This window comes from Shimia sp., from assembly GCF_022448905.1.
Taxonomy (GTDB): domain Bacteria; phylum Pseudomonadota; class Alphaproteobacteria; order Rhodobacterales; family Rhodobacteraceae; genus Shimia.
Window position 1 is genome coordinate 111,809 of the sequence record NZ_JAKVCW010000002.1, and the last position, 228,463, is coordinate 340,271.

Annotated in this window: 218 protein-coding genes, 4 tRNA genes, 1 pseudogene and 3 riboswitches (2 of these 226 cut by a window edge); of the genes and pseudogenes, 103 read left to right on the forward strand and 120 right to left on the reverse strand. The window is 58.9% G+C overall.

The genetic code is table 11. The features are described from left to right. Together MK208_RS02275 and bamE are read right to left on the reverse strand one after the other, a co-directional pair. Window positions 1-60 carry the start of a GNAT family N-acyltransferase gene (locus tag MK208_RS02275; RefSeq protein ID WP_294113480.1) on the reverse strand. The gene continues 693 nt to the left of window position 1, outside the view, so the window shows 60 of its 753 coding nt (coding positions 1-60); its start codon is at window positions 58-60; the stop codon falls past the left edge of the window. Between the two features lie 70 nt (window positions 61-130). Beyond that, a complete protein-coding gene (bamE, locus tag MK208_RS02280; protein ID WP_294113481.1) occupies window positions 131-604 on the reverse strand; it encodes an outer membrane protein assembly factor BamE in 474 nt (157 codons plus the stop codon). 118 nt (window positions 605-722) lie between these two features. Here bamE and MK208_RS02285 point away from each other — a divergent pair, with 118 nt between their 5' ends. The 8 genes from MK208_RS02285 (at window position 723) to MK208_RS02320 (ending at window position 6,861) form a co-directional block, all read left to right on the forward strand. Further along, a complete protein-coding gene (locus MK208_RS02285; protein ID WP_294113483.1) occupies window positions 723-1,286 on the forward strand; it encodes a DUF177 domain-containing protein in 564 nt (187 codons plus the stop codon). 139 nt (window positions 1,287-1,425) lie between these two features. Then, a complete protein-coding gene (gene rpmF / locus MK208_RS02290; protein WP_283426281.1) occupies window positions 1,426-1,632 on the forward strand; it encodes a 50S ribosomal protein L32 in 207 nt (68 codons plus the stop codon). Between the two features lie 20 nt (window positions 1,633-1,652). Beyond that, window positions 1,653-2,738, forward strand: coding sequence for a phosphate acyltransferase PlsX (gene plsX, locus MK208_RS02295; RefSeq protein WP_294113488.1), 1,086 nt, complete (start codon window positions 1,653-1,655; stop codon window positions 2,736-2,738). 23 nt (window positions 2,739-2,761) lie between these two features. Next, on the forward strand, window positions 2,762-3,736 hold the full coding sequence (locus tag MK208_RS02300; RefSeq protein WP_294113490.1) for a beta-ketoacyl-ACP synthase III: 975 nt from the start codon (window positions 2,762-2,764) through the stop codon (window positions 3,734-3,736). Between the two features lie 121 nt (window positions 3,737-3,857). Continuing rightward, window positions 3,858-4,160 (forward strand): integration host factor subunit alpha, encoded by a 303-nt coding sequence (gene ihfA, locus MK208_RS02305; RefSeq protein ID WP_294113492.1) that lies wholly within the window; start codon window positions 3,858-3,860, stop codon window positions 4,158-4,160. Window positions 4,161-4,175: 15 nt separating this feature from the next. Next, window positions 4,176-5,576, forward strand: coding sequence for a MerR family transcriptional regulator (locus MK208_RS02310; RefSeq protein ID WP_294113494.1), 1,401 nt, complete (start codon window positions 4,176-4,178; stop codon window positions 5,574-5,576). A gap of 73 nt (window positions 5,577-5,649) precedes the next feature. Continuing rightward, window positions 5,650-5,726 (forward strand) — tRNA-Pro (locus MK208_RS02315). A gap of 58 nt (window positions 5,727-5,784) precedes the next feature. Next, window positions 5,785-6,861 (forward strand): 2'-deoxycytidine 5'-triphosphate deaminase, encoded by a 1,077-nt coding sequence (locus MK208_RS02320; protein WP_294113496.1) that lies wholly within the window; start codon window positions 5,785-5,787, stop codon window positions 6,859-6,861. A 4-nt stretch (window positions 6,862-6,865) separates the two neighbouring features. On the opposite strand, the gene MK208_RS02325 is transcribed toward MK208_RS02320, so the two are convergent. The 7 genes from MK208_RS02325 to MK208_RS02355 form a co-directional block, all read right to left on the reverse strand. Continuing rightward, entirely contained in the window at window positions 6,866-7,099 is a 234-nt protein-coding gene (locus MK208_RS02325) for a hypothetical protein (protein ID WP_294113498.1), read from the reverse strand. An 89-nt stretch (window positions 7,100-7,188) separates the two neighbouring features. Further along, window positions 7,189-7,893 (reverse strand): SMC-Scp complex subunit ScpB, encoded by a 705-nt coding sequence (gene scpB / locus MK208_RS02330; protein ID WP_294113499.1) that lies wholly within the window; start codon window positions 7,891-7,893, stop codon window positions 7,189-7,191. Next, entirely contained in the window at window positions 7,886-8,710 is an 825-nt protein-coding gene (locus tag MK208_RS02335; RefSeq protein ID WP_294113501.1) for a ScpA family protein, read from the reverse strand. The genes scpB and MK208_RS02335 overlap by 8 nt, the downstream gene beginning before the upstream one ends. Window positions 8,711-8,734: 24 nt before the next feature. Beyond that, on the reverse strand, window positions 8,735-9,718 hold the full coding sequence (gene nagZ / locus MK208_RS02340; RefSeq protein ID WP_294113502.1) for a beta-N-acetylhexosaminidase: 984 nt from the start codon (window positions 9,716-9,718) through the stop codon (window positions 8,735-8,737). Beyond that, a complete protein-coding gene (locus MK208_RS02345) occupies window positions 9,715-10,737 on the reverse strand; it encodes an SPOR domain-containing protein (RefSeq protein ID WP_294113503.1) in 1,023 nt (340 codons plus the stop codon). The genes nagZ and MK208_RS02345 overlap by 4 nt, the downstream gene beginning before the upstream one ends. 89 nt (window positions 10,738-10,826) lie before the next feature. Then, window positions 10,827-12,572: an arginine--tRNA ligase gene (gene argS, locus MK208_RS02350; protein ID WP_294113505.1), complete on the reverse strand. Its 1,746-nt coding sequence runs from the start codon at window positions 12,570-12,572 to the stop codon at window positions 10,827-10,829. Between the two features lie 75 nt (window positions 12,573-12,647). Then, window positions 12,648-13,787, reverse strand: coding sequence for a deoxyguanosinetriphosphate triphosphohydrolase (locus MK208_RS02355; RefSeq protein ID WP_294113507.1), 1,140 nt, complete (start codon window positions 13,785-13,787; stop codon window positions 12,648-12,650). Window positions 13,788-13,880: 93 nt separating this feature from the next. Between MK208_RS02355 and MK208_RS02360 the strand changes: the two genes are divergently transcribed. Together MK208_RS02360 and xth are read left to right on the forward strand one after the other, a co-directional pair. Continuing rightward, window positions 13,881-14,204, forward strand: a complete 324-nt coding sequence (locus tag MK208_RS02360) for an iron-sulfur cluster assembly accessory protein (RefSeq protein WP_294113508.1) — start codon at window positions 13,881-13,883, stop codon at window positions 14,202-14,204. Between the two features lie 76 nt (window positions 14,205-14,280). Beyond that, entirely contained in the window at window positions 14,281-15,060 is a 780-nt protein-coding gene (gene xth / locus MK208_RS02365; protein WP_294113512.1) for an exodeoxyribonuclease III, read from the forward strand. Here xth and MK208_RS02370 read toward each other — a convergent pair. Next, complete coding sequence (locus tag MK208_RS02370; protein WP_294113514.1) at window positions 15,057-15,668, reverse strand: SOS response-associated peptidase; 612 nt, start codon at window positions 15,666-15,668, stop codon at window positions 15,057-15,059. The genes xth and MK208_RS02370 overlap by 4 nt on opposite strands. 3 nt (window positions 15,669-15,671) lie before the next feature. Beyond that, window positions 15,672-16,349, reverse strand: a complete 678-nt coding sequence (locus MK208_RS02375) for an arylesterase (RefSeq protein ID WP_294113516.1) — start codon at window positions 16,347-16,349, stop codon at window positions 15,672-15,674. Between the two features lie 18 nt (window positions 16,350-16,367). Between MK208_RS02375 and MK208_RS02380 the strand changes: the two genes are divergently transcribed. Both MK208_RS02380 and MK208_RS02385 read left to right on the forward strand, forming a co-directional pair. Continuing rightward, window positions 16,368-17,063 (forward strand): ABC transporter ATP-binding protein, encoded by a 696-nt coding sequence (locus tag MK208_RS02380; protein ID WP_294113517.1) that lies wholly within the window; start codon window positions 16,368-16,370, stop codon window positions 17,061-17,063. Then, window positions 17,060-19,585 (forward strand): FtsX-like permease family protein, encoded by a 2,526-nt coding sequence (locus MK208_RS02385; RefSeq protein ID WP_294113518.1) that lies wholly within the window; start codon window positions 17,060-17,062, stop codon window positions 19,583-19,585. The genes MK208_RS02380 and MK208_RS02385 overlap by 4 nt, the downstream gene beginning before the upstream one ends. A 116-nt stretch (window positions 19,586-19,701) precedes the next feature. Here MK208_RS02385 and gcvP read toward each other — a convergent pair whose 3' ends face one another. The 3 genes from gcvP to gcvT form a co-directional block, all read right to left on the reverse strand. Further along, window positions 19,702-22,551, reverse strand: coding sequence for an aminomethyl-transferring glycine dehydrogenase (gene gcvP, locus MK208_RS02390; protein WP_294113519.1), 2,850 nt, complete (start codon window positions 22,549-22,551; stop codon window positions 19,702-19,704). Between the two features lie 216 nt (window positions 22,552-22,767). Beyond that, complete coding sequence (gene gcvH / locus MK208_RS02395) at window positions 22,768-23,127, reverse strand: glycine cleavage system protein GcvH (protein ID WP_294113521.1); 360 nt, start codon at window positions 23,125-23,127, stop codon at window positions 22,768-22,770. Window positions 23,128-23,145: 18 nt separating this feature from the next. Next, window positions 23,146-24,270, reverse strand: a complete 1,125-nt coding sequence (gene gcvT, locus MK208_RS02400; protein WP_294113523.1) for a glycine cleavage system aminomethyltransferase GcvT — start codon at window positions 24,268-24,270, stop codon at window positions 23,146-23,148. Between the two features lie 85 nt (window positions 24,271-24,355). Continuing rightward, a riboswitch (glycine riboswitch) is annotated at window positions 24,356-24,437 on the reverse strand. Beyond that, window positions 24,438-24,524: riboswitch (glycine riboswitch) on the reverse strand. It lies immediately after the preceding riboswitch. 284 nt (window positions 24,525-24,808) lie between these two features. Here gcvT and MK208_RS02405 point away from each other — a divergent pair. After that, window positions 24,809-25,195: a hypothetical protein gene (locus MK208_RS02405; RefSeq protein ID WP_294113525.1), complete on the forward strand. Its 387-nt coding sequence runs from the start codon at window positions 24,809-24,811 to the stop codon at window positions 25,193-25,195. Window positions 25,196-25,211: 16 nt separating this feature from the next. Here the strand turns inward: MK208_RS02405 and MK208_RS02410 are convergent, their stop codons facing one another. Further along, complete coding sequence (locus tag MK208_RS02410; protein ID WP_294113527.1) at window positions 25,212-25,667, reverse strand: Rrf2 family transcriptional regulator; 456 nt, start codon at window positions 25,665-25,667, stop codon at window positions 25,212-25,214. A gap of 105 nt (window positions 25,668-25,772) precedes the next feature. Between MK208_RS02410 and MK208_RS02415 the strand changes: the two genes are divergently transcribed. Both MK208_RS02415 and mgtE read left to right on the forward strand, forming a co-directional pair. Then, window positions 25,773-26,336 (forward strand): gamma-glutamylcyclotransferase family protein, encoded by a 564-nt coding sequence (locus MK208_RS02415; protein WP_294113529.1) that lies wholly within the window; start codon window positions 25,773-25,775, stop codon window positions 26,334-26,336. Between the two features lie 13 nt (window positions 26,337-26,349). After that, entirely contained in the window at window positions 26,350-27,744 is a 1,395-nt protein-coding gene (mgtE, locus tag MK208_RS02420; protein WP_294113530.1) for a magnesium transporter, read from the forward strand. Window position 27,745: 1 nt separating this feature from the next. Here the strand turns inward: mgtE and MK208_RS02425 are convergent, their stop codons facing one another. After that, window positions 27,746-28,699: a 1-phosphofructokinase family hexose kinase gene (locus tag MK208_RS02425; RefSeq protein WP_294113531.1), complete on the reverse strand. Its 954-nt coding sequence runs from the start codon at window positions 28,697-28,699 to the stop codon at window positions 27,746-27,748. Window positions 28,700-28,855: 156 nt separating this feature from the next. Further along, window positions 28,856-29,791, reverse strand: coding sequence for an MBL fold metallo-hydrolase (locus MK208_RS02430; RefSeq protein ID WP_294113532.1), 936 nt, complete (start codon window positions 29,789-29,791; stop codon window positions 28,856-28,858). 124 nt (window positions 29,792-29,915) lie between these two features. Between MK208_RS02430 and MK208_RS02435 the strand changes: the two genes are divergently transcribed. After that, entirely contained in the window at window positions 29,916-30,344 is a 429-nt protein-coding gene (locus tag MK208_RS02435; protein WP_294113533.1) for a DUF1801 domain-containing protein, read from the forward strand. Window positions 30,345-30,405: 61 nt separating this feature from the next. Continuing rightward, window positions 30,406-31,731, forward strand: a complete 1,326-nt coding sequence (gene gltX / locus MK208_RS02440; RefSeq protein ID WP_294113534.1) for a glutamate--tRNA ligase — start codon at window positions 30,406-30,408, stop codon at window positions 31,729-31,731. 154 nt (window positions 31,732-31,885) lie between these two features. Here the strand turns inward: gltX and MK208_RS02445 are convergent, their stop codons facing one another. The 3 genes from MK208_RS02445 to MK208_RS02455 all read right to left on the reverse strand — a co-directional run bounded on the left by MK208_RS02445 (window position 31,886) and on the right by MK208_RS02455 (window position 34,524). Then, the gene (locus MK208_RS02445; protein WP_294113535.1) at window positions 31,886-32,290 is read right to left on the reverse strand and encodes a hypothetical protein; all 405 of its coding nucleotides are present in this window, start codon (window positions 32,288-32,290) and stop codon (window positions 31,886-31,888) included. Window positions 32,291-32,480: 190 nt separating this feature from the next. Then, on the reverse strand, window positions 32,481-32,828 hold the full coding sequence (locus tag MK208_RS02450; protein WP_294113537.1) for a RidA family protein: 348 nt from the start codon (window positions 32,826-32,828) through the stop codon (window positions 32,481-32,483). A gap of 37 nt (window positions 32,829-32,865) precedes the next feature. After that, window positions 32,866-34,524, reverse strand: coding sequence for an NAD+ synthase (locus MK208_RS02455; RefSeq protein WP_294113539.1), 1,659 nt, complete (start codon window positions 34,522-34,524; stop codon window positions 32,866-32,868). Window positions 34,525-34,774: 250 nt separating this feature from the next. On the opposite strand from MK208_RS02455, the gene MK208_RS02460 reads away from it, so the two are divergent. Next, window positions 34,775-36,160, forward strand: coding sequence for a 2-isopropylmalate synthase (locus MK208_RS02460; RefSeq protein ID WP_294114101.1), 1,386 nt, complete (start codon window positions 34,775-34,777; stop codon window positions 36,158-36,160). A 53-nt stretch (window positions 36,161-36,213) separates the two neighbouring features. Here the strand turns inward: MK208_RS02460 and MK208_RS02465 are convergent, their stop codons facing one another. Next, complete coding sequence (locus MK208_RS02465; RefSeq protein ID WP_294113540.1) at window positions 36,214-36,660, reverse strand: MarR family transcriptional regulator; 447 nt, start codon at window positions 36,658-36,660, stop codon at window positions 36,214-36,216. An 81-nt stretch (window positions 36,661-36,741) separates the two neighbouring features. On the opposite strand from MK208_RS02465, the gene MK208_RS02470 reads away from it, so the two are divergent. Next, complete coding sequence (locus MK208_RS02470; RefSeq protein ID WP_294113541.1) at window positions 36,742-37,188, forward strand: ABA4-like family protein; 447 nt, start codon at window positions 36,742-36,744, stop codon at window positions 37,186-37,188. On the opposite strand, the gene MK208_RS02475 is transcribed toward MK208_RS02470, so the two are convergent. Continuing rightward, window positions 37,161-37,820, reverse strand: a complete 660-nt coding sequence (locus tag MK208_RS02475) for an SDR family NAD(P)-dependent oxidoreductase (protein ID WP_294113543.1) — start codon at window positions 37,818-37,820, stop codon at window positions 37,161-37,163. The two genes, MK208_RS02470 and MK208_RS02475, sit on opposite strands and share 28 nt — an antisense overlap. 378 nt (window positions 37,821-38,198) lie before the next feature. Here MK208_RS02475 and MK208_RS02480 point away from each other — a divergent pair, with 378 nt between their 5' ends. Both MK208_RS02480 and MK208_RS02485 read left to right on the forward strand, forming a co-directional pair. Continuing rightward, window positions 38,199-38,555, forward strand: coding sequence for a cupin domain-containing protein (locus tag MK208_RS02480; protein WP_294113545.1), 357 nt, complete (start codon window positions 38,199-38,201; stop codon window positions 38,553-38,555). A 14-nt stretch (window positions 38,556-38,569) separates the two neighbouring features. Beyond that, window positions 38,570-40,135 (forward strand): 2-isopropylmalate synthase, encoded by a 1,566-nt coding sequence (locus tag MK208_RS02485; protein WP_294113546.1) that lies wholly within the window; start codon window positions 38,570-38,572, stop codon window positions 40,133-40,135. Window positions 40,136-40,593: 458 nt separating this feature from the next. Here the strand turns inward: MK208_RS02485 and MK208_RS02490 are convergent, their stop codons facing one another. The 3 genes from MK208_RS02490 to MK208_RS02500 are packed head-to-tail and all read right to left on the reverse strand — an operon-like array spanning window position 40,594 to window position 44,223. Beyond that, window positions 40,594-41,307: a divalent cation transporter gene (locus tag MK208_RS02490; protein ID WP_294113547.1), complete on the reverse strand. Its 714-nt coding sequence runs from the start codon at window positions 41,305-41,307 to the stop codon at window positions 40,594-40,596. A gap of 55 nt (window positions 41,308-41,362) precedes the next feature. Next, entirely contained in the window at window positions 41,363-41,749 is a 387-nt protein-coding gene (cueR, locus tag MK208_RS02495; RefSeq protein ID WP_294113548.1) for a Cu(I)-responsive transcriptional regulator, read from the reverse strand. Next, window positions 41,749-44,223, reverse strand: a complete 2,475-nt coding sequence (locus MK208_RS02500; RefSeq protein ID WP_294113550.1) for a heavy metal translocating P-type ATPase — start codon at window positions 44,221-44,223, stop codon at window positions 41,749-41,751. Before MK208_RS02500 ends, cueR begins: the two co-directional genes overlap by 1 nt. A gap of 262 nt (window positions 44,224-44,485) precedes the next feature. Here MK208_RS02500 and xylB point away from each other — a divergent pair, with 262 nt between their 5' ends. The 3 genes from xylB to MK208_RS02515 all read left to right on the forward strand — a co-directional run bounded on the left by xylB (window position 44,486) and on the right by MK208_RS02515 (window position 48,657). After that, window positions 44,486-45,940: a xylulokinase gene (xylB, locus tag MK208_RS02505; RefSeq protein ID WP_294113552.1), complete on the forward strand. Its 1,455-nt coding sequence runs from the start codon at window positions 44,486-44,488 to the stop codon at window positions 45,938-45,940. Next, on the forward strand, window positions 45,937-47,241 hold the full coding sequence (gene xylA, locus MK208_RS02510) for a xylose isomerase (protein WP_294113555.1): 1,305 nt from the start codon (window positions 45,937-45,939) through the stop codon (window positions 47,239-47,241). The genes xylB and xylA overlap by 4 nt, the downstream gene beginning before the upstream one ends. A 105-nt stretch (window positions 47,242-47,346) precedes the next feature. Next, on the forward strand, window positions 47,347-48,657 hold the full coding sequence (locus tag MK208_RS02515; RefSeq protein WP_294113557.1) for a cytochrome c peroxidase: 1,311 nt from the start codon (window positions 47,347-47,349) through the stop codon (window positions 48,655-48,657). A 14-nt stretch (window positions 48,658-48,671) separates the two neighbouring features. Here the strand turns inward: MK208_RS02515 and MK208_RS02520 are convergent, their stop codons facing one another. Together MK208_RS02520 and MK208_RS02525 are read right to left on the reverse strand one after the other, a co-directional pair. Continuing rightward, window positions 48,672-50,213: a CRTAC1 family protein gene (locus tag MK208_RS02520; RefSeq protein WP_294113560.1), complete on the reverse strand. Its 1,542-nt coding sequence runs from the start codon at window positions 50,211-50,213 to the stop codon at window positions 48,672-48,674. Then, complete coding sequence (locus MK208_RS02525) at window positions 50,203-51,396, reverse strand: ROK family transcriptional regulator (RefSeq protein ID WP_294113563.1); 1,194 nt, start codon at window positions 51,394-51,396, stop codon at window positions 50,203-50,205. Before MK208_RS02525 ends, MK208_RS02520 begins: the two co-directional genes overlap by 11 nt. A gap of 209 nt (window positions 51,397-51,605) precedes the next feature. Between MK208_RS02525 and xylF the strand changes: the two genes are divergently transcribed. From xylF to MK208_RS02545, 4 genes are all read left to right on the forward strand, one after another. After that, window positions 51,606-52,619: a D-xylose ABC transporter substrate-binding protein gene (gene xylF / locus MK208_RS02530; RefSeq protein ID WP_294113564.1), complete on the forward strand. Its 1,014-nt coding sequence runs from the start codon at window positions 51,606-51,608 to the stop codon at window positions 52,617-52,619. A 149-nt stretch (window positions 52,620-52,768) separates the two neighbouring features. Continuing rightward, window positions 52,769-54,034 (forward strand): sugar ABC transporter permease, encoded by a 1,266-nt coding sequence (locus MK208_RS02535; RefSeq protein WP_294113567.1) that lies wholly within the window; start codon window positions 52,769-52,771, stop codon window positions 54,032-54,034. An 11-nt stretch (window positions 54,035-54,045) separates the two neighbouring features. Next, on the forward strand, window positions 54,046-54,810 hold the full coding sequence (locus MK208_RS02540) for an ATP-binding cassette domain-containing protein (protein WP_294113569.1): 765 nt from the start codon (window positions 54,046-54,048) through the stop codon (window positions 54,808-54,810). Window positions 54,811-54,865: 55 nt separating this feature from the next. Then, window positions 54,866-55,789 (forward strand): ROK family protein, encoded by a 924-nt coding sequence (locus MK208_RS02545; RefSeq protein ID WP_294113574.1) that lies wholly within the window; start codon window positions 54,866-54,868, stop codon window positions 55,787-55,789. Here the strand turns inward: MK208_RS02545 and MK208_RS02550 are convergent. After that, window positions 55,786-56,703 carry a LysR family transcriptional regulator gene (locus MK208_RS02550; protein WP_294113579.1) on the reverse strand — a complete coding sequence of 306 codons (918 nt, stop codon included), beginning with the start codon at window positions 56,701-56,703 and terminating at the stop codon, window positions 55,786-55,788. The genes MK208_RS02545 and MK208_RS02550 overlap by 4 nt on opposite strands. 148 nt (window positions 56,704-56,851) lie before the next feature. On the opposite strand from MK208_RS02550, the gene MK208_RS02555 reads away from it, so the two are divergent. The 4 genes from MK208_RS02555 (at window position 56,852) to MK208_RS02570 (ending at window position 61,886) form a co-directional block, all read left to right on the forward strand. Beyond that, on the forward strand, window positions 56,852-58,429 hold the full coding sequence (locus tag MK208_RS02555) for an arylsulfatase (protein ID WP_294113581.1): 1,578 nt from the start codon (window positions 56,852-56,854) through the stop codon (window positions 58,427-58,429). Window positions 58,430-58,815: 386 nt separating this feature from the next. Further along, window positions 58,816-59,955: an NAD(P)-binding domain-containing protein gene (locus MK208_RS02560; protein ID WP_294113583.1), complete on the forward strand. Its 1,140-nt coding sequence runs from the start codon at window positions 58,816-58,818 to the stop codon at window positions 59,953-59,955. Window positions 59,956-59,989: 34 nt separating this feature from the next. Then, the gene (locus MK208_RS02565) at window positions 59,990-61,015 is read left to right on the forward strand and encodes a hypothetical protein (RefSeq protein WP_294113585.1); all 1,026 of its coding nucleotides are present in this window, start codon (window positions 59,990-59,992) and stop codon (window positions 61,013-61,015) included. A 205-nt stretch (window positions 61,016-61,220) separates the two neighbouring features. Then, window positions 61,221-61,886 carry a ZinT/AdcA family metal-binding protein gene (locus tag MK208_RS02570; RefSeq protein ID WP_294113586.1) on the forward strand — a complete coding sequence of 222 codons (666 nt, stop codon included), beginning with the start codon at window positions 61,221-61,223 and terminating at the stop codon, window positions 61,884-61,886. A 75-nt stretch (window positions 61,887-61,961) separates the two neighbouring features. Here the strand turns inward: MK208_RS02570 and MK208_RS02575 are convergent, their stop codons facing one another. Both MK208_RS02575 and MK208_RS02580 read right to left on the reverse strand, forming a co-directional pair. Beyond that, window positions 61,962-63,464, reverse strand: a complete 1,503-nt coding sequence (locus MK208_RS02575) for an alanine/glycine:cation symporter family protein (protein WP_294113588.1) — start codon at window positions 63,462-63,464, stop codon at window positions 61,962-61,964. Between the two features lie 29 nt (window positions 63,465-63,493). Continuing rightward, window positions 63,494-63,928, reverse strand: coding sequence for a universal stress protein (locus MK208_RS02580; RefSeq protein WP_294113590.1), 435 nt, complete (start codon window positions 63,926-63,928; stop codon window positions 63,494-63,496). Between the two features lie 415 nt (window positions 63,929-64,343). Here MK208_RS02580 and MK208_RS02585 point away from each other — a divergent pair, with 415 nt between their 5' ends. From MK208_RS02585 to MK208_RS02595, 3 genes are all read left to right on the forward strand, one after another. After that, a complete protein-coding gene (locus MK208_RS02585; protein ID WP_294113592.1) occupies window positions 64,344-64,955 on the forward strand; it encodes a GyrI-like domain-containing protein in 612 nt (203 codons plus the stop codon). Between the two features lie 97 nt (window positions 64,956-65,052). After that, complete coding sequence (locus tag MK208_RS02590; RefSeq protein WP_294113594.1) at window positions 65,053-66,345, forward strand: SDR family oxidoreductase; 1,293 nt, start codon at window positions 65,053-65,055, stop codon at window positions 66,343-66,345. Beyond that, window positions 66,342-66,809 (forward strand): DUF2269 domain-containing protein, encoded by a 468-nt coding sequence (locus tag MK208_RS02595; RefSeq protein ID WP_294113596.1) that lies wholly within the window; start codon window positions 66,342-66,344, stop codon window positions 66,807-66,809. The genes MK208_RS02590 and MK208_RS02595 overlap by 4 nt, the downstream gene beginning before the upstream one ends. A 51-nt stretch (window positions 66,810-66,860) precedes the next feature. On the opposite strand, the gene katG is transcribed toward MK208_RS02595, so the two are convergent. After that, a complete protein-coding gene (gene katG, locus MK208_RS02600) occupies window positions 66,861-69,044 on the reverse strand; it encodes a catalase/peroxidase HPI (protein WP_294113598.1) in 2,184 nt (727 codons plus the stop codon). Between the two features lie 111 nt (window positions 69,045-69,155). Here katG and MK208_RS02605 point away from each other — a divergent pair, with 111 nt between their 5' ends. Beyond that, on the forward strand, window positions 69,156-70,049 hold the full coding sequence (locus MK208_RS02605; protein ID WP_294113600.1) for a LysR substrate-binding domain-containing protein: 894 nt from the start codon (window positions 69,156-69,158) through the stop codon (window positions 70,047-70,049). A gap of 126 nt (window positions 70,050-70,175) precedes the next feature. Here MK208_RS02605 and MK208_RS02610 read toward each other — a convergent pair whose 3' ends face one another. Together MK208_RS02610 and dksA are read right to left on the reverse strand one after the other, a co-directional pair. After that, window positions 70,176-71,363 carry an FAD-dependent monooxygenase gene (locus tag MK208_RS02610; protein ID WP_294113602.1) on the reverse strand — a complete coding sequence of 396 codons (1,188 nt, stop codon included), beginning with the start codon at window positions 71,361-71,363 and terminating at the stop codon, window positions 70,176-70,178. 96 nt (window positions 71,364-71,459) lie between these two features. Further along, window positions 71,460-71,882: an RNA polymerase-binding protein DksA gene (gene dksA, locus MK208_RS02615; RefSeq protein ID WP_294114103.1), complete on the reverse strand. Its 423-nt coding sequence runs from the start codon at window positions 71,880-71,882 to the stop codon at window positions 71,460-71,462. Window positions 71,883-72,067: 185 nt separating this feature from the next. Between dksA and MK208_RS02620 the strand changes: the two genes are divergently transcribed. From MK208_RS02620 to MK208_RS02645, 6 genes are all read left to right on the forward strand, one after another. Beyond that, window positions 72,068-72,907 carry a MoxR family ATPase gene (locus MK208_RS02620; protein WP_294113603.1) on the forward strand — a complete coding sequence of 280 codons (840 nt, stop codon included), beginning with the start codon at window positions 72,068-72,070 and terminating at the stop codon, window positions 72,905-72,907. A gap of 154 nt (window positions 72,908-73,061) precedes the next feature. After that, window positions 73,062-73,514 carry a GNAT family N-acetyltransferase gene (locus MK208_RS02625; RefSeq protein ID WP_294113605.1) on the forward strand — a complete coding sequence of 151 codons (453 nt, stop codon included), beginning with the start codon at window positions 73,062-73,064 and terminating at the stop codon, window positions 73,512-73,514. 2 nt (window positions 73,515-73,516) lie between these two features. Next, window positions 73,517-74,887, forward strand: coding sequence for a DUF2927 domain-containing protein (locus MK208_RS02630; protein ID WP_294113607.1), 1,371 nt, complete (start codon window positions 73,517-73,519; stop codon window positions 74,885-74,887). Window positions 74,888-74,893: 6 nt separating this feature from the next. Beyond that, a complete protein-coding gene (locus MK208_RS02635) occupies window positions 74,894-75,061 on the forward strand; it encodes a hypothetical protein (protein ID WP_294113609.1) in 168 nt (55 codons plus the stop codon). Window positions 75,062-75,064: 3 nt separating this feature from the next. Next, a complete protein-coding gene (locus MK208_RS02640) occupies window positions 75,065-76,249 on the forward strand; it encodes a VWA domain-containing protein (RefSeq protein ID WP_294113611.1) in 1,185 nt (394 codons plus the stop codon). A gap of 47 nt (window positions 76,250-76,296) precedes the next feature. Then, window positions 76,297-76,989: a M48 family metallopeptidase gene (locus MK208_RS02645; protein ID WP_294113612.1), complete on the forward strand. Its 693-nt coding sequence runs from the start codon at window positions 76,297-76,299 to the stop codon at window positions 76,987-76,989. Here MK208_RS02645 and MK208_RS02650 read toward each other — a convergent pair. Genes MK208_RS02650 through MK208_RS02660 form a run of 3 tightly spaced genes read right to left on the reverse strand, consistent with a single transcriptional unit; the run spans window position 76,986 to window position 79,480 of the window. Beyond that, on the reverse strand, window positions 76,986-77,531 hold the full coding sequence (locus MK208_RS02650) for an RSP_2648 family PIN domain-containing protein (protein ID WP_294113613.1): 546 nt from the start codon (window positions 77,529-77,531) through the stop codon (window positions 76,986-76,988). The two genes, MK208_RS02645 and MK208_RS02650, sit on opposite strands and share 4 nt — an antisense overlap. A gap of 10 nt (window positions 77,532-77,541) precedes the next feature. Further along, the gene (locus tag MK208_RS02655; protein WP_294113614.1) at window positions 77,542-78,753 is read right to left on the reverse strand and encodes an RSP_2647 family RNA methyltransferase; all 1,212 of its coding nucleotides are present in this window, start codon (window positions 78,751-78,753) and stop codon (window positions 77,542-77,544) included. Between the two features lie 55 nt (window positions 78,754-78,808). Further along, window positions 78,809-79,480 (reverse strand): DUF6778 family protein, encoded by a 672-nt coding sequence (locus MK208_RS02660; protein WP_294113615.1) that lies wholly within the window; start codon window positions 79,478-79,480, stop codon window positions 78,809-78,811. A gap of 149 nt (window positions 79,481-79,629) precedes the next feature. On the opposite strand from MK208_RS02660, the gene MK208_RS02665 reads away from it, so the two are divergent. Beyond that, entirely contained in the window at window positions 79,630-80,064 is a 435-nt protein-coding gene (locus tag MK208_RS02665; protein ID WP_294113616.1) for an NUDIX domain-containing protein, read from the forward strand. Between the two features lie 7 nt (window positions 80,065-80,071). Here MK208_RS02665 and MK208_RS02670 read toward each other — a convergent pair whose 3' ends face one another. From MK208_RS02670 to MK208_RS02680, 3 genes are read right to left on the reverse strand one after another with little or no spacing between them, the layout of a single operon-like run. Further along, window positions 80,072-80,341: a hypothetical protein gene (locus MK208_RS02670; protein ID WP_294113617.1), complete on the reverse strand. Its 270-nt coding sequence runs from the start codon at window positions 80,339-80,341 to the stop codon at window positions 80,072-80,074. Between the two features lies 1 nt (window position 80,342). Next, window positions 80,343-83,129 (reverse strand): glutamine-synthetase adenylyltransferase, encoded by a 2,787-nt coding sequence (locus tag MK208_RS02675; RefSeq protein WP_294113619.1) that lies wholly within the window; start codon window positions 83,127-83,129, stop codon window positions 80,343-80,345. Window positions 83,130-83,189: 60 nt separating this feature from the next. Further along, the gene (locus MK208_RS02680; RefSeq protein WP_294113621.1) at window positions 83,190-83,576 is read right to left on the reverse strand and encodes a nuclear transport factor 2 family protein; all 387 of its coding nucleotides are present in this window, start codon (window positions 83,574-83,576) and stop codon (window positions 83,190-83,192) included. A 57-nt stretch (window positions 83,577-83,633) separates the two neighbouring features. On the opposite strand from MK208_RS02680, the gene MK208_RS02685 reads away from it, so the two are divergent. The 3 genes from MK208_RS02685 to MK208_RS02695 all read left to right on the forward strand — a co-directional run bounded on the left by MK208_RS02685 (window position 83,634) and on the right by MK208_RS02695 (window position 85,239). After that, window positions 83,634-84,101, forward strand: coding sequence for a YbaK/EbsC family protein (locus MK208_RS02685; protein WP_294113622.1), 468 nt, complete (start codon window positions 83,634-83,636; stop codon window positions 84,099-84,101). A 173-nt stretch (window positions 84,102-84,274) separates the two neighbouring features. Further along, a complete protein-coding gene (locus tag MK208_RS02690; protein ID WP_294113623.1) occupies window positions 84,275-84,700 on the forward strand; it encodes a DUF2852 domain-containing protein in 426 nt (141 codons plus the stop codon). Between the two features lie 89 nt (window positions 84,701-84,789). After that, entirely contained in the window at window positions 84,790-85,239 is a 450-nt protein-coding gene (locus tag MK208_RS02695) for an RDD family protein (protein WP_294113625.1), read from the forward strand. Window positions 85,240-85,368: 129 nt separating this feature from the next. Here the strand turns inward: MK208_RS02695 and MK208_RS02700 are convergent, their stop codons facing one another. The 4 genes from MK208_RS02700 to MK208_RS02715 form a co-directional block, all read right to left on the reverse strand. After that, a complete protein-coding gene (locus MK208_RS02700) occupies window positions 85,369-86,379 on the reverse strand; it encodes a hypothetical protein (protein WP_294113627.1) in 1,011 nt (336 codons plus the stop codon). Window positions 86,380-86,444: 65 nt separating this feature from the next. Next, window positions 86,445-88,799, reverse strand: a complete 2,355-nt coding sequence (locus MK208_RS02705; protein WP_294113646.1) for a TRAP transporter large permease subunit — start codon at window positions 88,797-88,799, stop codon at window positions 86,445-86,447. A 17-nt stretch (window positions 88,800-88,816) separates the two neighbouring features. After that, window positions 88,817-89,731, reverse strand: a complete 915-nt coding sequence (locus MK208_RS02710; protein ID WP_294113648.1) for a TRAP transporter small permease subunit — start codon at window positions 89,729-89,731, stop codon at window positions 88,817-88,819. 122 nt (window positions 89,732-89,853) lie between these two features. Next, complete coding sequence (locus MK208_RS02715) at window positions 89,854-90,936, reverse strand: TRAP transporter substrate-binding protein (RefSeq protein WP_294113650.1); 1,083 nt, start codon at window positions 90,934-90,936, stop codon at window positions 89,854-89,856. A 250-nt stretch (window positions 90,937-91,186) separates the two neighbouring features. On the opposite strand from MK208_RS02715, the gene MK208_RS02720 reads away from it, so the two are divergent. Both MK208_RS02720 and MK208_RS02725 read left to right on the forward strand, forming a co-directional pair. Next, window positions 91,187-92,614: a cache domain-containing protein gene (locus MK208_RS02720; RefSeq protein WP_294113652.1), complete on the forward strand. Its 1,428-nt coding sequence runs from the start codon at window positions 91,187-91,189 to the stop codon at window positions 92,612-92,614. Then, a complete protein-coding gene (locus MK208_RS02725) occupies window positions 92,611-93,261 on the forward strand; it encodes a response regulator transcription factor (protein ID WP_294113654.1) in 651 nt (216 codons plus the stop codon). The genes MK208_RS02720 and MK208_RS02725 overlap by 4 nt, the downstream gene beginning before the upstream one ends. A gap of 3 nt (window positions 93,262-93,264) precedes the next feature. Here MK208_RS02725 and MK208_RS02730 read toward each other — a convergent pair whose 3' ends face one another. Then, window positions 93,265-93,861: a hypothetical protein gene (locus tag MK208_RS02730; protein ID WP_294113655.1), complete on the reverse strand. Its 597-nt coding sequence runs from the start codon at window positions 93,859-93,861 to the stop codon at window positions 93,265-93,267. A gap of 172 nt (window positions 93,862-94,033) precedes the next feature. Beyond that, window positions 94,034-94,408, reverse strand: coding sequence for a VOC family protein (locus tag MK208_RS02735; RefSeq protein WP_294113657.1), 375 nt, complete (start codon window positions 94,406-94,408; stop codon window positions 94,034-94,036). Window positions 94,409-94,710: 302 nt separating this feature from the next. Here MK208_RS02735 and MK208_RS02740 point away from each other — a divergent pair, with 302 nt between their 5' ends. From MK208_RS02740 to ilvN, 3 genes are read left to right on the forward strand one after another with little or no spacing between them, the layout of a single operon-like run. Then, complete coding sequence (locus MK208_RS02740; RefSeq protein WP_294113659.1) at window positions 94,711-96,465, forward strand: acetolactate synthase 3 large subunit; 1,755 nt, start codon at window positions 94,711-94,713, stop codon at window positions 96,463-96,465. 3 nt (window positions 96,466-96,468) lie between these two features. Beyond that, window positions 96,469-96,870 (forward strand): hypothetical protein, encoded by a 402-nt coding sequence (locus MK208_RS02745; RefSeq protein WP_294113661.1) that lies wholly within the window; start codon window positions 96,469-96,471, stop codon window positions 96,868-96,870. A gap of 11 nt (window positions 96,871-96,881) precedes the next feature. Continuing rightward, window positions 96,882-97,445, forward strand: a complete 564-nt coding sequence (gene ilvN / locus MK208_RS02750; protein ID WP_294113663.1) for an acetolactate synthase small subunit — start codon at window positions 96,882-96,884, stop codon at window positions 97,443-97,445. A 79-nt stretch (window positions 97,446-97,524) separates the two neighbouring features. Here ilvN and MK208_RS02755 read toward each other — a convergent pair whose 3' ends face one another. Beyond that, on the reverse strand, window positions 97,525-97,908 hold the full coding sequence (locus tag MK208_RS02755) for a hypothetical protein (RefSeq protein ID WP_294113665.1): 384 nt from the start codon (window positions 97,906-97,908) through the stop codon (window positions 97,525-97,527). A gap of 306 nt (window positions 97,909-98,214) precedes the next feature. On the opposite strand from MK208_RS02755, the gene MK208_RS02760 reads away from it, so the two are divergent. The 3 genes from MK208_RS02760 to MK208_RS02770 all read left to right on the forward strand — a co-directional run bounded on the left by MK208_RS02760 (window position 98,215) and on the right by MK208_RS02770 (window position 100,429). Beyond that, the gene (locus MK208_RS02760; RefSeq protein WP_294113667.1) at window positions 98,215-98,973 is read left to right on the forward strand and encodes a helix-turn-helix transcriptional regulator; all 759 of its coding nucleotides are present in this window, start codon (window positions 98,215-98,217) and stop codon (window positions 98,971-98,973) included. A gap of 92 nt (window positions 98,974-99,065) precedes the next feature. After that, entirely contained in the window at window positions 99,066-100,220 is a 1,155-nt protein-coding gene (locus tag MK208_RS02765; protein WP_294113669.1) for an aromatic ring-hydroxylating dioxygenase subunit alpha, read from the forward strand. Then, window positions 100,217-100,429 carry a hypothetical protein gene (locus MK208_RS02770; RefSeq protein ID WP_294113671.1) on the forward strand — a complete coding sequence of 71 codons (213 nt, stop codon included), beginning with the start codon at window positions 100,217-100,219 and terminating at the stop codon, window positions 100,427-100,429. Before MK208_RS02765 ends, MK208_RS02770 begins: the two co-directional genes overlap by 4 nt. A 9-nt stretch (window positions 100,430-100,438) precedes the next feature. On the opposite strand, the gene MK208_RS02775 is transcribed toward MK208_RS02770, so the two are convergent. From MK208_RS02775 to MK208_RS02830, 12 genes are all read right to left on the reverse strand, one after another. Continuing rightward, window positions 100,439-101,089, reverse strand: a complete 651-nt coding sequence (locus MK208_RS02775) for a pyridoxamine 5'-phosphate oxidase family protein (protein WP_294113673.1) — start codon at window positions 101,087-101,089, stop codon at window positions 100,439-100,441. 15 nt (window positions 101,090-101,104) lie between these two features. After that, the gene (locus MK208_RS02780; RefSeq protein ID WP_294114106.1) at window positions 101,105-101,836 is read right to left on the reverse strand and encodes a DUF2189 domain-containing protein; all 732 of its coding nucleotides are present in this window, start codon (window positions 101,834-101,836) and stop codon (window positions 101,105-101,107) included. A 198-nt stretch (window positions 101,837-102,034) separates the two neighbouring features. Further along, window positions 102,035-103,462, reverse strand: coding sequence for an amidase (locus tag MK208_RS02785; protein ID WP_294113675.1), 1,428 nt, complete (start codon window positions 103,460-103,462; stop codon window positions 102,035-102,037). Window positions 103,463-103,639: 177 nt separating this feature from the next. After that, complete coding sequence (prfB, locus tag MK208_RS02790) at window positions 103,640-104,767, reverse strand: peptide chain release factor 2 (protein WP_294113677.1); 1,128 nt, start codon at window positions 104,765-104,767, stop codon at window positions 103,640-103,642. A 137-nt stretch (window positions 104,768-104,904) separates the two neighbouring features. Further along, window positions 104,905-106,629 (reverse strand): methyl-accepting chemotaxis protein, encoded by a 1,725-nt coding sequence (locus MK208_RS02795; RefSeq protein WP_294113679.1) that lies wholly within the window; start codon window positions 106,627-106,629, stop codon window positions 104,905-104,907. Between the two features lie 48 nt (window positions 106,630-106,677). After that, window positions 106,678-107,217 (reverse strand): hypothetical protein, encoded by a 540-nt coding sequence (locus MK208_RS02800; protein ID WP_294113680.1) that lies wholly within the window; start codon window positions 107,215-107,217, stop codon window positions 106,678-106,680. A gap of 200 nt (window positions 107,218-107,417) precedes the next feature. Beyond that, the gene (locus tag MK208_RS02805; RefSeq protein ID WP_294113681.1) at window positions 107,418-109,973 is read right to left on the reverse strand and encodes a PBP1A family penicillin-binding protein; all 2,556 of its coding nucleotides are present in this window, start codon (window positions 109,971-109,973) and stop codon (window positions 107,418-107,420) included. Between the two features lie 123 nt (window positions 109,974-110,096). Continuing rightward, window positions 110,097-110,618: a hypothetical protein gene (locus tag MK208_RS02810; protein ID WP_294113683.1), complete on the reverse strand. Its 522-nt coding sequence runs from the start codon at window positions 110,616-110,618 to the stop codon at window positions 110,097-110,099. 189 nt (window positions 110,619-110,807) lie between these two features. Continuing rightward, window positions 110,808-111,452 carry a glutathione S-transferase family protein gene (locus tag MK208_RS02815; RefSeq protein ID WP_294113685.1) on the reverse strand — a complete coding sequence of 215 codons (645 nt, stop codon included), beginning with the start codon at window positions 111,450-111,452 and terminating at the stop codon, window positions 110,808-110,810. A gap of 93 nt (window positions 111,453-111,545) precedes the next feature. Beyond that, window positions 111,546-111,977 carry an NUDIX hydrolase gene (locus MK208_RS02820; protein ID WP_294113687.1) on the reverse strand — a complete coding sequence of 144 codons (432 nt, stop codon included), beginning with the start codon at window positions 111,975-111,977 and terminating at the stop codon, window positions 111,546-111,548. A gap of 111 nt (window positions 111,978-112,088) precedes the next feature. Continuing rightward, window positions 112,089-113,318 (reverse strand): N-acetylmuramoyl-L-alanine amidase, encoded by a 1,230-nt coding sequence (locus MK208_RS02825; protein ID WP_294113690.1) that lies wholly within the window; start codon window positions 113,316-113,318, stop codon window positions 112,089-112,091. Window positions 113,319-113,468: 150 nt separating this feature from the next. Then, window positions 113,469-114,620: an aminotransferase class I/II-fold pyridoxal phosphate-dependent enzyme gene (locus MK208_RS02830; RefSeq protein WP_294113692.1), complete on the reverse strand. Its 1,152-nt coding sequence runs from the start codon at window positions 114,618-114,620 to the stop codon at window positions 113,469-113,471. A 23-nt stretch (window positions 114,621-114,643) separates the two neighbouring features. On the opposite strand from MK208_RS02830, the gene MK208_RS02835 reads away from it, so the two are divergent. Both MK208_RS02835 and MK208_RS02840 read left to right on the forward strand, forming a co-directional pair. Further along, the gene (locus MK208_RS02835; RefSeq protein ID WP_294113694.1) at window positions 114,644-116,008 is read left to right on the forward strand and encodes a M48 family metalloprotease; all 1,365 of its coding nucleotides are present in this window, start codon (window positions 114,644-114,646) and stop codon (window positions 116,006-116,008) included. Between the two features lie 10 nt (window positions 116,009-116,018). Next, entirely contained in the window at window positions 116,019-116,774 is a 756-nt protein-coding gene (locus MK208_RS02840) for a DsbA family protein (protein ID WP_366010370.1), read from the forward strand. Between the two features lie 205 nt (window positions 116,775-116,979). On the opposite strand, the gene MK208_RS02845 is transcribed toward MK208_RS02840, so the two are convergent. Together MK208_RS02845 and hemA are read right to left on the reverse strand one after the other, a co-directional pair. Then, window positions 116,980-118,197: a helix-turn-helix domain-containing protein gene (locus MK208_RS02845; RefSeq protein WP_294113696.1), complete on the reverse strand. Its 1,218-nt coding sequence runs from the start codon at window positions 118,195-118,197 to the stop codon at window positions 116,980-116,982. A 110-nt stretch (window positions 118,198-118,307) separates the two neighbouring features. After that, on the reverse strand, window positions 118,308-119,531 hold the full coding sequence (gene hemA / locus MK208_RS02850) for a 5-aminolevulinate synthase (protein ID WP_294113698.1): 1,224 nt from the start codon (window positions 119,529-119,531) through the stop codon (window positions 118,308-118,310). A 216-nt stretch (window positions 119,532-119,747) separates the two neighbouring features. On the opposite strand from hemA, the gene MK208_RS02855 reads away from it, so the two are divergent. Next, window positions 119,748-121,121, forward strand: coding sequence for a M20/M25/M40 family metallo-hydrolase (locus MK208_RS02855; protein ID WP_294113699.1), 1,374 nt, complete (start codon window positions 119,748-119,750; stop codon window positions 121,119-121,121). Window positions 121,122-121,248: 127 nt separating this feature from the next. On the opposite strand, the gene MK208_RS02860 is transcribed toward MK208_RS02855, so the two are convergent. Then, window positions 121,249-121,325: transfer RNA gene (locus MK208_RS02860), tRNA-Asp, on the reverse strand. A 207-nt stretch (window positions 121,326-121,532) separates the two neighbouring features. Between MK208_RS02860 and MK208_RS02865 the strand changes: the two genes are divergently transcribed. Further along, window positions 121,533-121,724, forward strand: a complete 192-nt coding sequence (locus tag MK208_RS02865) for a hypothetical protein (RefSeq protein ID WP_294113700.1) — start codon at window positions 121,533-121,535, stop codon at window positions 121,722-121,724. Window positions 121,725-121,898: 174 nt separating this feature from the next. Here MK208_RS02865 and MK208_RS02870 read toward each other — a convergent pair. Then, window positions 121,899-121,974, reverse strand: a tRNA-Val gene (locus MK208_RS02870). A 117-nt stretch (window positions 121,975-122,091) separates the two neighbouring features. Between MK208_RS02870 and MK208_RS02875 the strand changes: the two genes are divergently transcribed. Both MK208_RS02875 and MK208_RS02880 read left to right on the forward strand, forming a co-directional pair. Continuing rightward, window positions 122,092-123,093 (forward strand): GlxA family transcriptional regulator, encoded by a 1,002-nt coding sequence (locus MK208_RS02875; RefSeq protein WP_294113701.1) that lies wholly within the window; start codon window positions 122,092-122,094, stop codon window positions 123,091-123,093. A gap of 333 nt (window positions 123,094-123,426) precedes the next feature. Beyond that, entirely contained in the window at window positions 123,427-126,447 is a 3,021-nt protein-coding gene (locus MK208_RS02880; RefSeq protein WP_294113703.1) for a calcium-binding protein, read from the forward strand. 130 nt (window positions 126,448-126,577) lie between these two features. On the opposite strand, the gene MK208_RS02885 is transcribed toward MK208_RS02880, so the two are convergent. From MK208_RS02885 to phaC, 5 genes are all read right to left on the reverse strand, one after another. Next, a tRNA-Val gene (locus tag MK208_RS02885) sits at window positions 126,578-126,653 on the reverse strand. Between the two features lie 19 nt (window positions 126,654-126,672). After that, window positions 126,673-127,119: an HU family DNA-binding protein gene (locus MK208_RS02890; RefSeq protein WP_294113704.1), complete on the reverse strand. Its 447-nt coding sequence runs from the start codon at window positions 127,117-127,119 to the stop codon at window positions 126,673-126,675. Window positions 127,120-127,274: 155 nt separating this feature from the next. Beyond that, on the reverse strand, window positions 127,275-127,826 hold the full coding sequence (gene phaR, locus MK208_RS02895; RefSeq protein ID WP_294113705.1) for a polyhydroxyalkanoate synthesis repressor PhaR: 552 nt from the start codon (window positions 127,824-127,826) through the stop codon (window positions 127,275-127,277). Between the two features lie 138 nt (window positions 127,827-127,964). Next, window positions 127,965-128,411 (reverse strand): phasin family protein, encoded by a 447-nt coding sequence (locus tag MK208_RS02900; protein WP_294113708.1) that lies wholly within the window; start codon window positions 128,409-128,411, stop codon window positions 127,965-127,967. Between the two features lie 146 nt (window positions 128,412-128,557). Beyond that, a complete protein-coding gene (gene phaC, locus MK208_RS02905) occupies window positions 128,558-130,351 on the reverse strand; it encodes a class I poly(R)-hydroxyalkanoic acid synthase (RefSeq protein WP_294113709.1) in 1,794 nt (597 codons plus the stop codon). A gap of 107 nt (window positions 130,352-130,458) precedes the next feature. Here phaC and phaZ point away from each other — a divergent pair, with 107 nt between their 5' ends. The 4 genes from phaZ to MK208_RS02925 all read left to right on the forward strand — a co-directional run bounded on the left by phaZ (window position 130,459) and on the right by MK208_RS02925 (window position 137,905). Then, the gene (gene phaZ / locus MK208_RS02910) at window positions 130,459-131,745 is read left to right on the forward strand and encodes a polyhydroxyalkanoate depolymerase (protein WP_294113710.1); all 1,287 of its coding nucleotides are present in this window, start codon (window positions 130,459-130,461) and stop codon (window positions 131,743-131,745) included. A gap of 591 nt (window positions 131,746-132,336) precedes the next feature. After that, window positions 132,337-136,002, forward strand: a complete 3,666-nt coding sequence (locus MK208_RS02915) for a vitamin B12-dependent ribonucleotide reductase (protein WP_294113711.1) — start codon at window positions 132,337-132,339, stop codon at window positions 136,000-136,002. Between the two features lie 10 nt (window positions 136,003-136,012). Next, entirely contained in the window at window positions 136,013-136,204 is a 192-nt protein-coding gene (locus MK208_RS02920; protein WP_294113713.1) for a hypothetical protein, read from the forward strand. A gap of 339 nt (window positions 136,205-136,543) precedes the next feature. Beyond that, on the forward strand, window positions 136,544-137,905 hold the full coding sequence (locus MK208_RS02925) for a DUF3179 domain-containing (seleno)protein (protein WP_294113715.1): 1,362 nt from the start codon (window positions 136,544-136,546) through the stop codon (window positions 137,903-137,905). On the opposite strand, the gene MK208_RS02930 is transcribed toward MK208_RS02925, so the two are convergent. Next, on the reverse strand, window positions 137,902-138,795 hold the full coding sequence (locus MK208_RS02930) for a LysR family transcriptional regulator (RefSeq protein WP_294113717.1): 894 nt from the start codon (window positions 138,793-138,795) through the stop codon (window positions 137,902-137,904). The two genes, MK208_RS02925 and MK208_RS02930, sit on opposite strands and share 4 nt — an antisense overlap. Before the next feature lie 91 nt (window positions 138,796-138,886). Between MK208_RS02930 and MK208_RS02935 the strand changes: the two genes are divergently transcribed. After that, window positions 138,887-139,654 carry an SDR family oxidoreductase gene (locus MK208_RS02935; protein ID WP_294113719.1) on the forward strand — a complete coding sequence of 256 codons (768 nt, stop codon included), beginning with the start codon at window positions 138,887-138,889 and terminating at the stop codon, window positions 139,652-139,654. 61 nt (window positions 139,655-139,715) lie between these two features. Here the strand turns inward: MK208_RS02935 and lon are convergent, their stop codons facing one another. The 4 genes from lon to tgt all read right to left on the reverse strand — a co-directional run bounded on the left by lon (window position 139,716) and on the right by tgt (window position 144,751). After that, entirely contained in the window at window positions 139,716-142,118 is a 2,403-nt protein-coding gene (gene lon, locus MK208_RS02940) for an endopeptidase La (RefSeq protein WP_294113721.1), read from the reverse strand. A gap of 297 nt (window positions 142,119-142,415) precedes the next feature. Next, window positions 142,416-142,982, reverse strand: coding sequence for a hypothetical protein (locus MK208_RS02945; protein WP_294113722.1), 567 nt, complete (start codon window positions 142,980-142,982; stop codon window positions 142,416-142,418). Window positions 142,983-143,057: 75 nt separating this feature from the next. After that, window positions 143,058-143,609 carry a hypothetical protein gene (locus MK208_RS02950; RefSeq protein WP_294113723.1) on the reverse strand — a complete coding sequence of 184 codons (552 nt, stop codon included), beginning with the start codon at window positions 143,607-143,609 and terminating at the stop codon, window positions 143,058-143,060. A gap of 11 nt (window positions 143,610-143,620) precedes the next feature. Beyond that, a complete protein-coding gene (gene tgt / locus MK208_RS02955) occupies window positions 143,621-144,751 on the reverse strand; it encodes a tRNA guanosine(34) transglycosylase Tgt (protein ID WP_294113724.1) in 1,131 nt (376 codons plus the stop codon). Between the two features lie 130 nt (window positions 144,752-144,881). Here tgt and MK208_RS02960 point away from each other — a divergent pair, with 130 nt between their 5' ends. The 6 genes from MK208_RS02960 (at window position 144,882) to MK208_RS02985 (ending at window position 148,478) form a co-directional block, all read left to right on the forward strand. Next, window positions 144,882-145,766, forward strand: coding sequence for an SPFH domain-containing protein (locus MK208_RS02960; RefSeq protein ID WP_294113725.1), 885 nt, complete (start codon window positions 144,882-144,884; stop codon window positions 145,764-145,766). Window positions 145,767-145,769: 3 nt separating this feature from the next. Then, entirely contained in the window at window positions 145,770-146,045 is a 276-nt protein-coding gene (locus tag MK208_RS02965) for a hypothetical protein (RefSeq protein ID WP_294113726.1), read from the forward strand. 199 nt (window positions 146,046-146,244) lie between these two features. Next, on the forward strand, window positions 146,245-146,619 hold the full coding sequence (locus MK208_RS02970) for an SUF system Fe-S cluster assembly protein (RefSeq protein ID WP_294113727.1): 375 nt from the start codon (window positions 146,245-146,247) through the stop codon (window positions 146,617-146,619). Between the two features lie 28 nt (window positions 146,620-146,647). Further along, window positions 146,648-147,046, forward strand: a complete 399-nt coding sequence (locus MK208_RS02975; protein WP_294113728.1) for an iron-sulfur cluster assembly accessory protein — start codon at window positions 146,648-146,650, stop codon at window positions 147,044-147,046. Window positions 147,047-147,115: 69 nt separating this feature from the next. After that, the gene (gene tpiA, locus MK208_RS02980) at window positions 147,116-147,859 is read left to right on the forward strand and encodes a triose-phosphate isomerase (RefSeq protein ID WP_294113729.1); all 744 of its coding nucleotides are present in this window, start codon (window positions 147,116-147,118) and stop codon (window positions 147,857-147,859) included. A gap of 4 nt (window positions 147,860-147,863) precedes the next feature. After that, window positions 147,864-148,478 (forward strand): class I SAM-dependent methyltransferase, encoded by a 615-nt coding sequence (locus MK208_RS02985; RefSeq protein WP_294113730.1) that lies wholly within the window; start codon window positions 147,864-147,866, stop codon window positions 148,476-148,478. Between the two features lie 238 nt (window positions 148,479-148,716). Here MK208_RS02985 and MK208_RS02990 read toward each other — a convergent pair whose 3' ends face one another. The 3 genes from MK208_RS02990 to MK208_RS03000 all read right to left on the reverse strand — a co-directional run bounded on the left by MK208_RS02990 (window position 148,717) and on the right by MK208_RS03000 (window position 151,855). Further along, complete coding sequence (locus MK208_RS02990) at window positions 148,717-150,096, reverse strand: TRAP transporter large permease (protein ID WP_294113731.1); 1,380 nt, start codon at window positions 150,094-150,096, stop codon at window positions 148,717-148,719. After that, the gene (locus tag MK208_RS02995; protein ID WP_294113732.1) at window positions 150,096-150,761 is read right to left on the reverse strand and encodes a TRAP transporter small permease; all 666 of its coding nucleotides are present in this window, start codon (window positions 150,759-150,761) and stop codon (window positions 150,096-150,098) included. Before MK208_RS02995 ends, MK208_RS02990 begins: the two co-directional genes overlap by 1 nt. 89 nt (window positions 150,762-150,850) lie before the next feature. After that, window positions 150,851-151,855: a DctP family TRAP transporter solute-binding subunit gene (locus MK208_RS03000; RefSeq protein WP_294113733.1), complete on the reverse strand. Its 1,005-nt coding sequence runs from the start codon at window positions 151,853-151,855 to the stop codon at window positions 150,851-150,853. 388 nt (window positions 151,856-152,243) lie between these two features. On the opposite strand from MK208_RS03000, the gene MK208_RS03005 reads away from it, so the two are divergent. The 4 genes from MK208_RS03005 (at window position 152,244) to MK208_RS03020 (ending at window position 156,390) form a co-directional block, all read left to right on the forward strand. After that, the gene (locus MK208_RS03005) at window positions 152,244-153,341 is read left to right on the forward strand and encodes a fatty acid desaturase (RefSeq protein WP_294113736.1); all 1,098 of its coding nucleotides are present in this window, start codon (window positions 152,244-152,246) and stop codon (window positions 153,339-153,341) included. A 60-nt stretch (window positions 153,342-153,401) separates the two neighbouring features. Next, the gene (pth, locus tag MK208_RS03010; protein WP_294113739.1) at window positions 153,402-154,118 is read left to right on the forward strand and encodes an aminoacyl-tRNA hydrolase; all 717 of its coding nucleotides are present in this window, start codon (window positions 153,402-153,404) and stop codon (window positions 154,116-154,118) included. Continuing rightward, the gene (locus MK208_RS03015) at window positions 154,115-155,152 is read left to right on the forward strand and encodes a DUF2332 family protein (RefSeq protein ID WP_294113741.1); all 1,038 of its coding nucleotides are present in this window, start codon (window positions 154,115-154,117) and stop codon (window positions 155,150-155,152) included. The genes pth and MK208_RS03015 overlap by 4 nt, the downstream gene beginning before the upstream one ends. Window positions 155,153-155,223: 71 nt before the next feature. Beyond that, window positions 155,224-156,390 (forward strand): serine hydrolase, encoded by a 1,167-nt coding sequence (locus MK208_RS03020; protein WP_294113742.1) that lies wholly within the window; start codon window positions 155,224-155,226, stop codon window positions 156,388-156,390. 64 nt (window positions 156,391-156,454) lie between these two features. On the opposite strand, the gene MK208_RS03025 is transcribed toward MK208_RS03020, so the two are convergent. Further along, window positions 156,455-156,829 carry a DUF4345 family protein gene (locus MK208_RS03025; protein ID WP_294113743.1) on the reverse strand — a complete coding sequence of 125 codons (375 nt, stop codon included), beginning with the start codon at window positions 156,827-156,829 and terminating at the stop codon, window positions 156,455-156,457. Between the two features lie 29 nt (window positions 156,830-156,858). Next, on the reverse strand, window positions 156,859-157,785 hold the full coding sequence (locus tag MK208_RS03030) for an SDR family NAD(P)-dependent oxidoreductase (RefSeq protein ID WP_294113744.1): 927 nt from the start codon (window positions 157,783-157,785) through the stop codon (window positions 156,859-156,861). Window positions 157,786-157,907: 122 nt separating this feature from the next. Here MK208_RS03030 and MK208_RS03035 point away from each other — a divergent pair, with 122 nt between their 5' ends. Next, complete coding sequence (locus tag MK208_RS03035) at window positions 157,908-158,825, forward strand: LysR family transcriptional regulator (protein WP_294113745.1); 918 nt, start codon at window positions 157,908-157,910, stop codon at window positions 158,823-158,825. A gap of 12 nt (window positions 158,826-158,837) precedes the next feature. Here the strand turns inward: MK208_RS03035 and MK208_RS03040 are convergent, their stop codons facing one another. Continuing rightward, window positions 158,838-160,202, reverse strand: coding sequence for an FAD-dependent oxidoreductase (locus tag MK208_RS03040; RefSeq protein ID WP_294113746.1), 1,365 nt, complete (start codon window positions 160,200-160,202; stop codon window positions 158,838-158,840). A gap of 127 nt (window positions 160,203-160,329) precedes the next feature. On the opposite strand from MK208_RS03040, the gene MK208_RS03045 reads away from it, so the two are divergent. Next, window positions 160,330-160,713, forward strand: a complete 384-nt coding sequence (locus MK208_RS03045; protein WP_294113747.1) for a DUF2237 domain-containing protein — start codon at window positions 160,330-160,332, stop codon at window positions 160,711-160,713. Between the two features lie 105 nt (window positions 160,714-160,818). Continuing rightward, entirely contained in the window at window positions 160,819-161,139 is a 321-nt protein-coding gene (locus tag MK208_RS03050) for an antibiotic biosynthesis monooxygenase (protein WP_294113748.1), read from the forward strand. A 50-nt stretch (window positions 161,140-161,189) separates the two neighbouring features. Here the strand turns inward: MK208_RS03050 and MK208_RS03055 are convergent, their stop codons facing one another. From MK208_RS03055 to MK208_RS03120, 14 genes are all read right to left on the reverse strand, one after another. Further along, window positions 161,190-161,681 (reverse strand): helix-turn-helix transcriptional regulator, encoded by a 492-nt coding sequence (locus tag MK208_RS03055; protein ID WP_294113750.1) that lies wholly within the window; start codon window positions 161,679-161,681, stop codon window positions 161,190-161,192. Window positions 161,682-161,717: 36 nt separating this feature from the next. Next, entirely contained in the window at window positions 161,718-162,299 is a 582-nt protein-coding gene (locus tag MK208_RS03060; RefSeq protein ID WP_294113751.1) for a hypothetical protein, read from the reverse strand. A 127-nt stretch (window positions 162,300-162,426) separates the two neighbouring features. Next, complete coding sequence (locus MK208_RS03065; RefSeq protein WP_294113754.1) at window positions 162,427-163,005, reverse strand: hypothetical protein; 579 nt, start codon at window positions 163,003-163,005, stop codon at window positions 162,427-162,429. A gap of 152 nt (window positions 163,006-163,157) precedes the next feature. Further along, a complete protein-coding gene (locus MK208_RS03070) occupies window positions 163,158-163,409 on the reverse strand; it encodes a hypothetical protein (RefSeq protein ID WP_294113755.1) in 252 nt (83 codons plus the stop codon). Between the two features lie 37 nt (window positions 163,410-163,446). After that, entirely contained in the window at window positions 163,447-163,656 is a 210-nt protein-coding gene (locus tag MK208_RS03075; protein WP_294113756.1) for a hypothetical protein, read from the reverse strand. Window positions 163,657-163,846: 190 nt separating this feature from the next. Next, on the reverse strand, window positions 163,847-165,100 hold the full coding sequence (gene trpB, locus MK208_RS03080; RefSeq protein WP_294113758.1) for a tryptophan synthase subunit beta: 1,254 nt from the start codon (window positions 165,098-165,100) through the stop codon (window positions 163,847-163,849). Window positions 165,101-165,171: 71 nt separating this feature from the next. Then, window positions 165,172-165,537: a hypothetical protein gene (locus MK208_RS03085; protein ID WP_294113759.1), complete on the reverse strand. Its 366-nt coding sequence runs from the start codon at window positions 165,535-165,537 to the stop codon at window positions 165,172-165,174. A 60-nt stretch (window positions 165,538-165,597) separates the two neighbouring features. Then, on the reverse strand, window positions 165,598-166,437 hold the full coding sequence (locus MK208_RS03090) for a LysR family transcriptional regulator (protein ID WP_294113761.1): 840 nt from the start codon (window positions 166,435-166,437) through the stop codon (window positions 165,598-165,600). Between the two features lie 257 nt (window positions 166,438-166,694). Continuing rightward, complete coding sequence (locus tag MK208_RS03095; protein ID WP_294113762.1) at window positions 166,695-167,339, reverse strand: phosphoribosylanthranilate isomerase; 645 nt, start codon at window positions 167,337-167,339, stop codon at window positions 166,695-166,697. Window positions 167,340-167,378: 39 nt separating this feature from the next. Next, entirely contained in the window at window positions 167,379-167,729 is a 351-nt protein-coding gene (locus tag MK208_RS03100; protein WP_294113764.1) for a LapA family protein, read from the reverse strand. A gap of 3 nt (window positions 167,730-167,732) precedes the next feature. After that, on the reverse strand, window positions 167,733-168,014 hold the full coding sequence (gene ihfB, locus MK208_RS03105) for an integration host factor subunit beta (protein ID WP_294113766.1): 282 nt from the start codon (window positions 168,012-168,014) through the stop codon (window positions 167,733-167,735). A 252-nt stretch (window positions 168,015-168,266) separates the two neighbouring features. Further along, window positions 168,267-169,547 carry a DUF3422 domain-containing protein gene (locus MK208_RS03110; protein WP_294113768.1) on the reverse strand — a complete coding sequence of 427 codons (1,281 nt, stop codon included), beginning with the start codon at window positions 169,545-169,547 and terminating at the stop codon, window positions 168,267-168,269. Between the two features lie 113 nt (window positions 169,548-169,660). Next, entirely contained in the window at window positions 169,661-170,032 is a 372-nt protein-coding gene (locus MK208_RS03115) for a carboxymuconolactone decarboxylase family protein (RefSeq protein ID WP_294113769.1), read from the reverse strand. Continuing rightward, complete coding sequence (locus MK208_RS03120; protein ID WP_294113773.1) at window positions 170,025-170,393, reverse strand: MerR family transcriptional regulator; 369 nt, start codon at window positions 170,391-170,393, stop codon at window positions 170,025-170,027. Before MK208_RS03120 ends, MK208_RS03115 begins: the two co-directional genes overlap by 8 nt. Before the next feature lie 143 nt (window positions 170,394-170,536). Beyond that, window positions 170,537-170,740, forward strand: a riboswitch (FMN riboswitch). Between the two features lie 83 nt (window positions 170,741-170,823). On the opposite strand from MK208_RS03120, the gene MK208_RS03125 reads away from it, so the two are divergent. Continuing rightward, window positions 170,824-171,711 carry a DMT family transporter gene (locus MK208_RS03125; protein WP_294113775.1) on the forward strand — a complete coding sequence of 296 codons (888 nt, stop codon included), beginning with the start codon at window positions 170,824-170,826 and terminating at the stop codon, window positions 171,709-171,711. A 241-nt stretch (window positions 171,712-171,952) separates the two neighbouring features. On the opposite strand, the gene MK208_RS03130 is transcribed toward MK208_RS03125, so the two are convergent. The 3 genes from MK208_RS03130 to MK208_RS03140 all read right to left on the reverse strand — a co-directional run bounded on the left by MK208_RS03130 (window position 171,953) and on the right by MK208_RS03140 (window position 175,574). Beyond that, window positions 171,953-173,395 carry an NAD(P)(+) transhydrogenase (Re/Si-specific) subunit beta gene (locus MK208_RS03130; protein ID WP_294113777.1) on the reverse strand — a complete coding sequence of 481 codons (1,443 nt, stop codon included), beginning with the start codon at window positions 173,393-173,395 and terminating at the stop codon, window positions 171,953-171,955. 13 nt (window positions 173,396-173,408) lie between these two features. Beyond that, a complete protein-coding gene (locus MK208_RS03135) occupies window positions 173,409-174,980 on the reverse strand; it encodes a Re/Si-specific NAD(P)(+) transhydrogenase subunit alpha (RefSeq protein WP_294113781.1) in 1,572 nt (523 codons plus the stop codon). Between the two features lie 135 nt (window positions 174,981-175,115). Beyond that, the gene (locus MK208_RS03140; protein WP_294113784.1) at window positions 175,116-175,574 is read right to left on the reverse strand and encodes an isoprenylcysteine carboxylmethyltransferase family protein; all 459 of its coding nucleotides are present in this window, start codon (window positions 175,572-175,574) and stop codon (window positions 175,116-175,118) included. A gap of 349 nt (window positions 175,575-175,923) precedes the next feature. Between MK208_RS03140 and MK208_RS03145 the strand changes: the two genes are divergently transcribed. Both MK208_RS03145 and MK208_RS03150 read left to right on the forward strand, forming a co-directional pair. Further along, window positions 175,924-176,676 (forward strand): SDR family NAD(P)-dependent oxidoreductase, encoded by a 753-nt coding sequence (locus MK208_RS03145; RefSeq protein WP_294113786.1) that lies wholly within the window; start codon window positions 175,924-175,926, stop codon window positions 176,674-176,676. 250 nt (window positions 176,677-176,926) lie between these two features. Beyond that, window positions 176,927-178,186: pseudogene (locus MK208_RS03150) on the forward strand (NAD-dependent epimerase/dehydratase family protein). 170 nt (window positions 178,187-178,356) lie between these two features. Here the strand turns inward: MK208_RS03150 and MK208_RS03155 are convergent. Together MK208_RS03155 and MK208_RS03160 are read right to left on the reverse strand one after the other, a co-directional pair. Beyond that, window positions 178,357-179,136 carry a gamma-glutamyl-gamma-aminobutyrate hydrolase family protein gene (locus MK208_RS03155; protein ID WP_294113789.1) on the reverse strand — a complete coding sequence of 260 codons (780 nt, stop codon included), beginning with the start codon at window positions 179,134-179,136 and terminating at the stop codon, window positions 178,357-178,359. A gap of 126 nt (window positions 179,137-179,262) precedes the next feature. Further along, window positions 179,263-181,395, reverse strand: a complete 2,133-nt coding sequence (locus MK208_RS03160; RefSeq protein WP_294113791.1) for a malate synthase G — start codon at window positions 181,393-181,395, stop codon at window positions 179,263-179,265. A 210-nt stretch (window positions 181,396-181,605) separates the two neighbouring features. On the opposite strand from MK208_RS03160, the gene pepN reads away from it, so the two are divergent. The 5 genes from pepN (at window position 181,606) to gatB (ending at window position 188,376) form a co-directional block, all read left to right on the forward strand. Continuing rightward, window positions 181,606-184,191, forward strand: a complete 2,586-nt coding sequence (pepN, locus tag MK208_RS03165) for an aminopeptidase N (protein WP_294113794.1) — start codon at window positions 181,606-181,608, stop codon at window positions 184,189-184,191. Then, window positions 184,191-184,928, forward strand: coding sequence for an SDR family oxidoreductase (locus MK208_RS03170; protein WP_294113796.1), 738 nt, complete (start codon window positions 184,191-184,193; stop codon window positions 184,926-184,928). Before pepN ends, MK208_RS03170 begins: the two co-directional genes overlap by 1 nt. Before the next feature lie 2 nt (window positions 184,929-184,930). Beyond that, window positions 184,931-185,356, forward strand: a complete 426-nt coding sequence (locus tag MK208_RS03175) for a hypothetical protein (RefSeq protein ID WP_294113797.1) — start codon at window positions 184,931-184,933, stop codon at window positions 185,354-185,356. A 206-nt stretch (window positions 185,357-185,562) separates the two neighbouring features. Then, window positions 185,563-186,792, forward strand: a complete 1,230-nt coding sequence (locus MK208_RS03180; protein WP_294113800.1) for a hypothetical protein — start codon at window positions 185,563-185,565, stop codon at window positions 186,790-186,792. A gap of 75 nt (window positions 186,793-186,867) precedes the next feature. Next, a complete protein-coding gene (gene gatB, locus MK208_RS03185; protein ID WP_294113803.1) occupies window positions 186,868-188,376 on the forward strand; it encodes an Asp-tRNA(Asn)/Glu-tRNA(Gln) amidotransferase subunit GatB in 1,509 nt (502 codons plus the stop codon). A gap of 90 nt (window positions 188,377-188,466) precedes the next feature. Here the strand turns inward: gatB and MK208_RS03190 are convergent, their stop codons facing one another. Further along, on the reverse strand, window positions 188,467-190,614 hold the full coding sequence (locus tag MK208_RS03190; RefSeq protein ID WP_294113806.1) for a S8 family peptidase: 2,148 nt from the start codon (window positions 190,612-190,614) through the stop codon (window positions 188,467-188,469). A 258-nt stretch (window positions 190,615-190,872) separates the two neighbouring features. On the opposite strand from MK208_RS03190, the gene MK208_RS03195 reads away from it, so the two are divergent. The 3 genes from MK208_RS03195 (at window position 190,873) to MK208_RS03205 (ending at window position 192,594) form a co-directional block, all read left to right on the forward strand. Further along, window positions 190,873-191,346, forward strand: coding sequence for a thioesterase family protein (locus tag MK208_RS03195; RefSeq protein ID WP_294113809.1), 474 nt, complete (start codon window positions 190,873-190,875; stop codon window positions 191,344-191,346). A gap of 96 nt (window positions 191,347-191,442) precedes the next feature. Then, window positions 191,443-192,036: a class I SAM-dependent methyltransferase gene (locus tag MK208_RS03200; protein WP_294113811.1), complete on the forward strand. Its 594-nt coding sequence runs from the start codon at window positions 191,443-191,445 to the stop codon at window positions 192,034-192,036. A gap of 36 nt (window positions 192,037-192,072) precedes the next feature. Next, window positions 192,073-192,594: a DUF4177 domain-containing protein gene (locus MK208_RS03205; protein ID WP_294113813.1), complete on the forward strand. Its 522-nt coding sequence runs from the start codon at window positions 192,073-192,075 to the stop codon at window positions 192,592-192,594. A gap of 6 nt (window positions 192,595-192,600) precedes the next feature. Here the strand turns inward: MK208_RS03205 and MK208_RS03210 are convergent, their stop codons facing one another. Next, window positions 192,601-192,861, reverse strand: coding sequence for a BolA family protein (locus MK208_RS03210; protein ID WP_294113815.1), 261 nt, complete (start codon window positions 192,859-192,861; stop codon window positions 192,601-192,603). 75 nt (window positions 192,862-192,936) lie between these two features. Between MK208_RS03210 and MK208_RS03215 the strand changes: the two genes are divergently transcribed. After that, entirely contained in the window at window positions 192,937-193,560 is a 624-nt protein-coding gene (locus tag MK208_RS03215; protein ID WP_294113817.1) for a DnaJ domain-containing protein, read from the forward strand. Between the two features lie 143 nt (window positions 193,561-193,703). Then, window positions 193,704-195,245 carry an adenylate/guanylate cyclase domain-containing protein gene (locus MK208_RS03220; protein ID WP_294113818.1) on the forward strand — a complete coding sequence of 514 codons (1,542 nt, stop codon included), beginning with the start codon at window positions 193,704-193,706 and terminating at the stop codon, window positions 195,243-195,245. Here the strand turns inward: MK208_RS03220 and MK208_RS03225 are convergent. Together MK208_RS03225 and MK208_RS03230 are read right to left on the reverse strand one after the other, a co-directional pair. After that, on the reverse strand, window positions 195,242-195,637 hold the full coding sequence (locus tag MK208_RS03225; RefSeq protein ID WP_294113819.1) for a hypothetical protein: 396 nt from the start codon (window positions 195,635-195,637) through the stop codon (window positions 195,242-195,244). The two genes, MK208_RS03220 and MK208_RS03225, sit on opposite strands and share 4 nt — an antisense overlap. Beyond that, a complete protein-coding gene (locus MK208_RS03230) occupies window positions 195,634-195,888 on the reverse strand; it encodes a hypothetical protein (RefSeq protein WP_294113821.1) in 255 nt (84 codons plus the stop codon). The genes MK208_RS03225 and MK208_RS03230 overlap by 4 nt, the downstream gene beginning before the upstream one ends. A 112-nt stretch (window positions 195,889-196,000) precedes the next feature. Between MK208_RS03230 and MK208_RS03235 the strand changes: the two genes are divergently transcribed. Both MK208_RS03235 and MK208_RS03240 read left to right on the forward strand, forming a co-directional pair. After that, window positions 196,001-197,017 carry an AraC family transcriptional regulator gene (locus MK208_RS03235; RefSeq protein WP_294113823.1) on the forward strand — a complete coding sequence of 339 codons (1,017 nt, stop codon included), beginning with the start codon at window positions 196,001-196,003 and terminating at the stop codon, window positions 197,015-197,017. Window positions 197,018-197,304: 287 nt separating this feature from the next. Beyond that, a complete protein-coding gene (locus MK208_RS03240) occupies window positions 197,305-198,012 on the forward strand; it encodes a response regulator transcription factor (protein WP_294113825.1) in 708 nt (235 codons plus the stop codon). A 99-nt stretch (window positions 198,013-198,111) separates the two neighbouring features. Here MK208_RS03240 and msrB read toward each other — a convergent pair whose 3' ends face one another. Continuing rightward, on the reverse strand, window positions 198,112-198,582 hold the full coding sequence (gene msrB, locus MK208_RS03245) for a peptide-methionine (R)-S-oxide reductase MsrB (protein WP_294113827.1): 471 nt from the start codon (window positions 198,580-198,582) through the stop codon (window positions 198,112-198,114). A gap of 196 nt (window positions 198,583-198,778) precedes the next feature. On the opposite strand from msrB, the gene cobS reads away from it, so the two are divergent. The 7 genes from cobS (at window position 198,779) to MK208_RS03280 (ending at window position 206,861) form a co-directional block, all read left to right on the forward strand. Beyond that, a complete protein-coding gene (gene cobS / locus MK208_RS03250; protein ID WP_294113829.1) occupies window positions 198,779-199,765 on the forward strand; it encodes a cobaltochelatase subunit CobS in 987 nt (328 codons plus the stop codon). Window positions 199,766-199,924: 159 nt separating this feature from the next. Beyond that, entirely contained in the window at window positions 199,925-201,799 is a 1,875-nt protein-coding gene (cobT, locus tag MK208_RS03255) for a cobaltochelatase subunit CobT (protein WP_294113830.1), read from the forward strand. A 152-nt stretch (window positions 201,800-201,951) separates the two neighbouring features. Then, the gene (locus tag MK208_RS03260) at window positions 201,952-203,763 is read left to right on the forward strand and encodes an aminopeptidase P family protein (RefSeq protein WP_294113832.1); all 1,812 of its coding nucleotides are present in this window, start codon (window positions 201,952-201,954) and stop codon (window positions 203,761-203,763) included. Window positions 203,764-203,817: 54 nt separating this feature from the next. Beyond that, the gene (locus MK208_RS03265) at window positions 203,818-204,159 is read left to right on the forward strand and encodes a DUF427 domain-containing protein (RefSeq protein ID WP_294113834.1); all 342 of its coding nucleotides are present in this window, start codon (window positions 203,818-203,820) and stop codon (window positions 204,157-204,159) included. A gap of 53 nt (window positions 204,160-204,212) precedes the next feature. Beyond that, window positions 204,213-204,905 (forward strand): ATP-binding cassette domain-containing protein, encoded by a 693-nt coding sequence (locus MK208_RS03270; RefSeq protein ID WP_294113836.1) that lies wholly within the window; start codon window positions 204,213-204,215, stop codon window positions 204,903-204,905. After that, on the forward strand, window positions 204,902-206,170 hold the full coding sequence (locus MK208_RS03275; RefSeq protein ID WP_294113838.1) for an ABC transporter permease: 1,269 nt from the start codon (window positions 204,902-204,904) through the stop codon (window positions 206,168-206,170). The genes MK208_RS03270 and MK208_RS03275 overlap by 4 nt, the downstream gene beginning before the upstream one ends. A gap of 43 nt (window positions 206,171-206,213) precedes the next feature. Then, window positions 206,214-206,861: a DUF3299 domain-containing protein gene (locus MK208_RS03280; protein ID WP_294113839.1), complete on the forward strand. Its 648-nt coding sequence runs from the start codon at window positions 206,214-206,216 to the stop codon at window positions 206,859-206,861. A 3-nt stretch (window positions 206,862-206,864) separates the two neighbouring features. Here MK208_RS03280 and MK208_RS03285 read toward each other — a convergent pair whose 3' ends face one another. The 15 genes from MK208_RS03285 to MK208_RS03355 form a co-directional block, all read right to left on the reverse strand. Continuing rightward, a complete protein-coding gene (locus tag MK208_RS03285) occupies window positions 206,865-208,553 on the reverse strand; it encodes a chloride channel protein (RefSeq protein ID WP_294113841.1) in 1,689 nt (562 codons plus the stop codon). Window positions 208,554-208,697: 144 nt separating this feature from the next. Next, window positions 208,698-210,344, reverse strand: a complete 1,647-nt coding sequence (gene recN, locus MK208_RS03290) for a DNA repair protein RecN (RefSeq protein ID WP_294113843.1) — start codon at window positions 210,342-210,344, stop codon at window positions 208,698-208,700. Between the two features lie 35 nt (window positions 210,345-210,379). Beyond that, a complete protein-coding gene (locus tag MK208_RS03295; RefSeq protein WP_294113845.1) occupies window positions 210,380-211,234 on the reverse strand; it encodes an outer membrane protein assembly factor BamD in 855 nt (284 codons plus the stop codon). A 107-nt stretch (window positions 211,235-211,341) separates the two neighbouring features. Then, the gene (lpxC, locus tag MK208_RS03300) at window positions 211,342-212,265 is read right to left on the reverse strand and encodes a UDP-3-O-acyl-N-acetylglucosamine deacetylase (protein WP_294114109.1); all 924 of its coding nucleotides are present in this window, start codon (window positions 212,263-212,265) and stop codon (window positions 211,342-211,344) included. Between the two features lie 210 nt (window positions 212,266-212,475). Then, entirely contained in the window at window positions 212,476-214,122 is a 1,647-nt protein-coding gene (gene ftsZ / locus MK208_RS03305; RefSeq protein ID WP_294113847.1) for a cell division protein FtsZ, read from the reverse strand. Window positions 214,123-214,481: 359 nt separating this feature from the next. Continuing rightward, entirely contained in the window at window positions 214,482-215,816 is a 1,335-nt protein-coding gene (gene ftsA / locus MK208_RS03310) for a cell division protein FtsA (RefSeq protein ID WP_294113849.1), read from the reverse strand. After that, on the reverse strand, window positions 215,813-216,691 hold the full coding sequence (locus MK208_RS03315) for a cell division protein FtsQ/DivIB (protein ID WP_294113851.1): 879 nt from the start codon (window positions 216,689-216,691) through the stop codon (window positions 215,813-215,815). The genes ftsA and MK208_RS03315 overlap by 4 nt, the downstream gene beginning before the upstream one ends. Then, window positions 216,679-217,599: a D-alanine--D-alanine ligase gene (locus tag MK208_RS03320; RefSeq protein ID WP_294113854.1), complete on the reverse strand. Its 921-nt coding sequence runs from the start codon at window positions 217,597-217,599 to the stop codon at window positions 216,679-216,681. The genes MK208_RS03315 and MK208_RS03320 overlap by 13 nt, the downstream gene beginning before the upstream one ends. Window positions 217,600-217,840: 241 nt before the next feature. Next, entirely contained in the window at window positions 217,841-218,767 is a 927-nt protein-coding gene (gene murB, locus MK208_RS03325; protein ID WP_294113857.1) for a UDP-N-acetylmuramate dehydrogenase, read from the reverse strand. Window positions 218,768-218,844: 77 nt separating this feature from the next. Next, window positions 218,845-219,159, reverse strand: coding sequence for a hypothetical protein (locus tag MK208_RS03330; protein ID WP_294113858.1), 315 nt, complete (start codon window positions 219,157-219,159; stop codon window positions 218,845-218,847). Window positions 219,160-219,190: 31 nt separating this feature from the next. Next, the gene (locus MK208_RS03335; protein WP_294113860.1) at window positions 219,191-219,415 is read right to left on the reverse strand and encodes a DUF2484 family protein; all 225 of its coding nucleotides are present in this window, start codon (window positions 219,413-219,415) and stop codon (window positions 219,191-219,193) included. Beyond that, window positions 219,412-219,681, reverse strand: a complete 270-nt coding sequence (locus MK208_RS03340) for a DUF2484 family protein (protein ID WP_294113862.1) — start codon at window positions 219,679-219,681, stop codon at window positions 219,412-219,414. The genes MK208_RS03335 and MK208_RS03340 overlap by 4 nt, the downstream gene beginning before the upstream one ends. Before the next feature lie 63 nt (window positions 219,682-219,744). Further along, window positions 219,745-221,151: a UDP-N-acetylmuramate--L-alanine ligase gene (gene murC / locus MK208_RS03345; RefSeq protein ID WP_294113863.1), complete on the reverse strand. Its 1,407-nt coding sequence runs from the start codon at window positions 221,149-221,151 to the stop codon at window positions 219,745-219,747. A 1-nt stretch (window position 221,152) separates the two neighbouring features. After that, window positions 221,153-222,250, reverse strand: a complete 1,098-nt coding sequence (gene murG / locus MK208_RS03350) for an undecaprenyldiphospho-muramoylpentapeptide beta-N-acetylglucosaminyltransferase (protein WP_294113866.1) — start codon at window positions 222,248-222,250, stop codon at window positions 221,153-221,155. 12 nt (window positions 222,251-222,262) lie between these two features. Continuing rightward, a complete protein-coding gene (locus MK208_RS03355) occupies window positions 222,263-223,429 on the reverse strand; it encodes a putative peptidoglycan glycosyltransferase FtsW (protein WP_294113867.1) in 1,167 nt (388 codons plus the stop codon). A 238-nt stretch (window positions 223,430-223,667) separates the two neighbouring features. On the opposite strand from MK208_RS03355, the gene MK208_RS03360 reads away from it, so the two are divergent. After that, a complete protein-coding gene (locus MK208_RS03360; protein WP_294113869.1) occupies window positions 223,668-224,960 on the forward strand; it encodes a sulfite oxidase in 1,293 nt (430 codons plus the stop codon). 68 nt (window positions 224,961-225,028) lie between these two features. Further along, window positions 225,029-225,739, forward strand: a complete 711-nt coding sequence (locus tag MK208_RS03365) for a cytochrome c family protein (RefSeq protein WP_294113871.1) — start codon at window positions 225,029-225,031, stop codon at window positions 225,737-225,739. Window positions 225,740-225,807: 68 nt separating this feature from the next. Here the strand turns inward: MK208_RS03365 and MK208_RS03370 are convergent, their stop codons facing one another. Then, the gene (locus tag MK208_RS03370; protein ID WP_294113872.1) at window positions 225,808-226,545 is read right to left on the reverse strand and encodes a hypothetical protein; all 738 of its coding nucleotides are present in this window, start codon (window positions 226,543-226,545) and stop codon (window positions 225,808-225,810) included. Then, complete coding sequence (locus MK208_RS03375; protein ID WP_294113874.1) at window positions 226,542-227,087, reverse strand: RNA polymerase sigma factor; 546 nt, start codon at window positions 227,085-227,087, stop codon at window positions 226,542-226,544. Before MK208_RS03375 ends, MK208_RS03370 begins: the two co-directional genes overlap by 4 nt. Window positions 227,088-227,229: 142 nt before the next feature. Between MK208_RS03375 and MK208_RS03380 the strand changes: the two genes are divergently transcribed. Then, the gene (locus MK208_RS03380; protein ID WP_294113876.1) at window positions 227,230-228,414 is read left to right on the forward strand and encodes an NAD(P)/FAD-dependent oxidoreductase; all 1,185 of its coding nucleotides are present in this window, start codon (window positions 227,230-227,232) and stop codon (window positions 228,412-228,414) included. A 19-nt stretch (window positions 228,415-228,433) separates the two neighbouring features. Here MK208_RS03380 and MK208_RS03385 read toward each other — a convergent pair whose 3' ends face one another. After that, window positions 228,434-228,463, reverse strand: partial view of a hypothetical protein gene (locus MK208_RS03385; RefSeq protein WP_294113877.1) — the end only. It continues 144 nt past the right edge of the window; the window shows 30 of its 174 coding nt (coding positions 145-174); its start codon lies beyond the right edge, outside the window; it ends in the stop codon at window positions 228,434-228,436.

Genomic DNA, 228,463 nt, shown 5'->3' on the forward strand with positions numbered 1-228,463 from the left:
CGCCTCACGCACAAGATAGCGCCCCTTTTGCCGTAATGGTTTGTCCAACTGCATCACCATACCACACACTCTATCAGAGTCGCGGTGACATCCGAATGACAAACCATCCCGTCATGAAAGCGATCGCAACTTAGAAGCTGCCCGTGCTTGCCGTTGGCGCACCAGACGGACCGAAGTTGCCGATATTGGCACTCAGCTGACGCAACAGTCCACCGGTCTCGATTCCGTTGTCGGTGATCCGCCGTTGCAGCGGAACAAACTGCCCATCGGCTAGAGCATAATGCTCGATGTTGCGGGCAATGCCCTTGGTATCAAAGCCGATCACGACCACTTGGCGATCCACAACTTCCGGACGGGTTGGGCCAAAATGCTTGATGCGCGAACGGACATAAATGTAGCCGCTGTCATCCAGAACACCGGACGCCGACGGCGGTCCAAAAGTCTCCACAACCGTGTCGCGCGTATCCACGCCCAGCGTGATCGACGCCAGTTCCTCTTCGGTGGGGACATAGCCATGATTACGATAGCGCGTGGCGCAGGAAGCCAGAGACAGCATAGCCGCTCCCATGACCGCATATTTGATCATTTTGGTGCGCGTCTTCATGTCTGCCCTCTTGTCTTGGCCTGTCTTGCCTTTTATCTCGCTTACAGAAGGAACGCGCTTGGTTCAAGATGACAACCGCGTCCCGCCACGCAACCGCCCTCAATTCAAAGTCAGTACCATGTCCTCAAGCGCCTCCCCCTCCACCGTGTTTCGTGTGGCCGACCTCCGCCAGAATCGCCCCACCAGTTTTGACTTGCGCCCCAACGCACAAGAACTGACCGCGCTGGCCGAGGCTCTTGAGTTGACCGCGCTGCGCAAAGTGGTCTTCACCGGCGAAATCCGCGCCCAAGGCAAAAATGACTGGGAACTGGTCGGCAAACTCGGCGCCACCGCTGTGCAGCCCTGTGTTGTCACATTGGATCCTGTGACCACTCGTATCGACGAACCTGTCGAGCGGCGGTTTCTGGCGCACATGCCTGATCTGTCGGGCGACGAAGAAGAAGAGATCGAGATGCCGGAGGACGAAAACGCAGAGCCGCTGGAATCACATATTGATGTCGGTGCAATCCTGCATGAAGCCCTGGCGCTGAACCTGCCGCAATTTCCTCGCGCAGAGGGAGCAGAATTGAAAGATGCTGTCTTTACGGAGGCTGGAAAAAAGGCCATGACGGACGAAGACGCACGCCCCTTTGCCGGTTTGGCCACCCTGCGTGACCAGCTGGGCTCAAAAGAGGACGAATAGGGCTTGCGTTGTGCGAAAATCGCAGTATTTTCGCGCGCTCATTCGAATTTAGCGTTGGACTCGGGCGCGCATACCGCGTAGAGGCTCCAAACGCTCAGGAAACCGGGCTTCGGCCCCCAAGTAAATCAAAGGTTGCGACATGGCTGTCCAGCAGAACAAAGTATCGAAATCGCGCCGCAACAACCGCCGTGCACACGACGCCCTGGTTGCAGCGAACCCAAACGAATGTGAAAACTGCGGCGAGCTGAAGCGCCCGCACCACGTCTGCGCTTCTTGCGGCCACTACAGCGACCGTGAAGTCGTTGCTATGGTGGACGACGTCGATCTGGACGAAGACGCAGCATAAACAACGGGATCTGAGCCCGCATGACCGGTTTGACGCAAACAGCAAACCCCGGCAGCGGGCGCACAGTGATCTCAGTTGACGCCATGGGTGGCGATCGCGGGCCGGCAGCTGTTGTTGCCGGCATTTCGCATTCCGCGAAGAAGAATCCCGACATTGCTTTCATTCTTCATGGCCCCAAAGACGAGCTGAAACAGCTGGTCGCGCGCAAACGCATTTTGGACGGACGTGTGGAGATTCGCGACGCGGTTGACGTCGTCTCGATGGAAGACAAACCCCGAGATGTGATCCGGTCCAAAACCACGTCGATGTGGTCCGCATTGGAATCAGTGCGCAGTGGCGAGGCCGACGGCGTGGTGAGCTGCGGCAACACCGGCGCCTTGATGATGCTTTCAGTGGTCCGGCTGCGCAAAATTCTCGGCGTAGACCGTCCGGCGATTGCCGTTCTCTGGCCTTCCCGCGCCCCGCAGGGCTTCAACATCATGCTCGACGCCGGCGCTGACATCAGCGCCGACGAGCATGACTTGCTGCAATACGCCTTGATGGGCGCATCCTACGCCCGCAATGGCATGGACTTGGAACGCCCGCGCGTCGGCCTGCTGAACGTGGGCACCGAGGAGCACAAGGGCCGCACTGAATTGAAGCTGGCGCATGACCTGATCGCGCAAAACGCACATGTCGCCAATTATGACTTTGTCGGCTTTGTTGAAGGCAATGACTTGCCCGCGGATAAGGCCGATGTGATTGTAACCGACGGGTTCACCGGCAACGTGGCCCTAAAAACCGGAGAAGGCACGGCTGGGCTGATCGGCTCACTTCTGAAAGAAGCCTTCAAATTCTCGCCACTGTCCCGTCTGGCCGCCCTCTTGGCCTACACATCGCTCAACCGTCTGAACAAACGCATTGACCCACGACGGGTCAATGGCGGCGTGTTTTTGGGCCTCAATGGCACCGTGGTAAAATCGCACGGTTCCTCTGATGCAACAGGTGTATCCTCGGCCATCAAACTCGCCTTCAAACTTGCGCAATCAGGCTTCTCCGAAAAGCTTGCAGCGCGGGTTGCATCTGCCGTTTCTCTGCCGCAAGATGCCGACAGCACCAACGAATAACAATAAGTTAGCAAGGCACCGATATGACGACACGCGCCGTGGTTAAAGGCGTAGGCCACTACTTGCCGGAACGGGTCGTTCCCAACGCCGAATTCGAAGAAACTCTGGACACCTCGGATGAGTGGATTCGCACCCGCTCTGGTATCGAGCGCCGCCACTTTGCGGCCGACGACCAGACCACCTCCGATCTCGCAAGTCTTGCCGCCAATGCCGCTCTGGAAAACGCAGGTTTGAAAGCCGATGACATCGACGCGGTGGTCGTGGCAACGTCGACACCGGACCTGACCTTCCCTTCTGTTGCCACCATGGTGCAGCAAAAGATTGGCATGACTCGTGGCTTTGGCTTTGACGTACAGGCGGTTTGTGCCGGTTTTGTCTATGCGCTGACCAATGCCAATGCTTTGATCCTCTCTGGTCAGGCGCAACGTGTGCTGGTGATTGGGGCGGAAACCTTCAGCCGCATCATGGATTGGACAGACCGCGCCACCTGCGTGCTGTTTGGCGACGGCGCAGGCGCACTGATCCTGGAAGCTGAACAAGGCACAGGAGAGAACACAGATCGCGGCGTTCTCAGCGCGGATTTGAATTCCGACGGTCGCTACAAGGACATGCTCTTTGTCGACGGCGGCGTGTCGACAACCGGGGATTCTGGCAAGCTGCGCATGCAGGGAAATGCGCTTTTCCGTCAAGCGGTTGAAAAGCTGACCTCAACTGCGCACACCGCGCTCACCAAGATTGATCTAACCGATGATGCCGTGGATTGGATTGTGCCCCATCAGGCCAACATCCGCATCATTCAGGGTACCGCCAAGAAACTCGGCGTGCCCATGGACCGTGTGATTGTGACCGTTCAGGATCACGGCAACACCTCGGCTGCATCGATCCCCCTCGCCCTCTCCACCGGTGTTGCAGACGGCAAGATCAAGCAGGGCGACCTGCTGGTGACCGAGGCGATTGGTGGCGGTCTGGCTTGGGGTGCGGTGGTTCTGCGCTGGTAAAATCCGACCTAAGTGATTGGCGAATATCGCAGATAATCGCCTCACATCCCGCGCAAATCATTGACTCCCAATTTCTCTTGCCCCTATGGTTTTTGAAACGTGTACCGGCAGGGGGGACCACATGACTGACAAGACATTGACCCGGATGGATCTGAGCGAAGCAGTGTTTCGCGAAGTGGGCCTGTCCAGAAACGACTCCGCTCAATTGGTCGAGAGCATTTTGACCCATATGTCCGACGCTTTGGTGAACGGCGAGCAGGTCAAGATTTCTTCCTTTGGCACTTTCAGCGTGCGCGACAAAGCGGCACGTGTGGGCCGCAACCCCAAGACGGGCGAAGAAGTTCCAATCCAACCGCGCCGTGTCCTCACCTTTCGGCCTTCGCATCTGATGAAAGATCGCGTCGCCGCTGGTAACAAAAAATAAGACGAGACAAACTCCATGGCCAAATCGCGTGAGGCTTTTCGCACCATTAGCGAAGTTGCCGAATGGCTTGATGTGCAAACGCATGTTCTGCGTTTCTGGGAAAGCAAATTCTCTCAGGTCAAACCTGTAAAGCGCGCCGGTGGGCGGCGGTACTACCGCCCCCAGGACATGGAGTTGCTTGGCGGCCTCAAAAAGCTGCTGCATGAAGATGGGATGCCGATCAAAGACGCGCAGCAACTGCTGCGTGAAAAAGGCGTCAAGCATGTGTCCAGCCTCTCTCGCCCCGTCGATCAAGAGGACCAATCTGTTGAGGCGGTTGCAGAAGACCTGAGCGAAGAAACGGCGCAGGAGCCGATCGAGACGCCTCAGCAAGAACCACAAGTGGACCTCCAGCCAGACGAAGCTCTCGAAAGTGAGCCTGCGCAGGAAGAGCCTGTGGAGGCCAAAGACGAAGACATTGAGGACGCTGCGGAAGCCGATGAACCTCTTGAGTACGTCGCTGAAGAAGAGGCCATCGCTGCCCCGGAAGATACCCATGAGGAAGTTTCCGAGGAAACCCTCTATACCGCGCCGGATGACGTTGACCAGGACGATGAGACCTCCATCGAAGTCGACGAAGAAGATGACAACGCCGGCATACCGGAAGATCTTCTGGTCAAAATCGAAGGTGATGTGCCCGCGACCTCGTCCGAACCAGGTCCTATGCCCTCTGGCTTGACCAGCCCTGCTAAGCCTTTGGAAGCGGCCCAAACCGAGCCCGCCCCATTCGTGGAAACGGAACAGATGCCTGCAACCAGCTCAGCGACCGAAGGCGGTTCCGATGAGTTGCCGCCAATGGACGACCTCTTTGCGTCGCTGGAATCGCCAATGGCGCCAGAGCAGACCGGGCCAGAGGACGTTCCATCGTTAGCAGAAGACGATGACACTACGGCCGAGCCTTATGGCGCGCTTGCACCCGACGCACCTGTCGCGTCGCCGCCTGTCGAGGCCTCAGACATTTCCGCGGAACCAGAAACAACTTCGGACGAAACCGCATTTGCACCTGGCGCTGATGAAGTTGCCGGCGGCGAAGACGGCATGGCTACTGCAGCCGCTGAATTGAGCAGTGGCTTGGATACACCTGCCGTGGACGGCTCCGGTTCAGTAGTTGCACCAACTACCAGCGCCCCTGGCAGCTTGGAGACCTCGGCAACGGATCCAAGCTCTGCGCCACAAGCGGCGACCGAGACGGCCAGAGAGGTTTTAGCGACACCGTCCTCCAGCACGCCTGATCTGGAAACGCTCGTAGCACGTGAAACCGCCCGTGACGACTTCCTGCTGATGCTGACCAAGCCGGTCACCGTAGAGGCCAAAGACGCCTCGCGCGCCGCCAGCCTGCTGGCACGACTGGAAGCTTTGCACAGCAAAGCTGGCTAATCACTGGGGCGTGGCAGATCTTGCATTTTTTGACTTGCCCCCGCCCTCAATTCCGTTATGAACAGCCCATCGTCGGGCTATGGCGCAGCCTGGTAGCGCGTCCGTCTGGGGGACGGAAGGTCGCAGGTTCAAGTCCTGCTAGCCCGACCAATCACAAACGCCCGTGTGCCGTAAGGCCCGGGCGTTTTGTACATCCGGGGGGACCAATATGACCGGCGTTTTACCCAGCCAAACCATTGAAACCATGCTGCAAACCGGCGAGATCTCGGTGGCGGAACCTGTCGCCGAAGGTCAGGTGCAACCCGCCTCTCTGGATTTGCGTCTTGGCACCGTCGCCTATCGCGTGCGCGCGTCCTTCCTGGCAGGCAATGACTGCAGCGTGCAGGATCGTCTGTCTGAGTTCGAGATGCACCGTATTGATCTGTCAAACGGGGCTGTGCTCGAAAAAGGCTGCGTTTATGTTGTGCCATTGATGGAAAGCCTGGCGCTTCCCGAGGGCGTCCAGGCTGTGGCCAACGCCAAAAGCTCCACCGGCCGGCTCGACCTGTTGACCCGCACCATCACCGACGGCGGTACCGAATTTGACCGCATCGCCCCCGGCTACACCGGCCCGCTTTATGCCGAAATCTGCCCCCGCAGCTTTTCCGTTCTGGTGCGTCCGGGCATGCGCCTCAACCAAATCCGCTTCCGCAAAGGCCAAAGCGTCCTGACTGACGCGGATTTGGCTGTTCTACACGATCGCAGCCCGCTGGTGGACGGCGACGCGGTGATCGACGACGGCCTCGGCTTTTCTGTCGACCTGCAACCCACCGAAGGCACTCTGGTGGGCTACCGTGCAAAACCTCATACCGGCGTGATCGATCTGGACAACATCGGCCACTACGATCCGGCGGACTATTGGGAAGAGCTGCACGCCTCTGACGGCAAAATCATCCTGGACCCCGGCGCGTTCTACATCCTGGTCAGCCGCGAAGCCGTACACATCCCCCCCGCCTACGCCGCCGAAATGGCGCCGTTCTTGGCCATGGTGGGCGAGTTCCGCGTGCACTACGCAGGGTTCTTTGATCCCGGCTTCGGGCATGACGCCGCCGGCGGCACAGGGTCGCGTGGGGTGCTGGAAGTCCGCTGTCACGAGGCGCCCTTTGTGTTGGAACACGGCCAAGTGGTGGGTCGTCTGGTCTATGAGCGCATGGCAGATGTACCAGAGCAGCTCTACGGCTCCGGCATCGCGTCAAACTATCAGGGGCAAGGACTAAAGCTCAGCAAGCATTTCAAAGCCAAGTAAAGGCTTAGAACCGACCAATCTTACGGGTCACGCGCATGGCTTGCTTGGCGCGCTTTGCATCAAACTGTGGCGCCGCCTTCGGCAGCGCTTGCTGCTTTTCACCCCAAGGCCCAGGTTCTGTAGCAGCTTGTTTCTTTTGCGCTTTGGACGCGGCATTGATGCCTGCGTTGATGCCGCCATTGATCAGACGGCGCATCATAATCCGAGTCACCATATTGATCAGTTGATTGGCATTCATAGCGTTCACTCCACGTGGCTCTTACATCGCCAATCTAGGCACCAATTGCGCCCATAGTAAGGCTGTCACAGCAATTTGAGGGCTGTATCTTAGTCCTCAAACATCTCAGACTGACCGTCATCGATCACCATGCCGTCGTCATCCTCATCCGAGTTCACACCAAGCGGAATGGTACCTGGAGGTGGCCGATTTTCCAGCAAACCCGCCGCCCGCAGCTCTTTCAGCCCCGGCAAATCACGCGGGCTGGATAGGCCAAAGTGATCAAGGAAGCTCTGCGTCACCACAAAAGTCACCGGACGGCCCGGTGTCATTTTGCGGCGCCCAAATCGGATCCACTCCATCTCCAGTAGCTGATCCACCGTGCCCCGACTCACGCTCACGCCCCGAATTTCTTCAATCTCGGCTCGCGTAACCGGCTGATGATAGGCAATAATCGCCAAGGTCTCGACCGCCGCCCGCGACAGCTTACGTGTCTCCACGGTTTCCTTCTGCATCAGAAATCCAAGGTCCGCCGCGGTACGCATGGCCCAAGCGTCACCGACCTTCACCACATGCACGCCACGCCCTTCGTAGCGTTTGCGCAGATGCACCAAGGCCTCCGCCGCATCACAACCATGCGGCATGCGGTCGTTCATCTCTTTGACCGTCACAGGCTCCGCGCTGGCAAACAGGATCGCTTCACACATGCGCTCTTGTTCGGCAACCGGCGGCGCTTCAAACAGGCTCTCCTCTTGTTCGACCACCTGTTCCACAACTTCGGCCTCTGGCTCCGATGCGTTGATATCGTCACTCATCCCTGCCGTCTCTCTTTCGTACTTCAATCGGCGCGAAGGTCTCGCTTTGGCGAATGAACACCTTACCCTCTTTGGCCAGTTCCAAAGACGCCGCAAAGGTCGCCGCCGTCGCTGAGCGCCGTTTCTTTGGGTCGTTTTCCCAGCCCACAGGCAGATAGCTCAGAATGTCTGTCCAGGCCCCGGCATAGCCGATCAAGCCGCGCATCCGCTCCAGCGCCTCTTCCATCGTAAAGACAGAATCCCGGTCCATGATGAACGGGCGAAACTCGTCCCGCGTGCGCAGCCGCGCATAGCCCTGCATCAGGTCCAGCAACGTCGCGGTGAACGTAACCTTTCGCACGCGCTCCACGTTTTCCGGTACCCCACGCGCAAAGAAATCGCGCCCCAACCTGTCCCGTGCCATCAATTTGGCCGCCGCATCGCGCATCGCCTGCAACCGCTCCAACTGAAATGCCAGGTGCGCCGCCAGTTCCTCGCCGGACGGCCCCTCTTCCGTGGGATCGGGCGGCAGCAACAAGCGTGACTTCAAAAACGCCAGCCAAGCCGCCATCACAAGATAGTCCGCCGCCAACTCCAACCGCAGCCGTTTGGCCCGTTCCACAAAATCCAGATACTGCTGCGCCAACTCCAAAATCGAAATCTTGCGCAGGTCTACTTTCTGTGTGCGCGACAGGGTGAGCAACAAGTCAAGCGGCCCCTCAAACCCGTCCACATCCACAATCAGAGCTTCCGCCGCCATGCGTTCGGCAACGGACATCTCCTCCTGCTCGTCCCCAAAGGACATCTGGAGAGTTTGATTTAGGTCGGTTTCGGCCATGCCCCCTGCCCGTCAAGCGCCGTTTCAGAACGCTTTAAGTTCCTCGGCAAGCGCTTCAATGTCAACAGGCACGGGTTGGCGTCGCGCGGCCAGCACAGCTTCGGCACGCCGTTGCCCCGCCTCAGACATCTCGCCAATCGCTGCTGCGACCGCCTGACGATCCGCCAAGGTGCCGTTGCAATGCAGAACCGCGTCACAGCCGGCGGCAATTGCGGATGCAGCACGTTCATCTACGGTGCCACTCAACGCCTGCATATCGATGTCATCGGTCATGATCAGCCCGTCAAAGCCGATCTCCTCGCGCATAAACTGCATCATCTTTGGTGAAGTTGTCGCTGGCGCGTCATCCATGTCTTCAAACACAATATGCGCCGTCATGCCCATCGGCAGGTCATTGAGCGATTTGAAAGGCGCAAAGTCTCCCGCCAACTCTTCTTTTGGCACGGACACGCGTGGCAGGTCCTTATGGCTGTCCACCACGGCCAGCCCATGCCCCGGCATATGTTTGATCACGGGGTAAACACCGCCATCCCAAAGCCCTTCGGACACTGCGCGCGCGATCTCGATGATCTGTTGGGGGTCTTCGCCGTAACAACGGTTACGCAAAAACGGATGGGTGTCCGGCCGCGCCACATCCACCATGGGCGCACAATCTGCATCGATGCCAAGCGCCATCAGCTCATGCGCAATGATGCGATAGCGCAGATACATCACCCGTGCCGCATTAGGACCAGCCGTCTGCACCTCTTCCAAAGGTGGCAACCACTCGGTTGCCATCGGCGCTCGAATGCGCTGCACCCGGCCGCCTTCCTGATCAATCAGGATCGGCGCATGGTGATCAACACAGGCCCGCAGCTCATCACAAAGCGCGCGCACTTGATCTGCATTGTCAATGTTGCGGGCAAACAGGATGAAGCCAAACGGCTGCACATCCCGAAAAAAGACCTTTTCCTCAGCTGTCAGGCGCAATCCATCACAACCAAAGATCGCAGCACAGAAGCGGCTCATCGCGTGGTGACCGGAATACAATCGGCGTTTTCAGCCTTCAGCGCGGAACACAGACGCCGTGCATCGCTCACAGTCTCAAAGCCCATGGCGCGCAGGCGATAGAACACGCGCCCACCACTGCTGGCTTTTTCGATCACACGGGACTTGTCACCAAGATAGGTATCAAACCTTTGCTGCAGCTTATCCCACTCTGCGCGCGCAATCTCCGGGCTGGCGTAGGCGCCCAACTGCACCAACCGTGTGCCTGCCGGAATGGTTTCGGCATCCACCTCTTGCAAAGCGCCCTGCACGGCTGCGTCGATCGAGGCAACTTGTGTGCCCTGCGCTTTGGTGGGCAGCGACACAGGCCGCAACACCGGACGCAGCGAACGTTTCAGCCCGCCTTTGACCGCGGGTTTCGGCGCATCGGCAACCTCTTCCACAGCCGGTTTCGGCTCGCTCAACGCCACTTGAATGGGCTGAACCTCATCCACTTCAATGGTTTCGAGCGGCTTGGCGCCAGCGGACAGCTGATCTGCCAGTTCTTCGACCGACAGCGGCTTGCTCACGTCCAGCGGCTCCGGCGCCACGATCGGAGCGGAGGGCGCCCGTGCCACCACTTCGGTTAGTTTTTCGGTTTCTACTAGGCTCGGCACCGCAGACGGCGCTTCGGTGGGCTGCACCACAACGGCGGTGCCAGACACCTGATCACGTTCCGTCAACGAAATCGGTGGCGGCGCCACAATCACCTGATCCGCAGGCCCTGCCGCGCTGCCATCCGCAGCCACCTGATTGACCATGAGACCCTGATGTCCCGCCTGGCGCCCACCGGGATCATCCGGCTGAATACGCATCGGCCCTTCCAGCGCCCGCACCACCGGCACGCCGCTCACATCGCGGGAGAGTATTTGAAAGCCCCAAACGCCGGTGCCAACCACCAAAGCCAAAGATACAAACATCCCGGCGCGGTTCACCAAAAGTGCCGCGTTGGAAGATTCGCCTTTGGGCACGCCATGCGCACCCATCGGAATTTCTGCCATTTTTGCCTCACTGCCCGTCCGCGTTACCGCGATGTACGGTGTCGTCGGGGTCGTCTTGCCTAGTCCTCAACCCCGACGAACGTGCAGCTTTAGCGCATCTCTTGCGCCGGAGTTACGCCCAGAATACCAAGACCTGCGGAAATAACAACGGCCACGGCACGTGCCAGCGCAATTTTCGCCTGTGATGTATCTGCGTCACCCTCTTGCACAAAGCGCAGCGAAGTGTCGTCGTTGCCTTTATAATAGAGCGCGTGCAATTCGCCTGCGAGTTCATAGAGATAGAAGGCAATCCGGTGCGGCTCATTGGTGCGCCCGGCGATTTCCACCAGACGCGGCCACTCCGACAGCTTTTTCGCCACAGCGATCTCTGCCGCATGGTCCAGTTTGGACAGGTCCGCCGCCGCCAGTGTCGCGTCATCCGCTGTAATACCGGCCGCTTCGGCGTTGCGGATCACAGAACACACCCGCGCATGGGCATACTGCACATAAAACACAGGGTTGTCTTTGGACTGCTCCAGAACCTTGTCAAAATCAAAGTCCAGCGGCGCGTCATTCTTGCGGGTCAGCATCACAAAGCGGGTCACATCCGGCCCCACCTGATCCACCACATCGCGCAGGGTCACAAAGGTGCCTGCCCGCTTGGACATTTTGAACGGTTCACCGTTTTTGAAAAGCTTCACCAACTGGGTCAGCTTGATGTCCAGCGGCACTTCGCCCCCGGACAGCGCCGAAACCGCCGCCTTCATCCGCTTCACATAGCCGCCATGGTCCGCGCCAAAGATGTCAATCAGCGCGTCAAAGCCACGGGTGACCTTGTCGTAGTGATACGCGATGTCTGGCGCAAAATAGGTCCAGGCTCCGTCGGATTTCTTCACCGGACGGTCCACATCGTCGCCGTGCTCGGTCGACTTGAACAAGGTCTGCTCGCGCGGCTCCCAATCCTCAGGCTTTTTGCCCTTTGGCGGCTCTAGCACGCCTTCGTAGATCAGGCCTTTGTCTTCCAGAGATTTCAGCGCCGCCTCAATCTGGCCGGTGCCATAGAGCGATTTCTCGGAGTAGAACACGTCCATCTCCACGCCCAGCGCCTTCAGGTCGTCGCGGATCAAGTCCATCATCGCATCGGTGGCAAACTCACGGATTTCTGCCAGCCAGACATCTTCGTCTTTGCCAACATAGGCATCGCCAACCTTGTCCTTCAGCGCTTCGCCCACAGGCACAAGGTAATCACCCGGATAGGTGCCATCCTCAAACGCCACATCTTGGCCGTGCGCTTCAAGGTACCGCAGATACACAGAGCGCGCCAAAACATCGACCTGCCCGCCACCATCGTTGATGTAATACTCGCGGGTTACGTCAAAGCCGACAAAGTCCAACAGCGAAGCCAGCGCGTCACCAAACACCGCACCCCGGGTGTGGCCGACGTGCAGTGGGCCTGTTGGGTTGGCAGAAACATACTCCACGTTGACCTTCTTGCCCGCGCCCATGGTGGAGCGACCAAAGTCTGTGCCCTGCTCAAGCGCCGCCTTCACAACGCCCTGCCACAGACCTGCAGACAGACGCAGGTTCAAGAACCCAGGGCCTGCCACCTCGGCCACCTCAACACGGGGGTCTTCCGCCAGCTTCCCTGCCAGCACTTCGGCAATGTCGCGCGGCTTCATTTTTGCAGGTTTCGCCAGCACCATCGCGGCGTTGGTCGCCATATCGCCATGCAGCGCATCGCGGGGCGGCTCCACAGCCACGTTTTTGAAGTCCAGCCCTTCAGGCAGCGCGCCCTCGGCTTGCATCGCGTTCAGCGCGTCGATCACGGCAACGCGGATCTCGGAAAACAGGTTCATCAGACCGTCCTATCAATGTGTCTTTGGTCTTTTCGGATTTGGCGTGGTTTATCACCCCAAACCGTCACGTCAACGTCACTTGCCCAGAAGCTGCTCATGTTGTTGCAGCGCATAGCGGTCTGTCATGCCGGAAATGTAATCAGACACAATGCGCGCCACCGCTGTTTCGTCCTGACACTTGGCCAAATCGGCATGCCAGCGCGATGGCAGCAATGTGGGCTCGGTCAAGAACAGTGGGAAGAGCTCTTTAACAACAATCGTGACTTCCTTGCGCATCTTCACCACGCTCGGCGCGCGGTACATCCGGGTAAACAGGAAGCTGCGGATTTCCTTGAGGTCCGCCCAGAGCGCCTTGGAAAACTGCACCACAGGCCGCCCACAAGCGCGCAGCTCTTCGACAGATTGCGCATCCACCTCCGCCAAAGCCGCGCGGGAGGTGTCGATCACGTCTCCCACCATCACGCCGAACACCCGCCGCAGCGCCTCATGGCGTCGCCGAATGGCCTCCAATCCCGGATATTGCCGGTCCACTGCCGCAAAAGCCTCACCCACGATGGGCAGTTCGCAAATCTCTTCCTCGGTGAACAGCCCAGCGCGTAGCCCGTCATGCAGGTCGTGATTGTTATACGCCACATCATCCGCCAAAGCCGCCACCTGCGCCTCGGCACTCGCATGGGTGTGCAATTCCAAGTCGTGCACCGCGTTGTAATCCGCCAAAGCATACGGCAACGCGCCAGTGACTGGCCCATTGTGCTTGGCAATCCCCTCCAAGGTCTCCCAGGTCAGGTTCAGCCCATCAAAGTCCGCATAGTGCCGCTCCAGAGAAGTCACAATCCGCACCGCCTGCGCGTTGTGGTCAAAGCCACCATAGGGGGCCATCAACTCGTGCAGCGCGTCCTCGCCTGTGTGCCCAAACGGCGTATGTCCCAAATCATGGGCCAGCGCGATCGCCTCGGTGATTTCCTGATTAAGCCCCAGCGCCCCAGCAATGGTTCGCGCCACCTGAGCCACTTCAATGGAGTGCGTCAAACGGGTGCGGAAGTAATCGCCCTCATGCTCCACAAAGACCTGTGTCTTGTGCTTGAGCCGCCGAAAGGCGCTCGCATGAATGATCCGGTCCCGATCCCGTTGAAAACACGACCGGAAGCTGCTCTCCTCCTCCGGAAAACGCCGTCCCTTGGCGCGCGCCGGATCTGAGGCATAGGGCGCCTGCATAAGCGTGGTCCTTGTAGCCTGTCCTTGGCCCTTCTATATTGGGTTTTGTCCGGCCTAGGAACCGGGCAAATTGCGCGAATAGGACAAAATATCATGCAGTTGCCGCCAAAAGTGACCGAAAGAGCCTTCGAACGACTGGCAGAGATTGGCGCCGCCGATCAAGGACAAGCCTTGCGCGTGGCTGTCGAAGGCGGCGGATGCTCCGGCTTCCAATACGAAATCAAACTCGACACACAAAAAGATGATGACCTTGTGCTGGAGGGCGCTGGCGAAAAAGTCCTCGTGGACAGCATCTCTCTGCCCTTCCTTGCGGATGCCGTGATTGACTTCACCGAAGAACTTATTGGCGCCCGGTTTGTGATCAACAACCCCAACGCCACAAGCTCCTGTGGCTGCGGCACCAGCTTCTCCATGTGAGCTCGGCGCGTTTCGCCCCTTGCCGTTCCCCACTCAGGCTGGATAGATACCCCTATCCAGCAGTAAGGAGCGCGCCATGAAAATCGCCACATTCAACATCAACGGCATCAAAGCGCGCATCGAAACCCTGCCCCGCTGGCTCGACGAAGCGCAGCCCGATGTAGCTCTGCTACAAGAGATCAAATCTGTAGATGAAGCCTTCCCGCGTGAGATTTTTGAAGAGCGCGGCTATCAAGTCGAAACCCACGGCATGAAAAGCTTCAACGGTGTGGCGATCCTGTCCAAGCTGCCGCTGGAGGATGTGACACGCGGCCTGCCCGGCGATGAGACCGACGAACAGGCCCGGTATATCGAGGCCACCGTGATGGGCGACACGCCGGTCCGTGTCTGCGGCCTCTACCTGCCCAACGGCAACCCCCGTCCCGGCCCCAAGTACGACTACAAACTCGCGTGGATGGAGCGGCTCTATGCCCGCGCCCAAGAACTCATGGCCACAGAGGAACCCTTCCTCATGGCAGGTGACTACAACATCATCCCGCAAGATGAGGACGCCGCCAAACCCGAAGATTGGCAAGAAGACGCCCTCGCCTGCCCCGAAAGCCGCGCCGCCTACCGTCGCCTGCTCAACCTCGGCTTTACAGAGGCCTTCCGCGCCCGCAATCAGATGCCCGGTATGTATTCCTTCTGGGACTACCAAGCAGGCGCCTGGAACCGTAACAACGGCATCCGCATCGACCACTTCCTGCTGTCGCCACAATGCGCGGACCTGCTGCAAGACTGCCAGATCGACAAAGAAGAGCGCGGCCGCTCTAAGCCGTCTGACCACGTGCCTGTCTGGGTAGATCTCGCCGCCTAAGGCGCGTCCCAATCCACATCGGTGGCTTCCTCGATTGTCAAACGCCCTTCCGGCCACGGCACCATCAACGGTGCGACCTCTTCCGGCGCGCCGTTGAGCCACAGATCAATCGCGTCTTTTTCCAGCAGCACGCCCATGCGATGGTGGATAGGCTTCACATCCGTGTTGGGCTCACAGGTCACTGTCGCCACCTGATGCACTTCCCGCCCCCCGGGCGCGGTCCAGACATCCGTAATCGCCGCAAACACCAGCGGCGCCTCTCCACGGATGCGCCAAGCGGTTTTCTTGCGTTTCTCGCCGGTCCATTCATACCAGCCATCGACGATCACAATTGCCCGGCCAACCCCGTCAAACGCCGACTTATCAAACACAGTCTCCGACCGCGCGTTGACGATGGTCTCCATCACCGGCCGCCCCCGCGCATTCACGCGCCCGACCGGGATGATCCCCCACCGCATGCGTCGGAAACCGCCAGCCGTCAGGCACACAACCTCCTGGCCCGGAGCAATATTTCGCCGCGGCGGCTCATCAAAAACTTCACCAACATCACGCCTAACCCACTGGCCAATCTCTGTCATTGAGGTCTCAAGAAACAGCCGCCCCGGCATAGATCACTCCTTCGCAGCGTTCTCCGCCAAGCTTTGCACATATGGACCAAGCACCGGCACAATCTGCGCCACGCCCTGCACATTTGGGTGGATGCCATCGGCCTGCATCAATGCCCGCAACTCTTCTGCAGGCAAATCCCGAATGGCTTCAAAGAAGTCCGGTACCAACGCCACGCCATACTGCGCAGCCAATTCGCCATACATGCCGTCAAAAGCCTGTTTGTAGTCCGCACCAAAATTCATCGGTGCCTCCACCCCAATCAACAGCACATTGACACCTGCCGCCTGACCGGCCTCAATGATGCCCGCCAGATTGGTTTTGCTCACCGCCGGATCAATCCCGCGCAGCGCATCATTGCCGCCCAAGGTGACAATCATCGCGTCCACATCCGGCCCCAAAGTCCAGCCAACGCGTGACAGCCCGCCCTGCGTTGTATCCCCAGACACCCCCGCATTCTGTACAATAACGTCCAATCCCTGCGACTGAAGCCAGCCTTCAAGTTGCGGCACAAAGCCTTCGCCCTGCGGCACGCCGTAGCCGTGGGTCAGGCTATCGCCCAAAGCCGCAATAACCACCGGCTCAGCCAAAGCTGACCAAGCCGTTACCGGAACAACTAAAATGCTCAGCGCCAGCGCCTTGCCGCGGCGCGATAGCGCCCCATATAGGGTGGAAACATTCATCAACAGGCGGCCTCTTTCATGTCATCCATTCTCTCCCTTCAAGATGCGGTTTTGGCGCTGGATAGCAATGCCGGACGCATAGAAATCTTGCACGGCATCTCTTTGGACGTGCAAGCGGGGGAGACTTTGGCGCTGGTTGGCCCTTCTGGATCTGGCAAATCCTCGCTGCTGATGTTGATGGGCGGGTTGGAGCGCGCCACCTCAGGAACGATAACGGCACTGGACCACGACCTCTCCGCCATGAGTGAGGACGCCCTTGCCCGCTTCCGCCGTGAAAACATGGGAGTGGTGTTTCAAAACTTCCACCTGATCCCAACAATGACCGCCTTAGAAAACGTCGCCACCCCATTGGAGCTCGCAGGCCGCAAAGACGCCATGGAACGCGCGCAGGCGGAACTCGAAGCTGTCGGTCTCGCCCATCGCGCCGATCACTACCCGTCTCAAATGTCAGGTGGCGAACAACAACGCGTCGCCCTCGCCCGCGCCTGCGCGCCCTCACCGCGCCTCTTGCTGGCCGATGAGCCCACCGGCAACCTAGACCAATCCACCGGCGAAACCATCATGGACCTGCTGTTTGACCTGCACGCCAAGCGTGACACCACGCTGGTGCTGGTCACCCACTCCAACAGGCTTGCCGAGCGCTGCGAACGTGTGGTGCGCCTGCGCGACGGTCAAATTGATGCGCCTTTGACAGCGGTTGAGGCCTCCGCATGAGCCTTACTGCCGCGACGCGCATCGCCCGCCGTGAAATCCGCGGCGGCCTGCGCGGTTTCACCGTCTTCCTCGCCTGCCTGATCCTCGGGGTGGCCACCATCGCCGCCATCGGCTCCGTGCGCAGCGCCATCCAAACCGGCCTTGCCTCGGAAGGCGCTACGTTACTTGGTGGCGATGCCGAAATGAGCTTCACTTACCGCCGCGCCAACGACGCAGAACTGGCGTGGATGACCCAGAACACCGAGGCCACTTCAGAAATCATAGACTTCCGGTCCATGGTGGTGGTGCCGCGCGCCGACGAAACCGAACGCGCCTTGGCACAAGTCAAATCCGTTGATGACGCCTACCCGCTTGTCGGCAACGTTGACATCACCCCTGACATTCCATGGCAAGACGCCTTGGCTGGATCTGACGCCCTCCCCGGTGCAGTTCTGCACGGCCTGCTCGCCGACCGCCTGTCGCTCAACATTGGCGACACGTTCCAACTCGGCACCCAAGAGTTCATCTTGACTGCCCGTTTGGATCGCGAACCCGACACCGCAGGCGGCTTCAACTTTGCCCCCCGCGCCTTTGTGCGCACCGAAGACCTCGCCAACAGCGGCCTGCTCGCCGCCGGCACGCTCTTCACCAGCCACTACCGCCTCGACCTGCCGCCCAATCCAGACCTCGCGACGCTCGAAGCCGACGCCCGCGCAAAATTTGAAAGCACCGGCCTGCGCTGGCGCGACAGCCGCAATGGCGCCCCCGGCATCACCCGCTTTGTCGAACGCTTTGGCGCTTTCCTGATCCTTGTGGGGCTCGCAGGCCTCGCCGTAGGCGGGGTCGGCATCTCAACCGCCATCCGCGCTTACCTCTCGCGCAAAACCGAAACCATCGCCACCTTGCGCAGCCTCGGCGCAGAGCGTCGTGTGATCTTCCTCAGTTACTTCCTGCAAATCGGTTTTGTGTCTTTGCTTGGCATCACGCTCGGCCTTACCCTCGGCGCGCTCTTGCCAATCCTGCTTGGCCCACTGATCGAAGCCGTCCTGCCATTCCCGGCCAGCTTCAGCCTCTACCCAGTCCCTTTGATCGAGGCCGCCCTCTATGGCGCCCTCGCCGCCGCGATCTTTACCCTCTGGCCTCTGGCAAAAGTCGAAAACGTCCGTCCCAGTGCGCTCTTCCGCGATCAACTTGGCGAAAACCGCCACCTGCCCGCGACGCGCTACGTTCTCGCGGTTGGCTTGCTGATCGCCCTCCTGCTGGGCCTCGCCAGCTGGCTTTCTGGCTCCTCGCGCCTCACGCTTTGGTTCGCCGGCGGAGTTATGGTCGCCATGATCGCGCTGTCCTTTGCGGCCACCGGCCTGCGCGCGCTTCTGCGCCGCCTCGCCACCCGCCTGCGCAGCCGCCCCGAACTCCGCTGGGCCGTGCAATCCCTGGGCCGCGCTGGCGACGCCACCACCCCCGTTGTGCTGTCTCTCGGCCTTGGCCTCAGCGTGCTCGCCACGGTGGGCCAAGTCGACGGCAACCTGCGCAACGCCATCGCCAGCGAACTGCCCGACGTAGCCCCCTCCTTCTTCTTCGTCGACATCCAACGCGACCAGATGCCGGACCTGCAAGCCGATTGGGACGCCACGCCAACCATCCACAACGTCGAAACCGCCCCCATGCTGCGCGGCGTGATCACCCGTATCAATGACCAACCTGCGAAAGAGGTTGCCGGCGATCACTGGGTTGTCCGCGGTGACCGTGGCGTGACCTACGCCGGGGCCATGCCACCGGACACCAAACTCACCGCCGGCACCTGGTGGGACCCAAATCATGCGGGCGCGCCTCAGATCAGTTTTGCCGAAGAGGAAGCCCTCGAGATGGGGCTCAAACTGGGCGACACGCTGACCATCAACATCCTGGGCCGTGACATCACCGGCACGGTCACCAGCTTCCGCGAGGTGGATTTCTCCTCTGCTGGCATGGGCTTTGTTATCGTAATGAACGAGGCCGCGCTCGCGGGCGCCCCGCACAGCTTCATCGCCACGGTCTATGCCGATGCCGACAGCGAGGCGACCCTACTCAAGGATGTTTCTGAGCAATACCCCAACGTGACCGCAATCCACGTGCGCGACGCCGCACAACAGGTTTCAAGCCTCGTTGCGCAACTCGCCAACGCGACCACTTACGGCGCGTCGACCATCCTGCTCACGGGCCTATTGGTGATCTTTGGCGCCGCCGCTGCGGGCCAAGCCGCCCGCACCTATGAGGCGGCGATCCTCAAAACCCTCGGCGCCACCCGCGCGCAAGTCCTGCGCAGTTTTGCCTGGCGCGCAGCGCTGCTTGGGGCGGCGGCTGGCACCGTCGCGCTCGCCGTGGGTCTTACTGGCGGCTGGGCGGTGATGACTTTTGTCATTGAGAGCGATTTCTACGTGATCTGGCCCAACGCCTTATTGATCCTGTCCGCAGGCATCTTGGCCAACCTCCTCGCTGGCATGGTCTTCGCCCTGCCCTCGCTCGCCAATCGCCCTGCACAAATCCTGCGCGCGCGCGACTAACCCACCAAACAGAAAAAGCCGGGCGCAAACCCGGCTTTCTCATTCTTCAAATATCTCGGGGGTGCGCTTGCCTTGGCAAGCGAGGGGGCTGGCCCCCTCACCCAATCCTGCGAGACTTACTCCGCCGCTTCGGCGTACTCATCCATCGGCGGACAGATGCAGACCAGGTTGCGGTCGCCGTACGCATTGTCCACACGGTTCACCGGCGGCCAGTACTTGTCCACACGGAACGCACCGGGTGGGAAACAACCCTGTTCGCGGGTGTATGGACGATCCCAATCTTTCACGAGATCTTCCATCGTGTGCGGCGCATGTTTCAGCGGGTTGTTCTCCGCATCAATCCGGCCTTCCTCGATGTCGCGAATTTCCTCACGAATGGACAACATCGCATCACAGAAACGATCCAGCTCCGCTTTGTTCTCAGACTCTGTTGGCTCAATCATCAACGTGCCCGCCACCGGCCAGCTCATGGTTGGCGCGTGGAAACCGCTGTCGATCAGACGTTTGGCAATGTCATCCACGGTCACCCCAGCACTGTCAGCAAACGGACGGGTGTCGATGATGCACTCATGTGCCACGCGGCCGGTTGGGCCTTTGTAGAGCACGTCATAGGCACCTTCGAGCCGCTTGGCGATGTAGTTGCCGTTCAGGATCGCCACACGGGTCGCCTGGGTCAGACCTTCGCCACCCATCATCAACACATAGGCCCAGCTGATAGGCAGAATCGAAGGCGAGCCAAATGGCGCCGCAGACACCGGCCCTTCAACACCGCCAGCTTCAGGGTGACCCGGCAGGTGTGGTGCCAAATGCGCTTTCACGCCGATAGGTCCCATGCCGGGGCCGCCCCCACCGTGTGGAATGCAGAAGGTTTTGTGCAGGTTCAGGTGGCTCACGTCACCGCCTACATCGCCCGGACGGGACAAGCCCACCATCGCGTTCAGGTTGGCGCCGTCGATGTAAACCTGACCGCCAAACTCATGGGTGATGTCACAAACCTCATGCACTGTGTCCTCAAACACACCATGGGTGGACGGATAGGTGATCATGCACCCAGCCAGGTTCTCGGCGTGTTTCTCGGCCTTGGCGCGGAAGTCTTCCACATCAATGTCGCCGTTCTCCGCCGATTTTACCGCCACTACTTTCCAGCCCACCATCTGTGCCGAGGCCGGGTTGGTGCCATGCGCGCTCATCGGAATGAGGCATACGTTGCGGTGATCTTCGCCCCGCGACCGGTGGTAAGCCGCGATGGTCAGCAGACCCGCATACTCACCCTGCGCACCAGAGTTCGGCTGCATGGAAATCGCATCATACCCAGTGATCTGACACAGCTTGTCGTTCAGATCGTCGATCATCTGCGTATAGCCTTCGACCTGATCTTTGGGCGCAAACGGGTGCAGATTGGAGAACTCAGGCCAGCTCACTGGCATCATCTCCACAGCTGCGTTCAGCTTCATGGTGCAGGAGCCTAGCGGGATCATCGCGCGGTCCAGCGCCAAATCGCGATCTGCCAGACGACGCATATAGCGCATCATCTCGGTCTCAGCCCGGTTCATGTGGAAGATCGGGTGATCCAGATAGCCGGTTTCGCGCAGCAGCTTCTCTGGCAGACGATACTCTGGCGTATAGTCCTTATCGTCCTGTACAATGCCAAACGCGCGCCAAACCGCTTCGATGGTCTGCGGACGGGTGGTTTCATCCAGCGAGATACCAACCTTGGTCTTGCCCACTTTGCGCAGGTTGATGCCTTCCTGTACCGCGTGCTGCAACACACCGCGTTGCAAGAGGCCAACATCAACGGTGACGGTGTCAAAGAACACACCCGGCTCCACAGTGAAACCCGCGTCCTCCAGACCTTTCACCAGACGGGCGGTCTTGCGGTGCACGCGCTGCGCAATCGCCTTCAAACCTTCCGGGCCATGGAACACGGCATACATGGAGGCCATCACCGCCAAGAGCGCCTGTGCGGTACACACGTTGGAGTTGGCTTTCTCGCGGCGGATGTGCTGTTCACGGGTCTGCAGCGACAGGCGGTAGGCACGGTTGCCCTGCGCATCAATCGACACACCGATAATCCGGCCCGGCATGGAGCGCTTATAGGCATCCTTACAGCTCATGTAAGCGGCGTGTGGACCACCATAGCCCACCGGCACACCAAAGCGCTGGGTGCTGCCAACAGCAATATCCGCGCCCATCGCACCCGGTTCTTTCAGCAAGGTCAAGGCCAGCGGATCTGCCGCCACAACCCCAATCGCCTTGTTGGCGTGCAGAGCTTCGATTTCGGCGGTGAAGTCACGCACGTGACCATGGGTGCCAGGGTACTGGAAGATCGCGCCAAACACCTTGTCTGCTTCCAGATCGTCGGGGTTGCCCACGATCACTTCAATGCCCAGTGGCGCGGCACGGGTCTGCATCACCGCAATGTTCTGCGGGTGACAGTTTTCGTCCACGAAGAAGGCTTTGACTTTGGATTTGGACACCCGCTGCGCCATGGTCATCGCTTCGGCACAGGCGGTGGACTCATCCAGCAACGACGCGTTGGCCACGTCCAGACCGGTCAGATCGGTGATCATGGTCTGGTAGTTCAACAGCGCTTCAAGACGGCCTTGCGAAATCTCAGGCTGATATGGCGTATACGCGGTGTACCAGGCCGGGTTCTCCAGAATGTTACGCTGGATCGCTGGCGGCGTCACAGTGCCGTAGTACCCCTGACCAATCAGGCTGGTCAGCACTTTGTTCTTTTCAGCCGTGGTGCGCATGTGGCGCAGCACTTTGCGCTCAGACATCGGGCGGCCGGTGTTCAGCGGCTCTTTCTGACGGATGCTCGCAGGCATCGTGTCATCAATCAGAGCGTCAAGGCTGTCGGCGCCAATCACCTCAAGCATCGCGTCCATCTCATCCGGAGACGGGCCGATGTGACGGCGGTTGGCAAAATCATAAGGTAGATAGTCGGTGGGTTTGAAGGTCATCTTCATCTCCTCAACAATCCGCGGCAACAGGTGCGGAAGTTAGATAAAGTGAGGGCTTGGCTCGGAAGGACCGCGCCTGACCCTGGGTGGGGGCTGAAAGCGCCCTCCCGTGGGGAGGGTCGGGCACGGTCCGGTCTTACAGACCGAACCAAACCTCTCGTAGATGCTGGTCATCGAGCGCGGGATGTGAGTTGCCTCCCTCCCGCAGCCAAAGGCTTACCCGATGAATTCTTTGTAGGCGTTCTCGTCCATGTAATCGTCCATCTGGGACGGATCGGACGGCTTGATCTTGAAGAACCAGGCGCCTTCCATGGGGTCGTCGTTCACCTTGCCCGGCTCATCAACCAGCGGCTCGTTCACTTCGACAATCTCGCCATCAATCGGCGCCAGAATGTCAGACGCGGCTTTCACGGACTCGATCACACAGACTTCTTCGTCTTTGGTGACCTCGGTGCCCGCTTCTGGCAGTTCGACAAACACCACATCGCCCAGTTGCTCGCTGGCGTGTTCGGTGATGCCCACCACCACAACGTCGCCTTCAACCCGCAGCCATTCGTGCTCTTCGGTATATTTCATTGCTTGCTCTCCTGTTGCTCAACGTTTGAAATTGGCAGGCACCAGCGGCATCTTCGCCACGGTCACGGGCAAACGCTTGCCCCGTACCTCACCAAAAATTTCTGTTCCGACAGCGGCCTGCGCCGTGCCGACATATCCCATGGCCACCGGACCTTCGTAGGTCGGACCAAAGCCGCCCGAGGTGACTTCACCAATCGGCTCGCCACCTTCAGCCGCGGCAAACAGCTGTGTGCCCGCCCGCATCGGCGCCCGGCCTGTTGGCGCCAGGCCCACACGTTTGCGTGCCACGCCTTCCGCCAGATCGCCAAAGATGCGATCTGCACCCGGGAAGCCTCCGGCGCGATCCCCATCCGCGCGGCGCACTTTCTGGATTGCCCAGGTCAGCGCCGCCTCGATGGGGGATGTGCTGGCATCGATGTCATTGCCATAAAGGCACAGGCCGCCTTCCAGACGCAGACTGTCGCGCGCGCCAAGGCCAATGCCTTCCACCTCTTCCATCGCCAACAGTTTGCGGCAAATACCTTCCGCATCGGCTTCTGGGATCGAAATCTCGTATCCATCTTCCCCGGTGTAACCCGAGCGGCTGACCCAACAGGCCACGCCATCCAGCTCAACTTCGGTGAAATCCATAAACGCCATATCGACAACGGCAGGGTTCAACCGCGCCAAAGCGGTCTCTGCCGCCGGACCTTGCAACGCTACCAGCGCACGACCGGTGATCTCTTCCACCGTCACATCCGGGGACAACGCTGCGGTCATCCGCGCAATATCCGCTTCTTTACAGGCCGCATTCACCACCACAAACAGGTGGTCGCCGCGGTTGGCAAACATCAGATCGTCTTCGATCCCGCCTGCATCATTGGTGAAAAACCCATAGCGCTGACGCCCAGCGCCAAGGCCCATCACATCCTGTGGCACCAGCGTTTCAAACGCCTTCGCAGCGGCCTCGTAGCTCCCGGCACGCAGCGCAACTTGCCCCATGTGGCTCACATCAAACAAACCCGCAGCCCCGCGACAATGCAGGTGCTCTTTCATGACGCCCAGCGGGTACTGCACAGGCATGTCATAGCCCGCAAACCCAACCATCTTGGCGCCAAGCTCAACATGCAGATCATACAGCGGTGTCCGCTTCAAATCTCCCATAGGCTTCGCCCTTCTCCTTCCGGGCGTGTCCATGTTTGGAGGTCACATCCGGCATCCCATTTTCGCGCAACTGTTCTGCGCGTGCGATGCCCCCTCTGTCCGACTGCCTGAGATCGTTATCCCTTCGGCGGGTGTCCTGACGAACACCACTCTCCAGAGTGTGTTTTCAAAGGTGGTCGGTCCCTGTGGCCTGAGAGTTTCCGGGGCGGTTGCTCCTTCGGCACTGGATCGTCCAGTTCTCCCGATTCACCTTGGCGTGCACCGTAGTATGCAGAACCAAAGCTGACAAGCCTCAATATCGCAACGGATTATCACGCGATAAGCAATAGTTATGACACACTTCACCCAGCCCGGTAAGTAATTGCAATCCAACAAAAGGTTTTCCGCGCAATCAGACGACTTTCCACGGCGACCTGCACCTTCACGACACCTTATGGAGAAGACAATTAGAAACCGCCGATCATGCAGTTTTGCAAATCCCCTTGGCTTCGCCTGCCCGGCTCCCTAGGTAAGCCCCCACCCAAACAGGACCTCTTTGATGCTTGTTTTTGCCCTGATCTTTTTTGTCGGCCCCATTCTCGGCGGCGCGCTCTCCCTTGGCGCAGCCGCGCAGCTTTGGCGCGGCGGCAAAGCGGAAGGACCAATCGTTGTTCTTTTGACAACCGCTCTGGGGCTCCTGGCCATCTGGGGCTTGCGCTATGACCTCGGGCTCAACCTGCCAGAACTCTCCGCCCTCCCCTCTGGTGCTACGCTAGAACAAACCCTTGTCCTCTTGGCCAGCGCCCTATTTCTCACTCTGCTGTTTGGCACATTCCGCTGGCCAGTCCAGCGCAAAGGCCGCTGGATGGCGGTCCTCGCAGGTCTGTTGTGGGGAGTTGTTTTCGCCGCGGGCGTCGTCCTCTCAGGCGTCGACTTTCGCCACTAAGCCCGCGAACACGTTCTTAGCTGGCTTTTGAGTCACAAGGATCAGGCGCCAGAATGCCAAGCAACGCGGTGTTGTTGCACACCAACGAGTCCAGCGTCACAACATCCAACCGCGCGTAAAATGCCTCCGCGGCCTCTTGTAAAGCCAACTTCAATCGACAGGCCGCCACAAGCGGACAGGAATTGTCCACATCCGCAAAACACTCGGCCAGCGGCACAGAGGCTTCCATAGCCCGGAAAATCTCACCGATCTCAATGTCTTTGGGCTCGCGAGCCAACTCAAGCCCGCCATTGCGCCCCCGTTGCGTGCTCAACACGCCCATCAACGCCAGTTGGTGAATAACCTGCACCAGGTGGTTTTCCGACGCGTTACACACCCCGGCAATCTCATGCTTGGTCACCAAGCGGCCACGGTGCGCTGTGCAATACATCAGCACACGAATGGCAATATTCGTCCGTTTGGTAATCCGCATGATCTTCCTCTCAGTCCGTCCCGGCGGTCAGATGGGTGAGCGGGTTGTGCCAGAGGGATCCGTGCATAGCATTGACATGGATCAACACACGTGTAGGGAGGAGGCATGACCGCCTCCTACTTCTTTGGCTATGGCAGCCTCGTGAATCAAAGCACGCATTCTTACGAGAATGCGCATCCCGCGCGCCTGAACGGGTGGCGGCGTCAGTGGTGTCACACCGACCTGCGCCCCATCGCGTTTCTTACCGCTGTGCCAGACGACTCCTGCGCCATAGACGGTATTATAGCACATGTGCCAGGCGATGACTGGGAAGCTCTGGACGCCCGTGAATTTGCCTACACTCGCGTGATCAGCACTCCGAAGGTCACCCACCCGATCACCGATCCCATCGAGATCGCCGTCTACACCGCCCGCCACAACATCGGCCTGCCCGCAGACATGCGCCATCCCATTCTGCTCAGCTATCTGGACGTGGTTGTGCAAGGCTACCTGCGTGAATTTGGTGAGCAAGGCGTTGTGGATTTCTTCGCCACAACAACCGGTTGGGACGCGCCCATCCTGCATGACCGCGCCGATCCACAATACCCGCGTCACCGCGTGCTGACCAAAGACGAGACGGCGCTGGTGGATCACCACCTCGCCGCTCTGGACGCAAAATTCACCAGCTAAAAGGCCTGCCAACATGCCCTCTATGATCTGGCACGACGACCACACAGAGGACGGCAAACAGGCCAACCGCAAGCTGCTAAAACAGCTCGATCACTGGATTGGGGCTGATAAGAAAGCGGCCTTAATCGAAGCGCTCGAAGACTGGCCCGCGGTCGACACATTGGCCGCTCTCACGCGATTGCGCCCCGCCCGCGCCCGCGTGATGTTTGACTGGATCCCGGATGCGCTTGGCCTCAAGGTCATGGCCGAACTTGATCCGGACCTGCGCGCGGTTCTGTTCTCGGAAACGTCCCTCACGACTTTTTCCAACATCATCGCCATGATGGATGAGGACGAGGCCGTCGACACGCTACTCGAACTACCTCGCAGTTTCGCCGCACAGCTGGTCGCGGCACACCCAAAGGCCGACGCCATTGCCGCCGTCCTTCAAGCCCGCGACGACAGCGCCGCCACCGTCATGCGCTTGGGCGTCCTCATGGCCCCGGCAGATTGCACCGTCGCACAACTCACACAGGACATCCGCGCCCGTAGCCAGAACCTCGCCAAGATCGACATGATGTTTGTGGTGGACGCCAACCGCAAACCGCTGGGTTTCCTGCGCTTTCGCGAAGTGTTGGCCGCCACCGACGACGTGGTCCTGCACGACATCCTGCATCCGGAACTGCTTTTGGTGAGTGCTGACTGGGACCGCGAAGACGTCTTGTCCATGGCCCGTGCCAAAAACCTACACGCCATTGGGGTGATCGACAGCACCGGCAAACTTGTCGGCGGCATCTCCCCCCGCGAACTGGCCAAAATCGTCCGCGAAGAGGCCGAAGAAGACATGCTGCGTATGGGCTCAGTCTCCCCCGCTACCACGCAGTTTGACAGCCCGCTCACCATCCTGCGCCGCCGTTTGCCTTGGCTGCTCGGCGGCCTGGGGGGCGCCGGTTTTGCCGCAGGTGTGATTGGCTCCTTTGAGGACGCGCTGGCCCAAGCGGCCGTTTTGGCCAGCTTTATCCCCGTAGTCATGGCCACCGCAGGCAACGCGGGCATTCAGGCCTCCACTGTATCTGTGCAGTCCCTCACCTCCGGCGTGAACTGGCGCGGCGACTTCTCGGGCCGCATCCTGCGCGAGCTGTTGGGTGCCATGCTGAACGGGCTCTCCATTGGCAGCATCACCGCGCTCATGGTTCTGTTGGTCAGCCTGTTCATCCCGCTGCACGCGCCAGCCTACCTGGCGCTCACCGCCCTCTGCGCGCTCACACTGGTGACCACAATCGCAGGCACCATCGGCGCCGTTATTCCCTTTGTTCTCAAATCCCTAAAGCTCGACCCTGCCGTGGCGACCGGCATCTTCATCACGACGACCAACGACGTGTTTGGCGTGCTGATTTTCTTCCTAGTCGCCTCAGCGCTCTACCTCTGAACTACACGGCCAGATCGCTCAACGCACACTCCGGCAGATAGCGCTCAAAATCCGGCTTCCGGCACAGCTCTCTCGCGGGTGTGGTCACCGCCGACGTCGCCGCCGTCGTGCCCCACTGCAGGGCCGTGGTCGCGTCTTTGCCCATGGCCATCGCTAAGGCAAACGCCCCGACAAAACTGTCCCCAGCCCCCACTTTGTTGTCCACCGGCACATCCAGACCAGAAGCATGCACACAGCCCGTTTCTGTCGCCAGCACCGACCCATCCGGTCCCCGCGCAACAACCACCGCACGCGCCACACCTTTCGTGACCAAATCGCGCGCAAACCGGGCGCTGTCCTCGCGGCTTGCCAATGGCGCACCTTCGATTTCTTCCGCTTCATCATGGTCCATGCGCAGCACTTCCAGCCCGCATCCCTCATGCCCACAAAGATCCGCCAGTGGCGCGCCTGAAATGTCACAAATCACCTTTGGCCCCTCGGCCCCAAGCCGCTGCATGATGCGCCGGATCACGTCGACTGGCATGCCCGGTGCCAAACTGCCCGACAGCACAACCAATCCCGACGGCGACACCATCGCACACAGGTTGTCCAACATCAGTTCGCAGTCCGCCTCCCGCCAAGTTGGCCCCGGCATCACATAGCGATACTGATCCCCGCTTGCGCCTTCGATTACTGCCACATTGGTGCGGGTCTCCCCCGGTGCCGGATACGGAATGCGCGCGATGCCCTCTTCGGCCAACAAAACCCCGAGCTTCACCCCTGCAGTGCCCCCAGCCGCGACAAACGCGCGCGAATACCCGCCCAAAATCCGGATCGCGCGCGACACATTGATCCCGCCGCCACCCGCGCTAAACACCGGCGCGTCGCAGCGCAGCTTTGGCCCTGCACTCACCTCAGGCGTCGCGGTGGACATATCCACCGCCGGGTTGAAAGTCACGGTCAGAATATCTTGCAACGGTCCATACTCCAGAAGGCACAAATGTACGTGGCACATCTGCTCACAGAGACACCGTTACCGCAAACAGGACGTGCGAAACTCTGTTCTAGATCAAAGACCAAAACAAAAGCGGCGCCCCGAGGGGAGCGCCGCCTCTAAGAGCCAAAACGGCTCTTATCCCAGCATCAGCTGGTAACTTGCTGGCGCATATTTGTAGCCACTGTCGTGTTTCTCAACATAACCCACCGCTGGCCATGGCATGTGATAGCCAATGAACGGAATTTTATCCGCCGCCAGCATATCCAGCATCTTGCGCCGGGTCGCCGCCGCCGCAGCCTTGTCGCGGTCAAACTTCACCTCCCAATCCGGGTAGGCCAAAGACCACACATAGTGGTTGGCGAAATCTGCCGCAATCACAAGTTGTTGCCCCTCGCTCTCAATGCGATAGGCCATGTGACCCGGCGTATGCCCAAAGGCGCCAACGGCGGAGATCCCCCCCGCCACGTCAGCCCCATCTTCGATCATGTCAAAGCGCTCGGCATTCGGGCGGATCTTGCCTTCAAACGCTTTGTTGCCGTCCGTTGCCGCCCAGGCGTCATATTCCACGCGTCCAGTCACATGGCGCGCGTTGCCAAAGGTCACGCCGCCTTCACCAGCCACGCCGCCAACGTGGTCACCATGCATGTGGGTGATCACCACGGTATCAATCTGATCCGCCGAATAGCCCGCCGCCTCCAACGCCCCCGTGATGCTCTCCGGGCTCAGGCCTGTATCAAACAGCACCAACTCATTTCCAGTGTTCACCACAGTCGGCGTGAAGAAAAACTGCGCCGCATTGGTCGGAATGTTGGCAGCGCCCGAAGCCTCGGCAAACTCCTCCGCGCTCACGTTCATGCCAAAAATGCTCTGCGGGTTTTCAACCGTGCGCGTCCCCACCAACAAGGTGGTCACCTCAAAATTGCCAAGCTTCATGCGGTTAAAACGCGTCGCGCCCACCCCCATCATCTCCGCTTTGGCTGCTGCCATTTGCGGCGCCATCGTTGCGGCCAAAGGCATCGCCGCTGCCCCCGCCAAAACGCCACGCCGCGTCAGTCCGGTCTTCTTTGACATTGGTCCTCTCCCACTGCTGTCAAAAATATCGATATTTGCTAATAATATCGATTTTACGGAAGGTGCGAGAATTTGGATCAATAATCACGTAGAAGTGACGGATCCCAACCAAGGACCGCCCAAAATGTCAGGCAACAAAACCGCCCCCACAGACGTGGCCCCGCGCGACTTCCTGCAAACCGTCACGCCCCCGCGCCGCCAGTCTGACGCCCACGTTCTGCTTGACCTCTTCGAGCGCGTCTCCGGCTTCCCTGCAGTCATGTGGGGCCCGTCGATTATCGGCTTTGGCCAATACCACTACCGCTACGACAGCGGCCGCGAAGGCGATTTCCTCGCTACCGGCTTCAGCCCGCGCAAAGCCAATCTCGTGCTCTACATCATGCCTGGATACCAGGACTACAGCGCCATTCTCGCCCGCCTCGGCAAACACAAACTTGGCAAATCCTGCCTCTACATCAACAAACTCGCCGACATCGACATCGCAGTCCTCGAGGAGCTCATTCAAACCGGCCTGACGGATCTGAACGCCAAATGGCCCGTGCACGCGGGCTAAGTGCCACATTTCTGGACAAACCGCGCGAGGTATGGAATTGGGAACGCAACAGGAGATTCCCATGACGACCACCCGTTTTGCCCCTTCGCCCACCGGCTACATCCACGTTGGCAACCTGCGCACCGCGCTGATGAACTACCTGATCGCCCGCAAAGCTGGCGGCACCTTCATCCTGCGCATCGACGACACCGATCCGGAGCGCAGCAAACAGGAATATGTCGACGCCATCCAAGAAGATCTCGAATGGCTTGGCCTGACCTGGGACCGCATCGAGAAACAGTCCGACCGCCTGGAGCGCTATGAAGACGCCGCGCAGCACCTGCGCGACATGGGCCGGTTCTATGAGTGTTTTGAAACCCCAACCGAGCTGGACCTGAAGCGCAAGAAACAGCTCAACATGGGCAAACCGCCGGTTTACGACCGCGCGGCCCTGAACCTGTCGGACGACGAGAAAGCCAACCTGCGCGCAGAGCGCGGCAACGGCCACTGGCGCTTCAAGCTGGACCACGCACGTATTGAATGGACCGACGGCATCTTGGGCGACCGCTCCATCGACGCCGCCTCCGTATCTGACCCGGTGCTGATCCGCGCCGATGGTCAGTTCCTCTACACGCTGGCCTCCATCTGTGACGACATCGACTACGGCATCTCCGATGTGGTGCGCGGCTCCGACCACGTCACCAATACCGCCACCCAGATCCAGATAATCGAAGCCTTGGGCGGCGCGGTGCCCAACTTCGCGCACCACTCCCTGCTGACCGGCCCACAGGGCGAAGCGCTCTCCAAACGCCTCGGCACCCTGGCCCTGCGTGACCTGCGCGAAGCCGGTGTGCAGCCGATTGCCCTCCTGAGCCTGATGGCCCGTCTGGGCAGCTCCGACCCAATGGAACTGCGCGCCAACCTCGAAGAGATCGCGGACGGTTTTGACATTACCAAATTTGGCGCAGCGCCGACCAAATTTGACGTCGAAGACCTCTATCCGCTCACCGCCAAAGTGCTGCAGGAAACCCCCCTCGCAGAGGTGGCCGACGCCGTTGCGGCGGTTGGTGTGCCCACTGAGCTGGCCGAGCGCTTCTGGAACGTGACCCGCGACAACATCACCACGCTCAACGATCTGGGCAAATGGTGGGATCTCTACACCAATGGCGCGGAACCAGAGATCGACGACGAAGACAAAGAGTTCATCGCCGAGGCCATGAAGCTCCTGCCCGAAGGCCCGTTTGATGACGACACCTGGTCCACCTGGACCGCGGCGGTGAAAGAGGCCACAGGCCGCAAAGGCCGCGGTCTGTTTATGCCCCTGCGCAAAGCCCTCACCGGTCAGAAAAACGGCCCCGACATGGCCTCCCTGATGCCGCTGCTGCAGGTCATCAAAGCCCGCGGCTAAACCGCCAGAATAGAAGACAACGCGTCCCGGTTTGGGACGCGCTGAAAATCTCAGGGCGCCAAAAAAAGCGGAGCTTATTGAGCAAGCAGCCGCTAAGAGCGGCTTCTCCAACTTCGAGTACTTTACTTGAAAGCCTGAACCAGGGATCAGATTGCTAGTGCCTGATGTGGCCGGAACTAACCAACGCGTCGTTCTGATCGTAGCAAACATAAAGACTGTCACCATCAAAAGACATCGGGCTGCACATTCCCAAATAGTGAGCTTCGCAGTGTTCTCCGCCGATTACGACGGTGGTGTCATGATCACCAATCAATTCTGAAACATCGGTTTTAGTTGTCTCGCGGTTGTGCAAGAAATTTTGACGTAGATCCTGAGCCATTGCCCCACGGGGGCACCGTGGGCGTTGCTGCACACAGTCATCGCCGGAGGCTGCTTGGCACTCCCCATTAGCCGCCCATTTTTCTTGGCTGAAAGTTGCCCCTGTAAACTCATCGACAGATGACCAAAGCAACAGCCCAATGATGGCTATCACAGTGAAAGCGGCAGAAAACAATAACAACAAAAATCTCTTGAGCACATCTTAGCCTGAATTGCGTTTCACGAACTTGTTCTCATTTTAGGGGCCTAGCTCAAGTCAAGCAGAAACAGGCTTTGGCCGCACTTCAGAAATGCATTTTATCCTTGCCGATCACATGTTCGGACAGGCAAGCACCACACTCTTCTACCCTCCGCTCAGCAGCCACATTCCCTCAACCGCCCTTCACAGCCGCCGTAACAATCACCTCAACCTTCAACACATCCCGCGCCAATTTCGCCTCACCGCAGGCCCGCGCAGGCGCATGGCCTTCCGGCACCCAGTCATCCCAAACCGCATTCATCTCGGCAAAATCCGCCATATCGGACAGCCACACGATCGCCTGCAAAATATGCTCGCGATCTGATCCAGCTTCTTCCAGCAACGCATCCACGCGAGACAGACAATCTCGCGTCTGCTCCGCAACCGTGTCCCCCGCGCCAACTTGGCCACACAGGTACGCCACCTGATTGTGAATGACGATTTTGGACATCCGTGTGCCCGTGTGTTTGCGTTCAATCATGTTCAAGCCCCTGTTATTTAAACGTTAGTTCTGTCGCTCAGCTTGGGTCACGGAACCGATTCACAATCGGATAGCGCCGATCCAGCCAAAACGCCTTCTTGCTCAACCGCGCGCCTGGCGCGGACTGGAAGCGTTTGTACTCGCTGATATAGACCAGATGCTCCACGCGCTTCACCGTCTCCCGGTCATAGCCAGCAGCCACGCAGTCCGCGACGGATTTGTCCTCATCCACCAGCATGAACAGGATCGCATCCAACACGTCATAGGGCGGCAGACTGTCCTCATCCTTCTGGTCCGGACGCAGCTCCGCGGACGGCGGCTTGTCGATGATGTTCACCGGAATGACCTCGCCCTCCGGCCCATTCATCCAGTCGCGATGCACGCTGTTGCGCCAGCGCGAGGTCTCAAACACGCGGGTTTTGTACATGTCCTTGATCGGGTTGTACCCGCCGGCCATGTCGCCATAGATCGTGGCATAGCCCACCGCGACCTCGCTCTTGTTGCCCGTGGTCAGCAGCATCTCACCAAACTTGTTGGACAGCGCCATCAACAGCAGCCCGCGCAAGCGGCTCTGAATGTTCTCTTCGGTCAAGCCCGGTTCCGTGCCTTCAAACAGCGGCGCCAGCGTGTTGGTGATCGCGGCACGCCCTTCGGCAATGGGCACATAGTCATAGTGCACACCCAACCGCTTAGCGATGTCCTCCGCGTCATCCAGCGACTCCTGCGAGGTATACTCGGATGGCAACATCACACAGCGCACATTCTCTGCCCCCAATGCATCCACCGCAATCGTCGCCACCAGCGCACTATCAATGCCACCGGACAGCCCCAGCAACACCTTCTTGAAGCCGGTCTTGCCCATGTAGTCCCGCAGCGCCTCAACCGAGACGCGGTAATCCTGCTCTTCGCCCGCAGGCAACAGCGCCTTTGGGCCATCCTTGCAGCGCCAGCCAGCAGCCGTGCGTTCAAACTCCACATGCGCCACCGCCTCGTCAAACACCGGCAATTGCATCGCCAACTGCCCGCCGGGGTTCAGCACAAAGGAGCCGCCGTCAAACACCTGATCGTCCTGGCCGCCCACCATGTTGAGATACACCAATGGCAATTCGGTCTCGATCACCCGCGCCACCATATGGTTCATGCGGCGATCAAACTTGTCGCGGTAATAAGGCGAGCCATTCGGCACCACGAGGATCTCCGCGCCGGTTTCCTCCATAGTTTCCGGCACATCCTCAAACCAAGCATCCTCGCAAATCGGGCTACCAACCCGCACCCCGTTCACATCATACGGCCCACCCATCGGCCCATGGGCAAACAGGCGCTCTTCGTCAAACACGGTGTAGTTTGGCAAGTGATGCTTGAGCTGCGTATGCGCAATCTTTCCGCCCTTCAGGATGAAATACGCATTATAAAGCGCCCCCTCCTGCACCAACGGCCCGCCCACAGCCACCACTGGCCCTTCCGCGCACTCCACCGCCAGTTGCTCAATCTCCGCCAAAGCGGCCGCCTGCAACGCCGGCTTCAAGATCAGATCCTGCGCGTTGTAGCCCACAATGAACATCTCCGGGAAAGCGACCATATCAGAGCCCGCCGCCTTGGCCTCGGCCCAGACCTCGCGCACCTTCTTGGCATTGCCTGCCAAATCCCCCATCACCGGATTGGCCTGCGCCAGTGTCAAACGGAATGTATCAGCCATGTCTTCTCTTCCCGCACCGCGTTACTTGCGCAAAGATGTAGCAGACACAGCGCCAAGGAAAAGCGCAAACCACCGCCCCCAGACCGCTCATTCCTGCCAAAACAGGGCCGGGGTGCAAAACCGTTTGCCCCAATCCCACCCTTGCCCTAAAATCACGCAAAACACCGCAAGGTGATGGGGATGCTCCTTCGGGGCAACAGTGGGACTGGAAATTATGAGCAGAACTCAGGCACTTACCATAGCCATCCTGATGGCCGGCACATCGTTGAGCGGTGCTGCCTTCGCACAGGACAGCCAGGTTCTGACCAAACAATATGACGACGGCGGTGTCTATGAGGGCACCTTTAAGGACGGGCTGCAACACGGCACCGGCATCTACCGCCTGCCCAACGGCTACGAATACGAAGGCGCTTGGGTTGAGGGTGAGATCGTTGGCGAAGGCATGGCCCGCTTCCCCAATGGCTCGGTTTATGTCGGCACCTTTGCCAAAGGCAAACCGCATGGTTTTGGCAAAATCACCTTCACCGATGGCGGCACCTACGAGGGTGACTGGGCCGACGGTAAAATCACCGGCGCAGGTGTGGCGATTTATGCCAACGGCGTGCGCTACGAAGGCAGCTTCCAAAACGCCAACCACCACGGCAAAGGCGTGATGATCAGCCCGGCCGGCTACCGTTACGAAGGCGATTGGCTCAACGGCGTCAAAGAAGGCCTCGGCAAGATCACATATGCTGACGGCACCATCTATGACGGCGAAATCAAAGCCGGCGAACGCGCGGGCCAAGGCCGCCTGACCATGCCCGGAGGCCTGACCTACGAGGGCACCTGGGCCGCGGGTCAAATCGAAGGCGACGGCACGCTCACGCAGCCCAATGGCGACATCTATGTCGGCCAACTGGTCGGTGGTCAACGCCAAGGAAAAGGCATGGTGACCTACGCCAACGGCGACACCTATGAAGGCGACTTCCAGGCGGATCAACGCCATGGCCAGGGCACCTTCAAAGGCAGCGATGGCTACGTCTACGTGGGCACCTGGGTCAACGGTGACATCGAAGGCAACGGCGAAGTCACCTACGCCGACGGCTCGGTCTATGTCGGCCAGTTCGCCAATGGCCTTGCCGACGGCCAAGGCAAAATCACCTACACCGACGGCACCACCTATGAAGGCGACTGGAAGGCAGGCGTGAACGATGGCGTTGGCAAAGCGGTCTACGCCAATGGTCTGGTCTATGAAGGTGACTTCAAAAACGCCAAGAACCACGGCCGCGGCGTGATGACCTACGCCGACGGCTACCGCTATGAGGGCGAATGGCAAGACGGCCAGCGCCACGGTATGGGCGTCGCCACCTACGCAGATGGCACCACCTACACCGGCCAGTTCTCTCTCGGTCAGCGCAACGGTATTGGCGAAATTGTCATGCCGGACGGCTTCAAATACGCGGGTGAATGGAAATCCGGCGAGATCGATGGGGTTGGCGTCGCCACCTACGCCAACGGCGACATCTATGAGGGCACCTTCAAAGGGGGCCAGCGTCAGGGCGAAGGCACGATGAAATACGCCTCCGGTGAAGAGCGCAAAGGCAACTGGGCCAACGGCACTCTTTCCGAGGCCGCACCAGCCCAAAACGACGGGTAATCCCACCGCCAGCAAAGACCACAAAGCCGCGCCCTCTGCGCGGCTTTTTCATTTCAGGTCAGCGTCCCCGCCGCCCCCGGTGCCAATCGCCGCAGCATTTCCGCCAACTGAACCACGTCATCGCCTTGCCAGCGTTCATCCAGCAAGTACCCGGCCCGCTTGGCAAAAGTCACCAAAGCGTCCGCCAAACGCTCCGCCCCCGTGTCTGTGAGCACCACAAACACAATCCGCGCGTCCCGTTCATCCACATCACGACTAAGCAACCCGATTTTCTCCATCGGCGCAGCCATGCGGGTCACGGTGGAAGCACTCACATGCATCCGCTTGGCCAGCTCCACCCGCGCCAAGCGCTGCTTTGGCGATCGCTGCAAATGCAGCAGCATCAAAAACTCATTTACCGAGATGCCATGCACCGAAGAAAACTCCCCGGCCAGCCCCGCGCGAAACTCATCCGCTGCCTGCAAGAGCCGCAGCGCGCTTGTTGTTCTGATATCCGTCATACACCCCATTTATTGCTATATGCTTGCATATGCAAGCGAATCGCAACATATAGCCAAAACCACATTTACCATGGCCCCCTAATGCCCCTAGAAACCGCTTTCTCTCTCGCAGGCCTCCTCGCCATGTCTGGCTGGCTCCTGCTCCTCACATCTCCATGGCTGCCCACCCTGTCAGACAAAATCGCGGGCTTCCTCCTGCCAGCCCTGCTCTCGCTCGGTTATGTCGCGCTGATCCTGCTTCCGGCCGACACAACCGGCGGCTTTAACAGTCTCGCTAGCGTGAAAACCCTGTTCTCCCACGACCAGGCGCTCCTGGCAGGCTGGGTGCATTTCCTCGCCTTTGATCTGTTCATTGGCGCTTGGGCCTGCCGCTCTGCGCGCGCAAAGGGCATCCGCTTCTGGTGGGTGGCCCCAAGCCTGCCGCTGATCTTCCTGTTTGGTCCGGCTGGCCTGCTCGCCTACTGGGCTCTATCCGCGATCAGCCGTCTCGCAGATCGGTCTCACCACGGCACTTCAAGCCCCGCATAATCATAGAACCCACCACTCTGGGCGGGCGCCAGCCCGTCCAACACGCCCAGAAGGTTTGCCGCAGCCTCCTCAGCGCCAACCTTTTTATGCGCCGGATAGTTGGCCGTGAAGTCTGTCGCCACTGTTCCGGGATGCAACGCGACGCAGACCGCCTGCTTACGGCTCCGCGCCAACTCTACCGCCCCTGTCCGGATCACCTGATTAAGCGCTGCCTTGGATGCCCGGTACGAATACCAGCCACCAGCGCGATTATCACCAATCGACCCCACCCGCGCCGACAAAGCTGCAAACACGCCCCGCTCCCGCCGCGCCAACAACCTTGGCGCCTGCTTCAACACCAACGCCGGTCCAATGGTGTTCACTGCAAACTGCGCCGCCATCTCTTCCGCGCTCACCTCGCGCAACGATTTCTCCGGAGCAGACCTTGTGCAAACCAAAGCACCCGTCGCTACAAAAATAAGTCCAAACGGCCCGTCCAGCGCATCCAGCACGGCCTCTGCCTGCGCCGGATCGGCAACATCAAACCCGTCCCGCTGCCGCGACAGCCCGACAACCTGCGCGCCTCGCGCCCGCAATCGTGCTGACACCGCCGACCCTATCCCACCAGTATCGCCAACCACCAATGCGCGCATATCATTCTCCCTCTTGCCCCAATACTACGCGCCACACCCTTAACCGGATGCCCCAAGCTTTTCTCTTTCCCCAAATACCTTGGGGAGTCACAGCCCCGCTGTGACGGGCCAAAGCCCCAATCACCCTCGGACAAAAATCCAAAACTTTTGCCCTTTTCATTTACCAAACGGCATGTATAAATCTGCGGCATGACCAAACGAGCCCATATCGCAACAGACGCGCGCCTTCCGGCGCCCTTTGCGCGTGGCCTCGACCTACTCCTAGTCCGCCTCTGAGCGTGACCCTGTTGGCGCGCGTGCTCAGAGGAGATTATCTCGCGCCACATGTCTGACCCGCTTCACAGCCAATCGACACCCACAGGTAACTAGGAAACCCAGATGCAAAAGATCAATCTCGCCGAAAAACTATCCATGTTCTCAAGCCATTGGGACCCGCACGTGGTTGCCAACTACAATGGCAACGACGTCATGGTGGTGAAATTTCAGGGCGAGTACCCGCTGCACAAGCATGATACCACCGATGACTTTTTCCTCGTGCTCGAAGGCGAAGTCACCATGGACTACGACAACGCCCCCTCCGTTACCTTTGGTCCGGGCGAGCTGTTGATCGTGCCCAAAGGCCAGGTCCACCGCCCCCGTGCCGAGAAAGAAGTGAAAGTACTTCTGATCGAGCCCACCGGCGAACCCAATTCCGGAGACAGCGACCGCGCCCCGTCTCCCAAACCGCATATCTAAACTGGAACAAACCCATGTCCGACAACAAAGTCCTGATTTTTGACACCACCCTGCGCGACGGCGAGCAATCCCCCGGCGCCACCATGACCCATGATGAGAAGCTGGAAATTGCCGGCATGCTCGATGACATGGGCGTGGACATCATCGAAGCCGGCTTCCCGATCGCCTCCGAAGGCGACTTCGCCGCCGTGTCTGAGATCGCCAAGAACTCTGTGAATTCCCGCATCTGCGGCTTGGCGCGCGCAAACTTCGCCGACATCGACCGCTGCTGGGAGGCGGTGAAACACGCCAAGCAGAACCGCATCCACACCTTCATCGGCACCTCGCCCCTGCACCGCGCCATTCCGAACCTCACCCAGGACGAAATGGCCGACAAGATCCACCAGACCGTGACCCACGCCCGCAACCTCTGTGACAACGTGCAATGGTCGCCCATGGATGCCACCCGCACGGAGTGGGACTACCTCTGCCGCGTGATCGAAATCGCCATCAAGGCGGGCGCAACCACCATCAACATCCCCGACACAGTGGGCTACACCGCCCCGGCCGAAAGCGCCGACCTGATCAAGCGACTGATCGAGACTGTGCCGGGCGCCGATGAGGTGATCTTCGCCACCCACTGCCACAACGACCTGGGCATGGCGACCGCCAACTCGCTCGCCGCCGTCGCGGGCGGCGCACGTCAGATCGAATGCACCATCAACGGTCTGGGCGAACGGGCAGGCAATACTGCGCTTGAAGAAGTGGTCATGGCGCTGAAAACCCGCCACGACATCATGCCTTGGACCACCGGCATCGACACCACCAAGATCATGGCGATCTCCCGCCGTGTCTCCACCGTGTCCGGCTTCCTGGTGCAGCCCAACAAGGCCATCGTTGGCAAAAACGCCTTTGCCCATGAAAGCGGCATCCACCAAGACGGCATGCTGAAGAACCGTGAAAACTTCGAGATCATGCGTCCCGAAGACGTCGGTCTCTCCGGCACCTCGCTGCCTTTGGGCAAACACTCCGGCCGCGCGGCGTTGCGCGACAAGCTGGAACAGCTCGGCTTTGAAGTGGGTGACAACCAGCTCAAAGACATCTTTGTCCGCTTCAAAGAGCTTGCCGACCGCAAGAAAGAGGTGTTTGACGACGACGTGGTCGCACTCGTGCGCGCCGACAGCGGCGAAGACGAAGACGACCGTCTGCAGCTCGTGTCCATGAAAGTGGTCTGCGGCACCGGCGGCCCAGCCGAAAGCACCATCGAGATGGAAGTTGACGGCAAAGACGTCTCCGCCACCTCTGAGGGCGACGGCCCGGTGGATGCCACCTTCAAAGCGATCCGGCAGATCCACCCCAACACCGCCCGCCTGCAACTCTATCAGGTGAGCGCCGTGACCGAAGGCACCGACGCGCAGGCGACGGTTTCTGTACGGCTGGAAGAAGACGGCGTGATCGCCACCGGCCAGTCCGCCAACACCGACACGGTTGTCGCCTCCGCCAAGGCTTACATCCACGCGCTCAACCGTCTTCTAGTGCGCCGCGACAAAGTGGGCGAAGGCGCAGACGCCAAAGAAGTGTCTTACAAGGATCTTGCATAAGCAATCGAAAGGCTATCCCTGATTGGGGCAGCCTTTTTGATGATGGCCATCAACTTGCCGCCGCGCCCGAACCGAGGGGTGGAAAGCGAAGCGCCCGCCCCGTGGGGACGGTTCGGGCGCTGCCAAAGCACAGCTTTGGCATTCTCCTGCGGAGCAAACGGTGAGTTTCTGAAAACTGATGCTTGAGAAACAGAACACTATGCAAATAGACTCCAGCTAATCAACTTCTAACAGTGTGACTTCTACTAGGAACATCGTCTTGCCAAGTTTTGTCCGTTTTCTAAAAAAGTTGGTTGGGTTCGAAACGGGCTTTCCTAAAGCTGCCTATGAGTACGGTCGCATTTTTTTGATTTTTCTTTTTTGCTTAGCGTCGATGGTTCCAATTCTGTTTCTATTAAACTTAGCAACCAAATAGATTGTGCACCCCGAATACACGCCACGCAAGCAACTGCCCAACCTCACCCTATCACCATGTCACCAGCCAAGCCCAAGGCGAACCCGGCCACGGCCCCCAACGCGGGCGAATAGGCCCCGCACTCATGCGCTTCTGGCGCGATATCCTGAAACACCAGATACAAAATCCCACCGGCGGCGAAAATCGTGATCGCCCCCATCGTCTCCGGATCATCTGCCAAAAACGCAAAACCAAGCAACGCACAGAGCGGCCCCAACCCAGCCAGCGCGACAAACACCAATAGAACCTTGGCCGCGGGCAACTTCCCCTGCGCCCAAATCTCGCGAAACGCGGCAAACCCTTCTGGCAGGTTCTGCAAAAACATCATCGCCGCCAACAACTTCGCCGTCGCCGCCTCGGTCACAAGCAACGCCCCAAGCGCCATGGCTTCCGGCAAGAAATCCAACAGCATCGCCAGCACAAGCGCCCCGCTACCGCCCGCCTTCGCCAAGGCCGCATCCACCAGCGCAAAACACACGCCCCCGGCCACCAACAACCCAACGGCCAGCGCCACCGGCAGCACCTCCGCACCCTTGGGCACCAGCACCAAAGCCACCGCCGAAAGCAACGCTCCACCGCCAAAAGCTGTGATGGATTTCAGAAACCGCGCCTCCACCGCGCGGTTGGAAATATGCTCCACCCGCGCCAGCACGCCCCCCAATGGGATCGCCAAACCGGCAAACAAGGATAACAACAGCGCGTAATGAATGGGTCCCATGGCGAGATGCTACTACGCCCCCGCCACAGAGCAATCCTTTTGTCACATCAGCGCGTTAGCTACGCCCCAGATCCTCCAAAATCGGACAATCCGGCCGCCCGTCGCCTGCGCAGTTCGCCACCAGATGGCTCAACGTGCCCCGCATCGCCTGCAGATCCGCAATCTTGCGGTCAATCTCACTCAGGTTCTTCTGCGCCACGCGTTTCACATCCGCGCTGGCCCGCCCCTGATCCTCATACAGCGCCAACAAGGTCCGGCAGTCCTCAATCGAAAACCCAAGCCCCCGCGCCCGGCCCAGAAACACCAGCTTGTGCTGATCCTTCTCGCTGAAACTGCGATAGCCGTTGTCGCCCCGCGCCGGGGTCACAAAGCCGATGTCCTCATAGTACCGAATGGTTTTCGCCGGCAGGCCGGTGTTCTTGGACACTTCCCCGATATTCATCACACACCTTCTTTCTTGCTGACCTGAAAGGCTGGCTGGATGCGCCGCAAGCGCAGCGCGTTGGACAGGACAAACACGCTGGAAAGCGCCATCGCCCCCGCGCCCAACATCGGCGACAGAGCTGGCCCGCCAAAGGGCACCAGAATGCCCGCCGCCACCGGAATGAGCGCCACGTTGTAGCCAAACGCCCAGAACAGGTTCTCTTTGATATTACGCATCACCCGGCGGCTCAGGTCAAATCCGGTCACCACGCCACCCACGTCGCCCGCCAACAACACCACATCCGCCGCTTCAATCGCCACATCCGTGCCGGTGCCAATGGCAATGCCCACATCCGCCGCCGCCAGCGCAGGCGCATCGTTGATGCCGTCGCCGACAAAGGCCACTTTGCCCACGGTGCCGCGCAGCTGCGCCAGCGCAGCAACCTTACCGTCCGGTAAGACCTCCGCGACCACATGATCCACGCCCAGTTCCCGCGCCAAAGCCTGCGCCGTGCGCTCAGTGTCGCCAGAAATCATCGCCACGGTTTTACCCATGCCATGCAGGGCTTTGATCGCCGCGGCCGAGGTTGGTTTCACCGCATCCGCCACCGCAATCACGGCTGCCATTTTACCGTCCACCGCCACGTAGATCGGCGTCTTTCCTGCTTCGGCAAAAGCCTGCGCCCGCGCCTCAAGATCACCCAAAGGCACCACCAGCGCCGTCATCAACCGCGCTGCGCCCACAGCCACCTGTGCGCCTTCCACAGCGCCAATCAGCCCATGCCCAACCCGCACCTCAAGGTCCGCACAAGCCGCGACCTCAAGCCCGCGTTCTTGAGCTGCCGCCACCATCGCCCGTGCCAAAGGATGCTCGGACTGCGCCTCAACCGAAGCCACTTGCGCCAGAACCGCCTGCTCGTCAAAACCCTCAGCCAACACAACATCGGTCACCGAAGGCGCCCCTTGGGTTAGCGTTCCGGTCTTATCAAACGCCACCACATCGCACTCCTGCAACCCTTGCAGCGCGTCGCCTTTGCGGAACAACACGCCCAGCTGCGCGGCCCGCCCGGTGCCCACCATGATCGAGGTCGGCGTCGCCAATCCCATGGCACAGGGGCAAGCGATAATAAGCACCGCCACCGCCGCCACCAGCGCATACCCTAGGCGCGGTTCCGGCCCCACCAGCATCCAGACCACAAAGGTCGCCGCCGCAATCGCCATCACCACCGGCACAAACACCGCCGTGATCCGGTCCACCAAGTTCTGGATCGGCAGTTTGGCCCCCTGCGCCTGACGCACCATATCGATGATCTGCGCCAGCATCGTGTCGCGCCCGACCTGCTCCGCCTCATAGCGCAGCACACCGGCGCCATTCACAGTGCCCGCAATCACCGCATCGCCTGCGGTTTTCTCCACCGGCACCGGCTCACCGGAAATCATCGCCTCATCCACAAAAGAGCTGCCATCGAGCACACGACCATCCACAGCCACGCGCTCTCCGGGCCGCAGATGCAGCACATCGCCCACTGCGACTTCCTCGATCGGCAGCTCGGACACAACGCCCTTACGCTCCACCTGCGCCACGCGCGGCTGCAAGCCAACAAGCTCGGCAATCGCCGCCCCTGTGCGCCCTTTGGCCCGCGCCTCCATCCAGCGCCCCGCGAGGATCAACACCACAATCACCGCCGCCGCCTCGAAATACACATTGGCTGTGCCCGCCGGCAGCAGCCCGGGCGCAAAGGTCGACACCACCGAGAACAGATAGGCCGCCCCCGTGCCCAAAGCGACCAGCGAGTTCATCTCCGGCGCGCCTTTCAAAAGCGCCGGAATGCCTTTCGCGTAAAACTCCCGCCCCGGCCCGATCAGCAGTATCGAGGTCAGCACAAACTGGAACAGATAGCTATTCTGCATCCCCACAGTGGCCATCAGCCAATGGTGAAACGCGGGCACCATATGTCCGCCCATCTCGATGCAGAACACCGGAAACGCCAACACCGCCGCCAACAGTACCCGCCGCTTGGCCGCCTTGGCCTCTTCTTCTTTCCGGTCGGAAACATCTTCCGGCACGCCCTCTTCCGGCACCCGCGCCGGATAGCCCGCCCGTGTGCTCAGCGCGGCAATCTGATTGGCCGTGATCGCGCCTTCCAGATAGCGCACCGTCGCACTTTCACTGGCAAAGTTGATCTCCGCCGACAGCACGCCCTCGCCCGCCGCCATCGCCGCCTCCGCGCGGCGCACACAGCCCGCACAGGTCATCCCGCCCACATCCAGCGTCACCGTGGCCTCCCGCGCCGGATAACCCGCCGATTTCAGCGCCGCGATCACACCATCGCGCACGGTGTCGCCCTCAAACGCCACCCGTGCCGAAGTGTCTGCCAGGTTCACTCTCGCGTCCTGCACCCCTTCCACTGCGGACATCGCTTTCTGTGCGCGTTTCACACAGCCCGCACAGCTCAGCCCATCCAACTGGAAATTCAACACATGCGCCGTCATCGACTCGCCTCTTTATCGTCTTTTGGTCTCAGCACCTCACATAAGGGTTCCAGTCACGGGAAGGTCAAGCGCACGCGTCAAGAATTTTCGAAAATCCAACAACACCCCTTCAACCCATTGAAATTAATATATACTTATCACACATCATTGTCGAAATCCCGCGCTACTGATCGAAAAAAATTACTGCTTAGGCAATTTCTAGTTTGATCCCCAAATTAATTTGAGGCACAAATTAACTAAGGAGACCTGAGGAGGAGCCCCCATGTTTGTGGGATTGGATCTGGGCACGTCTGGTGTGCGTGCCCTGCTGATCGACGCGTCCCAACGCGTGATCGGCGCAAAAGAAGCCGCTGTGGACACCGCGCGCCCGCATTCTGGGTGGAGCGAACAGCTGCAATCAGACTGGATCGCCGCCACCCAAGCAGTCTTTGCCGAGCTGAAAGCCGATCACCCAGCAGAGGTCGCCGCCATCAAAGGCATCGGCGTATCCGGGCACATGCACGGCGCCAACCTTTTGGACGACGCCGGCGCTCCGTTGCGCCCTTGTATGATGTGGAACGACACCCGCTCCGCAGCACAAGCCGCCAACCTCGACGCAACCGATCAAGTCCGCGACCTGTCCGGCAACATCGTCTTCCCCGGCTTCACCGCCCCCAAAGTGGCTTGGGTCGCCGAGAACGAACCCGAGACTTTTGCCAAAACCGCCAAAGTCCTACTGCCCAAAGACTTCCTGAACTTCTGGCTCACCGGCGTCTACGCCTCTGACATGTCTGATTCCGCCGGTACCAGCTGGCTTGACGTCGGCGCGCGCGACTGGTCCGATACCCTACTCACCGCTTCCGGCATGCGCGGCGAGCAGATGCCCGACCTGTTCGAAGGCTCGGACGCCATCGGCACCGTGCGCGATGACATCGCCACTGAGTTGGGCCTGCCCAAAGGCGTGGTTGTCGCCGCAGGCGCAGGCGACAACGCCGCCGCCGCGTGTGGGATTGGCGCGCTCAACGAAGGCGACGGTTTTGTCAGTTTAGGCACCTCCGGCGTGCTACTCACCGGCCGCGACGCCTACGCCCCGAAACCGGAAAGCGCCGTTCACACCTTCTGCCACGCGATTCCAAACCGCTGGTATCAGATGGGCGTCATTCTCGCCGCCACCGACAGCCTCAACTGGCTCTCGCGCAATCTGCAAGACACCCCGGCCAACCTCACAAAACTGCTTGGTGACAGCATCACCGGCCCCGGCACCATACAGTTCCTGCCTTACCTGTCCGGCGAGCGTACCCCGCACAACGACGCCACCATGCGCGGCGCCTTCCTGAACATTGACATCGACGCAGATCACGCTGCCCTCACCCAAGCCGTGCTTGAAGGCGTCAGCTTCGCCCTGCGCGACAACCTCGAAGCGCTGAAATCCACTGGCGCGGACCTACAAAGCCTGATTGCCATCGGCGGCGGTAGCCAGTCGCCCTATTGGGTCGAGCTCATCGCCACGCTGCTCAACTTGCCAATCTCTCTGCCCAAAGCAGGCGAATTTGGCGCAGCCCTTGGCGCAGCCCGCTTGGCCATCTGCGCCGCCACCAACGCCGATCCCGAGGCCATCATGACCCGGCCCGAAATCGCCAAAACTGTTTCCCCCCGCAGCGATCTGCGCGACGCCTACGAAGAGGCCTACGCCCACTTCGTCACACTGTACCCCGGCATAAAGGCCCTGACACAATGACCGATTTCTTCAAAAACATCGCCCCCGCCCAATATGAAGGGCCCAACAGCACCAACCCGATGGCCTTCCACCACTACAACCCGGATGAGATTGTCATGGGCAAACGCATGGAAGACCACCTGCGCTTCGCCGTCGCCTACTGGCACAGCTTTGCCTGGGAAGGCGGCGACCCCTTTGGCGGCCAAACGTTTGAGCGCCCATGGCATCCGCAGACCCGCATGGACATGGCCAAAGTCAAAGCCGACGCCGCTTTTGAGATGTTTGACATCCTGCAGCAGCCCTACTTCTGCTGGCACGATGCAGACGTGCGTCCAGAAGGAGACAGCTTCGCCGAGAGCCTGAAAAACTTCGAAGAGATCATTGATTACTTTGAAGAAAAGATGAGTACACGCTCCGTTAAACTGCTCTGGGGCACCGCCAATATGTTCAGCCACCGCCGCTGGATGGGCGGCGCGTCGACCAACCCAGACCCCGATGTGTTCGCCTATTCCGCCGCAACTGTGAAAACCTGCATGGACGCCACCAAACGTCTGGGCGGCGAAAACTACGTGCTCTGGGGCGGTCGTGAAGGCTATGAGACCCTGCTCAACACCGACATGGGCCGCGAGCTCGACAACATGGGCCGCTTCCTCAACATGGTGGTGGACTACAAACACAAAATTGGCTTTGAAGGCGCCATCCTGGTGGAACCCAAACCGCAGGAACCGTCCAAGCATCAATACGACTTCGACGCCGCCACCTGCTACGGCTTCCTCAAAAAGTACGGCCTGGAAAACGAAGTCAAACTGAACCTCGAGCAAGGCCACGCCATCCTCGCCGGTCACAGCTTTGAGCATGAGATCGCCACCGCCGCTGCCCTTGGCGTGCTCGGCTCGATCGACATGAACCGCAACGACTACCAGTCCGGCTGGGACACCGACCAGTTCCCGAACTCCGTGCCCGAGGTTGCGCTGGCCTACTACCACATCCTCAAAGACGGCGGCCTGAAAACCGGCGGCACCAACTTTGACGCCAAACTGCGCCGCCAGTCCTTGAACGCCGAAGACCTGATCGCAGGCCACATCGGCGCCATGGACGTCTGCGCGCGTGGCCTGAAAGCCGCCGCCGCAATGATCGAAGATGGTGGTCTCGAGGATGCGCTGGCCGAGCGCTACGCCGGTTGGGACACCGACGCAGCCAAAGCCATGCTGGCCGGGGATCTCGACGGGACTTTTGAGGACGTGATGAGCGGCAAGATCAACCCGGCGCCCAAATCCGGCCGTCAGGAGATCCTGGAAAACTACGTGAACCGCTTTGTGTAATATCTTGTTTCAAAACCGTTATTGAGCCAAGATACACTGGCCCTTCGCGCATATTCTCCTGCGCGGGGGGCTTTTCCAAATGAAAGACACGCCATGCGCCCTTTGATGCTCACAGCCGCTTTCCTGCCCGCCATTCTGGCAACCAATGCCAGCGCGTCACCGCTGCCAAAGGCGGACGCCACCTTCCCGGCGCAGGATATTGCAGAGGTCGAGCTGGGCTGGCAACTGTTCTACGACCCGATCCTATCGGGCAACCGCAGCGTCGCTTGTGCAACTTGTCATCATCCTGATCTGGGTACCTCGGACGGCGTCTCCCTTGGCCTTGGCGACGGCGCCACCGGGCTCGGGCTAGAGCGCAAGATCGACGCCTCAAATCCGCCCGAAAAACGCATCCCCCGCAACGCCCCTGCGTTGTGGAACCTTGGCGCTACCGAATTCACCGTCTTCTTCCACGACGGCCGCTTAGAGGACGACCCCACACGCCCTTCCGGCATCCGCACCCCCTTGGGCAGCGAGATGGAAATGGGCTTTGACAACGCCCTCGCCGCGCAAGCCATGTTCCCCGTTCTGTCAGGCGACGAAATGGCCGGCCACTATTCCGAGAACGACGTAAGCCAAGCCGTGCGCCTTGGCCAACTCACCGGCCCCGGCGGCGCCTGGGACATCCTCGCCAAACGGGTCGAGGCCATCCCCGCCTACCGCGCGGCCTTTGATGATGTGATTGGCGCTGACGCACCAATTAAATTCCACCACATCGCCAACGCGCTCGCCGCCTTCATCGCCTTTGAATGGCGCGCCGATGCCTCGGCCTTTGACGCCTACCTGCGCGACGGCACGCCGCTCGCCGCTGATGCCGCCGCAGGTCTCGATCTTTTCTACGGCAAAGCCCAATGCGGCACCTGCCATGCAGGCCAATTCCAGACCGACCACGGTTTCCACGCCATCGCACTCCCGCAAATCGGACCGGGCAAAGCTGCGCCGTTTGAGCGCCACAACCGCGACGTCGGCCGTGGCCGCGTCACCGGAAATGAAGAAGACTTCTACCGCTTCCGCACGCCTTCGCTGCGCAACATCACGCAGACCGCGCCCTATGGCCATAACGGGGCTTATACATCTCTGGAAGCCATGGTCAGACATCACCTCGATCCGGTGGCCTCACTCAAGTCCTACGCAGAGGCCCACACCACCTATTCCGACGGGAAATTTAACACAGATTTCAAGCTGATGCAGGACGATCCTGAAGTGATTGAAATCGCCGCAGCCAACGAGCTTTCCCCGATTGATCTTACTGATCAAGAGGTCGCGCACATCCTCGCTTTCCTCGAAAGTCTCACAGACTACGACGCCATTCAGGGCCGCCTTGGCGTGCCCGAGTCGGTGCCCTCCGGCTTACCGATGGACCAGCTTTCCAACTGATCCACACGGCCTGCTCAATACGCCGACAACACCGTCACCGGCCCTTCGGACCACAGCCGCCAGCTGCCATTCACCGGCACTTCGATCCAGTCGCCTTGTGTACCATCTGGCCAGCGCACGCGCACTTCTACTTTGTCCGCATCGCCCAGCCCAAAATGCTGGGGCCCGGACACGCCCCCCGCATGGCCACCGCCCACGGTGATCTCCCGCAGATGAACGTGATCGCCCACCTTCACCTCAATGAAGGCTCCCACGGCTTGGCTGTTGGCCTCTTTCCCCATCAGGGTCAGGGCCACCCAATTGCCCGTGCTTTCAGTGACGTTTTGATAGATCTCCAACGGCGCCCGTCGGTTCACCACCGCCAAATCCAACAGCCCATCGTGGTTCATATCCACCAGCGCCGCGCCACGGCTACGCGCCAAAGTGGCAATCCCCGCCACGTCGCCCTGCTCCGCAAAGGTCCCATCCACTTGCTGCATCAACAGATTGTTGGGGTCGTCCATCGCCGCACCGGGCATCTGTTGCACATTGCCCTTGGCAATGAACACATCGTCCAACCCGTCGTTGTCCACATCGCCAAAACTGATGTGCCAACCAGTCGACGGCCGCCCGTCGCCACCAGTGTAGGGCCGATGCGCCGAGGTGCCCATTTCATAGGGCACGTCTTCAAACGTTGGCGCCTCCGCACTCACACGCTTCATCAACCGCTGATCGCCCATCGACGACAAAAACACCTCTGTCTTACCGTCAAAATCAAGATCCCGCTCCGCGATGCCCATGCCCCACAGCATATGCGTGGCCCAGCCATCCGCCTCACCATAGAGCCGCGGTGTGGCCTCCATCGCCCAAAGCTGCTCTGCGCCGCCTTTCACGTAGTAATGCCGGTCATTGCTCATCCGCAGATCCGCGCGGCCCAAACGGCCCCAGTCGGAAAACAAGATCGACAGCGGGCAAAACCCCGGCGTCAACGTGGAATGGACATACCCCTCGCCGGAAGCCCGAAACAAATCATTCTCATCACAGGCCTCAAACGGCCCCTTGGGATCGTCGCGATCTACGTAATTGCCAAACGCCAATGTCGGCAGCACATCCTGCCGCTCCCAGGTGGCGGAAAACGCCGTGGTCCAGGCATCGCCGCCATCAAACCCCGGCACGTCCATGGGTTCAAAACGGCACTCCGGCCCGCCTTTGAGAAGGCGGTTCTCACCCACCCGTAACGCCACAAGGTCCAGCCAGCCATCGCCATCAATATCAAGCGGATAAAACCCCGTGGTCCCCGGCATCATCAAAGCATCCGGCGTGTCTTCCTCAAAGGTCACGACACCGCCATGCGCACTCCGGTTGCGCAGCAAAATCGGAGGGTTCTCCCCCCCCGCCGCCACCAGTTCCGGCAAGCCGTCCCCACTGCAATCAAACGCCGCCACGCCGCCACCGACATAAAACTCCCAGCCGCCGTCATAGACATGCTCTGCAACGTCCACCGGTGCAAAACCAACTTCGGCCTGCGCGGAACCTGCCGCGACAAGTGCCAGTGCGCTGACGCCCTTAAGCCACATTCTCTGCCATCTCCAGAAGCGCGTTTTCCGACACCTTTTCAAGCGCATAGGCCGCGGCCCCACGGGCCCACATCAGGTTGCCCCACTTGTGCACCACCACCTCCGGCGGGGCCTTATCCACCTGCACAATCAACTTGCGCATGCCTTCAATCACCTCTTCCGCATAAAGATGGCTGGATTGCATCTGCTCGCCCGCCAGAATGATCAGCTCCGGATCAAAGATGTTCACGATATTGGCCAAGCCCATGGCAAACATGCGCCCAGCGCGGCTGACAATCGAGGCGGCCATCTCGTCGCCTTCTTTCGCCGCGCGCAAGATGTCTTCCACCTCCCGCTCCGCCGCCTCGCCGCTGGCCATCATCGCCTCACGGGTCAAAGCATAGTCCGCCGCATAGGCCTCCAGGCATCCCCGCTGCCCACAGCGACACAACGCTCCCTCGAGCTGCACCTTGGTGTGGCCAAATTCCGCGCCACAGCCCCGCGTGCCTCGGTAAATCTCGTTGTTGATCACAATGCCCATGCCAACACCGCTTTCGATGGTCACAACAATGAAGTCATTGTGCCCCACCCCCAGGCCAAAACTCTTTTCCGCCATGGCGACGAGGTTGGCATCGTTGTCGATAAACACAGGAATACCCAGCCCGCGCCCAAGGATATCACCCAACATCACGTTCCGGCTGTCCAGAGACGGCGACCAATGCACAAATCCACGCGGCGCATCGACAATGCCCGCGATCCCCAGCCCAAACCCGGCAATGTCTGCACGGGACAGGCCCATTTTTCGCGCCAGCACCTCCAGAAGGTCCGCCAAAACCACCGTCATGTCTTCGGTCGGCATAACGGCCTCTTCCAGCTCCGCCTCATGAGCGGCCAACTGCGTGCCTTCAAAGTCAAGCAGCACCAAAGAGATGGTCTTGTGGGAGATTTTTGCCCCCGCAATCAACCGTGCCGCCCCGCGAATCTTCAGATCCACCTTTGGGCGTCCGCGTTTCGAATCTTTCTCGCCCAGGTCGCTAGAGACCTCCTCGATCAACCCTTCCCGCAGCAACTCTGCGGTGATGGTTGTCACGGTTGCACGGCTGATTCCGGTCAGCTCGCTCAGGTCAATGCGTGGAACACGCTGCTGCCTGCGAATTTCTCCCAGCAGCTTACGCCGCCCAATTTCTCTTTGATTCACAGACATATACTGGCTCCTTCTTCACCGGACACGGTCTGCAACCAAAACACAAGCTGCCCTTCCCCGGCGTCAAAACCATGCCGATGTTTGTCGGATCAATGCAAGGTTAGCTTATTTAATTTGATTTACAAATTTATTGCGCTACCATTGGTCACACCCGGTCAGAGCCGACTCACTTCGGCCACGCCACCGGGAAGACCATTTGGGAGGACACCATGAAACTTTTTGCAACCGCGACGGCTGTTATCGCCGGCGCCCTCATGAGCACCGCAGCCTGGGCTGATGATCTGGTCATCGGCGTAAGCTGGTCCAACTTCCAGGAAGAGCGCTGGAAAACCGACGAAGCCGCCATCAAAGGCGCATTGGACGCCGCTGGCGCCAAATACATCTCCGCTGACGCGCAGAGTTCTTCTGCCAAACAGCTGAGCGACATCGAAAGCCTGATCGCTCAAGGCGCCGACGCACTGATCATCTTGGCGCAAGATGCGTCCGCGGTTGGTCCTGCTGTGCAGGCCGCGGCCGATGAAGAGATCCCAGTGATCGCCTATGACCGTCTGATCGAAGACAGCCGCGCCTTCTACCTGACCTTTGACAACGTCGAAGTGGGCCGCATGCAGGCCCGTGCCGTGCTCGAAGCCATGCCAAAAGGCAACTACGTGATGATCAAAGGCTCGCCCACCGATCCAAACGCAGACTTCCTGCGCGGTGGTCAGCAGGAAATCATTCAGGCGGCAATCGATTCCGGCGACATCAAGATCGTTGGCGAAGCCTACACCGACGGCTGGGTGCCAGCCAACGCCCAGCGCAACATGGAGCAGATCCTGACCGCGGCTGACAACAAAGTTGACGCTGTGATCGCGTCGAACGACGGCACCGCTGGCGGCGTTGTAGCCGCACTGACCGCACAGGGCATGGAAGGCATTCCAGTCTCCGGTCAGGACGGTGACCACGCTGCGTTGAACCGTGTCGCCATGGGCACCCAGACTGTATCTGTCTGGAAAGACGCCCGCGCTCTGGGCAACGCCGCCGGTGAAATCGCTGTGTCGCTTGCCAAAGGCATGGACGTAGACGGCGCCGCAGAATGGACCTCTCCAGCCGGCACCACACTGAACTCCATGTTCCTCGCACCAGTTCCAGTGACCGCTGACAACCTGAACGTTGTTCTGGACGCAGGCTGGATCGAGAAAGACGTGCTCTGCGCCGGCTCCTCCGTCGCAGCGTGCCAATAAGCTAAACCCTGCCCCTCCGCTCTACGGCGCGGGGGGGCACTTAATTTCCCCACTCCCCTGAGATTTTTAAGCCCTTTGACTGATGCGGAACACTCCGCGCAGACTGGGGGAGATGTCTCAAGCATCGCGAACCAAAAAGGGAACGCACAATGCAAAACCAAGCTAAGAACCTGATCAACAAGCTGGGGCTGGATCCCCGCCTGCTTGGAATGATCGGCGCGCTTGTTGTGATATGGATCGTCTTTGGCATCTTCACAGATAGCCGCTTCCTCTCACCACGAAACTTCTTCAACGTCTCGGTGCAAACCGCCTCCGTCGCCGTCATGGCCACGGGCATGGTGTTTGTCATCGTCACCCGACACATCGACCTGTCCGTCGGCTCGATGCTCGGCTTCATCGGCATGGCCACCGCGGCGCTGCAGGTACAAATCCTGCCAGACGTCGTTGGTCTCGGCCACTGGTCGATCTGGATCATCGCCGTGATCTTCGCCATCACCATGGGCGCCGTGCTCGGCGCCTTCCAAGGCTGGATCATCGGCTACCTGACCGTACCTGCCTTCATAGTTACCCTCGGCGGCTTCCTCGTCTATCGTGGCGCTATGTGGTGGGTCACGAAGGGCCAGACGCAAGCCCCGCTAGACCCAACTTTCCGCCTACTTGGTGGCGGCGCGGAGGGCACCCTGGGCGAAACCATGAGCTGGCTCTTTGGCATCGTTGCCGCACTCGTCGCTGTGGGCTTCATGCTGCTCAGCCGCCGCAACAAAGCCTCCCACGGCTTTGCCGTAAAACCTGCCTGGGCCGAAGGCATCCTCATGGCCATCGCGGCCGGCGGCATCCTGCTCTTTGTATCGATCATGAACAGCTACCCGATCCCCAAAGGTGCGATGCGTCGCATGACCGAAGCGCAGGGCATCGAATACACTGACGGTCTGGTTTGGAACCACGGTGTGGCCATTCCGGTGGTGATCCTGCTGGCCGTGGCGATTGTCATGACCATCATCGCCCGCCGGACCCGCTTTGGCCGCTACATCTATGCCACCGGTGGTAACCCTGAAGCGGCCGAGCTGTCGGGCATCAACACCCGCCTTCTGACCGTGAAAATCTTCGCGCTGATGGGCGCGCTGACCGGCATCGCCTCAATCATCGCCTCCGCGCGCTTGAACGCAGTGGATGTGGGCCTTGGCACGCTGGATGAGCTGCGCGTGATCGCGGCAGCCGTCATTGGCGGCACGGCCCTCGCTGGTGGCGCTGGCACCATCTATGGCGCCGTGATTGGCGCGTTGATCATGCAGTCGCTGCAATCCGGCATGGCTTCGGTTGGCGTCGACGCGCCACTGCAAAACATCGTTGTGGGTGTGGTTCTGGTCTTCGCGGTCTGGGTCGACATCGTCTACCGCCGCCGCACTGGCGCATAAGGAGAAACATCATGGACAAGCAAACCCCTCTCGTGGAAATGCGCGACATCCACATCTCCTTTGGCGGGATCAAAGCGGTGGACCACGTCTCCGTCGATCTCATGCCGGGCGAAGTGGTGGGCCTTCTGGGCCACAATGGCGCGGGCAAATCCACCCTGATCAAAATCCTCTCCGGCGCCTATCAGGGTGACGGTGGCGAAATCTACATCAACGGCGAAAAAGCAGAGATCCACAATCCCCGCGACGCCCGCAAATACAACATCGAGACCATCTACCAGACGCTTGCGCTGGCCGATAACCTCGATGCGGCGTCCAACCTCTTCCTGGGGCGTGAACTCACCACGCCGTTAGGCACCGTCAATGACGACGCCATGGAGGCCGAAACGCGCAAGATCATGGGCAAGCTCAACCCGAACTTCAAAAAGTTCGCCGAGCCGGTCTCTGCGCTTTCGGGTGGTCAACGCCAGTCCGTGGCCATCGCCCGCGCCGTGTATTTCGACGCCAAGATCCTGATCATGGACGAACCCACCGCCGCGCTTGGCCCGCATGAAACCCAAATGGTTTCCGAGCTGATCCAACAGCTTAAGGCCCAGGGCATCGGCATCTTCCTGATCAGCCACGACATCCACGATGTCATGGAACTCTGTGATCGCGCCTCGGTGATGAAGAACGGTCAATTGGTTGGCACCGTGAACGTGGATGACGTCACCGACGACGATTTGCTGGGCATGATTATTTTGGGCAAAAAGCCCGAAGGCGTGCCTGTTCAAACCTGATTTAATTCGCTACACGAACCAACGAATTGACTCAGATGAAGAAAGTAGCGGTACTATGACGTTCCTGGTTGGAGACATTGGCGGCACAAACACACGCTTGGCACTGGCGGATGCTTCCGGCGTGCAGATTGATAGCGTGATGCGCGCCGCCAATGATGACTACGACAGCTTTGACGCCGTACTTGCTGCTTATCTTGAAAAAACCACCCCCGGCGACCTCGCCGGGGTGTGCATTGCCATCGCCGGTCCCGTGCATTCCGGCGAAGGCGAACTCACCAACCGCGACTGGTTCCTCAGCGTGGAAAATCTGCGCGACCAAACCGGCGCGCCCCATGCGGAACTGATCAACGATCTCTCCGCTCTGGGTTACGCGCTGGCGCGGATTTCCACCGATCCGGTCTGCGGCACCAAACACGAGCCGACAAACGGCCAGGCACTGGTGGCTGGCATGGGCACCGGTTTCAACGTCAGCCCCACCCGTCGCAACGCCCGTGGCGGCCTGACCGCCATGGAAGCCGAACTTGGTCACGCCGAGCTGCCCTACTCCGTTGGCAAACTGCTGCGCGACGAATTGGGCGACGGCGCGGATGTCTTTGTCACCTATGAGGACTGCTTCTGCGGCCGTGGTCTGGAACGCCTGCACCAGGTGGTCAGCGGTCAACGTAAGGGCGGCAAAGACATTGTCGACGGCTTTGCCAACGGCTGCACAAACGCCACCCGCACCGTGCGCCTGTTTGCCCGCGCCTTGGGCCGCCTGACGCAAGCCATGATCCTGCAATATATGCCGCGCGACGGCGTGGCCTTTGCTGGCTCCGCCTCCCGCGGCGTGCTGACCTCCGCGGCGCTGTCCGACTTTATGGAAGAGCTCACCCGCGACGCCCATGACATTCTGGACCCGACCCACATCCCGATCAGCCTGATTACGGACGATGCCGCCGCGCTCGAAGGCTGCCTGCAATATCTGGAGCAGACGTCCTAAGCGGCCGCCGGGTTGACCTCGTAAGCCTTCAACTGCTGCCAAAACGCCTCCTGCGCCTCGGTCACATCCTCGGTCTTGCGCACCGCACAGATATTCCATGTGATCGGCGCGCGGGTGGGCACTTCCTTAAGCCGCCCCAGCGCGCGCATCTCTTCAAACGTTTCTGCCACCGCGCCAACAACAAACCCATCCTCCGCCGCCAACTGCGCCAGAAAGTGGTAGTCGTCGCTCTCCACTTGCGGCAGGGCTTTCACTATCGCGTCCGCCTCGGCGTCCCCGCCAAGCGCCTTGATCAGGGTTGCGCGCCAGTGTTTGTGCAAATGCGGCGAGGCAAACGGGTAAGAAAACATCTGCTTAAGCGTAACCACGCCCAGGTCATGGATCGGATGCTCAGGCCGCGCCACAAACATCACCGGACGTTTGGCAATCATCATGATCTCCACATTGTCCGCTTCCGGCGTATGGGTCAGATCGCCAATGAACATGTCGATCTCCCCCGCCTGCATCCGCTCCAGCGGCGCAATCCGCGCGCTCACATCCAGTTGGAACCGCAAATTCGGATGCGCCTTCATCACCTCCCGCAGCACCGGCTGGATCAACGCCCGCGGCACCAACGGCCCGCAACCAACCCGCAGCTGCCGCCCCTCGCCAGAGCGCAACAACTCCAGCTGGCGTGAAAACAGGCCCAATTCCTGCTCCAGCTTACGCGCCAGCGGCAAAAACTCCTGACCTGCACGGGTCAATCGACAGTTGTTGCGACCACGGTGAAACAACACCATTCCCGCCTGTTCTTCCGCCTGCTGAATGTAACGCGTCAGGGACGCATTGGAGACCCCCATCCGTCGTGCAGCCTCCTGAAAACTATTGGTTTCTGCCAAATGGAAAAACGCTTCCAGCGACGTTTCAGTGAGCATGCCTAGCCTCAATTTCAATTCTTGCAGCCAAACTTTCAAATCCTGAAACCATTATAAACCTCCGTTGCCACATCTCTGCGCACAACCTTACTTTGCAGCAGGTAACTGGACCTGTTTGAAAACGCGCAAGTATTTAGGATGTGATTTCGTGTCAAAACTCCCTGCAATGATGGTGTCGATGACGACAACCATCGCGGCACTGGGCTTCGCCGCTCAAGGCGCCCTCGCCGAAACCGAGCAACCCAATATTCTGGTGATCATGGCCGATGACGTCGGTTGGGCCAGCCTCGGCAGCTACCATCAAGGTGTGAAAAGCATCGAGACACCCAACCTCGACCAACTCGCCGCCGAAGGCGCGCGCTTCACCGATTACTACGCCCAACCCAGCTGCACCGCAGGCCGCTCGGCCTTCATCACCGGGCAGTTTCCGGTCCGCACCGGCATGCACACCGTGGGCTTGCCCGGCGATCCCGTTGGCTTAAACGAAAACGATCCAACTCTGGCCAACATGCTCAAGGGGCTGGGCTACACCACCGGCCAATTTGGCAAAAACCACCTTGGCGACCTGAACCAATTCCTGCCAACCAACAAAGGCTTTGATGAGTATTGGGGCTGGCTCTACCACCTCAACGCCATGGAATACACCACCGACCCGGATTGGCCGGATGATCCCGAATTCAACAACCAATTTGGCCCCCGCAACATCATTCACAGCTACGCCACCGACACCATGGACGAGACCGTCGATCCACGCTGGGGATTGGTCGGCAAGCAACGCATCGAAGACGACGGCGCCGCCCCGCCCGAACGTCAGAAAACTCTGGACGACGAAGTCACCACTTACACCCTGGACTTCATCGACCGCGCCGTGGACGCAGATACGCCTTTCTTTGTTTGGATGGCCCCTGCCCGCGCCCACGTCTGGACTCACCTGAGTCCGGAATATGAAGCCATGCTCGGGGATGGGCGTGGGCTTCAAGACGTGGTCATGAAGGAACTGGACGACAACGTCGGCAAAGTGCTCGCGCATCTTGATGACCGCGGGATCAGCGACAACACCATCGTGTTGTTCACCTCTGACAACGGCCCGGAAACCATGACTTGGCCGGATGGCGGCACCACGCCGTTCCATGGCGAGAAAGGCACCACCTGGGAAGGCGGCTTCCGCGTGCCAGCCGTGGTGCGCTGGCCCGGCCAGATTGCCGAAGGTCAGGTGCTCAACGGCATCTTTGACGCCATGGACTGGATGCCCACCCTGGTTGCCGCCGCTGGCGGACCAGAGGACCTGCCCGCAGCCATGCTGGAAGGCCATGAAGGCTACAAGGTGCATTTGGACGGCTACAATCAGCTCTCCTATCTGCGCGGCGAAACAGGCAGCAACCGCAAGGAAATCATCTACTATGAAGGCACCGATCTTCAGGCCGTGCGCTACAACGACTGGAAAGCCCATTTTGTGATCCAGGAAAAAGGCTGGGCCGGCCCTAAAGAAGAGCTCAACGCCCCGTTGCTCTTCAACCTGCGGCGCGATCCGTATGAGAAAGCGGCGGAGGAATCCGGCATGTACACCCGCTGGATGGGCAACAAGATGTGGGCCTTTGGCCCGGCAGCCCGCCTCGTGCAAAAGCACCTGTCCACCTTTGCGGACTTCCCGCCACGCGGCAAAGCCGTCGGCAACGAGGATCACGTGCAAGAACAGGTCTCAACGGAAGGTGGCATGTCCCAGTAGAGGCACCTCGGGACACCCTCTCCCGCCTCCACTTTGCCATCCCAAAGGCGCAGCCCCTCGGCTGCGCCTTTTTTCGTTTACCAGCCACACCCTGACAATCCGCCTTGCTGCCTGCCAACTATACGTTATAATATAACATAACGTAGTCAGCGAAGCGTCTCTCTCTCCTGAAAGTAGACCGGCCCCACTCCAATGGTGCGGCTCAGCCCCGCAAAACACCCCAACACCTGCGTCTCCTTTCTGGAAAGGCGCCCCCAATAGGATGTCTGCCCGATGCACTCCGGCACTTTGACCGCAAGCAGCTTCTGCTGCACCGGCCGCCAAACTCAATATTCGCCCATAGTTTTCTCTCCAAAACCGTCTCCTACACTCGGGGCGCTAAGACGATGATCTGTAAAGACAACATCCACTTTCCCGACCATATGCGCGTTGCGATTATTGGCGCAGGCCCGGCTGGCCTTGGCGTTGCCCGCGTACTGCGAGACCTCGCTATCCCCGACGTCTGGGTGCTGGAACGCGGGAAGGTCGGCCAGAGCTTTCTCAATTGGCCATCCGGCACCAAGCTTTTGACACCGTCTTTTGCGGGCAACGTCTTTGGCATGACAGACCTCAACGCCATCAGCTTTGACAGTTCCCCAGGATGGTCTCTGCGGCGCGAACACCCTGATGGATTGGCTTACGCGCAATACTTGGAACATGCCGCTGTCGCCTTTGGCATCAATGTTCAATGCGGCGTCGAAGCACAATCCATTTTGCCGGAAGGCGAAGGGTTTGCGCTGGTTACCAATCACGGTCAGTTTACCGCTGATTTTGTCATCTGGGCCTGCGGACAATTTAGTGCCCCCTCTGACGGCGATCTACCAGGCGCAGAATTGGCGATACACTACGGACAGGTACGCAACTGGCAAGACGTCCCTGGCGAAGAGGTCTTTATTATTGGTGGGTACGAAAGCGGAATAGATGCGGCGATCGGTTTGGCCCGCGCAGGCAAACACCCGATCGTGCTGGATTCGGGCGCGCCGTGGCTGGGTGAGGACAAAGATCCAAGCAAGAGCCTCTCCCCATACACACTGCAGCGGATTGATGAAGCCCGCGAAACCGCGCCCATCACGCTCATACCGGATGCTGAAATCATCGCTCTGGACCAAGAACAAGACGGCATCCACATCCTTGCCGCGGACGGGCGAAGCTGGCTGTCCACCAACACGCCAATCCTTGCAACCGGTTTTGGCAGCGGCACAGCGCCGGTTTCAGAATACTTCGACTATGATGACAACGGGTCTCCGCTCTTGTCTTCACAGGACGAGTCCGCAGTCTTCCCCGGCCTCTTCCTTGTCGGCCCAGAAGTCTCCCACAACGGCCATCTCTTCTGTTTCATTTACAAGTTTCGCCAGCGTTTTGCAGTGGTCGCGCGCGCCATCGCAGCCCGCATGGGTGTGGATACCTCACCTCTCGAAATTTACTACGAAAACAACATGTTCCTCGACGACCTTTCCTGTTGCGACGACGACATGTGCCTTTGCTGACACCTCCAAATCTCAAAGAAAGTGATCTCGCTCCATGACCGCTGAACACATTGTGCCACAGCCCCCCGATGCCCCCAACACCACTGAACCCGGCTTGGCGGGGGGTGGCGTTGCCGCCCTGTTATTGGGAGCCATGCTCGCCGGGGCATCGATGGGACTTTTGTCCCCGACCACAGGCGACACGGCCTCAAACTGGATTGACCCAACGCTGCTCCTTATGATCTCGCTTTTGCTATTCGAACTGCGCCCCAAGTCCATTGTCCAAGGCTTTGGCAACCTACGTTTCCTCGGTCTCACTTGGGTGGCCAACTTCCTGATTATCCCATTCATCGGCTTTGGCATTGCGTCCCTGTTTCTGTCAGGCCAGCCACTTTTGTTCACGGGGCTGGTTATCTACTTCATGTCTCCTTGCACCGACTGGTTTCTTGGCTTCACACGAATGGCGCGTGGCGACACCGCATTGGGCACAGCCCTCATTCCAATCAATATGCTCACACAGATCCTGCTTTTCCCGGTCTGGCTTTGGCTGTTCACGCGCCACACAGGTCTTGTCGATTTCGCATCCATCACTGGCACGTTGGCCGAGTGGTTTGTTGTTCCGCTGATCGCCGCGCAAGTGCTCCGGTTCGCGCTCGACAAACTACTTCCGGACGCCAGCTTTCAATTTGTCGTGCGCTGGGTCGGCCACATTGTGCCAGTGGTGATCGCTGCGCTGATCCTGCAAATCTTTGCGGCCAACATCGGCGTCATTGCCGCGCATGCCGATGCCTTCGCCACAATTCTACTCGCGATTTTCCTGTTCTTCGTGGCCACATTCATCCTAGGGGAGTTGCTCTCAAAATTCGCAGGTCTGGATCATCCAAAACACGCGCTCCTGTCGATGACCACCGCCGCGCGGAATGCCCCCATGATGCTGGCGATTACGGCCGTCGCAATTCCGGACCAGCCATTAATCTTGGCCGCCCTTGTGATTGGCATGTTGATCGAATTCCCCCACCTCACCGCGCTGAAACAAATCCTGCTGCGCCAAGCCGGCCAACAAGCGGTTGTCGCTTCCTAAGCCGCAATCCCGACAACATTAATCGGAGATAGGAGCAGATCCCAAGACGATCCTCGCCTTGCTGCTCCTAGGGACAAAGGCGCAGCCTACCACTGCGCCTTTGTTCTCAAATCACTCCAAAGAATATTGAACACACCAAAATCACACGTTAAAGGGCCCATATGTTATGTTATAACATGATTCCTGAGTGAAAATTGGACACCCTATGCAACACACTGCTTTCAAACATCTCACCGCCCTCTCCATTGGCGCGCTGATCGCATTTTCATCCCAGGCAGTGGCACAATCCGCCACAACCGACACCAAAGAGCACAAGCACTCCCATGCCCACGATCACAAAAAGGCTGAGCCAAAACTGATCGACGAGTCCAAGGTGCAAGCCCGCGCCTTGACCGATTGGGAAAACGACTGGCAATCCGTCTACCCCTTCTTGCAGGACGGCACCCTTGATCCCGTGCTGGAACACAAAGCCAAAAGCGGCAAAAAAACCGCCGAGGAGTACCGCGCCTACTATGAAACGGGTTTCAAAACCGATGTCGACCGCATCCAGATCGCAGGCGACACCGTTGCCTTCTTCAAAGACGGCAAACCGGTGCAAGGCACTTATCAAGCGGACGGCTATGAAATCCTGACCTACAAATCCGGCAATCAAGGCATCCGCTTCGTTTATGAAAAATCCGGTGGCGACGCCGCCGCACCGCAGTACATTCAGTTCAGCGACCACGAAATGGTGCCCACCAAGGTGGACCATTACCACCTCTATTGGGGCGAAGACCGCGCCGCCCTGCTGGAAGAAGTCACCAACTGGCCCACCTATTTCCCTGCCGCTTGGAGCGGCGCGGACATCGTAGAAAACATGACCAGCCACTGACTGGATTAGTCCGCCCCCATATAAAAATGGCCCCCACCATCGCTGGTGGGGGCCACTCTACAGGATCAAAGGTCCTTAGTGCTTAAACCGCTGGATCTCCCCGCTCTCAAGCTTTGCCACATAGGCCCGCATCTCGCGTTTCACCACGGGGGCCAGGAAATAAAGACCCAGAATGTTTGGCACACAGATCAGGAACACCAGCGCATCCGAGATATCCAGGATCGGACCCAGCTGCACAACACAGCCCAAAGCCACAAATGCGCAGAAGATCAGCTTGTAGACTGTCTGCAGTGTCTGATCTTCGCCAAACAGGTAGGTCCATCCTTTAAGCCCATAGTAGGACCAGGAGATCATGGTTGAGAAGGCAAAGAGCAGTGCCCCAAACGCCAGAGGCACAGGGAACCAGCCAATCTGACGCTCAAACGCCGCTGAGGTCATCGCAACGCCAGTTGCCTCCCCCGCGAAGTTGGGATCAGCCACTTGGCTTGTGCCGATGACAAGCGCGGTGATGGTACAGATCACAATGGTGTCGATGAAGGGTTCCAGCAACGACACATAGCCTTCTGTCACCGGCTCATCGGTCCGCACAGCAGCGTGGGCAATCGACGCGGACCCAATGCCCGCCTCGTTGGAGAACACCGCCCGCTGGAAGCCAATGATCAACGCGCCCAAGGCCCCGCCGGTCACGCCTTCACCGGTGAAAGCGCCGGAGAAAATGTTGCCAATCGCTGCCGGGATCGAGGTGAAATTCATCAGGATCACGATGATCGCAAACACGCAGTAGAAGATCGCCATAAACGGCACAATCTTCTCAGTCACGCGGGCGATGGATTTGATCCCGCCAATGATGACGGCAAAAACAACCCCTGCAAGGATCAAGCCCACCAGCCAACCGTAGCCATCCAGCGCCCCACCGGCGACGGTGTTCAATTGCACGTAGGCCTGGTTGGATTGGAACATGTTCCCAATGCCCAGAGCGCCGATAAAAATACCGATGGCATAAAACGTGCCCATGAACTTGCCAAAGCCCACCATGCCACGCTCTTCAAACCCTTTGGTCAGATAATACATCGGGCCACCCGACACAGACCCATCCGGGTTCTCATTGCGGTATTTCACGCCAAGCGTACATTCGACAAACTTGGTGGACATGCCCAAAAAGCCCGCGACGATCAGCCAGAACGTCGCCCCGGCGCCGCCCACGGTCACCGCAACCGCGACCCCGCCAATGTTACCGATGCCCACTGTGCCGGACACCGCTGTGGCAAGCGCTTGGAAGTGCGACACTTCGCCAGCGCTGTTGGGGTCTGCGTAATCCCCCCGGACAAGCGCGATTGCGTGCTTGAACCCACGCAGATTGATGAAGCCCATATAGAAGGTGAAAAACACAGCCCCCACGACCAACCACAGCACAACAAGCGGAAGATTGGCCCCGGCAACCGGGATCTTAAAAAACACGACTGAGCCAATAAACGAGGCAATCGGCGCGGTGAAATTGTTGATGGTTTCATCAATGCCAGCATAGGCTGGCCCAGCGATCGAAAGCGCTGCAAACAGAAAAAACAGGATGCGAGTCATAATGCTCCTCCGGACACTCAAATTCAAAATCAAGGAACGACGACAACCGGCACAGGCGCGGTCTGGATCAGGTTGCCTGCGACGCTGCCAAACAGCAGCGACTTCAATCCGCTGTGGCCTCGGCGGCCGATTAAGATCTGAACCGCGCCGTATTCTTTGGCGATGGCAATCAAAGTTTCCGCGGGGTGTCCGTGACGTACAATCCCGGCGTACTCCAAACTTTCCCCGTCAAGCCTCTTTAGGGCGGGGGCGACAATCTCTGAGTTGGCGCGTTCAATTTCGGTTTCCCGACGTTTGTGGCGGGTCGCGTTCTCTTCAGCGGTGCTAAAGGAATACGGCGACCATTCAATCACATAGGCAACAACAACTTTGGCCCCACCCTGTTTCGCTCTGGCAATAGCATGGTCGAGCGCACGGTCAGACCCGTCACTCCCATCCACCGCCAATAGTACAACATTTTCCATAACTTACTCCCTATTGAATATACATTTAGGCGTATCGATCTTGCGTCGTTCCCGTCTAAATTGACCGACCCTAGGTCAAGCAGACATCACTCAATAGAGCCAGTTTTCCCAACAAATAAGTCCTGTTCTCAAAATGCGCCAGACAAATGCCTTGAAAACACTGATTGCTAGCGCCCAAAAGGCATGACCAACAGGCGGATTTCGTGAGGTTGTAGTCTTCATAGAAACCAAGAGCTGGCCAATATCGCGGGCCACCGCCTGTCCTAACCCGATCACACCTCTCCGCCAAAGATCTGTGGAGCAAGGCACCCCGCCAGCAATCAAATGTTGCCCCTTTGTTCCTTTTCTCTTAAGTTCCCAAAACACACACTGCACAATAAATTTTCAACCAGCCGTTCGTCTTCTAGGCCATCACATGACCAAAATCGATTTCAAGAAAACCCTCAAACATCTCTACGTGCCCTCCGCCAAAGACTTCGCCCTTGTCGAAGTCCCGGACATGACCTTTGTGAAAATCGACGGCCACGGCGCCCCGGGCAACGACGCCTATCAACACGCCCTCTCCTGGCTCTACCCGGTCAGCTACGGCCTGAAGTTCTACTCCAAAAAGGTTTTGAACAAAGACTACGTTGTGCCACCCCTCGAGGGCCTCTGGTGGGCCGACGACATGACCGCCTACACCGACGACCGGCGCGAGGAATGGCATTGGACCATGATGATCATGCTGCCGGATTGGCTTGATGACGCCGCCTTTGCCGCCAGCGTGGAAAAAGCCTCCCAAAAGCTCGGCGACCCTCCTGCCACTCTACGGCGCGAGGTCTTGCACGAGGGTTTCTGCGCCCAAATTTTGCACGTCGGTCCGTATAGCGAAGAAGGCCCGACCATCGCCAAGCTGCACAAAGAATACCTGCCGCAAAATGGCCTGACAGAAAACGGCCACCACCATGAAATCTACCTGGGCGACCCGCGCAAAACCGCTCCGGAAAAATTACGCACCGTCCTGCGCCACCCGGTTCGGAGGCTCTAGCCCAACAATGGCAGATTGCCGCAAGACCCGGAATTTGCCGTGCAAGGAAAGGCGCTTATGCTAGTCTCATCCCAGCAGGATTTAGCGGAGCGCAGCGATGCCCACAGCCCTTGTTCTTGGCGGCTACGGCCTCATTGGCGCCGCCTGCATGGCGGCACTGGCTGAGGCCGGATATGACGTGACCGGCGTCGGGCGCAATGCCAAAGCCGCCTCCCGCTTTCCGCAGTGTCGCTGGAAACATCTCGACCTTACGTCCTTGCGCGCGGATCATTGGCCCGCCTTGTTGCAAGACACCGACGTGGTGGTGAACGCCTCCGGCGCCTTGCAGGATGGCGCCCGCGACAGCCTTTCCCAAATTCACGTTGAGATGGTCCGGCACCTTGCGAATGCTGCCGCCCAAACCCAAACCCGCGTGATCCAGATCTCCGCTGCAGGGGTGTCGCCAGAGGCCGACACCGCCTTCTACCGCACCAAGGCCGAAGGTGACGCGCTGTTGACCACCTCTCAGGCCGACCACGTCATTTTGCGCCCCACTCTGGTGCTGGGCCGCGAAGCCTACGGCGGCAGCGCCCTCCTGCGCGCGCTTGCGGCCTTGCCGGCCGTCCTGCCCCACGTGTTAGGGGACAGCCCCATCCAAACTGTCGCCCTTGCCGACGTCGCCCATGCCGTCGCACTGGCCTGTGACCCCCAAGTACCCTCCGGTACCATCGCCGACATCACCGAGCCAAATGCGCACAGCTTTAGCAGCCTAACCCTGCACACCCGCGCCTGGCTTGGCGTACCTCCGCCCCTCTGGCGGCCGCACCTGCCAAACTGGACACTCAAATTCACCGCCCGCGTGGCCGACACGCTTGGCTGGTTAGGCTGGCGGGCGCCCCTGCGCAGCACGTCGCTAACGGTTTTCTCAAAAGGCATTTCCGGCAACCCGCTGCCCTGGCACCACCTCACCGGCCACACCTGCCACCCATTGGCAGCCACTCTGGCAAGCCACCCCGCCACCGCGCAGGACCGCACCGCGGCAAGGGTTTACCTGGCGCTTCCGCTCGCCATCGCCACGCTGGCGTTTTTCTGGCTGCTCTCCGGCGCCATTGGCCTAATCCAAACACCCGAAGCCATGCGGGTTCTAACCACCACTGGCAGCAGTCCCACCTTCGCCGCTTTCGCTGTTATTGGCGGTGGCATCGCTGACACCCTTCTTGGAGGCGCAATCCTCATCCGACGCCACACCCGCAAAGCCGCCATCGGCATGATCCTTCTCTCCGCCGCCTACCTTCTGGGCGCAGCATTGATGACACCTGCCCTCTATGCCGATCCGCTTGGCCCTATGGTCAAAGTCCTGCCCGGCATCACACTCGCCGCCTTGGTGGCCCTGCTAATGGACGACAGATGATCGAAGAGATCCTCCGCTTTGCCCACGTCCTCGGCGCCACCGTTCTCTTGGGTACGGGGGCTGGCATCGCCTTCTTTATGGTCCTATCTCACCGCAGCCGCGACCCCGCCCTGATCGCCCATGTCGCCGGCATCGTAGTGATCGCCGACACCATCTTCACCGCCACCGCCGCCGTTCTGCAACCGATCACCGGCACACTATTTGCTTGGCACCTCGGCTGGTCGCTCTTGGAACCTTGGCTACTGATTTCGCTGATCCTTTATGTGGTGGTTGGTGCCTTCTGGCTGCCGGTCGTCTGGATCCAACTACAAATGCGCAACATTGCCCGCACCGCCCGCGACACTCGATCGCCCCTGCCAGATCGCTACCTCAAACTCTATCACATCTGGTTCGCCTGCGGCTTCCCGGCCTTCTTTGCGGTCATGGGGATTGTCTGGCTGATGCTGATGAAACCGGCATTCTGACACAAAAAAGGCGCGGCATCGCCGCGCCTTCCTCATTCCTTTCACCAAAGATCACTTCAGATCAAAGCGATCCGCATCCATGACCTTGCACCATGCGGCTACAAAATCGCCAACCAGCTTGGCCGCGCCATCGGACTGACCATAGACCTCAGCCAGCGCCCGCAGCTGCGAATTGGAGCCAAACACCAGGTCCACCCGGGTTGCCGTCCACTTCACGTCGCCGCTAGCGCGATCCTTGCCCTCATAAACGCCATCACCGGCCTCAGCCCAAGTGGTGCCCATGTCCAGCACGTTCACGAAGAAGTCGTTGGTCAGCTGCCCGACCCGATCGGTGAACACACCATGCGCTGCGCCGCCATGGTTGGCACCCAGCACCCGCAGGCCACCGACCAAGGCCGTCATCTCTGGCGCGGTCAGCGTCAGCAGCTGCGCCTTATCCACCAGCATCTCTTCTGGCGACACGGTGAATTGGGTCCGTGCGTAGTTACGGAAGCCATCGGCCTGCGGCTCGAGCATGCCCACGCTTTCCACGTCGGTCATCTCTTGCGTCGCATCGCCACGGCCCAGCGTCACCGGCACGGAGACATCATGCCCCGCATCCAGCGCTGCCTTCTCAATTGCCGCCGCGCCACCGATCACAATCAGGTCCGCGAGGCTCACCGGCTTGCCAAAGTCCGCCTTCACACCTTCCAGTGCTGACAACACCCGCGCCAACTCAAGTGGCTCATTGGCCGCCCAGTCTTTCTGCGGCGCCAGCGCGACCCGCGCCCCATTGGCCCCGCCGCGCATGTCACTGCCCCGGAAGGTGGACGCCGAGGCCCAGGCAGTTTTCACCAGATCACTCACCGACAGGCCAGAGGCCATCACCGCGGCTTTCAGTGCTGCGACATCCTCTTCGGACAGGTCCGTCTCAGACGCCGGAACCACATCCTGCCAGATCAGCTCTTCGCTGGGCACTTCTTCGCCAAGATAGCGCGCCCGTGGCCCCATATCGCGGTGGGTCAGCTTGAACCACGCCCGTGCAAAGGCATCCTGGAACTCCTCGGGGTTCTCATGGAACCGTTTGGAAATAGGCCCATAAATCGGGTCCATGCGCATCGCCATATCGGCAGTGGTCATCATGGTTTTGACCTTCTGGCTTGCGTCATGTGCCGCTGGCGCCATGTCCGACTCAGACACCCCAACCGGCTCCCAAATCCATGCCCCGGCAGGGCTCTTGGTCAGGTTCCAGTCATACCCAAACAGCAGATCAAAATAGCCGTTGTCCCACTGGGTTGGGTTCGCCGTCCACGCGCCTTCGATGCCCGACGTTGTCGTGTCACCGCCATGGCCAGTGCCATGCGCGTTGATCCAGCCAAGCCCCATTTCTTCGATGCCTGCGGCCTCCGGCTCCGGTCCAACAAGGGTCGGATCGCCCGCCCCATGCGCCTTGCCAAAGGTATGGCCACCAGCCACAAGCGCGACAGTCTCTTCATCATTCATCGCCATCCGGGCAAAAGTCTCGCGAATATCGCGACCAGAGGCCAAAATGTTAGGCTGACCATCAGGCCCTTCCGGGTTCACATAGATCAGGCCCATCTGAACCGCCGCCAACGGGTTTTCTAGATCACGATCCCCGGAATAACGTGAGTTCTCGCCGCCAGATTCTTCCAGCCATTCGGTCTCTGCACCCCAATAGACGTCCTCTTCCGGTTCCCACACATCTGGGCGACCACCGGCAAAGCCAAAGGTTTTGCCACCCATGCTTTCAATCGCCGCATTGCCCGCGAGAATATAAAGGTCCGCCCAGCTGATGGAGTTGCCGTACTTCTGCTTGATCGGCCACAACAGCCGCCGCGCTTTGTCAAGATTGCCATTGTCCGGCCAGCTGTTCAGCGGCGCAAACCGCTGCTGCCCTGTGCCACCACCGCCGCGGCCATCCGCGGTGCGATACGTGCCTGCCGAGTGCCAGGCCATACGGATGAAAAGACCGCCGTAGTGACCGTAGTCCGCCGGCCACCAGTCCTGGCTGTCTGTCATCAGCGCATAGAGGTCTTCTTTGAGCGCCTTAAAGTCCAGCTTGGCGAACTCTGCGGCATAGTCAAAATCTGCTCCCATAGGGTCAGACTTGGCAGAATTCTGGTGCAAAATCCGCAGGTTCAGCTGATTAGGCCACCAATCACGATTGCCCCGCGCTTGCTGCGTCACCGCGCCGTGCATCACTGGGCAGCCACCTGATTTCATGTCTCCGTCCATATCGTCCTCCTGTCAAAGTGAGATGGGTCACGTTTTGTCTGGAACCATTCTAAGCACAGGAGTTTCATTTAACGAAGTTGCATTTTCCGATCACATTGATAATCAAAGACTATGAATAATCTCACACTGCGCCAGCTCCGCTATTTTGATGCCCTTGCCGAACACGGCCACTTCGGTCGCGCGGCAGATGTCTGCGCCATTTCACAGCCCGCCTTATCCGTGCAAATCAAAGAGTTGGAGGAAAGCTTCGGCGCACCTCTCTTGGAGCGCACCACCCGTCGCGTGCGGCTCACATCCTTTGGCGAAGACGTGCTTGTGCGCGTACGCGAAATCCTGCGCAGCGTCGATGAACTGGGCGATATGGCCCGCGCGGCGCAATCCGGCCTCACCGGTCGCCTGCGCCTTGGGGTGATTCCCACAATTGCGCCCTACCTGCTGCCCGCCCTGCTGCGAGAGGTAAAAGCCACCTTTCCCGACATGTCCCTCATGGTGCGCGAAACCATGACTGCCAACCTTTTGGCCGAACTGCACGCGGGCCGCATCGACACCGCGATTGTCGCCCTGCCCGTGTCCGAGCCCGCCTTCACCGAAGTGCCGCTTTGGTCCGAAGAATTTGTGCTCGTAAGACCTGACACCGAATCCGCGACGCCGGTCCCCGCACCAGAAACCCTCGAACGCGAACGGCTGCTCTTGCTCGAGGAAGGCCACTGCTTCCGCGATCAAGCCCTATCGTTTTGCTCCCTGCCCACGGCCCGTCCTCACGAGGGGCTGGATGGCTCCTCGCTCTCAACACTGGTGCAGATGGTTGGGGCTGGTCTTGGCGTCACTGTGATCCCGGAAATGGCTGTGCCAGTGGACACGCCCGCCGCCGCTGTGAGCGTCGCGCGGTTTGCCGGGGCGCAACCGGCCCGCACCATCGGCATGATCTGGCGCAAAAGCAGCCCGCTGGCGTCCCAGTTGCAAGAACTCTCTGACGTGGTGCGCGGTGTTGGGGAATCACTCTGACGCAACGCGCGCTGCGTTAAGGCGAGAGCCGACCCCAAAATCCGCACCTCCGCAAAACAGTCGTGATACCGACAAAATACCGACGTGAAATTTGGGGGTTAACGCCGCCAAAATCCGGCGCAACACTTACTCTTTCGTGACGTCGTGTAGATAGATCCAGTCAAACTGCCCCATCATCTTGCGCGGCGCCAAAGTGGACGCCATGCGAATCCCCATATGCGCTGCCATCCGCAATGGCCGGTTGCTCAGATGGTATTTCCACGCGTTTTTGCTGGCGGTGTCCACAACCTTGGTCACACGCCCCACGCGCCGCGCGTGATAAGCTGCCAGGCCACTGGCAAAATCTTCCGCCTTTTCAAGCGCATCGCCCAAAACCCAGGCATCCTCCATCGCCATCACCGCCCCCTGCGCCATAAACGGCAAAGTCGGATGCGCCGCATCTCCTAACAGCACGCAATGGTCCTTGTGCCACACCGGCGCCACCGGATGTCGAAACAATCCCCATTTGCGCACATCACTAACCTCGGTCAGCATGCGCCGCACAGCGCCACCAAAATCCTTGAATGTTTTCTGAAGGTTGGCCGGATCATCGGGAATGTGCCAGCCCTCCTCGGCCCAGCCCACCTGCTCTTGCACAGCGACAATATTGACCAATTCGCCGCCGCGCAGCGGATAGCTCACCACATGGCGTTTCGGCCCCATATGCACCTGCGCCACATCCGGATGTGCCATGGTATTTGGCACCGTCGCCCGCCAAGCTGTCTGTCGCGTGAAAAACGGCGCCACGGTGCCGTTGAGAACCGGCCGCATTTTGGAGTGCAGCCCATCCGCACCAACCGCCAAGTCCACGATCATCTCAGCACCGTTGGCCATCATCACCTTTGGCCGATCGCCGGGGACAACGGTCTCAACTTGCTGAAGCAAAAGCACTTTTACCCCAGCCGCCCGTACGGCCTCAGCCAGCACATCAATCAAATCCGCGCGATGCACAAAGTAATATTCCGTAGGGTGCAAGGGATCATTTTCAGAGATCAACCCAAGATCCAAACGACTCACCAACCGCCCTGCGGCATAGTCCCGCAGCTCCACTGCGTCCGCCCGAACCGCCCGTTTCTTAAGCGCACCGTCCACGCCCAGCGCCTTGAGCACAGCCATACCGTTGGGACTGATTTGTAAGCCCGCGCCAACCTCTTTGATCGCCTCGGCCTGCTCCAGAACATGCACAGAGGCCCCGCGCTGCTTTAACGCCAGCGCGGCGGTCAACCCGCCAATCCCCGCGCCAATCACGGTGATTTTTTTACCTTGCAAATCCATGGCTTAACCCTAATGAAAAAACGCCGAAGCAAAAGCCCCGGCGTCTTTATTTTTTGGTCCAAACCCTGCGATTTACCGTCACAGGGCAGTGCAAAATTAGTCGTCGCGATGCACTTTTTCGCGGCGCTCGTGACGTTCCTGCGCTTCAAGGCTCATGGTTGCGATTGGACGGGCGTCCAGACGTTTGAGCGAAATTGGCTCCCCCGTCACTTCGCAATAGCCATATTCCCCTTCGTCAATCCGACGAATGGCGCTGTCGATCTTTGCAACCAATTTGCGCTGACGATCCCGGGTGCGAAGCTCAAGCGCGCGATCAGTCTCCTCACTGGCGCGGTCAGCTACATCCGGGATATTGCGGGTGCTGTCTTGCAGACCCTCGATCGTGTCGCGGGTATCCGCCAACAGATCTTCTTTCCAGTTCAATAGTTTACGTCGAAAGTACTCAACTTGCCGATCATTCATGAACGGCTCATCTTCTGCGGGACGATAATCGTCGGGCAGGAAAGTTTCGGCTTTCATTTCTGCTCCCTCATCGCGGCTCACGTCCATCGTGGTATTCAAGTCAGACATGCAACCCCCCTTCTATGCTTGCAGCAAATACTCCCTTGGCCAGGGAATGTCACTACCTGTTAACCCCTCATTGCGGACAAATTATGTTCACGATAGGGTCTGCGCCGAATTAAGCGAACGGGCGGAGAAATTTCATGCAGTTTTCGGGCACCAAAAACTATGTCGCCACAGACGATCTGACGGTCGCGGTCAACGCCGCTGTGGCGCTGGAACGCCCACTGCTTGTCAAAGGCGAACCCGGCACCGGCAAAACCGAACTGGCAATGCAAGTCGCCCGCGGCCTGGGTTTAAAAATGATCGAGTGGAACGTGAAATCCACCACCAAAGCCCAACAAGGTCTTTATGAGTACGACGCCGTCTCCCGTCTACGCGACAGCCAGTTGGGGGATGAACGTGTCCATGACATTGGCAATTACATTAAGCGCGGCAAACTCTGGGAAGCCTTTGAAAGTGATGAGAAAGTTGTCCTGCTGATTGACGAGATCGACAAGGCCGACATCGAGTTTCCAAACGACCTTCTACAAGAACTCGATAAGATGGAGTTCCACGTCTACGAGACCGGCGAAACCATAAAAGCCAAGCATCGCCCGATCATCATCATCACCTCCAACAACGAAAAAGAACTGCCTGACGCCTTCCTGCGCCGCTGCTTCTTCCACTACATCCGCTTCCCGGAAATGGAGACGCTGAAAAAGATTGTTGAGGTCCATCACCCCGGCATCAAAGAGGCGCTGCTGACCACCGCGCTGACGCAGTTCTTCGAAATCCGCGAAACCGCCGGATTGAAGAAAAAGCCTTCCACATCCGAGGTGATCGACTGGCTCAAGCTACTGTTGGCCGAAGACCTGTCGCCAGAAGACCTGAAACGCGACGGGGCAAACGCCCTGCCGAAATTGCATGGCGCCTTGTTGAAAAACGAACAAGACGTGCATCTGTTTGAGCGTCTGGCCTTTATGGCGCGCTCCGGCCGCTGAGGTTTTCCCAATCTTTGGAACGGCCTGCCCCCGTGCAGGCCTTTCAAATTCACCACAGACACCGCATTCTTGCCCAAGTCTTTGCGCATGTTACGATCCAATTAAGGCCTGATTTCGTAGAAGGAATCGGCATCCAACCGGAGTCCGACCACCCATGTCCCAGCCTGACGTCCTGATCCGCCCTCTCACCGAAGCCGACCACGCAGAGTGGCGCCGTCTCTGGACCGACTATATCACCTTCTATGAAAGCACGGTGTCTGAAGAGGTCTACACCTCCACATTTGCCCGGCTTTTGGGCGATGATCCGCAGGATTACTCCTGCTTCGTGGCGGAGCTGGACGGCAAGCTTATTGGCCTGACCCACTACCTGTTTCACCGCCATGCTTGGAAGGTTGAAAACGTTTGTTATCTACAAGACCTCTACGCTGATCCGGAAGTGCGCGGCACCGGTGTGGGGCGCAAACTGATTGAAGCCGTGTATCAGGCAGCGGATGACGCCGGTGCGCCAAGCGTGTATTGGATGACCCAGGAATTTAACACCAACGCCCGCAAACTGTATGACCGGATCGGGCAGTTGTCCCCGTTTATTAAATATCAAAGGCCCTGATTTTGCGCTCTTTTCTGTCCTCACTGATCCCTCTGGCTTTTGCCGTGGCGGCCTGTACGCCCATCGGCGGCAACGGCGTGCCAACCCGCGCCGCAGTGAGCGACACCACCCTGCCTCCGGTCAAGGCCTTCTCCACCCCGCGCCCTATTCCGCCCAACAGATCGAACCGCGACATTGCCCGCGACTTTCTGGATCTGAGTTTTGAGCTGGAAAGCGGCCGCAGTCTCGACCGCCTCACCCGGTTTGAAGGCCCAATCACCGTGCGCGTCACCGGCGCGCCACCCGCCGGAATGATGCCGGACCTCAAGGCGCTGCTGCAACGCCTGCGCAACGAAGCCCGTATCGACATTTCGTTGACGCAATCGCCATCCGCCAACATCACCATTCAGGCGGTCTCACGCCGCGACATCCGCAAGGCCCTGCCCCAAGCCGCCTGCTTTGTGGTGCCCAACATTTCGTCGTTGTCGCAATACCGCTCAGCCCGCCGCAGCGGTGCGGCCAATTGGGCTCTGCTGGAAGACCGCTCCAAAATCGCGATCTTCCTGCCCAACGACACCAGCCCGCAAGAAACCCGCGACTGTCTGCATGAAGAGCTGGCGCAGGCCCTAGGTCCCCTCAACGACCTCTATCGTCTGCCGGACAGCGTGTTTAACGACGACAACATCCACGCAGTGCTTACCGGTTTTGATATGACCATCCTGCGGGCCTACTATGATCCCACGCTGCGCAACGGCATGACCCGTGGCGAAGTGGCTACCCGTCTGCCCGCAATCCTGTCGCGCATCAATCCGCGCGGCGATCAGCTCTCCAGCAACCCGCTGCCGGAAACCCCACGCGCCTGGATCAACGCGGTGCAAACCGCCCTCGGCCCGGGCACATCGCCTGGCAACCGCCGCGCCGCCGCCCGCCAAGCCCTTGTCATTGCACAGAACAATGGCTGGCAGGATCATCGCCTCGGCTTTTCCCACTACGCGCTTGGTCGCCTGCTACAGTCGCAAGATATCGCCGCCGCGTTCACCCATTTTCAGGCCGCCGATCGCGCCTATCGGTCCGCCGAACGCTTTGGCCCGCATCGCGCCTTTGTCGCCACCCAACTCTCTGCCTACGCCATCAGCGCCGGCCAAAGCCGCGAAGCGCTCAACATACTGAACCCGCAAATCGGCCCCGCAGGCCGCTTTGAAAACGCCGCGCTCCTGTCCACCCTTATGCTCCTGCAAGCCGAAGCACTGGAGATGGAAGGCAAGTTCGAAGACGCCGGCGCCCTGCGTCTGGACAGTCTCGGCTGGGCACGATACGGCTTTGGCCCGGACTGGGCCGTCCGCGCCAAACTGCGCGAGATCACGGCACTCAGCCCGATCAAAGGGAGATCTTAAGACACCATGTTTGTACTTATTGGCGCCCTCATCGGCGCACTCACTGGTGGCACATTGGCCAAACGCCGCGGCGGCAAAGGCGCAGACATCCTGCAATACGGCTTTGTCTACGCCATGATCTTTGCGATCATCGGCCTGTTTATAACGCTCTTCATCCACCGTATGGCGCTCTGATCCATGTTCCTGCCCTTCTTTGAAAACCTGCGCGAGGCCCGTGTGCCGGTGTCCCTGCGTGAGTTTCTTGGCTTTCTGGAAGGGCTGAAGGCCGGGCTGGCCACCTACGATGTGGAGAGCTTCTACTACCTCGCCCGCACCATCATGGTGAAAGACGAGCGCAACATCGACAAATTTGACCGCGCCTTTGCGGCCACGTTTGACGGATTGGGTGAAATCTCCGCCCAGGACGTGCTTGAAGCCGTCGACATTCCCGAAGAGTGGCTGCGCAAGATGGCCGAAAAGCACCTCTCGGCCGAAGAAATGGCCGAGATCGAAGCCCTTGGTGGCTTTGACAAGCTGATGGAGACGCTGCAGGAGCGCCTGAAGGAACAGGAAGGCCGCCATCAGGGCGGTAACAAATGGATCGGCACCGCCGGCACCTCACCGTTTGGGGCTTATGGCTACAACCCCGAAGGCGTGCGCATCGGCCAGAAAGAAAGCCGCCATCGCAAGGCGGTCAAAGTCTGGGACAAACGCGAGTTCAAAAACTTCGACGGCTCTGTGGAACTGGGCACCCGCAACATCAAAGTTGCCCTCAAACGTCTGCGCCGCTGGGCCCGTGAAGGCGCCGCCGAAGAGCTGGATCTCAATGGCACCATCAAGGCCACCGCCGAGCACGGCTACCTCGATGTGAAAACCCGCCCTGAGCGCCACAACGCCGTAAAAGTCCTGCTGTTTCTGGATGTTGGCGGCTCGATGGACCCGCACATCAAGGTGGTCGAAGAGCTGTTCTCCGCTGCCCGGGCCGAGTTCAAACACCTCGAATACTACTACTTTCACAACTGCCTTTACGAAGGCGTGTGGCGCGACAACAAACGCCGTTGGAACGACCAGACCCCCACCCACGAAGTGCTGCGCACCTATGGGCCGGACTACAAATGCATCTTTGTCGGCGACGCCTCCATGTCGCCTTACGAAATTGCCTATGCCGGTGGCGCCAATGAGCATTGGAACCAAGAGGCGGGTCAAGTCTGGCTGGAACGTGCCCGTGACCAATGGACATCAAATCTCTGGATCAACCCTTTGCCGGAACAGCATTGGCAATACACCCACTCCATCGGCATGATCCGCGACATCTTTGAAAACCGGATGGTGCCAATGACCCTAGAAGGTCTTGAACGCGGCATGCGGGAATTGACACGCTGACGTGAGCGCGGGTTGAAGCCGCCCACGGCTTGCCTCATATCTCTACCATGATCAAACTGATGCCGATCCTCATCGCCGTGGTCTACGGCCTGCTGATGATGCGTTTTTCCGCGTGGCGCACCGCGCGGGAGCTGGACGCCAAATCGACGGAACTGGCCGATCCGCGCCTCAATCCCCTGATCAAAGACATGGCCAAAGCCCTCGATTTGCCGCGCATCCGCGTGCACATCTATGAGATTGAGCCCGTGAACGGCCTGGCCGCCCCGGATGGCCGCATCTTCCTAACTCGAGGTTTTTACAACCGCTACCGCGCCGGAGACGTGACCGCCGAGGAACTCGCCTCTGTGGTGGCGCATGAGTTGGGCCACGTCGCGTTGGGCCACTCCCGCCGCCGCATGATCGACTTCTCCGGCCAAAACGCCCTGCGCACAGCGCTCGCAATGGTGCTCAATCGCTTTTTGCCCGGCATCGGCCCTTTGGTGGCCAACACCGCCACCAGCCTGCTTTCCGCACGGCTGTCACGCGGCGACGAGTACGAAGCCGATGAATACGCCGCCGCATTATTGGTGAAATCCGGAATCGGCACCGCACCGCAAAAGGCGCTGTTTGAGAAACTCACACATCTGACTGGCGCCCATGGCGCCAGCACCCCCGCTTGGCTGCTCAGCCACCCCAAAACCGAAGAGCGCATTCAGGCCATCGAAAAGCTCGAACGCAAATGGGGCATCGCCAAAGCCTAGCCGCTCACGGCCTTCGCCAGCTTGGGAAGTCGCGCCTTTTTCAGCAGCCTCCGCATCTCCCACGCCTCACCGCTCAAGCGCTCCGCCTCTTGACGCACCGCTTCACACACCGCCGCAACACCGTCGGGATCCTCCTCCCAACATCCCCGCAGCAGTTCATCCGGCGCGATCCGCTCCAGCCCTTCTTCCGCCAGAATGTGCTTTGGGAAATCCTTGGCATTCACTGTGACAATCGCATCCGCCGATCCTGCAATCGCCGCCGCCAGCACATGAACGTCGTGCTCATCCGGCAAATAGAGCCGGTCTTCCAACGAAGGCTTCCACGTCACTGATGCCTTGGGCCAGCTCGCTTGCACCAACGCAATTTCACCCCGCGCCTGCGGCTCTCCTGTAGGGCCCAGCTTGCGTGCCGCCCGCGCCCATTCTTCCAAGATACGCGCCGACCACTGGGGCTCAAACGCGCCGGTCTTGGCCACACCCAGCAGCACCTCCCGCATCACGGTGGGATACAGAACGCAGGTATCCAGCAGTAGGCGCCTCACAGGTTAGGTCTCACAGCCGGAAAAACAAAGACTTGAGGTATCCGCTCTCCGCCAGCTGCGGCATCAAAGGATGGTCCGGTCCGGCAAACCCGGTGTGAATAAGCTGCGCATGCCGCCCCGCCCGGCCAATGCCCCGCACCGAGGCACCACGGAACCGCGCCAGGTCTGCCGCATGTGAACAGGAGCACAGCCCCAGATAGCCACCTTCTGCCACCAAAGGCGCGGCCAGCCGTGCCACACGTTCATAGGCCCGCAGACCTTTCTCCAGCGCCGGTTTGGATGGCGCAAACGCCGGGGGATCACAGATCACCACATCAAACTTGGCGCCCTCTTCGCCCAGCGCGCTCAACACCTCAAACGCATCGCCCTTGCGCGTGGCAAAACGGTCTGCCACATCCGCCGCCGCAGCCCCGGCCTGCGCCAGTTCCAACGCTGCCGCAGAGCCGTCCACCGCCGTCGCTTGGCTGGCACCGCCCGCCAGAGCGGCGAGAGAAAACCCGCCAACATGGGAAAACACATCCAAAACCTTTGCATCTTTGCAAAGCCCGGCGGCAAATCCGTGGTTGGGACGCTGATCATAGAAAAGCCCGGTTTTCTGCCCACCGGTCAAATCCGCCATATAGGTCGCGCCATTCATCACCACGGGCACCGGTGCCTCTGGCGCCGCGCCCACCATGACGGCACTATCGTCTTCCAGCCCTTCCAGCCCCCGCGCCCGGCCAGAACCGTTTTTCAGCACATTGGACACGCCAGTCACCGCCACCAGTGCCGCCACCAACGGCTCAAGCAGCGCTTCGGCCCAAGCGGCGTTGGGCTGCACCACAGTGGTGTCGCCAAAGCGATCCACCACCACGCCGGGCAGCCCGTCGGCTTCCGCATGGATCAGCCGGTAAAATGGCGCATCAAACAGACGCTCCCGCATCGCCAAAGCACGGGCAAATTTGCCCTCAAACCACGCCTGATCCACCTGCGCTTCAGGGTCACGATCCAACATGCGGCAAAAAATCTTGCTCTGGCTGTTGGTCGCGACAAGCCCAAGGGGCTGCCGCTTGTCATCCTCCAGCACCGCAAGCGTGCCGGGCACAAGCCCTTTGGTGCGCCGGTCGGTGACCAGCTCATTGTCATAGGCCCAGGGAAATCCATGACGGATCGCGCGGGCATTGGCTTTGGGCTTCAACCGCACAACAGGGCGGCTGGACGAAGAAGAGGACGGCATAGACATGCCGCCCTCCTACTTGTTTCTCTCGGGTGTGAAAACCCTTGTCTGCCTGCTTGGCTTATTCTGCCGCGGCCAGTTGCTTGCCAATCGGCTCCAACGGCTGAATACGCTTGGTGGCGCCACGGTCTGGAGCACCAAAGCCTTCCGCTTTGGTCAGCTCATCGCGGACCACACGTGCCAGGTGCTGCGTGATGCGGTATTTCTGGGTCAGACCGCGGGATTCCGCTTGAATGGCCATCTGCCCACCATAAGCCACAAGGCTCGCCTTGATCGGCTTTGGACCACGCAACACGGTGCCAGTTTCTGGCTCGATGATGGTCATTATAAACTCAATCGAGTGCACCCCACCCACGGTGTAGCGGGTCTTCTCTGTCAGCGCGTGAAAGCGGGTCACTTCGATCTCCACCCGCACCGGCATCGCACCGTCCAGCGGATAGGCGCCCAAACGCACACTCTCATCAAAAATCGCCTTCACTTGCTGATAGCGATCACCCGGTGCATCGCCACGCCACACGATGTCACCAGGAGGGTAGTAGAGGTTCGCCTCGGACACCTTCAGCGTGGTTGGCACCAGAACGTCAAAGCTCTCAAGCGCATAGGATGGCGCAGGCGCGGCCATCTCGGTGGATGGCACATCGTATGGCGCGTTCCGGCTTGCGGTGTCTACCGACGCACATGCGCTTGCACCCAATGCCAAGACCAGTGCTGCAAAGATTTTTCCCATCGCCATGTCCAACTCCTCGGGCGGTTCTCGCCTCTGCTGTGTCCCTGCAAATTTGCGCGCCAATTGGGGCACGATTGCGACCCGCGCTGGACGTTTCAAAGGAATTAACTAAAAGTTGAGACACCCAGTATCACCCGCCTGAGGCACTTGTTTTTATGACACAAACCGTCGCCACCGCATTGATCCTCAATCCTGAAGGAAAGATTTTTGCACATCGGCGCAGCCCAACACGGCGCCTGTTTCCCGGCTGTTGGGATCTGGCGGGTGGGCATGTGGACCCCGGTGAAACTGTCGAAGACGCTTTGTCCCGCGAGGTCTTTGAAGAAACCGGTTGGGCAGTGGATCAGATCCGCGCGGAACTGTCGCCAAAGACCTGGCAAGCCGAGGACGGCCCTCGGCATGAGTGGCAGTTCGTCGTGACTGTTTCAGGCGATCTGACAGCACCGGTACTCGAAAACGGCAAAGTCGACGCATGGTGTTGGATTGACCGCGAGAACCTAAAAACGCTCAAGCAAAACCGCCCCGCCGGTGACAGTTTTATACACGACAGTGTTTTGGAAGCGCTCGATTGGCTCGACGCAAACGCCTAACGCTCTATCAGTTACGAGGCCTTGAACGCCACCCACCACGGCGTTTGGGCGTGCGCATCTCCACGCTGCCCTCTTCCAGAACTTGTGTCATCGGATGGCCCGGATGCTTGCTGCCCAGATGTACAATCAACATCTCAATCGCATCGCGGGTGTCCACACCGTCCAGAAGCGACAGAGCCCAATCCAAAAAGATCGTCCGGCACTCCGAGGGCTCAATACCCTCCATCCGGTAACTCTCGTGGATCAGCCCCTTGGGGTCGCAATGCGAAATGTCCATGTCATGCCTCCCCTGTGGCCGCCAAGGCCGCTGTGACTGTCGTCGCCGCCGTCTCAGTCGCATCCGTCAACTTGCGCAACACAGCCTCGATATCGTCCGCACCGGTTTCACGCAACAAAAACGCCCGACCACCAGCGCCAATTGTATTGGGTGCAATGGTGCTGCCCGAAAGTAACTTCGACGCCAACTGCACCTGCCAGCAAAGCCGATAGGTGCTGGCAAGGTCTGACGCGTCTGAGGCAGAAAGCCAGCCAATTGCGACACCCGCTTGCAAGCCCTGCGTCACCGCCCGTCGAGACGATCCGGCCAAAAGCGCCCCGGTCTGGCTCAACAACTCGATATCCTGCAACCGACCTGCGCCAATCTTGGCATCCCATGGCCCGTCCGGCGCTTTGGCCGCCGCAATCCGCGCCCGCATTTCTTGCACGTCTTTGCCAATCGCTGCCTTGTCTTTTTCGGGTGCCAAAACCTCCTGCCGGAAGCCTTCGACTTCCGCCATCAACTCCGGCGCGCCGGTCACAGGCCGCGCCCGCGTCAGCGCCAGATGCTCCCAGGTCCAGGCTTCATTCATCTGGTAGTTCTTGAACGATGCCAAAGACGTCGCCACCGGCCCCTGCGTGCCAGACGGACGCAAGCGCATGTCGACCTCGTAGAGCCGCCCTTGCGACATGGGCGCGCTCAGCGCCGTCACCAAGGCCTGTGTGAACCGCGCATAATAGGGCCGCGCCGCCAAAGGCCGCCGTCCGTCAGAGGCTTCCACGCCATCCGCGTCATAAATCACGATCAGATCCAGGTCAGACGTTGCATTAAGCCGCTGCGCCCCCAAAGACCCCATGCCAAGCACAATCGCGCCCCGCCCCGGCATAGGCCCGTGTTTGGAGGCAAAATGATCCGCCACAGGCTGCCAGAGCCCTGCCAAAACCGCCTCGGCCAAATCCGCATACTGTCGCCCAGCCTCCTCCGCGCCGATCAAGCCGCGCAGATGATGTACCCCAATGCGGAACTGCCATTCCTTGGCCCACCGCCGCGAGCCATCCAGCTGCGCCTCATAGTCCTCATCCCGCGCCAGCCGCTCCTGCAGCTCTTCGGTCAACTCGCGCACGCCTGGCCACTCGGTAAAGAAGCTGCCGCCAATCACCGCGTCAAACACACCGGAGTTGCGCGACAAATGCTGTGCCAGCGCGGGCGCAGTGCCCACAATATCCACCAAAAGATCAATCAACTGCGGATTGGCCTCAAACAGCGAGAACAGCTGCACGCCAGCGGGCAGTCCACGCAAAAAGCCGTCCAACGCCAAAAGCGCCTCATCCGGCTTTGGCGCCTGCGCCAGACGCCGCAAAATCTCTGGCCGCACGCGGTTGAATATCTCCACCGCACGCACGCTGCGCATGGCCGGATAGCTCTCCCAACGTGCAATGACGTCCTCATCAAACGCGTGGGTCACATCTTCGCCACCCTCCGGCGCGGCATCCGGCGCAAAGAACCCCTCGGTCATCTCATGCACTTCGGTCAGCCGCTCCTGCAACTCTTTGCGAATGTCCGCCTCGTCGCGCCCCATCAGGCCCGCAATCCGGCCCCAGCCCTCTTCGCTTTTGGGCAACAGATGCGTCTGCGCGTCCGCCACCATCTGCACGCGGTGCTCCACCTCGCGATGAAAGCGGTAGTGATCGGACAGCGCTTCGGCCACATCCTCCGGCACCCAGCCCTTGGAGGCCAGCTTGCGCAACCCCGGAACCGTATGGCGGTCTCGCAGATACGGATCGCGCCCACCTGCGATCAGCTGCCGTGTCTGGGTAAAAAACTCGATCTCCCGAATGCCACCGCGCCCCAGCTTCATATTGTGACCGTCCAGCGTGATCTCACCGCCCAGCCCTTTGTGCTCACGAATGCGCAGTCGCATGTCATGCGCGTCCTGAATGGCGGCAAAATCCAGATGCTTGCGCCAAACAAAAGGCGTCAGCGTATCAAGAAACTTCTGCCCCGCTGCCAGATCGCCTGCCGAAGGCCGCGCCTTGATATAGGCCGCCCGCTCCCAAGTCCGCCCCAGGCTCTCATAATAGCGCTCCGCCGCCTCCATCGCGAGGCACACCGGTGTCACCGCCGGATCAGGTCGCAGACGCAGATCGGTGCGGAACACATAGCCATCGCCGGTGATGTCATTGAGCATTGCCGCCATCTTGCGCGTTGCCCGAATGAAACTCGCCCGCGCGTCATGATAATCCTCCGGATCAAACCGGCTTTCATCAAACAGACAGATCAGATCAATGTCAGAACTGTAATTCAGCTCATGCGCACCCATCTTGCCCATGGCAATCGACACCATGCCGCCCGCTGTCGGAATGTCATCCTCGGTAGCGCCGGGCAGTTTCTTGCGCCGAATTTCCGCACCAATCGTGGCCTCGAGCGCCAACTGGCTCGCCAGATCGGCAAAATCCGTTAACGTGCCCGTCACCTTTTCCAGCGACCACGCCCCAGCCAAATCGGCCAATGCCGTCAGCAAAGCCACCTTGCGTTTCGCAGCCCTTAAAGCGGTTGGCCGCTGATCCGGTGCACCGGCCTGCAACCCCGCAAACACCGCCGCCAAAGCCACATCCGCATCCTGCAACGCCTCCGGCAACCAGGCCGCTTCCTTGTGGATCAGGCTTTTCAGGTAGGGACTTGATCCCGCCGTGCCTTCAATCAACTTGGCCAGATCGCCAGACAACGCCGGCACCGCCGCCCGCGCCTCCGCACCAAGATCAGTGTCAAACGGGCGTGGCAGGCGGGTGATTTGTGATTCAAACAACATGGCGCGACTTTGAAACCGCCATGCGCGAAGGTCAATTGGCGGTGCTGCCGCAGGGGCGGCTTAAGGCACCCCGTCCCCGGTCAACGGCGTGTCCTGACTGAAGCTGTTGACCCAGTTCCCAATGCGCCTCTCCCACAGGGAGCTCACCAACATGACCTCCCAGTCAGACTTGCCAACCCGCAGATAATCTGCGCGATAGATCAGCAACCCGCTGTCCGCCTCCGTGGCCCGAACCTGCACCTCGCTCAGCCGGTATTTCGCCACCGTTGCGCCGCCGTCCAACTGCCCTGTGTGGGCGTCCTTTCCGGCAAAGCCATCGGGATACACCCCGATAAAATCTTCACTCAGCAACGCCCCATCCGCGTCCCCATCGCCTGTCACCAGCGCATCCCACACTTGGGTTTCCAGCGCCAACAAGGTCTCTTTCAAATCAGTCTGTTTTTCCATGCTGGCACCCTGCGGCGCGCCATGGCAGAAATCAACCCGAGGACGAGGAGACCAACTATGAGCAAAAGCCTGAAACGCGTGCGCGCCGCCTTAGAAGCCGCAGGCAAAGAGATCGACATCCGCGAAACCGACGGCGCCCGCACCGCGCAAATGGCAGCCGACGCCGTGGGCTGCGACGTCGATCAAATCGCAAAGTCCATTGTGTTTCAAAACGCCGACACCGGAGAGGTCGTCCTGTTCCTGACCGCCGGCGGCCGCCAAGTTGACCCTCACGCCGCCGAAGCGCTCCTTGGCGCACCTTTGACCCGCGCAGATGCCACCGTGGTGCGCACACAAACCGGCTTTGCCATTGGCGGGGTCAGCCCGGTGGGCCACCTCTCCCCAATTCAAGCCTTTATGGACACGCGCCTGACTGAGTTTGCACAAATCTGGGCCGCGGCTGGCACGCCAAACCACGTATTTTGCCTCTCTCCAGAGGATTTAGAGCAGATTTCCGGGGCCAAGACCTGCACTTTTAGCACCTAAAGCAAAATTTTTCTCGACCAATTTATTCAACCAATACAGACACATAACCATCAAATGTAAAAACCTTTCACATTTTCCCTTGCAATGCGCAGCCACACTCCCAATCTAGGTAATGTGAAAGCGATTTACATACCGCCTCACAGAGACACAACAGACACAACTCGGAGACAGTTATGACCCCTGCCGCAACCGCCCATACCGCCGACACCCAGCACCTCAGCTGGTTTGGCAAGAGCGAGGCCTGGCTGGACAGCAAAGGCAAAGGTGCCTGGATTGCCGCCATGGTTCTTGGCTTCGTGTTCTTCTGGCCTGTTGGCCTGGCCCTTCTGTTCTACATGATCTGGAGCAAAGATATGTTCAAGAAATCCTCCCGCAACCGCAGCTGTTCTCGCCGCATGCATGTGATGGCCTCCTCCGGCAACAGCGCCTTTGACAGCTACCGCGACGAGACCCTGCGCCGTCTGGAAGACGAGCAGAAGAGCTTTGAGGACTTCCTGGAGCGTCTGCGCGCCGCCAAAGACAAGGCAGAGTTTGACCAGTTCATGGACGAACGCGCCACCAAAGCGGCCGACGAGCGCCGTGAAACCGAAGACGCCTAAGCGCGCGCCTTTATGAGCAGTCACGGCGCGGGAGACATCTTCCGCGCCGTTTTCTATACAATACCGGCCCCCACCAAAACGAGAGAGACATGAGCCACCGCAGCTTTGCCCTACCCGATCCGGACACCCAGACCGAGTTTTACGAAGACGTGACTTTCAAGCGCCTGCTGGCGTGGCTGATCGACACCGGCCTGATCTTTGTGCTCTGTGTGCTGGTGCTGCCGTTCACCGCCTTCACCGGCCTCTTCTTCTTTGGTGCGCTGTTGTTTGTGTTTGGCTTTGCCTACCGCGTGGTCACCATAGCCACCGGCTCCGCCACCTGGGGCATGCGCCTGATGTCCATCGAACTGCGTCAATCCGACGGCAGCCGTTTTGATCTCGGGTCCGCCTTCCTGCACACCTTGGGCTTCACGGTGTCCGTAATGTTCCCAATTCTGCAAATCATCTCGATTGTGCTGATGATCACCACGGACCGCAAACAAGGCCTCACCGACCACGTCATGGGCTCCGTCGCCATCAACCGCGCCGCGCGGTACTAGAACGGCTAAAACCCAAATAGTGATTACCCTGGAGCGGGCGCACCGGACGCCCGCTATCTACATCACGCCCGAGCCCCCGAAGCGACGTTAAACAGTCCCTCACTGGAATGGATCTCTTGAGACAAGCGATCAACGGTACGGAATGCTAAACCCAAGATCTGCAAAGACCTGCGAAATCGAGATCGCATTGGACCACTGACTTTCGACGCGAAACATCCGATACCCCGCGCTTGGAACCGTACTGCCGAGCCCCCGGATATCAGGAAGCAAAACGGTAATTGGAAAAAAGCCGCGATAATTGACAGCTGTGTGCAAGTACAGCGCTTGCGCCTCATCTCGTTCATAGGCAGGTGCTGCAACAGCCCACGTCTTCTCCAAGTCATATTTGATCGACCAACTACGATCCCGGTTGCTTTCGTAAAAAGACCGCGACGCCCAATCCGACAAGTCCAAAGTCACGTCACCCGCCTTAGCTTGTCCGACGATGACCGCATTCTCTTCATGGGACCACAAATGCACCTTGGCAATGTCGTAGTCACTGCCGGCCCAAATCACGCGGACGGCGGCAACCTGCCCGGTTTCCAGAACATGCACACACAACTGGCCACAAGAGTTGCCAATGTAGCCAAACGTGCCCAACCTATCGACTTTCTTTTGGGGCAAAACGACATCGAGCACCTTGACCTGTTCAGCAAGTGGCATGTCGGGTGCAACGTCTGCTGGCTGTAAGCCACTGACCCAGATCTTTGAAACTGCAAATGGCCCCATCGCAAACACAACCGCCAACGTGGCCGAAATCAGCCATGCACTACGAGTTTCTCGCAAAATACCGGGCGCGAAAAAGAGCCCGTAGAAGAATCCGTTGATGCACACAATCATAACTGGGTAACCGATGAACAACGTATACAAGGCAATCATCAACGGCATCCCGGGGATGGCCGCTGCAACAGCCACAATTCCCAACAAAAACATCAGAACAAAATATGTCTTACGCAAACCAACTCTCCTTCTGGAAAGTCCTGTTTGCACGCAGATTAAGACAATTTTAAGGAGAGCCCTGACCGCAATCAGATACCTTAAGGCGCGCAGCTTTGTCTGCTGAACAAACCATAAACGCCACGCCGCAACCGAATTCGACATACATCCCAAAACGCAAAACGGGGGCCAAATGGCCCCCGTTTCTTTTTGGTCTTTTACGTCTCAGATCAGTTCCCGATCAGATCCGGCAGGATCGTCACGATCGATGGCACGTACCATAGGATCGCAAGCCCCACGACCTGGATGAGCACAAAAGGAATGATGCCCTTATAAATATGCCCGGTCGTGACCTCTCTTGGCGCCACCCCTCGCAAGTAGAAAAGCGCAAAACCAAAGGGAGGTGTCAGGAACGAGGTCTGCAGGTTCACCGCGATCATGATGGTGACCCATTTTGGATCAAAGGTACCGCCGTAGATGACCGGGCCGACAATCGGGATCACGATGTAAATGATCTCGAGGAAGTCGAGCACAAAGCCCATCACAAACAGCACCAGCATCACGATCAGGAAAACCTTGAACTCGTTGTCAAACGACTTCAGGAATTGCTGAATGTAATGCTCGCCACCAAAGCTGATCACCACCAGGTTCAGGAGCTGCGAACCGATCAGGATGGTGAAGACCATCGAGGTCACCTTCGCGGTTTCCCGCACGATCGGCGAGAGCACCTTGCCACGGAACAGCACGAAGCAGCCGTAAAGCAGACCAAACATCGCAAACAGATAGGTGCCTTTGGCCACGAAGAACGCAATCACGTTCTCAGTGGAGACAACTTCCTGGTTGATACGCAGGTCAAAGTTCACGCCTACAAGGATCATGATGATCACCGCAAAGGTCGACCAGATGATGATCCCGCCGGAACGGCCCTCATCGTGCAGACGCCGGTAAGCCGCCAGCATGATCGCCCCACCGGCACCCAGCGCAGCCGCCGGTGTCGGGTTGGTGATACCACCGAGGATCGAACCCAGCACAGCAATGATCAGAACCAGCGGTGGGAAGACCACACGCAGCAGTTCGTTTTTGCCCAGCAGACCCGCGCCATAGCGCACACCGTAGAGCGTCATTGCCAGAGGGATAGCCATGTAGATCAGCGTCCAACCCGGCGTTGTCACCGGCGAGATCACCAGTGCATCCACGGCCAGAGCCAGAACAATACCAGCACCACCAATCAGCAGCGGACGGGTGTCCGCGCTTGGTGCCACACCACGTGCCGTGGTCAGGATCAGAGCCAGCAACAGGTAGCCGATGGCCAGGCCAGAACCGATTGGCGCCGCAGCCGCAATCTTCTCAACACGCAGAGCAGAGCGCTCTTCGTCAGTCAAAGCCCGCGCTTCGGCCACCCCGCCCGCTTCGTCAATCGCTGTCTGTTCAGCCACAGCCTGATCCCAGGCCAACTGACCATGCAGCTCAATCATCGACGCTTTACACTCTTCGCCAACGTTGGTGCGCAGGCTGGCGGTTTGACCCGCATCCGAGAAGCTGTCCACGGTCACGTCCTGAGAGCCAATCACATTGACCTGTCCCAAAAGGATAACACCAGCAATCAGACCCGCAGGAACCGCGAGGAACCAAGTCAGACTCTCACCACGGGTGATGGCTTCACCGCCGCTGTCTCCCATTTCCACCGCTGGGGCTTCTTTGGGGTTAAACAGCGCGTAGCCAAAGGCATAGAGACCATAGAGCACCGCCAGCATGATGCCGGGGATCAGCGCCGCCTGGAACAATGTCCCAACAGACACAACTGCTGGCTCACCCAAGAAGGTCAGCGCATCAGAACAGCCTGCCACCTGCGCACGGTTTTCTTGTGCAGCAGAGTAAAGGTCGCCCGCCAGCGTGCCGAGAAGAACGATCACGATAGATGGCGGAATAATCTGGCCCAGCGTACCAGACGCCGCAATCACACCGGTTGCCAGCTTCGGGTTGTACCCGTGCTTCAGCATAGTTGGCAGCGACAGCAAGCCCATGGTCACAACCGTTGCGCCCACGATACCGGTGGAGGCCGCGAGGAAAGCACCCACAACCACAACCGACACCGCCAGACCGCCTGGCAGCGGGCCAAAGACGCGCGCCATGGTGGTCAGAAGGTCGTTTGCGATCTTGGAGCGTTCCAGCGTGATTCCCATCAAAACAAACATCACAACCGCCAACAGCGTTTCGATGGACTGACCGGCAAGCACACGCTCGTTCATCCGGTTGACCACAAAGCTGATGTTGCGGTTCATCGCCTGTTCCCAGCCGCCCGGGAACACGGATTCTGCCACACGCGGCAAATCCGGGTATCGGAAGATCGAGATTGCGTCCGCCTTCACCCCTTGCGCGATCAAGTCGGCGTACATGGTTGAGCTGGTGTCAATCGCTTGGTGAATCAGGATCCCGGCACTGTCCAGCGCCGCAATGATCCCGAAGGAGATAACCCCTGCGCCACCGATGGCAAACGCCACAGGGAAGCCGGAGAGAATGCCCCCAAAGAGGCAGAGGAAGACGATAATCAGGCCGATCTCGACCCCATCAAGTCCAAATAGCATTAGTTCTGCCCCTTAGATCAGTGTGTGCCTTCATAGGCTTCTTCACCCTCGCCCAGCGTATCGCGGTCGAGGTATTTGCCAGCGCTGCCGGCGCCTTCTTTGAACTCGAGATACGAGCGATAGAAGAACGCAATGGACTGCAAGAAGACCATGCCGGCAAAGCAAATAAGAAGCACTTTGAAGAGGAAGTAAGCGTTGAAGCCGTTTGGAGAGAAACCGATGGTTTCCACGTTCCATTTCAGGATACGGGCCTTTTTCATCAGGATCTCAACCTTGTCGGACGCCGATACCTTCGGGGTCACAAGGTGACGCCACATGAAGAACCAGCCGTACATCCAGGTCAGAACCGCAACCGGCATCATAAACAGCAGCGAACCGAGCATATCGATCACACGCTTTGCACGGTGGCTGATCGCGGAGTAGACAAGGTCCACGCGGACGTGGCCGCCCTGCACAAAGGTGTAGGTCGCACACATACAGACGATCATGGCGTTATACAGCTTCAGCTCTTCCGCCCACCAGCTCACGTCAAACGTCAGCCAGCTCACGCCGTAAATCAGGCTGATCTCTGGCACCGTGAAGATCCGCTGCATAAAGACGATCACGATCTGCTGAAGAACCATCAACAGACCCGCCCACGCAAAGAAACGGCCCACCGAGTTGGCAAGACCTTCCAGAACGCGCACGCATCCCCACATGAAATTGGGTCGCGCAATACCAACCGCCGTAACGATCAGGAAAAGCGTGAACACCACAAAGAAAAACTCAACCGAGCCACCGTAGTAAACAAACCGCATCAGCGCTTGTTTGTCCTCGGTGGTCTCAAGGCCGCCAATCCAGCTCAGCCACATGCCCGGATGTGTGATCGCGTATCCCGCGTTCACAAAGGCTTGGCCAATGTTGGAAAAGAACCAGACCAGACCGTCCAGCATTGTCCCCTCATCCCCTTATTGTTTTTGGATTTTTGACAGTGCTGCGATCCGCGCCCTGTCTGTTTTTGCAAAAGGCCCCCCGGAAATCACCGGGGGGCCAATTTGCTTAGCGTCTCAAGGGCTTAGCCCATCACGCGGTCACGCTGTGCACGGTATGTCCCTTCGGACTTAACCAGCCAGTTGGAAGACGCAGCCATGCTGGTCTCCACAGACGCGCGAATTTTTGCGAACAGTTCGTCGTCCATGTACTCGTCCATGGTCTCTTTCGCGGCTGCGCCCATTGCGTCCCATACGGAATCTGGGAATTCCAGAACCTTCACACCACCGGCTTGCAGACGCTGCAGCGCCGCACCGTTGTTGTTCAGGAACTGCGCCAGGTTCCACTGGTGGGTGGCTGCGGCGGCAGTTTCGATGATTTTCTGGTTTGCAGGGGTCAGACCTTCGAACACTTCGCGGTTGGTCGCCAGCGTCAGAGCTGCACCTGGCTCGTGGAAGCCCGCGGTGTAGTAGAACTTGGTGATTTCCTGGAAACCGGCTTTCTCGTCGGCCCACGGACCGATCCACTCGGTGCCGTCGATCGCGCCAGACGCCAGCGCCTGATACACTTCGGAACCTGGCAGGTTCTGTACGGAAGCACCCATCTTGCCGAGCGCCTGACCACCCAGACCTGGCATACGGAACTTCAGACCTTGGAAGTCCTCTGGACCAGCAATCTCTTTGGAATACCAGCCACCAGCCTGTGCACCGGTGTTACCTGCGATGAAGGACTTCAGGCCGAAGATTTCGCCCAGTTCGTCATGCAGTGCGTGGCCTTCGCCGTGGTAGTACCAGTTCACCAGTTCCTGTGCGGTCATGCCGAACGGAACCGCGGTGAAGTACGCGTAACCTGGGTGCTGGCTTACGAAGTAGTAGTCAGCGGCGTGGTACATGTCAGCCTGACCAGCGGTCACAGCGTCAAATACTTCAAACGCGCCAACCAGTTCGCCTGCGGCTTTGATGTCAACGGTCAGGTTGCCATCGGACATCGCGTTGATGGTGTCTGCTGCGTGCTGAGCCGCGTCAAACACACCCGCGAGGCCACGGCCCCAGGATGTTACCATGGTCAGAGTCTGCTTGCCGGTCGCATAAGCAGGCGCCGCCAGAGTGCTGGCCGCTGCTGCGGTACCGCCAAGTGCAGATGTTTTCAGAAAAGAACGACGATCCATTAAGGTTTTCCTCCCAGAAATTATGTTCAGCCCGGTTCTCGCTCCAGAGAGTCCGAGCGGATCGTTGAAGTGTGGCGAGCCTAGCGGTGACCCTACGTAGAGGAAATACCCACTACCGCGTAGAAACCGACCAAATGGCAAAAAATGCTGACCAATTCCGGCAAAAAAATTGTAAATCACGGCAACGTTAGCGCCACCGTTTTTGATTCTCTTCTATGATTCGCCCCCGATCTCTCGTAACGAATCGAACATGCGACCTTTCTTACCCTACTTGCGCCTGTCTTATGGTCAGAAGCTCTTCTTGCTGGCCACTGTACCGCTGCTTTTGGCTGTGGCGGCCATCTCCGTGCTGGTGGCCAACCAATCGCGCCAATTGGCCGACCGCGAGATCCGTGCGCTGGAAACCCAGCTGATCGAAGCCAAGAAAGCCGAGCTTAAAAACTATATTTCCATCGCCCGAACAGCCTTTGTGAACATCTATGGCCGCGCCGCTCCAGATGACGACGAAGCCAAGCTTGCTGTCACGCAAATCCTGTCGTCCATGCTCTATGGCCAAGACGGCTATTTCTTTGTGTTTGACTACGACGGCAACAATTTGGTCAGCCCGAGACAAACGTATCTGATTGGCAAAAACTGGCGTGGATTGACCGACTTGAACGGTACCGAAGTCACTGATCCGATGATCGACATCGCCCGCACCGGCGGCGGCTATCACAGTTTTGACTGGGCTAAGCCCTCATCCTTAGAAACTGCCCGAATGGTCACCTATGTGGTCGGCTTGCAAGATTGGCAGTGGGTGGTTGGCACCGGCATATTTATCGACGACGTACTTGAAAGCGTCGCCGCTGCGCGCGCCGATGTAGAGGAACGCGTGCAACGCACTTCTTTCTACATCCTGGTGATCACCGTCGCCTGCCTCACCCTTGTTTTCCTCTCCGGCTTCTTCATCACTGTGCGCGAACGCCGTCTTGCTGACGCCAAACTCAAAGCCCTGACCCAGCGGGTGTTTGACGCGCAAGAAGAAGAGCGTGGCCGCGTGGCTCGCGAATTGCATGACGGCATCTCGCAACTGCTTGTTGGCGTACGTTATGCCCTCGATAGCGCGACCCGCCGCCTCAAGAACGGCGACGAACGCGGATTAGAGTCTCTGGAAAAGGGCGTTGATCACCTCTCTGGCGCTATCCAGGAGGTCCGCCGTATCTCCCGCGACCTGCGCCCCGGCGTGCTTGACGACCTCGGCCTCGGCCCCGCCCTGAAAGCCCTGACAGACGACTTTTCCACCCGCACAGGAATTGAGACCCACTTCAACACCGTGGTTTTCCGCAACCGCCTCGATCAAGACGCCAAAATCGCGCTATACCGGATTGCTCAGGAAGCCCTAACCAACATCGAACGCCACTCCGGAGCCACCACCGTCTCCATCGACGTGCGCGGCCACAAGAAAGGCGCCACCCTGCGGATCGCTGACAACGGCAAGGGCCTGCCGCAGGAACGCGATCCCTCCGCGCGCGGCGGCCTCGGTCTGCGCAACATGCAGGAACGCGTTGAGCAACTCGACGGCACCCTCCGCATATTCTCCTCTCGCTCCGGCACGGTGATTGTGGCAGAAGTCCCGCTAAGCCACATCCTGACGCCCGAAACCGAGGGCAACGACAAGACCCGAAAGGCCAGCGCATGAGTTCAGACACAACCATCAAAGTGATGATTGTCGACGATCACCCCATGGTGGCCGAAGGCATCGAGTCCATTCTGGAAAGCTATGACGACATCACCGTTGTCGGCACCCTCTCCAATGGCCGCGAGGCCGTGGACCAACTGCCCACGCTGAATCCCGACGTGGTGTTGATGGACCTCAACATGCCAGAGATCGGCGGCCTCACCGCCACAGAAATGCTCCTGGAGATGGACCCTGACCTGCGCGTGTTGATCCTGTCGATGCACGACAGCCCGGAGTACATTTCCACCGCGCTCAGCCATGGGGCGATGGGCTATGTGCTCAAAGACGTGCCCACAGAGGAAATCAAAACCGCGATCGACGCTGTGATGAGCGGCAAGAAATACCTCTGCACCGGCGCCAAAGGCTCGCTGGAGCCATCCGAGGATGGCGCCCGCGAACCACTCACCAGCCGCGAACAAACTGTTTTGTTGCAACTGGCCCAGGGTAAATCCAACAAAGAAGTTGCCAATGAGCTCAACATCTCGGTGCGCACCGTGGAAACCCACCGCAAAAACATCAAACGCAAACTGGGCATCTCCTCCACCGCTGGCCTCACCCGCTACGCCATGGAACACGGCGTGCTGCAAGGCACCGGTGTTGGTCTATAGGCGTTACCGCTTGCGGCTCTTTCCAAGATTCAACCGCGCCCAGGCGGTATAATCCGCATCATTGGCGTTACATGAAAAAGTGCGCCGGTATTCAAACAGTTGCGGAAGTTGGCTTAAGTCAAAGAACCGCTTGTGTGTGCCAAGCACATCATCGCCACTGATACTCGCCACAACTTTTGTAATCAGCGCATAGAGCCGTTTTGCGCGCGCGATCCCTGGAAGCTCTTCGATTTCCTCGGTAATCCCTTTGACCAAGTCGCCAAGGGCTTCTTCCAAATCATCATCTAAAATGCTGTCCTCTTCCATGAGGTACCAGGTTACTTCGATTTGGCTGTCAGAGGGCACCCAAACGCCCATCCACTCCCCGGTATGCTGCAGTTCCTTCCATTTGCCGCGATCAGCTTGAGTAAAAGTCACGTAATTGTCCGACCCGCCCACATGGGTGTCCTCAAGCACGCCTCTATTGGACCGCTGAATCACTGTGACAATCCCGTAAATCTCATCATCGCCGGGATCATCGTCCTTATCATTGAGGTCTTCGTCCTGTAGGCGCTGCATCCGCGCCCACATGTTGGGAATAACCAATCGCCGGTAGGACATAGCCCTCTCCTTTCAAAATGCTGCTGTGAAATGAATGCGCAAATAATAACATAAAACAGCGATTTTGCAGGGTGGCGCTCCAAAACGTGTCGACGTCCAAAGTTGGTTCCTCAACTTTATCGCGCCTAAAGGTCAAAACGGCATAGAGGCGAACACAGTAGCTCCCATACGGCTATGAAATCCCCTCACCGAAAAACACCAGGTTTCCATCTTCATCCAGTACGTGGAACTCGCGCTGCCCATAGTCCTGATCAAAGGGCGCCCGAACGCGACCCTGTGGCAATGCGTCTAACGCCTCCTGCATATCAGCAAACAACGCGTCTATTTGCTGGACGTCGATGTAGAATGACGTCTCCCGCCCCGTCAGGTCGTCACCCGGATCCACTTCGATCAAACGCACCGCCACGGCCTCGCGCCGTAAGAATGCGTAGTTATCGGCCGTAAATCCCACCTCAAAGCCCAACACATCCCGGTAAAACGCGATTTGCCGCGCCAAATTGCTGCAGGGAACAAACGGTGTGATCTGATTCAGACTGAATTTACCCATGATTTTTCCTCAAATTTCGCGAAAGCCGGTGGCTCACGCAACAAATGCAAAGATTTTACGCCCGAAACGGTGCTTTTCTGTAGATTTCGCGGTTGACGCCGCGATGCAGCAGCCATAAGGTCCGATCCGAACACAATAAGTGACCCCACTTGAGGACAAATACGATGCCAAGGCTAGTCGTCATTGTCGGAATTAGGCGCATGGGCCGGTAACGGACACCATAACGGTACCCCATGCGCCCTCGCTGATAAGCGGGGGCTTTTTTGTGTGAGCTAGTAATGTCGTCGGTAACGGAGAGAATGATGACACGTCAGATGACCGGAGCAAAAATGGTGGTTCAAGCCCTGAAGGATCAGGGTGTGGACACAGTCTTTGGCTATCCCGGAGGCGCGGTGCTACCGATTTACGACGAGATTTTTCAGCAAAATGACATCCGCCACATCCTGGTGCGGCACGAGCAAGGCGCGGTTCACGCCGCCGAAGGTTATGCTCGCTCAACCGGCAAGGTTGGCGTGGCGCTGGTAACCTCCGGCCCCGGCGCAACCAACGCAGTGACCGGCCTGACCGATGCCCTGCTGGACTCGATCCCGATTGTGGTTCTGACCGGCCAGGTGCCAACCTTCATGATCGGCTCGGACGCCTTTCAAGAAGCCGACACCGTGGGTATCACCCGCCCCTGCACCAAACACAACTGGTTGGCCAAGGACACAGACACCCTGTCTGAAACCCTGCACCAGGCCTTCCACGTGGCGCGCTCCGGCCGCCCCGGCCCGGTGTTGGTCGACATCCCGAAGGACGTGCAATTCGCCAACGGCAAATACACCGCGCCGGAGAAGTCGGACACCTCGATCTATGAGCCCGAAACCAAGGGCGACATCACCGCGATCAACGAGTTGGTTGAAGCAATGGAGAAGGCTGAACGCCCTGTGTTTTACACCGGCGGCGGCGTGATCAACTCCGGCCCGAAAGCCTCCAAGCTGTTGCGTGAACTGGTGGATGCCACCGGCATTCCAATCACCTCCACCCTGATGGGCCTTGGCGCCTATCCGGCGTCTGGCGAAAACTGGTTGGGCATGCTCGGCATGCACGGCCTGTACGAAGCCAATATGGCGATGCACGACTGCGACCTGATGATCAACATCGGCGCGCGCTTTGATGACCGTATCACCGGCCTGATCTCCGCCTTCTCGCCCGGCTCCAAGAAAGCCCACATCGACATCGATCCGTCTTCGATCAACAAGGTGATCCCGGCGGACATCCCGATTGTGGGTGACGTGGAAAGCGTGCTGACCGACATTCTGAAAGTCTGGAAGGCCCGTGGCCGCACCGTGAACCGCGAAGCGATCGCCAAATGGCAAAACCAGATCAGCGATTGGCGCAAGGTGGAATGCCTGAAATACGTTCAGGAAGGCAACGTCATCAAGCCACAGTACGCGCTGGAGCGTCTTGAAGCCCTGACCAAGGACCACGATCGCTACATCACCACCGAAGTGGGCCAACACCAAATGTGGGCCGCGCAGTACCTCGGCTTTGAAGATCCCAACCGCTGGATGACCTCCGGCGGCCTCGGCACCATGGGCTACGGCGTACCAGCCTCCGTTGGCGTGCAAGTGGCCCATCCTGAGAGCCTCGTAATCAACGTGGCCGGTGAAGCGTCTTGGCTGATGAACATGCAGGAAATGGGCACCGCGGTACAATTCCGCCTGCCGGTGAAACAATTCATCCTCAACAACGAACGCCTCGGCATGGTGCGCCAGTGGCAGGAGTTGCTGCACGGCGAACGCTACAGCCACAGCTGGTCCGAGGCCCTGCCTGACTTTGTAAAACTCGCCGAAGCCTTTGGCGCCAAAGGCATCATCTGTTCCGATCCGGATGATCTGGACGAGGCGATCTTGGAAATGATCAACTACGACGGCCCGGTGATCTTTGACTGTCTGGTGGAGAAACACGAGAACTGCTTCCCGATGATCCCGTCGGGCAAACCGCACAACGAAATGCTTCTGGGCGAAGCCAGCACCCAAGGCGCCATCGAAGCCGGCGGCGCGGTTCTGGTGTAACCAATGCGATTGGTGTCGATAATAGCGATTGCCATTGGCGTCGGTATTGTCGGCTACCAGTTGGCACCTAAGCGCCCGACGCTTTTGGAGGTTGAATGGATGCAAGACGCAGACCTATGGAGAGCAAGTGAAATTGCTACGACATCGGGTGAATACTGTATCTGCCCACCATATGAATGCGCTTCGATGTTTGAAACTACGTTGCTCGTCAACGACCGAAAATTTTTCGGTACAAATTCGAGGTATCTTCTGGCTTCACCGTCTGGACCAGTATCAACCAAAACCAAACCAATGCGCATTGCCAGCATATCGTCCAAGCAAAAATGCTTCGAAATGAACAAAGGCGATGAAGTCGCCTTCGAACTAAGAAAGGCTGGAGATAGCTTTTCTCTCAGCGTTTACTGAAAGGCAAACCCATGGCTGCTCTAAAAATCAAAAAAGGCTCCACGAGCCACTCCGCTTACAACCTACGTCCGAACTTCTCCGACGAGGTCGAGACCCACACGTTGGCTGTTCTGGTGGACAACGAGCCGGGCGTTCTGGCCCGTGTGATTGGTCTTTTCTCCGGGCGAGGCTACAACATCGAAAGCCTAACCGTGGCCGAGGTCGACCACACCGGTCACCTGTCGCGCATCACCATCGTGACCACCGGAACACCGCAAGTCATTGAACAGATCAAGGCGCAGCTGGGCCGGATTGTACCAGTACACGACGTGCATGACCTGACCGTCGAAGGCGCCTCCGTGGAGCGTGAACTGGCCCTGTTCAAAGTCGCGGGCTCTGGCGAAAAACGCGTCGAAGCCTTGCGCTTGGCCGACATCTTCCGCGCCAACGCAGTGGACAGCACGCTGGAGAGCTTTGTCTTTGAACTCACAGGCACGCCCAGCAAGATCGATGCCTTTGCCGACCTTATGCGCCCCTTGGGCCTGATCGAAGTGGCGCGTACCGGTGTGGCTGCCCTGTCGCGCGGCTCCGAATAAGACCACCTGCTCAGCACAGTAAAAAAGGGGCCGCTTGGCCCCTTTTATTTTGATTGTTTGTCCGAATGCCCGGGTTCAGCTAACTGACCTTGCGCGACCGCGCCGCCGCCTCCAGATCAATCACCTTTGCCGAGGTCTTTTTGTCCTCCACCGCTTCCGGCAAGTGCAACGCCGCCCGCAGCGCGCGTCCAACCTCTCCGGTTTCCACCGCCATCGCCGCCTGCAACAGGTGCTCGGCCAAAGGCGTGCCCGGCGCCAGGCGACGCAGATTAAACGCCCGCCGCTGATGCCCAACCATCATTATGTCGAACATCACCAGATCACCAGCCGCCAAAGTGACCACGTCGCTCCCCAAAGCAGACGCGTCTTTCTCGGCATTGAAATAGGCCAGATTCGCGTGATCTTCACACCAAATAACCGCTGTACCACCTTTGCTGTCATGCCAAAGCACAACGCCATTCATTCCCTTCCCTCCCCTGAAACTCGTTATGTCCCGTGCACAAATGACCCTGCCAAAAACACAGCCGGATCATCTCCCTGCCCCAGCCTACAGCCAGTTTCCCATCAACCTATGGTCAATTTTGTGTCGACCCCATTGCAAGCTGGTGCCAATATGCGCCAAGATGACGCCATTAAGCATCGATTTTGACCATATGCGAATTTTGCACACGTTCTGCGGGTCTTTCAATGACAAACACAGCCGGAGAGCCAATTGTCACAACCCGAGACTGTATCGCCAAGCGAAACGCATCCAGCAGAACTGCGAAGGATGTTCGGGCGAAACCTCCGGCATCTTTGCGCGCCCTACCGCTCAGTTTCCGATTTGTGCAGGCAGTTGGGAATCAACCGCACGCAATTCAACCGATACTTGTCAGGAGAAAGCTTTCCCCGCCCTGATGTGCTGCACCTGATCTGCCAGTTCTTTGACGTCGACGCTCGCATTCTGCTTGAGCCTTTGGACAAGCTGGACACCCGTCCGGGCGTGCTTAACCATCCCTTCCTGGCGGCCAATGTTGGAAGTGGCATGCTCCCACTATCTGAAGAGGCCTTGCCATCCGGGTTTTATCGTTTCTCCCGCAAAAGCTTTGTGGAAGACGACCTCGTGATTGTTGGATTGGTCTATATTTTCCGGGATGGGGAGTACACGTTTCTGCGCGGATATGAACCCCGCCAAGCCATGAGCACCCATGGACTGCCCACCAACAGCCCTCTGCGGGAGTTCCGAGGATACGTGTCCGCGCAGGAAGATGGCATCTCCATCAATGTTGCCCACCGCCACAACATGGCGGCAACATTCAACTACCTGGGGCGTGTCGCCGCTTTCAACAACACATTTTGGGTTGGCTATGCAGCCCGCCCCACCCGCGAAACCCTACGCGGCCGCCGCGTGGCGCGCATGGTCTATGAACATGTCGACGCCCCGCTGCGCGACATCGTCGCCTTGGCCCGTCAAACTGGATACGTCAGCCCGGATGACTTGCCCGAGTTCCACCTGCACCACCTGATGCTGGACACCCCGTTTACCTGACTGGCGCATCTGCGGCATCTGCTGTCGCAGACAGGCCGGACCACGCTTAACTATGCCGCCTAGGCTACCAGTGCCAGCCTCTGGAGCCCGCCATGTCCAACCAAAAACCTCTCGCCGATCCCCTCGCCGCCGTGCGCCAGCCCGTGGCCACCGCCAACGGATTGCCAAATGCGCATTATACCGATCCGGGGGTGTTTACCGAAGAAGCCGACGCCCTGCTGAAGTCCACATGGGCGGGGCTCGCCGTCGCTTCCGATGTGCCCGAGCCCGGCGATGCCGTGCCACTGACCTTCCTTGGCATGCCGCTCCTGCTTCTGCGCGACAAAACGGGTACTGTGCGCGTGTTTAACAACGTCTGTCGCCACCGCGGCATGATCCTCGTAGAGGAACCGCGCAAAATCGAAGGCGCCATCCGCTGCCCCTACCATTCCTGGTGCTATGCCACCGATGGCCGCTTGGTCACCACACCCCACGTCGGCGGTCCCGGCCAAAACACCGATCCAGATATCGACCGTGCCACACTTGGCCTGATCGAAGTCCGCTCCCACATCTGGCACGACATTGTCTTCGTCAACATCTCCGGCGATGCCCCCGCCTTTGAAGACCAACACGCCGCCCTGCTTTCGCGCTGGCACGCCTTTGACCAACCCCACATCCACGGCGGCGCAGACAGCCGCTTCACGCTGGATGTCGCCACCAATTGGAAGCTTGCGGTGGAAAACTACTGCGAAAGCTACCACCTGCCCTGGGTTCACCCCGGCCTCAACAGCTACTCCCGCCTGGAAGATCACTACAACATCGTCGAACCGGAGCACTTCTCCGGCCAGGGCACCCACGTCTACCGCCAACTCACCGCTGAGGATGGCACCACCTTCCCCGACTTCGCCAACCTGCCCGCCTTCTGGGATCAGGGCGCCGAATACGTCGCGCTCTACCCCAACGTGCTCCTCGGGGCCCAGCGCGACCACGCCTTTGCCATCATCCTTGAACCACTAGCCCACAATCATACCCGCGAACACGTGCATCTCTACTACGCCCACCAAGACACTGACGACTCCCTACGCTCTCAAAATGCCGCCCAATGGCAACAGGTGTTTGAAGAAGACATTTTTGTGGTCGAAGGCATGCAACGTGGTCGCTCTGCGCCCCACTTTGACGGCGGCCGCTTCTCCCCTGCCATGGACGCGCCCACCCATTGTTTTCACGACTGGGTCGCCGCGCGTCTGCAAGCGCACCGCGACCAATGAACGACTTGGAAGCCCACCTGCTCGCCGCCCATTCCGAGGGCGAAAAACATGCGCTGATCACCCTCTACGAAGAGGCCGCCACAGCGGCCAAAACCCCCGAGGCCGAGGGCTTTTTCCTCACCCAGGCCTATGTCTACGCGCTTGAGACAGGCCACCCCAAGTCAGCCGACCTGCACCGGCGACTTAAAACCACGGGGCGAGAGGCCTGACGCACCTTGTCAGTACATTGTCTCCCGATACCGCGCTTCCAGCTGCGCATCGAGTTCGGCCATCTCCTCAGGATCTTCAGGTGCACCCGTACTCTGATCCAGCACAATTTTGCTCAGTGAAGGCATCTCGCTGCGGTCCTGCAGCGACGCCGGATCCCACAATTTGGAGCGCCGAAACGCTTTGGCACAGTGCAGAAACACCTCTTTCACCGACACCACAATCGCCGCGCGCGGCAACCGCTCTTGCACCTCCATCAGAGCTAGCAGCTCCGGGTCCGTGGTCACCTGAGCCGTGCCATTTACGCGCAACGTCTCGTCAAACCCCGGCACCAGGAAGATCAGCCCGACATTGGGGTTCGCCACAATATTGGTCAGACTATCAATCCGGTTGTTTCCCGGCCGCTCCGGGATCACCAATGTGCGCGCATCGAGCACCTTCACAAAGCCCTCGGGATCGCCACGCGGTGTAACGTCTGCCAGCCCATCCGGCGCTTGCGTGCCCAGACACAAGAACGGCGAACGCTCGATAAAGCTGCGCGCATGTTTGTCCAAATAGTCGATGCATTTCTTCTGCGACAACGACTCCGGGTTTGGCGTTTTGAACACCTCCCGCAACCCCGCCTCGTCCGAAATCACAAACTCCGACTTTATCTCGACCATCTCGCCTGCCCCTGCTTAGCTGTCCTGCGCACCCGCCGCTTTGATCTGCGCGTACAGATGCCAACTGCCATGGCCCAGGACGGGAAGGCAAATCAACAAACCGAGAAACCCGGGGATCAGCGCGGCAAAGGTCAAGCCCGCGACCATCGCCGCCCAGACGAGCATCACAACAAAATGGTTCTGCACATAGGCAAAGCTGGTGATCATTGCGGTCACAAAATCAATCTCCCGATCCAGCAACAGCGGCAACGACAACACCGTGATCATGTACAGCAGCAGCGCAAACAGAAACCCGACGATCGAGCCCACCAGCAGCATCGTGATGCCGTTTGTGGTGGTGTAGATCTCAAAGGAACTCGACACATTGGTCATCGGTGCCAGCCCCAGAAACAGCGCAAAAATCATATGCGCCAGAAAGAACCAGAACAGGAACACAATGATGATGATGGCGCATATCGACGGCAGCTGCCTTTTGCTCTGGCGCCAGACCACACCGGCAATCAACGGCCAATTGATCTCCCAGCCGCGCTCCAACCTCAGCGACACTTCGTACAGTCCCACTGCAGCAAACGGCCCCAACAGCGGAAAGCCAATCGCCGCAAACGTCAGCCAATAACTCTGCCCGCTCGCCACCGTCAGCCAGGTCATCAGCCAGCCGCCAATCACGTAAAACAGGCCAAAGCCAATGCCATACATCGGCTTGCGGAGAAAATCGCGCAGCCCCAACCGCAGCGACTGTCCCAACATGCCCACCGAAACATCGCCCAACGCGGGCGCCCCGTGGTCGCGCTCGCCATTGGCGGTGCGCGCAGCAGACAGTTGCGTTTCTTTCATGGGTTTACTCGTGGTGCGTTGGTCCTCCGCACCCACATTGGTCTCCTCAGACATGCGCCCTCCCCGCGCCTGCTCGCTCCCCCGCGATCAAAGCTGGTTTGCTATCTTAAATCAACCGTTTGCGCTGTACGGCGGGCGTTTATTGGGCCAGTTGGTCGCCGCGTGGTAGGCCTGCGCAATCTCCAGCACCCGCACATCCGTGCCTTTGGCGCCAATGATCTGCATGCCCATCGGCAGGCCTTCATCGCTAAACCCCACCGGCACGCTGATCGCAGGCAACCCAAGCAAGCTCGCAGGCACCATCACCTGCATCCAGCGGTGGTAGGTGTCCATGGTCACACCAGCAATCTCCTTGGGCCAATCCCACTCTGCCGGGAAAGGGAACACCTGCGCCACGGGCAACACCAAAACCTCATAAGTTTCAAACAGCTTGGCCGCCGCGGCAAACCATTCCGACCGCACCTTGGTGGCACAATGCAACGCCATCGCCCCCATCTCCATACCGCGCTTGATTTCCCACTGCGCCGCAGGCTTGAGCCGCCCTCGCGTGGCCTCATCCTCATAAAGCGCGGCCAACTCCCCGGCCAAGGCAAAGGCCCGCAAGTCGCTCCAGCTCTGGAACATCGCTTCCGCATCAAAAGGCGGCGCCACATCTTCCACCTCCGCGCCCAACTCCCGAAGTACGCCAAGCCCTGTCTCACAAAGCGGCAAAATCCCCGCTTCCATCGGCATCACCCCGCCCCAGTCGCCCAACCAGCCAACCTTCGCGCCAGCGACATCACAGGCCTCCGGCAAGTCCCAGTCCCGCTCTGGCATATTAAACGGCACCCCCGGCTCGGCTTCGGCCATCACCGACAGCAACAGCGCACAATCGCGCGGACTGCGCCCCATCGGACCAATGGTGGACAACTGCTGCCAGAAGCTCTCCGCCCCAACCTCTTTGGGCACGGTCCCCCAGCTTGGCCGGAAGCCATAAACGTTGTTCCACCCGGCTGGATTGCGCAGGCTGCCCATCATGTCACTACCGTCTGCCAGCGCCACCATGTTCATCGCCAAAGCCGCGCCAGCCCCGCCGGAACTGCCCCCTGCCGTCCGACTGGCATCAAAGGGGTTCAACGTCACCCCATGCACCGGATTGTAACTGTGGGAGCCCAACCCAAATTCCGGGACATTGGTCTTACCAATGAAAATCGCCCCTGCCGCCCGCATCCGCGCCACAAAGGCACTGTCGCTGTCCGCCACCCGATCGGCAAACAACGGGCTGCCTTCAGTGGTCCGCATGCCTTTGACATCTGAAAGCGCTTTCACCGCAATGGGCATGCCATGCAACGCGCCGCGCTCGGCAACCGGCACCGCATCCGCGTACCGCCCCTCCGCCAACAACACCTCAGAGTCCCGTAAGTCCACAATAGCGTTCACCGCAGGATTGCGCGCTTCAATCCGCGCCAAAGTCGCCGCCATCACGGCCTCCGCGCTCAGATCCCCGCCACGCATCGCCGCTGCCAACTGGCCCGCATCCCAATCCAGAAACTCTGCCATACCCTGCTCCTCTTCCCGTTCAGAGGATCATGAACAGGTTAAACACACAAGCGCACGCACAAACAAAAAGCGCCCCATCTCCCGATGAAGCGCCTGCACATTCTCATTCCACAAATATCCTGGGGGAGTCACCGCGCGCGGTGACGGGGGCAAAGCCCCCACAAACCGGCTATTAAGTTAGTCCTCAGACTGCGCATCCGCGCGGCTCATGCCGGACACGTCCATCGCCAATGTCGCCGCCATCAACCCATCCAGATCGCCATCCAGCACGCCTTTGGTGTCGCTGGTCTCATAGCTGGTGCGCAGGTCTTTCACCATCTGATAGGGCTGCAACACGTAAGAGCGGATCTGGTTGCCCCAGCCAGCGTCACCGGCGTTTTCATGCACCTCGTTCACCAGCGCAGAGCGCTTGTCGAGCTCGATCTGATACAGCCGCGACTTCAGCGCTTTCATGGCAATGTCACGGTTCTGGTGCTGCGACTTCTCAGAGCTTGTCACCACAATCCCGGTGGGGTGGTGGGTAATCCGCACCGCCGAGTCGGTGGTGTTCACGTGCTGACCACCGGCGCCCGAGGAGCGATACGTATCGATCCGAATGTCTGCCGGGTTCACCTCAATCTCGATGTTGTCATCCACCACCGGATAGACCTTCACCGACGTAAACGACGTGTGGCGTTTGGCGGCGCTATCAAACGGCGAAATCCGCACCAAGCGGTGCACGCCGCTTTCGGACTTCAGCCAGCCATAGGCGTTGTGCCCGGAAATCTTATAGGCCGCCGATTTGATGCCCGCTTCTTCGCCCGCGCTCTCGGCCTGCAGCTCAACCTTGTAGCCTTTCTTCTCAGCCCAGCGCACATACATCCGCGCCAGCATGCTGGCCCAGTCACAGCTCTCCGTGCCGCCCGCACCAGAGTTGATCTCCAGGAAGGTGTCATTGCCATCGGCCTCACCATCCAGCAGCGCTTCCAGCTCTTTCTCCGCCGCCTTGACCGCCAGCGCCTTCAGCGCTTCTTCGGCCTCGGCCACAACCTCCTCATCCTCTTCCATCTCGCCCAATTCAATCAGCTCGATGTTGTCAGACAGCTCGGTCTCAATCGCGGTCACATTGTCCATCGCGTCCACCAAAGTCTGACGCTCCCGCATCAGCTTCTGCGCCGCTGCGGCGTCATCCCACAGGTTCGGATCTTCCACCCGCGCGTTGAACTCTTCCAGCCGATAGGCCGCAGTTTCCCAATCCATGCGCTGGCGCAACAGGGTCAGGGATTTTTCGATCTCTGTAACGGTGTTCTGAGCTTCAGCGCGCATGGGAAAAGACCTTCTTATGGGTTCAGATCAGCGTGATAGCGCAGCCCCGCCTGCCCCGCAAGTGACGACGCACGGCCAAGCGCTTCGCCCAGCCGTGCGTCATAGAGTTTTTCAGTGTGATCAGCTGGCTGCAGTGCTCACGCTGCCCGGCGCGCCGTGCCTTCCGGTGTCACCTTGAACACCGACACCTGCCCGGCCAGCTCACTGGCGTCGCTGTGCAGCACGGTGCTGGCGGCGGCGGTCTCTTCCACCATGGCGGCGTTTTGCTGGGTCACACGATCCAGCTCCGCCACACCACGGTTGATCCCGCTCAGGGTGTCCGCCTGACGCGCTGCGCCGTCGGCAATGCCGCTGATGTGCTCGGACACGGTGGCCACGCCACTGATGATCTTGGTCAACTCGTCGCCAGTGCAGCCCACCAATCGGACGCCCTCGTCCACGTGAGTCGCACTTTCGTTGATCAACTCTTTGATCTCCGCTGCAGACTCAGACGACCGCTGCGCCAGAGCGCGCACTTCGGAAGCCACAACCGCAAAGCCGCGCCCCGCGTCCCCGGCCCGCGCCGCTTCCACACCCGCGTTCAGCGCCAGCAGGTTGGTCTGGAACGAGATGTCGTCAATCACCGAGATGATCTGCGAAATTTTATCTGAAGACGCCTGAATCAACGACATCGCATCGACCGCTTGTTGCACCACATTGCCGCTGGATTGCACCGTCCGTTTTGTCCCCGCAACGATGGTTTCCACATTCCGGGCGCCTTCGGCAGCCGCGCTCACGCTGGCGGTCAACTCTTCCATCGCATGGGCGGTTTGCTCCAGCGTGGAGGCCTGGCTTTCGGTGCGGGTCGCCAGCGAGGTCGAAGACTCGCCAATCTCCTTGGAGCTTGCGCGAATGCGGTGGGAGTTCTCCACCACGGTTTCCATAATCGACACCAGCGTGACCAACGTGTTGTTGTAGTTCTCCCGCAGCGGCTCATAGCCTGCCGAGAAACGTTGCGCGATTGGATGGGTCAGATCGCCCTCGGCCAACCGCTGCAGCGCCGCTGTCAGCGCCTCAACCACACGGTCCTGCTCCTGCTGAGCCAGCTTCTGCTCCTGTTCCACTTCATGGGCTTCGGCCAGCTGCACTTTCAGGCCTTCAACCGTGCGGGAAATCCCGCCAATCTCGTCCCCGCGCTCTACGTGTTTTGCAGGCGTGTCATAGCGCCCCTCGGCAATGTCACGCACCACTTCGCGCACATCCTGCAGCGGATGGGATACCACGGTGCGGATCACCCAAGCGCACAGCGTACACATCACCAGAAAAACCACACCGGCGGTGGCAATTGACAGCATATTCGCCGCTTGGGCCTGCGCCAGTGCCTGATCCGGAGACCAAATGATCGCCACAGAGCCGGCAATCTTGCTGCCGTCTTTGCCGCTGCGCGCCGGCTCTGCCATTACATAGCCGCTTTCAGACCGCGCCGCTTTCCCGCTTTGCAGTGTTTTCTTAGCCAGCGCCGCAACGTCTGAGCCCGCGCCGCTTGGCTTGACACCGGAAGACCCAATGGCTTCGCCCGCTTTGTTGAAAGCCACCGCATACAACGCCTGCCCGTCTGCCCGCGCCAAAGTGGTGTCCAGAATGGTCTGCAGGGACTCGGTGTCGCCAAAGCGGATGGCACCGCTGGCGTTGGCTGCCGTGGAACTGGTCATCTCGGTGGCCAGTTGCAACAGACCGTTTTTGATCGACTTGGTCACCTGACGCTGGGAATCCACGGTCAGCATCGTGGCCACGATCAACGTGGTGCCCACAATCAACAGCGTGGCTTTTAAAAACACAGACAGCTTATCAAACAACGCCAGAACCGACGAAAACAACTTCATATTCTACTCCTGAAGAGACTGCGATCCCTGGAGGGGATCGCACAGCAATTATTCGAGGGTTTCTGCGTCCACACCAACGGTGATCGCGCCAATGCCGGTTCCGGTGTCCGGGTCCACAATGGTCATCGAAATCTGCACCTGATAGGTGCGGGTGGAGTCGTCCAGTTCCACTTCGCTGAAGTGATAGGCCTCCGGTCCCACGCTGTAAGTCTGCTGGTATTTGGCTTCGTCACCCTGCCACATGTCGGAGTTCACACCCGATAGCGCCACGTTCAGACCAACCGAATCCATCAGGGCAATCTCGGTGATCTGACCGGCGGAGGCTTCAACCTGCGTCCGCAGGAAATCGGCCGCCGGGTTTTCGATCACAGGTGTGATGGTCGGGGTCGCCGCTGCGCCCACTTCGGCACGCCAGGTGGTGTCCATCTGGTCGATGGTCGCCTGATCGTACCCCGCGGTCACGTCGTTCTGCGCCTTGATCGCAGACACCAAGATCGGATCCTGTGCCCAGGTGCGGATGTTGTCGTTCAGGAATGCTGCCATGGCAGGTTCATACTCGTTGGCCACAACAGGTGTCGCGGCCAGCATGGCCACAACGGCAAAAGCGTTTTTTTCATTGGAGGAGTCCTTGTTAGGCTGCAATTTGCTGCGCCTGCATAGGAGCCAAGTGTTGCCGCCTCGTTAACTGGACTGAGCGTTTGCGCGACCTGCGACATTCTGCACAAAAAAGCGGAAACCGCTTCCGGCTCCCGCTCATATTTCACTTTCCGGAGAGTAACTTACAGCGCTTAGTACAACCCGCCAGAGCTGACCGTGCCAAAGTCCGCCTTTGGCCCCACAACCCCGGTGCCGCCGGACGAGGTGGTCACCTGACGGCCACGCGACGAGGCCACTTCTTCCACCAGCGGCAAGTTGCTGCCCATGGCAAAGCCACCGTCATAGGCGATACCAAAGATTGGCTCCTCACCGTCTCGGAAGTACTCCGCCACCACACTGGCGCCGCTGGCATCATTGTCCAAACGTGCACCGGTATAACGGTCGATCTTGATAAAGTGGCCACCCGGCGGTACGCGGAATTTCCCGCCACCGTATTTCTTGATCGCCTCTTTCATGAACTCCTGGAACACCGGTCCGCATGTCGTACCACCATAGGTGCCCGCCCCCAATGGGCGCGGCCGGTCGTGACCAATGTAGCACCCCGCCACAATGTTGCTGGTGAAACCCACAAACCACACGTCTTTGGCTTCGTTGGTGGTCCCGGTCTTGCCTGCGACAGGCACCGGCAGGTTGATCTGGCTCGACGCGGTCCCCCGGCTCACAACCCCTTCCATCATCGAAGTCAGCTGATAGGCGGTGATCGCATCCATCACCCGCTCACGGTTGGTCACAATACGTGGCCCCCGGCTCTCTGGCACACTTGGGTCCAGACAATCAGTACATTCTCGCTGATCGTGGCGGTAAATCGTCTTACCATAACGGTCCTGCACGCGGTCGACCAAGGTCGGCTCCACACGCTCACCACCGTTGGCGAACATCGCATAGGCCGCGACCATCTGATAGAGCGTGGTCTCATCCGCACCCAGAGAGTTGGCCAAAAACGCGCCCATGTTGTCATAGACGCCAAAACGCTCTGCATAGCGCGCCACGGTCTCCATCCCAACTTCCTGCGCCAGACGAATGGTCATCAGGTTCCGGCTCATCTCAATACCGGTCCTGAGCGGCGTTGGGCCGTAAAATTTGTTGGTCGAGTTCTTAGGACGCCACACACCTTGGGGCGTGTTGATTTCAATTGGCGCGTCAATCACGATCGTCGCCGGGGAATAGCCACTGTCCAGCGCCGAAGCATAGACAAACGGCTTAAAGCTGGAACCCGGCTGACGCTTCGCCTGTGTCGCCCGGTTGAACACCGTGTCTTGATAGCTGAAGCCCCCCTGCATGGCGATCACACGGCCGTTGTTGACGTCCATGGCCATAAAGCCGCCCTGCACCTCCGGCACCTGCCGCAGCGACCAGCGGATAAAGCTACCGTCTCTGTCCTTGGTCATCGCCCGCACCAGCACCACGTCGCCTTTGGAGACTAGATCGCCCGCCACCTTGGCCTTGCGCGCCAAAGTGCCGTCTTCCAACCGCTTACGCGCCCACTGCGCGTCCTTGGCTGGAATCCAATGGCCGTCATCGTCCTCATCGACACCTTCAATGCCAACGCGCGCATCGTTGCTGCCCACTTCCAGCACCACCGCCGGATGCCACTGGCCTTCCAGATCCACATCGCGCGGGATTTCAACCGCACTCAGCGCCTCACGCCAGGCCGCCTCGTCGCCAAGCACCTCGTCTGGCAACACCTCACCCGTGCCACGCCACACACCGCGCGAACGGTCATATTTCTCAAGTGCCCGACGCAACGCCTTTGCCGCCACATCCTGCATTTCCGGATCTTCTGTGGACCGCACCGCCATGCCGCCGGAGAAGAACTCGTCTTCGCCAAAATCACGGCTCAGCTGGCGCCGAATTTCATCGGTGAAGTAATCCCGCGGCGGACGCTCGGTCTTGTAGCTCTCATAATCGCCGTTCTGCACCGACTTCAGCGGCAGCTCACGCTCGCTCTCATAAACCGCCTGCGTAATCACGCCATTCTCGGCCATTTCCTTGAGCACAAAGTTCCGCCGTGCCAGAACCCGATCCATGTTACGCACCGGGTGGAACTTGCCCGGCGCTTTTGGCATCGACGCCAGCGTCGCCGCCTCATGCGGTGCCAGCTCTTCCAAAGTCTTGTTGAAATAGGTCTGCGCCGCCGCCGCGACCCCATAGGAGTTTTGACCGAGGAAAATCTCGTTCATGTACAGCTCAAGGATCTGATCCTTGGACAGCGTATCCTCCACCCGTGTCGCCAGGATGATCTCTTTGATTTTACGTTCAATTTTCCGGTCACCGGAGAGCAGGAAGTTTTTCATCACCTGCTGCGTGATCGTCGACGCCCCGCGCACGTTGGAGCCCCGCGACTGCACCGCCTCCACAGCTGCCGCCGCGATACCACGTGCGTCATAACCGGAGTGCGTATAGAAGTTTTTGTCTTCCGCCGAGATAAACGCCTCTTTCACCAGCTCCGGAATCTCATCGGCTGGCACAAACAGACGGCGCTCTTTGGCAAATTCATCAATAATATGCCCCTCACCGGAATAAATCCGGCTGATCGTCGGCGGCTTATACTGCGCCAAGCTCTCATGGCTGGGCAGCTCCTGCCCATAAATCCAGAACACCGCCCCAATAGAGAGCGCCACCACGGCAATCCCCATGGTCACAAACGTAAAAATGGTCCCGAAGAACGAGAGGATGAATCGTATCACGCTGGAGGCCTTCTGAAGTCGCGTCTCAAGGCCCCTCTATATAGGGGGGCGATAGCGGGGTCAAAACACCTTGCTGCGATTGTTATGGGTGGGCGTGGTTTTGCCGGACCCACCCCACAAGAGTTACTTCACGTTCAGGTCACCGGAATGCTCCAGCGCCGCCTTGGCACATAGGATTAGCGCATCAAACCGGCTCTCTTGCAGGTTCAAAAAATAGCTCGGCAATTTGTCTCCGGCCCAGAAAACGACCTCCTCCCCGTCCGACATCTTTCCTTTGCCGCGCCCGGTCCCAGTGTGTTTGTGGTAATAGGCAAAGCGGGCACGTCCCGTGCGCCCGTCATCGCAGCTCACATTGGCCTTCGCCGCCCCAAACACCGTCCGCTTAAACGTCCCGCGGCAGGTGACTCCTAGATTGGTCTGCGCCGCGATCCGACCATTTTCAATGCCATGCACTTCGCCGAAAAACAGCTCATTTGGCGCCCCCAGAATGCACCCGATGACCCGGGTGCATTGGTTGCCGCGATCGGTGCATTTTGAGCCGGCATGCCCGGCCCCTGCCCCCACTGTCAGCGTTGCTACGCAAAACGTGAGAATTGACGTCGTTCTGGAAAATAGGGTCACAGGGAGCGCCTCGTGAATTGCCATTTGGTGACGGCCAGCCGTGGCTTCACCAGTCAAACCGATGTTTAGCGCCTCCTTTTGGCAAACGGCAACTTCAATATGCACAGGGCGAAGAAACGATCACCTAAAAGGCGAGCCGGTCCCCAGTTCCCTAACAAAGTAAGGGCGACACACACGGTGCCGCCCAACCTTCAAACTGTTTGGTCGTTTGATCTACTCCGCAGCCACCGGGAATCGCTCCCCCTCCCGCAGCTCAATCGCCTCAGCCCTTTGAAAGGCCGCGCGCGTTTTCAGGCGAGCCAGATACTCGCCAATGGGCCCGTCTTGTGGGATCAAGCCAATCATCTGCCCAAAGACAAGGTTGTTTCCAAGAGCCACATCCGCTGCAGTGAACGTCTCGCCCAACAGCCAAGGCCCCTCAGCCAATCCATCCGCCAGTACCTCCATCATCTGCTCAAACGAGCCCCAGGCCACAGTCGACGGCGACACTTCCCACTCAAACAGCTTCTGAGCATAGGCCGGCTCCATAATCGCACTGGCAAAGAACATCCAGCGGAGGTACTCGGCCCGCTTAGCGTCCGTCACCGCAGGCGCCAAACCCGCCGCCGCATAGAGATCCGCCAGATAAATCGCCATCGCGCCGATCTCTGGCACAGGCGTTTCCCCATCCACCACCAACGGCACTTTCCCCATCGGGTGCATCGCCAAATAATCCGCCTGTTTGTGACGGCCAGTGGCAAAATCAAAGCTTTCCAACTGGTACGGTTCGCCCAATTCCTCCAACAGCCAAAGCGCCGCAAAAGAGCGGGTGCGCGGGGCGAAATACAGGGTCAGGTTTGCAGGGGTGGTCTCAGACATTGTCTTTCCTCATGATTTGTCTCCATGAGGGGATAGGCACTAAGGTGACAGTTTATGTCCTATATGTGCCACCACGATCCGACGAATATTGACTTAGGCCACCTCCCGCTCCGCGAGATAGTCCGACAGCCGCGCCCGCATCATGGGCACCACATTGCTCATCCGCAAAAACCGCGCCACGTCCCACATCCGCCAGGCCTGCCCTTCCGCACCCAGCCGGATACGGTTGATGTCCAGCTCCGGCACCTCGGCAACGAAGAACCAGGTTGTACTCTTTCCATCCAAATCGGAGACATACTGACGTTTCCAGCGCAGGTCTGCTTCCCTCAACGTAAGTGACAACTCTTCCTTGAGTTCGCGCAACACACAGGCTTCCGGGCTTTCATCCGCGTCCCGCCCACCACCGGGCAAATCCCACATATCCGGATAGGGAATCTCAGGATCCTTGTCGCGCAGGATCGACACCAAGCGATCCCCTCTCAAAAGCGCCAGCTTGGCCCCGTGAAACCCGTCTGTCTCCTGCATTGCTGTCCGCCCTCTGTGCCTGCCAATTGCGGCCCACTCGACAAACTTCGCCGCTCAAAGGAAAGCGGTTTCCCGCCACCAAGACAAAACCAGCAACGCTCCGCCGACGCTCTACTGACGCACCAGAGCCCGTGCCGCCTTGTCTTCGACCACCCAGGCCAGCAACCCGTCGCGCAGCCCCGCCGCCATCGCTGCCCGCCAACCCGCGTCCTGCAAATTGGCCAGATCTTGCTGGCTCGACATAAAGCCCAGCTCCACCAGAACCGATGGCACATCCGCCGCCTTCAAAACCGAAAACCCACCGGTTCTCAGTGGTTTGCGATTCAACCTTACGGTGGTTTTCTTGAGTTCCCCCACCAGCGTCTCCGCCAACATCATCGTACGCGGCTGGGTCTCCAGACGCGCCAAATCGAGCAACACATCGGTCACCTCGTCATCTGCGCCGGACAGGTCCACGCCAGACAGAATATCCGCCCGATCATGACGCTCCGCCAACAAGGCAGAGGCCGCATCGCTGGCCTCTTCAGACAGCGTGTAAATCGTCGCGCCCTTGGCATTGCCCTGGCTTAAACTGTCCGCGTGCAACGACAAAAACACATCCGCCTGCGCCTGATGGGCAATCGCCACCCGCCCTTCCAGTGACACAAAGGCATCCTCATCACGGGTCAACACCACCTCAAACCCGCCAGCCCGGCGCAGTACATCCCGCAGTTCCCGCGCAAATAACAGCATCAGGTCTTTCTCCTGCGCCCCGTCCCGCTCGGCCCCCGGATCAATGCCGCCATGGCCTGGGTCAATTACTACCACCGTCGGCGCCCAATCCGGCTTGGCTTCCCGCGCAATCGCCGCGGTGTCCGCTGGCACCGGCAAATCCCAACGCGGATCATGTGGCGCGCCCGCCGTTTTGGCAAAGGCCAACGTATCACTTGGGGCCAACACCAGCTCCAGCCGCGCCCGTCCAGTGGCCTCTTCCACCACCATGCCCGCGCTTTCCACCGCAAAGGGACGCGCCAGATCAAGCACCATCCGGCTCCATCCAGGCCGATAGGCGCCAAACCGCACCGCCTCCACGCCGTCCACCGCGCCAAGTTCGTCGGCCGTCAGGTCTTCCCAATCAATCTCTTTGAAATCCAGCACCACCCGGCGCGGCTCATCCAGCGTGAACACCCGCCAGGGCACGCCTTGGCTCAAGCTCAACTTCAGCTCCGCCGCTCCGCGCCAGCCCTCTGACAGCCCGCTTTCTGCACGATCCAACCGTGCCAGCGCCGAAAACTCTTGTTCTTGCGCGCAGACCACACCGGCCCAAACCATCACAATAAAAGCCCAAAACACTCTGCTCATGCTGCCGCCTTGCCCGCTGTTGCGCGTCTTCTTTGGCGACACAGTACAACAGCGTGCCGCCCATCGCCACGCCGTGTGTTCTCATTCCGCAAATATCCTGGGGGAGTCGCCAAATGGCGACGGGGGCAACGCCCCCGATACTCTTACGCCTTAGACAAATCCACGCGCGGCCATGAACATCTTCAGCCGCGCCAGACCTTCTTCGATGTCCGCTGTACTGCGCGCATAGGAGAACCGCAGAGTCTGATGGCCGCGCACCGGATCAAAATCCAACCCCGGCGTTGCGGCCACCCCCGCTTCCTCCAACAACTCCCGTGCAAAGACTCGGCTATCTTGGGTAAAGCCGCTCACATCCACGTAGAAGTAAAACGCCCCATCCGGTGGTGCAAACTGCGTGAACCCCGCTTTTGGCAAGCCCTCCGCCATCAAGGCCCGATTGGCGCGATACACCGCCATATTGGCTTCCAGTTCCTCATGGCAATCCATCGCCGCCAAAGCTGCCACCTGGCTGGCATGGCTCGCGCAAATGAACATGTTCTGCGCCAGTCGCTCGATCTTGCGCACGTGATCGTCGGGCACAACCATCCAGCCAACACGCCAACCGGTCATGCTGAAATACTTGGAGAAACTGTTGATCACATAACACTCATCGGTGAGTTCCAGCGCCGTGACCGCCTTCGCCTCATATTCAATGCCATGGTAAATCTCGTCGCTGATGAAGGCCGCGTCTTTCTCACGACACAGATCAATCAACGCCCCCATCGCCGCATTATCGAGCATCGTCCCCGTTGGGTTTGCAGGCGAGGCCACCATCAGCCCTTCAAAATCCAACGCGCCCAAATCATCCGGCACCGGCTGCAACCGGTTTTCCGGCGCGGTCTGCACGTCCAGCGGCTGCAGGCTCAGCGCCTTCAGAATCTGGCGATAGCTGGGATAACCCGGTGCGCCAATCGCCACCCGTTCACCGGCATCAAACAACGCGGAAAACGCCAGCAAAAATGCCCCCGAGGAGCCCGGCGTGACAATCACCCGGCTCGGATCAAGGTCCACATTGTACCATTCGCCATACAGCTGCGCGATCCGTGCGCGCAGCGCTGGCAAGCCCAAAGCCACCGTGTAGCCCATCGCGTCTTCCGCCATCGCCTCGGTCAGCGCCTTGCGCGCGCCTTCCGGCGCCGCCGTGCCCGGCTGACCCACTTCCATATGGATGATGTGGCGCCCATCCGCCTCAGCCTGGCGCGCCGCTTCCATCACATCCATCACAATAAAGGGATCAACCGCCCCACGCCTTGAAGTCCGCATCAAATTCGTTCCTATTGTCGCTCATGAGGTTTCACCGCGAAATGACGGCGCCGTCAATCACCGCTTTGCGCGCCCGCGTCGTCACGCTGTTGACGGCGCTTGCGCTTGTGATCTCCTCAACCGCCGCCAACGCCGTGTCTTTGCTGCGTGACCCTGACATCGAACATGCCCTCCAACGCATGGCCGCCCCGGTGCTTTATGCCGCAGGGCTGGGCGGCAATATCAAAATCCTGATGGTCGACGACCAGCGCTTAAACGCCTTTGTCATCGACCACGGCCACATCTTCATCAACTCCGGCATGATCATGCGCATGAACACGCCGGAAATGCTGCAATCGGTGATCGCCCACGAAGCCGCCCATATCGCCAACGGACATATCGCGCGGCGTATGGCCAACCTCGATTCGGCCCGCACCACCGCCGGCCTTGGCCTCGCGCTAGGACTGGCCGCCGCCGCGGTCTCTGGACGCGGCGACGTCGGCGCAGCCCTGGCCTTTGGCACACAAAGCTCTGCCCTGCGACAGTTCCTTGCCCACACCCGTGCGGAAGAATCCTCCGCCGACCAATCCGGCATCCGCTACCTCGCCCGCGCCGGCATCGACCCGTCCGGCACGCTGGACGTGCACCGCCTGTTTGAAGGCCAGGAGCTCCTCGCTGCGTCCCGCCAAGACCCCTACATGCGTACCCACCCGCTGACTCGCGATCGCCTGCGCGCGGCCGAAGGCTTTGTGGCGGCCTATGCGGGCAATGCCAAACCCAACCCGGAACTCGACTACTGGTACGACCGCGCGCGCGGCAAAACCACCGCCTTCATCCGCCCCACCAAATGGACCCTGTCGCGCTATCAGGAAAGCAAAGCCGAAGACGTGCGCCACATGCGCCTCGCCGTGGCTTACCACCGGCAACAGAATACCGCCAAGGCGCTCTCCCACATCGACCAGGCCCTCGCCGCCCGCCCTGACGACGCCTATTACTACGAACTTAAGGCGCAAATCCTCCTGGAAAGCCGCCAGTTCCAAAACGCCGTCACAGCCTATAAAAGGGCTGATGCGCTTGCCCCCGGCAATGCCTTAATCCTCGGCGGACTTGGCCGCGCGCTTCTGACCGTGAACCGCCCCAAAGAAGCTCTGCAATATCTCGAAGCCGCCCGCGCCCGAGACTTCCGCGATGCACGGGTCCTGCGCGACCTCGGTTCCGCCTACGCGCAAACCAACCAGCACGGCATGGCCTCGCTTCTGGCCGCCGAACGCTACGCGCTCGCCAACCGACTGGACGACGCAGAAATCCACGCCCGCCGCGCCATGGCCCGCCTTCCCCAAGGCTCCAGCGCATTTAACCGGGCCGACGACATCGCCCGCGCTGCCAAGCGCCGCAAAGACAAGAAATGAGGAAAATCCCATGAGCACTTTGAAAACCAAACTGGCCAGTTCCGCCCTGGCACTCGCCTTGGCCGCCGCCCCTGCGCTGGCCTTTGACATCGACAAGCTGTCGGATGCCGAACGCGAAGCCTTCCGCGCCGAAGTCCGCGCCTACCTGCTGGAAAACCCGGAAGTCATCATGGAAGCCGTCGCTGTACTGGAAGAGCGCAGCGCCGCCGCCCAAGCCACCGCCGACTTTGATCTGGTGACCGCCAACGCCGACCGCCTGTTTGACGACGGCTACAGCTATGTCGGCGGCAATCTCGAAGGCGACATCACCATCGTGGAGTTTGTCGACTACCGCTGCGGCTACTGCCGCAAAGCCCATGACGAAGTGGCCGAGCTGATCAAATCAGACGGCAACATCCGTTTCATCGTAAAAGAATACCCGATCCTCGGCGAAGCCAGCGACCTCAGCTCCCGCTTTGCCATCGCGGTGAAGCAAAAGGTGGGTGATGAAGCTTACAAGCTAACCGCCGACACGCTGATCAAAATGCGCGGCGACGTAAACGAGAAATCCCTGCGCAAACTGGCCAAGGGTCTCGGCTTTGACGCGGACATGATCCTGGATCACATGGACGCGCCGGACGTGGAAAAAGAAATCGCCACCACCCGCGCCCTCGCCCGTGACCTGAACATCACCGGCACGCCAAGCTTTGTCTTCCACGACGAAATGGTGCGCGGCTACGTGCCGCTCAAAGGCATGCAGGCGATTGTAAAAGACAAACGCAGCTAAGTCTTCCGCCAACCAAACAGCTTAACACCGCAGCGCCCCCGTTGCGGTGTTTTGCGTCCCGCGCCCGTTGCGCAGCGCACGCTGGCTTCATCAGGCCGTTTCGAAAATTGGCACCTCCGCAATACAGCCGCGATACCGACAGAATACCGACGTAAAAAAACGGCCCCTGAGGGCCGTTAATTTTTTAGTCGTGAGCGAAATTGGATCACTCGTCTGCGACAACCACATTTTGCGCCGCCGCCAAAGCCACGATCTTTGCCAGTTCCGGATCACCGTTCAAATCCGCCACCGCAAAGCTCTCCTTGACCGAATCCGTTGCCAGCGCGAGGTTGCGCACCGTGCCGGTGCCTTCGCCTGCCGGACCGTAAAGCTCACCATTCACCTTGAAGTACACCGAACCGGACATACCGGCGCGCAGTGTGGGTGGCTCCTCCGTCGCAGGCAGGACATATTCCTCACCTGCGTCGAGAATTTTCTCAAACAAAACAGAGCCATCCGCTGCACGCACCCGCACCCACGCAGGCCGCACCGCCATCAGCACTAACTCTGGCGCGTCGTCCTCAACCACCTTTGGCACAGGCAGTTTGTCCTCAACCGGCGTAGCCATCGCCACAGCCGCAGGGATCTCCGGTGTAAACACACCGATGTTGTTGGGGTTCAGTTGCGAAATCGGCGCATCCCGCGCCACCAACACCGGCACATCCAGCGCCTGTGGGCGATACAAACGATCCAACGCCTCAGATGGCGCAAACACGCCTGCCCCGGCCGTCGCCACCTCTGTGCTCGCCCCGTCCGCATCTGTGGCCACAGGCGCACGCCCGGCCCCATCCAGCGGATCCAAGTCGCTCAGAACCACTGGAGATTGCTCCACCGGTGCCAGAGTAACCCGTTGAATTTCATTGAGAACCGACCAGCCGCCATAGCCAATCCCGGCGATCAGCGCGACCAGCACCAACGAGGAGCCAACCGCCCGCATCTCTACCCGCGACAGCAGCGATTCCTGCACCGGTGTGAACGGCGTGTTGGACGAGGAGAACGGATCATTGCCCGTCATCGCCGGCGCAATGGTCTCTGTCTTACGGGTGCCAGAGGCCTCCGCAGACATCCCATGTGCTGTGGAAAACCCACTTTCGGCGCAGAAAAACTCAAACGCCACTTCCGGATCCATATTCAGGTATCGTGCATAAGAGCGCACATACCCGGCAATAAATCCTGGCGTTTCAAAAGCAGAGGGATCGCAGTTTTCGATGGCTGCAATGTAGCTCGCTCGGATTCGCAGCTCCCGTTGCACATCCAGCAGCGACTTCCCCATAGTCGCTCGTTCGCCGCGCATCATGTCGCCAAGTTGCACGTCAAAATCGTCATACCCTTTCGGGCCTTCGTCTACCGTTTCGGTATCGCGCTTGAATCTGCGCCCGATCATCCCACTGGCCTCTTATTGCACTGCCGGTTCTGAAAGTCCCCGATTCGAACCGATCCCCTTGTTAGGTATGAATATAACACAAACAAGGGGTACTACACTAAGAGTTCATTTTACCCCGCCATATCGGCACGATTCAGCGCACAGTGGCTCCAGAGGGCGTCCATTGCACCTACAAGAGCATCAATTTCCTTCGGCCCATGCACCGGCGACGGCGTGAACCGGAGGCGCTCTGTGCCGCGTGGCACAGTCGGGAAATTGATCGGCTGCACATAGATGCCGTAGTCTTCCAACAGGTGATCAGACAGCACTTTGGTATGCACAGGATTTCCGACAATCACAGGCACGATATGGCTGCCGTGATCGATGATGGGCAGACCTAGACCTTTCAGACGCAGCTTCAGAATTTGCGCCTGAGTCTGGTGTTTTTCACGCAGCGCCTGGTCGGTTTTCAAGTGCGCGACAGAGGCCGCGGCACCGGCTGCAACAGCGGGTGGCAAAGACGTCGTGAAAATGAAGCCCGGCGCGTAAGACCTTACGGCGTCACACATTTTTTCAGAGGCCGCGATGTACCCCCCCATCACGCCATAGGCTTTGGCGAGGGTACCGTTGATGATGTCGATACGATGCGCAAGGGTGTCGCGCTCAGTCACACCGCCACCACGCGGGCCATACATGCCAACCGCGTGCACCTCATCGATATAGGTCAAGGCACCAAACTCATCGGCCAGATCACAAATGGCTTCGATGGGGCCAAAATCGCCGTCCATCGAGTAGACCGATTCAAAGGCAATCAGCTTTGGCGCAGCTGGATCATCCGCCTCTAAAAGCTCGCGCAGATGCGCCACATCATTGTGTTTGAAAATGCGTTTTGCGCCCCCATTGCGGCGCACGCCTTCAATCATCGAAGCGTGGTTCAACTCGTCCGAATAGATGATCAATCCAGGGAAGAGTTTTGGCAAAGTACTTAAAGTTGCATCATTTGCGATGTAGGCGCTGGTAAAAAGCAGGGCTGATTCTTTGCCGTGCAGGTCGGCAATCTCGGCTTCCAGGCGCTTGTGATAGACGGTTGTGCCAGAGATATTGCGCGTCCCACCAGAGCCTGCGCCGGTCGCATCCACAGCTTCATGCATCGCGTCCAGCACAACAGGGTGCTGGCCCATGCCGAGGTAGTCGTTGCCGCACCACACTGTTATGGGCTGTTCTTCGCCATCCGGGCGTGTCCATGTGGCATGTGGGAAATGGCCCTGCTTCCGTTCAATATCGATGAACGTGCGATAGCGTCCCTCTTCGTGCAAACGATTGAGTGCGTTATCTAGCTTTGCAGTGTAATCCACAGTGGCTTTCCTTCTTACCGGTCTGGGCGACCTGGCGTCGCAACACCCATCAGGGCATTGGCGCTCTTGTAGTCTTCTGTCGCGCTTTCCGCAATTGCTACCAAATGATACATCTTTCGCACATTGATATCGATCAAAGAGTGAAAGCGCGAGTCTGGACAGTCGGATTTGGGGTGATACGGTCCCCGCAAATCGTCGCACCTGAAGGAGGCTTCCATGACGCTTGACCCCGTTCTCGCCCGCATCGATCAGAATATGCCGGAGGCGATTGACCGCCTGTTTGATCTGCTCCGCATCAAGTCCATCTCCACCGACCCAGCGTTTGACGCAGATGTCGATGCCGCTGCCGATTGGTTGGTCAAAGACCTGCAAAGCCTTGGTGTGGATGCACAAAAACGCCCCACCACCGGCCACCCGATGGTCGTAGGTCACATTGACGGCCCCGGCCCACATGTGCTGTTTTACGGCCACTATGATGTGCAACCGGTCGACCCGCTTGAGCTTTGGGACCGTGATCCGTTTGATCCTGCGCTGGAAGACACCGACGCCGGCCAGGTGATCCGCGCCCGCGGCGCCTCTGATGACAAAGGCCAGTTGATGACCTTTGTCGAAGCTTGCCGCGCCTGGAAGGCCGAACACGGCGCCCTGCCCTGCAAAATCACCTTCTTGTTTGAAGGCGAGGAAGAATCCGGCTCCCCAAGCCTTGTGCCGTTCCTGAAAGAGAACGCCGAGGAGCTGAGCTGCGACATCGCCCTGATCTGCGATACCGGCCTGTTTGAAAGCGCCGTGCCCGCGATCACCACCATGCTGCGCGGCCTGCTGGCCGAAGATTTCACAATCACCGGCCCCAGCCGCGACCTGCATTCCGGCATGTATGGCGGCATCGCCATGAACCCAATCCGCGTGCTGAGCGGCATCCTCGCTGACCTTCACGACGACACCGGTGCGGTGACGCTGGACGGCTTCTATGATGACGTCCCGGAACTGCCCGATGACATCCGCGCCCAATGGCAAGGCCTGAACTTCGACCATGCCACTTACCTGGGCGACGTGGGCCTGAAATCCCCGGCCGGCGAGCAAGACCGCACCCCGCTGGAACAAATCTGGTCCCGCCCAACTTGCGATGTGAACGGCATTTGGGGCGGCTACACCGGCGACGGTTTCAAAACCGTGCTGCCCTCTCAAGCCTCTGCCAAACTGTCCTTCCGCCTCGTTGGACAGCAAGACCCGGACAAAATCCGCGACAGCTTCCGCGCCCATCTGGAAAGCCGCCTGCCGGAAGGCTTCACGGTTGAATACCGCTCCGAAAAAGGCTCCACCGCCTCGCAAATGTCCATCGAGGACCCGGCCTTTGAAAAGGCCCGCGTCGCGCTCAGCGATGAGTGGCCCCGTCCAGCGGCCTATGTTGGCTGCGGCGGTTCCATCCCAATCGCAGGCTTCTTCAAAGAGATGCTGAACATGGATTCGATGCTGATCGGCTTTGGCCGTGACGACGATCAGATCCACTCTCCAAACGAGAAATACAATGTGGAGAGTTTCCACAAAGGCACCCGCTCCTGGGCACGGATCCTGGCCGCGCTTTCCGCCTAACTATTTGAGAACAATCGGACTCACAAAACGCGCCTCCCGGGGCGCGTTTTTCGTTGGGGCCAACAAAAGGCGCAAAGATATACTGCGCAGCAACCAATTCATCGTCTCTGTTTAGGGGAGGAAGAAGTGGCGCGGTTGACGGGGCTCGAACCCGCGACCCCCGGCGTGACAGGCCGGTACTCTAACCAACTGAGCTACAACCGCGCATATATCTTCGCCTTTCGGCATGTCCATTCCCGAAGGGCCCAGGACCTGGGTTGGTAGTGGTGGCGCGGTTGACGGGGCTCGAACCCGCGACCCCCGGCGTGACAGGCCGGTACTGGCAGACTCCCGCGTAGAGTGCTTTGCGCGCTGAATTTTTTGTGATTAGATGCGCTTACTCGATTCAATTGCTTTTGAAGGAATAACCCGATGAAACCACTTTATGCTGCCCTGTGTGTTGCCGGTATCACCCTTGCTGCGTGTTCTCAGCAAGAAGAGCCAACTCCGGTTTACGCTCAGCCAGATTTTGACAAGCGCGGCAACGCAAGCTGCATGGCCGGCTACGACCTGCTGACCACAGACACCGGCGCTCTGGTTTGCGCACCGGCAACTGCTGGCTAAACTTCAGCCACAGACTGGAATTTCGGGCGGTCCCTTCGGGGATCGCCTTTTTGATTCTGCCAAGCGCCTCAGCAGTCACAAACGCAGACACATTGCACGAAAGAAATTTGAAAGCGAAAACGCACTGAACACCCTTAAGGCAGGCGGATATTCAACGCTGGTAGAGGAGGTAGATGGTGGGTCGTGAGAGGCTCGAACTCCCGACATCTTCGGTGTAAACGAAGCGCTCTACCAACTGAGCTAACGACCCGGTAGGCGGGGATTTAGACCTTGGCGCAGGGACATGCAAGCCCCCTTTTTGAACTTTCTTTGCGTCTCGTCCAACTTCCTCATAGGGTGGCCGCAAAAAAAGGGAAACGAACACCCCATGCCCGATCCAATTGTGCCAAAAGGCGTTGCCCACGTCGCTGTTGATGTGGTCGAGACCCCTGATCCCATTGTCTTTGCGCTGCAACCGAACCTGTCGATGCTGGCCTTCACCTCCGCGGTGGAAACCCTGCGCATCGCCAATCAGCTCACAGGACAGATTCTCTATACTTGGACCACCATGTCAGAGACCGGCGAAAACGTGCGCTGCTCCAACGGCATCGAGATCGGTATCGACGCCCCATTGGGGGACACCCCGGCCAGCGCCTGTGTCTTTGTCTGCTCTGGCGTAGAACCTGAGCGCGCCGCCACTCCCAAAGTCGCCGATTGGATTCGCCACCAATGGCGCATGGGCCGCCGGGTCGGCGGGCTTTGTACCGGCGCGTTTACCTTGGCCAAGGCGGGCATTCTGGAAGGCAAGGACTTCACTCTGCATTGGGAAAACATCACGCCTTTCCGTGAGCAATATCCAACGCTGGATCCCCTCGAGCAGCTCTACGCCATCGATGACCGCATCATGACCTGCGGTGGTGGCGTCGCGGCGATGGATCTGTTCCTGAAGCTAATCTACGACCGCCACGGTGCCCCCCTCGCCCGCGCAGTGCTCAATATGTGCCTGCACACGGTCCAACGCTCAGAAACTGACCGCCAGCAAAGTTCAACCGCTGCTGTGATCGGCAACCGTAACGACAAGCTAGTGAAGATCATCGCCCACTTTGAGGAAAACCTCGAAGAGTCCATCGACCTCGATCAAGTCGCCCGCAGCCTCGGCGTGTCCCGCCGCCAGATGGAGCGCCTGTTCAAAACCCACCTGAACACGACCCCGAAACGCTTCTTGCAAGACCTGCGCCTGCAACGCGCGCGCATACTGCTGGCCGAGACCGATATGCCTGTTGTCGATGTGGCCATCGCATGCGGCTATGAATCCGCTGGAAACTTCTCCAAACGCTTCCGCGAGGCCTATGGCATCTCGCCTCACCGGTTCTCCGCAGGGCACGGATAGCTGGCGCGCGGGGCGATCATCGGCAACCTGTTGCCCAATGAACAGCCCCCTACACCTTTGATTGATTTCAAGTACTTTTTAGTTCACCTTTAACGGCACCAAAGTCATTCAGATCCTTATTTCAAAACCACCGAGAACACTTCAAAAGCGGCAAAAGGCCAGCATCGTTGGCAAATAAACTTAAAGCCTGCCACCGGGCTAACGAACGGCGAGTTTAGAATACTCAAAGCGGGCCGCGAACCAACAGCCGCCCGGCCTCTTTTTTAACGCCGTGGATCAAAGCCAATTTGATTTCCAACGTTTTGCCGGCGCAACTAAACTAGAGTTTTGACCATGCCAGATGATCATTCAAACACGACTACCGGCGCAACCGAACTGACTCTGGGCACCGATTTTTTCGGCACTCTGGACTATTACTTAGACGTTGATTTCTTTTCCATTCATCTTCTCGCGGGGCAGACCTACCGATTTGATTTTGAACTGGAAGAAGCCCCCTTCCCCGCCCTGAGGCTCGGAATTCTGGACAGCAACGGGAACTACCTTAACTGGATATCCGATGTCACCTTCACCGCCTTAACCTTCCGTCCAACGGTCTCGGGGCAATACTTCCTCGAAGTTTCCAACCACTATATCGAAAGCGAAGGTGACGAAACTTATGAAGGCGACTACACAGGAAGTGTTCAGGTCATCGCCGACGACTTCCCCAAGAAGCCTATCCCATCGGATGGAGCCATTGGTCCAGGCGACACGGTCGCTGGAACAGTTGACTACAAAAACGACACAGACGCGGTACGCATCAACGTTGAAGAGGCGGGCATTTACAGAGTCACCCTAAACGACGCGTCATCCGACTTGTGGGCTAACCTCAATCAACCCTACAGCTCCGAAACTTGGCGATCAGATTCAGAAGGAAATCGCGAGCTGCTTTTTGTTGCCGGCTCCGAGACACCTGTTGAGTTTTCCGTGAGGGGGGCAACGGCCGGCGCCACATATTCTTACACAGTAGAGCGCATCGGCACCGACGATCACAGCGACGAGCATGCAAAAGCAACACAACTGCAAGACGGGGACGCGCTCGACAGCAATATCGCCTTTGTTGATGAGGTTGATGCCTTCGAAATCGCAGGAGTCGCCGGCTCAACATACACTGTCACCATCGACCTTACCGAACCATCCTCTCAAGAGGGTCTCTATACGTCACTAAGAGATATTTACGATGAAAAGGCGTCAGCCACAAAAACCACTACGGCCACACAGATAACCTATGAGTGGACGCTCCGAACGGACACGTCTTATTTTTTGGAAGTAGGATCCGGCAACTACTTCACCCGCGGTCCTGACTACACCGCGTTTGGCGACTACACCGTGTCGCTCGCTGTGGTCAAAGGACAAAAACCTGTCTGGGGAAACCACACCGATGAGCTGTTTTTAGGAACCGACGAGGCCGAATTGTTTCGCACCCAAGAGGGCAACGACACGGTCCATTCTGGAAAAGGCGACGACAGCGTGTACCTCATGGAGGGCGACGACTACGTGATTGCTGGCGGTGGCCGCGAACTCTTCCATGGCGGCGGGGGCCATGATCGCATCAGCTATTACTACAGCCCGACTGGCGTGAAAATTAACCTCGAGACCAACGAGGTCTCGGGATCACGGGCTGCGAACGACGAGATTTTTACATTCGAGAGCGCAGACGGCTCCAACACCGGCAATGACATCATCTGGGGCACCAGCTCCGACAACACAATCCGCACCCATGGCGGCGATGACCGAGCCTACGCGGGAAAAGGCAATGATCGGGTATTTCTAGGAGCTGGCGATGACTATGTGCTTGTCGGCGGTGGCGCCGAAGAATTCCACGGCGGTGAAGGCAGCGACCACATCAGCTATTACAAAAGTAGGCGCGGCGTGACCGTCAACTTGGAAACCAATGACGTGTCAGGCAGCTGGGCAGAAAACGACAAAATTAGCGGCTTTGAAAACGTTTCCGGCTCCAAAACTGGCCACGACCGAATCTACGGCACGGCAGGCGCCAACACCATCAAGACCTACAGCGGCAACGACAAGGTTTATGCCCGCGGCGGGGATGATCGAGTCTTACTCGGCGACGGCAACGACTATGTTCTGGTCGGGGATGGCGCAGGCACATACCGCGGCGGAGACGGCAACGACTACATCAGCTATTACCACAGCACCGGTGGCGTGGAGTTAGACTTGGACAGCAGTCGAGAGTCCGGTGGCTGGGCGGAGAATGATAGCATCCATGGCTTTGAAAGCGCCTCCGGCTCAAAAACCGGCAATGACGTGATCTACGGCACGGCAGGAGCCAACACCATCAAGACCTACAGCGGCAACGACAAGGTTTATGCCCGCGGCGGGGATGATCGAGTCTTACTCGGCGACGGCAACGACTATGTTCTGGTCGGGGATGGCGCAGGCACATACCGCGGCGGAGACGGCAACGATTACATCAGCTATTACAATCATGCCAATGGTGTGTCTCTCAACCTGGAAACCAATAGCGTAATGGGCGCCGGAGTGGATGGCCATATCATCAGTGGCTTTGAAAACGCCTCTGGCTCGGAGACGGGCAGCGACACGATTTACGGAAGTGCGACACACAATAGACTCAAGACCTACGGCGGAGATGACCTTGTCCATGCCGGACGCGGTCGGGACACCGTCTATTCCGGCACCGGCAACGACCAGGTGTTCCTGGGCGATGGCGACGATTTTGCCGTCTCAGGTGGCGGCACCGACCACTATGATGGCGGGAGCGGCTTTGACATGGTCAACTACACTAACAGCGCGTCCGGCGTGGTCATCGACCTTGCTGCCAACACGGCCTCCGGCGGTTGGGCAGAAGGTGACACATTGGTCAGCATCGAGGGTATCTCCGGCTCAGACGGCGGCCACGACCAACTCGCCGGGAACGCCGAGAGAAACTACCTTGATGGATTTGCGGGCAACGACACCCTGTACGGCCGGGACGGAGATGACTTGCTGGCCGGCAGAGCTGGCGACGATGTGTTGTTTGGCGGCAATGGCGACGACCGCTTGTCCGTTGGTGCTGGCACCAACGCAATGACCGGCGGCTCCGGCTACGATACTTTCGATTTCAAAATGGAAGACTTCGAAGGAGGCGCCGCAAGCCACACGGTCATTGAAGACTTCGAAGATGACGTGGACACGCTTGAAATCAACAGCAGCGGTCAGGTGGATGAAGACATCATTTCCTATGCCACACAGCAAGGCAACGATGTCGTGTTCTCGAACTTTGGCAATACGACCCTGATCATCAGAGATATGACAATCGCCGACCTGCAGGACGACGTGGACTTCAACTGGATCTAACTCTAACGAGAGAAGGCACTGCAGCCGCGCGGTGCCCTTTTCTTTTGGCGGCCAACCAGTGCCAACCGTCCTCCAAAATGACAAAAAGAAACGGGCGCTCAACCACTTAAGGGAGCGCCCGTTGAAATAATGGTGGGTCGTGAGAGGCTCGAACTCCCGACATCTTCGGTGTAAACGAAGCGCTCTACCAACTGAGCTAACGACCCGATGACGCGGCTTCTAACCTCACTCCGCGGGCTCCGCAAGCCCCTCGTCGTCACTTTCTGCAACTTCTGTCATTTTCCGGCGCAAACGCAGGTTCACCACCTGCACCTCTTCCAAATCCTTGCTGTTTTGCACCTTCACCTTGCCCAATCCCGGCATGTTCAAGCCACGCCCGGCCACCAGGGTTTCGCCCAGAATCGCCAGCGCCGCCTCGATCGCAGGCTTGGCATCGCGCTTTTTCACCCCAGCGCGGGCCACGGCTGCCTCGATCAGCTCTTTCTTGCGCATCACATCCACACCGGCTTCCTCCTCCCCCTCGGCATTCACCTCAGGCGCTTCCAACGGAGACGGTTCCGCCGCTTCGGCAATCTCTTTCAAGCTGGCGCTGGTTTTGCGGGATGTGGTCGCACGTGTACGCGACTTGCTCGTGGACGCACGTTTGCGCGTCGATGCGGGAGCCTTAGCCATGGCTTTCTACCTCACTGGTCTGCTCAACAAGGCAAGCATAGCACGAAAGCACTCAAAAGACAGGGAATTCGGGCATATGACACAATATCTACGCCCTAAACAAAAGTGGCGCACCAAATGCGCCACTTCAATTCTATCACATCCGCTGCGTGAACTTACTTCAGCTTGGACAGTTTGTCCTGCAACTCCGCCAGCTGTTTCTTGATGTCATCGAGGTCTTCGCCCTCCCCGGACGCTGCCTCAGCCTTCTCCGGCGCAGGGGCCGAGCTGCCCGGCCAGGCCATGCCGCCAGTCATCGCTTTCATGAAGGCTTCTTGCTGCGCTTGCATTGCTTCCAGGCCCGGCATCGACATGCCCGTTCCCATGCTCTCCATCACCTTCTCCTGGCTTTCGCGCAGCATATCAAAGGAGGTCTGCAAGAACTGCGGCACCATCGATGTCGCCTGCGTGGTATAGGCCCGCACAAGATCGTTGAGCACATTCACCGGCAGAACGTTTTCGCCCCGGCTTTCATGTTCGGCAATGATTTGAAGCAGATACTGGCGGGTCAGATCATCCCCGCTTTTCAAATCGACAATCTGGACTTCCCGACCGGACCGAATAAATCCGGCAATATCGTCCAACGTGACATAGTCACTGGTCTCTGTGTTGTAGAGCCGCCGGCTGGCGTATCGTTTGATCAGCAGTGGTTTATTGTCTTCGCCCACGTCATTCTCCCCAAAAACTTTAGCGCGCTGCAGAAAAGCCTATGCGACTGCAGCACAAAAAGAAAGAGCGGGCAATATGCCCGCTCACGCAATCTGCACCCCAAGGGAGGAAGCTGGGTGCCGATTTGCGACGTTTCTTTATTTGGAGGTCGCTTTTTTCGCGGCCGCGGTCACGTCGTTGGTGGCCTTTTTCACAGCAGCGGTTGCCTCTTCAGTGGCTTCTTTGCCCGCAGACATCAGCAGCTCAACAGTTTCCATCTGAACTTTTTTCGCAACTTCAGCGAACGCCGCCATGTTTTCCGCAGCAACTTCAGCCTGAGCAGACGCGAAGTCGGTCATCGCTTTGGCGTAGTCGGCTGGCTCTTCTTTCGCTTTGGACATGTCGCCCAGCTTGGACAGAGTGTCTTTGGTCCACTTGGTGGAGATCTCGGAGGATTTTTCAGCTGCACCCAGTGCAACGGCGGTCAGCTTCTCGTTCAGAGCTGCGGAGTTTTTGAACGCGTCTTCAAATGCAGTGGTGTCCACCGGGAAGGCGCCCAGTACGTCTTTAAACATCGCTGTCATGTCCTGTGCTGCTTTAGCCATTGGTCCAGTTCCTTAATAAATAACAGCCCGTGATAATTGAGGAGGGTTTGGGCTGTGCTTCTAGTCTCTGGCAACAATATGCTTTCTGCGACGCAGCATTTCAAGAGATTTTTGCTGCACTGCAGCAAAAACCTTTCATCGCCTTGTTATTTATATGCTTTTTTCAGCACGTAACTGCCAGGCGCATCGCCCAGCGTCGGATGATTCTCATCGCCATGCTGCCGTGCTGCGATCTTTTTACCTGACTTTTTTGACAACCATGTGTCCCACCGCGGCCACCAGGAGCCCTCATGGAAGGCCGCGCCATTCATCCACTCATCCGCTGAACCTTTGACATCGGTGTTGGTGTAATGGCCATACTTCTTCTTGCTCGGCGGGTTCACAATCCCGGCGATGTGCCCAGACTGGGAGACAATAAAGGTCTTGGAGCGGCTCTTGGTTTGCTGGAACCCGTGATAACAATCCTTCCAGCGCGCGATGTGATCTGTTTCGCAGGTCACCGCGCAAACCGGCACATCCACGTCAGCAATCTTCAGAGTCGTGCCACACAGCTCGACCCCCTCACCCACAAACTTGTTCGCCTGACACAGCTCGCGCAAATACTGATGCGCCATCTTGCCCGGCAGGCCAGAGCCATCGCCATTCCAATAGAGCAGATCAAACGCTGGCGGCGCCTCGCCCATAAAGTAGCTTTTGATCGCCGGTCCATAGATCAGGTCATTGGAACGCAGGAAACTGAACGTGCGCTGCATGATAAATGAGCGCAGCACGCCAAACTCGTTCACCTCATCATCGATGCCGTCGATGAAGTCATCCTGCAAGAACGGCGTAAACTCACCCTGATCCGAGAAATCGGTCAGCGTTGTGAAGAATGTCGCCGACTTCACCGATGTGTCGCCACGCTGTTTCATCAAGGACAACGTCAAATGCAGCGTGGTTCCGGCAATACAATAGCCCACCGCATTCACTTGCTTCTGCTTGGTGATGTCTTTGACCTGAGCAATAGCCTCAAGGAACCCTTCCTCGATATAGTCATCCAATCCCACATCCGCATAAGTCGGATCAGGGTTCACCCAGCTGACCACAAAAACCGTATAGCCCTGATCGACGCACCAGCGGATCAGGCTGTTCTGCTCTTTCAGGTCCAGAATGTAGTATTTGTTGATCCACGGTGGAAAGATAATCAGCGGGATCTCATGCACAGTCTCGGTGGTCGGCGTGAACTGCAACAGCTCAAACATCCGGTTGCGACAGACCACCTTGCCCGGCGCGGTTGCGATGTTGCGGCCAATCTCAAACGCATCCTCATCCGCCAGCTTGACCAGCATCTCGCCATTGTTCGCTTCCAGATCCGAGATCAGGTTCTGCAACCCGTCAATCAGCGACTGCCCTTCGGTCTCCACCGCCTTCTCCAAAGCTTCCGGATTGGTGCCCAGAAAATTGGTTGGCGACATCATATCAACAATCTGGCTCGAGAAATACTCGATGCGTTGTTTGTCTTTCGACGAGAGCCCCTCAAGTTCGCCAACGGCGGTCTTAATCGCCTCCGCATTGCGCATGTACTGTTGTTTCAGGAGATTGAAATAGGGGTGCGACTTCCACATGGGATGAGAGAATCGCCGGTCTGTCGGTGTGTCATCCTGCGGTGCAGAAAACTGTCCCTTTAACATCAAATTTTGTGCGTCCACGAAAGATTTAACCGACTTACTCCACAGATCGAGCTGGTTTTCGATCACCTTTCCGGGGTTGTCGACCATCGCCTGCCAATAGGCATTGGCAGCATTCATAAAAACTTCAGGCTCCGGAGAATTTAGTTCATCTCTCAAGGGCTTATGGCGTCCCAAAACTTCTGTCAATCGCAGCGACAGAGCTTCAACTTTTGCCAAATTGGCGTTCAGGCGTTCCATTTTTTCGCCCGTATCAGTCTCATTTGTTGTCATATTAACCTATTCGCCCTAATGTCGCTGCTGTGCAGCATTAACCAAGCGCCCCCTCAATGTTACTGGGGAATTACTAGGGTGCATAGCCCAACGATAGGACGAAGCACATGCGATACATGGCCACGTATGACCTGATGGAAACCATGCGCAACACCAACCAATGGTTGGGCGCAACAGCGAGCGCCATGGCGTCCTACCCCGCCTTTGCATTGGTCCCCAACCCGGGTTTGCAGTGGATGGCCGCCTGGGGCGAAGTCACCGAACGGGCTTTCCAGCGCATGATTGTGAAACCTGACTGGGGCATCGACAGCTTCACCTGCGAAGACGGCAAAGACCACATCGTCAACATCAACACCGTGATCGAACGCCCCTTTGGCGACCTGATCCATTTTGAGGTCTCCGGCCGAAAGCCGATGAGCCGCAAGGTTATGCTGGTGGCACCGATGTCCGGCCACTACGCCACCCTCCTGCGCTCCACCGTGAAGAGCCTGATTGCCGATTGCGAAGTCTACATCACCGATTGGCATAACGCGCGTGATATCCCTGTGTCCGAAGGCAAGTTCGATGTTGAGGATTACACCCTCTACCTTGTCGATTTTATGAAAGAGCTTGGCCCCGACACCCATGTGATCGCCGTGTGCCAGCCTGCCCCGCTCACTCTGGCGGCCACCGCCTATCTCGCCGAGGAAGATCCTTCGGCGCAGCCTCGCTCCCTGACCCTGATCGGCGGTCCAATCGATCCAAATGCTGCCGCCACCGAAGTCACCGACTTTGGCCACCGCGTGACCATGGGCCAGTTGGAAGAAACCATGATTCAGCGGGTTGGCTTTAAGTATCCCGGCGTCGGCCGCATGGTCTATCCCGGTCTGCTACAACTCTCCTCCTTCATGTCGATGAATGGCGAGCGTCACTCCAAAGCCTTCGCGGATCAGATCCTGCGCGTGACCCGTGGCGAAGCCTCCGACCACGACGCCCACAACCGATTCTATGACGAATACCTCGCTGTCATGGACATGACCGCCGAGTTCTACCTCTCCACAGTGGAACGAATCTTCAAAAACGGTGAAATCGCCAACAACGAGTTTGTTGTCGCGGGCCGCAAAGTCGACATCAGCAAGATCACCACTGTGGCCGTGAAAACCGTGGAAGGCGCCAAAGACGACATCACCGCGCCAGGTCAGTGTATTGCCGCCCTGGACCTTTGCACAGGTCTGCCGGACAGCAAAAAGGCAAGCCACGTTGAGCCAGGCGCCGGTCACTACGGGATTTTTGCAGGCAAGAGCTGGCGCAACAAAATCCGCCCCCTCGTGCTCGAGTTCATCGATGCCAACGCGGACGCGCCCAAGAAAAAGTCGGCCACGCGCAAGCCCGCCAATAAGAACACTGCCGCCTAAACAGGCGGTTCAAAAACCTCCGCACAGAAATGGGGCGATCGTTTGGCACGATTCGCCCCATTGTTGTTTTTGCCCCGTGGCGTTGCAAAAGATGCACATCTGCGACCCGCAACATTTTCCACATAAATCGGACGTCCAACCTACATATTGTGGATAACTCTTCCCCCAGCACTCCCCCAAAGCAGAAACGCCTTTTTTCAAACGTTTAGCGGAATTAACCAATATTAACGGGATCTAAATGCCCCTGTGGAGGAATCGGAGGCCTTGCGCGAGTCGCCGCCGACCACTTTCCGTCAACAGGAAAAATCCTGATTTTTCGTAAATAAATTCGTTGACCCTTTAGGGGCCGATACGCCAGTTTGTGGCAGCAGCCAAGAAAGCCCACTAGATATAGTGGCGACCAAGGTAGCGGGGACAAACTCATACAAACGCCCATCCGGGTCTGTTGTATCGGCAATGCACACAGCTTTGCCCACCGATCCTCCTTTGCCTGTTGGTCCGCCCTAGCCTCCAAGGGCTCGCAAAGGCCGCGTCACTAAACGCACAGAACGTGCACCACGGGACACATTGGCACTGGGGACGAAGACAGGCATGAAGATTCAACGACGTTTCACCAAGACCGGACAAGACGCTTACGCAGATCTGGACTTCGTCACCACCGAATCTGAAATTCGCAACCCGGACGGCACCATCGTCTTCCACCTCGATGACATCGAAGTTCCGGCCAGTTGGTCGCAAGTGGCCTCCGATGTGATTGCCCAGAAATACTTCCGCAAAGCCGGGGTTCCCGCCAAACTGCGCAAGGTGCGCGAAAAAGGCGTGCCAGAATTCCTGTGGCGCTCCGTGCCTGCCAACGAAGACGTCACCATTGGCGGCGAAACCAGCGCCAAGCAGGTGTTTGATCGCCTCGCCGGGGCTTGGACCTATTGGGGCTGGAAAGGTGGCTACTTCTCCACAGAAGACGACGCCCGCGCCTACTTTGACGAAATGCGCTACATGCTGGCGACCCAGCGCGCCGCGCCCAACTCGCCCCAGTGGTTCAACACCGGCCTGCACTGGGCCTACGGCATCGATGGCCCATCGCAGGGCCACTACTATGTCGACTACAAAACCGGCAAGCTGACCAAATCCAAGTCCGCCTACGAACACCCACAACCGCACGCCTGCTTCATTCAGTCCGTGGCGGATGATCTGGTGGGCGAAGGCGGCATCATGGACCTCTGGGTCCGCGAAGCCCGCCTGTTCAAATACGGCTCCGGCACCGGCACCAACTTCTCATCCCTGCGCGCAGATGGCGAATCTCTCTCCGGCGGAGGCAAATCTTCCGGCCTTATGGGCTTCCTGAAAATCGGCGACCGCGCTGCAGGTGCGATCAAATCCGGTGGCACCACCCGCCGCGCGGCCAAGATGGTCATTGTCGACGCCGATCACCCGGACATCGAAGAATACATCAACTGGAAGGTCAAAGAAGAGCAGAAGGTGGCCTCCATCGTGGCCGGCTCCAAAATGCACGAACAGAAGCTCAACGGCATCTTTGACGCGATCAAAGCTTGGGACGGTGCTGAGGCAGACGCCTATGACGCCAAGACCAACGACGGTCTGAAATCCGCGATCCGCGACGCCAAAAAGTCGATGATCCCGGAGACCTACATCAAGCGCGTGCTGGACTACGCCAAGCAGGGCTACGCCAGCATTGAGTTCCCGACCTACGACACCGACTGGGATTCTGAAGCCTACGCGTCTGTCTCCGGGCAGAACTCCAACAACTCCATCCGCGTCACCGACGCCTTCCTCAAGGCCGTGGAAAACGACGACGATTGGGAGCTGATCCGCCGCACCGACGGCGAGGTCGCCAAAACCATCAAAGCCCGCAAACTCTGGGAAGACGTCGGCCACGCCGCATGGGCCTGTGCCGATCCCGGCATCCAGTACCACGACACTGTGAACGCGTGGCACACCTGCCCTGAGGATGGTGAAATCCGCGGCTCCAACCCGTGCTCCGAATACATGTTCCTGGACGACACGGCCTGTAACCTCGCCTCCATGAACCTGCTGTCCTTTCTCAAGGACGGTGTGTTCCAGGCGGACGACTACATGCACGCCACCCGTCTCTGGACCGTGACACTGGAAATCTCCGTGACCATGGCGCAGTTCCCCTCCAAGGAAATTGCCCAACTGTCTTATGACTTCCGTACCCTTGGCCTGGGCTACGCCAACATCGGCGGCCTGCTGATGAACATGGGCTACGGCTACGACAGCGACGAAGGCCGTGCCCTCGGCGGCGCTCTCACCGCGCTGATGACCGGTGTCGCCTATGCCACCTCTGCCGAAATGGCCGGCGAACTGGGCGCCTTTGACGGGTATGCGCGCAACAGCGAACACATGCTGCGGGTCATCCGCAACCACCGCCGCGCGGCCCAAGGCCTGACCTCCGGCTACGAAGGCCTCGCCGTGAAACCTGTGCCGTTAGACACCGAAAACTGCCCAGATCAGGTGCTGGTCGAACTGGCCAAATCCGCCTGGGATGAAGCCCTCGAGCTTGGTGAGAAAAACGGCTACCGCAACGCCCAAACCTCTGTGATCGCCCCCACCGGCACCATCGGCCTGGTGATGGACTGTGACACCACCGGCATCGAGCCTGACTTCGCACTGGTGAAGTTCAAGAAACTCGCCGGAGGCGGCTACTTCAAAATCATCAACCGCTCCGTGCCTGCAGCCTTGGAAGGCCTCGGCTATTCTTCTGCTCAGATCGAAGAAATCGTGTCCTACGCAGTGGGCCACGGCACCATCGGCAACGCGCCAGGCATCAACCACACGTCTTTGATCGGTCACGGTTTCACGACCAACGAGATCGAAAAGATCGAAGCCGCGCTTGGCTCCGCCTTCGACATTCGCTTTGTGTTCAACCAGTGGACGTTGGGCGAAGAGTTCTGCACCAACGTCCTCGGTATCCCGGCAGACAAGCTGAACGATCCGTCCTTTGAACTGCTCGCACACCTTGGCTACACCAAAGCCGACATCGATCTGGCCAACGACCACGTCTGCGGCACCATGACCTTGGAAGGCGCCCCGCATCTCAAAGAAGAGCACTACGCGATCTTTGACTGTGCCAACCCATGCGGCAAAAAAGGCAAACGCTACCTCTCGGTGGACAGCCACATCACCATGATGGCCGCCGCGCAGTCCTTCATCTCCGGCGCGATCTCCAAGACGATCAACATGCCAAACGATGCCACCATCGAGGACTGCCAGAAGGCGTACGAGCTGTCCTGGTCCCTCGGCATCAAAGCCAACGCGCTCTATCGTGACGGCTCCAAACTGTCCCAACCTCTAGCCGCTGCACTGGTCGAGGACGATGACGAGGCCGCCGAAGTGCTCGAATCCGGCTCCATGCAGGAAAAAGCACAGGTTCTGGCCGAAAAGATCGTCGAGAAAATCGTCGTCAAAGAAGTGGCCCGTGGCCGCGAGAAAATGCCGGAACGCCGCAAAGGCTACACTCAGAAAGCTGTTGTGGGCGGCCACAAGGTATACCTGCGCACCGGCGAATACTCTGACGGCTCCTTGGGCGAAATCTTCATCGACATGCACAAGGAAGGCGCTGGCTTCCGCGCGATGATGAACAACTTCGCCATCGCCGTCTCGGTTGGCCTGCAATACGGCGTCCCGCTTGAAGAATTTGTCGATGCCTTTACCTTCACCAAATTTGAACCTGCCGGCATGGTGCAGGGCAACGACTCCATCAAAAACGCCACCTCGATCCTCGATTACATCTTCCGCGAATTGGCCGTGTCTTACCTCGACCGCACCGATCTTGCGCACATCAAGCCAGAAGGCACCACGTTTGACGATGTTGGACGTGGCGAGGAAGAAGGCGTTTCCAACGTGTCCGAACTGTCCGACACCGCCGCGACTCGCTCGCTTGAGGTCCTGAAACAGATCTCCTCCACCGGCTATTTGCGCAAGCGCCTGCCCCAGGAACTGGTCGTTCTGAACGGCGGCGGCAACATTTCTGTGGATAACTCGGACGCTGTGAAAAATCTGGCCACTTTGGTGCCGGAAACCGCTGGCGCGACCGTATCAGACGTGGCAACAAGCGCCTCCGTCACGGCAGCTGTGGCCCCGATGGATGAACGGGCCAAGGCCAAGATGCAGGGGTATGAGGGAGACCCCTGTGGCGATTGCGGCAACTACACGCTGGTGCGCAACGGCACCTGCATGAAATGCAACACCTGCGGCGCCACCTCGGGCTGCAGCTAAGGAGAAAACCGTGACGAAGCGCAGAAGCCTTCTGTCTGAAGAAGACCAAAGCCACGCAACCACCGACACATTGGTGGGCACCATCCGCATCAGCGGCGACTGGGCCCGCAAAGTCCGTGGTGAAACCGATGCCCCTGCCCCGCAGGCGGCCAACGACGACTACGCCGAACATCAGCTCTTTGCCGCGCGCAAAAGCTCCTGATCGGCGCCTCAAGATCCCGGGGGGACCTGGGTAGGGGGCCTCGGCCCCCGACGACATAACCCGCTGCCGTCCCTACTCACTGGCAGCGGCGTTCCACGGAGCGGGTGCGCTCGCTCCGACGACATTCAGGCCGCAGGCAAAAAACATCGAGCGGTAACATAGAGTGAGCCTGAATGGCGAAACTGGGGGGCCCCGACGGCCCCCCATTTTTTTTGCGCTGGCGTCCAACCGGGCACAAATCTTTCAATCAACTCACTTTCTCCTGAACCAAGTTGATTGGCGCGCGCCTTCCGTCCTCGGCCACAAAGAAGCACCAGCCCTTTGAGCCAAGGACCGATCATGCCCCTCCGCCTCTCTGCCCTGCTCTGCGCCTTTGCGCTGTCCACAGCCCTGCCCGCTCAAGCAGAGGAAACGCCGCCCCTGCCCGACTACGTGATCGCGCAATTTGGCACACCGCCCGCTGTGCCCTCCGGCCCCTTGTCCGATACCCTCGAGACCGCCGCCGACATGGCCTTTGTCGAAAGCATGCAGCAAGGCACCTGGGGACGTGATCAATCGCTTGCGCTCGACGAGATCGCTGCGTCAGGCGACCCACGCCTTGCCTGGATCATCAGCGATCTGATGCGATTTGTGACCTCACCCCAATTAAACTTCGTCCTCTCCGAGGCCGCCGCCACTTTGCTGGAAATCGACACACCAACCGAAAATACCTGGGGCATCGTCACCGACCACCTGATCGCCTGGGACATCCCCGAACCACCCGACTACCTGCGCTTCAAACGCGCGATCTTCACCGCCATCGTGCCTGAATGGGACCCTCTGTTTGTGCCTGGCGACATCGATTGGCGATTGGTCTCCTGGGGCGGCGTGCTGATCGACGACCGCGCGTTTGACACCACGGATGATCCCTGCAACTGCATCCCCGCCGCCGACACCCCCGAGGTCACCGACGCCGCAAGCGCCACTTGGCTCAAGGATGACGACATTGTCTTTGGCGTTGAGGTCAATGGCGAATACCGCGCCTACCCGCGCCAGATCATGGAAGTCCGCGAGATGGTCAACGACACCCTTGGCGGGCGCGACCTCGGCATCCCCTACTGCACCCTCTGCGGCGCCGCGCAAGCCTATTTCACCGACCAAATGCCCGCTGGCGTAGACCGCCCTATCCTGCGCACTTCCGGCCTGCTTAGTCGCTCGAACAAAGTCATGTACGACCTGACCACCTACTCTGTGTTCGACACCTTCTTAGGCCACGCCGTCACCGGCCCCTTGGCCGACAAGGGCATCAAGCTTGAACAAGCCGCCGTGGTCACAACCGACTGGGGCACTTGGAAAACCGCCCACCCAGAAACCACAGTTCTCGCTGAATACCTTGCCCTTGGCCGCAACCCTGATTTCCGCAATGGCCGCGACGCCAACGGGCCGATTTTCCCGGTGGGTGACGTCGACCCCCGCCTGCCCGTACACGAAGACATCATCGGTATCGTCACCGCTTCCGGCCAACCCGTCGCTTTCCAACGCAGCAAAACCCTTGTGGCCCTGCGCAAAGGCGAAAACATCGCCTATGAAAACATCCGTCTCAAACTCGACGCAGGTGGCATTCGCGCGGTCGACATAAACGGCGCCGACCTCGGCAGCCACCAAGCCTTCTGGTTCGCTTGGTCCCAGTTTCACCCAGACACCGCCCTCTGGCCCGGCTAACCCACTAGGCTCTCACGCAGAAAATCAATCATCACCCGCGTCTTGCGCGACAGATACCGGCGGTTTGGGTAAAGCACCCAGGCCGCCGTTTCAAAATCACTCACTGTGGCCTGAAACTTTGGGCACAGCTCCAGCAACCGCCCTTCGGCCAAGTCTTTCGCGACCAGCCAATCCGCCAATAGCGCCACGCCGAGCCCTTCCCGCGCAGCCTCCAAAAGCGCCAGTGCATTGGAAAACTTGTACCGCCCTGCCGCGTTTATCTCAAACGCCTCCGAACCCGCACGAAACCGCCAGATATCCCCGATCCCCGGCAGAGCATATCGCAAACAATCATGGTCCCGCAGGCCCTCAGGCGTCGCCAACCCACCCGCACGGTCCAGATACGCCGGGCTCGCCACGAGATGATACCGCGTGTCCATCAGCTTACTGGACACCAAATCCCCTTTCGGTGCCGGGGCCAAGCGCACCGCCAAATCAATCCCCTGCTCCACCAAATCCAAATTGGCATCGCTGCTGATAACTTCAACGGACACCTCCGGATATCGCTCTGAAAACGCAGGCAGAACCGGCACAATCTTCTGACAGGCAAAGGCTACTGACATCGTCATGCGCAACGTACCTGATGGCGCTTGACGCGCACCAGAAGCCGCTTGCGCTGCCGCCCGCATTTCCTCCACCAGCGGCGCCACGCGCTGCAAATAGGCCGCACCCTCTTCGGTTGTGGACAGCTTACGCGTTGTACGGTGAAACAACCGCACGCCCAACTCTGCCTCCAAAGCCGAGAGGCTGCGAGACACCGACGAGGGATCCACATCCAACACCCGCGCCGCGCCGGCAATGCTGCCCTGTGCCTGCACCAACAGCGCCATTTCCAAATCTCGAACATCCATTCGTGCAAATTACACATGAAACTAATGTCGATCCAGTGCTTTCTGACACCTCCCTCACGGCTTACCTCAGAGGCTACAAAAGGAGACCTCAATGACAAACCTGACTGGAAAAACCGCCATCATCACCGGCGCCAGCCGCGGCATCGGCGCCGCCACAGCCCGTCACCTCGCTGCTCTCGGCGCCAACGTCGTGCTCGCCGCCCGCTCCCAAAGCGCGCTGTCAGAACTGACACAAAGCATCCTCGACGACGGCGGCGCGGCCCGTCTACAAGTCTGCGACGTTGTCGATCCGACCTCGGTAGACGCCTTGATCAAAATGGCCACCGACACCTTCGGCAGCCTCGACATCCTTGTGAACAACGCAGGCCTCATCGACCCGATCACGACCTTGGCCGACAGCAACCCCGCCGCATGGGCCAAGGTCCTCGATGTGAACGTCAAAGGCGTCTACCACGGCCTGCGCTACGCCCTGCCCGTCATGCGCGCGCAAGGTGCGGGCACCATCATCAACATCTCGTCTGGTGCGGCCAATTCCTTCCTCGAAGGCTGGTCCCACTACTGCGCTTCCAAAGCCGCCGTCGTGCGCCTCACCGGCATCGCCCACAAAGAAAACGCCGACGCAGGCGTAACCGTCGTTGGCCTCAGCCCCGGCACAGTCGCCACCGACATGATGGCCACCATCCGCGCCTCCGGCATCAACCCCGTCAGCCAGCTGTCCCCAGACGCGCACATCCCAACCGAATGGGTTGCACAGGCCATCGCCTACCTCTGCGGCCCCGATGGCAGAACCTACGCAGGCCAGGATTTCTCTCTGAAAACCAAAGAAGGCCGCGCGGCTCTCAACCTCCCCCCGGTCTGACCCGCAAAAAAAAGGCGCGCCGATCTCTCGACGCGCCTTACATTTCAAAGCTTTGAGGACCTTAGTGCGCAGTCGCGCCGGCAGCTTCCTCTTTCTTGAGCTTCGCCGCAGCCGCTTCTTCTGCCGCCTCGTCCCACTCAATCGCCTCCGGCTCTTCTGTCAGCGCCAGCTTCAGCACCTCAGAAACGTGCTTCACCGCGATGATTTCCAGACCGTCTTTCACGTTGTCCGGAATATCCGCCAGATCCTTCTCGTTCTCCTGCGGGATCAGCACCGTCTTGATGCCGCCACGCAGCGCCGCAAGCAGCTTCTCTTTCAGACCGCCGATTGGCATCGCGTTACCACGCAAGCTCACCTCGCCTGTCATCGCAATGTCCTTGCGCACCGGAATGCCGGTCAGCACGGACACAATCGACGTCACCATCGCCAGACCCGCAGACGGGCCATCCTTCGGGGTTGCCCCATCTGGCACGTGCACGTGAATGTCGATCTTGTCAAAGACCGTTGGCTTCACGCCAATCTGAGGCGAGATCGAGCGCACATAGGAAGACGCCGCATCAATCGACTCCTTCATCACGTCGCCCAGCTTACCGGTGGTCTTCATGCGGCCCTTGCCAGGCAGCTTCAGACCTTCGATGTGCAACAGATCACCACCCACCGAGGTCCAGGCCAGACCGGTGACAACACCCACCTGGTTCTCTTCCTCGGCCAGGCCAAAACGGAACTTCTTCACGCCCAGGAAATCATCCAGATTGTCCGGGGTCACAGAAACCGTATCCGCATCGCCTTTGACAATCTTAGTGACCGCCTTCCGGGTCAGCTTCGCAAGCTCACGCTCAAGGTTCCGCACGCCCGCCTCACGGGTATAGGTCCGCACAATCTCCTGAATGGCCTCGTCCGACACTTCGAACTCGCCTTTCTTCAGACCGTGGTTCTTGACCTGCTTGTCGATCAGGTGCTGACGCGCAATCTCACGCTTTTCGTCTTCGGTGTATCCGGCCAGCGAGATGATCTCCATCCGGTCCAGCAATGGTCCCGGCATGTTGTAGGAGTTCGCCGTGGTCAGGAACATCACGTTGCTGAGATCGTATTCCACTTCAAGGTAGTGATCCACAAACGTGCCGTTCTGCTCCGGATCAAGCACCTCAAGCATTGCGGACGCGGGATCACCACGGAAGTCCTGCCCCATCTTGTCGATTTCATCGAGCAAGATCAGCGGGTTGGTGGTTTTCGCCTTTTTCAGCGCCTGAATGATCTTACCCGGCATGGAGCCAATATAGGTCCGACGGTGGCCACGGATTTCGCTCTCATCACGCACGCCACCAAGGCTGATGCGGATGAACTCACGACCGGTCGCTTTGGCCACGGACTTACCCAGCGAGGTTTTACCCACACCTGGAGGGCCCACAAGACACAGGATCGGGCCTTTCAGCTTGGACGAGCGCTGCTGCACCGCAAGGTACTCGACAATGCGCTCTTTGACCTTCTCCAGACCGTAGTGATCTGTATCCAAGACCTCTTGCGCCCGGCCCAGATCTTTCTTCACGCGGCCACGCTTGCCCCATGGAATGGACAGCATCCAATCCAGATAGTTGCGCACAACCGTCGCTTCCGCAGACATCGGGCTCATGTTTTTGAGCTTCTTCAGCTCGCCCTCAGCCTTCTCTTTGGCTTCTTTGGACAGCTTGGTTTTGGAGATCTTCTCTTCGAGCTCGGCAATTTCGCCTTCGCCCTCTTCCCCGTCACCAAGCTCCTTCTGAATGGCCTTCATCTGCTCGTTCAGATAGTATTCGCGCTGGGTTTTCTCCATCTGCGATTTCACGCGCGTCTTGATCTTCTTCTCGACCTTGAGCACGCTCATCTCGCCCTGCATCAGGCCATAGACCTTCTCCAGACGCTCGCTCACAGACAGGGTTTCCAGAAGCTCCTGCTTCTCGTTCACTTCAATGCCCAGATGGCCAGCCACAAGATCGGCCAGGCGCGCAGGCTCGCTGGCTTCCTCAACCGCGCTCAGCGCCTCTTCGGGGATGTTCTTTTTGACCTTGGCATAGCGCTCAAACTCGTCGCCAACAGAGCGCAGCAGCGCTTCGATGGTGGCGGCGTCACCCGGCATCTCGTCCAGATGCTCGGCACGTGCTTCAAAGAAGTCATCGTTTTCCAGGAAGTCGGTGATGGTCACACGGCTCTGACCTTCGACCAGCACCTTCACGGTGCCATCGGGCAGCTTCAGCAGCTGCAGCACATTGGCCAGCACGCCAGTACGGTAGATGCCATCGATATCCGGATCGTCCTCTGCGGGGTCCACCTGGCTCGACAGCAGAATTTGCTTGTCATCGGCCATCACCTCTTCAAGCGCGCGGACCGATTTTTCCCGGCCGACAAACAGCGGCACGATCATATGTGGGAAGACCACAATATCGCGCAGCGGCAGCACAGGATAAGATGTATTGAGGGGCTCAGTCATGAGTATTCCTTGTTCTAGCAAAGCGACACTGGTCCCACATGTGGCAACCGTCTGGTCCCTTTCCGTTTCCTCGGCTTATTGATTTGGGGAGCCTCATCCCCGCTTTCAACGGCGTTTTGTTGGTTGGACCACACAATGCCTTTACAGAACGTGAGGAACAAGGCGGGAAACGGTGATTGCGGCCAAAAAAATCTCACTGGTCGCTGTTGCAAAAAAGATCCCGTTTTGCGCCACGACACATGAAAAGGGACCAGATCGACATGCCGATCTGGCCTCCTCTAACCAAAACCCGTTGTTTTACTTGGAAAACACCAACTGCCGGATCGCCGCCCCCGTGGCCGGACCGCTCAGCCGTCCAACGGTCACCCCCTGCATCAGCTCGTCACTGATCACAAACAGGAACAGATCAAAATCCACCGTGCCGCCATTCTCCGGATAACTGCCACTGGCGTGCAATCGCGGCACCGTTTGCACGTCACAGCCGATCAGTACTGAAATCTCCTCGATGGTGAGAATGTCACCATCCTCAAGCGGGCTGTCCTTGGCGATCTCATAACGCCAGTTCTCACCCACATAGCGCGTCACCGGATACTCCCCGCCAATGTCGGTCGACGTGATGCGCCAGCCAATGCCCTTTGCATCGATCTTGGCATCCGACAAACCGCGCGGCGGGATAAACATCGGTTTGCCATTGATCACGGCCTTGCCAGCGGTGCTCTCCACCTTCCAGGTGCCCACAATCGCATCTTCCAGCAAGGCCTCTGTGTCGCCCTCTGACAGGTCACAAAACTCGGTTGCCCATGCCGGCGCTGCCAAAAGCCCAGCCAAAACTCCGGCCCACAGGCCGTTTCTAATACACATCATCAATCTCGTCCTTCAAATGGTAGACACGACCAACACGCGAAAATACACGCGCCGACTCTCGTGCCACCTTACGGATCACTCCGCAGGACGCAACAAAACCGTTTCCGTCATGAAAAGCACCGTTTCGTCGCTCTTGAGGGTCAGCTCTGAAATCTCCAGCACCCGATCGTCAAAATACGGCACCAGGGTGATGGTGCCAAACACGGTCACACCGCCCTCAAACTCCGGCAGCGTGATCTGCAACTGAGGCAACTCTTCCGGCCCGCACTGCGTGTCGCTCACCACATCGGCCAAGTCCGCGCGCTCTGTGGTGTCCAGAACATCATCCACACGGTCCACGTCATAGGGCTTTGGCGCTGCCCAGCGCAGCGCCACTTCTTCGCCCATGATGCTGTCCACAAAGCCGGAGTAGAATTGCCCCTCAGCATCGATCTCCGTGGCAAACATCCGCGCGGGCCGCACAAAGGACGTGGTGCTGCCTTCCACCGACGTGCTGCCCTCGCGCACCCAACTGCCCGCCAGGCGCTCATAGACCGCCGCCGGATCACTGACCCCACAAAACCCATCCGCCATCGCCGCAACAGGCGCACAAGCGACCAAGGCCGCTGCCATCAAAAACCGTTTCATCGCCTGTCTCCTTACAGCGGTTCGATGTCACCCTGCGCCCGCATCGCATGGAATTCCGTTTCCCAAGCCTCAAACGTGCAGGCCGCAATGGCGTCGCGCATCTCCTGCATGATCTGCTGGAAGTAATGCAGGTTGTGCCAGGTCAGCAGCATGCCGGAAATCATCTCATTGCTGCGGAACACGTGGTGCAAATACGCCCGCGAATAGTTGGAACACGCCGGGCAGGTGCAGCTCTCATCCAAGGGTCGCGGATCATCCGCATGGCGCGCGTTTTTGATGTTCACCACACCGCGCCGTGTGAACACCTGCCCCGTCCGCCCAGACCGGCTTGGCAGCACGCAGTCCATCATGTCGATGCCGCGTTTCACGGCGCCCACAATGTCGTCCGGCTTACCCACGCCCATCAGATAGCGTGGCTTGTCCACCGGCAGCATGTCCGGCGCATAGTCCAGACAGTCAAACATCTTCTCTTGGCCTTCCCCAACGGCCAAGCCGCCCACGGCATAGCCATCAAAGCCAATTTCTTTCAGCGCCTCGGCACTTTCCTCTCGGAAGTCCTGCTCCAACCCGCCCTGCTGAATACCAAACAGCGCATGTCCCGGCCGATCGCCAAAGGCATCGCGGGACCGCTGCGCCCAGCGCATCGATAGTCGCATGCTTTCCGCAATCCGGTCCCGATCCGCCGGCAGCGCCGGACATTCGTCAAAACACATGACAATGTCACTGCCCAAAAGCTTCTGGATCTCCATAGACCGTTCCGGCGTCAGCGAGTGTTTGGACCCGTCAATGTGGCTCTTAAACGTCACGCCTTTCTCGGTGAGCTTGCGCAGATCCGCGAGGCTCATCACCTGAAACCCGCCGCTGTCTGTAAGAATGGGCCGCTCCCAGTTCATGAATTTATGCAAACCGCCAAGCCGGTCAATCCGCTCCGCAGTTGGACGCAACATCAAGTGATACGTATTGCCCAACAAAATATCAGCGCCGGTCGCGCGCACGCTCTCTGGCATCATTGCTTTCACGGTCGCCGCCGTGCCCACCGGCATAAACGCGGGCGTGCGAATATCTCCCCGTGGCGTGTTGATCACCCCGGTGCGGGCTTTGCCATCCGTGGCATGCAGCGAAAACGAAAACTTTTCAGACATCTGAGACCTTCATCGGGGAGTTTGCGCAAAATTTCCCCCTCCTTACGCCGAACCTAGTAACTTGTAAAACACGCCAATGTGACCATATTCCAACCCATAGATAACAAACACTTTCTGGGGAGAGAGCATAATGAGCGAAGACCTGATCTTCTCGTTACTATCTGAAAACATCGTGATCCTGCTGGCCGCAGTGTTCCTGATTGTTGTGGTTCTGAAAGGTGTGCGCATCGTGCCGCAATCGGAAAAACACGTGGTGGAACGCTTTGGCCGCCTGCACTCGGTGCTTGGGCCTGGCATCAACTTTGTTGTGCCGTTTCTGGACGTGGTGCGCCACCAGATCTCCATTCTGGAGCGTCAACTGCCCAACGCCACCCAAGACGCGATCACCAAAGACAACGTGCTGGTGCAAATCGACACATCCGTCTTCTACCGCATTCTGGAGCCGGAGAAGACCGTGTATCGCATCCGTGACGTGGACGGCGCCATCGCCACCACCGTGGCTGGTATCGTACGGGCCGAGATTGGTAAAATGGACCTTGATGAGGTGCAATCCAACCGCGCCAGCTTGATCTCTTCCATTCAGGCCATGGTGGAAACCGCCGTGGATGACTGGGGCATCGAAGTTACCCGCGCCGAAATCCTCGACGTGAACCTCGATCAGGCCACCCGCGACGCCATGCTGCAACAGTTGAACGCCGAACGCGCCCGCCGCGCTCAGGTGACCGAAGCCGAAGGCCAAAAGCGCGCGGTAGAACTGCAAGCCGACGCCGAGCTTTATGCCGCAGAGCAAACCGCCAAAGCCCGCCGCATCGAGGCCGAAGCCGAAGCCTACGCCACTGGCGTTGTGGCCGAAGCCATCAAAAATAACGGCATCGAAGCCGCGCAATATCAAGTCGCGCTGAAACAAGTCGAGTCGCTGAACGCCCTTGGCAATGGCGATGGCAAGCAAACCATTGTCCTGCCCGCCGCTGCTCTGGAAGCCTTCGGCGACGCCTTCAAACTGCTGAAAGGATAACCCATGACAGACCTTCTCACAGCTTGGTGGGTCTGGCTCGCCGCCGCTCTGGTGCTGGCAATCCTAGAAGTTCTGGCCCCCGGTTTCATCTTCCTCGGCTTTGCCATCGGCGCCGCTGTGGTGGGCCTGGCCCTCCTGGGCCCGACCCAACTCCTGTCGGTCCCGATGATCCTGCTGGCCTTTGCCGCTCTCAGCCTTGTGGCCTGGCTGGTCCTGCGCAAGCTCTTTGCCCTCCCAAAGGGGCAAGTCAAAACCTTCAACCACGACATCAACGACTGATTGATAAAAGCGGGGCCCACGGGCCCCCTTTTGCTTTTTGGCGGCGAAAGTTAGGCCAGTCACCCGCACAATTTCACACCTCCGTGAAACAGCCACGATACCGACGCAATACCGATGCGCCAAATTCACCCATTCCGCCCACTGGACGAGACGTGCCAGTTTTCCTATATGAAACTCTCAGGTTATGGCAGGACACAGTATGACTCAGGCTCCCGATCCAAGTTCCGATCCCGTAGAAGGCACCCCGCTGATTGCGCCCTCCAGCGTCGATCACCCGTTGCATGAGCAAATCGTCGAAGCCTGCCGCTCCGTCTATGACCCGGAAATTCCGGTGAACATTTACGACCTTGGCCTGATCTACACCATCGAGATCAGCGAAGAGAACGACGTAAACGTGATTATGACCCTTACTGCGCCGGGTTGCCCTGTCGCCGGTGAAATGCCAGGCTGGGTGCAAGAAGCCGTGGCCGGTGTTGGCGGTATTCGTACCGTTGAAGTCGCCTTGGTCTGGGAGCCCCCGTGGGGCATGGAAATGATGAGCGACGAAGCCCGCCTTGAACTGGGCTTTATGTAACTTCTCAAACGGTTAGAAAGGAAAGTCGATGTTTGGCATTCCCGGAAAACAAGCTGTGACCATGACGCCAGCTGCGATCAAACAGATCGCCAAGCTCATGGACAAAGAAGGCCACGCCGGTCTGCGGATTGGCGTGAAAAAAGGCGGCTGCGCGGGCATGGAATACACCATGGACTACGTAACCGACCGCGATCCGCATGACGAAGTGGTCGAAACTGACGGCGCCGTGGTGATGATCGCCCCCATGGCACAGATGTTCCTGTTTGGCACCGAAATCGACTATGAGGTCTCGCTTCTCGAAAGCGGGTTCAAGTTCAACAACCCCAATGTCTCTGACGCCTGCGGCTGCGGCGAATCCATCAAATTCAAGGACATGGACGAACTCTCCGAGCAAGTTGCGGCAAACGGTGCGCCAAAACTGACCTGACGGCCTTGACCTAGGCCGCCCTGCCCCGCATGACTTGCGCAACAGGTCATTTCAGAAAAGGGGCACGTCATGCGACGCAAGCTGGCAGCAGGCAATTGGAAAATGAACGGCACCGCCGCCGCACTGGCGGAGCTTGAGGCCTTGGCCTCGCTGGCGACCTCTGATGGCACCGACATCCTGATCTGCCCCCCGGCAACATTGATTTCACGCGCCAAAGACGTGGCAGGTCCGGTAGCCATTGGCGGACAGGACTGCCATGCCAACACCAGCGGTGCGCACACAGGGGATGTGGCCGCGGACATGCTGAAAGACGCCGGCGCCTCTCACGTCATCCTCGGTCATTCTGAGCGCCGCGAAGACCATGGCGAACGCGACGAAGACGTGCGCAGCAAAGCCAAGGCCGCCTGGGACGCAGGCCTTGTGACCGTGATCTGCGTGGGCGAAAGCCTGTCAGAGCGCGAGGCTGACAACACGCTCGACATCATTGGCGGCCAATTGGCCGGCTCCATCCCAGACGGCGCGACAGGCGAAAATCTCGTGGTGGCTTATGAGCCGATCTGGGCGATTGGCACCGGCAAAGTCCCCACAATGAGCCAGATTGGCGAAGTACATGACTTCATGCGCATGCGCTTGGAGCGCCGCTTTGGCGAAGGCGTCGGCCGCACCGTGCCCCTGCTCTACGGCGGGTCGGTGAAACCCAGCAACGCCGAAGACATCTTTGCGGTGTCCAACGTGGATGGCGCACTAGTGGGCGGCGCCAGCCTGAAGGCCAGCGACTTCGGCGCCATCATCACCGCACTCGACGCAAGCTAACCGCATGGCCAAGGCGCCGCTCTCGTCCCTCTATGCCCAGTTTTCACACCGCTGGCACAGCGACATCACGCGCCTTGGCTACCCTGCCGCCTATGACGAACTCATGGCGGCCCTGCCTTCCACCACGCCCGCGCCAACCGTGATGGATGCAGGCTGCGGCACCGGCGCACTGGCGCAGGCTTGGCTCAAAACCAACCAGCCCCACAAGACGCTCCACATGTTGGACAGCTCTGAGGAGATGCTCTCTCAGGCCCGTGTCAACTTTTCGGCCACCCCAAAAACGGTATTTCACCAAGACATCCTTGGCAGCACCGCTATCCCCCAAAGCAGCTGCGATCTCTTGCTCTCCGCCCATGTGATCGAGCACCTCGACACACCGCAAGCCGGCCTAAGTTGGTTTGCCAGCCGCCTTCGCAAAGGCGGCCACATCGCCTTGTCAGTAAGCAAACCGCATTGGTGCACCGCTCTGGTGCGCTGGCGCTGGGGCCACAAAGCCTTCACGCCCTCAGACGTGCACAGCATGCTGACCGCCACAGGCTTCACCAACATCCAATCCGTGCCCTTTTCCAAAGGTCCCCCCAGCCGCACCAGCTGCGGCTACATCGCTTTACGCGCCTAACGTTTGAGAGGGCCGGGTCAAGGCGCGCGCCAGCGCCCGCGCAGCGGCCTGGCCTTGACGCGGGCCGCTCAAAACTCAACCTGGATACGGTGCGTTCAGGGCACACCTGCCCCTGAACCGCTTCTCAGCAAATTTCCCTGCCCACACCCTTTCAAAAAGAAACGACGCCCCATGTGGAGCGTCGCCTCTCATCTCATCTGAACAAAGCGCGCGGTCGCGCTCCGTTTACTCACCTGCGCTATTTGGTGATGATCTCCGGTCCCATGAAGGTGTTCGGCAAGAATGTCGAAATCCATGGAATATAGGTCACCATAATCAGGAAGACGAAGAGCACTGCGAGGAACGGCAGCGCCGCGCGTACCACAGACATCATCGGCATCCCGGCAACCCCAGAAGTCACAAACAGGTTGAGCCCCACCGGCGGCGTGATCATCCCGATCTCCATGTTGACCACCATAATGATGCCCAGGTGGATCGGATCAATGCCCAGCTCAATGGCAATCGGGAACACCAGCGGCGCCACAATCACCAGGAGGCCAGATGGCTCCATGAACTGCCCACCAATCAGCAAGATCACGTTCACCACAATCAAGAACATCACCGGACCAAAGCCCGCGTCCAGCATCGCACCTGCGATCTGCTGCGGCACTTGCTGCTCGGTCAAAACATGCTTCAGGATCAGTGCGTTGGCGATCACAAACAGCAGTGTGATGGTCAGCTTGCCCGCTTCAAACAGCGTATGTTTGGTGTCGCCATGCACAAAAGCCGTGAGCAACGCGTAAGGCTTTTTGAACAGGGAGACTTTCTGGCCACCGTTGTTCTCCGCCGCCAATGGCCCCATGTCTTTGTAGACAAAGCAGGCGATCAGGAAGGCATAGACCGCAGCAACAGCTGCCGCCTCGGTAGGTGTGAACACACCGCCGTAGATGCCACCCAGAATGATCACAATCAGGAACAGGCCAAAGGCAGCATCGCGACCGGAGGCAAAGATCTCGCCCCAGCCCAGCCAGTCTCCTTTTGGCAGGTTCTTGACCTTCGCCATCACGTAGATGGTGATCATCAGCATCAGACCTGCCATCAGGCCCGGGATCACACCCGCAAGGAACATCCGGCCCACGGAGACTTCCACAGCCGCCGCATAGACCACCATCACGATGGACGGCGGGATCAGGATGCCCAAAGTACCCGCGTTACAGATCACACCGGCAGCAAACTCCTTGGAATACCCCACCTGACGCATGCCCGCGATCACAATGGAGCCGATGGCCACAACGGTTGCGGGCGAGGAGCCAGACAAGGCCGCAAACATCATACAGGCAAATACGCCCGCAATCGCCAAACCGCCCGGCAAATGGCCGACACAGGCGATGGAGAAGCGGATGATCCGCCGCGCCACACCACCTGTGGTCATGAAGGACGACGCCAGAATGAAGAACGGGATCGCCAGCAGGGTGAAGTGGCCTTCAAATGCTTCAAACAGCGTGCCTGCGACCGAGGCCAATGTGGCATCAGAGAAGAACAGCAAGAACAGGATCGAGCTGAGGCCAAGGGACACCGCGATCGGCACACCGATCAGCAGGAGGCCAATGACCATGGAGAATAGTAGAACAACTTCCATCAGTCGTGCTCCCCTTGAAGTGCACGCACTTCTTCAATTTCGTCTTCCACCTCGTGGCTCGCCACTAGACGGTCGGTCTGACCGCGGAAAATCTGCATGGTCGCTTGGAAGAAGCGATAGGTCAGCAGCAGCATGCCAATTGGCAGCACGATATACGGCACCACTTTGGGCAGCTTTTCGTACTCATCGCCGTAGTTGATCAGGTCCTCAAGGAACTGGAACATGCCAATCATCGGCACGTCCTGCACCTCATAGAAGGACTGGCTGCGGAACTTCTCGGCAAACCCGGTCGGGAACCAGCGGCCGGAGGTTGGCGGCAGGTCTGCAAAAACCGCCCAGTAGTCATAGGCGCCTTTCAGCATCAGCACCGCATAGGCCAGACAGGCCGCCGCCGCGATCAGGCCAATGATGCGCGCCACGGCCGGGCTGACCATATTGATGATCACATCCACGCCCAGATGCGCATGTTTCTTGACCGCATAAGAGGCGCCCAGAAGCACCAGCCAGGCAAACAGGAAGACGGTCGCTTCCAAGGCCCATAGAATGTTGGAGTTAAAACCGAACCGGGCAATCACATTGGCAAAGGTAATCAATGTCATCATGCCCAGAAAAAACGCGATCAGCGTTTCTTCAATCCGGTCCACAAAGGTATGCTTGGTTTGCATTGTCCCGCGTCCCGTGAGTGTTTTTGTTTGCAAAACGGGCGGGCCATTTGCGGCCCGCCCGCTCTGTGATTTTAAGTTAAGTCAAAGACTTACATGGAGGCGTTGATCGCCTGTGCCGCATCAATGTTCTCTTGACCCACATCGTCGGAGAACTTGTCCCATACCGGCTTCATGGTGTTTACCCACTCTTCGCGCTGTGCCGCGTCCAGAGTGCGGATGGTGCCACCGGCGTCGATGATGGACTGCTTCGCCGCTTGGTTCACCGCATAGGATTCTGCGTTCCGGGTGGCGGTTACTTCGTTGAAGATGGTCAGGAATTCTTCACGCACATCCGCTGGCAGGCTGTCGAGCCAGTCCACGGAAGCCACAACCAAATAGTCCAGAATGCCGTGGTTGGTTTCGGTCACACCGTCCTGCACTTCGAAGAACTTCTTGCCGTAGATGTTGGACCAGGTGTTTTCCTGACCGTCCACAACGCCCTGCTGCAGCGCGCCATACACTTCGGAGAAGGCCATCTTCTGTGGGGAGCCACCCATGGCTTCCATTTGTGCAACCAGCACGTCAGAAGACTGTACGCGGAACTTCAGACCGTTGGCATCCGAAGGCACGTTCAGCGGCACGTTTGCGGACATCTGCTTCATGCCGTTGTGCCAGTAGCCCAGACCCTGCAGGCCGCGGCGCTGCATGCTGTCCAGCATCGCTTGACCGTTGTCAGACGCTTGGAACGCGTCCACAGCGGCCACGTCTTTGAACATGAATGGCAAGTCAAACAGGCGGAACTGCTTGGTGAACTTTTCAAACTTGGACAGCGAAGGTGCGGCCAGTTGAACGTCGCCCTGCAGCATCGCTTCCAGAACTTTGTTGTCGTTGTAGAGCGTGGAGTTCGGGAAAACCTCCATGCACATCTTGCCGTTCATCTCTTCGTTCACGCGCTTTTCCAGCAACGACGCGGCAATCCCTTTGGGGTGCTTGTCAGTGTTGGTCACGTGGCTGAACTTCACAACGATCTCGCCGTCGTCACAAGCTGCGGACGCAAAGCTCGCCCCGGTCACGGTCAGCGCCAGCGCGGTGGCAGCAGTTGTCAGAAATTTCATATCGGTTTCCTCCCAGAATTTGTCCGATGTCCTCCTCACGCCCCTAAAGCGTGCGATGACAAAACTGTGACTGTCGGCGAAAGCCCGCTCAACAGTTTCTTTATCTTTGCGCCTATCTCTGCGTTATTTTGTTTCTTTGCAGATGGTTATGCCAAAAACGTGGTAGACCACCCGGCGCGTAAAACCATCACCCGTGCGATTTCCCGCACAGCGCTTTTGGGACTTGTGCGGAAAACCGCACAGCGACTCTGCTGGGCAGATGCGCGCCCCAGGCGCACTTCCAACGCGCCCACCCCGGGATATTTGAAATTAGAAGAAGCCCGGTCATTGACCCCACCTTTGGGCCGCGCCAGGGTAAGGCATCGATTTTTTGTGAGCCTTTTTTGTGATGACCGCCCAAGCCCAGCCCTCGCGCCCGAAAGGCATTTCGCCCCAGTCCCGCCGCCACAACGAGATGCGCAAAGCTGCGCTGGCGGCGCATCCTGAACTGGCGGCACTGTCCGGCACACAACCGCTCACAACCCTGGCACTACCGGTGTTGCTGGCGGTGCACTGGAGCATCGCCTGGCTGGTGTCCGGTCAACCGATCTGGGTGATTGGCCTCACCGCCTTTCTGATTGGACAGTTGGTCTACCACTCTGCCGCCAGCCTCATTCACGAAACCTGCCACAAGCTGGTGTTCCGCGACCCCACGCCAAAGCTCGCCTTTGATCTTGGGTTGGAGTTCATCCTGACCTCCTTCGGCAAACAGCTCACCTACCAACACCAGCACGTCACCAGCCACCATCCCTTTGTCGGTGACTATGACAACGACTACGAACACGAGGACCTATGCGCCCTGCAAGCCCGCTTTGCCATTGGCCGCACCCATCCCGTGCTGCAAAAACTGCTCACCGCCCTGACGCTCGTCCTGCACGCACTGCCACTTGGCTCCATCTTCATCGCCGACAAAATCCTGCCACCGCTCTACGCCAAAGCCTCCGGCCGCCCCGTGCGCGACCCGCAGCCGCGTTTCACCGGCACCTCCGCCACCTCCACCGAAATGCGCCCTTACATCGTGGTCTCCGCGCTCTCCAACATCATAATGCTCGTATTGCTGGGTCCATGGGCCCTGCTCTACCACCTCTGGTCGCTCTCCTTCTTCCTTGGCAAATTGGGCATCTCCAACCTGGGTCAATCGCTCACCGAACATCCCGGCGATGACGATGCGAACCCCACGCGCTCCACCTATGGCCCCATCAATTGGCTGCTGTTCAACACCGGCTACCACAACGAGCACCACTCCTTCCCCAACGTGCCCTGGACCCGCCTGCCAACCCTGCACCGCACTGCCCCGGAAGTGTTTCACGCCGAGGCGGAGCGGAGTTATCTTGGCGCCTGGTGGGACCACGTGCGACAAGACTTCACCGCCTCCCGCAAACTCAAGCTACACGACAAAGACCACCTCTCCCGCTGCCAAGGCGAGAAGGCCACCCCAGCCGAGTGATTTGCCTCTCCCCAGCGGCAAAGCTATATTGCGCCGCAGAAACTTACGCGAGCAGACCTCATGAAACTCTTTGTTGGCCTTGGCAATCCGGGCTCCAAATACGCGCAGAACCGCCACAACATCGGCTTTATGGCGATGGATCAGATTGCCTCCGATCACGGCTTTGCACCCTTCAAAGGCAAATTCCAGGGCGCGCTCACCGAAGGCCGTTTGGGCAGCGAAAAGGTGCTCCTGCTTAAGCCCGAAACTTTCATGAACCTCTCCGGGCAATCCGTTGGCGAAGCCATGCGGTTTTACAAACTCTCCCCCGCCGATGTTGTAGTGTTTCATGACGAGCTTGATCTGAAACCCGGTAAGTTAAAGTACAAAATGGGTGGTGGCCACGCCGGTCACAACGGTCTGCGTTCCATCCATCAGCACATCGGCGAGGCCTATGGCCGGGTGCGCATGGGCATTGGCCACCCGGGGCAAAAGGATTTGGTCAGCCGCTATGTGCTGCATGATTTTCACAAGATGGATCAGGACTGGCTTGATGACATGCTGCGCGGGATTTCCGACGGCGCGGCCCATCTTGCCGAGGGCGACACCGCCAAGTTTTCCAACGCAGTCGCCATGCGCCTCAACCCGCCGCGCCCTTCTACCGGCAAAAGCAATCCAAACACCAAAACCACGCCTGAGACCAAGGCTGACACGTCTAAAGCAAAACCAGCCCCTGCGCCAAAACCCGCTGAGGACAACCGCAGCCCCCTGCAAAAACTCATGGATAAATTCTCGTGAGCGCACTACAGGCTGCATTTTTGTCGCAAGCCGAGAGTTGCGAAGCGCTCGACAGCCCGTTTATGGGCCAGCTGCTGCGCCTGCTCGCAACGCATTGGCCAGAGGACACGGCCCTCGCCGCCAAATGTGCTACGTTTGAGGGCGACATCAGTCCCAAAGGCCACAGCCTGCCACTGCGGATCGCTGGCGGCCTGCATGCGTTGGTCTTGCAAGGCAAAGACGAAGACCTAACCGCTGTCTACCCGCCCAACAAAAGCGAGGGCGCCGACCTACAAAACGCTGTCCTGACCGCGCTGCGCACCCACGACGCCTTCCTCACCGATTGGATCACCCACGCGCCTCAAACCAACGAGGTGCGCCGCGCCGCCGTTCTCATCGCCACCGCGCATCTGCTGGCGGATCGCTTCGGCCTGCCCATCAAGCTTTCCGAACTGGGCGCCTCCGCCGGCCTGAACCTGATGTTTGATCAGTTCCACCTCGATGTCGGTGAAGGCTACGGCCCACACAGCACAGTGGCCCTATCCCCCGATTGGACCGGCCCGCTCCCTCCACAAGCAAGCGTCACCATTTCCAACCGCCGCGGCGTGGATCTCAATCCGCTCAACAGCGCCAACGCTGAAGACGCCCTGCGCCTGCAAAGTTATCTCTGGGCCGATCAGGAAGAGCGCCTGCACCGCACCCAAGCAGCGATCGCACTCAACACAGCAGGTCTCGACCAAGACGACGCCATCTCTTGGCTGGACCATCGCCTGTCCGCACCAAACGTGGGCGAGCTGCACATGGTCTACTCCACCGTGGCTTGGCAATACTTCCCGGAAAAGCGCCAAAACCACGGCACCGCTTTGATGGAAGCAGCCGGTGAAAAGGCCACCGAGGCCGCGCCGCTCGCGTGGCTGTCTTACGAGGCAGACGACATACCCCACGGTGCCGCGCTAACCCTGCGCCTCTGGCCGGGCAATCACACGATCCCTCTGGGCCGCGCCGACTTCCATGGGCGCTGGGTGGAATGGCAAGCACCCACCAAACTCCCCTAACGTCACCGTTGCCGCCCACCACCGCTTAATGCTCAACTCCGTCCAACAAAATTAGGGAGGGGACCCCACACATGCGCACCTTTGGAAAATGGCTTGGCCGCATTCTACTGATGCTGATCCTGGCCGCGCTGACCGTCTATGCACTCAAACGCGAGGAAATCACCCGCCTGCTGGCAGTGAACTCGCTGTTCTCCGAGGAGAAGATTGTCTCCAACTTCTCCAGCATGAATACGCTCTTCCTCTCCGCCGGGATTGCCAAAGGCGACGCAGCGGTCAGCGCCCTGCCCAACGGCACCGACATGACCATGCCCGCCAGCTTTGACAGCTGGACTAAGGAGCGCGCCGTGACCGGCATGGTGGTGCTTAAGGACGGCCAGAAGGTGCACGAAAGCTACTATCAGGACACCAGCCCCGAAGACCTGCGGATCAGCTGGTCAGTGGCCAAATCTTACCTGTCGTCCCTGATGGGCATCGTCGTCGCGGAAGGCCATATCGACATCAACGAACAGGTCACCACCTACGCCCCGCTTCTGAAAAGCACCGCCTATGATGGCGCCACCGTGCTAAATGTGCTGCAAATGTCCTCAGGCGTGACCTTTGACGAGGACTACCTGGATTTCAACAGCGATATCAACCGCATGGGCCGCGTCCTTGCCATGGGCGGCACGATGGACGGCTTTGCTGCGGGTCTCACCGAAACTTTCGTCGAACCTGGCAAACAGTTCCAATATGTCTCCATCGACACCCATGTTTTGGGCATGGTCATCCGGGGCGCCACCGGCCGCTCTATTCCCGACCTGCTGTCTGAGAAAATCATTTCCAAACTCGGCTATGAACAAGACCCCTACTACGTCACCGACGGCGAAGGCGTGGCCTTTGTGCTTGGCGGTCTCAACATCCGCACCCGCGACTACGCCCGCTTTGGTCAGATGATCCTACAGGAGGGTGTATACAACGGCACCCAAGTGGTCCCAGCCGACTGGCTCGCCGCCGCCACGGTGCCCAGCGCCAACACCAAGGACGGCAATCTGCACTACGGCTACCAATGGTGGATGCCCAAAGACCCGCGCGACGGCGAGTTCTTCGGCATCGGCGTCTACGGCCAATACATCTACATCAACCGCCCGCACGGCGTGGTGATCGCAGTGAACTCCGCCGACCGTAAATTTAAGGAAAGCGGCGTGACCGATGGCAACATCGCCCTCTTCCGCGAAATTGCCGAAACGGCAGGCGGCTAACGACGCCAAAACAAAAAAAGGCCCGCCACTCCGGCGGGCCTTTTCATGTCCGGGGGGCAAGCAATCACACCACCGGCTGACCATGTGCAGGCACCAACACCGCAATGATCACCAGCTCGACAATCAGCGGCGGGATCACCGCCTTGTCAAACCCATCCGCGATCAGGCCAACCACGCGCCCCACGGCGACAACGCCCATCAACAACGCAACGACCAGAAAGCCCTCGGTCTGCCCGCTCGCCAACCCGTAGCCAAGCAACAGCACACTGGTCAGAAACAGGCCGCCCACCACGGAGCGCACCGTGCTCAACCCGGCCACGCCGATGGGCTCAAGCGCAAAGTTCTTCAACATCCGGCGCGGGGCAAACATCGACATCGTGCCCAGCCCCAACAACATAATAGTCGCAAGACCAACGAGTATTTGCAGTAGAACGTCCATTTTAAGTCTCCTTTGATATCTGAGAGGGATTAAGCCGCAAACCGGCGCACAGCCTGAAAGGCGTTGTCCTGGAATTGCGTGTTGGCGAGCGAGGCATCGATCTTCGCCTGATCCACCACAGGTCCGGTCGGGGAGCCTTCGCGGCTGGCGTAAAAATGCCCGCTTTCAAACCGGTCATTGAGCAGTCCCTCGACATAGCGCTTCGCGCCAGTCTCAACGCTGTGCATCATCCCGAACAACGGCATCAGCGTGCCACCGACATATTTGAAGAACACCTTCTTCAAAAACGGCAGGTCATCCATGCCATTGGTGCCGGTGGTGCCGCCCGGGCTCATGGTGACAAAGCGAATGTGCGGATGCTGCCGCGCCATCGCCCCCATCCACATCGCAGCGGTCAACTTGATCGTGCCGTAAATATCCAGCGGATCGGCCTTTGGGCCAAACTTGCTGCCATCCGCAATCGAAACAAACTCCTCGGTCGAAGATGTGCGCATGTCTGGCTTGGCCACGCCCATCTTGGGAATGCCCCGCGCCACCTCTGAGCCAGCATACAACACAGTCGAGGTAATCAACTGTCGTTCCAGCAGCTCATCCACCAGCACCACATGGCCTAGCACATTGGCCGCAAAAATATGGGTCACCCCGACTTGTGTCAGCGCGTGCGGAGTTTTGCCCCCAGTCCCGCCCGCATTCAGGATCAGCGCATCCACAGGCGCGGCCATTTTGCCAACGGCCGCCCGCACCGACATCGGACTGGACACATCCATGGGGATCACTTCAAAAATGCGCTTGCCGGTCTCCGCCTCAAGCGCGGCCTTCGCCGCATCGGCTTTTTCCTGATTGCGGCAGGCGAGGTAGATCTTCTCGATCCCGTTGCGCATCGCCAACTGCCGCGCCGCCTCGCGGCCCAATCCGGCATTCGCGCCGGTGATCATAACGGACTGAATAGGTTTCATAAGACAGGCTCCTTGGTTCCGACTGTACGTTTCACTCTGTGACACCAAGGTAGCGACGATCATTTTTGACGTGTATCCGGGAAAAACTGGACACAGAGGTTCAAAAATGAAACACTTGACACATGTCAAAACAAGAAAGCCACGCCCTCAACTGGGACGATCTGAAATACTTTCTAGCCGTTGCCCGCACCGGCACACTGCGCGGCGGAGCCGACAGCATAACGGTCAATCACACCACACTGACCCGCCGCATCGCTGTGATGGAAGAGCGCGTCGGCAGCCGCTTGTTTGACCGCTCCAAATCCGGTCTGGTGCTCACGCAAGTTGGCGAAGACCTCCTGCCCCACGCCGAACGGGTCGAGCAGGAAATGACCGCCGCCTCGCGCGTGATTGTCGGGCGGGACACACAGCCCACCGGCACGGTCTACGTCACCTTGCCCCACGGCTTGGCGATGACCTCGCTGATGGAAGATTTCACCGCCTTTGCCGAGCGCTATCCGGACATAACCCTGAATCTCAACTTCACCAATGACGTCCGCGACCTGACCCGCCGCGAGGCGGATGTCTCCCTGCGCGTGGCGACAGATGTGACCGACGATGTGGTGGGGCGCAAACTTGTGCAGATGTCCCAAGCGGCCTACTGCTCGCGCCAATACGCCGAACGCGTAAGGGACAATCAGGGCGAAGGCCTGCATTTTATCGGTTGGCACGAGCCCGAAGAAGCCCTAACCGCCCGCTGGCTCAGCGATAGCCATTATCCCAAAGCCACGCTCAAACACCGCGTGTCCGAATTGGTGCCCCTGATCACCCTAGCAGCCTCCGGTCTCGGCATGGCCTATCTCGCCTGCAACCTAGGCGACCGCCACCCTGACCTAATCCGCGCCCCGTTCCAGAAACCGCTGCCTTACCGCAGCATCTGGTTGCTCCTGCACCGCGACCTGCGCAACACAGCCCGTGTGCGCCTGTTTGTCGACTTTCTGGCCGAGCGCGTCACCGCCCGCCGCAACGAGTTCTGGGTCTCCGGCACAGCCCCTCTGTGAGGCCCGAAGCGGTCAATGCACCCGCGCACCCTGTCGGGTTAATTCAGCCTGAATATCCGTAATGTTGAGGTCATCAAGCGCCCGTCCTTGCTGCACGCTCAAAGCCGCTGCCACGCCAGCGCCCTGCCCGATCACCGCACAGCACGCCATGTTGCGCGTCGCTGCATGAGCCACCTTGTGTCCCGCCGTGGCACGGCCGGACACCAGCAGGTTCTTCACCCCTTGCGGCAACAAATTGCGATACGGCACCTCAAAATACCGCCCCGTGGTCGGCAGGATCAAAATGCCGTAGCCGTCGATAAACTCAGGGAAAATCCCAATACTGTCCTCAAACCGCCCCTGCTCGCGCACGTCCAGCTCGGTCATGCTGTAGACCGTGTCGACCTTGCGCGTATCGCGAATACCCAGGCTCATGCCAAAGTTTCGCAGCCGCGCGTTCTCGCACCCCGGCATGAACCGTTTGAGCGCCTCAATCGCTAGCATCGCCTGCTTGCGCCCCTCAATCTCGCCCGCTGTCAGGCTGTCCGGATCAGTGCCGTCAATCCCCGCCAGATGCACGAGGTTCATATAGGTCAGCTCACCGCTGTCATGCATCGCGCCCCAGGTGCCCGCGATCGTGTTCAAATGCGGCGGGATCAGCCCGGCCTTGATCGCCTGCGCAAACGGCTTATGCAGAAACGGCGAGAACATCTCGTCCTCTTTGCCCGAAGTCTCAATGTTCCACTCCCCGCCGCCGCCCCAATCGGCGTAGGTCTGCGGATCGGCTTTGATCCCCTCCATAAACGCGGTCTTGTCCACCCCGGCCAGATGGAACATCACCGAAGCCGCCATCAGGTCTTCGCGCGGCGCCATTTGGCACGGGGCCCCCGCCCGATGCGCAATGTCCGCATCCCCGGTGGCATCAATCACCACCTTCGCCAGGATCGCTTCGCGCCCGGCCTTGGATTCAGTAATGATGCCTTTGATCTCATCGCCTTCCATGATCGGCGCCACAAAGGCCCGGTGAAGCATCGGGTGAATACCGGCCTTTTCGACCATCTGATCAGCCACCAGCTTGAAACCCTCACTGTCAATCTCGTAACTCAGCGATTGGCTCTCCGGCACCGCCGCGCCCGCCTCTTTGGCCGCATCCTCAAACTCCTTGGGAATGCCCATGCTCTCCACGGTCTGCTCATGGCGATACCAATGCATGCCCTCCACGCCGACCACAGTGATATTGCCGCCAAAACAGCCAAACCGCTCCACCAGCGTGACCTCCACGCCCGCCCGCGCCGCCGCCAGCGCCGCCGACAACCCACCGGGTCCGGAGCCGACAACCAACACCTCGGTTTCATGGATCACATCAATCTGGCGGGCGGGTTCAAGAATCTGTTTCATAAACGTCATGCTTTGCCACGCGCACCACGCCCGTCAATCAAAACTTGAATGATCATTTAAGTTTTTCCGCACCGTCACAGGCGCTTGAGCGTTGCCTGCCTGTCGCCAACCGTGCCAAGGTACTGACATGGTAGAAAAAGTTGCTTCCGTAAACGTGCTTGGCGATACGCTTGCCGCCTGCTCCACCGATCCGCTGACCGGCTTTTTTCGCGACGGCGCCTGCAACACCTGCGCCGAAGATCAAGGCAGCCACACTGTCTGCGCCGTCATGACGGCAGAGTTTCTCGCCTACTCCAAATACGTCGGGAACGACCTCTCCACCCCGCGTCCTGAATTCAACTTTGCAGGCCTCAAACCGGGCGACTCCTGGTGCCTCTGTGCGGCCCGGTTCCTGCAAGCGCATGACGAGGGCTGCGCCCCAAAAGTCAATTTGGCCGCCACCCACCTGAGCGCGCTCGACATTGTACCACTACGGATTTTGCAGGAACACGGCATCAGCCAAACCGGTTGACCTTCCTGGCGTTCAGGCGTCATATGCCTCGGATTTGCCAGCCAACCAGCGCACGGTCAGCCAGCTCTCCCTCACCACCCAATTCCCCGCGAGAGAGGTAACACCATGAGCTACATCGCCATGAACCGTTTCAAAATTGCCGAAGGCCGCGAAGCTGACTTCGAAGACGTTTGGCGCAGCCGCGAAAGCCGCCTGAAAGAGCTCAAAGGCTTCCGCGAATTCCGTCTGCTCAAAGGCCCTGAACGCGAAGGCCACACCCTCTATTCCAGCCACGTGCTCTGGGACAGCAAAGAGGATTTTGAGGCTTGGACCAAATCAGAACAATTCCGCGCGTCCCACCGCAATGCCGGCGACAGCCGCAGCAAAGGCGCCATTCTGGGTCACCCAGAATTTGAAGGGTTTGAGACCATTCTGCAGGAAAGCTAAAGCCGACTGCCAAATAAAGTGCGGGGCAGCCGCTGCCCCGCACAAGCCCCCTAGTCCTCGGCATCCTCCGCCAACAGGTCATCCAGAAACAGACTGAGCAACTGCGCCCGTCCACTCACACCGGACTTCCGATAAATCGCATTGCTCTGCGCTTTCACCGTGCCCTCTGACGTGTTGCGCAACCCCGCGATCTCCTGAATTGACATGCCTTTGATGGTGAACAGCGCCACATCCCGCTCCGCCGGAGTCAGCGCCCAGGCCTCAAACGTCGCCTCCAGATGCTCGCGAAACGCACTCTGCACGCTGCGCAGGCTTTCTTCTGCCTGTGCCTTTTGGGCCAAGGTCCGTCGCAAGGCCAGCCAGCCAAGGACCACGCCCAAAATAAGCCCCAGCGAAGCCCCAACCTCCAAAAGCTCCCGCGTCTGCCAACTGATCGGCGCAGACCGGGCCCCAATGACGGTCAAAGTAATGTCGGCAACGAAGAAAAACGCACAGGCGCCCTGAAGCGCCACCAGCGCAAAGAGCAGCACCGGCCGGTTCACGCAGTTTGCTCCTTACCGAATGCCACACTGCTACCTTCAATCATCATCATCGTCGTCGTCATCATCGTCGCCGCGATCATCGTCATCGTCGTCGTGATCATCGTCATCGTCGTCGCGATCATCATCGTCATCGTGATCATCGTCGTCATCGTGATCATCGTCGTCATCGTCTTCATCGTGATCATCGTGATCATCGTCGTCATCATCATGATCGTCGTCGTGATCGTCATCATCATCCCGATCGTCATCGTGATCGTCATCATCCCGATCGTCATCGTCGTCCTCTTCGCGGCGGTCCCGGCTGCGCGTGTCGCGCTCTTCTTCGCGCCGCGCATCCGTGCCCAGCAACCAGCCCCCGTTGCCCTCGGAATCCACGTCCCAATAGTCCCGCAGGATTTCGCCCGTGCGTGGATTAAAGATAATCTCGCGCTCGCGCCCTTCACGCAGCGCCTCCACCCGCACACGCCCCAGAAACGTCCGCGAGATTTTGATCTCCCCAAAGCCCTGATTGGCAAGCTGCCGCGTGATGGCATCCACCCGTCCATCGGCAAGCACAGGCGACGCCAGGCACAGGCTGGCCACAGCAAGAACTGGGATCTTTTTGACCATTTTTTTCATACGTTTAATCCAACAAATACCGGCGCCGACCAAAGTCAGCGCCGGTGGGTTGCGGTGAGGGGTCTTCGCAAGCTCTAGCACGAAGCCCCAAGACAATCACGCCGCAATCAAAACCAAGGACCCTGCCTTAGTCGTCGTCTTCATCTTCGTCGTCATCGTCGTCATCGTCTTCATCATCATCGTCGCCGTCGTCGTCGTCTTCGTCTTCGCCGTCCTCATCGTCATCATCCTCCCCACGGTCGTCGTCTTCTCCGCCATGGTCGTCATCGCGCTCATCTTCTTCGTCGCGATCGTCTTCTTCCTCGTCGTCGTCATCATCGTGATCATCATCGTCGTCGTGATCCTCGTCGTCATCGTCATCATCGTCGTCGTCATCATCTTCGTCATCGTCGTCGTCGTCATCATCTTCGTCATCGTCGTCGTCGTCATCATCTTCGTCATAATCATCATCGTCGTCGTCATCGTCCTCTTCATCGTAGACGCCGTGACGCAGAAGCTCTTCGCCCGCGATCTTATACAGGCTCTCAATTGACAGGCCGTCCTTGTTAGAACGCACGGTCAACACACCGTCCTCAACGGTCACGATCACATCGGTGTAGCCCGCGCGCTCAAACGAGCGTTCAACGCGGCTTTTGAAGGAATCCGCAAATGCAGTGGTCGACAGGCCAAGCGCAACGGCGGTGGAGGTCAATAGCAGACGGGTCATCATATGTCCTTTGTCGGTTAGGGCCACAGGATCTCCTGCGGCGAGGCCCATCCTGCATCCCAACCGTGCTGTGCCATCTCCATTGCCTTGAAGTTTAAATCAGCCCCCGTCCGCCCCGCGTTTAGGCCCCTAAACTTAGGTTTAGAGGCCTTTCAAAGCACAAACCGCCGGGTCCGCATCGCGGTCGGCGGCTTCCCTGTCTGATCCACTGCAACCTCGCCCAACCCGGTTTTCGCAAACACCTGTTGACCAAGCGCCGCGCCCCCGCGCAGCCGCACCCGATACTCGGAATAGACCACCTCAACCTCTTCAGGCCCGTGTGACCGCGCAACCAAAATAGGCAGCTGCGCTTTGCCTACGTCCTCGAATGTGGATCGCAATCTAGGGCGTCGCTTCACCGGCATGATGTCCTCCTTCGACATGCACCAACTTGATACCCCCCTAATGCACCGTCGAACTGGGCAGCATGACATAGGCTGTCTGGGGCGTGCCATCGGTCTTGCTGGCCACAATTTTGAGCTGCCGCTCGGTCAGAATGTATTCAATGTTCAGATAACCCTGTGCCTGCATCGAGGCGACAATACGCTCTGCCAACTGTTTCGCTCTGGACATCATTGACGGCAGCAACTGTGCATTGTTCAAATTGGGCATGGAGTTTCCTTGCTCAAAAGAAGGCGAATTGATCTGGCGACACGTGCCGCCGCTCTCTCCATGGTGATCAAATCTCAGGCAAAAACCGCCGTGCATCCGGTCACGCCAACGCACTTTCGTATAGGCGCCCTACCCCATCAAAAAAGAGCGCCCCGAAGGAGCGCTCTTAGCAATCCCATTTTCAGCCAGTTTAGTCCGCGCTGCGGCCTTCCGTGTCGGACATGTCAAAACCCAAGTGCCGCGCCACGGTCTGCACGTCTTTGTCCCCACGGCCACACATGTTCATCACCAGAATGTGGTCCTTCGGCAAAGTCGGCGCGATCTTCATCACATGCGCCAGCGCGTGGCTTGGCTCTAGCGCCGGAATGATACCTTCCATCGAGCAAGAGAACTGGAACGCTTCCAGCGCCTCTTTGTCGGTGATCGACACATACTGCGCGCGCCCAATGTCATTGAGCCAGCTATGCTCCGGCCCAATGCCCGGATAGTCCAGACCAGCAGAGATGGAATAGCCCTCAAGGATCTGGCCATCGTCATCCTGCAAGAGATAGGTGCGGTTGCCATGCAACACGCCTGGACGACCGCCAGACAGCGACGCGCAGTGCTCCATCTTGTCATTCACACCGCGGCCACCGGCCTCAACCCCAATGATGTTGACCGATTTTTCATCAAGGAAAGGGTAGAACAAACCAATCGCGTTGGACCCACCACCAATCGCCGCAATCACAGTGTCCGGCAGACGGCCTTCGCCTTCCTGCTCTTCCAGCTGCCAGCGTACCTCTTTACCAATGATCGACTGGAAATCACGCACCATCGCTGGGTACGGGTGCGGGCCCGCTGCGGTGCCGATGCAGTAGAAAGTGTCATGCACGTTGGTCACCCAATCGCGCAGCGCGTCGTTCATCGCGTCTTTCAACGTGCCACGGCCAGAGGTCACCGGCACCACTTCCGCGCCCAAAAGGCGCATACGGAACACATTTGGGGCCTGACGCTGCACATCATGCGCGCCCATATAAACGATACACTTCAGGCCAAACTTCGCACAGACGGTGGCTGTGGCCACACCGTGCTGTCCTGCGCCTGTTTCTGCAATGATCCGGGTTTTGCCCATACGCCGCGCCAGAATGATCTGGCCCAGCACGTTGTTCACCTTATGCGCGCCAGTGTGGTTCAACTCATCACGCTTGAGATAAATCTTCGCACCTCCCAGCTCTTCGGTCATACGCGCGGCATGATAAAGCGGGCTGGGACGGCCCACATAGTGCTTCCACAAATCGTCCATCTCCGCCCAGAAGGTCGGATCATCTTTGGCCTTTTCATATTCCGCTTCCAGATCAAGGATCAGCGGCATCAGCGTTTCACTGACAAACCGCCCACCAAAATCGCCAAACCGGCCATTTTCGTCGGGACCGGTCATGAAGCTGTTGAAAAGATCGTTGGACATAGGCGTCTCTCCCACGGTGTTTGAATTGTTCTTAGGCCTGCGCAGTGGTTTTTGCCACCCAAATCTGCGCCCTAAACTGGGGCTGCACGCAAGGTTCTGGCCAGTTCAGCAGGCAGCGCTTGGTGCCACGCAGCCAATGCGTTGGAAACAGTAGGCATTTTGGGGCTGGCATAGACATGAAAGCGGGACGTCTCAGTCAACCGATCTGCCATTTTTAAGGCGAACCTGTGGGCGCCCGATGAGGCAAAAGCCTGCATGTCACTTGGATGCTGCCACACGGTAAGAGAGAAGTAATGCCCCGCATGAGGAAAAACAGATGCGCGCAAATTTCCCGGTGCCCGCCGCGCCTGTCTTAGCGACAGTGCAGTGATCAATGCAAACCTGGGATTGTCCCACCAATAGAGCAGCTTTGCAGCCCCAATCGCCACTAGATACATTCCGACCCTCTCCAATCGAAGAGTATACGTTTCGCATCAACCAGCGGACCAAATCCAACCTTATCCTGCAGAAGTCTTTTTTTGGGACAGCAGGCGCGCCACCGCCTCCAACGCCGCACGAATAGGCGGATCATGTCGTGCCTCATGATGGCACACGAGCCACTCATCATGGGAGAGCTCTGGAATCACCGGTGCCACTTGCGTCAACCCTGGTATGCCATTTGCCACAAACGTGGGCATCACCACGCGGCCCACGCCGGAAACGGCCAAATCCACCAATGTGCCCTCTTCGCAGGCGGTTGTGATGATCTCATCCCCATGGTTTTCCCGCACCCAACGCACTGATGGCGTCAGCGGCCCATCTGAACTGAGTGCCACAAATCCACTCACATCGTCTGATGCCGCATAAATCGCGAACTCGACTTTTGATGTGCGCCGCCCCGCCAGCCAAGGTTGATCCGGTCTCCGGCTTCGGATGCCGATGTCCGCATCTCGCCGCGCAATATCCAACATGCGTGTGCTTTCAACGAACTCCAGCCGCCAGGGGTCGTCTTTGCGCCAGACCTCTCCCAGCCGCCGCGCCAGATACGACGCGGTCCAGGCTCCTGCCGTCACCCGCACACGCACCGCATCCGGTTGCCCCAAACTGCGTGTCAGCCGCGCCTGAATTTCTTTAAGGTCCTGCAACTGCTCCAAAACTGCGCGCCCCTCAGCGGTCAACGCATAGCCGCGCGGCCCACGTTCAAACAGCTTACGCCCCAGCTGCCGCTCTAACGCCGTCATCTTTCGGCTGATTGTCGGAACGGTGCCGCCCGTACGCCGCGCGGCTCCGGCCAAGCCCCCTTCCCGGGCCACATCCACAAACAGGGTCAAATCGTCCAGGGGCGGCAATTGTTCCATTTTTGAAATCAAACTCTCATTTAAGCGCTCTAATAATGGAAGCTTAGAATCGGCAATGTGGTCAAGCCAAATCCCAATGTGAGGCTTTTCCGATGAACTACTGTCTCCTCCCCAGCCGCCCAAACGAGTCACAGCCCCTGTCCAGCTACGCCAAGGAACAAGAGATCTTCCGCGCCAAGGCCCACGCATTAAAAAAGCGCCGGCAACTGCGGCGCTTTGCTCTTCTGAAACTCTGGCTGCGCGACCCGCGCCGCGCCTCACAACGCGTTTTCAACCGCCTTCATAAAGGCACGGATCATACCGATGTCCTTCACCCCCGGCGCGCTTTCGACACCTGAGGACAGGTCCAACTGCCGCGCACCAGTCATCTTGACCGCCTCGGCCACATTGTCGGCGGTCAATCCGCCCGCCAGCATCCAGGGACGCGGCCAGTATTTGCGGTTCACCAGACGCCAATCAAACGACAACCCATTGCCGCCCGGCAGATCCGCATTTTTGGGCGGTTTGGCATCCACCAGCAACTGATCCGCGACCGCCCCATAGGTGTCGATCTTGGCAACATCTTGGGCATCTGCAATGCCAATTGCCTTCATCACCGGCAGCCCAAACCGCGCACGAACTTCGGCCACACGCTCCGGACTTTCACTGCCATGAAGCTGCAACATATCCAGCGGCACGGTCTCAACCAGCTTGTCCAGAAACGCATCATCCGCATTCACGGTCAGCGCAACCTTAGCCACGCCCACGGGGGCCTCGACAGCCAAATCCCGCGCCTGCGCGATACCGACGTTACGCGGTGACTTCTCAAAGAAGACAAAGCCAACATAGGCCGCGCCCGCTTCCGCAGCCGCAGCCACATGGGCGGGCTCTTTTAGCCCGCAAATTTTGACACGAATATCCATGGTCCGGACCTACCCGACCTTCCGGTCAAAGCAAAGCGCTCAGCTTGCTTCTTCCAAAAGCGTCAGCACCTCGTCTTTCTTCTCCGCCTCGCGGCCTTTCAGACGACGCACCTCACGCTGCGTTTTGTGCAGCTCCTTTTCCGCCTTGGTTTTGTCTGCCCGGTGGCGGTGCTCACGCAGCCATTCCCAGACAAAGCCCACAATCAGACCCACCACAATGGCGCCAAAGATCACCGCAAACAGCGGCACTTGTACCGCATGGTTGATCCCAAACCACTCTTCTGCCACAGCGGGCAGCAAGGTCAAAGTGACCAAGTCACGGTTTGCCAAAGCAACCGCAATCAACACGACGGCCAAGCCGCCGAGAAATGCATAGCGAATGTAGCGCATAGCTTACTTTCCGTTCAAACGATCCCGCAAAAGCTTGCCGGTCTTGAAGAACGGCACATGCTTTTCTTCCACTTCCACCGATTCACCTGTGCGCGGGTTGCGCCCAACGCGGGCGTCACGCTGCTTGACGGAGAACGCGCCAAAGCCCCGCAACTCAACACGGTCGCCACGACTCATCGCTTCTGTGATCTCTTCAAAGATCGTATTCACGATGCGCTCTACGTCGCGCTGGTAGAGGTGTGGGTTTTCGTCTGCGATTTTCTGAATCAATTCCGAACGGATCATCGGTGTCTATCTCCCTGAGGGCGTGCAGGTCTTTTCGCGTGCATCTTCTTGACTATAAGAAGAAACCTGAAGAACGGAAACGAATTGTCCCCCTCGCTTGGTGGAAATCCGCTCAATTCAACGATTTTTCCGGCACAGCCGCCTGTGAAACCTGCATTTTCTGGCCCTGAAGGTCGATGCGACCCTGCGTCACCCGTCTCGCCGCGATGCAGAGAAGCCATTGATTCGCAACAAAAAGCCAAATCACCGGAGTCAGTGCATCTTGGCCTTGATCCGCCGCACCATGGCCCAGACTCCGAGTACCACCACCGGCGTCAGCGCCGCCAAAACCACGCCTTTGCTCACGCCCAAAGGTGTCGCCAGCGGATAGACTAGGTAGCCCGCCAACGAGACCGCGTAGTAGCTGATCGCCACAACGGACAACCCCTCAACAGTCTCCTGCAGGCGCAACGCCAAATCCGCCCGCCGGTCCATGCTCTCCAACAGCGCCTGGTTCTGGGCGGACCGCGCTACTTCCACTTTGGTTCGCAACAACTGCGCCGCGCGCCCGACCCGCTCCGCCAACGACTGCAACCGGCTTTCGCTGTGGTTCACCGTGCGCATCGCCGGATCATAGCGCCGCGTCATAAACTCACTAAATGTCTGGCGTCCGTGAAAGCGCTCTTCGCGCAGGATCTTGATGCGCTGCTGCACAATCTTCTCATAGGCCCCCGTGGCACCAAACCGGAAAGACGTATCCGCAATCAGCCGCTCAACATCGCCGGACAACTCCAACAGTGCCTGCAACGTCTCTGCCGCGTCTCCTTGATCACTGCGCAGATGCCCCATCAACCGGCCCGCGTCTGTCTCCAAGCCCCCGAGCTCGCGCGAGATCGCCTTAACTCGGAAATACCCAAGCATTGACATACACTTGTAGGTCTCAATCTCACACAACCGCTGTACGACACGGCCCACACGCCGCGCCCCGGTTTCCGGCGCAACAAACACTGCCATATTCTGATGCCCGTTGGCGGCAATACGGAAATCCGTGGCCACCACACAGGTGCGGTCCAGCACATAGTTCGCCGCCACGGTCTCTGGCAGGAACCACTCATAGATCTGGGAGATCATCTGCTCATCGCTCGGCATGTTCTCTACACGGATCATTGCGGAGGTCACCCGCTGCCCCGGTGCCGCCGCCAGCCAGTCCTCCGGGAATACATCCAGGTCCGCCGGATCAAACGCCCGCGTGCTCACCTGTGGCAAAAACATCGTGTAGGTCACGAACTCCGCATGTTGCTCCCATTTCAACGTGTCCCGCCCAATCTGGCAGGTGAAATGCGTTGCACCCGGTTGCGGATGTGGCGCGCCGTAGCGGTCCAACAGATCAAAGAGATGATCCAGCTCCGCCGCCGTATCCACCCCCACTTGGTCTGGCGGAATACGCCAGGCGATATAGACCGCCCGACACGGCGCGCTCAACGTCGGAAACGGACGCGCGTGCAGCTCATTGGCCAATTTGTAGCGCAGCGGATGGTCTTGAATGGCGGACATGCTTTTCTCCTGATCGCGCCAACTTACCCCGCCGCGCCCAAAAGTAAATGTTTTTGTTATTTTTCAACAACTTGCCGGAATACCGCCGCATACAATAGGCCAAACCTTTTGACCTACTCCTCCGCAAAAACCTCCCGCGCCGCGTTCAAGCCGTTGATTGCAGCGGGCAAACCGCCATACAGCGCCATTTGCCAAATCACTTCCGCAATCTCCTCCTGCGAGGCCCCGGCTTGCCGTGTGTTGGCAATGTTGATTTTCAACTGCGGCGTGGTTTGCCCGCCCAGCGCTGTCAATGCAGCCACCGTACACAACTGCCGGGTCTTCAGGTCCACCGTCCCGCGCGTGTAATGCCGTCCATAAGCCCACTCGACCAGGCTCTCCGCCATATCCGGTACCAAACCGTCATAGCGCTCCGCCAAAACCCCTTCCACGGTGGGGTTCAAATCCGCCAAAACCGCGCGTCCGCGTTCCAATGCGTTAGACATTTTTTGTCCGTCCTTCCAACTCTCTGTAAAAATCCACTTTCTGGTCCAAGAGCAGCAGCGTCTCCTGCAGCGTCACCATCTGCGCCCGCATCACCTCGCGATGCGCCTCCAGCATCTCTCGCCGCGCGCGCAACGTGCTGTCACCAGCCGCCCTCAAGCGCGCATATTGCACCCGATCCGCTTGCTTCATGCCCGTCGCGTTGAGCTGCCCTATGAATCGAATCCAAGCCAAAACGGCGTCGTCATACACCCGCCGTCCCGCGCCATCGCGTGGCGGCGGATCAATCAGGCCGATCTTCTCGTAAAACCGCAACGTGTCCACGCTCAGCCCCGTGGCCGCGGCCACCTCCGAAATCCGCATCTGTTCTCCTGCTCCTATGAGTCGGCTCACCTTACGAGCTGGAGTGCACTCCAGCTCAAGCCCCAAAATGCACATTCTCAATTTTGTCTTGCTGTGCACACCGCGCCCGCCTATCCCTGCTGCTGCGGCCCATCTCTGGGTCGTAACGTTCTCAGGGCGGGGTGGAATTCCCCACCGGCGGTAAGCAGCTCTGCTGTAAGCCCGCGAGCGGCATCTTTGGGATGCGTCCACGGCTCGAAAAGTGGGTACCGGTTTTCGGACCAAGCTGTGGAGCCAACAAAGATGTGTCAGCAGATCAGGTGCAACTCCTGAGCCGACGGTCACAGTCCGGATGGAAGAGAGCGGGAAGAAACCAAGCAGCGCCGTCCGCGGCACTGTGTGGCTTGTCCTGTCTGCCTTGAGTCATGCGCTGAAGAAGAAAGGACACGCCATGACTCGCATTTTTGCAACCACCCGCCCGGCCACCGCCGGTGCATTCCTGATGATCTTTGCCGGGCTGCTGTTCGCGCTGGTCAACACCATCGTGCAATGGGGCACGATGAAAATGGGCCTGCCCCCCACCCGTGTCGCCTTCTGGCAATATCTGATTGCCACGCTCTGGCTGGTGCCCTGGATGATTTTGAAAACCCCCGACGCGCTGCGCACCAAAGCCCTGCCCAAACATCTGTTGCGCGTCGGCTGCGCCGTGATTGGCGTGCAGCTTTGGGTCACCGGTCTGGCCCATGTGCCGATCTGGCAAGCCATTGCGTTGATTATGCTGTCGCCATTCTTTGTCACCGTGATGGCCAGCCTCTGGCTCGGCGAACAGGTCTCCGCCCACCGCTGGGGTGCGGTTGTGATTGGCTTCATCGGCGGCATGATCATCCTGGCCCCTTGGTCGGATGCCTTCACCCCCCACGCGCTCTATCCGGTGGGCGCGGCGATCTTCTGGGGCCTCACCAGCCTGATGACCAAACAGATGACCGCAACTGAAAGCCCGGCCACATTGACGCTCTATCTACTGATGCTGATCACCCCAATCAACGCGGGTCTCGCGCTGGATGCAGGCCTTGGCTTTGAGCGCAGCACCGCCGGTCTCTTGCTGGTTGGCGCAGGTCTGCTCACCGCCATCGCCCAATATGCCCTGGCGCGGGCCTACAGCATTGCAGATGCGGCCTACCTGCAGCCGTTTGATCACCTCAAACTGCCTTTTAACGTGGGCCTTGGCTTGGTGGTCTTTGGCTACGCCCCGCCCGGCAGCCTGTGGCTCGGCGCCGCGCTGATCGTGGGCGCCTCTTTTGCGCTGCTGCGTCAGGAAGCCCGCCTACAAACCGCTTGATCCTGCAAGCATGGCTCAAGCCTGCGGGCTTGAGCATTTAGGGGCGCTGCCCCTGCCACAGCAAGCTGTGCCCACCCCGGAATATTTCAAGAATGAGAAAGCCGCAGGACACCAATCCCCCAAGACTTCTCATTCACCAAATATCCCCGCCGGAGGCACCTGTAAGCGCTCCATGACAACCCCGCATAACAAAAGGGCGCTCCGTTTGAGAGCGCCCTTTCCTAAACCTATAGCAGATCGATCACTCGATCATGGTCAGCAGTTTGTCCAGGCTGGCCTTTGCGTCCCCATAGAACATGCGTGTGTTCTCTTTGAAGAACAGCGGGTTCTCGATGCCGGAATAACCGGTACCTTGACCACGCTTAGAGACAAACACCTGTTTGGCTTTCCAGCATTCCAGTACCGGCATGCCTGCGATCGGGCTGTTTGGATCTTCCTGCGCCGCCGGGTTCACGATGTCGTTGGAACCAATCACGATGGCCACATCCGTTTCCGGGAAGTCATCGTTGATCTCATCCATCTCCAGCACGATGTCATAGGGCACTTTGGCTTCGGCCAAGAGCACGTTCATGTGCCCTGGCAGACGGCCCGCAACCGGGTGGATCGCAAAGCGCACGTTCTTGCCCTTGGCGCGCAGACGACGGGTCAGCTCCGCCACGTTCTGCTGGGCCTGTGCCACCGCCATGCCGTAGCCCGGGATGATCACAACGCTGTCCGCATCGTCCAGCGCCGCGGCCACACCATCAGCCTCAATCGCGATCTGCTCCCCTTCGACTTCCATCGCAGGACCAGACGCCCCGCCAAAGCCACCAAGGATCACCGACACGAAGGAACGGTTCATCGCCTTACACATGATGTAGGACAGGATCGCACCGGAGGAACCTACGAGGGCCCCCACCACGATCAGCAGGTCGTTGCCAAGGCTGAAACCAATCGCCGCTGCCGCCCAGCCGGAGTAGCTGTTCAGCATGGAGACAACCACTGGCATGTCCGCGCCACCGATGCCCATGATCAGGTGATAGCCAATGAACAGCGCCGCAATGGTCAGAACAAACAGCGGGAAGAAGCCGCCGGAGTTCAGGTACCAGATCAGGCAGCCCAGCGACAGCACAGCCGCGCCGGCGTTCAACAGGTGCCCCCCGGGCAGTTTTTCGGCGTTGGAGGTCACTTTGCCGGACAGCTTGCCATAGGCAATCACGGAGCCGGTGAAGGTCACTGCACCAATCCAGACACCCAGGCTCAGTTCCACCAGCAAAATGCTAATCTCAACCGAGGTCTTTTTGGCGATCAGCTTGCCAAAAGTGCCAAGCTCTTTCACGGCCTCCGGACCTGCCGCCACAGCTTCCGCCGCGTTGCCGATCTCAAAGTGCGCGTTAAAGCCCACAAACACCGCCGCCAGACCAACCAGCGCGTGCATGCCGGCCACCAGCTCTGGCATCTGGGTCATCTCGACCTTCGACGCGAGTTGATAGCCAATCACACCACCCGCCGCGATCAGCGGAATGGACAGCCACCACAGCCCCGCACCGGGACCGATCAAGGTGGCAAACACCGCCAGCGCCATGCCGGAAATGCCGTACCACACCGCGCGCTTGGCGCTTTCCTGATTGCTCAATCCCCCCAAGGAGAGGATGAAGAGCACTGCCGCAACAACGTAAGCGGCGGTCGTAAAACCGTATTCCATTGCTCAGACCTCCTTAGGACTTCTGGAACATGGCGAGCATGCGCCGTGTCACGAGGAAACCGCCGAAGATGTTGATCCCGGCCATGAAGACAGAGAGCGCCGCCAGCAGGATCACAAGGAAGCTGCCAGAGCCAATCTGCATGAGAGCCCCCAAGATGATGATCGAGGAGATCGCGTTGGTCACAGCCATCAGCGGAGTGTGCAGCGAGTGCGCCACGCCCCAGATCACCTGGAAGCCAACAAAACACGCCAGCGCAAACACGATGAAGTGCTGCATGAAGCTTGCAGGTGCCACCAGTCCCAACAGCAGGATCAGCGCGCCGCCACCGGCCAGCAGACCAACCTGTTGTTTGGTCTGTTGTTTGAAGGCCGCGATTTCGGCCGCTTTCTTCTCTTCCGGCGTCAGCTCCGGCACCACCTCTTTCGGCTTGGCGGCAATCGCCTGCACCTTTGGTGGGGGTGGTGGAAAGGTGATGTCACCCTCAAAGGTCACGGTCGCGCCGCGGATCACGTCATCTTCCATGTCGTGGTTGATCTGACCGTCTTTCTCAGGGGTCAGGTCGGCCATCATGTGACGGATGTTGGTCGCGTAAAGGCTGGAGGACTGTGCCGCCATACGTGAGGGGAAGTCGGTGTAGCCGATGATGGTCACGCCATTCTCGGTCACAATCTTCTCGTCCATCACGGTCAGCTTACAGTTGCCGCCTTTTTCCGCTGCGAGGTCCACAATCACCGAACCCGGCTTCATCGCTTCGACCATGTCTTTGGTCCAAAGCTCCGGCGCTTCGCGGTTCGGGATCAGCGCCGTGGTGATCACGATGTCCACTTCTGGCGCCAGCTCACGGAACTTCGCCAGCTGCGCTTCGCGGAATTCGTCAGACTGCACAGAGGCATAGCCACCGGTGGCCGCGCCGTCGGTGCCTTCTTCTTCAAAGTCCAGATAGACAAACTCGGCGCCCATGGACTCCACCTGCTCGGCCACTTCCGGACGCACGTCAAACGCCAGGGTGATCGCACCCAGAGAGGTGGAGGTCCCGATCGCGGCCAGACCAGCCACGCCAGCACCGACAACCAGCACTTTGGCAGGCGGCACTTTACCGGCAGCGGTCACCTGACCGGTGAAGAACCGGCCAAAGTTGTTGCCCGCTTCAATCACCGCACGGTAGCCGGCGATGTTGGCCATCGACGACAGCGCGTCCATTTTCTGCGCGCGCGAAATACGGGGCACCATTTCCATGGCAATCACGTTGGCACCTTTGGCCTTCGCCGCTTCCATACCCTCTTCGTTGCCCGCAGGGTTGAAGAAGGAAATCAGCGTCTTGTCCTTGGTCAGGCGCTTGAGCTCAGTCGCATCTGGCTGACGCACCTTCGCAACAATATCAACCTCTTTCCAGAGCGCTGCTGCGGTCTTGATAACCTCAACACCCGCAGCCTCATAAGAGGCATCTGAGAACCCCGCACCGGCACCGGCCCCACTTTCAATGGCGCACTCGTAGCCGAGCTTCTGGAGCTGCTTGGCAGAGTCCGGTGTCATCGCGACCCGGTTCTCACCACCAAACACCTCTTTTGGCGTACCTATTTTCACCTTTCTTATCCCCCTTCAGAGTCAGAGCAATAATGTTTCACGCAGACCGTTCTGCACTTGCATAATATTTTAACGCCACCTGAATTGCTGCACAAGCAAACAAACCTGCGTCCGTATTTCTGCGACGCAACGGCATCACACCCACCTGCGCACTTTCTCGCAATAGCGCGCAAAATCCACACGAAATGTCTTCCGCAGCCGATTTTCTTCCGGAATGACAAAGCGCCTTTCCAAAATCCACAGGAACACCGGCACCAAAGGCAGGGCCAGGACCGCGTCCCAATAAAGGATAAAGCCCGCGAGGATCATCACATCCGCGAGATAGATCGGATTGCGACTGCGCGAGTATATCCCGCTCTGCACCAGCCGCGCACTGTCCTGATGTGGATGGATCGTGGTCTGGTGCCGCTGCATTTCCACCCAAGCGAGCACGGCGAGCAAGACACCGCCCCCCACGAGCAGTCCCCCCAACAAATCCGCCCACACCGGCCCAAAACTGAGACCCAAAGGCCAGCGCGTGGGCTGCGCCCAAGCAAGCGCCAAAAACACCAGCAGCCAGACTGGTGGCAGATCGATCACCTTTAGAGGTTTCACCACTCAGCTCCTGTCTGGCGCACAGCCGCCAGACCGTAATCTCGCCGGTGCAGAATTGGTATTATAAGTGTGCCTCGTTGCATCATGCCCCTTGGTTTAACGATCCATTGAAACACTGCAACGATCCAGACACGCCGTGCGGCAAAAAGGGCCAGAAAGCCGCATGTGGCGCCCAAAATAGGACAGGAGTTTTGCCCGAAATGCCATTTTGAGCGCATTTTCCGCATCGCTGCACGGACATTTTGACCACTTGCCGCCCATTTGTGACCCTGCGGCGCAAACAACCAGAACGCTTGTCCGGTCTTATTCGCGCGCTAAGGTGATCCCGAAACAGGAGTGGGAGAGAGACATGACACTATCGGGCAAACACGCATTGGTCACCGGCGGCGGCACCGGCATTGGCCTCGCCATTGCCAAGGCACTGGCTGCCGAAGGCGCGAAAGTTACCATCACCGGCCGCCGTCTCAACGTTCTGGAAGAGGCCGCCACTGAGGGGCTGTTCCCCCTCGCCATGGATGTTGCTGATGAAGCCTCTGTGGTCGATGGCATCGCCGCAGCTGTGGCCGCCCGTGGTCCCATCCAAATCTGTGTCGCCAACGCGGGCATTGCCGAAGGCCGCGCACTGCACAAAACCGATATGGAATTCTGGCGCAAGATGATGTCGATCAACATCGACGGCGTCTTCCTCACCATCCGCGAAAGTCTGAAGTCCATGACCCAAACCGATTGGGGCCGTGTCATGGTGATCTCCTCCATCGCTGGCCTGCGTGGTCTCAAAGGTGCCCCCGCCTATTCCACATCCAAACATGCCGTGAACGGCATGATCAAATCGCTGGCGGCAGACTTTGCCACCAAACCGATCACCTTCAATTCGATCTGCCCGGCCTATGTGGAAACGCCGATCATCGATCAAAACATTGAAAGCATCATGGCCCGAACCGGCTGCTCTGAGGAAGAGGCCCGCCACATGATGGTCGGCGTGAACCCCCACGGCCGCCTTATCAAACCCGAAGAAGTCGCCCACACAGCGCTCTACCTTTGCTCCGACATGGCAGACTCCATCCGCGGTCAAATGGTGCAAATCTCTGGCGGTGAGGTGTAAGCCACCTCCCTTCTGAGGTTAAACCAACAGGCCGCGCTTTGCGTACCCGGATCACAAACACCTTTACGGCGCGGCCTTCGCGCCCATAGGCTGTTTGCACGACGGACAAGACACAGGGCGCGACCAACCACCAAAACCCATGACCGGCAATTTCACGGCTCATGAGAGGTTCCCTGCGCCCTGCTCCCCTTCCGAGGGGCATTTCAGGAACGCAACACCAGCCCCCTCGGCTGGCATTTGGAGAACGCGCATGAACAAAGTTCTGGTTATTGGCGGCGACGGCTTTTGCGGCTGGCCCACTTCCCTCTATCTCAGCGAGCAAGGCTACGACGTCACCATCGTGGACAACCTCTCGCGCCGCAAAATCGACAACCGCCTCGGCGTGGTCAGCCTGACACCAATCAAATCCACCCAAGAACGCATTGAAGCCTGGAAGGAGGTCAGCGGCAAAACCATCAAATTTGTCGAACTGGACGTCGCACAGGAATTTGACGACCTCGCCATCCTGATGGGCGAGTTGCGCCCCGACGCAGTGGTGCATTTTGGCTAGCAGCGGTCTGCCCCCTACTCCATGCGCGGTGCCTGCCCCAAACGTTACACCGTCGACAACAACATCAACGCCACCCACAACATTCTCGCCGCTCTGGTGTTGCTCGATCTGGATGCCCATGTTGTGCACCTCGGCACCATGGGCGTGTATGGCTACGACGGCGCGGGTTTGGAAATCCCCGAAGGCTATCAGCAAATCATGGTGCGCGGTGATGACAACGTCATACACAACCGCGAAATCCTCTACCCGTCCAATCCGGGCAGCATCTACCACATGACCAAAACCATGGATCAGCTGATGTTCCAGTTCTACGCCAAGAACGACGGCATCCGCGTGACCGATCTGCACCAAGGCATTGTCTGGGGCACCCAAACCGACGAGACACGCCGCGACGAAAGGCTGATCAACCGCTTTGCCTACGACGGCGACTACGGCACGGTGCTCAACCGCTTTCTGATGCAGGCCGCCATTGGCTACCCGCTGACCGTACACGGCACCGGCGGACAGACCCGCGCCTTTATCCACATCCGCGACACCGTGCGCTGCATCGAACTGGCAATTTCCAACCCACCGGAAAAAGGCGACCGCCCCGTCATCCGCAATCAAATGACCGAAACCCATCGCGTGCGTGAGCTTGCGGATTTGGTCGCCCGCTTGACCGGCGCCGAAGTTGCCATGGTCGACAACCCGCGCAAAGAAGCTGCCGAAAACGACCTCCGAGTGTCAAACGCCAGCTTCCTCAAGCTTGGTCTCAATCCAACCACTTTGGCCGAAGGCCTGCTGTCTGACACTTACCAGGTGGCACAGAAATACGCGGATCGGATCAATCGCGATCGCGTAGCCGCCGCCACGGTCTGGACCAAGAACCAGAAGCCCGGTGTTGTCACCGTGAAAGCGCTCGAAGAGGGCAAGGCCCGCGGCGATACGGGTGACGTAGTTCAAATGCAAGACAGCGCCTGATACGAACATCGGCAAAGGGCTTGGCGCTTTCCCAAGCCCTTTCGCCATCTCATCGCGCGGACGCTGCGGCGTTAAGGAATACATATTCCATTTTTATGGACAGTCGCGAAACAGTCGCGATACCGACAATATACCGACGTGCAAATCAGCTTCGTTTTGGCTGTTAACCTTTAGGCCAACTTGAGCACAGGCCGCGCTTCCTGCCCGCTTGCCCAGGCCCGCACCGCTTCGCCAAAGGCTTCAAACAGCGGACGGCTCACCGGGTCATTGGCCGCATCCCATTCCGGATGCCACTGCACCGACATGGTGAACCCTGGCGCGCCCTCGATGTAAATTGCTTCCGGCGTTTCATCTGGTGCGTAACCATCTATAATCACACGACTTCCCGCACGCTTGATACCTTGGCCGTGCAACGTGTTAGTCATCACTTTCTGACTACCAAACAGGTGATGGAACGGGCCGTTCTCGCTGAACTCCACCGTGTGGCGCAGCGCAAACTTCTCTTCCAACGTGCCATCCGGCGGCATCCGGTGATTGTCCCGCCCCGGTAGATCGCGGATTTCCGGATAGAGGCTGCCCCCCATGGCAACGTTAACCTCCTGAAATCCCCGGCAAATCCCCATAAACGGCTGCCCAGATTCCACGCAGGCCCGCACCAGCGGCAGCACTATCGCATCCCGCGCCCGGTCAAATTCTCCATGCGCCGCCGTCGCTGCCTCGCCGTATTCCTCAGGGTGCACATTGGGCCGCCCGCCGGTCAGCAGAAACCCGTCACATTTCTCCAGCAACTCAGCCACAGAAACAAACCGCGGATCAGCTGGAATCAACAGCGGCATACAGCCGGAAACCCCTGACACCGCTTCGGAATTCATAGTCCCCCCGGCATGCGCCGGATATTGGTCATTGATCAGATACTGGTTGCCGATGATCCCGACGACAGGACGCGTCATGCTGGCCTCTTTGACTTGTTGCGCAGCTAACCATAGGACGCGCATCCCAAATGAGAAAGCCCCGAAGCGTTCACATCATTCAAGACAAAGAAAAAAGGCCGGGGCGTCCCCCGACCTGATCGATTGTTAGGCTTGTGCCTTCAGCTCCAGCCGCCGCGCATGCAGCACCGGCTCGGTATAGCCCGATGGCTGGATGCGCCCCTTGAACACCAGATCACAGGCCGCCTGGAAAGCAATCCCGTCAAAGCCCGGCGCCATCGGCGCATAAAGCGGATCATTGGCATTCTGCCGGTCCACCACAGCCGCCATCTTCTGCATCGCGGCCATGACCTGCGCTTCGCTCACCACACCTTGGTGCAGCCAGTTGGCCAGACCCTGGCTGGAAATCCGGCAGGTTGCGCGGTCTTCCATCAGGCCCACATCATTGATGTCCGGCACTTTGGAACAGCCCACGCCCTGATCCACCCAACGCACCACATAGCCCAAGATGCCCTGCGCGTTGTTTTCGACCTCAGCGGCAATCTCTTCCTCTGAGAGGTTCTGCCCGTCCATCACTGGCACAGTCAGCAGATCGTCCAACGTCCCGCGTGCGCCACCGGCTTTGATCTCTTCCTGTCGCGCCAGCACGTCGACCTCGTGATAGTGCGTCGCGTGCAGCGTTGCTGCGGTTGGCGATGGCACCCAGGCACAGTTCGCGCCAGATTTCGGATGGCCAATCTTCTGCTCCAGCATCGCGCCCATCAGGTCCGGCATGGCCCACATGCCTTTGCCAATCTGCGCCTTGCCTTGAAGCCCACAGGCCAGACCGATATCCACGTTGCGATCTTCATAAGACAGGATCCACGGTGTGGTCTTCATCTCACCCTTGCGCAGGAAAGCGCCCGCTTCCATGGAGGTGTGGATCTCGTCCCCAGTGCGGTCCAGGAACCCGGTGTTGATAAACGCCACGCGACCTTTTGCGGCCCGGATACATTCCTTGAGGTTGGCGCTTGTGCGGCGCTCCTCGTCCATGATGCCCATCTTCACCGTGTTGCGCGGCAGGCCCAGAATGTCCTCAACCTTGGCAAAGATCGCATCCGAGAACGCCACCTCTTCCGGCCCGTGCATCTTCGGCTTCACCACATAGACGGAGCCATGCACCGAGTTGCCGCTTTCCTGCTTCAGATCATGCATCGCGATCATCACGGTCACAAGCGCATCCATCAGCCCTTCGCCAATCTCATTGCCGTCCCGATCCAGCACCGCTGGGTTGGTCATCAGATGGCCAACGTTGCGCACCAACATCAACGAGCGACCTTTCAGCGAGGTTTCCGTACCGTTCGCTGCGGTAAAAGAAACGTCATCTTTCAAAACACGCGTGAAGGTCTTGCCGCCTTTGGCAACCTCTTCGGACAGGTTGCCCTGCATCAGACCCAACCAATTTCCGTAGGCCACAACCTTGTCTTCGGCGTCCACACAGGCCACGGAATCCTCACAGTCCATGATCGTCGACAGCGCGCTTTCCAGCGTGATGTCGTTGATACCCGCCTTGTCGGATGCGCCGATACTACCCGCGCGATCAACTTCAACAATCACGTGCAGACCGTTGTTTTTCATCAAAATACGCGACGGCGCAGCGGCGCCACCCACGTGACCGACAAAGGCCTCCGCCGCCTGTAGCGCAGGCACAAGCTGCCCACCTTCAACCGACAATCCGTCAATGTCTGCCCAGCTACCAGCAGCCAGCGGCAGAGTCTTGTCCAGGAAGTCCCGTCCCCAGGCAATCACACGTGCCCCACGCGCCGAATCGTAACCCTTGCCAGACGGCAGATCACCCATCGCGTCGGTGCCATAAAGCGCGTCATAAAGGCTGCCCCACCGGGCATTGGCCGCATTCAAGGCAAAGCGCGCATTGGTGATCGGGACCACCAATTGCGGACCGGGAATCGCTGCGATCTCCGGATCAACATTAGCCGTCTCAACCGCAAAGTCTTCGCCCTCGGCCACCAGATAGCCGATCTCCTGCAGAAACGCTTTATACGCCTCCGCATCATGCGCCTGACCTTTGCGGGCCAGATGCCAGCCATCGATCTTCTGCTGAATCTCTTCCCGCTTGGCGAGCAACGCACGGTTGGTTGGCCCAAACTCATGTGCCAGAACACTCAAGCCCTGCCAGAACACATCCGCATCCACACCAGTCCCGGGAAGCGCCTTACTCACAATGAAATCATAGAGTTCGTCGGCAATCTGCAGCCCGTGCTGCTCAATTCTCTTGGTCATTGTGAAACTTCCTCATCTCTGGCGTCGCGTTTCAATTAGTGCACATGTTTTCTATAGGCAATAAAACCGCTTACCTTCCTTTCCCAAAGGGATTTTCAACTTTTTCCATAGATTTGCGAAACTGCACATCCATTTTGTGAAAAATCGCCTACCCCCTTGCGGGTGCCGCCCGAAAAGCTACACCAAGATGAGCAACATATGGAGACCGTGATGAAAGACGCCGCGCCGCAAACGATCTATCTAAAAGATTACAAGCCCTTTGGTTGGATCATTGACGATGTGCATCTCACGTTTCGCCTCCATCCTACTGCGACCCGAGTCATTTCTCGAATCCGCTTTCGCCCAGACTACGAAGTGCATGACCGTCCCTTTATGCTGCATGGGGAAGGCCTCAAGCATATTTCCGCCAAAGTTGACGGACACGAGGTCACACTAAACCACGTTGAGGGCGGCATCGAAGTCGATGTTCCCCACGCCCCGTTCAATTGGGAAGCCGAAGTTGAAATCAACCCACAAGCCAACACGGCGCTTGAGGGACTCTATATGTCAAACGGCATGTATTGCACACAATGCGAAGCCGAAGGTTTCCGCAAAATCACGTGGTACCCAGACCGCCCTGATGTCATGGCCCAGTTCACCGTCCGCATAGAGAGCGATGCAGAGCACACGCCTGTCATGCTGTCTAATGGCAACGGCCTCTACTACGAACAGGACAACGCGCAGTCTCCCGCACCAAATATTTCTATTTATCAAGACCCTTGGCCCAAGCCTGCCTACCTCTTTGCCCTTGTGGCCGGTGATCTGGTTGCTCACGAAGACACGTTCAAAACCATGTCCGGCAAAGACGTGCGCCTCTCTATCTACGTCCGTCCCGGGGACGAACACAAATGTGCTTTCGGCATGGAAGCCCTTAAAAAGTCTATGAAATGGGACGAAGAGGTCTACGGCCGCGAATACGATCTCGACGAGTTCAACATCGTCGCCGTGGACGATTTCAACATGGGCGCGATGGAAAACAAAGGGCTGAACATTTTCAACAGCTCCTGCGTGCTTGCCTCCCCCGAAACCGCAACAGACGGCAACTTTGAGCGCATCGAAGCCATCATTGCGCATGAGTATTTCCACAACTGGACCGGCAACCGCATCACCTGCCGCGACTGGTTCCAGCTTTGCCTAAAAGAAGGCCTGACCGTCTTCCGCGACGCGCAGTTCACCGCCGATATGCGCTCCGAGCCGGTCAAACGCATTGACGACGTGCTCGCCCTGCGCGCGCGCCAGTTCCCCGAAGACCAAGGTCCCCTGTCCCACCCGGTGCGCCCTGAAAGCTTTCAGGAAATCAACAACTTCTACACAGCCACGGTCTATGAAAAAGGCGCCGAAGTCATTGGTATGCTGAAAACTTTGGTGGGTGATGACGCCTATGCCAAGGCGCTCGACCTCTATTTTGAGCGCCACGACGGTCAGGCCTGCACCATCGAGGACTGGATCAAGGTCTTTGAAGACAGCACCGGCCGCGACCTCACACAGTTCAAACTGTGGTACTCGCAATCCGGCACGCCCGAAGTCACCGTGCGCGAAGAGTACGAGGGCGACACTTTTACATTGCACCTGACCCAATCCAGCGCCCCAACTCCAGGGCAAGATGTGAAAGCCCCACAGGTCATCCCGGTGGCCGTGGGCCTGCTCAATGACAATGGCGACGAAGTGCTGCCCACTAAGATCCTGGAACTCACCGAAGCGGAACAGAGTTTCAGCTTCAAAGGCCATGCCACCCGCCCTATCCCCTCGGCTTTGCGCGGTTTTTCTGCGCCTGTGACGCTGACTCAGGACATCGACAACGCCCGCCGTGCTTTCCTGCTGGCACATGACACCGATCCATTCAACCGCTGGGAAGCGGGCCGCGATCTCGCGCGCGACAGCCTGATTGGCACAATCGTGAAGGGGACCGCTCCCAACCCAGACTATCTCTCAGGCCTAAAGACACTTTTGCGCGACGACAGACTTGATCCGGCCTACCGTGCTCTGATGCTTGGGCAACCTTCGCAATCCGAACTGGCAGGCATTCTGCACAAACAAGGCCACACAGCGGACCCGGCTGCAATCCACGCTGCCACAGAAACCCTACGCGACGCCAAGGCCAAGGCCTTCGCAGATCTGCTACCAGACATCTACGCAGCCAATCAGGTCGCGGGTCCCTTCTCGCCGGATGCGGAGCCTGCCGGCAAGCGCAGCCTTTCAAATGCCGCGCTCTCCCTTCTGACCCGTCTGGACGGTGGTGAAACCGCTGAAAAACAATACAAATCCGCGGGCAACATGACTCTGCAACTCGCAGCCTTCGGCGCGCTATTGGATGCGGGCAAAGGGGAAAATGCCGTCGCAGCCTTCTATGACCAATGGAAAGACGACCGTCTGGTGATCGACAAATGGTTCTCCATGCAGGTGATGTTTGCCAACCCCGAAGACCTTGCGACAACTGTCACCACCCTCACCCAACACGCTGACTTTGATTGGAAAAACCCCAATCGCTTCCGCGCCGTGATGGGGGTCATGGCCGCACATCACGCCGGCTTCAACCATGAATCGGGCGCGGCCTACAAAGTGCTGGCGGACTGGCTGATCAAGCTGGACCCTGTGAACCCTCAAACCACCGCGCGCATGTGCAGCGCCTTCCAAACCTGGAAACGCTACGATGCCAACCGGCAAGCGCTCTTGAAAGCACAGCTTGAGCGCATCGCCGGTCAGGATGGCTTGAGCCGCGACACCACCGAAATGGTGACCCGCATTCTGGAGGCATAATGTCCAAAGTTCTACTGATCACCGGCGCCAGCGCAGGCATTGGCGCGGCCACTGCCAAATTGGCTGCCGAAGCGGGTTATGACCTCGCGCTGAACTACCGCAGCGACACCCAAGGCGCTGAAACTGTTGCGGAATCCGCACGGGCATTGGGCATTCGTGCAGAACTTTTTCAAGCAGACGTGGCGGATCCCGACCAAGTTGAAGCCATGTTCAAAGCCATCGACGCGAGCTTCGGCCGCGTGGATGCGCTGGCCAACAACGCCGGCATTGTCGACCAAGGCGCACCTGTCACCGAATTTACCCACGCGCGCCTGAAGCGCATGTTTGATGTCAACGTGATCGGTGCCATGCTGGTCGCCAAGGAGGCGGTGATCCGTATGCAAGCGCAGGGCGGCGGCGCCATTGTCAATGTCAGCTCCGTGGCCTCCCGTACTGGCTCGGCCAATGAATATGTCGACTACGCCGCGTCCAAAGCGGCCATCGACACCTTCACCAAAGGTCTGGCCGATGAGGTCGCCGCACAGGGTATTCGCGTCAACAGCCTGCGCCCCGGCATCACTGACACAGAGATCCACGCTAAAGGCGGCGCGCCAGACCGTGCCAAACTTCTGGCGCATAAGATTCCAATGCAACGCCCTGGCACCTCAGAGGAAATTGCCCGCGCCATCCTGTTCCTGCTGTCAGAAGACGCCAGCTACATAACCGGCAGCACGCTTGATGTGTCTGGAGGCCGGTAAACATGGATACATTGAAACACGCCCACTACGGCCGCAATCCGCGCAGCATTCTCGTGCTCTGCCTTGTTAGCATTGGCCTAGTTGGTTTGCTAAGCTACGGCATTCATTGGGGCATTGTCGCGGTGCTGTCCTTCTTTGTGATCCCCACCCTTGTCGACGTGGCCTTTAACCCGGTTGCGACTTTTGAACTGGATGACAACGGCATCCGCTGGAAAAACGCCACCCAGGAGGCAGAGCTCGGCTTCCATCAAATCAAATCGGTGCATGTTGCAACCCGTTTGGGCGTGGCCTTCCGCATCACTCTGATCATGTATGATGAGGCTAAGGTGCGGGTTCCCCAAGATGTTTTGCCACCGCGCGCCGATTTGGAAGCCGCGTTGGAGCGCCATGACATACCGGTCAAACGGGATCGCTTGCGCCTGATGTGAGTAACGAATTTGACCACAATTGGGCAGCGCGTGACCGCATGATTTCAACATGGTGCCCTTTTTTGGCCTGAATACACGCCCATAGTCCGTTCGGTGGCAGGAACGGAGCTATGATGAAACTGTTTTCCAGAGATCGAGCCAAATCCCAGGGTGTGTCGGCCGCGTCAGCATTTGCGGCGCCGGCTTTGCGCCGTTTGGGACAAGCGATGACGATGCCGCGCAAACCCGCCGTGTCCGACCTGGCCAAAGACGGAAAAAACACGTTCCGCGACCTCTTAAGTCGCCTGGAAATTCCAATCAACGCCTCCACACCGGATCAAATCGAAAGTGAACACATCCGCGACCACGGGCAGTTCCTGGCCCGTCAGGAACGCTGGGATGAGCTTGAGGAATTAATCCGTACGCACGACCAAAACCGCGCAACGACCGCCACCGGAACACCGCTGGCGGAGCTCATGCTGTTTGGCGCTCGCTCCGATGTCGTTCGTGCGGCCGAACATGCTTTGTTACATGGCCGCCCAGCGGAAGGTGCTGATTTCTTTTCCGGAATCGAAGCGCTCGAAAGCCTCCTCGAAGACTACCCCAAGAGCTACCCCATGGCTTTGGTGGTGGCACATATGCACATAGACATCGGCTGGGCCTGGCGTGGCGCGGCTGCCAAAGATGATGTTCGCGACGTGAATCGCGACGCCTTCCAGGCCCACTTTGATCGGGCCGCCGACATTCTGAAACAATACTGCCCGAAACAGTATTTCTCCCCAGCCCTGTCCGCCGCCCGCTGCGCCCTCCTGCCCGGATCGGCTCAGCCGCTCAACACTCTGTGCGCCGAGTTTGAATCGCTGATTCAGCTGGACCCGCTAAACCCCCGCCACATGCGCGCTTTGGGCAACTACCTCCTGCCGCGCTGGTACGGGGATTTTTCACAACTCGACCTGCAAGCTCGTAGAATCGCAGCACAAACTTACGACATTTGGGGCGCAGGCGCCTACGCTTGGGTGTGGTTTGACGCCTTGTTGGTGGACCCGAACGGGCTCGAGATGATGGAGATAGAGTACTTCATCGATGGCGTTACAGATGCGCTTGACCGCCGTGGCGATCAACATTCGGCCAACCTCATGGCCGCCCATCTTTACCGCAGTTGGCAGCATGCCCGATCTCAATATGGTACGGATGGACTGCGTGAAGACTTGCCTCCGGCCTTGCGGGCCGGCTTTGACATGGTTGTGCGTGAACACCTGCGCGAGATTCACCCGCTGATTTGGGGACACGCTGAGATTGGATTTGAAAACACCTCCCGTGTGATTTCCAAAGAGCGCCTGTCCGCAAAAGGCCGCGATGTGGCTTTGCAAGCAGTAGCCATGCCGTTCATGGCGGGCCTACAGGCTGGGCAAACCGTACATTTCTCGCCAGACGGCATTACCCAAATCAACCCATAAAGCACCCGCCCTCTTGCTCCTTGTATCTGGCTGGCCTAGAACGCAGATCAGCCAGATATCCAAGGAGCGTGAGCGATGCTCGACCTGACATATGAGACCCCGAAGCCCAAAGTCATTGCGGGCGCCAAACATGACTGGGAATTGGTCATTGGTATGGAGGTGCATGCTCAGGTGTCGTCCAACGCCAAGCTGTTCTCCGGTGCTTCCACCCAGTTTGGCGCCGAGCCAAACTCCAACGTGGCCTTCGTGGACAGCGCGATGCCGGGCATGCTGCCAGTGATCAACGAGTATTGCGTGGAGCAAGCGGTGCGCACGGGCCTTGGTCTCAAAGCCGAAATCCACCTGAAGTCCGCATTTGACCGCAAGAACTACTTCTACCCTGATCTGCCGCAGGGCTACCAGATCTCCCAGCTCTACGAACCCATTGTGGGCGAAGGGGAAATTCTGGTCGACATGGGCCCGGGTGTGGCGCGCAAAGTGCGCATCGAACGTATCCACCTAGAGCAGGACGCCGGCAAATCCGTGCACGACATGGACCCGAACATGTCGTTTGTCGACCTGAACCGGACCGGTGTGGCGCTGATGGAAATCGTTAGCCGCCCGGACATCCGTGGTCCGGAAGAAGCTGCTGCTTACGTCACCAAGATGCGTCAGATCCTGCGCTATCTGGGCACCTGTGACGGCAACATGCAGAACGGCAACTTGCGGGCTGACGTGAACGTGTCGATCTGCAAGCCTGGTGCTTATGAGAAGTATATGGAAACACAGGATTTCTCGCATCTCGGCACCCGCTGTGAGATCAAAAACATGAACTCCATGCGCTTCATCCAAGCGGCGATCGAATACGAAGCCCGTCGTCAAATTGCGATTGTTGAGGCCGGTGGCGAAGTTGATCAGGAGACTCGTCTCTACGATCCGGACAAGAACGAAACCCGTTCCATGCGCTCCAAAGAAGAAGCGCATGATTATCGCTATTTCCCCTGCCCTGACCTGCTCCCGCTGGAGATCGAACAAGGCTGGGTCGACGACATTGCCAAGGGTTTGCCGGAACTGCCGGATGAGAAAAAAGCGCGTTTTATCAATGACTACGGCGTGACCGAATATGACGCATCCGTGTTGACCGCCGAGGTGGATCTGGCCAACTACTTTGAAGCCTCTGTGGGCAAAGGAGACGGCAAGAAGACCGCCAACTGGGTGATTAACGAAGTGCTGGGCCGCGCCAACAAGGCCGAAACCGCGCCACAGGATCTGGTCGCGCCAGAAGCCAACGCGGCCATTTTGGCAATGGTGGCGTCTGACGAGATCAGCACCAAAATTGCCAAGGAAGTGCTTGAGATTCATATCGAAACCAAGGACGATCCAGCAAAAATTGTGGAAGAAAAAGGCCTCAAACAGGTGACCGACACTGGCGCGATTGAAGCCGCGCTGGACGAGATCATTGCGGCCAACCCGGCGCAAGTTGAGAAAGCCAAACAGAACCCGAAACTGGCTGGCTGGTTTGTGGGTCAGGTGATGAAAGCCACGGGCGGCAAGGCCAATCCTAAAGCCGTTAACCAATTGGTGGCGCAGAAGTTGAACGGCTAAAAGCCACGTCGGTATTGCGTCTGTTTCGCAGCTGTAACGCGTCGGTGTCAAAACCGGCGCGTTACACGTTTTTGACGTTAACGATTTGGCTTAGAACCGTGTCCGCAGACCAAACATCACAGCCGTTTCACGGGCGCCAGGGATATGGCCGCGGTTGACAGCATGTGCCAGAGACAGCCCCAGATTGGTGCGCCGTGTGAGCGGACGCTCGTAGCTTAGCGTCAGACGCATTTCCCGATCCGAAGGCGTAAGGTCAATCGGAACATTCTGGTGCGCCACTGTGCCGGCAGCGTTCACCACTGGCAGAGCCACCGAGGTTGTGCCAGAGGCCACGGCTGCGGGCATGGAGAACGAAAGGCTGAGTTGGTCGTTTTGGGCAAAGGCGTGCTGGTGCGCATAGGTCACGGCGCCGCCGTTCAACCAGACATCTGCAGACTGCCCCAATCCGGACGCCTCTTGGCCAAAGGCATAGCCCAAAGCAAACTTCAGCTGTGCATTGTCGGATACGTCGGTGGACAAAGCCATGTCCAGCGACATCAAAGACGTATCGGTGCCGCCATTCCAATCCGACAACAAATCCATCGTATCTTCACCAAGACCACCGCCAATTTGCAGACTTGCGCCACCAAGATCAAAGCTGCGACGAAGGCCAAATCCAAAGCGATCCGACCCCCCACTGCGGGAGCGATAGATCGACAAATCATACTCGCTGTCTAAAAGCTGCATGGGCAAACCTGCTCGCGCGCCAAAGAAAGACGCAGAACCAAACTCCGGCGCACGATACTGATCAAAGTTTATTGCATCATGGGCGCCAAACATCGGCGCTGCTTGGCGATGGGCCACCATCTGAGACGCGTCGATCATAAAGGACGCTGACAGCGTGTCCTTGCCCACCACGTTCACATTACGCAAAGAGCGGGCCACCGCATCGCCGCTGGCGGCACCGGCTACTGCAAGCGGCTCGTTGGTGTTGACCACGGTGCCGTTGCTGGTGGTCACAGTGGTGCGGCCGATCGGCAAAAGCGCCGCCGCCACATCCAGGAACCCATGGCCCCACTCTTCGCTATAGGCGTGCTCAAAGCCTGGCACCAGCTCTACGGTGCCATCCTCACGAAAGCCGCTAAACTCGTTGTCCGCCGAGGCCAGCAAACGGATGCGCAGGTCTTGATGTGACATGTCCGGGAAAGCTTCCGCCAAAAGCGCCAAAGCACCGGATACGGTTGGCGCCGCGTAGGACGTGCCGGTTCCGAAAGCGTAGCTGCTGTTTGAGCTGGCGGTGGCACCGGTCCAACTGCCGTTTGCGGAAATGCACCAGGCCGCCGCTTCACCGCATCCCGCAGACACCCGTTCCGCAGACACCACGTCATCACCGTTTAAAGTGGGCACGCCGTTCACAACCGCCAGCCAGCTGTTTTCCAGAGACGGTTCCAAAACCGGCAACCCGGCCATCAGCCCAACATTTGAGGCGTCATAGTCGTTGGACACGGAGAACACGACAATGCCATCATCGGCGTAGGTGCGCAGCGCATCAAGGTAATCACGGCCGGATGAAGACCCAAAAATGAAATTGTAGTCGGACCGCGTGGCGGTCATGCCCGAGTAGCCCCAAGAGTTGTTTAGCGCCACGGCCCCTGCCCGCGCCGCTGCATTGGCGGTTTCCGCCAGCTGGGCGTAGGTGTCAAAACTGCCAAAAATGGCATCCGCATTTGGGGCCACGCCAATCATGTCATCAGACATGCCTGTTGCGATGGAGGCCACAAAGGTGCCGTGGTCATCGCGCGCCATGCCGGACCCGGTGGTGACGTTTTTGCCGGAGAAAGCCTCATGTCCCGGGCGAAACCCGCTATCGGAGAAGGCAATAATCTGCCCTTCGCCCGTCAAACCAGCAGCATGTGCGTAGTGAATGCCGGAATGTTCAATCGGGTTACCTTCCAGACGCGTGTCTGTACTGCTGTCAAAACGGCGGTTGTTGTTGCGGTCCACAAACTGGCTACCAGACGCATTTTGCACTTGATACCGCACATTCCCGCTCAAGAGACGATTGGCCTGTGCCCGGACCTCGTCGAGACTGTCCAGAAAGGACGCCAACAGCACCTGACTATCGGTTTGCGGCAGTGAACTATCTGCTGAGCTTCCGCCGGTATCTTTCACCGCAGGTGTGTCTTCCCCACCGCAGCCGGCCACCACGCCGGAAATCAAAATCATTGCCGTCGAAAGACGTTTTTTGCGCCAGTCCATTGTTCCACTCACCGTTGCCCACACTCATGGAAACGGTAGGTTGTGAACCTTAATCATTGCCTGAATCGCCCCCAAGAAAGCGCGTCGACTTTTGTGAAATAGCCTGCTGATTTTGCTTAAAAATTAGGTATATTTGCCTGCGCCCTTTGTGCGGCACAGCGCTTAGGTAACGAGTGCCCCAACGTCAGCAGAACCCTCAAAGGTTGATCCTTTTTACGGCCGCCGCCATACAGAAAACGCAGCAGCAGGAGGATTGCCATGACCGCCCCATTTGTATCCAAACCAATGGCCGTGGAAGAGCAGTGGTTGGATTTCAACGGCCATCTAAACATGGCCTACTACAACGTGCTGTTTGATCGTGGAGTCGACCAAGTGGGCGCGGTCTTGGGCTTTGGGCCTGAGTATCGCGCACGGACAGGCAACACGACCTTTTCGGCCGAGTTCCACCTCTGCTATCTGCGCGAGCTGCATTTGGGAGACGAAGTCACTGCCAGCTTCCAACTGCTGGATTACGACGCCAAGAGCTTTCACTTTTATCAGGAGCTGATCCACGCGGATGGATGGGTTTCGGCAACCGGTGAAGGCGTGGGGCTACACATTGACCAAAGCGGTCCGCGCGTCGCCCCCATGCCGGAAGAAATCCTTGGTCAGTTTTCCAAGATGTCAAAGTTACACAGCACCCTGCCCCGGCCGGACCGGGTTGGCCGCGTGATGGGCATCCGACACAAGTGACTCCCGATGCAGCGGTGTCACGATTGGCGGCCTAGCGCGTCTTTGGTCCTCAAACCGCTGGACCTCACCGCCGCCACGTGAAACGGTACCCGCCACATGGTAGACGTGATCGACATAATGCAAGAGCGCAAGGAACTGCCGCAGTTTCTGGAGCGCGACAACCTGGTGGGCATCGAGCTTGGTGTGGCTGGTGGCTGGTATTCCAAAAGACTGATGGAAGGCGGGCTGTTTAAGGAGCTCTATGGCGTCGATATCTACGGCGACCACCACGACACCAAAGAATACATCAAAGCCCTCAAAAACATCGGCATGGGGCAGAATTACTGGCTGTTGCGCATGACCTTTGAGAATGCGCTGGACGCCTTTCCGGATGAGTATTTCGATTTTGTCTATATCGACGGCTACGCCCACACCGGCGAAGAGCGTGGCAAGACGATGTTTGACTGGCTCAAGAAGGTGAAGGTTGGCGGCATGATTGCCGGGCATGACTATCACGAGAAATGGCCGCTTGTGCAGATTTGCGTGGACGCGTTGGGCGAGGAGCTTGGCCAGCCGGTGATGCGTACACAAATGTCCAAAAAACGTGATCCACAGGACAAGTTTCCCAGCTGGGCCATGTTCAAAGAAAGCGCAGAGGTCCCGGAGTACCCCGACCGCCTGCGCAAACTGCCACGAAAGTTGCGCGGCTGAGCGCCGCCAGAGATTACATACCGGAATTTTTTTGAAATGACCTATGAGTACAAAGTTATCCCGGCCCCGACGCGTGGGCAAAAAGCCAAGGGCATCAAGGCACCAGAAGGTCGCTTTGCCAATGCGCTGGAGATAGAGATGAACCGCTTGGGCGCAGAAGGCTGGGAGTATTTGCGTGCAGACACGCTGCCGCATGAAGAGCGCAGCGGGCTGACTGGCTCCAGCACCAGCTACCGCTCGGTTCTGGTTTTTCGTCGTGCAAAGGTTGATGATGTGGCTGCATTTCAGCCGGAAACGCTTGCGGCGCCGAAGGTAGCGGAGCTGCCCGCGCCGAAAGAGGAAGAAGAGGCCGTGGCCCCTGGCACAGCCGAGCAGGCAGATATTTCGCGCGTTACATCTTCTGAACCTGTTGCCGAGTCAAAGCCTGACAGCCTGGTGCTTAAGGAAGAAGACAAGACCGGAACCTCAGCAGAGAAAGACCCCGACGAGGGTGAGTCTGTAGACGACGTGAACGTGGCGCTGAAAAAACGCGTGGAGACGCTGGAACAATCCAAGTAAAGCGCTTTAGGCGGCGTCAATGTCCAGCGCCAGCGCGTGAATGCGCCCCACCAAATCCTGGCCCAGCGCCGCATGCACCGCGCGGTGCCGCGCCAAACGGTTCTGGCCCGCAAAGGCCGCCGCACGGATGCGCACGTTGAAATGGCTTTCCCCGCCAGCGGGCGCACCGGCATGACCCGCATGGCTGGCGCTGTCGTCCACAACCTGCAGGTCAACGGGTGAAAAGGCAGCGGACAATTTGTCGTGAATTTCCTGCGCGACGCTCATAATTTTTATCTCCAGCCTCTTCAATCTGACGCCGGTTAGGGTAAACTCTCCGCTCCGAGTCGAATAGGTGCGCGTATGACAAAATCTGATCCCTTCGGTTTCGATATGTCGATTAAATCGGCCAAGAAGAAAAACCCGCGAGGACGCCGCGGCATGTCCGGAGCGTCGGAGACCTCCACTCGCGTGTGTGAACACGAGGGCTGCAACGAGCCAGGTGCCTACCGCGCCCCACGTGCGCCGGATGTGCTGGATGAATTCAAGTGGTTCTGCAAAGAGCACATCCGCGAATATAACCTGAAATGGAACTTCTTTGACGGCAAGACCGAAGCCGAGCTGAACGCGCAGAATTCCAAGGACAAGGTCTGGGAGCGGGAAACGCGCAAGTTCACCGATCCGGAGGCCCGCGCATGGGCCCGTCTGGGCATTGAGGATCCTCATCAGGTGCTTGGCGGCAACGCCACCCAGAACCCTGGCAAAAACGGAGGTGCAGCCAAGCGTCTGCCGCCCACGGAACGCCGCGCGATCGAGATTTTGGAAGCCAAAGACAGCTGGACCAAAGCTGAGGTGCGCAAGGCGTACAAAAAGCTCATCAAGGTTCTGCACCCGGATATGAACGGCGGCGACCGCAGCCAGGAAGACCAGCTGCAAGAGGTCATGTGGGCTTGGGATCAAATCAAAGAGAGCCGCAACTTCAAGTAAGTTGAATTGGCTTGAGATGTGAGGCGTGACCGAAGGGTCGCGCCTTTTTCTTTGCGACGGAAAAATCCGCAAAAGCCGTTTGAGCTAGCACACCCCTTGGGTATCACTGAAATGTGAAGGCAGGCGCAATACGGGAGAAGATCATGCGGCAATTGATTGAGTATCTGACAGCCCACCCCAAACGGCTCTACACTGTGGTGGCGGGCGCATTGTTGCTGCTGCCGGTGGCGCTTTGGCTTGACCTCAACAGTCTCTCTCACCACAACCTGCATCGACAAGCCACCAGCCTGAACAAGCTGATGGATGATGTGCGCTCCTACTATGCGGAAAATGTTGTGGCGCGCGTGCAAGCTGCCGAGGGTGCGCCCGAAGCGCGGCATGACTATCACGACATCCCCGGGGCTTTCCCGATCCCAGCCACCGCAGCAATCGAACTGTCCGGGCGGTTTTCCGAGATCCTACCGGGCGTGAACTATCACTTTGTCTCGCAATACCCGTTTCAGGGGCGCGCGCCGCATGAGATGTCACCTTTTGAGATCAATGCGATGGCGCGGTTTTCCGATCCGGAGGAAACACGGGATCACATCATTGCCGAGTCTGGCGGTTTGCTGGATCACCGCATGACCTTGGCCGCGCCAGTATACATGCAGGAAACCTGTGTAGCGTGTCACAACACCCATCCCGACAGCGTCAAAACCGACTGGAAAGTTGGCGACGTGCGTGGGCTGCAAATTGTCGAGGTCCGCCAGCCGCTCACGCTGGATCTCGCGTCCTTCAAGTTCCTGCTAAGCTATCTCTTGATCGCCGGCACCTTTGGCATCGCCTTTGCCAAACACCAGTTGCGATTGGCAGAGAAGTTTGCAGCGGCCAATGATGAACTGACAGAGAACAACTCCTTCCTTGCCGATGTATCGCTAAAGATCTCCAAATATCTGGAGCCGCAGGTATACCGCTCAATTTTTGAAGGAGAGCGGGATGTGTCCATCAGCACCGAACGCAAGAAGCTCACCGTGTTCTTCAGCGACATCAAAGACTTCACCGCCACAACGGAACGGATGCAACCGGAGGAACTCACCAAGCTGCTGAACGAGTACTTCACGGAGATGGGCGCCATCGCCCAAAAACACGGGGCCACCATCGACAAGTTCATTGGCGATGCGATTGTGGCCTTTATCGGCGATCCAACCACACACGGCGTAACCGAAGATGCCCGTGCCTGTGTGCGCATGGCGTTAGAGATGCAGACCCGATTGGACGAGTTGGAAGTGCAATGGCGTGCGCGCGGTATCGAGCATCCGTTCCGCGCGCGCATGGGCATCAACACCGGCTATTGCAACGTTGGCAACTTTGGCAGCGACACCCGCATGGACTACACCATCATCGGGGCGGAAGCGAACCTCGCCGCCCGGCTGGAGGGCATCGCGGAGCCCGGTGGCATTGTCATGAGCTATGAGACCTACGCCCATGCGAAAGATCTGGTGAACGCCGAAGCCCTGGCGCCGCAACATTTCAAAGGCATTTCCCGCGAAATCATCCCCTACCGTGTATTGCGCCACGGGGCCAACCGGCGGCCCGCCACCGCCCGCGAGGAAGGTGAAAGCCTTGTGGTCGACATGCAAGGCATGGACGCAGATACCCGCGCCAAGATCGCGGCCGCTGTGCGGGACGCACTGGACAAGGCTTAAGCCGCGCGGCCCACGCGATCCGGCAACAGAGCCACCTTGCGTGCCAAGTCCGAGGACAGGCAAGCCGCGCTATAACACTCTTTCAGGAACGTCCCTTCCAGGAGGTCTGCGTTCTGCGCCAGAAACGCCTCAGCGTCCTCTGCAGTTGTGGCATACATAGCTTCCGCTATGGCCGACATATAGGCTTGCGTGATGGTGGCATGAAACTTCTCCGGCACGCCTGCCGCGACGGTCAACCGCTTGAGCCCATCGGCAATGCGCTTTGAAGCCGTGAAAAAGTCGTCCGCGCGCAACGCTTCAAAGGCCACGGCAATATGGGCGCGGTGATCAAAATCCTGCGGCGCCAATGTGCCCGCATCCAACGCCCCTAAGACGGCTCGGTAATCTGTCATGTGTCTGCCCCTTCTTCTGTCAGCTTGTGAGCGTCCTCTGCTGTCAAGGTCAGGTCATAAACCTCCTTGAGCATCGCGGCCTTCGCCAGTGTCGCCTCTGAAAACGGTGTCTTGCCCTCCAAGGCGTGCAACATCACACCCTCAACCAACTCAGCCGCTGACATGTCCAGTTGTTCTGCCAAGGCTTTCATCACCTTGAGCAACTGCTTCTCCAGCCGCAGACCGGTTTGGACGCGTTCCACTTTCTTCATCGCGAACCCCTCACCTTGGTACCAAGGTAGCTTTTCTAGCGAAAACTAACCTCCGTCGTCAAGCCGCAGCCACAGCCTTGATTTTGAGCGACAAATACGGTGATGTGAGCACATGATGCAGAGCACCCCAAAGCATGCGACCGCGATGGGTCGTCATTTTTCCGAATATCTTATGAGCCTTGGGTTTTCCGAGGCTGAGATTTTTCGAGGCACCGGCCTGACCCGCGCGGACCTCAAAGAAGGCGATCATCTGATTTCCCTGGAAGGGCAGATGAAGATTCTCGATAATGGGGAAAAGCTGACTGGCGATGACCTAGTCGCCGTCCGATGGGGGCAAACCCGGCGCTTTGCCAACCTTGGGCTGATTGGCTATCTCGGGCGCACATCCAAAGACATACGCTGTGTTGTCACCAACCTCGCCCGCTATGGCCAGGTCTTCTCCAACGCAATGGAAGTTGATGTGTCAACGCTTGATCAAGACGGCACGTTTCGCTGGCGCTTTGACATCCCAGCGAAAATTGAAGTGGGGCACTTTGTGGAGGCGCAGGTCAGCCAGTTTTTAAACGGCACCAACAAGCTGTTGCCGCGCACCGTGTTGCCCAAACAAATCACTTTCACACACCGTCGCAAACACAATGCCGCAGAGCTGGAAAAGCTGCTGGGATGTCCAGTCACCTTTGGCGCGCAGTGGAACAGCATGCAATATCGTTTGGCCGATCTGGACGTGCCATTGAGCACCTCTGATGAAGGTCTGCACAAAATCCTGCAAGCCCACGCCGATCTGGTGCTGGCGCAGCGGCCCAAAAACCGGGCCGACATTGAGTTGGTGGTGGAGAAAGCCATCGCGGACCGTATGGCCACGGGTCAGACCTCCGTCTCGCATGTGGCCCGAGATCTGGGCATGAGCGCGCGCACCCTGGCGCGGCGCTTGGGGGACGCCAACACCACCTATCAGACTGTGCTGTCCAACTTCCGCCGCGCCATGGCGGATCGCTATCTCAAAAACAGTGAGATGAGCCAGAGCGAGATTGCCTTTCTGCTGGGCTATTCCGACGTGAGTTCCTTTGCCTCGGCCTTCAAACGCTGGACCGGGCAGTCCCCAGGCGAGCGGCGACAATCGCTGGCCTGAGCGGAATTTGGCAAGACGGCCACGATTGGCACGGTTTGACAAAACAGTGGCAACTTTGCCCAAAGCAACCTCCTGATCCTCCCCCATCTGTGTGATGAACGAAGAGACAAGACACTCTCTTCAGATTTTCACATCAGATCTCAGAAGGGAGGCGCCATGTTTTTCAGTGCTTTAATGCTTAGTGCCCTGTTCCCGTTGCTTTGGTTACACCAGCGCGGGCGCCCGGAACCTGTGGCGATCAAACAGGATGTTTTCACCCGCAATCGCACGCAGATCGGAGGGCGGCCATGTCCAGAGTCCTTCTGATTGATCCGGACCGTCATCTGCTGGCGGCCATGCAGGATGTCTTGTTGCATGACGGGCACGAAAGCCTCTGTCATGTGTCACCGGACACCGCCATGGCAGAGCTGTCGCGTCAGTCCGTTGATTTGGTGGTGACGGAATTGCGCCAGCGGTCGATGGATGCGCTCACCATCATCGAGCGGATCACCAACACCTACAGCGTGCCTGTGGTTGTGCTCAGCACCACTGCCAGTGCCACCGAAGAGTCGATGATGCTGCGCCTTGGGGCGGATGACTATCTCGCCAAACCGTTTTCCATGCGGGTGTTTGGCGCGCGGATCGCGGCGGCCTTACGCAGCGCGGCGCCCAGCCATCGCGATGCCGATGATGTGACGGTGATCCAGCGCGGGGCGTTGCGTTTGGACCGGCTGCGCCATGAGGCCCGTTGGGATGGCAAAGAGGTCGCCCTCACCGCCACCGAATTCAACGTGCTCTGGATTATCGCGCAACGCCCCGGTCAGGTGCTCAGCCGGGCCAATATTCTGGACCTTGCCTATGGCGGCGACGTCTTTGTCACCGACCGCAGCATCGACAGCCAGATCAAACGCATCCGGCGCAAGCTGCGCGATGTGGCGCCCAACTTCACCGCGATCGAAACCCTGTACGGGCTTGGCTATCGCTTCACCGATTCCCCGGAGGACATGGCTGCGTGAGTGGCCTGTTCCAACCCATGATCGTCCTTCGGGGATGAGAGACCGGGCAGCTTTGCCACCGTAACCTTATGCCCCACCTCGGCGGTGAGGCACCCGGTCTCATTTGGGCTTAAACACCAGCGAGACGCCATTCAGGCAATGGCGTTTCCCCGTGGGTCGCGGACCATCGTCAAAGATATGTCCAAGATGCGACCCACACCGGCGACAGTGGCATTCGGTGCGGACCCGGAGGAGCTTGCGGTCCGGTTTGGTTCCAATCGCTTTGGGGAGCGACTTGTAGAAACTCGGCCATCCGGTGCCACTGTCGTACTTATGCCGCGAACTGTAGAGTTTCAGATCGCAACCGCGACAGTGATATGTCCCCTTCTCGTAGTTCTTATCCAATGGCGACGAGCCCGCCCGCTCTGTGCCCTCCTGCCGCATCACTTTGTACTGCGCGGGTGTGAGCATGGCGCGCCATTCGGCGTCCGTACGGCTGACCTCGAACTCTTTTGCCAGAGTGGCACGCGGCAAGGCCATGGCAGCCAGCGCTGCCGCGCCTGCGGCCGAAATGAAATGACGTCGTTGCATTCACCATCCTCCTTTGGTCGTAAAATTGCGCACCAATCGGCGATTAAGCAATCAACAGCTCAGCACAGGACTGTGAGTTTCGTGACAACGCCACGTATTTTGCAGAGTTTCGCTTGTGATCCCGTGGGATTTGATGCACCAAAGGCCGGTAGATTTGGGCCGCCGTATTTGGGTGGCCGGGAGAAGGACATACGACATGGCCGACGGCATGATGGAAAGCAACGCGAAGCCCACCGAAGACATTGATCTGCGCGATGTGTTTGGCATCGACAGCGACATGAAAATCAAGGGTTTTGAAGAGCGCACAGACCGCGTGCCAGAGATCGACCCAACGTACAAGTTTGACCCGGAAACCACGCTGGCGATCTTGGCGGGTTTTGGCCACAACCGTCGTGTGATGATTCAAGGCTACCACGGCACCGGTAAATCGACCCACATCGAGCAGGTTGCCGCCCGCCTGAACTGGCCCTGTGTGCGCGTCAACCTCGACAGCCACATCAGCCGGATCGACCTGATTGGTAAAGACGCCATCAAACTGCGCGACGGCAAGCAGGTTACAGAGTTCCACGAAGGCATCCTGCCCTGGGCGCTGCGCAACCCAACCGCGATTGTGTTTGATGAATATGATGCCGGTCGTGCGGATGTGATGTTTGTGATCCAGCGTGTTCTGGAGCATGACGGCAAGCTGACCCTGCTGGACCAGAACGAAGTCATCACGCCAAACCCCTATTTCCGCCTGTTTGCCACAGCAAACACCGTGGGTCTGGGCGACACCACTGGCCTCTACCACGGCACGCAACAGATCAACCAAGCTCAGATGGACCGTTGGTCTCTGGTGTCCACGCTGAACTACCTCAGCCACGATGCCGAAGCCGCCATCATCCTGTCCAAGGCGCCGCACTACAACACCGCCGAAGGCCGCAAGATTGTGAGCCAGATGGTGACCGTTGCGGACCTGACTCGGACCGCGTTTATGAACGGCGACCTGTCCACCGTGATGAGCCCACGGACCGTGATCAACTGGGCTGCAAACTCGGAAATCTTCCGCAATGTCGGCTATGCCTTCCGCCTGAGCTTCCTGAACAAATGTGACGAACTGGAACGCCAGACCGTTGCCGAGTTCTATCAGCGCTGCTTTGACGAAGAGCTGCCAGAAAGCGCGGCCAGCGTGAGCCTGGGCTAAAGAACAGCCTTGTCCGGCGGCAACGCCGGACAGTGCCCGACCGCCCCCATGGGCGGGCACTTCGTTTTCCGCCCGCGGTCGGGCACTGCCCTCTCAATAAGGAAGGCTGGACAAAGACCACACTGAGCGGGAAACTCATTCTATGGACTGGGTGCGATCATGAAAAAACCAAGCGACAACCCCGCTGATCCGTTCAAAAAGGCCCTGGCTGAGGCCACCAAAGTCATGGCCGACGATCCGGAATTGTCGGTGTCCTACACGGTTGATCCATCCGGCATGTCCGGCGACAGCATCCGCCTGCCCCAGGTCAGCCGTCGCATGACCCGCGACGAGGTGCTTCTGGCGCGCGGCACCGCCGATGCGCTGGCGCTGCAACGCAAGTATCACGATGACGCCACCCATATGCGCTATGCGCCCGGCCAAGGCATTGCCCGCGATCTTTATGAGGCGATGGAAACCGCGCGGTGTGAAGCGATGGGCGCGCGGGACATGCCCGGCACTGCCACAAACATTGACGTAAAAATCAGCCAGGAAGCCGCTGGCCGTGGGTATGGCGACATAACCTCCACCGAGCAGGCGCCTTTGCCTGTGGCGGCGGGCTATCTGATCCGTCATCTGGCCACCGGCCGCGATCTGCCTCCGGCGGCGGCCAATGTGATGAACCTGTGGCGCGGCTACATCGAGCAGAGCGCAGGCGAGCACTTGGACGACCTGCAAGAGCTGCTGTCTGACCAACAGGCCTTTGCCAAGTTTGCCCGCCAGATCATCGAGGACCTCGGCTACGGCGATCAGCTAGGTGACGATCCAGACGACATCGACGATCAGGAAGACGAGGCCGAAGAACAGGCGGAAGAGCAGGAAGACCCCGATAGCCAGGGTCAGGATGACAGCGACCAAGAAGACACTGAGGCCAGCCCTGAGCAATCTCAGGAAGAGCAACAGGACATGTCCGAGGCGCAGGTCACCATGGATGACATGGCTGAGGACGAGATGTCCGATGAGGCAGAGCTGCCGGACGGTGAAGCACCGCTGGATCCACCTCCCCCACCACCAATTTCTGAGGCAGACCCGGACTATGTGGTGTTTGACACCACTCATGACGAAGAAGTTGCCGCCGAAGAACTTGCCGAGCCGGTCGAGTTGGAACGCCTGCGCGCCTATCTGGACCAACAGCTCGAGCCCCTCAAAGGCGCAGTGAGTCGTCTGGCCAACCGCCTGCAGCGCCGCCTTCAGGCGCAGCAAAACCGCAGCTGGGAGTTTGATCTCGAAGAAGGCACGCTCGACGCCGGGCGTCTGGCGCGCGTTGTGGCCAACCCCACCACGCCGCTCAGCTTCAAGATGGAACATGACACCGAGTTCCGCGACACGGTGGTGACATTGCTGCTCGATAACTCTGGCTCGATGCGTGGCCGTCCAATTTCCATTGCCGCGATTTGTGCAGACGTTCTGGCACGTACGCTGGAGCGCTGCAACGTGAAGGTGGAAATCCTCGGTTTCACCACCCGCGCGTGGAAAGGCGGTTTGGCCCGTGAAAAGTGGCTCAACGACGGTCGCCCACAGCAACCGGGCCGCCTGAATGACCTGCGCCACATCATCTACAAACAGGCGGACGCCCCTTGGCGCCGTGTGCGGCCGAACCTTGGCCTGATGATGAAAGAGGGCTTGCTGAAAGAAAACATCGACGGCGAGGCGCTGGAATGGGCCCACCGCCGCATGCTGATGCGCCCGGAACAGCGCAAGATCCTGATGGTGATCTCCGACGGGGCGCCCGTTGATGACAGCACGCTCTCGGTGAACCCCGCCAATTATTTGGAAAAACACCTGCGCGACGTGATCTCCATGGTGGAAAAACGCAAACTGGTGGAGCTTTTGGCCATTGGGATCGGCCATGACGTGACCCGCTACTATGACCGCGCGGTGACCATCACCGATGTGGAGCAGCTTGCAGGTGCCATGACCGAGCAACTGGCCGCCCTGTTTGACAACGATCCACGCGCCCGTGCGCGTGTCATGGGCATGCGGAAAGTCGGCTAAGTCCCTCTTCTTCTTGCCCGAAATATCCCGGGGGTGAGCGTCCGCGAGGGGGCTGGCCCCCTCTTCTTTTCTACCGCTGCGGCAATCCGCTTGCCATTGGGGGCGCAGTGCGTATCACTGAACGCCAATTCATTTGCGCCAAGGAGCTGTGCATGTTTCAGGATTTTGCCGTCACCGCCCGCCCGGAACAGGGCCCTGCCCGCCTCAAAGCGCTGCGGGCGCAAATGGACACAGGCGGCCTGGACGGGTTTTTGGTGCCGCGCGCCGATGCGCATCAGGGCGAATACGTGGCACCGCGTGATGACCGGCTCGCTTGGCTCACCGGGTTCACCGGTTCCGCTGGGTTTTGCGTTGTGCTCAAAGACATCGCCGGCGTGTTTGTCGATGGGCGCTATCGCACGCAGGTGAAAGAACAAGTGGCGGATTGCTACACGCCGGTGGATTGGCCAGAGGTCCTGCCGGGGCCGTGGATCGTGGAAAACCTGGGCACTGGCCATGTCGGCTTTGATCCCTGGCTCTACACCATTGGCCAATTGGAGACGCTGCATAAGGCCACCGAAGACCACATGATCACCTTTGTGCCGGTGAACAATCCAATCGACGCCATTTGGGACGACCAACCTGACGCCCCCATGGCTCCGGTGAAATCCCACCCCACCAACGTGGCCGGAGAATCCCACTGCGACAAACGCGCGCGGCTTGCGGCGGACTTGAATGCTCATGGAGAGACGGCGGCGGTGATCACCCTGCCTGACAGCATTGCCTGGCTCCTCAACATCCGCGGCGCGGACATTCCCCGCAACCCGCTGGCACATGGGTTTGCCGTGCTGAATTCCGACGCCACCGTGGACCTGTTTATGGCAGCGGAAAAACTCACAGACGTGCGCGACCATCTCGGCGATGCAGTGCGTGTGCACGCGCCTGACGCTTTTGTCCCATTTCTCACACAGCTCTCCGGCACCGTGCGGCTCGACAAAGGCAGCGCGCCAATTGCCGTGCAAGCTGCCGTATCCCAAAGCGACGCGGAGATTTCTTACGGCCAAGACCCCTGCGTCATGCCCAAGGCCCGCAAAAACGCGTCTGAAATTGCCGGCATGGCCGAAGCCCATCTGCGGGACGGCGTAGCTGTAGTAAACTTCCTCAGTTGGTTTGACGCGCAGGACAAAACCACCCTCACCGAAATCGACGTGGTGACAAAACTGGAAGAGTACCGCCGCGCCACCAATGCGCTGCTGGAAATCAGTTTTGACACCATCGCGGGTGCTGGCCCGAACGGGGCGATCATGCATTACCGCGTGACCGAAGAAACCAACCGGCCTTTACAAAGCGGCGATCTGATGGTGCTCGACAGTGGCGGGCAATATGCCGATGGCACCACCGACATCACCCGCACCTTGCCCATTGGTGAGGTGAGCGAAGACGCCAAAGTGGCCTTCACCCGCGTGCTACAGGGCATGATTGCCGTATCGCGCATGCGCTTCCCCAAAGGGGTAGCAGGCAGCCATATTGAGGCCATTGGACGCTTGCCACTTTGGATGGCAGGTCAGGACTTTGACCATGGGTTAGGTCACGGTGTCGGCGCGTATCTCTGTGTGCACGAAGGGCCACAGCGCCTGAGCCGCGTGAGCGACACCCCGCTAGAGGTCGGCATGATCCTGTCCAATGAGCCGGGCTATTACCGCCCTGGAGCGTTCGGAATCCGGATCGAGAACCTGATTGTGGTCGAAGAGGCCCCCGCGCTGCCCGGGGGTGACGATCACCGCGAGATGCTGCAGTTCCGCAACCTGACCTTTGCGCCGATTGATCGCGGCATGGTGGTTGTCGACCTGCTGAGCGAAGCGGAACTGGATTGGCTGAACGCCTATCACGCGACGTGCCGTCAAGTGCTGTCGCCACGACTCGCACCGGAGCAACAAATGTGGTTGGATGCAGCCTGCGCCGCGCTGTCACATTCCACGCCGTGACATCGTACTGTTACAACACAACTTTATTTGGGCGCGAAACAGGAGGGATACCACATGACAAACATCACAATCCGCAAAGCTGAAGGCAATTGGGTTGTCCGTGCCGGTGGCGCCATCCTGGGCGAAAGCAGCAACGCGCTGGAACTGAGCGAAGGTGACCTGAAGCCGGTGATCTATTTCCCACGCACCGACATTGCCATGGCGTTTTTGGACCCAAGCGACAAGACCACCTATTGCCCGCACAAAGGCGATGCCAACCACTTCTCGATTGTGACCAAAAGCCAAACCATCTCTGACGCGGCCTGGAGCTATGAGGCGCCGGTTGAGGCCGTGGAACGCATCAAGGATCACCTGGCGTTTTATACCAGCGATCTGGTGGCGGTAGAGCGCGTCTAAAACTCGGAAAATGCGCGCTGGACACCAGCGCGCTTTCCCCCAACAGTGCGCCTATGTCGCAAATTTCTGTTTCCGATTTTTCCTTTGTTTGGCCCGGCAGCAACGCCGCAGTGCTGCAAAATGCCTCCCTTGATGTGGCGGCTGGCGAACGGGTGATGCTTCGCGGCCCCAGCGGGTCCGGCAAGTCCACGCTTTTGGCGGCCATTTCCGGCGTGATCGATATTCCGGTTGGCGCAGTATCTGTGGTTGTTCAGGACATCGGTGCACTACCCGCCAGCAAACGCGACCGGTTTCGAGCAGACCACATGGGCCTGATTTTTCAGGTGTTCAATCTCGTGCCCTGGCTCAGTGCCGTGGACAACATCCTTTTGCCCTGCCGCTTCTCCAAGCGCCGCCGAGAGCGTGTGACTAATCCTTTGGACAAGGAAGCGCAGCGTTTGATGGCGGCTTTGGGGCTTGATCCAGATACGCTTGGCGCGTCCCAAGCCAGCGCGCTCAGCGTTGGGCAGCAACAGCGGGTCGCGGCGGCGCGTGCCTTGATTGGCGCGCCGGAAGTGATCCTTGCGGATGAACCGACCTCCGCGCTGGATCCGGAGACCAAAGAAACCTTCATGCAGATGCTCAGCCAGCAAGCTCAGGAAAGTGGCGCGGCCCTGTTGATGGTCAGCCATGACAGCGGACTGGATCATCACTTTGATCGGGTGATCCACATCACGGATCTGACTCAAGCGGGAGCAGCCGCATGACGCTGGTGTTACGCAGCCTGTGGAACCGCCGCTTTGTCGCCGCGCTCACCGTTTTGGCCATCGCGTTGAGTGTTGCTCTGATCCTCAGCGTCGAGCGGCTGCGTGACTCTGCCCGCACGTCCTTTGCCAATTCTGCCTCCGGCATCGATCTGATCGTCGCGCCACGCGGCAATGACGTTCAGATCCTGTTGGCCACGGTTTTTGGCGTCGGGTCCACTGGCGCCGGCCTGTCCGGCAAGGTGCTTGCGCTGCTGGAAGAGATGCCCGGTGTGGCTTGGGCGGTGCCGTTGATGCAGGGGGACAACCACCAAGGCTTTCCGGTCATCGGCACCTCTGCGGCCTACTTTAAACATTTCAAACACAGCCGCGGACAGGCGCTGAGCTTTGCCACTGGTGGGTCTTTTGAAGATACACATGGCGCGGTGATCGGCGCCGAAGTGGCGGACCATTTGGGGTATGATGTTGGGACAGAGATCATCAACGCCCACGGCGCGGGCGCTGTTGCGCTGGAGGTGCATGACGAAGCGCCGTTTCAAATCACCGGCGTGCTCGCTCGCACCAACACCGCTGTGGATCGCATGGTGTTTATCTCGCTTGAAGGGTTTGACGCGCTGCACGCCGAAAGCGCCCCGCGTTCAGCTGATCCCTTTGCCGCCATCGCTGAGGCGGATCACGACAGCCACGACGAAGAACATGAGCATGGATTTGTGCCTGACCAGATCAATGCGGTCTACATCGGCCTCAGCAACCGCACCGCCGTGCTTGGCGTTCAACGGGCCGTTGCCACCTACAAAGCCGAACCCTTGGCCGCGGTGATGCCCAATGTGGCGTTGCTGCAGCTCTGGTCGATCACTGGCACCGCCGAAAACGCTCTGCGCCTGATGTCTGTGGCGGTGATGGCCGCCAGCATGATTGGCATGGTGGTGATGTTGTCCGCAGCACTGGAAGCCCGCCGCCGCGAATTTGCCATTCTACGTTCCGTTGGCGCAGCGCCACGGGACGTGGTCCTGATGATCATCCTCGAAGCCCTGCTGGTCACTGGTTCTGGCATTCTGCTGGGTCTGGCAGTCTTCTGGAGCGCCAGCCTGCTAGCAGAGCCGCTGCTGTCCGCCCGATTTGGCGTCACGCTCGGCGGCCACATCCTAACAAGCCGCGAAATCATCTTGCTGCTCACAGTCTTGTGTTTTGGTGGATTGGCCAGCTTGCTGCCAGCATGGCGTGTGTATCGCATGACCCTGGCGGACGGCTTGACCACCCGGCTTTAAGCCGTTCAACTGTCACAACGCCCCCTCTAACGGAGACCTATTCATGAAAGCGATCTTGCTCTCTGCCGCCCTCACCCTGACGGCCTCCGTAGGTTTCGCGGATCAGGCCAAGGAAATTGGCTGGGAAGAGCTCGCCGCGCCCACATCCGTGTTTGAAAACCCGTTCGAAAACCTAACGGATCAACAGATGCAAACCTTGGCGCGCATCTTGCGGCTGGACTACTTGGTCGAGACAGAGAAAGACGCCGAGGCAAAAGTTGAAGTCGCCGGTCTCCGAAAAGACCTCTCCAAAGAAGGCATTGATGCGGATTTTCTGCTCGCGGAACGGATCCGGATAATGACCAAACTCGAAAACGAGTCTCGTATGCCCAACACGTCTGTAGTGGGACAGACCGTTCGCATGCCGGGCTATCTACTGCCGCTGGAGCTGGACGGCAATCTCGCGGTGGAGTTTCTTCTGGTGCCCACCGTCGGCGCGTGCATTCACACGCCGCCACCGCCAGCCAATCAGATCGTCTACGTGCGCTATCCAGCGGGATACCCCACCGAGAGCTTGTTCACCCCCGTCTGGATTAGCGGCGAGCTCCGCAGCGAGTTTGACAGCCATTCGCTTTACATGGTCGATGGCGAAGCAGACGTGGATGTGACCTATAAAATGGACGCGGACAGCGTGATTGCCTACGGCTCCTAAGTCTTAGGAATGCTCTTCAGCCGCCGTGGCGGCAAGTGCTTTGTTGTAGGCCCTTAGCGCGTCCACCTGGAACACCGCGCCAAGCAGCTCCGGCGGGGCATCTTCCCCGCCCAGCGTGACCACCGGCAGAAAGTTCACACCGGTGTTTTCAAAGATTGGCATAGCGCTCTCCAGTGTGGCGGTACCATCGACATAGAGCCCTTCAGACACCATCTCCCAACAGCGCTCCTCCGGGGCTGCATTCTGCGCATCTTTGGCGCGCATCACCTTGCCCACTCCACACATCGCCAGCAAATACGCCTGTGGCCCGGCTGCGATGTGCACATTGCGTCGTTCCAGCTGGGTCAGGAAGAACGAGCCATCCACCAGTCGTGAACTTAGCGCGGTGGAGATCGACACCGCAACCATCACCGCCAAACCAGTTTGCCAATCTCCAGTCATTTCAAACACAATCAGCGTGGTTGAGATCGGCGCGCCCAACACAGCAGCCGCAACGGCGCCGAGCCCCGCAAGCGCGTAAAGCGTGGTGGTGCCGGACACATCCGGGAAAATCGCGGTGGCGACCATACCAAATGCCAAGCCAGTCAGCGCGCCGACCATCAGCGACGGAGAAAACACCCCGCCACCCATGCGTCCTGCCATTGTGATCGACACCGCAATCACCTTCAGCACCGCAAACACCACCGCCTCATGCAACAACAGATTTCCGGTCAGCGCCGCAGAAGTAGTCTCATAGCCCACCCCAATGATGTGCGGGAACCAGATTGCCAGAATGCCCAGCAAAGCGCCAGAAATCGCCGGACGCAGCCAGCGCGGAATGCGCAGGTCTTCCTGCAAATGGCTGGCCATGTCGTCGGCCCAGAAAATCGTCCACATCAGTGCCACGGCCACCAGACCGCAGAGTCCACCGAGGATCAAGAAAGCTGGTAGCTCTTGATAGAATTGCAGCGCGGTTCCTGTGTTCAAAGTGAACTCGGTCACATCGCCAAACTCAAGACGGTTGATCACCGTACCTGCCACAGACGCAATTACAATTGGCGCGAAGGCATGCACCGCAAAGTGGCGCAATACCACTTCCAGCGCAAAAAGCGCGCCTGCGATCGGCGCATTGAAACTGGCAGACACAGCGGCCGCCACCGCACAGCCCAACAGGTCCCGACCCGTGATTCCATCAGCATTGATCCGCACACTGACCCAGGTGGCAATCATGCCAGCGATATGCACTACCGGCCCTTCACGGCCGGTTGAGCCGCCAGAAGACAGGGTGATCAGGCTGGCAAAGGCCGAAGCGATGCCGGCTTTGCGTTCCACCCGCCCTTCGTGCAGCGCGGCGCCCTCGATCACATCCGCCACTGAGCGCACGCGCCCGTCCGGGGTGAACTTGTTGAGGATGATGCCCACAACCAGTCCACCGATGGTCGGGATGATCACCAGCCAGTACCAGGGCAACGTATTGGCAAACGTGTGCAGCCGGGTGAGATCTTCGGCTCCATACAACGTGGATTGTAGCCAGTGGATGCCTTTGCGGAACAACAGCGCGGCAAAGCCCGCCGCAATCCCGATGCAGAGGGCGATGATCCAAAACTGAAACTGGCTGGGGCCTTTGTTGACCAATACCTTCCAGCCGCCGCGACAGGTGTCTGCCGCCTCTTGGGCGCTTTCCGCGAGAAAGGAGCCTACCGACTTCGCCATAGTGCTGCAAAATCTCCAGGTGGGAGGGTCGTAAAGGGTTACGTCTGATCTAGTCAGAAATCTCTTGTAACGCAAAGAGGTAAGCGGAGGGTTTCACGCCAAAGTGCCTGATTGTGCGTGAATTTTCCGAGCCAAAGGCCGAATCTAGACCAAAAGCGCCTTTGCGGCTGCGCGTGCCTCGGGCGTGATTGTGTCACCAGAAATCATCCGCGCCACTTCATCCACCCGCTCGCCATCATCCAGAGGCACAACTCGGCTCAGTGTCTGGCCATTTTTGACCGACTTCGCCACCTGCCAATGATGGGCCCCTAGCGCGGCTACCTGCGGCGAGTGAGTCACAACCAAGACCTGTCCCCCTTCGGCCAGCGCTTTCAACCGGCGGCCTACTGCATCGGCGGTTGCCCCGCCTACTCCACGATCAATCTCGTCAAAGATCAGCGTCATGCCGCTGATGTCATTGGTCAGACAGACTTTCAGCGCCAACAGGAAACGGCTCAATTCGCCGCCCGACGCAATCTTGGCCAGTGGCCCTGCTGGCGCGCCTGGATTGGTGGCCACAACAAATTCCACCGCGTCGCGGCCTTCCGGCCCTGCATCGCCCGGCGCCACCTTCGTGGTGAACACGGCCCGCTCCATCTTCAACGGGGCCAGCTCGCCCATCACCGCCTTGTCCAGCTTGGTTGCCGCCTTGCCGCGCGCCGTTGTGAGCGCCTCAGCCGCTGTATCATAGGCGGCCTCCGCCGTCTTCAGATCAGCTGTCAGCGCGGCGATATCGCCCTCTCCTGCATCCAGAGCGGTCAGCCGCGTGCGCAATTCCTCCGCATAGCCGCCCAAATCATCGGGCAGTACATTGTATTTGCGGGCCAGTCCGCGAATGGCAAACAGGCGCTCTTCCAGCTCTTCGAGTTCATGTGGATTGAAATCCAATGCTTCTAGACAACGTTCCACGCCATCCACAGCCTCAGCCAACTCATTCATGGCCCGCTCCAGCGCTCCGACGGGGGCTTCCAAAGTGTCGCCCGTTTCTGACGCGGCATCGCCCAGCCAACGCATCGCGTCGCCCATCGCGCTTTCCGCACCACCGTTGCCCAAGGCGGCATGAGCGCGGCTCACATCCTCGCGCACTTTTTCCGCGTTCTGCATCATACGGCGGCGGGTATCGAGCTCTGCCTCTTCCCCCGGCTGCGGATCGAGCTTGTCCAGCTCCTGGACCGCATGGCGCAAAAAGTCTTCTTCGGCCTTGGCCTCTTCTAGCGCAACCTGCGCCGCCGTCAGCGCCTTGCGGGCTGCGGACGCCTCAGACCAGGTTTTGCGAGTCTTGCCCCGCAGCTTGTCCGTGTTGGCGAACAGGTCCAGCACCTCACGGTGCCCTTTTGGATCCAGCAGACCCCGGTCATCATGCTGCCCATGCAATTCCAGCAACGTCTCTGACAACCGCCGCAACACTTCGCCCGACACACGCCGGTCATTGACCCAGGCCGTTTTGCGCCCGTCACTTCGATTGATGCGACGCAGGATCAGCTCGTCACCACCGGGCAGACCTGCGTCTTCGAGAATGGCGTGTGCAGGATGGCCGTCTGGCAGATCGAACTCGGCCACAACCTCCCCCTGATCAGCGCCAGACCGCACCAACTCCGCACGACCGCGCCAGCCCAGTACAAAGCCAAGGCTATCCAAAAGGATCGATTTCCCTGCGCCGGTCTCCCCTGTCAGAACGTTCAAACCCGGCTGAAACGCAAGGTCCAGCCGGTCGATGATCAACATGTCACGGATTTCAAGCGAGCGCAGCATTCAGCCTCACACCACAGGGCATCCCCTGCCCTCTGTTACAGCCATCTGCCTTGCAGGGTCTGGCGATAAACTTGATTGAGCCAGCTGCTGCCTTCGGCCTTAGCTTCAAGGCCATTCTCACGCAACAGGGCATAGCTGTCTTGATACCACTCGGTGGACTGGAAGTTGTGGCCCAGAATCGCCGCCGCAGTCTGCGCCTCGCCATAGAGGCCCAGCGACAGGTAAGCCTCCACCAAACGGTGTAGCGCCTCCGGCGTGTGGGTTGTGGTTTGAAAATCTTCGACCACGACACGGAAACGTTTTATGGCCGCACCATAGTGATCCCGGCGCAGATAATAACGGCCGATTTCCATTTCCTTGGACGCCAGATGGTCAAAAGCCAGATCAAACTTCAACATCGCGGAGCGCGCGTATTCGCTCTCCGGATAGATCTCGATCACCTTGCGCAACTCTTGCAACGCTTGGAAGGTCAGCCCCTGGTCCCGGCCGACTTCGTCAATTTGGTCGTAGTAGGTGAGCGCCAGCAGATACTGGGCATACGCCGCATCATCATCCGCGGGGTAAAAATCAATATAACGCTGTGCAGCCGCCCGCGCCTCGGGATATGCCCCGTCAGAATGATAAGCAAAGGCCTGCATCACCAAGGACCGCTTGGCCAATTCACTATAGGGATAAAGCCGTTCAATTTCGGAGAAGAAGAAAGCGGCATCGGTGCCCCGGTTCCGCGCCATTTCGAACTCGCCGCGCTCAAAAATCTGCTCGGGGGTGAACTGCTCCATATCGACCAAGCCACGGCGGGCGTCGCTGGTGCTGTTGTCGGAACAAGCCACAACAAAGGACAAAGCCAGAACCGAACCAAAAAGGCGGGTGCGCGCTCCGATGCCTGACATAGTGCTTACCTTCTGCTCCCTGCGGGGGTCGCCCCCTCTTTCACACGCTGTTAGCATAGAATTTTGCGGGGCAAAACGCCTTTGGACGGATTTGTTACGATCCGGGTTTAGGCAACGGCTGGAAATTCGCCCATATGTACACCAGCGCCGGGCAGACGTGCTGCCTGCGCAGCATCACATTCCACCAAACGCCAATTGTCAGGGTGAGAGAAAAGCTCGCGCAGCAGGGCGTTTGTCAGCGAGTGACCGGCGCGGTGGCCCTGATAGTGTGCCAACAGTGGCGCACCGGCGAGATAGAGATCGCCCATCGCGTCCAGCATTTTGTGGCGCACGGGCTCATCCGCATGGCGCAGACCACCTTTGGCCTGAACATCGGCACCGTTGAACACCACCGCGTTTTCGGTGGGATCGCCGCCAAGCGCCAAACCGTTGGCCTGCATCGCCTCCACATCTGCCTGACGGCAGAAGGTGCGGCTGTTGCACAGCTCACGAATAAAGCTGCCGTTGGCGAGGTTAAGCTCTTTGGTCTGCTGACCAATCGCCTCGTCCTCAAAGTCGATGTGGAAGTCGATGCGCATTTCATCCGCAGGCACAAGCGTCGCAGTGGCCTCACCGCGTGTTACGGAGACAGGCTTCAAAACTTCGACCGCCCAGACCGGCGCGCCCTGCTTCACGATGCCCGCCTTCAAGAAACCATGCACAAAATCCGCAGAGCTGCCGTCCAGAATTGGCACTTCCGGCGCATCAATCTCGATCAAAGCATTGTGGATGCCACAGCCGGCAAGAGCCGCCATCAGATGCTCGATAGTGGAAACGCTGACACCAGCCTCGTTCTTGATGCGGGTGCAAAGCGCGGTTTGCTCAACCACATCCCAACGGGCGGGGATCATGGCATCGCCCAACAATACGTCGGTGCGCTTGAACCAGATTCCATAATCGGTGGAGGCTGGCCGTACGGTCAGGTGCACAGTTGCGCCCGAATGAAGGCCTGTGCCCTGAAAATGAACTGGTGTCTTAAGCGTAGCTTGCACTGGTGTCCCCAAAGTGACGCGGCACACCCCATTGGCCGCAATAGTGAGGTAGGCGCTTTGCCCCGTCACCTCAAATAAAGCTTTGTAACGGTATGAAACATCGCTGTAACAAATCGGCAAAACCCCGCGCACAACGGGGTATTCCTTTGTTTTATAATAGAAAAAGGCCGCCCCACTGGGCGGCCTCTTCACAGGTATTTCACAAATAAATCAGTTCGCTTGACGGCGCAGGAAGGCTGGGATTTCAATCCGCTCCTGATCTTCATCCATCTGCTCGGCTGGCTCATGGCTTTGAACCGCCGGCTGCTGACGCACAGGTTGTGCTGCTGGCGCGGCACCTTGCTCTGCACCGTGGCCGGTCATCTTGTTGATCAGCGAGTTGATGCCAAAGCGAGGACGCTCTTCTGCACGTGGCTCAGGCGCAGGGGCTGCCGGACGGGCCGGAGCGGCTGGCGCCTTTTCCACCGCGGCTTGCAGACGCTGCATCAGCTGCGGCGTAGGCGTACCTGGTGCTGGACGCTGAGGGGCCACGAATCCCTGAGGCTCTTCTTCGAACATCTCAGGCTGCACTGCTTGTGCCGGAGTTGGCTGATACGCAGGTGGTGGTACATCGGCACCGGCAGACGCGGCATCAAAGGTTGGCGCGGCTGCAACAGCTGGCGCTTCCTCTTCGAAGATGTCTTCCATCTGTTCCTGAGCCGCGGCCTGCTGGGTGTCCATCTGCGCAAACAGAGACGGCTCGGATGCTGCCACTTCCGGGGCCGCCTCAACCGCAGGAGCCGGAGCCGCCTGTTCCACAACAGGGGTCTGCTGTGCGGTTTCAATGGTTGGCGTCGTGGTCAGTGGCTCACGCATGGAACGGCGCGGCAGAGGCATTGCGGAGGTGGTTTCCGCCGCATCGATACCTGTCGCCACAACGGACACACGCATGCCGCCGTCCAGCGTTTCGTCCATGGTGGAGCCCACTATGATGTTGGCGTCCGCATCAACTTCTTCGCGAATGCGGTTGGCCGCTTCGTCCAGTTCGAACAGGGTCAGGTCGTGACCGCCGGTGATGTTGATCAGGACACCTTTGGCTCCGCGCAGGGAGATCTCGTCCAGCAGCGGGTTGGCAATCGCCTTCTCTGCCGCCTGGATCGCGCGATCTTCACCGTCGGCTTCGCCAGTGCCCATCATCGCTTTGCCCATCTCGTCCATCACAGCCCGTACGTCTGCGAAGTCGAGGTTGATCAGGCCCGGACGGACCATCAGGTCGGTCACACCTTTCACGCCTTGATACAGAACGTCGTCGGCCATGGAGAAGGCTTCGGTAAAGGTGGTTTTCTCGTTGGCAAGGCGGAACAGGTTCTGGTTTGGAATGATGATCAGCGTGTCGACCATCTTCTGCAGCTGCTCCACGCCCTCTTCGGCCTGGCGCATCCGCTTGGCGCCTTCGAATTGGAACGGCTTGGTCACAACACCCACGGTCAGAACACCCAGCTCACGCGCTGCCTGCGCAATGATTGGTGCCGCACCGGTGCCAGTGCCACCGCCCATACCGGCGGTGATGAAGCACATGTGTGCGCCTGCGAGGTGATCCACGATCTGCTCGATGCTTTCTTCGGCAGCGGCTGCACCAACGGTTGCGCGTGCCCCAGCGCCCAGACCTTCGGTGACCTTCACGCCCAGTTGCACGCGGCTTTCAGATTTGCTCTGCTGAAGAGCCTGCGCGTCGGTGTTCGCAACCACGAACTCCACGCCTTCAAGCTCTTTGTCGATCATGTTGTTGACCGCGTTGCCACCTGCACCGCCAACACCAAACACGGTGATGCGGGGCTTCAGATCACCCTCGTCGGGCATCGTCAGATTCAATGTCATAGAACTGTCCGCCTGTTGTTTACCCGCCACAGCGGGCTATTTTCTGCCTACTCAGGACCATTATTAAACAGGCTTTCCAGAATCGTCATCCCAAAAAGCGCATTTCGCCACAAAATATGGGGTAAAAATGTGAAAACTAGCGGCATCTTGCCGAAACCGCCAGATTTTGCGGGGCAAGACAAGTGTCACACAACACTAAACGACCACCCAAGGCACAAATGGCGCCGCAGGAGTTTGCTATGTTTATGTTTGGAGACCACTGCTCGGCACTCCGGACCCACGTTTTGATCGCGGTTATCCAGAACTTAACCAAGGCTTAATCAGAGGTCACCCCCAAAAACGCGTCTGCGTCCCCTTTCTCACCAATTCTCTTTGAACCACCGCACGGCCTTCCCAAACGGCCGTGTGTTGTAGCGATCCACCGGCAGATCGAAGTCCCACCATTCGTCCTGCGGATGTGTTGCGTAGAGGCACATGCCCACGGTTGCGGCAAAGCCCGGACCAGTGGCTGCTTGCGGCAGTCCATGTACCCGCATAGGGCGCCCAAGGCGCACTTGCTGTCCCAGGATCTTGGAGGCCAAACCGTCGAGCCCCGGAATTTGACTGCCGCCGCCGGTCAAAACAATTTGCTGGCTTGGCAGATGCTCAAAGCCCGCCGCATCCAGACGCGCACGCACCTCTTCGAGGATTTCCTCCACACGGGGGCGCATGATGCCAATCAGCTCCGCCCGGCTCACCGTGCGACGGTCATGCTCCCAGTCGCCGGTGTCCCCGGACAGCTCGATCATGTCGCGGTCATCCATGCCAGTGGCCACAACGCCACCGTAGAAGGTCTTGATGCGCTCCGCCGTGGCGGTTGGCACCTGCAGGCCCATCGAAATGTCACCAGTCACGTGATCGCCGCCCATGCGCACGGTGTCCGCAAAAATCATGTGTTTCTTCATAAAGATCGACAGGCTGGTTGCCCCGCCGCCCATATCAATACAGGCCGCGCCAAGCTCTTGCTCGTCTTCCACCAATGCCGACATTCCAGAGACATACGCCGAAGAGGCAATACCCGCGAGCTCCAAGTCACACCGACGGATACAATGCACTAGGTTCTGCACCGCCGCCTTGTCCACGGTCAGCATGTGCATATCAGTTGTCAGCGTCTGCCCCACCTGCCCGCGTGGATCGCCGAGGCCTGAACGGTGGTCGAGCGCAAAGTTCACCGGTTGCGCATGCAGCACCTCACGGTCCGCGCCATAGTCCGGCACATCACAGGCTGCCAGCACACGGGCCACGTCTTGATCGTCAACGGTGTGGCCTTCCAGATCGATTTGACCGTCCAACCCATAGGAACGCGGCTCCGCACCCGCAAAACAGGCAATCACATGGTCTACCCGGATCTTCGCCATCTTCTGCGCCGCCTGCACCACGGTACGAATGGCGCGTTCTGTTTCCTGCATGGTGTCAATTTCGCCAAATTTCACACCACGGGACATAATGGTGTTGGCGCCAATCACACGATAGCCGGTCTGCCCCGCCATGGAGCCGATGCCCTCGACACTTGCCAGCCGGTCTGTGCCGTCAAATCGCAGTACCAGACAGGCGATCTTGGACGTCCCCACATCCAAAACCGCAATCACTCCGCGCTGCATCGCCGTTTTGCGCATCGCGCGCATAGCGCGCTGGCTCTGATAAAGCTCTGTCATTGTCCCACTGTCCCTGTCGTCATCTGGCTGGCTTGCCACCAGGCGTCTACGGCCTGTTCTGTTAGTTGTACCGTGGGCCGATGTGCCAAACGCATATCGACCACTTTGATGTCCCGCTCCAAAAGCTCTTCGGCGTGGTTCAGCGCGACCACCCGGTCCAGCGCCTCCACAGCGCCTTGCTCCGGCAGTTTGATCCGTTGCCCACGATCCAGCACCAAATCCCAGCGCCGCTCTCCCACGCGAACCAGACCAATCACACGGTCCGCCAAAGGGGCTGCCGCCGAGAACAGGCGCAGGGCTTCTTGCACGTGATGTTCTGCTCCCTCGCCCGCGATCAACGGCATCTGCGCATGGGCCGCGCGTGAAATGGCTGGGCCAGTGACGTTGCCTTCCGGATCGACCAGCGTCAGCCCTTCATGGGTGCGCCACACCACAACCGGCGTACGCTCGGCCACGTTGAGCTCCAGAATACCGCCCGGGCGCACACGCACGGCCACGCTGGCAATTGCGGGCAGTTCTTCGACACGCTCACGGATCGCCGGCAGGTCCAAATCAAAAGAACTGGTTGGGAAACTCAACGAGAGAAGGTCGCGGATGTCTTCAGATGTGCCCCGCGATGCACCATCCACGGTCATCGCCGACACCATGAATTCGGGCCGCGTAGCAATCTCACGGCGCAAATCATTCACTGCCAGGTTCAAACTCTCACGCCGATCCGCATCAGACAGCCAAACCGTTGCGGCTCCAGCCACAACCACAAACGGCACCACCACCCGCAAAAACAAACGGAACAGCGGTGTCAGCATCAACCGTTCAAACCGGTAGGCCCACCGGGACGGCGCGTTATCGCGGCGACCTGCCGTCAACGATCGCATGAGGCATCCTCCACCATCCAGACACAGAAGTCAGAGAAGGACATCCCAATCAACTCGGCCTGCTCCGGGCTCAGCGACGTGGGTGTCATTCCCGGCTGGGTGTTCACTTCCAGAATGATCAGACCGTCCAATCCTCGGCTCTCGTCCCAGCGGAAGTCTGTGCGCGACACACCGCGACAGCCCAAAGCCTGATGCGCGCGCACGGCATACTCCATGCAGGCGTCATAAATCTCTTGCGGAATATTAGCTGGTACCTCGTGACGGGAGCCACCTTCGGCGTATTTGGCCTCATAGTCATACCAGCCATCGGTGATGATATCGGTCACGCCAAGCGCCTGGTCGCCCATCACAGTGGTGGTCATTTCACGCCCCGGCGCAAAGGTTTCGACCATCACCTCATCAGGCATGGTCTCCGCCAGTTGCGGCGGCGTGTTGGCGCCCTCGTTGACAATATAGATGCCAACCGAGCTGCCCTCGTTATTGGGTTTCACCACATAAGGCGGCTCCATCACATGGCGTGTGGTGACCTCTGCCTTGTCGGCAATCACGCTCTCCATCACCGGCAGACCTGCCCGCTTGAACACGTCTTTGGAGCGCTGCTTGTCCATCGCAAGAGCCGACGCCAGGACGCCAGAATGCGTGTAAGGAATGCGCAGCCATTCGAGCAGACCTTGCACACAGCCGTCCTCGCCCCAACGCCCATGCAGGGCATTAAACACAACGTCGGGTTTGATCTCTTGAAGACGCGCAACCACATCGGGGCCTGCATCAACCTCAACAACGTCCAATCCTGCGTCCCGAAGGGCAGCGGCGCATCCACGCCCAGTTGACAGTGACACCTCTCGTTCTGCGGAGGGGCCGCCCATCAATACCGCCACTTTGGGGTGTGTCTGCTCTGACAGTCCCACTGTGCCTCAATGTCCCGGACCCTTTTTGGCCCTGTTCTTATGCGAGCCCTTTTGGACTCATTTATCACAGCCACGTTGGGCTGCTCTTTAATATACATCAGGCACGGGATGCCTGCTCGGGGTGGGCACATGGCCCTGCGCTCAATTGGGTCTTTGACCCTGAAGCCGGGCTTTGCGCCCTTGTTTTCTTAGTGTTCTCAGTTCTTGGTTAATGACCGCTTAACGGGTCCAAACTGAGGCATCAATCCGCCGCCGGTTCGCCGACGCGCATGATCTCCCACTGTAGGTCTATTCCGCTGTTTTGGAAAACCCTTTTTCGGACTTCCTCGCCAAGATTTTCCAAATCTGCGGCAGTTGCGTCACCGGTGTTGATCATGAAGTTGGAGTGCATCTCGCTCATCTGCGCCCCACCAACACGAGCGCCGCGCATACCGGCGTCGTCAATCACCTTCCACGCCTTCAGATCATGCACATCATCCGCTTTACCCGTCGAAGAAAAACCCGCCGGATTTCGGAAGGTGCTGCCCGCGCTACGGTCTTTGGTTGGCTGCGTGGCGTCGCGTTTGGCAAGCTGGTCTTCCATGCGCTGTGCCAGTTCTTCCGGATCCCCCGATGGGCCTTCCAGGACAGCTTCCACAATGACCCAGCCCTCAGGCAAATCCGTCTGCCGGTACTGGAAGTTCAGATCCTCAGCTGTGAGCGTCACAATTTCCCCTGCCCGCGTTACCGCCGTGGCCTCAACAAACACATCCGCTGTGTAGCTGCCGTAACACCCCGCGTTCATCCGCACCGCCCCACCAATGGCACCCGGAATGGTCCGCAAAAACGTCAAATCCACGCCCGCCTGCGCCGCCTTGCGCGCCACATGCGCATCCAACGCCGCAACACCGGCGCGCACCCGATTGCCGTCCACTTCGATCTGATTGAACCCACGCCCCATACGGATCACCACTGCCCGCAAGCCGCCATCTCGCACGATCAGGTTGGAGCCGACCCCCATTGGGAACACGGCCACATCCTGAGGCAGGTCTTTCAAAAACGCCGCAAGGTCTTCCACATCCGCCGGCTGAAACAGATAGTCCGCCGGACCGCCCACACGCAGCCACGTCAAACCCGAGAGCTCTTTGCCTTCGGTCAGCTTTCCACGTGGGGTGGGCAATGTGGTCATGGTATTTCCTTGAAATCAAAATGCCTGTTGCGCACCGATACCGAAGCCGGAGTCAGGCGGCAAGCGTTTCCCTATTGTCACCGACGCGCGCGCAGCGCTTTGCCCAACACAAACAGCGCCCAGCCCATGGCCAGGCTGCCGGAGGTGCCAAAGAACAGCCCTGGGCGATAGCCTTGCAGGACAGTCAGCTCCTCGCGATCCGCGTCCGTGGCAAAGACAGTCAACGTCACTTCCAACGTGAGCAGCGCCACTACCAAACACACAATCAACAGGCTGGCGCGCATCATCAGGTCACGGCGCAGCTTGTAGCCCGTGATCAGCCCGTACAACGGCAAGATCAACGTCGCAAACCAGATCAGCGCGTTCAACGCGAGGGTAAAATCAAGGATCACTTGGGGGCTCCATCCCACTCACACGTTTGATCTAGCGCCACAGGTAGATCACCGGCCAGCGCATGATCCACGCCCCCATGCCCAACAGCACCAGCGCCAGCCAAATGCTGTTCTGGATCGCCACGCCAATCAGGATCGGAATACCAATCGCGATCATCACATAAGCAAATTTCCAATGATGGTCCTTTGATGGGAACATGGCCCGCAGGTTGGCCACGATGAGCCAGACAAAAGCTGCTGTGATCGAAATGGTCATGCATCGCCCTCCGGCTCATGGCGCTCTGCAGGTAGACCGAGCGCTTTGCGGCCAAAATACAGAAGTGGCCGCCGGAACATCGACACAAAGCCAAACAAAGCCGCAAACCCCAGTAAGGCGCCATGTTCATAAAAGATCACACCAATCAGCACCGGCGCGGCAATAAGCAGGGCTACACCCGGCACATACTGCTTGCGCATAGGCAAGGCCGCCACCAGCGCGGAGGCCAGCACCCAAAGGCAGGCAAGGATCAAGGAAAGGCTCACGTCACATATCCGGTCTAGGTCACTCGCGCGCAGCCTACCGCGCACGACGCATTTGACAAGGACTTAGCCCAGATGGCCTGGCAAGGCATTGGCCCAAGCGCTGATCGAACCGGCCCCCAAACACACGACAATGTCGCCCGGCTTCGCGGTCTCTTTGACCAGTGCCACCAAATCCGCTTCTTCGCCAATCGCCACCGCATGACGATGCCCATGCGCGACCAACCCATTGATCAGGTCGTCACGGCTAGCGCCCTCAATTGGCGCTTCACCTGCCGCAAAGACGTCGGCAATGCCCACAACATCCGCTTCATTGAAGCAGGTGCAGAAATCCTCAAACAGCGAGTGCAAACGGGAGAAGCGGTGTGGCTGATGCACAGCTATCACCCGCCCGCCGCTGTCGCCCAACGCCTGACGCGCGGCTTTCAACACGGCGGCAATCTCCACCGGGTGGTGACCATAGTCATCGATCACCGGCACACCGCCCATGACTTCGCCGACTTTGGTAAAACGGCGGTTCACCCCGCCAAAGGCCGCCAGTGCGGCGCGGATTTCATCAAGCTTCATGCCCAGATGCCGCGCAATCGCCACGGCGGACAGCGCATTGGACACGTTGTGGTCCCCAGGCATTGGCAAGGTGCAGCCTTCGATCACAGCCTCTTCACCCTGCAGCTGAATGTCAAAATGCGCCACGCCTGCTTTGTAGGTGAGGTTCACCGCCCGCACATTCGCCTGTGCGTTGAAACCAAAGGTCACCACACGGCGGTCGGTGATCTTGCCCACCAACGTCTGCACATCTGGATCATCGGTGCAGCAAACAGCGAGACCATAAAATGGAATGTTGGACACAAAATCATAGAAACCCTGATGCAGCGCCTCTTCGGTGCCCCAGTGCTCCATGTGCTCTGGGTCGATATTGGTCACGATCGCAATCGTCGCCGGCAAACGGTTAAAGGTGCCGTCGCTTTCATCCGCTTCCACAACCATCCACTCGCCTTCACCCACGCGCGCGTTGGAACCATAGGCGTGGATGATACCGCCGTTGATGACTGTCGGATCAAACTTACCATGATCGAGCAGCGCCGCCACCATGGTTGTTGTGGTGGTTTTGCCGTGGGTGCCTGCCACCGCAATGTTGGACTTCAAACGCATCAGTTCGGCCAACATCTCCGCGCGGCGCACCACCGGCAGACCTTTCAAACGCGCTTCGTCCAGTTCTGGGTTGCCCGGTTTGATTGCGGAGGAAATCACCACCACTTCGGCGTTCGCAAGGTTCTCGGCACGCTGTCCCTCAAAAATGGTCGCGCCCATAGCCGCCAAACGCTCGGTGATCTTAGTCGACTTCAGGTCAGAGCCCTGCACCGTATAACCGTGGTTCAGCAGCACTTCGGCGATGCCGGACATGCCGATCCCGCCAATGCCCACAAAATGGATGGCCCCCACGTCACCGGGAAGTTTGGTTGCTGCGTTCATATTATTGGTCCTTCTTGGCCAAATCTTCGACCAACGCCACAAGGGTATCGGTCGCGTCCGGCTTGCCCGCCGACAAGGCGGCGGTGGCCATCTGGGTGGCCCCGGCCGCATTGGACAGGATGGTTGTGATGTTTTCAGTCAATGTCTCTTGGGTCAGCAGGCTTTCCGGGATCACAATTGCGCCGCCTGCCTCCGCCAACCCACGCGCATTGGCGGTTTGATGGTCGCCCGCTGCCGCTGCAAAAGGCACCAAGATGGACGGGCGTCCAATGATGCTGATGTCAGCTACGGAACTCGCGCCAGAGCGGGAAATCACCAGCTGCGCCTCGCTCATACGCGACGGCACGTCTTGAAAGAACGGCTGCACATCAGCGGCAATGCCGTGCTCGTTATAAAACGCCGTCACCCGCTCATGGTCTTCGCCGCGCGCCTGATGGCTCACCCGCAGGTTCTGCAAAATCTCAGGGGGCAGATGCGCGATGGCGCTTGGCACCACGTCGCTCAGAATCCGTGCGCCTTGGGAACCGCCAATCACCAATAGCGACATCGGATAGTCGCCCGGCGCGATATACCCTGCCCCCGCGCGGTCCATCACCGCCTTGCGTACCGGATTGCCCACCGGCGTGCCTTCAACGCCATCCGGCAAAGTCGTGGGCCATGTGCCGCAAGCCACCATATCCACCTTCTTGGCAAAGACCTGATTGACGCGGCCCAAAATGCCGTTCTGCTCATGGATCATACGTGGCAGTTTCATCAACCAAGCCGCCCCCATTGCTGGAATGGTGGGATAGCCGCCAAAGCCCACAACCACATCCGGCCGGTCCTTGCGCATCTTGGACATCGCGCCCATCACGCCGCCCAAAATCTTAAACGGCACCGACAACTTGGCCAGCGCCCCGCCGCGGGCAAAGGTCGCCGAGCTCATCTCTTCGATCTCAACCGTATGTGGGAAGCCACCGGTATAGCGTGCACCCCGCGCATCGGTGGAGAGCTTCACCCGCCAGCCTTTGCGCAGCATGACCTCCGCCAAAGCCTGCGCAGGAAACATATGGCCACCGGTCCCCCCGGCAGCGATCACTAAAAGAGGCTGTTTGCTCATCGCACCCACCTGTTAACGGGTTTGACCCCGTAAAATATCACTGATTTCGCCCTGTGGGCGGCTGCGGGTAAACGCCAAAATCATGCCAACTGCAATCCCCCCTGCAATCAGGGACGAGCCGCCGTAGCTGACAAATGGCAAAGTCATGCCTTTAGAAGGCAGTAGCCGCACCGCGACCCCCATGTTGACCAGCGCTTGTACGCCGAAGATCGCCACAAGGCCGGTGCCCGCAAGCCGAATGAACGGGTCCCGCTCACGCATGAGTCGGAAATATGAGCGCAGAACGATGGTCGCATAGAGGATCATGATGGCGAAAACGAGCACAAGGCCGTACTCTTCTGCCGCCACCGAAATGATGAAATCCGTGTGCGCGTCCGGCAGCGACCACTTCACTTGCCCTTCGCCCACGCCAACGCCAAAGAACCCGCCTTCGCGGATCGCCTCGGTGGCGTAGCCAATCTGGGTGGTTGGATCGAGCGAGCGATCCAGGAAACCATCAATCCTCCGCGCAAAGTGCTCGGAGTTGTTATATGCAAAATTGGCAATCGGCAGCAGCGACAGGCAAATCCCGCCAATCAAAAGCATCGGCGCGCCAGAGACAAAATACATCACGCCCCAGCCAAACAGGATCAGACAGGCCTGCCCAAAATCCGGCTGCATCGCCAGCATGAACACAATGGTCATCATCAACAGGAAGGACCAACGCCGCCCGGGCGGGCCGTTGATTTCCTCATTGGCCGCCATCAACCACGCCGAGACCACCACAAACCCCGGCTTGAGAAACTCGGACGGTTGCAGCGAGGCAAACCCAAGCGAGTACCAGCGCGTTGCGCCTTTGCCAAAGTCGGTGCCAAAGATTGGCAGCAAGGCCACCGCGATCATCGTCACGACAAAGCCCATCACCGCCAAGCGGCGCACCAGCTGCGGTGACATCATCGAAGTGATGACCATGGCCACCAAAGCCGCGCCACCAAAAATCACCTGCTTCTGTACATAGTGAAACGGCGCAAAACCGTTTTTGGCCGCCAAGGGCGGGCTCGCCGCCATGCCCAGCATCAAGCCAATCAAAAACAACATCACAATGGACGCCATCGTCCATTTGTCCAGGGTCTGCCACCACTTGGGGAGCACGGGCTCACGCGCCTGCGAAGGCAACGCGCCATACACCATCTCTGTCATCGGGAACCGCCGATCTCTGCCTCAAAACGCCCGTTTGCCGGGTCTGTGGACAAACTCTAACACCCAAACCCTTTTATGGAAAGTAAAGAGAACCCCCAGCGGCATTTTCATGCCCAACCTCACGCCCTGTCAAAAAAAGTGACCCTCAGAGGAATAATTTGTCGCACCCATCCGTTTCTTTCTTGCAACCCCTCTTCCAGGGGCTGCGTCCAACAGCACGACGCCATGGGAGGACAATATGGCCGACAACGATAAGACCAAGGATGTAAACAGCTTTTTTTCAGCTGATCCGGAAAAGGCAGACCGCGAGTTCTTTGGCCGCGTGCCAAACCCGGACCGCCGCGGTTTTCTGAAACGCACCGGCCTTGCCACCATGGCGGCCATGGTGGGCACCTCGATCCCGTTCCACCGCAACATGCCAATTGGCTTTGTACCAGCGGCCATGGCGTCTGAGGATGTTCTGGTTGGCAAAGACGGCCTGACCCTGCTGAACGACCGCCCGGTGAACGCGGAAACCCCGCCAGAACTGCTGGATGACGCTATCACCCCAACCTCCCGCCACTTTGTGCGCAACAACGGCACTCCGCCAGAGAACACCGATCCCGCGGATTGGGAACTGACCATCGACGGTTTTGTCGACACCCCGATGACCATTACCATTGACGACCTGAAATCCAAATTCGAAGTGGTCACCCGCGCCCTGACGCTGGAATGTGGCGGCAACGGCCGTGGTTTCTTCAACCCGCCTGCCAAAGGCAACCAGTGGACCTACGGCGCCGTGGGCTGCTCCGAATGGACAGGTGTCCGTCTGAAAGACGTTCTGGAAGCCGCCGGCGTGCAGTCCAATGTGGTTTACACCGCCCACTATGGCGCCGACACCCACCTGTCCGGCGATCCCGAGAAGCTGCCAATCTCGCGCGGCATGCCGATTGCCAAGGCGATGACTGAAGAGGTTTTGATTGCCTTTGAAATGAACGGTGCCCCGCTGCACCCGCTGAACGGCGCCCCGCTGCGTCTGGTTGTGCCGGGCTGGCCCGCCTCCACAGCACAGAAATGGCTGACCCGTATCGAGCTGCGTGACGTGGTACATGACGGCCCAAAAATGACCGGCAAAGCTTACCGCGTGCCAAACCGTCCGGTTGCGCCGGGCGAAAAAGTGGCAACCGAAGACTTCGTGATCATCGAGCGCATGCCGGTGAAATCGCTGGTGACTTTCCCGGCCAACGGCGCGGACGTGGGCATGGAAACCGAAGTGCGCGGCCACGCCTGGTCCGGCGACCGCACGGTTGAGAAGCTGGAAATTTCCACCGACTTTGGCACCACCTGGCAGACCGCCGAGCTGGATGCACCGGTGAACTCCGGCGCCTGGCAAAACTGGCGCGCCAACGTGTCTTTTGCCCAGGCTGGCTACTACGAGGTGTGGGCCCGTGCCACCGACAGCAACGGCGAGATGCAGCCGTTTGCCATCGACTGGAACCCCAAAGGCTACCTCAACAACACCATGCACCGGGTTGGTCTGCGCGTCAGCTAACCCCACACTTCGGACGGCGCGCAGGCGCCGTCCGCACCACGACCTCTATCGAATTTCAGGAGACCTTCATGCGTATCCCCGCCATCGGGGCAACTCTGGGCTTGTGCCTCACGATTGCTCTGCCAGCCATGTCCACTGCCGAAACCGTCGCTGATCTGCTGCCCGCCGCAGAAATCGCCAAAGGGGAGAAGGCGTTCAAGAAATGTAAGGCCTGCCACACGGCCGAAAAGGGCGGCAAGAAAAAGACCGGCCCCAACCTCTATGACATCGTCGGCGCACCTGTCGCGGGCGTGGACGGCTACAAATACTCCAAGGCGCTTGTCGCCCTTGGTGGCACCTGGTCTGTGGAGCAGCTGGATGCCTTCCTGACCAAGCCCAAGGCGCTGGTCAAAGGCACCAAGATGTCCTTTGCAGGCATGAAAAAGGCTACCGACCGCGCCAACCTCATCGCCTTCCTCAACCAGAACAGCGATGCACCGCTGAGCTTTGACGCCGCAGCCGCGCCGGCCGCAGCTGAAGCGGCGGAAGAAGAGTATGAATATGGCATCTTGTTTGACGCGCCCGGCGTGGAAGAAACCTACTACGCCTGCTCCGCTTGCCACTCAGAAATGATTGTCGCCCAGCAAGGCCTGACCCGCGACGGCTGGATAGAACTGTTTGAATGGATGGTCGAGGATCAGGGCATGAGCGAAATCGAAGAGCCGGACCTGACCATCATTCTGGACTATCTCAGCGAGCACTACGGCGAAGACCGCCCCAACTTCCCAGGCAAAAGCTAACCCCAGATACCTAAGGCCTTTCACCATTCGCCGGGAAACGCAGATTTGAATGGTGGAGGGTCTGTCTTTTAGACCTGCTGACAGGGCGCGGCCGCATCCGTGGCCTGTTTCATCGCCAAAACCGTATTGGGCTGCGTTGGCGCATGGGTTGCTTGGCGCAAAAACTCTGCAATCGCGTTAAACCGGCGCTGATCCATGCCCGAGGCCATCACCATAAAGCCACGCCCGCCGTTTTCCCACTGCGCCGCGCGCATCCCGTCCGGCACGTCTTCGCCCGACAGATTTGGACCGGAAATCAACGTCAAACGACAGTTGTTGCGCCCTTTGTAATGGGCCGCACTGCGATCACCGGACAACGCCACCCGATCCACCAGATAGAGATTGGCCAGTGCCAACTCTGGCGCCAAAGCGTCCGCCTGCCCTTCAACCCGCCGCACCTCTCCGCCGGACGGTAACGCATAGGGGGTGTCCAGAAACGCCTGATGTAACGCCAAAGGTGCCGTGGACGCCTTGGACGACATCCAGAACACGCCCGCCGCAATTACAGCAGCCGCGGCAATAGACGCACAGGCCGCCAATGGTCGCCAGTTGCGGTTGGCTGGTTGTGCCGGTGCCGCCTCAAGAGGGGCCACATCCGGCCGCATCTGCGCCAAAGCGCCGGACACCATGCGCACCTGCTGCAACGCCGCCTGCAAGGCGGGCTCAACGTTCAAGCGCGCTTCAAACGCCTGCTGGTCAGAGGCAGGCAGTTCGTCATCCGCATAGGCGTTGACCAGATCCCAATCGCTGTCGCTCAGCTCGGTCATCTTTTGGTATCCTCATCAGCCCCGTCAGAGCCGGCTTCCATTGCTTTGATCAACGCGCGCCGCGCGCGGCTCACCCGGCTCATCACCGTACCATGCGGCACATCCATTATCTCTGCGGCTTCAGCGTATTTCATGCCCATGACATCCACGAGAAACAACACCTCTCGCATCGGCGCGGGCAAGGTCGCAAATGTCATCCGCACAGCTACGCCATCCGCGTGATCTTGGCTTTGCGTCAGATCAATAGATAAACGGCTCTGCGCATTGGAATATTCCGTTCGCACCCGATTTTTTCGCGTCTCATCTACATGCAGGTTGCGAATGATACGAAACAGCCAGGGCCGCAGTTCCTTCACTAATTTAGGACAGTTGTCGAACCGCAAGGCACGCTCCACGGCGTCCTGCACCAGATCTTCAGAATCATGCCGGTTCTTGGCAAGAGACATGGCATAGGCCCGCAGTTCCGGCAGCAATACCTCTATCGTCATTACTGCGCCGTAGACTGATGGCAAAGAAGTGTGCTGTCGCGTCTCATGGGCCACAGCGTAGTGGATTGCCGCCCTCTCTGCCAGCTTTTGTGGATGCAAAATCCAAATAAGATGCACGCCCGACGCAGCATTCCAAATGCAACGGTCCTACCCTTCAACTCTTGACGGACGCAGCCGCATCAGGCACCCCGCGCCTATGACTTGGGACACCATCATTTTGGGCGCTGGCGCCGCTGGCATGATGTGCGCAACGCAAACCGGCGGGCGCACATTGGTGCTTGACCACGCCAAAGCGCCGGGCGAGAAAATCCGTATTTCTGGCGGCGGACGCTGCAACTTCACCAACATGTACGCGGGCCCCGAGAATTTCCTGTCCGGCAATCCGCATTTCTGCAAATCCGCCCTCAGCCGCTACACCCAGTGGGACTTTATCGAAATGGTGGCGCGCCACGGCATCGCCTACCATGAGAAAACTCTTGGTCAGCTGTTTTGCGACACCTCCGCCAAAGACATTATCGCAATGTTGCGGTCTGAAATGGCGCAAGCCGGGGCGGAGCTGTGGCTGGAAACTACGATCATTGCCGTCGGGCATGACGGCGCAGGTTTCACCGTCGAGATCGAAAAATCCGGTCGCCGCGACACCCTATCGTGCAAGAACCTCGTGCTGGCGACCGGCGGCAAGTCTATTCCCAAGATGGGCGCCACGGGCCTGGCTTATGACATCGCCCGCCAGTTTGACCTCGCGGTCACGGACACCCGCGCGGGGCTGGTGCCCTTCACCTTCTCCGATGGCCGCTTCAAAGCCATCTCCGGCGTCGCGCATCCGGTGCGTGCCACAGCCAACGGCACTGCCTTTGACGAGGCCATGCTGTTCACCCATCGCGGCCTCTCCGGCCCTGCCATGCTGCAAATCAGCTCCTACTGGCGGGAAAGTCAACCAATCCACATCAATCTCTTCCCGGACAGCGATCCGGTTGAGGAGCTGCGCAACCGCCGCCAAGCGCAAGGGCGCCGCAACCTCACCACCGAACTGGCCACTTTGCTGCCGGGTCGGTTGGTTGAGCATCTGGCGAGCGAAATGGACCTGTCTGGCAATCTGGCGGATCAGTCCGACGTGGCACTGCGATCCCTGTGTGACAGCTTACAAAACTGGGAAATGGTGCCCTCCGGCACCGAAGGCTACCGCACCGCCGAAGTCACCCTGGGCGGCATCGACACGGACGGGCTGTCCTCCAAGACCATGGAAGCCAAAGCCGTGCCCGGCCTCTATGTGATCGGCGAAGCTGCCGATGTCACCGGTTGGCTTGGCGGCTTCAACTTCCAATGGGCCTGGTCCTCAGGATGGGCCGCCGGACAAGCAATCTCAGCAAAACTGAAGTAAGTGGGACTGCCTTGATTAGTCAGTGCTCCCACACAGCGTTCACAAATAG

Excerpts from the sequence above, each read along its gene's own strand:
- bamE (WP_294113481.1), bottom strand. The coding sequence starts at position 604 with ATGAAGACGCGCACCAAAATGATCAAATATGCGGTCATGGGAGCGGCT.
- MK208_RS02285 (WP_294113483.1), top strand. The coding sequence starts at position 723 with ATGTCCTCAAGCGCCTCCCCCTCCACCGTGTTTCGTGTGGCCGACCTC.
- rpmF (WP_283426281.1), top strand. The coding sequence starts at position 1,426 with ATGGCTGTCCAGCAGAACAAAGTATCGAAATCGCGCCGCAACAACCGC.
- plsX (WP_294113488.1), top strand. The coding sequence starts at position 1,653 with ATGACCGGTTTGACGCAAACAGCAAACCCCGGCAGCGGGCGCACAGTG.
- MK208_RS02300 (WP_294113490.1), top strand. The coding sequence starts at position 2,762 with ATGACGACACGCGCCGTGGTTAAAGGCGTAGGCCACTACTTGCCGGAA.
- ihfA (WP_294113492.1), top strand. The coding sequence starts at position 3,858 with ATGACTGACAAGACATTGACCCGGATGGATCTGAGCGAAGCAGTGTTT.
- MK208_RS02310 (WP_294113494.1), top strand. The coding sequence starts at position 4,176 with ATGGCCAAATCGCGTGAGGCTTTTCGCACCATTAGCGAAGTTGCCGAA.
- MK208_RS02320 (WP_294113496.1), top strand. The coding sequence starts at position 5,785 with ATGACCGGCGTTTTACCCAGCCAAACCATTGAAACCATGCTGCAAACC.
- MK208_RS02325 (WP_294113498.1), bottom strand. The coding sequence starts at position 7,099 with ATGAATGCCAATCAACTGATCAATATGGTGACTCGGATTATGATGCGC.
- scpB (WP_294113499.1), bottom strand. The coding sequence starts at position 7,893 with ATGAGTGACGATATCAACGCATCGGAGCCAGAGGCCGAAGTTGTGGAA.
- MK208_RS02335 (WP_294113501.1), bottom strand. The coding sequence starts at position 8,710 with ATGGCCGAAACCGACCTAAATCAAACTCTCCAGATGTCCTTTGGGGAC.
- nagZ (WP_294113502.1), bottom strand. The coding sequence starts at position 9,718 with ATGAGCCGCTTCTGTGCTGCGATCTTTGGTTGTGATGGATTGCGCCTG.
- MK208_RS02345 (WP_294113503.1), bottom strand. The coding sequence starts at position 10,737 with ATGGCAGAAATTCCGATGGGTGCGCATGGCGTGCCCAAAGGCGAATCT.
- argS (WP_294113505.1), bottom strand. The coding sequence starts at position 12,572 with ATGAACCTGTTTTCCGAGATCCGCGTTGCCGTGATCGACGCGCTGAAC.
- MK208_RS02355 (WP_294113507.1), bottom strand. The coding sequence starts at position 13,787 with ATGCAGGCGCCCTATGCCTCAGATCCGGCGCGCGCCAAGGGACGGCGT.
- MK208_RS02360 (WP_294113508.1), top strand. The coding sequence starts at position 13,881 with ATGCAGTTGCCGCCAAAAGTGACCGAAAGAGCCTTCGAACGACTGGCA.
- xth (WP_294113512.1), top strand. The coding sequence starts at position 14,281 with ATGAAAATCGCCACATTCAACATCAACGGCATCAAAGCGCGCATCGAA.
- MK208_RS02370 (WP_294113514.1), bottom strand. The coding sequence starts at position 15,668 with ATGCCGGGGCGGCTGTTTCTTGAGACCTCAATGACAGAGATTGGCCAG.
- MK208_RS02375 (WP_294113516.1), bottom strand. The coding sequence starts at position 16,349 with ATGAATGTTTCCACCCTATATGGGGCGCTATCGCGCCGCGGCAAGGCG.
- MK208_RS02380 (WP_294113517.1), top strand. The coding sequence starts at position 16,368 with ATGTCATCCATTCTCTCCCTTCAAGATGCGGTTTTGGCGCTGGATAGC.
- MK208_RS02385 (WP_294113518.1), top strand. The coding sequence starts at position 17,060 with ATGAGCCTTACTGCCGCGACGCGCATCGCCCGCCGTGAAATCCGCGGC.
- gcvP (WP_294113519.1), bottom strand. The coding sequence starts at position 22,551 with ATGACCTTCAAACCCACCGACTATCTACCTTATGATTTTGCCAACCGC.
- gcvH (WP_294113521.1), bottom strand. The coding sequence starts at position 23,127 with ATGAAATATACCGAAGAGCACGAATGGCTGCGGGTTGAAGGCGACGTT.
- gcvT (WP_294113523.1), bottom strand. The coding sequence starts at position 24,270 with ATGGGAGATTTGAAGCGGACACCGCTGTATGATCTGCATGTTGAGCTT.
- MK208_RS02405 (WP_294113525.1), top strand. The coding sequence starts at position 24,809 with ATGCTTGTTTTTGCCCTGATCTTTTTTGTCGGCCCCATTCTCGGCGGC.
- MK208_RS02410 (WP_294113527.1), bottom strand. The coding sequence starts at position 25,667 with ATGCGGATTACCAAACGGACGAATATTGCCATTCGTGTGCTGATGTAT.
- MK208_RS02415 (WP_294113529.1), top strand. The coding sequence starts at position 25,773 with ATGACCGCCTCCTACTTCTTTGGCTATGGCAGCCTCGTGAATCAAAGC.
- mgtE (WP_294113530.1), top strand. The coding sequence starts at position 26,350 with ATGCCCTCTATGATCTGGCACGACGACCACACAGAGGACGGCAAACAG.
- MK208_RS02430 (WP_294113532.1), bottom strand. The coding sequence starts at position 29,791 with ATGTCAAAGAAGACCGGACTGACGCGGCGTGGCGTTTTGGCGGGGGCA.
- MK208_RS02435 (WP_294113533.1), top strand. The coding sequence starts at position 29,916 with ATGTCAGGCAACAAAACCGCCCCCACAGACGTGGCCCCGCGCGACTTC.
- gltX (WP_294113534.1), top strand. The coding sequence starts at position 30,406 with ATGACGACCACCCGTTTTGCCCCTTCGCCCACCGGCTACATCCACGTT.
- MK208_RS02450 (WP_294113537.1), bottom strand. The coding sequence starts at position 32,828 with ATGATTGAACGCAAACACACGGGCACACGGATGTCCAAAATCGTCATT.
- MK208_RS02455 (WP_294113539.1), bottom strand. The coding sequence starts at position 34,524 with ATGGCTGATACATTCCGTTTGACACTGGCGCAGGCCAATCCGGTGATG.
- MK208_RS02460 (WP_294114101.1), top strand. The coding sequence starts at position 34,775 with ATGGCCGGCACATCGTTGAGCGGTGCTGCCTTCGCACAGGACAGCCAG.
- MK208_RS02465 (WP_294113540.1), bottom strand. The coding sequence starts at position 36,660 with ATGACGGATATCAGAACAACAAGCGCGCTGCGGCTCTTGCAGGCAGCG.
- MK208_RS02470 (WP_294113541.1), top strand. The coding sequence starts at position 36,742 with ATGCCCCTAGAAACCGCTTTCTCTCTCGCAGGCCTCCTCGCCATGTCT.
- MK208_RS02475 (WP_294113543.1), bottom strand. The coding sequence starts at position 37,820 with ATGCGCGCATTGGTGGTTGGCGATACTGGTGGGATAGGGTCGGCGGTG.
- MK208_RS02480 (WP_294113545.1), top strand. The coding sequence starts at position 38,199 with ATGCAAAAGATCAATCTCGCCGAAAAACTATCCATGTTCTCAAGCCAT.
- MK208_RS02485 (WP_294113546.1), top strand. The coding sequence starts at position 38,570 with ATGTCCGACAACAAAGTCCTGATTTTTGACACCACCCTGCGCGACGGC.
- MK208_RS02490 (WP_294113547.1), bottom strand. The coding sequence starts at position 41,307 with ATGGGACCCATTCATTACGCGCTGTTGTTATCCTTGTTTGCCGGTTTG.
- cueR (WP_294113548.1), bottom strand. The coding sequence starts at position 41,749 with ATGAATATCGGGGAAGTGTCCAAGAACACCGGCCTGCCGGCGAAAACC.
- MK208_RS02500 (WP_294113550.1), bottom strand. The coding sequence starts at position 44,223 with ATGACGGCGCATGTGTTGAATTTCCAGTTGGATGGGCTGAGCTGTGCG.
- xylB (WP_294113552.1), top strand. The coding sequence starts at position 44,486 with ATGTTTGTGGGATTGGATCTGGGCACGTCTGGTGTGCGTGCCCTGCTG.
- xylA (WP_294113555.1), top strand. The coding sequence starts at position 45,937 with ATGACCGATTTCTTCAAAAACATCGCCCCCGCCCAATATGAAGGGCCC.
- MK208_RS02515 (WP_294113557.1), top strand. The coding sequence starts at position 47,347 with ATGCTCACAGCCGCTTTCCTGCCCGCCATTCTGGCAACCAATGCCAGC.
- MK208_RS02520 (WP_294113560.1), bottom strand. The coding sequence starts at position 50,213 with ATGTGGCTTAAGGGCGTCAGCGCACTGGCACTTGTCGCGGCAGGTTCC.
- MK208_RS02525 (WP_294113563.1), bottom strand. The coding sequence starts at position 51,396 with ATGTCTGTGAATCAAAGAGAAATTGGGCGGCGTAAGCTGCTGGGAGAA.
- xylF (WP_294113564.1), top strand. The coding sequence starts at position 51,606 with ATGAAACTTTTTGCAACCGCGACGGCTGTTATCGCCGGCGCCCTCATG.
- MK208_RS02535 (WP_294113567.1), top strand. The coding sequence starts at position 52,769 with ATGCAAAACCAAGCTAAGAACCTGATCAACAAGCTGGGGCTGGATCCC.
- MK208_RS02540 (WP_294113569.1), top strand. The coding sequence starts at position 54,046 with ATGGACAAGCAAACCCCTCTCGTGGAAATGCGCGACATCCACATCTCC.
- MK208_RS02545 (WP_294113574.1), top strand. The coding sequence starts at position 54,866 with ATGACGTTCCTGGTTGGAGACATTGGCGGCACAAACACACGCTTGGCA.
- MK208_RS02550 (WP_294113579.1), bottom strand. The coding sequence starts at position 56,703 with ATGCTCACTGAAACGTCGCTGGAAGCGTTTTTCCATTTGGCAGAAACC.
- MK208_RS02560 (WP_294113583.1), top strand. The coding sequence starts at position 58,816 with ATGATCTGTAAAGACAACATCCACTTTCCCGACCATATGCGCGTTGCG.
- MK208_RS02565 (WP_294113585.1), top strand. The coding sequence starts at position 59,990 with ATGACCGCTGAACACATTGTGCCACAGCCCCCCGATGCCCCCAACACC.
- MK208_RS02570 (WP_294113586.1), top strand. The coding sequence starts at position 61,221 with ATGCAACACACTGCTTTCAAACATCTCACCGCCCTCTCCATTGGCGCG.
- MK208_RS02575 (WP_294113588.1), bottom strand. The coding sequence starts at position 63,464 with ATGACTCGCATCCTGTTTTTTCTGTTTGCAGCGCTTTCGATCGCTGGG.
- MK208_RS02580 (WP_294113590.1), bottom strand. The coding sequence starts at position 63,928 with ATGGAAAATGTTGTACTATTGGCGGTGGATGGGAGTGACGGGTCTGAC.
- MK208_RS02585 (WP_294113592.1), top strand. The coding sequence starts at position 64,344 with ATGACCAAAATCGATTTCAAGAAAACCCTCAAACATCTCTACGTGCCC.
- MK208_RS02590 (WP_294113594.1), top strand. The coding sequence starts at position 65,053 with ATGCCCACAGCCCTTGTTCTTGGCGGCTACGGCCTCATTGGCGCCGCC.
- MK208_RS02595 (WP_294113596.1), top strand. The coding sequence starts at position 66,342 with ATGATCGAAGAGATCCTCCGCTTTGCCCACGTCCTCGGCGCCACCGTT.
- katG (WP_294113598.1), bottom strand. The coding sequence starts at position 69,044 with ATGGACGGAGACATGAAATCAGGTGGCTGCCCAGTGATGCACGGCGCG.
- MK208_RS02605 (WP_294113600.1), top strand. The coding sequence starts at position 69,156 with ATGAATAATCTCACACTGCGCCAGCTCCGCTATTTTGATGCCCTTGCC.
- MK208_RS02610 (WP_294113602.1), bottom strand. The coding sequence starts at position 71,363 with ATGGATTTGCAAGGTAAAAAAATCACCGTGATTGGCGCGGGGATTGGC.
- dksA (WP_294114103.1), bottom strand. The coding sequence starts at position 71,882 with ATGAAAGCCGAAACTTTCCTGCCCGACGATTATCGTCCCGCAGAAGAT.
- MK208_RS02620 (WP_294113603.1), top strand. The coding sequence starts at position 72,068 with ATGCAGTTTTCGGGCACCAAAAACTATGTCGCCACAGACGATCTGACG.
- MK208_RS02625 (WP_294113605.1), top strand. The coding sequence starts at position 73,062 with ATGTCCCAGCCTGACGTCCTGATCCGCCCTCTCACCGAAGCCGACCAC.
- MK208_RS02635 (WP_294113609.1), top strand. The coding sequence starts at position 74,894 with ATGTTTGTACTTATTGGCGCCCTCATCGGCGCACTCACTGGTGGCACA.
- MK208_RS02640 (WP_294113611.1), top strand. The coding sequence starts at position 75,065 with ATGTTCCTGCCCTTCTTTGAAAACCTGCGCGAGGCCCGTGTGCCGGTG.
- MK208_RS02645 (WP_294113612.1), top strand. The coding sequence starts at position 76,297 with ATGATCAAACTGATGCCGATCCTCATCGCCGTGGTCTACGGCCTGCTG.
- MK208_RS02655 (WP_294113614.1), bottom strand. The coding sequence starts at position 78,753 with ATGTCTATGCCGTCCTCTTCTTCGTCCAGCCGCCCTGTTGTGCGGTTG.
- MK208_RS02660 (WP_294113615.1), bottom strand. The coding sequence starts at position 79,480 with ATGGCGATGGGAAAAATCTTTGCAGCACTGGTCTTGGCATTGGGTGCA.
- MK208_RS02665 (WP_294113616.1), top strand. The coding sequence starts at position 79,630 with ATGACACAAACCGTCGCCACCGCATTGATCCTCAATCCTGAAGGAAAG.
- MK208_RS02670 (WP_294113617.1), bottom strand. The coding sequence starts at position 80,341 with ATGGACATTTCGCATTGCGACCCCAAGGGGCTGATCCACGAGAGTTAC.
- MK208_RS02675 (WP_294113619.1), bottom strand. The coding sequence starts at position 83,129 with ATGTTGTTTGAATCACAAATCACCCGCCTGCCACGCCCGTTTGACACT.
- MK208_RS02680 (WP_294113621.1), bottom strand. The coding sequence starts at position 83,576 with ATGGAAAAACAGACTGATTTGAAAGAGACCTTGTTGGCGCTGGAAACC.
- MK208_RS02685 (WP_294113622.1), top strand. The coding sequence starts at position 83,634 with ATGAGCAAAAGCCTGAAACGCGTGCGCGCCGCCTTAGAAGCCGCAGGC.
- MK208_RS02690 (WP_294113623.1), top strand. The coding sequence starts at position 84,275 with ATGACCCCTGCCGCAACCGCCCATACCGCCGACACCCAGCACCTCAGC.
- MK208_RS02695 (WP_294113625.1), top strand. The coding sequence starts at position 84,790 with ATGAGCCACCGCAGCTTTGCCCTACCCGATCCGGACACCCAGACCGAG.
- MK208_RS02700 (WP_294113627.1), bottom strand. The coding sequence starts at position 86,379 with ATGTCGAATTCGGTTGCGGCGTGGCGTTTATGGTTTGTTCAGCAGACA.
- MK208_RS02705 (WP_294113646.1), bottom strand. The coding sequence starts at position 88,799 with ATGCTATTTGGACTTGATGGGGTCGAGATCGGCCTGATTATCGTCTTC.
- MK208_RS02710 (WP_294113648.1), bottom strand. The coding sequence starts at position 89,731 with ATGCTGGACGGTCTGGTCTGGTTCTTTTCCAACATTGGCCAAGCCTTT.
- MK208_RS02715 (WP_294113650.1), bottom strand. The coding sequence starts at position 90,936 with ATGGATCGTCGTTCTTTTCTGAAAACATCTGCACTTGGCGGTACCGCA.
- MK208_RS02720 (WP_294113652.1), top strand. The coding sequence starts at position 91,187 with ATGCGACCTTTCTTACCCTACTTGCGCCTGTCTTATGGTCAGAAGCTC.
- MK208_RS02725 (WP_294113654.1), top strand. The coding sequence starts at position 92,611 with ATGAGTTCAGACACAACCATCAAAGTGATGATTGTCGACGATCACCCC.
- MK208_RS02730 (WP_294113655.1), bottom strand. The coding sequence starts at position 93,861 with ATGTCCTACCGGCGATTGGTTATTCCCAACATGTGGGCGCGGATGCAG.
- MK208_RS02735 (WP_294113657.1), bottom strand. The coding sequence starts at position 94,408 with ATGGGTAAATTCAGTCTGAATCAGATCACACCGTTTGTTCCCTGCAGC.
- MK208_RS02740 (WP_294113659.1), top strand. The coding sequence starts at position 94,711 with ATGACACGTCAGATGACCGGAGCAAAAATGGTGGTTCAAGCCCTGAAG.
- MK208_RS02745 (WP_294113661.1), top strand. The coding sequence starts at position 96,469 with ATGCGATTGGTGTCGATAATAGCGATTGCCATTGGCGTCGGTATTGTC.
- ilvN (WP_294113663.1), top strand. The coding sequence starts at position 96,882 with ATGGCTGCTCTAAAAATCAAAAAAGGCTCCACGAGCCACTCCGCTTAC.
- MK208_RS02755 (WP_294113665.1), bottom strand. The coding sequence starts at position 97,908 with ATGAATGGCGTTGTGCTTTGGCATGACAGCAAAGGTGGTACAGCGGTT.
- MK208_RS02760 (WP_294113667.1), top strand. The coding sequence starts at position 98,215 with ATGTTCGGGCGAAACCTCCGGCATCTTTGCGCGCCCTACCGCTCAGTT.
- MK208_RS02765 (WP_294113669.1), top strand. The coding sequence starts at position 99,066 with ATGTCCAACCAAAAACCTCTCGCCGATCCCCTCGCCGCCGTGCGCCAG.
- MK208_RS02770 (WP_294113671.1), top strand. The coding sequence starts at position 100,217 with ATGAACGACTTGGAAGCCCACCTGCTCGCCGCCCATTCCGAGGGCGAA.
- MK208_RS02775 (WP_294113673.1), bottom strand. The coding sequence starts at position 101,089 with ATGGTCGAGATAAAGTCGGAGTTTGTGATTTCGGACGAGGCGGGGTTG.
- MK208_RS02780 (WP_294114106.1), bottom strand. The coding sequence starts at position 101,836 with ATGTTGGGACAGTCGCTGCGGTTGGGGCTGCGCGATTTTCTCCGCAAG.
- MK208_RS02785 (WP_294113675.1), bottom strand. The coding sequence starts at position 103,462 with ATGGCAGAGTTTCTGGATTGGGATGCGGGCCAGTTGGCAGCGGCGATG.
- prfB (WP_294113677.1), bottom strand. The coding sequence starts at position 104,767 with ATGCGCGCTGAAGCTCAGAACACCGTTACAGAGATCGAAAAATCCCTG.
- MK208_RS02795 (WP_294113679.1), bottom strand. The coding sequence starts at position 106,629 with ATGAAGTTGTTTTCGTCGGTTCTGGCGTTGTTTGATAAGCTGTCTGTG.
- MK208_RS02800 (WP_294113680.1), bottom strand. The coding sequence starts at position 107,217 with ATGCTGGCCGCGACACCTGTTGTGGCCAACGAGTATGAACCTGCCATG.
- MK208_RS02810 (WP_294113683.1), bottom strand. The coding sequence starts at position 110,618 with ATGGCAATTCACGAGGCGCTCCCTGTGACCCTATTTTCCAGAACGACG.
- MK208_RS02815 (WP_294113685.1), bottom strand. The coding sequence starts at position 111,452 with ATGTCTGAGACCACCCCTGCAAACCTGACCCTGTATTTCGCCCCGCGC.
- MK208_RS02820 (WP_294113687.1), bottom strand. The coding sequence starts at position 111,977 with ATGCAGGAGACAGACGGGTTTCACGGGGCCAAGCTGGCGCTTTTGAGA.
- MK208_RS02825 (WP_294113690.1), bottom strand. The coding sequence starts at position 113,318 with ATGAGCAGAGTGTTTTGGGCTTTTATTGTGATGGTTTGGGCCGGTGTG.
- MK208_RS02830 (WP_294113692.1), bottom strand. The coding sequence starts at position 114,620 with ATGCGGACTTCAAGGCGTGGGGCGGTTGATCCCTTTATTGTGATGGAT.
- MK208_RS02835 (WP_294113694.1), top strand. The coding sequence starts at position 114,644 with ATGAGGTTTCACCGCGAAATGACGGCGCCGTCAATCACCGCTTTGCGC.
- MK208_RS02840 (WP_366010370.1), top strand. The coding sequence starts at position 116,019 with ATGAGCACTTTGAAAACCAAACTGGCCAGTTCCGCCCTGGCACTCGCC.
- MK208_RS02845 (WP_294113696.1), bottom strand. The coding sequence starts at position 118,197 with ATGATCGGGCGCAGATTCAAGCGCGATACCGAAACGGTAGACGAAGGC.
- MK208_RS02855 (WP_294113699.1), top strand. The coding sequence starts at position 119,748 with ATGACGCTTGACCCCGTTCTCGCCCGCATCGATCAGAATATGCCGGAG.
- MK208_RS02865 (WP_294113700.1), top strand. The coding sequence starts at position 121,533 with ATGAAACCACTTTATGCTGCCCTGTGTGTTGCCGGTATCACCCTTGCT.
- MK208_RS02875 (WP_294113701.1), top strand. The coding sequence starts at position 122,092 with ATGCCCGATCCAATTGTGCCAAAAGGCGTTGCCCACGTCGCTGTTGAT.
- MK208_RS02880 (WP_294113703.1), top strand. The coding sequence starts at position 123,427 with ATGCCAGATGATCATTCAAACACGACTACCGGCGCAACCGAACTGACT.
- MK208_RS02890 (WP_294113704.1), bottom strand. The coding sequence starts at position 127,119 with ATGGCTAAGGCTCCCGCATCGACGCGCAAACGTGCGTCCACGAGCAAG.
- MK208_RS02900 (WP_294113708.1), bottom strand. The coding sequence starts at position 128,411 with ATGGCTAAAGCAGCACAGGACATGACAGCGATGTTTAAAGACGTACTG.
- phaC (WP_294113709.1), bottom strand. The coding sequence starts at position 130,351 with ATGACAACAAATGAGACTGATACGGGCGAAAAAATGGAACGCCTGAAC.
- phaZ (WP_294113710.1), top strand. The coding sequence starts at position 130,459 with ATGCGATACATGGCCACGTATGACCTGATGGAAACCATGCGCAACACC.
- MK208_RS02915 (WP_294113711.1), top strand. The coding sequence starts at position 132,337 with ATGAAGATTCAACGACGTTTCACCAAGACCGGACAAGACGCTTACGCA.
- MK208_RS02925 (WP_294113715.1), top strand. The coding sequence starts at position 136,544 with ATGCCCCTCCGCCTCTCTGCCCTGCTCTGCGCCTTTGCGCTGTCCACA.
- MK208_RS02930 (WP_294113717.1), bottom strand. The coding sequence starts at position 138,795 with ATGGATGTTCGAGATTTGGAAATGGCGCTGTTGGTGCAGGCACAGGGC.
- MK208_RS02935 (WP_294113719.1), top strand. The coding sequence starts at position 138,887 with ATGACAAACCTGACTGGAAAAACCGCCATCATCACCGGCGCCAGCCGC.
- lon (WP_294113721.1), bottom strand. The coding sequence starts at position 142,118 with ATGACTGAGCCCCTCAATACATCTTATCCTGTGCTGCCGCTGCGCGAT.
- MK208_RS02945 (WP_294113722.1), bottom strand. The coding sequence starts at position 142,982 with ATGATGTGTATTAGAAACGGCCTGTGGGCCGGAGTTTTGGCTGGGCTT.
- MK208_RS02950 (WP_294113723.1), bottom strand. The coding sequence starts at position 143,609 with ATGAAACGGTTTTTGATGGCAGCGGCCTTGGTCGCTTGTGCGCCTGTT.
- tgt (WP_294113724.1), bottom strand. The coding sequence starts at position 144,751 with ATGTCTGAAAAGTTTTCGTTTTCGCTGCATGCCACGGATGGCAAAGCC.
- MK208_RS02960 (WP_294113725.1), top strand. The coding sequence starts at position 144,882 with ATGAGCGAAGACCTGATCTTCTCGTTACTATCTGAAAACATCGTGATC.
- MK208_RS02965 (WP_294113726.1), top strand. The coding sequence starts at position 145,770 with ATGACAGACCTTCTCACAGCTTGGTGGGTCTGGCTCGCCGCCGCTCTG.
- MK208_RS02970 (WP_294113727.1), top strand. The coding sequence starts at position 146,245 with ATGACTCAGGCTCCCGATCCAAGTTCCGATCCCGTAGAAGGCACCCCG.
- MK208_RS02975 (WP_294113728.1), top strand. The coding sequence starts at position 146,648 with ATGTTTGGCATTCCCGGAAAACAAGCTGTGACCATGACGCCAGCTGCG.
- tpiA (WP_294113729.1), top strand. The coding sequence starts at position 147,116 with ATGCGACGCAAGCTGGCAGCAGGCAATTGGAAAATGAACGGCACCGCC.
- MK208_RS02985 (WP_294113730.1), top strand. The coding sequence starts at position 147,864 with ATGGCCAAGGCGCCGCTCTCGTCCCTCTATGCCCAGTTTTCACACCGC.
- MK208_RS02990 (WP_294113731.1), bottom strand. The coding sequence starts at position 150,096 with ATGGAAGTTGTTCTACTATTCTCCATGGTCATTGGCCTCCTGCTGATC.
- MK208_RS02995 (WP_294113732.1), bottom strand. The coding sequence starts at position 150,761 with ATGCAAACCAAGCATACCTTTGTGGACCGGATTGAAGAAACGCTGATC.
- MK208_RS03000 (WP_294113733.1), bottom strand. The coding sequence starts at position 151,855 with ATGAAATTTCTGACAACTGCTGCCACCGCGCTGGCGCTGACCGTGACC.
- MK208_RS03005 (WP_294113736.1), top strand. The coding sequence starts at position 152,244 with ATGACCGCCCAAGCCCAGCCCTCGCGCCCGAAAGGCATTTCGCCCCAG.
- pth (WP_294113739.1), top strand. The coding sequence starts at position 153,402 with ATGAAACTCTTTGTTGGCCTTGGCAATCCGGGCTCCAAATACGCGCAG.
- MK208_RS03020 (WP_294113742.1), top strand. The coding sequence starts at position 155,224 with ATGCGCACCTTTGGAAAATGGCTTGGCCGCATTCTACTGATGCTGATC.
- MK208_RS03025 (WP_294113743.1), bottom strand. The coding sequence starts at position 156,829 with ATGGACGTTCTACTGCAAATACTCGTTGGTCTTGCGACTATTATGTTG.
- MK208_RS03030 (WP_294113744.1), bottom strand. The coding sequence starts at position 157,785 with ATGAAACCTATTCAGTCCGTTATGATCACCGGCGCGAATGCCGGATTG.
- MK208_RS03035 (WP_294113745.1), top strand. The coding sequence starts at position 157,908 with ATGTCAAAACAAGAAAGCCACGCCCTCAACTGGGACGATCTGAAATAC.
- MK208_RS03040 (WP_294113746.1), bottom strand. The coding sequence starts at position 160,202 with ATGAAACAGATTCTTGAACCCGCCCGCCAGATTGATGTGATCCATGAA.
- MK208_RS03045 (WP_294113747.1), top strand. The coding sequence starts at position 160,330 with ATGGTAGAAAAAGTTGCTTCCGTAAACGTGCTTGGCGATACGCTTGCC.
- MK208_RS03050 (WP_294113748.1), top strand. The coding sequence starts at position 160,819 with ATGAGCTACATCGCCATGAACCGTTTCAAAATTGCCGAAGGCCGCGAA.
- MK208_RS03060 (WP_294113751.1), bottom strand. The coding sequence starts at position 162,299 with ATGAAAAAAATGGTCAAAAAGATCCCAGTTCTTGCTGTGGCCAGCCTG.
- MK208_RS03065 (WP_294113754.1), bottom strand. The coding sequence starts at position 163,005 with ATGACCCGTCTGCTATTGACCTCCACCGCCGTTGCGCTTGGCCTGTCG.
- MK208_RS03070 (WP_294113755.1), bottom strand. The coding sequence starts at position 163,409 with ATGCCGGTGAAGCGACGCCCTAGATTGCGATCCACATTCGAGGACGTA.
- MK208_RS03075 (WP_294113756.1), bottom strand. The coding sequence starts at position 163,656 with ATGCCCAATTTGAACAATGCACAGTTGCTGCCGTCAATGATGTCCAGA.
- trpB (WP_294113758.1), bottom strand. The coding sequence starts at position 165,100 with ATGTCCAACGATCTTTTCAACAGCTTCATGACCGGTCCCGACGAAAAT.
- MK208_RS03085 (WP_294113759.1), bottom strand. The coding sequence starts at position 165,537 with ATGTATCTAGTGGCGATTGGGGCTGCAAAGCTGCTCTATTGGTGGGAC.
- MK208_RS03090 (WP_294113761.1), bottom strand. The coding sequence starts at position 166,437 with ATGGAACAATTGCCGCCCCTGGACGATTTGACCCTGTTTGTGGATGTG.
- MK208_RS03095 (WP_294113762.1), bottom strand. The coding sequence starts at position 167,339 with ATGGATATTCGTGTCAAAATTTGCGGGCTAAAAGAGCCCGCCCATGTG.
- MK208_RS03100 (WP_294113764.1), bottom strand. The coding sequence starts at position 167,729 with ATGCGCTACATTCGCTATGCATTTCTCGGCGGCTTGGCCGTCGTGTTG.
- ihfB (WP_294113766.1), bottom strand. The coding sequence starts at position 168,014 with ATGATCCGTTCGGAATTGATTCAGAAAATCGCAGACGAAAACCCACAC.
- MK208_RS03110 (WP_294113768.1), bottom strand. The coding sequence starts at position 169,547 with ATGTCCGCCATTCAAGACCATCCGCTGCGCTACAAATTGGCCAATGAG.
- MK208_RS03115 (WP_294113769.1), bottom strand. The coding sequence starts at position 170,032 with ATGTCTAACGCATTGGAACGCGGACGCGCGGTTTTGGCGGATTTGAAC.
- MK208_RS03120 (WP_294113773.1), bottom strand. The coding sequence starts at position 170,393 with ATGCGGATTTCGGAGGTGGCCGCGGCCACGGGGCTGAGCGTGGACACG.
- MK208_RS03125 (WP_294113775.1), top strand. The coding sequence starts at position 170,824 with ATGACTCGCATTTTTGCAACCACCCGCCCGGCCACCGCCGGTGCATTC.
- MK208_RS03130 (WP_294113777.1), bottom strand. The coding sequence starts at position 173,395 with ATGGAATACGGTTTTACGACCGCCGCTTACGTTGTTGCGGCAGTGCTC.
- MK208_RS03145 (WP_294113786.1), top strand. The coding sequence starts at position 175,924 with ATGACACTATCGGGCAAACACGCATTGGTCACCGGCGGCGGCACCGGC.
- MK208_RS03155 (WP_294113789.1), bottom strand. The coding sequence starts at position 179,136 with ATGACGCGTCCTGTCGTCGGGATCATCGGCAACCAGTATCTGATCAAT.
- MK208_RS03160 (WP_294113791.1), bottom strand. The coding sequence starts at position 181,395 with ATGACCAAGAGAATTGAGCAGCACGGGCTGCAGATTGCCGACGAACTC.
- pepN (WP_294113794.1), top strand. The coding sequence starts at position 181,606 with ATGAAAGACGCCGCGCCGCAAACGATCTATCTAAAAGATTACAAGCCC.
- MK208_RS03170 (WP_294113796.1), top strand. The coding sequence starts at position 184,191 with ATGTCCAAAGTTCTACTGATCACCGGCGCCAGCGCAGGCATTGGCGCG.
- MK208_RS03175 (WP_294113797.1), top strand. The coding sequence starts at position 184,931 with ATGGATACATTGAAACACGCCCACTACGGCCGCAATCCGCGCAGCATT.
- MK208_RS03180 (WP_294113800.1), top strand. The coding sequence starts at position 185,563 with ATGACGATGCCGCGCAAACCCGCCGTGTCCGACCTGGCCAAAGACGGA.
- gatB (WP_294113803.1), top strand. The coding sequence starts at position 186,868 with ATGCTCGACCTGACATATGAGACCCCGAAGCCCAAAGTCATTGCGGGC.
- MK208_RS03190 (WP_294113806.1), bottom strand. The coding sequence starts at position 190,614 with ATGGACTGGCGCAAAAAACGTCTTTCGACGGCAATGATTTTGATTTCC.
- MK208_RS03195 (WP_294113809.1), top strand. The coding sequence starts at position 190,873 with ATGACCGCCCCATTTGTATCCAAACCAATGGCCGTGGAAGAGCAGTGG.
- MK208_RS03200 (WP_294113811.1), top strand. The coding sequence starts at position 191,443 with ATGGTAGACGTGATCGACATAATGCAAGAGCGCAAGGAACTGCCGCAG.
- MK208_RS03205 (WP_294113813.1), top strand. The coding sequence starts at position 192,073 with ATGACCTATGAGTACAAAGTTATCCCGGCCCCGACGCGTGGGCAAAAA.
- MK208_RS03210 (WP_294113815.1), bottom strand. The coding sequence starts at position 192,861 with ATGAGCGTCGCGCAGGAAATTCACGACAAATTGTCCGCTGCCTTTTCA.
- MK208_RS03215 (WP_294113817.1), top strand. The coding sequence starts at position 192,937 with ATGACAAAATCTGATCCCTTCGGTTTCGATATGTCGATTAAATCGGCC.
- MK208_RS03220 (WP_294113818.1), top strand. The coding sequence starts at position 193,704 with ATGCGGCAATTGATTGAGTATCTGACAGCCCACCCCAAACGGCTCTAC.
- MK208_RS03225 (WP_294113819.1), bottom strand. The coding sequence starts at position 195,637 with ATGACAGATTACCGAGCCGTCTTAGGGGCGTTGGATGCGGGCACATTG.
- MK208_RS03230 (WP_294113821.1), bottom strand. The coding sequence starts at position 195,888 with ATGAAGAAAGTGGAACGCGTCCAAACCGGTCTGCGGCTGGAGAAGCAG.
- MK208_RS03235 (WP_294113823.1), top strand. The coding sequence starts at position 196,001 with ATGATGCAGAGCACCCCAAAGCATGCGACCGCGATGGGTCGTCATTTT.
- MK208_RS03240 (WP_294113825.1), top strand. The coding sequence starts at position 197,305 with ATGTCCAGAGTCCTTCTGATTGATCCGGACCGTCATCTGCTGGCGGCC.
- msrB (WP_294113827.1), bottom strand. The coding sequence starts at position 198,582 with ATGCAACGACGTCATTTCATTTCGGCCGCAGGCGCGGCAGCGCTGGCT.
- cobS (WP_294113829.1), top strand. The coding sequence starts at position 198,779 with ATGGCCGACGGCATGATGGAAAGCAACGCGAAGCCCACCGAAGACATT.
- cobT (WP_294113830.1), top strand. The coding sequence starts at position 199,925 with ATGAAAAAACCAAGCGACAACCCCGCTGATCCGTTCAAAAAGGCCCTG.
- MK208_RS03260 (WP_294113832.1), top strand. The coding sequence starts at position 201,952 with ATGTTTCAGGATTTTGCCGTCACCGCCCGCCCGGAACAGGGCCCTGCC.
- MK208_RS03265 (WP_294113834.1), top strand. The coding sequence starts at position 203,818 with ATGACAAACATCACAATCCGCAAAGCTGAAGGCAATTGGGTTGTCCGT.
- MK208_RS03270 (WP_294113836.1), top strand. The coding sequence starts at position 204,213 with ATGTCGCAAATTTCTGTTTCCGATTTTTCCTTTGTTTGGCCCGGCAGC.
- MK208_RS03275 (WP_294113838.1), top strand. The coding sequence starts at position 204,902 with ATGACGCTGGTGTTACGCAGCCTGTGGAACCGCCGCTTTGTCGCCGCG.
- MK208_RS03280 (WP_294113839.1), top strand. The coding sequence starts at position 206,214 with ATGAAAGCGATCTTGCTCTCTGCCGCCCTCACCCTGACGGCCTCCGTA.
- MK208_RS03285 (WP_294113841.1), bottom strand. The coding sequence starts at position 208,553 with ATGGCGAAGTCGGTAGGCTCCTTTCTCGCGGAAAGCGCCCAAGAGGCG.
- recN (WP_294113843.1), bottom strand. The coding sequence starts at position 210,344 with ATGCTGCGCTCGCTTGAAATCCGTGACATGTTGATCATCGACCGGCTG.
- MK208_RS03295 (WP_294113845.1), bottom strand. The coding sequence starts at position 211,234 with ATGTCAGGCATCGGAGCGCGCACCCGCCTTTTTGGTTCGGTTCTGGCT.
- ftsZ (WP_294113847.1), bottom strand. The coding sequence starts at position 214,122 with ATGACATTGAATCTGACGATGCCCGACGAGGGTGATCTGAAGCCCCGC.
- ftsA (WP_294113849.1), bottom strand. The coding sequence starts at position 215,816 with ATGACAGAGCTTTATCAGAGCCAGCGCGCTATGCGCGCGATGCGCAAA.
- MK208_RS03315 (WP_294113851.1), bottom strand. The coding sequence starts at position 216,691 with ATGCGATCGTTGACGGCAGGTCGCCGCGATAACGCGCCGTCCCGGTGG.
- murB (WP_294113857.1), bottom strand. The coding sequence starts at position 218,767 with ATGACCACATTGCCCACCCCACGTGGAAAGCTGACCGAAGGCAAAGAG.
- MK208_RS03335 (WP_294113860.1), bottom strand. The coding sequence starts at position 219,415 with ATGACCATTTCGATCACAGCAGCTTTTGTCTGGCTCATCGTGGCCAAC.
- murC (WP_294113863.1), bottom strand. The coding sequence starts at position 221,151 with ATGAACGCAGCAACCAAACTTCCCGGTGACGTGGGGGCCATCCATTTT.
- murG (WP_294113866.1), bottom strand. The coding sequence starts at position 222,250 with ATGAGCAAACAGCCTCTTTTAGTGATCGCTGCCGGGGGGACCGGTGGC.
- MK208_RS03355 (WP_294113867.1), bottom strand. The coding sequence starts at position 223,429 with ATGACAGAGATGGTGTATGGCGCGTTGCCTTCGCAGGCGCGTGAGCCC.
- MK208_RS03360 (WP_294113869.1), top strand. The coding sequence starts at position 223,668 with ATGGCCGACAACGATAAGACCAAGGATGTAAACAGCTTTTTTTCAGCT.
- MK208_RS03365 (WP_294113871.1), top strand. The coding sequence starts at position 225,029 with ATGCGTATCCCCGCCATCGGGGCAACTCTGGGCTTGTGCCTCACGATT.
- MK208_RS03370 (WP_294113872.1), bottom strand. The coding sequence starts at position 226,545 with ATGACCGAGCTGAGCGACAGCGATTGGGATCTGGTCAACGCCTATGCG.
- MK208_RS03380 (WP_294113876.1), top strand. The coding sequence starts at position 227,230 with ATGACTTGGGACACCATCATTTTGGGCGCTGGCGCCGCTGGCATGATG.